251 protein-coding genes, 2 tRNA genes, 1 other RNA gene, 1 pseudogene and 2 riboswitches (1 of these 257 cut by a window edge) are annotated in these 217,362 nt (G+C 61.9%); of the genes and pseudogenes, 153 read left to right on the forward strand and 102 right to left on the reverse strand.

The features are described 5' to 3' along the window. Positions 1–32 precede the first annotated feature (32 nt). The 3 genes from J2X76_RS17705 to ssrA form a co-directional block, all read right to left on the reverse strand. Positions 33–227 carry a DUF4169 family protein gene (locus J2X76_RS17705; protein WP_113284786.1) on the reverse strand — a complete coding sequence of 65 codons (195 nt, stop codon included), beginning with the start codon at positions 225–227 and terminating at the stop codon, positions 33–35. Between the two features lie 20 nt (positions 228–247). Continuing rightward, positions 248–754 carry an SspB family protein gene (locus tag J2X76_RS17710; protein ID WP_113131109.1) on the reverse strand — a complete coding sequence of 169 codons (507 nt, stop codon included), beginning with the start codon at positions 752–754 and terminating at the stop codon, positions 248–250. Between the two features lie 120 nt (positions 755–874). Further along, positions 875–1,256: a transfer-messenger RNA gene (gene ssrA / locus J2X76_RS17715) on the reverse strand. A 236-nt stretch (positions 1,257–1,492) separates the two neighbouring features. On the opposite strand from ssrA, the gene J2X76_RS17720 reads away from it, so the two are divergent. The 6 genes from J2X76_RS17720 (at position 1,493) to J2X76_RS17745 (ending at position 8,200) form a co-directional block, all read left to right on the forward strand. Next, on the forward strand, positions 1,493–2,386 hold the full coding sequence (locus J2X76_RS17720; RefSeq protein ID WP_113131108.1) for an NAD(P)-dependent oxidoreductase: 894 nt from the start codon (positions 1,493–1,495) through the stop codon (positions 2,384–2,386). A 108-nt stretch (positions 2,387–2,494) separates the two neighbouring features. Beyond that, positions 2,495–3,289 carry a thymidylate synthase gene (locus tag J2X76_RS17725; RefSeq protein ID WP_310218552.1) on the forward strand — a complete coding sequence of 265 codons (795 nt, stop codon included), beginning with the start codon at positions 2,495–2,497 and terminating at the stop codon, positions 3,287–3,289. 106 nt (positions 3,290–3,395) lie between these two features. Continuing rightward, a complete protein-coding gene (locus J2X76_RS17730) occupies positions 3,396–4,073 on the forward strand; it encodes a dihydrofolate reductase (protein ID WP_310218553.1) in 678 nt (225 codons plus the stop codon). 213 nt (positions 4,074–4,286) lie between these two features. Continuing rightward, positions 4,287–5,390, forward strand: coding sequence for an FtsH protease activity modulator HflK (gene hflK, locus J2X76_RS17735; RefSeq protein WP_113131105.1), 1,104 nt, complete (start codon positions 4,287–4,289; stop codon positions 5,388–5,390). Then, a complete protein-coding gene (hflC, locus tag J2X76_RS17740) occupies positions 5,387–6,328 on the forward strand; it encodes a protease modulator HflC (RefSeq protein ID WP_113131104.1) in 942 nt (313 codons plus the stop codon). Before hflK ends, hflC begins: the two co-directional genes overlap by 4 nt. Before the next feature lie 222 nt (positions 6,329–6,550). Next, positions 6,551–8,200 (forward strand): Do family serine endopeptidase, encoded by a 1,650-nt coding sequence (locus J2X76_RS17745; RefSeq protein ID WP_310218554.1) that lies wholly within the window; start codon positions 6,551–6,553, stop codon positions 8,198–8,200. 15 nt (positions 8,201–8,215) lie between these two features. On the opposite strand, the gene J2X76_RS17750 is transcribed toward J2X76_RS17745, so the two are convergent. The 4 genes from J2X76_RS17750 to serB all read right to left on the reverse strand — a co-directional run bounded on the left by J2X76_RS17750 (position 8,216) and on the right by serB (position 10,426). Further along, positions 8,216–8,806 carry a GNAT family N-acetyltransferase gene (locus J2X76_RS17750; RefSeq protein WP_113284790.1) on the reverse strand — a complete coding sequence of 197 codons (591 nt, stop codon included), beginning with the start codon at positions 8,804–8,806 and terminating at the stop codon, positions 8,216–8,218. A gap of 15 nt (positions 8,807–8,821) precedes the next feature. Then, positions 8,822–9,133: a helix-turn-helix domain-containing protein gene (locus J2X76_RS17755; RefSeq protein ID WP_113284791.1), complete on the reverse strand. Its 312-nt coding sequence runs from the start codon at positions 9,131–9,133 to the stop codon at positions 8,822–8,824. Then, on the reverse strand, positions 9,130–9,453 hold the full coding sequence (locus tag J2X76_RS17760; protein ID WP_113284915.1) for a type II toxin-antitoxin system RelE/ParE family toxin: 324 nt from the start codon (positions 9,451–9,453) through the stop codon (positions 9,130–9,132). Before J2X76_RS17760 ends, J2X76_RS17755 begins: the two co-directional genes overlap by 4 nt. A 79-nt stretch (positions 9,454–9,532) precedes the next feature. After that, on the reverse strand, positions 9,533–10,426 hold the full coding sequence (gene serB / locus J2X76_RS17765; protein ID WP_310218556.1) for a phosphoserine phosphatase SerB: 894 nt from the start codon (positions 10,424–10,426) through the stop codon (positions 9,533–9,535). Between serB and miaA the strand changes: the two genes are divergently transcribed. Continuing rightward, positions 10,427–11,317, forward strand: a complete 891-nt coding sequence (miaA, locus tag J2X76_RS17770; protein ID WP_310218557.1) for a tRNA (adenosine(37)-N6)-dimethylallyltransferase MiaA — start codon at positions 10,427–10,429, stop codon at positions 11,315–11,317. 10 nt (positions 11,318–11,327) lie between these two features. On the opposite strand, the gene J2X76_RS17775 is transcribed toward miaA, so the two are convergent. Beyond that, complete coding sequence (locus J2X76_RS17775) at positions 11,328–13,445, reverse strand: helicase HerA domain-containing protein (RefSeq protein ID WP_310218559.1); 2,118 nt, start codon at positions 13,443–13,445, stop codon at positions 11,328–11,330. A gap of 397 nt (positions 13,446–13,842) precedes the next feature. Between J2X76_RS17775 and J2X76_RS17780 the strand changes: the two genes are divergently transcribed. From J2X76_RS17780 to J2X76_RS17790, 3 genes are read left to right on the forward strand one after another with little or no spacing between them, the layout of a single operon-like run. Beyond that, a complete protein-coding gene (locus tag J2X76_RS17780; protein WP_310218561.1) occupies positions 13,843–15,636 on the forward strand; it encodes an acetolactate synthase 3 large subunit in 1,794 nt (597 codons plus the stop codon). Positions 15,637–15,686: 50 nt separating this feature from the next. Next, entirely contained in the window at positions 15,687–16,259 is a 573-nt protein-coding gene (gene ilvN, locus J2X76_RS17785) for an acetolactate synthase small subunit (protein ID WP_113284794.1), read from the forward strand. Positions 16,260–16,303: 44 nt separating this feature from the next. Further along, positions 16,304–17,308, forward strand: a complete 1,005-nt coding sequence (locus J2X76_RS17790; protein WP_310218564.1) for a capsular biosynthesis protein — start codon at positions 16,304–16,306, stop codon at positions 17,306–17,308. Here J2X76_RS17790 and J2X76_RS17795 read toward each other — a convergent pair. Continuing rightward, on the reverse strand, positions 17,305–18,147 hold the full coding sequence (locus tag J2X76_RS17795; protein WP_310218566.1) for an aldo/keto reductase: 843 nt from the start codon (positions 18,145–18,147) through the stop codon (positions 17,305–17,307). The genes J2X76_RS17790 and J2X76_RS17795 overlap by 4 nt on opposite strands. A 173-nt stretch (positions 18,148–18,320) precedes the next feature. On the opposite strand from J2X76_RS17795, the gene J2X76_RS17800 reads away from it, so the two are divergent. Genes J2X76_RS17800 through J2X76_RS17815 form a run of 4 tightly spaced genes read left to right on the forward strand, consistent with a single transcriptional unit; the run spans position 18,321 to position 20,578 of the window. Continuing rightward, positions 18,321–18,914, forward strand: coding sequence for a LysE family translocator (locus J2X76_RS17800; protein ID WP_113131093.1), 594 nt, complete (start codon positions 18,321–18,323; stop codon positions 18,912–18,914). A gap of 11 nt (positions 18,915–18,925) precedes the next feature. Further along, positions 18,926–19,564, forward strand: a complete 639-nt coding sequence (nthA, locus tag J2X76_RS17805; protein WP_310218569.1) for a nitrile hydratase subunit alpha — start codon at positions 18,926–18,928, stop codon at positions 19,562–19,564. Beyond that, positions 19,561–20,220, forward strand: coding sequence for a nitrile hydratase subunit beta (nthB, locus tag J2X76_RS17810; RefSeq protein ID WP_310218571.1), 660 nt, complete (start codon positions 19,561–19,563; stop codon positions 20,218–20,220). The genes nthA and nthB overlap by 4 nt, the downstream gene beginning before the upstream one ends. Beyond that, complete coding sequence (locus J2X76_RS17815) at positions 20,207–20,578, forward strand: nitrile hydratase accessory protein (RefSeq protein WP_310218572.1); 372 nt, start codon at positions 20,207–20,209, stop codon at positions 20,576–20,578. The genes nthB and J2X76_RS17815 overlap by 14 nt, the downstream gene beginning before the upstream one ends. 282 nt (positions 20,579–20,860) lie before the next feature. Here J2X76_RS17815 and J2X76_RS17820 read toward each other — a convergent pair whose 3' ends face one another. From J2X76_RS17820 to J2X76_RS17840, 5 genes are all read right to left on the reverse strand, one after another. After that, complete coding sequence (locus tag J2X76_RS17820) at positions 20,861–21,646, reverse strand: anti-sigma factor (RefSeq protein ID WP_310218574.1); 786 nt, start codon at positions 21,644–21,646, stop codon at positions 20,861–20,863. After that, positions 21,643–22,203: an RNA polymerase sigma factor gene (locus tag J2X76_RS17825; RefSeq protein ID WP_310218575.1), complete on the reverse strand. Its 561-nt coding sequence runs from the start codon at positions 22,201–22,203 to the stop codon at positions 21,643–21,645. Before J2X76_RS17825 ends, J2X76_RS17820 begins: the two co-directional genes overlap by 4 nt. Further along, on the reverse strand, positions 22,187–22,564 hold the full coding sequence (locus tag J2X76_RS17830; RefSeq protein WP_310218576.1) for a hypothetical protein: 378 nt from the start codon (positions 22,562–22,564) through the stop codon (positions 22,187–22,189). The genes J2X76_RS17825 and J2X76_RS17830 overlap by 17 nt, the downstream gene beginning before the upstream one ends. Before the next feature lie 125 nt (positions 22,565–22,689). After that, a complete protein-coding gene (locus J2X76_RS17835; RefSeq protein ID WP_310218578.1) occupies positions 22,690–23,169 on the reverse strand; it encodes a DUF2269 domain-containing protein in 480 nt (159 codons plus the stop codon). Beyond that, positions 23,169–24,449: an SDR family oxidoreductase gene (locus J2X76_RS17840; protein ID WP_310218580.1), complete on the reverse strand. Its 1,281-nt coding sequence runs from the start codon at positions 24,447–24,449 to the stop codon at positions 23,169–23,171. Before J2X76_RS17840 ends, J2X76_RS17835 begins: the two co-directional genes overlap by 1 nt. Before the next feature lie 158 nt (positions 24,450–24,607). Here J2X76_RS17840 and J2X76_RS17845 point away from each other — a divergent pair, with 158 nt between their 5' ends. Then, positions 24,608–25,732, forward strand: coding sequence for an ATP-dependent RecD-like DNA helicase (locus J2X76_RS17845; RefSeq protein ID WP_113131085.1), 1,125 nt, complete (start codon positions 24,608–24,610; stop codon positions 25,730–25,732). A 29-nt stretch (positions 25,733–25,761) separates the two neighbouring features. On the opposite strand, the gene J2X76_RS17850 is transcribed toward J2X76_RS17845, so the two are convergent. Then, the gene (locus tag J2X76_RS17850; protein WP_310218583.1) at positions 25,762–26,436 is read right to left on the reverse strand and encodes a MerR family transcriptional regulator; all 675 of its coding nucleotides are present in this window, start codon (positions 26,434–26,436) and stop codon (positions 25,762–25,764) included. A 356-nt stretch (positions 26,437–26,792) separates the two neighbouring features. Between J2X76_RS17850 and J2X76_RS17855 the strand changes: the two genes are divergently transcribed. After that, positions 26,793–27,545, forward strand: a complete 753-nt coding sequence (locus tag J2X76_RS17855; protein WP_310218585.1) for a pyridoxine 5'-phosphate synthase — start codon at positions 26,793–26,795, stop codon at positions 27,543–27,545. On the opposite strand, the gene J2X76_RS17860 is transcribed toward J2X76_RS17855, so the two are convergent. From J2X76_RS17860 to J2X76_RS17870, 3 genes are all read right to left on the reverse strand, one after another. After that, positions 27,542–28,489: a helix-turn-helix domain-containing GNAT family N-acetyltransferase gene (locus J2X76_RS17860; RefSeq protein WP_310218587.1), complete on the reverse strand. Its 948-nt coding sequence runs from the start codon at positions 28,487–28,489 to the stop codon at positions 27,542–27,544. The two genes, J2X76_RS17855 and J2X76_RS17860, sit on opposite strands and share 4 nt — an antisense overlap. Before the next feature lie 59 nt (positions 28,490–28,548). Next, positions 28,549–29,265, reverse strand: coding sequence for an aspartate/glutamate racemase family protein (locus J2X76_RS17865; RefSeq protein WP_310218589.1), 717 nt, complete (start codon positions 29,263–29,265; stop codon positions 28,549–28,551). A 77-nt stretch (positions 29,266–29,342) separates the two neighbouring features. Further along, complete coding sequence (locus tag J2X76_RS17870; protein ID WP_310218591.1) at positions 29,343–30,227, reverse strand: SDR family oxidoreductase; 885 nt, start codon at positions 30,225–30,227, stop codon at positions 29,343–29,345. 147 nt (positions 30,228–30,374) lie between these two features. On the opposite strand from J2X76_RS17870, the gene J2X76_RS17875 reads away from it, so the two are divergent. Continuing rightward, the gene (locus J2X76_RS17875; RefSeq protein ID WP_113131079.1) at positions 30,375–30,785 is read left to right on the forward strand and encodes a helix-turn-helix domain-containing protein; all 411 of its coding nucleotides are present in this window, start codon (positions 30,375–30,377) and stop codon (positions 30,783–30,785) included. A gap of 22 nt (positions 30,786–30,807) precedes the next feature. Continuing rightward, positions 30,808–31,428, forward strand: coding sequence for an AAA family ATPase (locus J2X76_RS17880; protein WP_310218890.1), 621 nt, complete (start codon positions 30,808–30,810; stop codon positions 31,426–31,428). Between the two features lie 48 nt (positions 31,429–31,476). Here the strand turns inward: J2X76_RS17880 and J2X76_RS17885 are convergent, their stop codons facing one another. Then, positions 31,477–32,523 carry an NAD(P)-dependent alcohol dehydrogenase gene (locus J2X76_RS17885; RefSeq protein WP_310218593.1) on the reverse strand — a complete coding sequence of 349 codons (1,047 nt, stop codon included), beginning with the start codon at positions 32,521–32,523 and terminating at the stop codon, positions 31,477–31,479. Between the two features lie 189 nt (positions 32,524–32,712). Between J2X76_RS17885 and J2X76_RS17890 the strand changes: the two genes are divergently transcribed. Then, on the forward strand, positions 32,713–33,615 hold the full coding sequence (locus tag J2X76_RS17890) for an AraC family transcriptional regulator (RefSeq protein ID WP_113131076.1): 903 nt from the start codon (positions 32,713–32,715) through the stop codon (positions 33,613–33,615). 21 nt (positions 33,616–33,636) lie between these two features. Here J2X76_RS17890 and J2X76_RS17895 read toward each other — a convergent pair whose 3' ends face one another. Continuing rightward, the gene (locus J2X76_RS17895) at positions 33,637–33,999 is read right to left on the reverse strand and encodes a DUF4087 domain-containing protein (RefSeq protein ID WP_113131075.1); all 363 of its coding nucleotides are present in this window, start codon (positions 33,997–33,999) and stop codon (positions 33,637–33,639) included. A 186-nt stretch (positions 34,000–34,185) separates the two neighbouring features. Here J2X76_RS17895 and J2X76_RS17900 point away from each other — a divergent pair, with 186 nt between their 5' ends. The 5 genes from J2X76_RS17900 to J2X76_RS17920 all read left to right on the forward strand — a co-directional run bounded on the left by J2X76_RS17900 (position 34,186) and on the right by J2X76_RS17920 (position 38,000). Further along, positions 34,186–34,824: a TetR/AcrR family transcriptional regulator gene (locus J2X76_RS17900; protein ID WP_113131039.1), complete on the forward strand. Its 639-nt coding sequence runs from the start codon at positions 34,186–34,188 to the stop codon at positions 34,822–34,824. Positions 34,825–34,863: 39 nt separating this feature from the next. Next, positions 34,864–35,883 carry a ketol-acid reductoisomerase gene (gene ilvC, locus J2X76_RS17905; protein ID WP_310218594.1) on the forward strand — a complete coding sequence of 340 codons (1,020 nt, stop codon included), beginning with the start codon at positions 34,864–34,866 and terminating at the stop codon, positions 35,881–35,883. A 114-nt stretch (positions 35,884–35,997) separates the two neighbouring features. Further along, complete coding sequence (locus tag J2X76_RS17910) at positions 35,998–36,258, forward strand: type II toxin-antitoxin system Phd/YefM family antitoxin (RefSeq protein ID WP_113129215.1); 261 nt, start codon at positions 35,998–36,000, stop codon at positions 36,256–36,258. Between the two features lie 15 nt (positions 36,259–36,273). Further along, positions 36,274–36,675, forward strand: a complete 402-nt coding sequence (locus J2X76_RS17915) for a type II toxin-antitoxin system VapC family toxin (RefSeq protein WP_405030060.1) — start codon at positions 36,274–36,276, stop codon at positions 36,673–36,675. Positions 36,676–36,773: 98 nt separating this feature from the next. Further along, positions 36,774–38,000 carry a PLP-dependent aminotransferase family protein gene (locus J2X76_RS17920; protein ID WP_113129135.1) on the forward strand — a complete coding sequence of 409 codons (1,227 nt, stop codon included), beginning with the start codon at positions 36,774–36,776 and terminating at the stop codon, positions 37,998–38,000. Positions 38,001–38,230: 230 nt separating this feature from the next. Here J2X76_RS17920 and J2X76_RS17925 read toward each other — a convergent pair whose 3' ends face one another. Next, a complete protein-coding gene (locus J2X76_RS17925; protein ID WP_310218597.1) occupies positions 38,231–40,132 on the reverse strand; it encodes a CASTOR/POLLUX-related putative ion channel in 1,902 nt (633 codons plus the stop codon). A gap of 242 nt (positions 40,133–40,374) precedes the next feature. Between J2X76_RS17925 and J2X76_RS17930 the strand changes: the two genes are divergently transcribed. Genes J2X76_RS17930 through J2X76_RS17940 form a run of 3 tightly spaced genes read left to right on the forward strand, consistent with a single transcriptional unit; the run spans position 40,375 to position 44,081 of the window. Further along, the gene (locus tag J2X76_RS17930) at positions 40,375–41,358 is read left to right on the forward strand and encodes an ABC transporter substrate-binding protein (RefSeq protein WP_310218599.1); all 984 of its coding nucleotides are present in this window, start codon (positions 40,375–40,377) and stop codon (positions 41,356–41,358) included. 12 nt (positions 41,359–41,370) lie between these two features. Further along, on the forward strand, positions 41,371–43,065 hold the full coding sequence (locus J2X76_RS17935; RefSeq protein ID WP_310218601.1) for an iron ABC transporter permease: 1,695 nt from the start codon (positions 41,371–41,373) through the stop codon (positions 43,063–43,065). Next, complete coding sequence (locus J2X76_RS17940; protein ID WP_310218602.1) at positions 43,053–44,081, forward strand: ABC transporter ATP-binding protein; 1,029 nt, start codon at positions 43,053–43,055, stop codon at positions 44,079–44,081. Before J2X76_RS17935 ends, J2X76_RS17940 begins: the two co-directional genes overlap by 13 nt. Before the next feature lie 9 nt (positions 44,082–44,090). Here the strand turns inward: J2X76_RS17940 and J2X76_RS17945 are convergent, their stop codons facing one another. Beyond that, complete coding sequence (locus J2X76_RS17945) at positions 44,091–44,453, reverse strand: DUF4189 domain-containing protein (protein WP_310218604.1); 363 nt, start codon at positions 44,451–44,453, stop codon at positions 44,091–44,093. A 190-nt stretch (positions 44,454–44,643) separates the two neighbouring features. Between J2X76_RS17945 and J2X76_RS17950 the strand changes: the two genes are divergently transcribed. From J2X76_RS17950 to J2X76_RS17965, 4 genes are all read left to right on the forward strand, one after another. Further along, positions 44,644–45,753 (forward strand): endonuclease/exonuclease/phosphatase family protein, encoded by a 1,110-nt coding sequence (locus tag J2X76_RS17950; protein ID WP_310218606.1) that lies wholly within the window; start codon positions 44,644–44,646, stop codon positions 45,751–45,753. Then, positions 45,750–46,484, forward strand: a complete 735-nt coding sequence (locus J2X76_RS17955) for an NUDIX hydrolase (protein ID WP_310218607.1) — start codon at positions 45,750–45,752, stop codon at positions 46,482–46,484. Before J2X76_RS17950 ends, J2X76_RS17955 begins: the two co-directional genes overlap by 4 nt. 64 nt (positions 46,485–46,548) lie before the next feature. Beyond that, positions 46,549–47,478, forward strand: a complete 930-nt coding sequence (locus J2X76_RS17960) for a PhzF family phenazine biosynthesis protein (RefSeq protein WP_310218608.1) — start codon at positions 46,549–46,551, stop codon at positions 47,476–47,478. Positions 47,479–47,711: 233 nt separating this feature from the next. Beyond that, a tRNA-Lys gene (locus J2X76_RS17965) sits at positions 47,712–47,787 on the forward strand. A gap of 63 nt (positions 47,788–47,850) precedes the next feature. On the opposite strand, the gene J2X76_RS17970 is transcribed toward J2X76_RS17965, so the two are convergent. The 20 genes from J2X76_RS17970 to J2X76_RS18065 all read right to left on the reverse strand — a co-directional run bounded on the left by J2X76_RS17970 (position 47,851) and on the right by J2X76_RS18065 (position 57,998). Beyond that, positions 47,851–48,888, reverse strand: coding sequence for a tyrosine-type recombinase/integrase (locus tag J2X76_RS17970; RefSeq protein WP_310218609.1), 1,038 nt, complete (start codon positions 48,886–48,888; stop codon positions 47,851–47,853). A gap of 171 nt (positions 48,889–49,059) precedes the next feature. Next, complete coding sequence (locus J2X76_RS17975; RefSeq protein ID WP_310218610.1) at positions 49,060–49,245, reverse strand: hypothetical protein; 186 nt, start codon at positions 49,243–49,245, stop codon at positions 49,060–49,062. A gap of 191 nt (positions 49,246–49,436) precedes the next feature. After that, positions 49,437–50,966: a hypothetical protein gene (locus tag J2X76_RS17980; RefSeq protein WP_310218611.1), complete on the reverse strand. Its 1,530-nt coding sequence runs from the start codon at positions 50,964–50,966 to the stop codon at positions 49,437–49,439. Further along, positions 50,963–51,610 (reverse strand): hypothetical protein, encoded by a 648-nt coding sequence (locus J2X76_RS17985; RefSeq protein ID WP_310218613.1) that lies wholly within the window; start codon positions 51,608–51,610, stop codon positions 50,963–50,965. Before J2X76_RS17985 ends, J2X76_RS17980 begins: the two co-directional genes overlap by 4 nt. Next, positions 51,603–52,016, reverse strand: a complete 414-nt coding sequence (locus tag J2X76_RS17990; protein WP_310218615.1) for a hypothetical protein — start codon at positions 52,014–52,016, stop codon at positions 51,603–51,605. Before J2X76_RS17990 ends, J2X76_RS17985 begins: the two co-directional genes overlap by 8 nt. After that, complete coding sequence (locus J2X76_RS17995; RefSeq protein ID WP_310218617.1) at positions 52,009–52,578, reverse strand: hypothetical protein; 570 nt, start codon at positions 52,576–52,578, stop codon at positions 52,009–52,011. Before J2X76_RS17995 ends, J2X76_RS17990 begins: the two co-directional genes overlap by 8 nt. Then, positions 52,575–53,000: a DUF968 domain-containing protein gene (locus tag J2X76_RS18000; RefSeq protein WP_310218619.1), complete on the reverse strand. Its 426-nt coding sequence runs from the start codon at positions 52,998–53,000 to the stop codon at positions 52,575–52,577. The genes J2X76_RS17995 and J2X76_RS18000 overlap by 4 nt, the downstream gene beginning before the upstream one ends. A 3-nt stretch (positions 53,001–53,003) precedes the next feature. After that, entirely contained in the window at positions 53,004–53,210 is a 207-nt protein-coding gene (locus J2X76_RS18005; protein WP_310218620.1) for a hypothetical protein, read from the reverse strand. Further along, positions 53,207–53,416 (reverse strand): hypothetical protein, encoded by a 210-nt coding sequence (locus J2X76_RS18010; RefSeq protein ID WP_310218621.1) that lies wholly within the window; start codon positions 53,414–53,416, stop codon positions 53,207–53,209. Before J2X76_RS18010 ends, J2X76_RS18005 begins: the two co-directional genes overlap by 4 nt. After that, positions 53,413–54,072 carry a hypothetical protein gene (locus J2X76_RS18015; RefSeq protein WP_310218622.1) on the reverse strand — a complete coding sequence of 220 codons (660 nt, stop codon included), beginning with the start codon at positions 54,070–54,072 and terminating at the stop codon, positions 53,413–53,415. The genes J2X76_RS18010 and J2X76_RS18015 overlap by 4 nt, the downstream gene beginning before the upstream one ends. Beyond that, the gene (locus J2X76_RS18020) at positions 54,065–54,340 is read right to left on the reverse strand and encodes a hypothetical protein (RefSeq protein WP_310218623.1); all 276 of its coding nucleotides are present in this window, start codon (positions 54,338–54,340) and stop codon (positions 54,065–54,067) included. Before J2X76_RS18020 ends, J2X76_RS18015 begins: the two co-directional genes overlap by 8 nt. Position 54,341: 1 nt before the next feature. Further along, the gene (locus J2X76_RS18025) at positions 54,342–55,106 is read right to left on the reverse strand and encodes a recombination protein NinB (RefSeq protein WP_310218625.1); all 765 of its coding nucleotides are present in this window, start codon (positions 55,104–55,106) and stop codon (positions 54,342–54,344) included. Further along, on the reverse strand, positions 55,103–55,714 hold the full coding sequence (locus J2X76_RS18030) for a YqaJ viral recombinase family protein (RefSeq protein WP_310218627.1): 612 nt from the start codon (positions 55,712–55,714) through the stop codon (positions 55,103–55,105). The genes J2X76_RS18025 and J2X76_RS18030 overlap by 4 nt, the downstream gene beginning before the upstream one ends. After that, the gene (locus J2X76_RS18035) at positions 55,711–56,589 is read right to left on the reverse strand and encodes an ERF family protein (RefSeq protein ID WP_310218629.1); all 879 of its coding nucleotides are present in this window, start codon (positions 56,587–56,589) and stop codon (positions 55,711–55,713) included. The genes J2X76_RS18030 and J2X76_RS18035 overlap by 4 nt, the downstream gene beginning before the upstream one ends. Continuing rightward, entirely contained in the window at positions 56,589–56,765 is a 177-nt protein-coding gene (locus J2X76_RS18040) for a hypothetical protein (RefSeq protein ID WP_310218631.1), read from the reverse strand. Before J2X76_RS18040 ends, J2X76_RS18035 begins: the two co-directional genes overlap by 1 nt. Continuing rightward, positions 56,758–56,970: a hypothetical protein gene (locus tag J2X76_RS18045; RefSeq protein ID WP_310218633.1), complete on the reverse strand. Its 213-nt coding sequence runs from the start codon at positions 56,968–56,970 to the stop codon at positions 56,758–56,760. Before J2X76_RS18045 ends, J2X76_RS18040 begins: the two co-directional genes overlap by 8 nt. Then, positions 56,963–57,238: a hypothetical protein gene (locus tag J2X76_RS18050; RefSeq protein ID WP_310218635.1), complete on the reverse strand. Its 276-nt coding sequence runs from the start codon at positions 57,236–57,238 to the stop codon at positions 56,963–56,965. The genes J2X76_RS18045 and J2X76_RS18050 overlap by 8 nt, the downstream gene beginning before the upstream one ends. 3 nt (positions 57,239–57,241) lie before the next feature. Then, complete coding sequence (locus tag J2X76_RS18055) at positions 57,242–57,562, reverse strand: hypothetical protein (RefSeq protein ID WP_310218637.1); 321 nt, start codon at positions 57,560–57,562, stop codon at positions 57,242–57,244. Next, a complete protein-coding gene (locus J2X76_RS18060; protein WP_310218639.1) occupies positions 57,559–57,810 on the reverse strand; it encodes a hypothetical protein in 252 nt (83 codons plus the stop codon). Before J2X76_RS18060 ends, J2X76_RS18055 begins: the two co-directional genes overlap by 4 nt. Before the next feature lie 5 nt (positions 57,811–57,815). Continuing rightward, a complete protein-coding gene (locus J2X76_RS18065) occupies positions 57,816–57,998 on the reverse strand; it encodes a hypothetical protein (RefSeq protein WP_310218640.1) in 183 nt (60 codons plus the stop codon). 179 nt (positions 57,999–58,177) lie between these two features. Between J2X76_RS18065 and J2X76_RS18070 the strand changes: the two genes are divergently transcribed. Next, the gene (locus J2X76_RS18070) at positions 58,178–58,615 is read left to right on the forward strand and encodes a helix-turn-helix domain-containing protein (protein ID WP_310218642.1); all 438 of its coding nucleotides are present in this window, start codon (positions 58,178–58,180) and stop codon (positions 58,613–58,615) included. Between the two features lie 221 nt (positions 58,616–58,836). On the opposite strand, the gene J2X76_RS18075 is transcribed toward J2X76_RS18070, so the two are convergent. After that, the gene (locus J2X76_RS18075; protein WP_310218644.1) at positions 58,837–59,544 is read right to left on the reverse strand and encodes a S24 family peptidase; all 708 of its coding nucleotides are present in this window, start codon (positions 59,542–59,544) and stop codon (positions 58,837–58,839) included. Between the two features lie 39 nt (positions 59,545–59,583). Between J2X76_RS18075 and J2X76_RS18080 the strand changes: the two genes are divergently transcribed. From J2X76_RS18080 to J2X76_RS18310, 48 genes are all read left to right on the forward strand, one after another. After that, the gene (locus J2X76_RS18080) at positions 59,584–59,835 is read left to right on the forward strand and encodes a hypothetical protein (RefSeq protein WP_310218646.1); all 252 of its coding nucleotides are present in this window, start codon (positions 59,584–59,586) and stop codon (positions 59,833–59,835) included. Beyond that, entirely contained in the window at positions 59,832–60,140 is a 309-nt protein-coding gene (locus J2X76_RS18085) for a hypothetical protein (protein WP_310218647.1), read from the forward strand. The genes J2X76_RS18080 and J2X76_RS18085 overlap by 4 nt, the downstream gene beginning before the upstream one ends. Next, the gene (locus J2X76_RS18090) at positions 60,137–60,451 is read left to right on the forward strand and encodes a hypothetical protein (RefSeq protein ID WP_310218648.1); all 315 of its coding nucleotides are present in this window, start codon (positions 60,137–60,139) and stop codon (positions 60,449–60,451) included. The genes J2X76_RS18085 and J2X76_RS18090 overlap by 4 nt, the downstream gene beginning before the upstream one ends. Further along, a complete protein-coding gene (locus tag J2X76_RS18095; protein WP_310218650.1) occupies positions 60,448–60,948 on the forward strand; it encodes a hypothetical protein in 501 nt (166 codons plus the stop codon). Before J2X76_RS18090 ends, J2X76_RS18095 begins: the two co-directional genes overlap by 4 nt. Next, positions 60,945–61,157: a hypothetical protein gene (locus tag J2X76_RS18100; protein ID WP_310218651.1), complete on the forward strand. Its 213-nt coding sequence runs from the start codon at positions 60,945–60,947 to the stop codon at positions 61,155–61,157. Before J2X76_RS18095 ends, J2X76_RS18100 begins: the two co-directional genes overlap by 4 nt. Further along, complete coding sequence (locus J2X76_RS18105; protein ID WP_310218652.1) at positions 61,154–61,471, forward strand: hypothetical protein; 318 nt, start codon at positions 61,154–61,156, stop codon at positions 61,469–61,471. Before J2X76_RS18100 ends, J2X76_RS18105 begins: the two co-directional genes overlap by 4 nt. Continuing rightward, entirely contained in the window at positions 61,468–61,740 is a 273-nt protein-coding gene (locus tag J2X76_RS18110) for a hypothetical protein (RefSeq protein WP_310218654.1), read from the forward strand. Before J2X76_RS18105 ends, J2X76_RS18110 begins: the two co-directional genes overlap by 4 nt. Next, entirely contained in the window at positions 61,737–61,886 is a 150-nt protein-coding gene (locus J2X76_RS18115) for a hypothetical protein (RefSeq protein WP_310218656.1), read from the forward strand. The genes J2X76_RS18110 and J2X76_RS18115 overlap by 4 nt, the downstream gene beginning before the upstream one ends. Positions 61,887–62,105: 219 nt before the next feature. Next, positions 62,106–62,453, forward strand: a complete 348-nt coding sequence (locus J2X76_RS18120) for a hypothetical protein (RefSeq protein ID WP_310218657.1) — start codon at positions 62,106–62,108, stop codon at positions 62,451–62,453. Beyond that, on the forward strand, positions 62,453–63,022 hold the full coding sequence (locus J2X76_RS18125; RefSeq protein ID WP_310218658.1) for a hypothetical protein: 570 nt from the start codon (positions 62,453–62,455) through the stop codon (positions 63,020–63,022). Before J2X76_RS18120 ends, J2X76_RS18125 begins: the two co-directional genes overlap by 1 nt. Before the next feature lie 79 nt (positions 63,023–63,101). Beyond that, complete coding sequence (locus J2X76_RS18130; protein ID WP_310218659.1) at positions 63,102–63,467, forward strand: hypothetical protein; 366 nt, start codon at positions 63,102–63,104, stop codon at positions 63,465–63,467. Continuing rightward, positions 63,464–64,084, forward strand: a complete 621-nt coding sequence (locus tag J2X76_RS18135; RefSeq protein WP_310218660.1) for a hypothetical protein — start codon at positions 63,464–63,466, stop codon at positions 64,082–64,084. The genes J2X76_RS18130 and J2X76_RS18135 overlap by 4 nt, the downstream gene beginning before the upstream one ends. Beyond that, positions 64,084–64,932, forward strand: coding sequence for a methyltransferase (locus J2X76_RS18140; protein WP_310218661.1), 849 nt, complete (start codon positions 64,084–64,086; stop codon positions 64,930–64,932). Before J2X76_RS18135 ends, J2X76_RS18140 begins: the two co-directional genes overlap by 1 nt. Beyond that, positions 64,929–65,510 carry an MT-A70 family methyltransferase gene (locus J2X76_RS18145; protein ID WP_310218662.1) on the forward strand — a complete coding sequence of 194 codons (582 nt, stop codon included), beginning with the start codon at positions 64,929–64,931 and terminating at the stop codon, positions 65,508–65,510. Before J2X76_RS18140 ends, J2X76_RS18145 begins: the two co-directional genes overlap by 4 nt. Further along, positions 65,507–66,961, forward strand: coding sequence for a DnaB-like helicase C-terminal domain-containing protein (locus J2X76_RS18150; RefSeq protein WP_310218663.1), 1,455 nt, complete (start codon positions 65,507–65,509; stop codon positions 66,959–66,961). The genes J2X76_RS18145 and J2X76_RS18150 overlap by 4 nt, the downstream gene beginning before the upstream one ends. Next, positions 66,961–68,802: a DNA cytosine methyltransferase gene (locus J2X76_RS18155; RefSeq protein WP_310218664.1), complete on the forward strand. Its 1,842-nt coding sequence runs from the start codon at positions 66,961–66,963 to the stop codon at positions 68,800–68,802. The genes J2X76_RS18150 and J2X76_RS18155 overlap by 1 nt, the downstream gene beginning before the upstream one ends. Then, positions 68,799–69,122: a hypothetical protein gene (locus J2X76_RS18160; protein ID WP_310218665.1), complete on the forward strand. Its 324-nt coding sequence runs from the start codon at positions 68,799–68,801 to the stop codon at positions 69,120–69,122. Before J2X76_RS18155 ends, J2X76_RS18160 begins: the two co-directional genes overlap by 4 nt. Continuing rightward, positions 69,119–69,379, forward strand: a complete 261-nt coding sequence (locus J2X76_RS18165) for a hypothetical protein (protein ID WP_310218666.1) — start codon at positions 69,119–69,121, stop codon at positions 69,377–69,379. The genes J2X76_RS18160 and J2X76_RS18165 overlap by 4 nt, the downstream gene beginning before the upstream one ends. Next, positions 69,376–69,627 (forward strand): hypothetical protein, encoded by a 252-nt coding sequence (locus J2X76_RS18170; protein WP_310218667.1) that lies wholly within the window; start codon positions 69,376–69,378, stop codon positions 69,625–69,627. The genes J2X76_RS18165 and J2X76_RS18170 overlap by 4 nt, the downstream gene beginning before the upstream one ends. After that, positions 69,624–69,845 carry a hypothetical protein gene (locus J2X76_RS18175; RefSeq protein ID WP_310218669.1) on the forward strand — a complete coding sequence of 74 codons (222 nt, stop codon included), beginning with the start codon at positions 69,624–69,626 and terminating at the stop codon, positions 69,843–69,845. Before J2X76_RS18170 ends, J2X76_RS18175 begins: the two co-directional genes overlap by 4 nt. Further along, positions 69,842–70,555 (forward strand): terminase gpP N-terminus-related DNA-binding protein, encoded by a 714-nt coding sequence (locus J2X76_RS18180; protein WP_310218671.1) that lies wholly within the window; start codon positions 69,842–69,844, stop codon positions 70,553–70,555. Before J2X76_RS18175 ends, J2X76_RS18180 begins: the two co-directional genes overlap by 4 nt. Next, positions 70,552–70,755, forward strand: coding sequence for a response regulator transcription factor (locus J2X76_RS31640; protein ID WP_405030061.1), 204 nt, complete (start codon positions 70,552–70,554; stop codon positions 70,753–70,755). Before J2X76_RS18180 ends, J2X76_RS31640 begins: the two co-directional genes overlap by 4 nt. Further along, complete coding sequence (locus J2X76_RS18185; RefSeq protein ID WP_310218672.1) at positions 70,752–71,198, forward strand: hypothetical protein; 447 nt, start codon at positions 70,752–70,754, stop codon at positions 71,196–71,198. Before J2X76_RS31640 ends, J2X76_RS18185 begins: the two co-directional genes overlap by 4 nt. Then, positions 71,195–71,833: a hypothetical protein gene (locus tag J2X76_RS18190; protein WP_310218673.1), complete on the forward strand. Its 639-nt coding sequence runs from the start codon at positions 71,195–71,197 to the stop codon at positions 71,831–71,833. Before J2X76_RS18185 ends, J2X76_RS18190 begins: the two co-directional genes overlap by 4 nt. 131 nt (positions 71,834–71,964) lie before the next feature. Further along, positions 71,965–72,036: transfer RNA gene (locus tag J2X76_RS18195), tRNA-OTHER, on the forward strand. 111 nt (positions 72,037–72,147) lie between these two features. Beyond that, a complete protein-coding gene (locus tag J2X76_RS18200; protein WP_310218674.1) occupies positions 72,148–72,378 on the forward strand; it encodes a hypothetical protein in 231 nt (76 codons plus the stop codon). A 30-nt stretch (positions 72,379–72,408) separates the two neighbouring features. After that, positions 72,409–72,810, forward strand: a complete 402-nt coding sequence (locus J2X76_RS18205; RefSeq protein ID WP_310218675.1) for a hypothetical protein — start codon at positions 72,409–72,411, stop codon at positions 72,808–72,810. Between the two features lie 77 nt (positions 72,811–72,887). Next, positions 72,888–73,232, forward strand: coding sequence for a hypothetical protein (locus J2X76_RS18210; protein WP_310218677.1), 345 nt, complete (start codon positions 72,888–72,890; stop codon positions 73,230–73,232). Further along, positions 73,232–73,498 (forward strand): hypothetical protein, encoded by a 267-nt coding sequence (locus J2X76_RS18215; protein WP_310218679.1) that lies wholly within the window; start codon positions 73,232–73,234, stop codon positions 73,496–73,498. Before J2X76_RS18210 ends, J2X76_RS18215 begins: the two co-directional genes overlap by 1 nt. Before the next feature lie 47 nt (positions 73,499–73,545). Next, positions 73,546–73,965 (forward strand): hypothetical protein, encoded by a 420-nt coding sequence (locus tag J2X76_RS18220; protein ID WP_310218680.1) that lies wholly within the window; start codon positions 73,546–73,548, stop codon positions 73,963–73,965. After that, complete coding sequence (locus tag J2X76_RS18225; RefSeq protein ID WP_310218682.1) at positions 73,965–74,426, forward strand: terminase small subunit; 462 nt, start codon at positions 73,965–73,967, stop codon at positions 74,424–74,426. Before J2X76_RS18220 ends, J2X76_RS18225 begins: the two co-directional genes overlap by 1 nt. Next, positions 74,426–75,757, forward strand: coding sequence for a phage terminase large subunit (locus J2X76_RS18230; protein ID WP_310218683.1), 1,332 nt, complete (start codon positions 74,426–74,428; stop codon positions 75,755–75,757). The genes J2X76_RS18225 and J2X76_RS18230 overlap by 1 nt, the downstream gene beginning before the upstream one ends. Positions 75,758–75,816: 59 nt before the next feature. Then, positions 75,817–75,972 carry a hypothetical protein gene (locus tag J2X76_RS18235; protein WP_310218684.1) on the forward strand — a complete coding sequence of 52 codons (156 nt, stop codon included), beginning with the start codon at positions 75,817–75,819 and terminating at the stop codon, positions 75,970–75,972. Then, entirely contained in the window at positions 75,972–77,636 is a 1,665-nt protein-coding gene (locus J2X76_RS18240; protein WP_310218686.1) for a portal protein, read from the forward strand. Before J2X76_RS18235 ends, J2X76_RS18240 begins: the two co-directional genes overlap by 1 nt. 63 nt (positions 77,637–77,699) lie before the next feature. Further along, positions 77,700–78,188: a hypothetical protein gene (locus J2X76_RS18245; protein WP_310218688.1), complete on the forward strand. Its 489-nt coding sequence runs from the start codon at positions 77,700–77,702 to the stop codon at positions 78,186–78,188. Then, complete coding sequence (locus J2X76_RS18250; RefSeq protein ID WP_310218689.1) at positions 78,188–78,577, forward strand: hypothetical protein; 390 nt, start codon at positions 78,188–78,190, stop codon at positions 78,575–78,577. Before J2X76_RS18245 ends, J2X76_RS18250 begins: the two co-directional genes overlap by 1 nt. Then, positions 78,504–79,517, forward strand: a complete 1,014-nt coding sequence (locus J2X76_RS18255) for a hypothetical protein (protein ID WP_310218690.1) — start codon at positions 78,504–78,506, stop codon at positions 79,515–79,517. The genes J2X76_RS18250 and J2X76_RS18255 overlap by 74 nt, the downstream gene beginning before the upstream one ends. A 197-nt stretch (positions 79,518–79,714) precedes the next feature. Further along, positions 79,715–80,551 carry a phage capsid protein gene (locus tag J2X76_RS18260; RefSeq protein ID WP_310218691.1) on the forward strand — a complete coding sequence of 279 codons (837 nt, stop codon included), beginning with the start codon at positions 79,715–79,717 and terminating at the stop codon, positions 80,549–80,551. Between the two features lie 13 nt (positions 80,552–80,564). After that, on the forward strand, positions 80,565–80,870 hold the full coding sequence (locus J2X76_RS18265) for a hypothetical protein (RefSeq protein WP_310218692.1): 306 nt from the start codon (positions 80,565–80,567) through the stop codon (positions 80,868–80,870). 80 nt (positions 80,871–80,950) lie between these two features. After that, the gene (locus J2X76_RS18270) at positions 80,951–81,397 is read left to right on the forward strand and encodes a hypothetical protein (protein ID WP_310218693.1); all 447 of its coding nucleotides are present in this window, start codon (positions 80,951–80,953) and stop codon (positions 81,395–81,397) included. A gap of 6 nt (positions 81,398–81,403) precedes the next feature. Further along, positions 81,404–82,078 (forward strand): hypothetical protein, encoded by a 675-nt coding sequence (locus tag J2X76_RS18275; protein ID WP_310218694.1) that lies wholly within the window; start codon positions 81,404–81,406, stop codon positions 82,076–82,078. Beyond that, the gene (locus J2X76_RS18280) at positions 82,079–84,754 is read left to right on the forward strand and encodes a hypothetical protein (RefSeq protein WP_310218695.1); all 2,676 of its coding nucleotides are present in this window, start codon (positions 82,079–82,081) and stop codon (positions 84,752–84,754) included. Positions 84,755–84,756: 2 nt separating this feature from the next. Next, the gene (locus J2X76_RS18285) at positions 84,757–85,140 is read left to right on the forward strand and encodes a hypothetical protein (protein ID WP_310218696.1); all 384 of its coding nucleotides are present in this window, start codon (positions 84,757–84,759) and stop codon (positions 85,138–85,140) included. Between the two features lie 32 nt (positions 85,141–85,172). Continuing rightward, complete coding sequence (locus J2X76_RS18290) at positions 85,173–85,637, forward strand: hypothetical protein (RefSeq protein ID WP_310218697.1); 465 nt, start codon at positions 85,173–85,175, stop codon at positions 85,635–85,637. Positions 85,638–85,640: 3 nt separating this feature from the next. Beyond that, positions 85,641–88,739, forward strand: a complete 3,099-nt coding sequence (locus J2X76_RS18295; RefSeq protein WP_310218698.1) for a transglycosylase SLT domain-containing protein — start codon at positions 85,641–85,643, stop codon at positions 88,737–88,739. After that, positions 88,739–91,741 (forward strand): hypothetical protein, encoded by a 3,003-nt coding sequence (locus J2X76_RS18300; protein WP_310218699.1) that lies wholly within the window; start codon positions 88,739–88,741, stop codon positions 91,739–91,741. The genes J2X76_RS18295 and J2X76_RS18300 overlap by 1 nt, the downstream gene beginning before the upstream one ends. Continuing rightward, positions 91,741–91,944 (forward strand): hypothetical protein, encoded by a 204-nt coding sequence (locus J2X76_RS18305; RefSeq protein WP_310218700.1) that lies wholly within the window; start codon positions 91,741–91,743, stop codon positions 91,942–91,944. Before J2X76_RS18300 ends, J2X76_RS18305 begins: the two co-directional genes overlap by 1 nt. A 75-nt stretch (positions 91,945–92,019) precedes the next feature. After that, positions 92,020–94,275 carry a right-handed parallel beta-helix repeat-containing protein gene (locus J2X76_RS18310; RefSeq protein WP_310218701.1) on the forward strand — a complete coding sequence of 752 codons (2,256 nt, stop codon included), beginning with the start codon at positions 92,020–92,022 and terminating at the stop codon, positions 94,273–94,275. Between the two features lie 33 nt (positions 94,276–94,308). On the opposite strand, the gene J2X76_RS18315 is transcribed toward J2X76_RS18310, so the two are convergent. Then, entirely contained in the window at positions 94,309–95,139 is an 831-nt protein-coding gene (locus J2X76_RS18315) for a hypothetical protein (RefSeq protein ID WP_310218702.1), read from the reverse strand. 236 nt (positions 95,140–95,375) lie between these two features. Between J2X76_RS18315 and J2X76_RS18320 the strand changes: the two genes are divergently transcribed. The 3 genes from J2X76_RS18320 (at position 95,376) to J2X76_RS18330 (ending at position 97,462) form a co-directional block, all read left to right on the forward strand. Next, positions 95,376–96,128, forward strand: a complete 753-nt coding sequence (locus J2X76_RS18320; protein ID WP_310218703.1) for a lysozyme — start codon at positions 95,376–95,378, stop codon at positions 96,126–96,128. Next, a complete protein-coding gene (locus J2X76_RS18325) occupies positions 96,125–96,514 on the forward strand; it encodes a hypothetical protein (protein WP_310218705.1) in 390 nt (129 codons plus the stop codon). Before J2X76_RS18320 ends, J2X76_RS18325 begins: the two co-directional genes overlap by 4 nt. 264 nt (positions 96,515–96,778) lie before the next feature. Next, complete coding sequence (locus J2X76_RS18330; protein ID WP_310218706.1) at positions 96,779–97,462, forward strand: hypothetical protein; 684 nt, start codon at positions 96,779–96,781, stop codon at positions 97,460–97,462. Positions 97,463–97,562: 100 nt separating this feature from the next. Here the strand turns inward: J2X76_RS18330 and J2X76_RS18335 are convergent, their stop codons facing one another. From J2X76_RS18335 to J2X76_RS18370, 8 genes are all read right to left on the reverse strand, one after another. Continuing rightward, entirely contained in the window at positions 97,563–97,709 is a 147-nt protein-coding gene (locus tag J2X76_RS18335; RefSeq protein WP_310218708.1) for a hypothetical protein, read from the reverse strand. Beyond that, on the reverse strand, positions 97,706–97,894 hold the full coding sequence (locus tag J2X76_RS18340) for a hypothetical protein (RefSeq protein WP_310218709.1): 189 nt from the start codon (positions 97,892–97,894) through the stop codon (positions 97,706–97,708). Before J2X76_RS18340 ends, J2X76_RS18335 begins: the two co-directional genes overlap by 4 nt. Beyond that, the gene (locus tag J2X76_RS18345) at positions 97,891–98,565 is read right to left on the reverse strand and encodes an SOS response-associated peptidase (RefSeq protein ID WP_310218710.1); all 675 of its coding nucleotides are present in this window, start codon (positions 98,563–98,565) and stop codon (positions 97,891–97,893) included. The genes J2X76_RS18340 and J2X76_RS18345 overlap by 4 nt, the downstream gene beginning before the upstream one ends. A 10-nt stretch (positions 98,566–98,575) precedes the next feature. Next, positions 98,576–98,920 (reverse strand): hypothetical protein, encoded by a 345-nt coding sequence (locus J2X76_RS18350; protein ID WP_310218711.1) that lies wholly within the window; start codon positions 98,918–98,920, stop codon positions 98,576–98,578. Between the two features lie 3 nt (positions 98,921–98,923). Continuing rightward, complete coding sequence (locus J2X76_RS18355) at positions 98,924–99,124, reverse strand: hypothetical protein (RefSeq protein WP_310218712.1); 201 nt, start codon at positions 99,122–99,124, stop codon at positions 98,924–98,926. Beyond that, a complete protein-coding gene (locus J2X76_RS18360; protein ID WP_310218713.1) occupies positions 99,121–99,594 on the reverse strand; it encodes a hypothetical protein in 474 nt (157 codons plus the stop codon). The genes J2X76_RS18355 and J2X76_RS18360 overlap by 4 nt, the downstream gene beginning before the upstream one ends. 147 nt (positions 99,595–99,741) lie before the next feature. Beyond that, the gene (locus J2X76_RS18365) at positions 99,742–99,993 is read right to left on the reverse strand and encodes a DUF982 domain-containing protein (RefSeq protein WP_310218714.1); all 252 of its coding nucleotides are present in this window, start codon (positions 99,991–99,993) and stop codon (positions 99,742–99,744) included. A gap of 53 nt (positions 99,994–100,046) precedes the next feature. After that, positions 100,047–100,283 carry a hypothetical protein gene (locus J2X76_RS18370; protein ID WP_310218716.1) on the reverse strand — a complete coding sequence of 79 codons (237 nt, stop codon included), beginning with the start codon at positions 100,281–100,283 and terminating at the stop codon, positions 100,047–100,049. A 358-nt stretch (positions 100,284–100,641) separates the two neighbouring features. On the opposite strand from J2X76_RS18370, the gene J2X76_RS18375 reads away from it, so the two are divergent. Beyond that, positions 100,642–101,388, forward strand: coding sequence for a BA14K family protein (locus tag J2X76_RS18375; RefSeq protein ID WP_310218718.1), 747 nt, complete (start codon positions 100,642–100,644; stop codon positions 101,386–101,388). A gap of 9 nt (positions 101,389–101,397) precedes the next feature. Here the strand turns inward: J2X76_RS18375 and J2X76_RS18380 are convergent, their stop codons facing one another. From J2X76_RS18380 to J2X76_RS18390, 3 genes are all read right to left on the reverse strand, one after another. Then, positions 101,398–102,342 carry an acetamidase/formamidase family protein gene (locus J2X76_RS18380; RefSeq protein WP_310218892.1) on the reverse strand — a complete coding sequence of 315 codons (945 nt, stop codon included), beginning with the start codon at positions 102,340–102,342 and terminating at the stop codon, positions 101,398–101,400. A 93-nt stretch (positions 102,343–102,435) separates the two neighbouring features. Continuing rightward, complete coding sequence (locus J2X76_RS18385; RefSeq protein WP_310218720.1) at positions 102,436–103,641, reverse strand: MFS transporter; 1,206 nt, start codon at positions 103,639–103,641, stop codon at positions 102,436–102,438. Between the two features lie 224 nt (positions 103,642–103,865). Beyond that, positions 103,866–104,801, reverse strand: coding sequence for a LysR family transcriptional regulator (locus tag J2X76_RS18390; protein WP_310218721.1), 936 nt, complete (start codon positions 104,799–104,801; stop codon positions 103,866–103,868). A 157-nt stretch (positions 104,802–104,958) separates the two neighbouring features. On the opposite strand from J2X76_RS18390, the gene J2X76_RS18395 reads away from it, so the two are divergent. The 3 genes from J2X76_RS18395 (at position 104,959) to J2X76_RS18405 (ending at position 110,309) form a co-directional block, all read left to right on the forward strand. Next, positions 104,959–105,780 (forward strand): alpha/beta hydrolase, encoded by an 822-nt coding sequence (locus J2X76_RS18395; protein WP_310218723.1) that lies wholly within the window; start codon positions 104,959–104,961, stop codon positions 105,778–105,780. Positions 105,781–105,813: 33 nt separating this feature from the next. Beyond that, the gene (locus J2X76_RS18400) at positions 105,814–106,998 is read left to right on the forward strand and encodes an efflux RND transporter periplasmic adaptor subunit (protein ID WP_113129148.1); all 1,185 of its coding nucleotides are present in this window, start codon (positions 105,814–105,816) and stop codon (positions 106,996–106,998) included. A gap of 131 nt (positions 106,999–107,129) precedes the next feature. Further along, on the forward strand, positions 107,130–110,309 hold the full coding sequence (locus tag J2X76_RS18405) for an efflux RND transporter permease subunit (protein WP_113284828.1): 3,180 nt from the start codon (positions 107,130–107,132) through the stop codon (positions 110,307–110,309). A 96-nt stretch (positions 110,310–110,405) separates the two neighbouring features. Here the strand turns inward: J2X76_RS18405 and J2X76_RS18410 are convergent, their stop codons facing one another. Next, positions 110,406–111,176, reverse strand: coding sequence for an SDR family oxidoreductase (locus J2X76_RS18410; RefSeq protein ID WP_310218726.1), 771 nt, complete (start codon positions 111,174–111,176; stop codon positions 110,406–110,408). Between the two features lie 104 nt (positions 111,177–111,280). On the opposite strand from J2X76_RS18410, the gene J2X76_RS18415 reads away from it, so the two are divergent. Both J2X76_RS18415 and J2X76_RS18420 read left to right on the forward strand, forming a co-directional pair. Then, entirely contained in the window at positions 111,281–111,427 is a 147-nt protein-coding gene (locus J2X76_RS18415) for a hypothetical protein (RefSeq protein WP_162732321.1), read from the forward strand. 122 nt (positions 111,428–111,549) lie between these two features. Continuing rightward, positions 111,550–112,230, forward strand: coding sequence for an HAD-IA family hydrolase (locus J2X76_RS18420; protein ID WP_113129217.1), 681 nt, complete (start codon positions 111,550–111,552; stop codon positions 112,228–112,230). A 3-nt stretch (positions 112,231–112,233) separates the two neighbouring features. Here J2X76_RS18420 and J2X76_RS18425 read toward each other — a convergent pair whose 3' ends face one another. Next, the gene (locus tag J2X76_RS18425; protein WP_310218727.1) at positions 112,234–113,595 is read right to left on the reverse strand and encodes an APC family permease; all 1,362 of its coding nucleotides are present in this window, start codon (positions 113,593–113,595) and stop codon (positions 112,234–112,236) included. Between the two features lie 313 nt (positions 113,596–113,908). On the opposite strand from J2X76_RS18425, the gene J2X76_RS18430 reads away from it, so the two are divergent. Beyond that, positions 113,909–114,571 carry a methyltransferase domain-containing protein gene (locus tag J2X76_RS18430; RefSeq protein ID WP_113129152.1) on the forward strand — a complete coding sequence of 221 codons (663 nt, stop codon included), beginning with the start codon at positions 113,909–113,911 and terminating at the stop codon, positions 114,569–114,571. A gap of 17 nt (positions 114,572–114,588) precedes the next feature. Further along, positions 114,589–115,215: a TetR family transcriptional regulator gene (locus J2X76_RS18435; protein ID WP_113129153.1), complete on the forward strand. Its 627-nt coding sequence runs from the start codon at positions 114,589–114,591 to the stop codon at positions 115,213–115,215. On the opposite strand, the gene J2X76_RS18440 is transcribed toward J2X76_RS18435, so the two are convergent. The 5 genes from J2X76_RS18440 to J2X76_RS18460 all read right to left on the reverse strand — a co-directional run bounded on the left by J2X76_RS18440 (position 115,216) and on the right by J2X76_RS18460 (position 120,374). Beyond that, complete coding sequence (locus J2X76_RS18440; protein ID WP_310218728.1) at positions 115,216–115,653, reverse strand: YqaA family protein; 438 nt, start codon at positions 115,651–115,653, stop codon at positions 115,216–115,218. A gap of 71 nt (positions 115,654–115,724) precedes the next feature. Continuing rightward, positions 115,725–118,244: a protein translocase subunit SecD gene (gene secD, locus J2X76_RS18445; RefSeq protein WP_310218729.1), complete on the reverse strand. Its 2,520-nt coding sequence runs from the start codon at positions 118,242–118,244 to the stop codon at positions 115,725–115,727. Positions 118,245–118,339: 95 nt separating this feature from the next. After that, positions 118,340–118,747 carry a hypothetical protein gene (locus J2X76_RS18450; RefSeq protein WP_113129156.1) on the reverse strand — a complete coding sequence of 136 codons (408 nt, stop codon included), beginning with the start codon at positions 118,745–118,747 and terminating at the stop codon, positions 118,340–118,342. Between the two features lie 189 nt (positions 118,748–118,936). Further along, positions 118,937–119,446 (reverse strand): cupin domain-containing protein, encoded by a 510-nt coding sequence (locus J2X76_RS18455; protein ID WP_310218730.1) that lies wholly within the window; start codon positions 119,444–119,446, stop codon positions 118,937–118,939. Positions 119,447–119,753: 307 nt separating this feature from the next. Next, complete coding sequence (locus J2X76_RS18460) at positions 119,754–120,374, reverse strand: YjbE family putative metal transport protein (protein WP_113129218.1); 621 nt, start codon at positions 120,372–120,374, stop codon at positions 119,754–119,756. A gap of 344 nt (positions 120,375–120,718) precedes the next feature. Between J2X76_RS18460 and J2X76_RS18465 the strand changes: the two genes are divergently transcribed. The 6 genes from J2X76_RS18465 to J2X76_RS18490 all read left to right on the forward strand — a co-directional run bounded on the left by J2X76_RS18465 (position 120,719) and on the right by J2X76_RS18490 (position 124,788). Continuing rightward, the gene (locus J2X76_RS18465; protein WP_310218731.1) at positions 120,719–121,084 is read left to right on the forward strand and encodes a response regulator; all 366 of its coding nucleotides are present in this window, start codon (positions 120,719–120,721) and stop codon (positions 121,082–121,084) included. An 82-nt stretch (positions 121,085–121,166) separates the two neighbouring features. After that, complete coding sequence (locus J2X76_RS18470; protein WP_310218732.1) at positions 121,167–121,460, forward strand: hypothetical protein; 294 nt, start codon at positions 121,167–121,169, stop codon at positions 121,458–121,460. Positions 121,461–121,612: 152 nt separating this feature from the next. Further along, entirely contained in the window at positions 121,613–122,998 is a 1,386-nt protein-coding gene (locus J2X76_RS18475; RefSeq protein WP_310218733.1) for an FAD/NAD(P)-binding protein, read from the forward strand. Between the two features lie 117 nt (positions 122,999–123,115). Beyond that, positions 123,116–123,667 (forward strand): FMN reductase, encoded by a 552-nt coding sequence (msuE, locus tag J2X76_RS18480; RefSeq protein ID WP_310218735.1) that lies wholly within the window; start codon positions 123,116–123,118, stop codon positions 123,665–123,667. A gap of 60 nt (positions 123,668–123,727) precedes the next feature. Continuing rightward, on the forward strand, positions 123,728–124,219 hold the full coding sequence (locus tag J2X76_RS18485) for a heme-degrading domain-containing protein (protein WP_310218737.1): 492 nt from the start codon (positions 123,728–123,730) through the stop codon (positions 124,217–124,219). 11 nt (positions 124,220–124,230) lie between these two features. Beyond that, positions 124,231–124,788: a DUF924 family protein gene (locus tag J2X76_RS18490; RefSeq protein WP_113129162.1), complete on the forward strand. Its 558-nt coding sequence runs from the start codon at positions 124,231–124,233 to the stop codon at positions 124,786–124,788. A 9-nt stretch (positions 124,789–124,797) separates the two neighbouring features. On the opposite strand, the gene J2X76_RS18495 is transcribed toward J2X76_RS18490, so the two are convergent. After that, positions 124,798–125,049, reverse strand: coding sequence for a GlsB/YeaQ/YmgE family stress response membrane protein (locus J2X76_RS18495; protein ID WP_113129163.1), 252 nt, complete (start codon positions 125,047–125,049; stop codon positions 124,798–124,800). 196 nt (positions 125,050–125,245) lie between these two features. On the opposite strand from J2X76_RS18495, the pseudogene J2X76_RS18500 reads away from it, so the two are divergent. The 4 genes and pseudogenes from J2X76_RS18500 to J2X76_RS18515 all read left to right on the forward strand — a co-directional run. Continuing rightward, positions 125,246–127,672, forward strand: a pseudogene (locus J2X76_RS18500) (mechanosensitive ion channel domain-containing protein); the annotation flags it as partial. Positions 127,673–127,845: 173 nt separating this feature from the next. Continuing rightward, positions 127,846–130,359, forward strand: a complete 2,514-nt coding sequence (locus J2X76_RS18505) for an FAD-dependent oxidoreductase (protein WP_310218741.1) — start codon at positions 127,846–127,848, stop codon at positions 130,357–130,359. A gap of 155 nt (positions 130,360–130,514) precedes the next feature. Next, positions 130,515–131,363: a response regulator gene (locus J2X76_RS18510; protein ID WP_113129165.1), complete on the forward strand. Its 849-nt coding sequence runs from the start codon at positions 130,515–130,517 to the stop codon at positions 131,361–131,363. Between the two features lie 18 nt (positions 131,364–131,381). Next, the gene (locus J2X76_RS18515) at positions 131,382–131,990 is read left to right on the forward strand and encodes a GGDEF domain-containing protein (protein ID WP_310218743.1); all 609 of its coding nucleotides are present in this window, start codon (positions 131,382–131,384) and stop codon (positions 131,988–131,990) included. A 17-nt stretch (positions 131,991–132,007) separates the two neighbouring features. On the opposite strand, the gene J2X76_RS18520 is transcribed toward J2X76_RS18515, so the two are convergent. Continuing rightward, complete coding sequence (locus J2X76_RS18520) at positions 132,008–133,027, reverse strand: GlxA family transcriptional regulator (RefSeq protein ID WP_113129221.1); 1,020 nt, start codon at positions 133,025–133,027, stop codon at positions 132,008–132,010. A 244-nt stretch (positions 133,028–133,271) separates the two neighbouring features. Next, complete coding sequence (locus tag J2X76_RS18525; RefSeq protein ID WP_310218745.1) at positions 133,272–133,481, reverse strand: hypothetical protein; 210 nt, start codon at positions 133,479–133,481, stop codon at positions 133,272–133,274. A gap of 214 nt (positions 133,482–133,695) precedes the next feature. Between J2X76_RS18525 and J2X76_RS18530 the strand changes: the two genes are divergently transcribed. Next, positions 133,696–134,592, forward strand: coding sequence for a LysR family transcriptional regulator (locus J2X76_RS18530; RefSeq protein ID WP_113129168.1), 897 nt, complete (start codon positions 133,696–133,698; stop codon positions 134,590–134,592). 2 nt (positions 134,593–134,594) lie between these two features. Here the strand turns inward: J2X76_RS18530 and J2X76_RS18535 are convergent, their stop codons facing one another. Continuing rightward, a complete protein-coding gene (locus J2X76_RS18535; RefSeq protein WP_310218747.1) occupies positions 134,595–136,616 on the reverse strand; it encodes an ASKHA domain-containing protein in 2,022 nt (673 codons plus the stop codon). 129 nt (positions 136,617–136,745) lie between these two features. Between J2X76_RS18535 and J2X76_RS18540 the strand changes: the two genes are divergently transcribed. Continuing rightward, positions 136,746–137,159 (forward strand): hypothetical protein, encoded by a 414-nt coding sequence (locus J2X76_RS18540; protein ID WP_310218748.1) that lies wholly within the window; start codon positions 136,746–136,748, stop codon positions 137,157–137,159. 73 nt (positions 137,160–137,232) lie between these two features. On the opposite strand, the gene J2X76_RS18545 is transcribed toward J2X76_RS18540, so the two are convergent. From J2X76_RS18545 to J2X76_RS18560, 4 genes are all read right to left on the reverse strand, one after another. Then, on the reverse strand, positions 137,233–138,192 hold the full coding sequence (locus J2X76_RS18545; protein ID WP_113129170.1) for a methyltetrahydrofolate cobalamin methyltransferase: 960 nt from the start codon (positions 138,190–138,192) through the stop codon (positions 137,233–137,235). Between the two features lie 51 nt (positions 138,193–138,243). Continuing rightward, on the reverse strand, positions 138,244–138,546 hold the full coding sequence (locus J2X76_RS18550; RefSeq protein WP_113284843.1) for a virulence factor: 303 nt from the start codon (positions 138,544–138,546) through the stop codon (positions 138,244–138,246). 115 nt (positions 138,547–138,661) lie between these two features. Beyond that, the gene (locus tag J2X76_RS18555; protein ID WP_113129172.1) at positions 138,662–139,435 is read right to left on the reverse strand and encodes a formyl transferase; all 774 of its coding nucleotides are present in this window, start codon (positions 139,433–139,435) and stop codon (positions 138,662–138,664) included. A gap of 58 nt (positions 139,436–139,493) precedes the next feature. Then, a complete protein-coding gene (locus J2X76_RS18560) occupies positions 139,494–140,135 on the reverse strand; it encodes a DUF1638 domain-containing protein (RefSeq protein WP_310218750.1) in 642 nt (213 codons plus the stop codon). 14 nt (positions 140,136–140,149) lie between these two features. On the opposite strand from J2X76_RS18560, the gene J2X76_RS18565 reads away from it, so the two are divergent. Next, positions 140,150–140,308 carry an entericidin gene (locus J2X76_RS18565; protein ID WP_113129174.1) on the forward strand — a complete coding sequence of 53 codons (159 nt, stop codon included), beginning with the start codon at positions 140,150–140,152 and terminating at the stop codon, positions 140,306–140,308. Between the two features lie 30 nt (positions 140,309–140,338). Here J2X76_RS18565 and J2X76_RS18570 read toward each other — a convergent pair whose 3' ends face one another. Next, positions 140,339–141,040: a B12-binding domain-containing protein gene (locus J2X76_RS18570; protein WP_113129175.1), complete on the reverse strand. Its 702-nt coding sequence runs from the start codon at positions 141,038–141,040 to the stop codon at positions 140,339–140,341. Between the two features lie 264 nt (positions 141,041–141,304). Between J2X76_RS18570 and J2X76_RS18575 the strand changes: the two genes are divergently transcribed. The 4 genes from J2X76_RS18575 (at position 141,305) to J2X76_RS18590 (ending at position 146,356) form a co-directional block, all read left to right on the forward strand. Then, a complete protein-coding gene (locus tag J2X76_RS18575) occupies positions 141,305–142,879 on the forward strand; it encodes a trimethylamine methyltransferase family protein (RefSeq protein WP_113284845.1) in 1,575 nt (524 codons plus the stop codon). A gap of 101 nt (positions 142,880–142,980) precedes the next feature. Continuing rightward, positions 142,981–143,658, forward strand: coding sequence for a ferredoxin (locus tag J2X76_RS18580; RefSeq protein ID WP_310218752.1), 678 nt, complete (start codon positions 142,981–142,983; stop codon positions 143,656–143,658). A gap of 149 nt (positions 143,659–143,807) precedes the next feature. Continuing rightward, positions 143,808–144,269: an RNA polymerase sigma factor gene (locus tag J2X76_RS18585; RefSeq protein WP_405030065.1), complete on the forward strand. Its 462-nt coding sequence runs from the start codon at positions 143,808–143,810 to the stop codon at positions 144,267–144,269. Further along, positions 144,266–146,356, forward strand: coding sequence for a VWA domain-containing protein (locus J2X76_RS18590; RefSeq protein WP_310218895.1), 2,091 nt, complete (start codon positions 144,266–144,268; stop codon positions 146,354–146,356). Before J2X76_RS18585 ends, J2X76_RS18590 begins: the two co-directional genes overlap by 4 nt. A gap of 1 nt (position 146,357) precedes the next feature. Here the strand turns inward: J2X76_RS18590 and J2X76_RS18595 are convergent, their stop codons facing one another. From J2X76_RS18595 to J2X76_RS18605, 3 genes are all read right to left on the reverse strand, one after another. Then, positions 146,358–146,702: a hypothetical protein gene (locus tag J2X76_RS18595; protein ID WP_113129180.1), complete on the reverse strand. Its 345-nt coding sequence runs from the start codon at positions 146,700–146,702 to the stop codon at positions 146,358–146,360. A gap of 24 nt (positions 146,703–146,726) precedes the next feature. Next, the gene (gene bmt, locus J2X76_RS18600) at positions 146,727–147,740 is read right to left on the reverse strand and encodes a betaine--homocysteine S-methyltransferase (protein ID WP_113129181.1); all 1,014 of its coding nucleotides are present in this window, start codon (positions 147,738–147,740) and stop codon (positions 146,727–146,729) included. Between the two features lie 120 nt (positions 147,741–147,860). Next, entirely contained in the window at positions 147,861–148,856 is a 996-nt protein-coding gene (locus J2X76_RS18605; protein ID WP_310218754.1) for an ABC transporter substrate-binding protein, read from the reverse strand. 756 nt (positions 148,857–149,612) lie between these two features. Between J2X76_RS18605 and cobU the strand changes: the two genes are divergently transcribed. Continuing rightward, the gene (gene cobU / locus J2X76_RS18610; protein ID WP_113284850.1) at positions 149,613–150,134 is read left to right on the forward strand and encodes a bifunctional adenosylcobinamide kinase/adenosylcobinamide-phosphate guanylyltransferase; all 522 of its coding nucleotides are present in this window, start codon (positions 149,613–149,615) and stop codon (positions 150,132–150,134) included. On the opposite strand, the gene J2X76_RS18615 is transcribed toward cobU, so the two are convergent. Continuing rightward, positions 150,131–150,916: a TSUP family transporter gene (locus tag J2X76_RS18615; protein ID WP_310218756.1), complete on the reverse strand. Its 786-nt coding sequence runs from the start codon at positions 150,914–150,916 to the stop codon at positions 150,131–150,133. The two genes, cobU and J2X76_RS18615, sit on opposite strands and share 4 nt — an antisense overlap. Before the next feature lie 178 nt (positions 150,917–151,094). On the opposite strand from J2X76_RS18615, the gene J2X76_RS18620 reads away from it, so the two are divergent. From J2X76_RS18620 to J2X76_RS18655, 8 genes are all read left to right on the forward strand, one after another. Beyond that, complete coding sequence (locus tag J2X76_RS18620; protein ID WP_310218757.1) at positions 151,095–152,066, forward strand: nucleoside hydrolase; 972 nt, start codon at positions 151,095–151,097, stop codon at positions 152,064–152,066. Between the two features lie 130 nt (positions 152,067–152,196). Next, complete coding sequence (locus J2X76_RS18625) at positions 152,197–152,481, forward strand: acyl carrier protein (RefSeq protein WP_092662234.1); 285 nt, start codon at positions 152,197–152,199, stop codon at positions 152,479–152,481. 31 nt (positions 152,482–152,512) lie between these two features. Then, positions 152,513–152,986, forward strand: a complete 474-nt coding sequence (locus tag J2X76_RS18630) for a 3-hydroxyacyl-ACP dehydratase FabZ family protein (protein WP_113129185.1) — start codon at positions 152,513–152,515, stop codon at positions 152,984–152,986. Positions 152,987–153,026: 40 nt separating this feature from the next. Further along, the gene (locus tag J2X76_RS18635) at positions 153,027–154,226 is read left to right on the forward strand and encodes a beta-ketoacyl-ACP synthase (protein ID WP_310218760.1); all 1,200 of its coding nucleotides are present in this window, start codon (positions 153,027–153,029) and stop codon (positions 154,224–154,226) included. Between the two features lie 11 nt (positions 154,227–154,237). Continuing rightward, the gene (locus tag J2X76_RS18640; RefSeq protein ID WP_113129187.1) at positions 154,238–155,524 is read left to right on the forward strand and encodes a beta-ketoacyl-ACP synthase; all 1,287 of its coding nucleotides are present in this window, start codon (positions 154,238–154,240) and stop codon (positions 155,522–155,524) included. A gap of 58 nt (positions 155,525–155,582) precedes the next feature. Next, complete coding sequence (locus J2X76_RS18645; protein WP_113129188.1) at positions 155,583–156,611, forward strand: zinc-binding dehydrogenase; 1,029 nt, start codon at positions 155,583–155,585, stop codon at positions 156,609–156,611. Between the two features lie 10 nt (positions 156,612–156,621). Beyond that, positions 156,622–157,551: a lipid A biosynthesis lauroyl acyltransferase gene (locus J2X76_RS18650; RefSeq protein WP_113129189.1), complete on the forward strand. Its 930-nt coding sequence runs from the start codon at positions 156,622–156,624 to the stop codon at positions 157,549–157,551. A gap of 183 nt (positions 157,552–157,734) precedes the next feature. Continuing rightward, positions 157,735–158,448 carry a PAS domain-containing protein gene (locus J2X76_RS18655; protein ID WP_310218762.1) on the forward strand — a complete coding sequence of 238 codons (714 nt, stop codon included), beginning with the start codon at positions 157,735–157,737 and terminating at the stop codon, positions 158,446–158,448. Positions 158,449–158,451: 3 nt separating this feature from the next. Here J2X76_RS18655 and J2X76_RS18660 read toward each other — a convergent pair whose 3' ends face one another. The 3 genes from J2X76_RS18660 to J2X76_RS18670 form a co-directional block, all read right to left on the reverse strand. Next, positions 158,452–158,808, reverse strand: coding sequence for a VOC family protein (locus J2X76_RS18660; protein ID WP_113129191.1), 357 nt, complete (start codon positions 158,806–158,808; stop codon positions 158,452–158,454). A gap of 9 nt (positions 158,809–158,817) precedes the next feature. After that, positions 158,818–159,225, reverse strand: coding sequence for an SRPBCC family protein (locus J2X76_RS18665; RefSeq protein ID WP_310218763.1), 408 nt, complete (start codon positions 159,223–159,225; stop codon positions 158,818–158,820). Positions 159,226–159,292: 67 nt separating this feature from the next. Then, positions 159,293–160,069: a helix-turn-helix domain-containing protein gene (locus J2X76_RS18670; RefSeq protein ID WP_310218764.1), complete on the reverse strand. Its 777-nt coding sequence runs from the start codon at positions 160,067–160,069 to the stop codon at positions 159,293–159,295. 196 nt (positions 160,070–160,265) lie between these two features. On the opposite strand from J2X76_RS18670, the gene gndA reads away from it, so the two are divergent. Next, the gene (gndA, locus tag J2X76_RS18675; protein WP_310218765.1) at positions 160,266–161,699 is read left to right on the forward strand and encodes an NADP-dependent phosphogluconate dehydrogenase; all 1,434 of its coding nucleotides are present in this window, start codon (positions 160,266–160,268) and stop codon (positions 161,697–161,699) included. Then, entirely contained in the window at positions 161,692–162,543 is an 852-nt protein-coding gene (locus J2X76_RS18680) for an MBL fold metallo-hydrolase (protein ID WP_310218766.1), read from the forward strand. Before gndA ends, J2X76_RS18680 begins: the two co-directional genes overlap by 8 nt. Before the next feature lie 9 nt (positions 162,544–162,552). Here J2X76_RS18680 and J2X76_RS18685 read toward each other — a convergent pair whose 3' ends face one another. Beyond that, positions 162,553–163,605 (reverse strand): LacI family transcriptional regulator, encoded by a 1,053-nt coding sequence (locus tag J2X76_RS18685; RefSeq protein ID WP_113129194.1) that lies wholly within the window; start codon positions 163,603–163,605, stop codon positions 162,553–162,555. Positions 163,606–164,018: 413 nt separating this feature from the next. On the opposite strand from J2X76_RS18685, the gene J2X76_RS18690 reads away from it, so the two are divergent. The 12 genes from J2X76_RS18690 (at position 164,019) to J2X76_RS18745 (ending at position 177,036) form a co-directional block, all read left to right on the forward strand. After that, the gene (locus J2X76_RS18690) at positions 164,019–165,254 is read left to right on the forward strand and encodes an ABC transporter substrate-binding protein (protein WP_113129195.1); all 1,236 of its coding nucleotides are present in this window, start codon (positions 164,019–164,021) and stop codon (positions 165,252–165,254) included. Positions 165,255–165,353: 99 nt separating this feature from the next. Further along, on the forward strand, positions 165,354–166,256 hold the full coding sequence (locus J2X76_RS18695; RefSeq protein ID WP_113129196.1) for a carbohydrate ABC transporter permease: 903 nt from the start codon (positions 165,354–165,356) through the stop codon (positions 166,254–166,256). Between the two features lie 10 nt (positions 166,257–166,266). Continuing rightward, positions 166,267–167,184, forward strand: a complete 918-nt coding sequence (locus tag J2X76_RS18700) for a carbohydrate ABC transporter permease (RefSeq protein WP_310218896.1) — start codon at positions 166,267–166,269, stop codon at positions 167,182–167,184. A gap of 5 nt (positions 167,185–167,189) precedes the next feature. After that, complete coding sequence (locus tag J2X76_RS18705) at positions 167,190–168,302, forward strand: ABC transporter ATP-binding protein (RefSeq protein ID WP_113129197.1); 1,113 nt, start codon at positions 167,190–167,192, stop codon at positions 168,300–168,302. 259 nt (positions 168,303–168,561) lie between these two features. Next, on the forward strand, positions 168,562–170,994 hold the full coding sequence (locus tag J2X76_RS18710; protein ID WP_310218768.1) for a glycoside hydrolase family 2 protein: 2,433 nt from the start codon (positions 168,562–168,564) through the stop codon (positions 170,992–170,994). 24 nt (positions 170,995–171,018) lie between these two features. Beyond that, positions 171,019–171,780, forward strand: a complete 762-nt coding sequence (locus J2X76_RS18715) for a sugar phosphate isomerase/epimerase (protein WP_310218770.1) — start codon at positions 171,019–171,021, stop codon at positions 171,778–171,780. Between the two features lie 24 nt (positions 171,781–171,804). Continuing rightward, positions 171,805–172,941, forward strand: a complete 1,137-nt coding sequence (locus J2X76_RS18720) for a Gfo/Idh/MocA family oxidoreductase (RefSeq protein ID WP_310218771.1) — start codon at positions 171,805–171,807, stop codon at positions 172,939–172,941. A gap of 68 nt (positions 172,942–173,009) precedes the next feature. Continuing rightward, entirely contained in the window at positions 173,010–174,053 is a 1,044-nt protein-coding gene (gene mgrA / locus J2X76_RS18725) for an L-glyceraldehyde 3-phosphate reductase (RefSeq protein ID WP_310218772.1), read from the forward strand. A 176-nt stretch (positions 174,054–174,229) separates the two neighbouring features. After that, a complete protein-coding gene (locus J2X76_RS18730; RefSeq protein WP_310218773.1) occupies positions 174,230–175,837 on the forward strand; it encodes a glycoside hydrolase family 43 protein in 1,608 nt (535 codons plus the stop codon). A 35-nt stretch (positions 175,838–175,872) separates the two neighbouring features. After that, positions 175,873–176,118, forward strand: a complete 246-nt coding sequence (locus J2X76_RS18735) for a DUF6364 family protein (RefSeq protein WP_310218774.1) — start codon at positions 175,873–175,875, stop codon at positions 176,116–176,118. A gap of 5 nt (positions 176,119–176,123) precedes the next feature. Then, positions 176,124–176,555, forward strand: coding sequence for a PIN domain-containing protein (locus J2X76_RS18740; protein WP_310218775.1), 432 nt, complete (start codon positions 176,124–176,126; stop codon positions 176,553–176,555). A 148-nt stretch (positions 176,556–176,703) separates the two neighbouring features. Then, on the forward strand, positions 176,704–177,036 hold the full coding sequence (locus tag J2X76_RS18745; protein ID WP_113129203.1) for an RcnB family protein: 333 nt from the start codon (positions 176,704–176,706) through the stop codon (positions 177,034–177,036). 96 nt (positions 177,037–177,132) lie between these two features. Here J2X76_RS18745 and J2X76_RS18750 read toward each other — a convergent pair whose 3' ends face one another. Beyond that, a complete protein-coding gene (locus J2X76_RS18750; protein ID WP_310218777.1) occupies positions 177,133–178,116 on the reverse strand; it encodes a metal ABC transporter solute-binding protein, Zn/Mn family in 984 nt (327 codons plus the stop codon). A gap of 95 nt (positions 178,117–178,211) precedes the next feature. Between J2X76_RS18750 and J2X76_RS18755 the strand changes: the two genes are divergently transcribed. Genes J2X76_RS18755 through J2X76_RS18765 form a run of 3 tightly spaced genes read left to right on the forward strand, consistent with a single transcriptional unit; the run spans position 178,212 to position 180,377 of the window. Next, positions 178,212–179,120, forward strand: coding sequence for an ATP-binding cassette domain-containing protein (locus tag J2X76_RS18755; protein ID WP_405030062.1), 909 nt, complete (start codon positions 178,212–178,214; stop codon positions 179,118–179,120). After that, entirely contained in the window at positions 179,113–179,937 is an 825-nt protein-coding gene (gene znuB / locus J2X76_RS18760) for a zinc ABC transporter permease subunit ZnuB (protein ID WP_310218779.1), read from the forward strand. The genes J2X76_RS18755 and znuB overlap by 8 nt, the downstream gene beginning before the upstream one ends. Further along, positions 179,937–180,377, forward strand: a complete 441-nt coding sequence (locus J2X76_RS18765; protein ID WP_113129229.1) for a Fur family transcriptional regulator — start codon at positions 179,937–179,939, stop codon at positions 180,375–180,377. Before znuB ends, J2X76_RS18765 begins: the two co-directional genes overlap by 1 nt. On the opposite strand, the gene J2X76_RS18770 is transcribed toward J2X76_RS18765, so the two are convergent. Both J2X76_RS18770 and J2X76_RS18775 read right to left on the reverse strand, forming a co-directional pair. Further along, positions 180,374–180,901 (reverse strand): gamma carbonic anhydrase family protein, encoded by a 528-nt coding sequence (locus J2X76_RS18770; RefSeq protein WP_310218780.1) that lies wholly within the window; start codon positions 180,899–180,901, stop codon positions 180,374–180,376. The genes J2X76_RS18765 and J2X76_RS18770 overlap by 4 nt on opposite strands. A 53-nt stretch (positions 180,902–180,954) precedes the next feature. Further along, a complete protein-coding gene (locus J2X76_RS18775; RefSeq protein ID WP_310218781.1) occupies positions 180,955–181,641 on the reverse strand; it encodes a fumarylacetoacetate hydrolase family protein in 687 nt (228 codons plus the stop codon). Positions 181,642–182,145: 504 nt separating this feature from the next. Between J2X76_RS18775 and J2X76_RS18780 the strand changes: the two genes are divergently transcribed. After that, a complete protein-coding gene (locus J2X76_RS18780) occupies positions 182,146–185,973 on the forward strand; it encodes an ATP-binding protein (RefSeq protein ID WP_310218782.1) in 3,828 nt (1,275 codons plus the stop codon). A 62-nt stretch (positions 185,974–186,035) separates the two neighbouring features. Here the strand turns inward: J2X76_RS18780 and J2X76_RS18785 are convergent, their stop codons facing one another. Then, the gene (locus J2X76_RS18785) at positions 186,036–186,941 is read right to left on the reverse strand and encodes an AraC family transcriptional regulator (RefSeq protein ID WP_310218783.1); all 906 of its coding nucleotides are present in this window, start codon (positions 186,939–186,941) and stop codon (positions 186,036–186,038) included. Between the two features lie 98 nt (positions 186,942–187,039). On the opposite strand from J2X76_RS18785, the gene J2X76_RS18790 reads away from it, so the two are divergent. Continuing rightward, positions 187,040–187,786, forward strand: a complete 747-nt coding sequence (locus tag J2X76_RS18790) for an SDR family oxidoreductase (protein WP_310218784.1) — start codon at positions 187,040–187,042, stop codon at positions 187,784–187,786. A gap of 75 nt (positions 187,787–187,861) precedes the next feature. Here J2X76_RS18790 and J2X76_RS18795 read toward each other — a convergent pair whose 3' ends face one another. Together J2X76_RS18795 and J2X76_RS18800 are read right to left on the reverse strand one after the other, a co-directional pair. Beyond that, on the reverse strand, positions 187,862–188,866 hold the full coding sequence (locus J2X76_RS18795) for an anion permease (RefSeq protein ID WP_310218786.1): 1,005 nt from the start codon (positions 188,864–188,866) through the stop codon (positions 187,862–187,864). After that, complete coding sequence (locus J2X76_RS18800; RefSeq protein ID WP_310218788.1) at positions 188,866–189,510, reverse strand: DUF47 domain-containing protein; 645 nt, start codon at positions 189,508–189,510, stop codon at positions 188,866–188,868. Before J2X76_RS18800 ends, J2X76_RS18795 begins: the two co-directional genes overlap by 1 nt. A gap of 95 nt (positions 189,511–189,605) precedes the next feature. Between J2X76_RS18800 and J2X76_RS18805 the strand changes: the two genes are divergently transcribed. Then, positions 189,606–190,139, forward strand: coding sequence for an NUDIX hydrolase (locus tag J2X76_RS18805; protein ID WP_310218897.1), 534 nt, complete (start codon positions 189,606–189,608; stop codon positions 190,137–190,139). On the opposite strand, the gene J2X76_RS18810 is transcribed toward J2X76_RS18805, so the two are convergent. Further along, complete coding sequence (locus tag J2X76_RS18810) at positions 190,136–191,815, reverse strand: Na/Pi cotransporter family protein (protein ID WP_310218789.1); 1,680 nt, start codon at positions 191,813–191,815, stop codon at positions 190,136–190,138. The genes J2X76_RS18805 and J2X76_RS18810 overlap by 4 nt on opposite strands. A 406-nt stretch (positions 191,816–192,221) precedes the next feature. Here J2X76_RS18810 and J2X76_RS18815 point away from each other — a divergent pair, with 406 nt between their 5' ends. Both J2X76_RS18815 and J2X76_RS18820 read left to right on the forward strand, forming a co-directional pair. Continuing rightward, positions 192,222–192,665, forward strand: a complete 444-nt coding sequence (locus J2X76_RS18815; protein WP_113129232.1) for an SRPBCC family protein — start codon at positions 192,222–192,224, stop codon at positions 192,663–192,665. Between the two features lie 238 nt (positions 192,666–192,903). After that, on the forward strand, positions 192,904–193,224 hold the full coding sequence (locus J2X76_RS18820; RefSeq protein WP_162732323.1) for a hypothetical protein: 321 nt from the start codon (positions 192,904–192,906) through the stop codon (positions 193,222–193,224). 155 nt (positions 193,225–193,379) lie between these two features. Here the strand turns inward: J2X76_RS18820 and J2X76_RS18825 are convergent, their stop codons facing one another. Next, positions 193,380–193,895: a ferritin-like domain-containing protein gene (locus tag J2X76_RS18825; protein WP_310218790.1), complete on the reverse strand. Its 516-nt coding sequence runs from the start codon at positions 193,893–193,895 to the stop codon at positions 193,380–193,382. Between the two features lie 165 nt (positions 193,896–194,060). Here J2X76_RS18825 and dusA point away from each other — a divergent pair, with 165 nt between their 5' ends. The 4 genes from dusA to J2X76_RS18840 all read left to right on the forward strand — a co-directional run bounded on the left by dusA (position 194,061) and on the right by J2X76_RS18840 (position 197,521). Next, positions 194,061–195,104, forward strand: a complete 1,044-nt coding sequence (gene dusA, locus J2X76_RS18830) for a tRNA dihydrouridine(20/20a) synthase DusA (protein WP_310218791.1) — start codon at positions 194,061–194,063, stop codon at positions 195,102–195,104. A 663-nt stretch (positions 195,105–195,767) separates the two neighbouring features. Beyond that, positions 195,768–196,145 carry a nucleoid-associated protein gene (locus J2X76_RS18835; protein WP_310218793.1) on the forward strand — a complete coding sequence of 126 codons (378 nt, stop codon included), beginning with the start codon at positions 195,768–195,770 and terminating at the stop codon, positions 196,143–196,145. Next, positions 196,081–196,344 (forward strand): nucleoid-associated protein, encoded by a 264-nt coding sequence (locus tag J2X76_RS31645; RefSeq protein ID WP_405030063.1) that lies wholly within the window; start codon positions 196,081–196,083, stop codon positions 196,342–196,344. The genes J2X76_RS18835 and J2X76_RS31645 overlap by 65 nt, the downstream gene beginning before the upstream one ends. Further along, on the forward strand, positions 196,337–197,521 hold the full coding sequence (locus tag J2X76_RS18840; RefSeq protein WP_310218795.1) for a hypothetical protein: 1,185 nt from the start codon (positions 196,337–196,339) through the stop codon (positions 197,519–197,521). The genes J2X76_RS31645 and J2X76_RS18840 overlap by 8 nt, the downstream gene beginning before the upstream one ends. Before the next feature lie 14 nt (positions 197,522–197,535). On the opposite strand, the gene J2X76_RS18845 is transcribed toward J2X76_RS18840, so the two are convergent. The 4 genes from J2X76_RS18845 to gcvT form a co-directional block, all read right to left on the reverse strand. Beyond that, positions 197,536–197,865 carry a flagellar basal body protein gene (locus J2X76_RS18845; protein ID WP_310218796.1) on the reverse strand — a complete coding sequence of 110 codons (330 nt, stop codon included), beginning with the start codon at positions 197,863–197,865 and terminating at the stop codon, positions 197,536–197,538. Between the two features lie 338 nt (positions 197,866–198,203). Then, positions 198,204–201,071 (reverse strand): aminomethyl-transferring glycine dehydrogenase, encoded by a 2,868-nt coding sequence (gene gcvP, locus J2X76_RS18850; protein ID WP_310218797.1) that lies wholly within the window; start codon positions 201,069–201,071, stop codon positions 198,204–198,206. Then, a complete protein-coding gene (gene gcvH, locus J2X76_RS18855; RefSeq protein WP_310218798.1) occupies positions 201,068–201,430 on the reverse strand; it encodes a glycine cleavage system protein GcvH in 363 nt (120 codons plus the stop codon). Before gcvH ends, gcvP begins: the two co-directional genes overlap by 4 nt. Before the next feature lie 20 nt (positions 201,431–201,450). After that, positions 201,451–202,587, reverse strand: coding sequence for a glycine cleavage system aminomethyltransferase GcvT (gene gcvT / locus J2X76_RS18860; RefSeq protein WP_310218799.1), 1,137 nt, complete (start codon positions 202,585–202,587; stop codon positions 201,451–201,453). Between the two features lie 66 nt (positions 202,588–202,653). Then, positions 202,654–202,733: riboswitch (glycine riboswitch) on the reverse strand. Next, a riboswitch (glycine riboswitch) is annotated at positions 202,734–202,821 on the reverse strand. A gap of 192 nt (positions 202,822–203,013) precedes the next feature. On the opposite strand from gcvT, the gene J2X76_RS18865 reads away from it, so the two are divergent. Together J2X76_RS18865 and J2X76_RS18870 are read left to right on the forward strand one after the other, a co-directional pair. Further along, the gene (locus tag J2X76_RS18865) at positions 203,014–203,391 is read left to right on the forward strand and encodes a hypothetical protein (RefSeq protein WP_113130800.1); all 378 of its coding nucleotides are present in this window, start codon (positions 203,014–203,016) and stop codon (positions 203,389–203,391) included. 67 nt (positions 203,392–203,458) lie between these two features. After that, positions 203,459–203,947: a copper chaperone PCu(A)C gene (locus J2X76_RS18870; protein WP_113130926.1), complete on the forward strand. Its 489-nt coding sequence runs from the start codon at positions 203,459–203,461 to the stop codon at positions 203,945–203,947. A gap of 39 nt (positions 203,948–203,986) precedes the next feature. Here the strand turns inward: J2X76_RS18870 and J2X76_RS18875 are convergent, their stop codons facing one another. After that, positions 203,987–204,403, reverse strand: a complete 417-nt coding sequence (locus J2X76_RS18875; RefSeq protein WP_113130927.1) for a DUF2000 domain-containing protein — start codon at positions 204,401–204,403, stop codon at positions 203,987–203,989. Between the two features lie 131 nt (positions 204,404–204,534). Between J2X76_RS18875 and J2X76_RS18880 the strand changes: the two genes are divergently transcribed. Next, positions 204,535–205,020 (forward strand): Lrp/AsnC family transcriptional regulator, encoded by a 486-nt coding sequence (locus J2X76_RS18880; RefSeq protein ID WP_113130928.1) that lies wholly within the window; start codon positions 204,535–204,537, stop codon positions 205,018–205,020. A 143-nt stretch (positions 205,021–205,163) separates the two neighbouring features. After that, positions 205,164–206,759, forward strand: coding sequence for an EAL domain-containing protein (locus J2X76_RS18885; RefSeq protein ID WP_310218802.1), 1,596 nt, complete (start codon positions 205,164–205,166; stop codon positions 206,757–206,759). Positions 206,760–206,765: 6 nt separating this feature from the next. Here J2X76_RS18885 and J2X76_RS18890 read toward each other — a convergent pair whose 3' ends face one another. After that, positions 206,766–207,044, reverse strand: coding sequence for a hypothetical protein (locus J2X76_RS18890; protein WP_310218803.1), 279 nt, complete (start codon positions 207,042–207,044; stop codon positions 206,766–206,768). Positions 207,045–207,168: 124 nt separating this feature from the next. On the opposite strand from J2X76_RS18890, the gene crcB reads away from it, so the two are divergent. From crcB to J2X76_RS18920, 6 genes are read left to right on the forward strand one after another with little or no spacing between them, the layout of a single operon-like run. After that, the gene (gene crcB / locus J2X76_RS18895; RefSeq protein ID WP_113130803.1) at positions 207,169–207,546 is read left to right on the forward strand and encodes a fluoride efflux transporter CrcB; all 378 of its coding nucleotides are present in this window, start codon (positions 207,169–207,171) and stop codon (positions 207,544–207,546) included. A 37-nt stretch (positions 207,547–207,583) separates the two neighbouring features. Beyond that, a complete protein-coding gene (locus tag J2X76_RS18900) occupies positions 207,584–208,573 on the forward strand; it encodes an RluA family pseudouridine synthase (RefSeq protein ID WP_310218804.1) in 990 nt (329 codons plus the stop codon). Between the two features lie 14 nt (positions 208,574–208,587). Beyond that, on the forward strand, positions 208,588–208,779 hold the full coding sequence (locus J2X76_RS18905) for a hypothetical protein (protein WP_310218805.1): 192 nt from the start codon (positions 208,588–208,590) through the stop codon (positions 208,777–208,779). Beyond that, the gene (locus J2X76_RS18910) at positions 208,776–209,429 is read left to right on the forward strand and encodes an HAD-IA family hydrolase (RefSeq protein ID WP_310218806.1); all 654 of its coding nucleotides are present in this window, start codon (positions 208,776–208,778) and stop codon (positions 209,427–209,429) included. The genes J2X76_RS18905 and J2X76_RS18910 overlap by 4 nt, the downstream gene beginning before the upstream one ends. An 11-nt stretch (positions 209,430–209,440) precedes the next feature. Beyond that, a complete protein-coding gene (locus tag J2X76_RS18915) occupies positions 209,441–210,232 on the forward strand; it encodes an ATP12 family chaperone protein (protein WP_113130806.1) in 792 nt (263 codons plus the stop codon). A 57-nt stretch (positions 210,233–210,289) separates the two neighbouring features. Next, the gene (locus J2X76_RS18920; protein ID WP_310218807.1) at positions 210,290–210,778 is read left to right on the forward strand and encodes a hypothetical protein; all 489 of its coding nucleotides are present in this window, start codon (positions 210,290–210,292) and stop codon (positions 210,776–210,778) included. Positions 210,779–210,781: 3 nt separating this feature from the next. Here J2X76_RS18920 and fghA read toward each other — a convergent pair whose 3' ends face one another. From fghA to J2X76_RS18965, 9 genes are all read right to left on the reverse strand, one after another. Then, positions 210,782–211,615 (reverse strand): S-formylglutathione hydrolase, encoded by an 834-nt coding sequence (gene fghA, locus J2X76_RS18925; protein ID WP_310218809.1) that lies wholly within the window; start codon positions 211,613–211,615, stop codon positions 210,782–210,784. Positions 211,616–211,635: 20 nt separating this feature from the next. After that, the gene (locus J2X76_RS18930; RefSeq protein ID WP_310218811.1) at positions 211,636–212,298 is read right to left on the reverse strand and encodes a DUF1345 domain-containing protein; all 663 of its coding nucleotides are present in this window, start codon (positions 212,296–212,298) and stop codon (positions 211,636–211,638) included. A gap of 16 nt (positions 212,299–212,314) precedes the next feature. Further along, complete coding sequence (locus J2X76_RS18935) at positions 212,315–212,761, reverse strand: YaiI/YqxD family protein (protein WP_310218813.1); 447 nt, start codon at positions 212,759–212,761, stop codon at positions 212,315–212,317. 24 nt (positions 212,762–212,785) lie between these two features. Beyond that, positions 212,786–213,205, reverse strand: coding sequence for a hypothetical protein (locus J2X76_RS18940; RefSeq protein ID WP_310218814.1), 420 nt, complete (start codon positions 213,203–213,205; stop codon positions 212,786–212,788). Between the two features lie 106 nt (positions 213,206–213,311). Then, positions 213,312–213,500 carry a YegP family protein gene (locus tag J2X76_RS18945; protein WP_113130811.1) on the reverse strand — a complete coding sequence of 63 codons (189 nt, stop codon included), beginning with the start codon at positions 213,498–213,500 and terminating at the stop codon, positions 213,312–213,314. A gap of 83 nt (positions 213,501–213,583) precedes the next feature. Continuing rightward, positions 213,584–214,711, reverse strand: coding sequence for an S-(hydroxymethyl)glutathione dehydrogenase/class III alcohol dehydrogenase (locus tag J2X76_RS18950; protein WP_310218815.1), 1,128 nt, complete (start codon positions 214,709–214,711; stop codon positions 213,584–213,586). Between the two features lie 105 nt (positions 214,712–214,816). Continuing rightward, positions 214,817–215,431: a GNAT family N-acetyltransferase gene (locus J2X76_RS18955; RefSeq protein WP_310218816.1), complete on the reverse strand. Its 615-nt coding sequence runs from the start codon at positions 215,429–215,431 to the stop codon at positions 214,817–214,819. A gap of 72 nt (positions 215,432–215,503) precedes the next feature. Continuing rightward, positions 215,504–216,772, reverse strand: coding sequence for a hypothetical protein (locus J2X76_RS18960; RefSeq protein WP_310218817.1), 1,269 nt, complete (start codon positions 216,770–216,772; stop codon positions 215,504–215,506). A gap of 148 nt (positions 216,773–216,920) precedes the next feature. After that, positions 216,921–217,362, reverse strand: the 3' portion of a protein-coding gene (locus J2X76_RS18965) for a hypothetical protein (RefSeq protein WP_310218818.1). The gene runs 212 nt beyond the window's last position; the window shows 442 of its 654 coding nt (coding positions 213–654); its start codon lies off the right edge, out of view — the gene reads right to left on this strand; it ends in the stop codon at positions 216,921–216,923.

Raw genomic sequence — 217,362 nt, forward strand, 5'->3', positions numbered from 1 at the left:
TAACGCGCACTTGATATCCACCTGCCAAAAGCTCAGTCGTCCTTGGCGGGCTTTTCCAGCCGGCCCTGGTCGAGCAGCTTGTCCGCCTTCTCGTTGCGGGCCTCGGTCAGGGATTTTTCCGCCTTGGTACGGCCGAAGGTAAGGCGGTTCTGTTCCGCCACCTTTTCCTTTTCGAGCCGTTCCTTAGCTTTGCGGAACTGGCGAAGATTGACGATTTCGGCGCTCATGGCTGATGCGCCTCCCGGCGCTACTGCTTCTTGCGGAAGGAATCGAGCGAAATGACCGAGCCCGGTTTCTTCTCTTCGCCGGGCTTGGCTTCGGCGTCTGTGGACTTGGCGACCGCCTCGACCGGGATCGCGGTGATTTCAGCGGAGGTGTTGTCGTCCTCCTCCGCAAGCGGCACTTCGAATTCGAGCTCGAAATTCACCGACGGGTCATAGAAGCCGCGGATGGCATTGAAAGGAACGACCAGACGTTCCGGCGTGTCGGAGAAGGAAAGGCCTACCTCGAATTGGGTATCGGAAACCTTCAGATCCCAGAACTGGTGCTGCACGACGATGGTCATCTGCTCGGCATATTTTGCTTTCAGATGCTGCGAGATTCGCACGCCAGGAGCGCCGGTGAGAAATGTGATGAAGAAATGGTGCTCGCCCGGCAGACGGCCGGTGGCCGCAACCTCGGTCAAAACCTTACGGATGACGCCACGCAAAGCATCCTGCGCCAGAATATCGTAACGGATGTGATCCTGCCCCATACGGTCCTGTCTTTCCATTCTCTCGTCTTTTAGTCAGACGCGTTATGCCATGCCGGCCCGGCGCGGGGAAGCCCCGACGAGCATCCGAGTCAGTTCCATAGTATTCGACTGGGGGGCGAAGGTGAAGGCTTCTGTTGCCAGGTGCCTTCGGACCCCGCCTTAAAGTGCTACCTCTAAGGACTTAGTTCGGATTTCCCGCACCGCCATTAGGCAGCGAGAGCATAACCCTTAGCGTTGTTGTCGTTTGCAACTACACTTTTTGACCCGATAACGGTGGTATCATGCCGAGCAAAAGTTCGATCTTTACGCCCTTGTCGATCCTATTTCGCCCCCATCAAAAGCCGGTCTTCAAGGTTTCCCAATGCGACCGACCGGTTTTTGGTGGAGGCGCCGGGTACCGCCCCCGGGTCCAATAGGTTTATTACACCGACCGTTTATTGCCATAGCCGGACAGATGTCCGGCATCCCCCATATAGGCTTTCCGGGGGCGCATGAAAAGGGGTTGCGCAACATTCGAAATCGTTTCCTCCACATCCAGACCATCCGCCATTGGCGGCCGTCCGTCTCTCGGGCCCACGGTGGTGGTCATGTCGCTGCAACCGACCTAAGTAGGTCGGTCACGGCTGACCGATTCCGGCTGACAGACCGCCGGTTTGGGGATAGCTAGACGGCAGGTCTGCGAGGAGGACGGGCGGGATCGCCGCCCGGACGGCGGACGGCATTCGAGGAGGCGAGGTCATGGGCAAGCGCATCGTGTTCACCGGCGGCAGCGGCAAGGCGGGGCGGCATGTCGTGCCATACCTTCTTCGCGAAGGACACGAGGTGTTCAACCTCGACCTGGTGCCGCTCGATTGCCCCGGCGTCAACACGCTCATCACCGATCTCACCGATAGCGGCCAGACCTTCAACGCACTCTCCATGCATTTCGGCTTCACGGGTCTGGAGAGCGGCCGGGGGCCGGCGCCGGTCGATGCCGTGGTGCATTTCGCCGCCGTGCCGCGCATCCTGATGAGGCCGGACAACGCGACATTTTCCGCCAACACGATCTCCACCTACAATGTCATCGAAGCGGCGATGAAGCTCGGCATCCGAAAGGTGATCATCGCGTCCAGCGAAACCACCTATGGCGTCTGCTTCGCCGAGGGCGACAAGGACTATCATTCGTTTCCGCTGACCGAAGATTACGATGTCGATCCGATGGACAGCTACGGCCTGTCGAAAGTGGTCAACGAGAAGACGGCGCGCGCCTTTTCCATGCGGTTCGGCGCGGACATTTACGCGCTGCGGATCGGCAACGTGATTTCGCCCGAGGATTACAGCCGCTTCCCCGGCTTCCTCGCCGATCCGCCGTCGCGCAAGCGCAATGCCTGGAGCTATATCGACGCCCGCGATCTCGGCCAGATCGTCCATTTGTGCGTCGAAAAAGACGGGCTAGGATTCCAGGTCTTCAACGCCGTCAACGACACGATCACGGCGCGCGAGCCGACCCGCCCGTTCCTTGCGCGTTGGGCGCCGGGTACGCCTGTCACCGGCGAGATCGGCGAGTTCGACGCTCCGATCAGCAATCGCAAGATCAGGGACGTGCTGGGTTTTTCCGAAAACCACAACTGGCGGACATACGTCTCCGGATGATTCGCCGCATGCGGCTCCGCTAAAATTCGGGGAAAGGTCGTCCTTGCGATTGGTTCATCCCTTCCATGCTACTATATTCCTGTAACGATGGAATCGGCGGCCTGACCCATGAAACAATATCTCGATCTTCTCCGGCATGTGATGGACACCGGCACCGACCGGGGCGACCGGACCGGCAAGGGCACACGCTCGGTGTTCGGCTATCAGATGCGCTTCGACCTTGCAGAAGGCTTTCCGGTCCTGACGACCAAGAAGCTGCACCTGAAATCGATCATCCACGAGCTCTTGTGGTTCCTGAAGGGCGATACCAATACCGCCTATCTGAAGGAAAACGGCGTTTCGATCTGGGATGAATGGGCCGACGAGAACGGCGAGCTTGGTCCGGTCTACGGTTATCAATGGCGCTCGTGGCCCGCTCCCGACGGCAGCCATGTCGACCAGATCTCGCAGCTGATCGAGGGCCTGAAGGTCAATCCCAATTCGCGCCGGCATATCGTATCGGCCTGGAATGTCGGCCAGCTGGACGACATGGCGCTGCCCGCCTGCCACTGCCTGTTCCAGTTCTATGTGGCCGACGGCAAGCTCTCCTGCCAGCTCTACCAGCGCTCCGCCGACATCTTTCTCGGCGTTCCCTTCAACATCGCATCCTATGCGCTGCTGACGATGATGGTGGCCCAGGTGACGGGCCTGAAACCCGGCGACTTCGTGCACACGCTCGGCGACACGCATATCTATTCGGATCATTTCGAGCAGGCGAAGCTGCAGATGACCCGTACACCGAAGGCGCTGCCGACCATGCGCATCAATCCTGCCGTGAAAGACATCTTCTCCTTCCGCTTCGAGGATTTTGCTCTGGAGGGGTATGAGGCCGATCCGCATATCAAGGCAGCGGTGGCGATTTGAAAATTGACCTTGATACCGATCCACTTAGATAATAACCACACCCCCTGTTTAACTGGTGCGCGTGCGGGTTCGTGGCTCAATGAAAAAAAATCCCCCCAGAGTCAGAATGCCTTCAGTCGCATCAATCGTCGCTCGAAGCTATCCTGACCAAATTATCGGGATAGAGAATGAGCTTCCTTGGCATCTCGGGACAGATCTTCAGCTATTTAAGAAGCGTACCCAAGGTCACGCTGTCATAATGGGCCGGAAGACTTTTGAGTCCATTGGGCGCCCCCTACCGAACCGAAAGAATATAATCTTATCGAGGTCTGAGCCTGAGTATTTGAATGAATACAAAGATTTGGTTTGGGCTCCTAATCCGACAACAGCTTTTCTGCTGGCGGATATGGCTTCTATCATCTCGGGAAAGATGGAGTTTTTCGTTATCGGGGGTGAACAAATATATAAAACCTTCCATAGCTACTTAAATAGAATTTTTGTAACAGATGTTTTTTGCGGCCCTATAAATGGTGACGCGAAATTTGAGGTTGATTTTGACTCCAAGACCCGGGGCACAAAATCGGAATGGATTATCGACGATGAAGAAGAATTCCCCAAGTCGGAAAAAGATGAATTTCCATTCCGTATAACTGAATATCGACGGCGAGTGCCCTATCATCGTTATCGAGTGAAAGAGGAACTCATGGGGAGGGCTCCTGATATCGATTCTTATTGGGAGCAATACGAACTCAAACTTCATCAGTTGGAAGAGGACGCAGGGGAGCAGTTGGACTTTTTCCGATAATCCGATTTCCGGCGAGAAGGACAGTTATCCGACCCGTTTCGCCACCTATGTCCGCCGAGCCGCGACAAACTGAAACATTTCGTTACCGTTGACTTGGAAGTTATTGAACCTGCGTTGAAAGCGGGCCTCCCCATCCCTATAACGGGCAATAGCCAGATTGCTGTCACACGGCAGGGTCGCGGCTTGGGAGCGAATACGAACGAAGAGGTTTTGATGCCCTGGAGCAATCAGAATGGTGGCGGCGGTGGCCCTTGGGGCGGCGGTGGCGGTAATAATCAAGGGCCCTGGGGACAGGGACCGAACCGTCCACGCGGCGGCGGTGGCGGCGGCAACGGCGGTCCACCGGACCTCGAAGACATTATCAGGCGCAGTCAGGACCGGCTGCGCAGCGTGATGCCGGGCGGCTTCAACGGCGGAGCCTTCGTGATCGTGCTCCTCGTCATCCTTGCCTTCCTCGCCTTCCAGTCCGTCTATACCGTCCAGCCGGACGAACGCGGCGTCGAGCTGCGTTTCGGTCGCCCGAAGGAGGAAATCTCCATGCCGGGCCTGCATTTCCATTTCTGGCCGTTCGAATCCGTCGAGATCGTCAAGGTCACCGAACAGCAGCAGAATATCGGCGCGACGCGGGGCTCGAGCTCCAATGCGGGCTGGATGCTGACCGGCGACCAGAACATCGTCAACGTGCAGTTCTCGGTCCTGTTCACCGTCACCGATCCGAAGGCCTATCTCTTCAACCTCGAAGGTCCGGCCTCCACGCTGCAGCAGGTTTCCGAAAGCGCCATGCGCGAAGTCGTCGGCCGTCGTCCGGCGCAGGACATCTTCCGCGACAACCGCGAGGGCATCTCGACCGAGGTGCGCAACATCATCCAGGGCACGATGGACGCATACGGCTCCGGCCTTTCCATCAATGCCGTGCCGATCGAGGACGCCGCACCGCCGCGTGAAGTGGCCGACGCCTTCGAAGAAGTGCAGCGCGCCGAACAGGACGAGGATCGCTTCGTCGAAGAGGCGAACCAGTATTCCAACCAGAAGCTCGGCCAGGCCCGCGGTCAGGCAGCCCAGGTCCGCGAAGAGGCATCCGCCTACAAGGACAAGGTCGTCAACGAAGCGCAGGGCGAGGCGCAGCGCTTCGTCTCGATCTACAACGAATATGCCAACGCGCCCGAAGTGACGCGCCGGCGCATCTTCCTCGAAACCATGGAAACGGTGCTGAAGAACTCCCGCAAGGTCATACTGGACAACAAGGACGGCGTCGTCCCCTATCTGCCGCTCAACGAGATGATCAAGCCGCAGACGAACCAGGGAGGCACAAAATGAACTCCAATCGACTCCCTGCAATCCTGATCGGCCTCGCCGTTCTCCTCGTGCTGATCTATTCGTCGGTTTTCGTGGTCAACGAGCGCGAACAGGCGATCGTCGTCCGCTTCGGCGAGATCCAGGACGTCAAGCGCGAGCCGGGCATTTACTTCAAGCTGCCGTTCGCCTTCATGGACGCCGACCGCGTCCAGTATGTCGAAGACCGCGCCTTGCGCTTCGATCTCGACAATATCCGCGTCCAGGTGCGCGGCGGCGCCTTCTATGAAGTCGACGCCTTCGTCGTCTATTCGATCACCGATCCGCGCCTCTTCCGGGAAACCGTGTCGGGCGACCGGGACTCGGCCGAATCGCGGCTTCGCACCCGCCTCGATGCAGCGCTGCGCCGCGTCTATGGTCTGCGGAATTTCGATGCAGCTCTCTCCAACGAGCGCTCGTCGATGATGCAGGAGGTTCGCGCCGACCTTACCTCGGCCGCGGAAACCCTCGGGCTCGCCATCCGCGACGTTCGTATCCGCCGCACCGACCTGACGCAGGAAGTCTCGCAGCAGACCTTCCAGCGCATGAAGGCCGAGCGTCTTGCCGAGGCCGAGCTGATCCGCGCCCGTGGTAACGAGCAGGGCCAGCGCCGCCGCGCGATCGCCGACCGTCAGGTGGTCGAGCTGGTCTCGGAAGCGCAGCGGGATTCGGAAATCCTGCGCGGTCAGGGCGACGCCGAACGCAACAGGATCTTCGGCGAAGCCTTCCAGCGCGATCCGGGCTTCTTCGAGTTCTACCGCACGATGCGCGCCTATGTGGCGGCCCTTTCCGACAACGGCACGACATTGGTGCTGTCGCCGGATTCGGAGTTCTTCCGGTTCTTCAACTCGTCCGCGGGCCAGGCGCTTGCGCCGCTCCAGACGCCCGCTCGGCCGGCACCTCCTGCTGCGCCGGCGAACTGATCCGACACGTTTGGGGCGGCGCAAAGCCGCCCCTTTCATCACAGGACCATCCACAGGCGTGGCGGGTAGAGGGCACGATCCTCACGAAAAGGTAATTTCCACCGCCGTCATTCCGTCTTATGCTCTGCCGAAACTCCGCCCGATTCAAAGGCTCCAATGGCCGGCCCGGGTCGAGAGCCGCTCTTCCGGGTGATGCGGACAATCCAACAGCGAGGATGCCAGATGGCTCATTCGGTTCGATCGACCTTCAAGCGCACCGTCACGCTTGCGGCAACTTTTGCCCTGCTGGCGCAGTCCTTGCAGGCGATTGCCCAGACGGCGGTCCCAGCCGCTCCGGGGCAGAACGCCAATCCGCCGGCCGGCGCTTCTCCGGGGCCGATGCTGCCCGCTCCGCCGACGCCGTCGCCCACCCTCAACCCGCCTCCGGCTCCCGGGCCGATGGCAGGCGGCGGCCCCGGCTCGATCGCCGATCTGGCCGAGGGCCTGCTCGACGCGGTCGTCAACATCTCGACCTCGCAGAGCGTCAAGGACCAGGGTGCCGGCCCGCAGCCGCAGATCCAGGAAGGCTCGCCTTTCCAGGAATTCTTCGAGGACTTTTTCGACGGCCGGGGCAACCCGGGCAGCAACCAGAAGGTTTCCTCGCTGGGTTCGGGCTTCGTGATCGATCCCTCCGGCTACGTGGTCACCAACAACCACGTCATCGAGGGCGCCGACGACATCGAGGTGATTTTCCCGAACGGCACGAAACTCAAGGCCAAACTGGTCGGGACGGATACCAAGACCGACCTTTCCGTGTTGAAGGTCGAGCCGAAGGCGCCGCTGAAGGCGGTGCGTTTCGGCGATTCGCGCCGCATGCGGATCGGCGACTGGGTGATGGCGATCGGCAATCCGTTCGGGCTCGGCGGTTCGGTGACGCTCGGCATCATCTCGGCCCGCGGCCGCAACATCAATGCCGGCCCTTATGACAACTTCATCCAGACCGACGCGGCGATCAACAAGGGCAATTCCGGCGGCCCGCTGTTCAACATGCGCGGCGAGGTGATCGGTATCAATACCGCGATCATTTCGCCGTCCGGCGGCTCGATCGGCATCGGTTTCGCCGTGCCGACGGAGCTTGCCGAAAACGTTGTGCACCAGCTCACCGAATTCGGGGAGACGCGCCGCGGCTGGCTTGGCGTGCGCATCCAGCCGGTGACGGACGACGTGGCGGCAAGCCTCGGCCTCGACAAGGCGCGCGGCGCGCTGGTATCGGGCGTCGTGAATGGCGGACCGATCAAGAACGGCGAGATCAAGGCGGGCGACGTGATCCTCACCTTCGACGGCCAGCCGGTCAACGAGATGCGCGATCTGCCGCGCATCGTCGCCGAAAGCCCGGTCAACAAGGAAGTCGACGTGGTGATCCTGCGCGACGGCAAGCAGCAGACCGTCAAGGTGACGCTCGGCCGTCTGGAGGACAGCGCCGAGCCGCAGGAGGAGGACGACGACCAGCCGGCCATGCCGGAAGGCCAGGGGGAGAACAAGACGCCCAACAACAAGCCGCCCGGCGACCAGAAGGGCGAACTCAGCCAGGATCCGGCCTCGGCCTTCGGCATGACGCTCGCGGTGCTCGACGAGGCCCGCCGCAAGAGTTTCAGCATCGTCGAGAGCGTCGAAGGCGTGCTGATCACCGCCGTTGTGCCGAATTCGCCCGCCGCCCAGAAGGGGCTGAAGGTCGGCGAGGTGGTGGTCGAGGTGGCCCAGGATTTCGTCGAAAGCCCGGCTGACGTCGTCAAGCGGATCGCCGTCCTCAAATCCGAAGGCCGCCGAAACGCGCATGTGATGGTCTCGGATGCTTCCGGCAACCTGCGCTTCGTGGCGCTGCCGCTGGAGTAAATCGATGCGAAGCGGTCAGCGGGTGCGTCCCGCGGCCGCTTTCTGGCGCAGCCATTCGTCCCGCGTCACCGCATAAACGACGTGCGGTTTCAGATGCGGGTGCGTATCGGGCACCCGTGGATGGTCGAAATCCATGCCGGTGATGCGATGCAGGCCGAGGCGTTTCATCACGGCGGTCGAACGTCTGTTTTCGCCGACGGCGAAGGACACGACCGCGTCGAGCTGTTTCTCACCAAACGCGAAGTCGAGAAGCGCGCGGGCGGCTTCGGTGACATAACCGTTGCCCCAGAACCGGGTCGCGAGCCGCCAGCCGATCTCCACCGTCTCGATCGGAAAGATATCCGGCATGCTGGCGAGCGACAGGCCGCAGAAACCCATGGGCTCCTGCGTTTCTTTCAGTTCCAGCGCATAGAAGCCGAGCCCGGTCTCGGTGATCGCGTCGTTGAGCTTGGCGAGGAAGGCATCCGCCTCTTCGTGGGTGCGGCGGAACGGAAAGAACTCCATCACCTTCGGATCGGAATTGATCTCGCGAAAGAGATCGCGGTCGCCGTCGACCCAGCTTCGGAGGCGCAGGCGTTCGGTTTCGAGGATGATCCTTGGGGGCATGTCCTGGACTTTATCCTACGAGACCTTTGCAGAGGATTTCGGCTTTTCGAACCTGATGCGCAGTTTCGTGCCGGTGGCATCGGCGAAACGCTGGAGGGTGCGGGTCGAGGGCATGGAACGGCCGCTCTCAAGCCGCGCGATGGCCGCCTGCGTCGTCCCCATGGCCTTGGCAACGTCTTCCTGCGTCATGGAAGCCTGGGCGCGTGCCTTGATCAGAGCTTCCGCGATGGCGAATTCCTCCTCGAGTGCGTCGTAGGCGGCGACGAATTCCGGGTCCTTGAACCATTCCTTCGCGGCTTCGCTTACCAGAAGGCTCCTCTTGGTCATCTCACATCCTTTGCACGTTTCATCGCGATCTCGATGTCGCGTCTGGGCGTCTTCTGTGTTTTCTTCCGGAAGACATGTAAAACCACAATCCGATGACCTGACGCAGCGACATAAGCCGCCCGGGCGATCCCGTCGCGACCGCGCATTCGCATTTCCCAGATCGGCCCCTCGAGGTGTTTCACATAGGGTTCGTGTACCTTGGCGGGTCCTTCCAGCTCGATCAGCTTCACGATGCGGAGAAAGCTGGCAACAATATCGGTGGGAAACGCCTCAAGTTCGATCCTCACACGATCATTTATAAACTCCATCTTCCACTGCATGAAATATACCATTTTTGCAATGATCTTCAATGCAAATGGTGCGATATGTATTTCGGTTCGTCAATCGCGTAAGTTGTATTTAGGCTGGTGTTGTGAAATCCGTCCTGCGATAGCCCTGGATGTAAAGCAGGGCGGTGAGGTCGCCGTGGTCGATGCGCATCCTGGCCTGGGCGGCGACGGTGGGCTTGGCGTGCAGTGCCACGCCGGAGCCGGCGATGCCGAGCATGCCGAGATCGTTGGCGCCGTCGCCGACGGCGATCGTGTCTTCCGGCGCGATCCCGAGCCTTTCGGCGATAGCGAGGAGTGCGTCGACCTTGGCCTGCTTGCCGAGGATGGGTTCAGCCACTTCGCCGGTCAGGATACCGTCCTTTTCGAGGAGGATGTTGGCGCGGTTCTCGTCGAAGCCGAGTGTTGCGGCAATGCGGCTGGTGAAGACGGTAAAGCCGCCCGAGACGAGGGCGGCGTAATGGCCCCGGGCCTTCATCGTGGCGATCAGTTCCTTTCCGCCCGATGTCAGCGTGATGCGCTGGGTGATGACGTCGTCGACGACGGTGATCGGCAGGCCTTTCAGAAGTGCGACACGTTCGCGAAGGGCGGGTTCGAAGGCGATCTCGCCGTTCATCGCGCGGGCGGTGATAGTTGCGACCTTGTCCTTCAGCCCCACGACATCGGCAAGCTCGTCGATGCATTCCTGGCCGATCATGGTCGAATCCATGTCGGCGATCAGGAATTTCTTCCGGCGCGTAGCCGCGTCCTGGATGACGAGATCGATCGGGGCGCTCCCGATGATGGCCCGCAGAGCGGCCTCTGTCGCTTCGATATCGGAGCCGTCGCGCAGGGCGATGTCGCAGGCGATGCCATCCGCCAGCCAGTAGAGGCCGGAGGCTTTTACCGCCTCTGCCGCTTGTTCTCCAAGCGTCGAGTTGAGAACGGGGTTTGACGGATGGGCAATGAGCGTGGCAACGAAAGCCATATGAGCGACCTTATCGACAATCTTGATGCGATCCTGATAACCGGGCCGACGGCCAGCGGCAAGTCGGCGCTCGCATTGCGTCTGGCCTGTGAGACCAATGGCGTGGTGATCAATGCCGACAGTATGCAGGTCTACGACACCCTGCGGGTGCTGACGGCGCGGCCGGCCGAGGACGAGATGGAAGGCGTGCCGCACCTGCTCTACGGGCATGTGCCGGCGATACGCGCCTATTCGACCGGCGAGTGGCTGCGCGACGTCACGGCGCTTCTGCCGCAGCTGAAGCGCGACGGCCGGCTGCCTGTCTTCGTCGGCGGCACGGGGCTCTATTTCAAGGCCCTGACCGGCGGGCTGTCCGACATGCCGGAAATCTCACAAGGTATCCGCTGCGAGGTTCGGCTGCGTCTGAAGGAGGAAGGCCCGGAGGCGCTGCATGCGGAGCTTCTGGTGCGCGACGCACCTGTGGCGGCGGGCCTGGAGCCGAAGGACGGGCAGCGGATCGTCAGGGCACTGGAGGTTCTGGCGGAGACCGGCCGTTCGATCGCAGAATTCCAGGGCAGGCAGGGGCCGATGGTGATCGATCCTGCGCGGGCGAAGAAGCTTATCGTGCTGCCGGACCGAAAAATCCTGCAGGAGCGGATCGACCGGCGTTTCGGGACGATGCTGGAGACGGGGGCCGTGGACGAGGTGAAGGCGCTGCGGGCGCTCGATCCGGCGCCGGACCTGCCCGTGATGAAGGCGATCGGCGTCGCGCAGATCGCCGAGATGCTGGAAGGCCGCATGAGCCGTGAGGAGGTTGTCGAGCGCGGATCCGCGCTGACACGGCAATATGCCAAGCGTCAGATGACCTGGTTCCGCAACCAGATGGACGAGAGCTGGGAGCGGCTGACCTGAGGCCTGCCGCTCAATCCTTGTCGTAGAGGCTGCTCAGCGGTTTCTTGAGAAGGCTTTCGCGCAACGATCCTTCGCGGCGAAGCAGCGGACCGGGGCGCGGCGCTCCCTCCGGCGGAGGCGGCCGCTGGAACGTCGGGGGCGCAGGCTGGTAGGATGGTGGCGGCTCGGCGGGGCGCTCGCGGCGCAGTTCCGCAAACCGATCGGGGCGAGGGGCGGCTGGCTGTTCCGGTGCGCCGGCGCGCGGCAGCATGTCAGGCCGGTAGGGTTCCGGCTGCGGATTGCTTGCGATCGGCGGAACAGGATTGATCGTCACATGGCCCGTCGAGCGGATTTCCCGGTTCCAGCGATCGAGTTCGGCATCGCCCGCCGGCGGGAAATCGTCGTCCGTTTCGTCCTCGATACCGGAAGCACTCTCGGGAAAAGGCGTGGCCGCGCTGTAGCTCTGCTGGAATGCGGAAATGTCGGGCCCGCTGACGGCGCGCATGCGGGCGATCACGGTGCGCAGATCGACCGTATCCGGCGTATCCTCGCTGCCCTTTTCGGCGACGCCATTGGCCTTGGGCAGGTATTTTTTCTCGACGCGGGCGAACCGCATGCGCATCGGCACGGAGATCGCCTCGCCGAAAGCGATCGCCTCGCCATTGCCGATCGACGACAGGAAGCTCGTCGTCGAGATCGACGAATTGGGGATCGCCGACTTGATGATTTCCTGGTCGCGGTCGTTGGACAGCCGCATGGCGAACACGGTCGAGCACTGCGACAGGATCGTCTGGTCGAGTTCGCCGGGCCGCTGGGTGATGACGCCGAGCGACACGCCGTATTTTCGGCCTTCCTTGGCGATTCGCGAGATGGCCTGCCGTGTCGGAAAGAAGCCGAGTTCGCGGTCGGCCGGCACGTAGCGGTGCGCTTCCTCGCAGACCACGAGCATGTGGATGGCGCCGCCGCTCCAGAGCGCGAGTTCGAACGCCATGCGGCAGAGGATCGAGGCGACGGAATTGACGACTTCCGAGGGGATGCCGGCGAGCTGGAAGGTCGAGATCGGCCGGTCGCCGCCGGGAATGCGAAAGATATGGGCGATGGTCTCCATGATCGTGTCGTTGATCGTATTGTTGGAGAACATGAAATGGTAACGCGGGTCGTTGATCGCCGACATGATGCGCATCTTCAGCGACCGCAGGAACGGCTTTTCGCCACGTCCTTCCAGACGGCCGATGCGTTCGTCGATCAGCGCCAAAAGGTCCGCCATGCGATAGGGCACCGGCGTATCGGCGGTGACCGAGCTCTTTTCGGTCGAGCGGCGCATCAGCGACGTTTCGTTGCCGCGGAAGGCGCGCTTGGCTTCCGGAATGAGGTCGCGCAGGATGTCGAGTTCTTCCGCCACCGCGGGCCGGCCGCGAAACACCACCTCGGCAAACTCTTCGAGCCGCATCAGCCAGAAGGGCAGGTCGAGCGTGTCGGTGTCGATGACGACGGCGTGCTCGGGAAAAGCCGCGGCAAATTCGTTGTGCGGATCGAGAATGAGGACGCGCAGCTTGGGGTCGGCCTCGATCGCCTTGTGGAGAAGCAGCGAAACGGCGGTCGACTTGCCGACGCCGGTCGAACCGACGATGGCGAAATGTTTCGACAGCATCGACGGGATATGGATCGTCGCGTCGATCGTTTCGTCCTGGGTGAGCTTGCCGACAGCACAGGTATCGTTCTTGCCGGTGTCATAGATGCGCGCCAGGTCGGCCGCACGGATGCGGTGGGCGACGGCGCCGAGATAGGGATAACACGAGATGCCGCCGGTGAACTCGTCGCGGCCGTCGGGACCCTTGCGCACTTCGCCGAGCAGTTCGGCCTCGATGTGGAAACCGGTATTGCCGCCCTCGCTCCATTCCTTGCCGCCGGTCTGCATCGCATAGGCGAGCGCCACCACGCGGTTTGCGCCGACGCTGATCGAGATCAGCCGCCCGACCGACCACAGTTCGGTCAAATCGGTCTCGCCGTTTTCGGCAATGGCGGAAATGGTGGCATGGGAACCGTTGCAGGCGACGACGCGGCCGAGCATGCGGTTGCCGGGCTTCTGGATGTCGCGACGATCCTGCTCACCTGCAGTCGCGGAACGGTGCAGATCGTTGTTCAACAAACTCGGGCCCCTATCATTGGGGTGGCGGATCGGGTCATGGCTCATCCGTCGGGTCGCTACCCTCCAAACAACGGGACTATATTGTGCCGGCCTTAACAACTCGTGTAGGAGGCGGTATCGCCGAATGCAGGGAAACGGAGCAGTAAAATCAGGCTGATGGCGTTTTTTGGAGCATGTCCACGTTGACGAACGACATTTATCTGGCTAACACTTCGCGCCATGAAGATTTCGATCGCTCTTATTGTGGTGGGAACGCGCATGGGCAGGATGGTGTAACCATCCGGCGACAGCCACCCATGCGCGGAAAGACAGGCTCCTCCAAGGGGCCTTTTTTTATGCCTTCAATCCGGCTCGGAGGAGCCGCCGGTAAAAATCCAGCAGCGAATGGACCAAGACAATGACGGATACGAACAATCAGATGCCAGATAATCAGATGACTGGTGCGGAGATTGTCCTGAAGGCCCTGAAGGACAATGGCGTCGAGCATATCTTCGGATATCCGGGCGGCGCCGTCCTGCCGATCTATGACGAGATCTTCCAGCAGGACGACATCCAGCACATTCTGGTCCGCCACGAGCAGGGCGCCGGCCACGCCGCCGAAGGTTACGCCCGCTCCACCGGCAAGGTCGGCGTCTTGCTGGTGACGTCGGGTCCTGGCGCCACCAATGCCGTCACCCCGCTGCAGGATGCGCTGATGGACAGCATCCCGCTGGTCTGCCTGTCCGGCCAGGTTCCGACCACGCTGATCGGTTCCGATGCCTTCCAGGAATGCGATACCGTCGGCATTACCCGGCCCTGCACCAAGCACAACTGGCTGGTCAAGGACGTCAACGAGCTGGCCGGTATCATCCACGAAGCCTTCCGTATTGCCCAGACCGGCCGTCCGGGACCGGTCGTCGTCGATATTCCGAAGGACATCCAGTTCGCGACAGGCACCTATACGCCGAAGCCGGAAATCGCCCAGAACACCAGCTACCAGCCGCGGACCCAGGGCGACATCAACGCCATCCAGGCCGCTATCGAGCTGATGGCTTCGGCGCGCCGACCGATCCTCTATACCGGCGGCGGCGTCGTCAATTCCGGCCTGGAAGCCTCGCGGCTGCTGCGCGAGCTGGCCGAGCTCACCGATTTCCCGATCACCTCGACGCTGATGGGCCTCGGCGCCTATCCGGCGTCCGGCAAGAACTGGCTCGGCATGCTCGGCATGCACGGCTCCTACGAGGCGAACATGGCGATGCACGATTGCGACGTCATGGTCTGCATCGGCGCGCGGTTCGACGACCGCATCACCGGGCGCATCAACGCGTTTTCGCCGAATTCGCGCAAGGTCCACATCGATATCGACCCGTCCTCGATCAACAAGAACGTCCATGTCGATATCCCGATCCTCGGCGATGTCGGCAACGTTCTCGAAGACATGGTTCGCCTGTGGCGCGCCCTGCCGAAAAAGCCGGCCAAGGCGCAGACAGAGGAGTGGTGGGGCCAGGTCAACCGCTGGCGGGCCCGCAAGAGCTTTTCCTACAAGCACTCCAACGACGTTATCATGCCGCAATATGCGCTGCAGCGTCTGTTCGAGGCGACCAGGGGGCACGATACCTACATCACTACCGAAGTCGGCCAGCATCAGATGTGGGCGGCGCAGTTCCTCGAATTCGAGGAGCCGAACCGCTGGATGACCTCGGGCGGGCTCGGCACGATGGGTTACGGTTTCCCGGCGGCGATCGGCGTGCAGGTCGCGCATCCCGACGCTCTGGTCATCGACGTTGCGGGCGACGCCTCGATCCAGATGTGCATCCAGGAAATGTCGACTGCCATCCAGTATAACCTGCCGGTCAAGATCTTCATCCTCAACAACCAGTACATGGGCATGGTGCGCCAGTGGCAGCAGTTGCTGCACGGCAACCGCCTGTCGAATTCCTATACGGAAGCGATGCCGGACTTCGTCAAGCTCGCGGAAGCCTATGGCGCCGTCGGCATGTATTGCGACGATCCGAAGGAACTGGACGGCAAGATCGAGGAGATGATCGCGGTCAAGAAGCCCGTCATCTTCGATTGCCGCGTCGCCAATCTCGCCAACTGCTTCCCGATGATCCCGTCGGGCAAGGCGCATAACGAGATGCTGCTGCCGGACGAAGCTACCGACGAAGCGGTTGCCAACGCCATCGATGCCAAGGGTCGCCAGCTCGTCTGAGACGGGCTGCCATCCCTTCAACAAAATTCTGAGGAAATGGACCCAAGACCATGAATGCGCATCAGCAACCGACCGGATCCGCCTATTTCATCGCGCCCGAGACGGCGAAGGCCGAAAGCCACACGCTTTCGGTGCTCGTCGCCAACGAACCGGGCGTGCTCGCCCGGGTGATCGGCCTGTTTTCCGGCCGCGGCTACAATATCGAAAGCCTGACGGTTTCGGAAACGGAACATGAAGCGCACCTATCCCGCATCACCATCGTGACGCGGGGCACGCCGACGGTGCTCGAACAGATCAAGGCGCAGCTCGAGCGGATCGTGCCTGTGCACCGGGTCGTCGATCTGACGGTGCGGGCCCATGCGCTCGGCCAGGAGCGGCCGATCGAGCGCGAAGTGGCACTGGTGAAGGTGGTCGGCCAGGGTGACCACCGCGCCGAGACGCTCCGGCTTGCGGATGCCTTCCACGCGAAGGTGGTCGATGCGACGGTTGAACATTTCATCCTGGAGATCACCGGGAAATCCTCCAAGATCGACCAGTTCGTGGCGATCATGAAGCCGCTCGGCCTCGTCGAAGTCTGCCGCACCGGGATCGCGGCGATGAACCGCGGCCCGCAGGGCATGTGACGCCCGCCAGGGACCGCGGAGCAGCCGGACAGGAGGGGCGGCGATTGCAGAAGGACTGGCTGCCTCCATCCGGCACGCGCCTCGGCGCTACCTTCTATGTCCGGCAGTCCCAGCCGTGGCTCTGCCACTATTTCGGCATCAAAAGGCTTGAGCCGACGCTCAGCCCGGGTATCGGGGGGGTGGTGTTGTGGGGCGGGCGCATCCCGGCGAGGACGGCGCGTTTCATCGCCGGGCTGCGCGGGCTGCCCTCCTGGTATCTCGAGGACGGTTTTCTGCGTTCCGTCGGCCTCGGCAAGGAAATGACCTTGCCGATCTCGATTTCGATCGACGATCTCGGCATGCCGGTGGATGCGTCGAAGCCGTCGCGGCTGGAACGGTTGATTGCCGGTTCCACCGGGATGGACGGATCTCATGGGGCCGATATCCGCGAGGCGATCGTCCGGGATCGGCTCTCCAAATACAACAACCTGCCGCACCGTCGGCCGAAGCTCGACCCAACGACCCGGCGGCGGGTACTGCTGGTTGACCAGGTCTTTGGCGACGTCTCGGTACCGATGGCGGGCGGCTCGCCCGAAAGTTTCGCGCGGATGCTGGAGGATGCGGTGGCAAGCGGCGCGCAATGCGTGGTGCGCACCCATCCGGATGTGATGGCCGGATTCCGCAAGGGGTATCTGACCGAACAGGCGGCGCGAACGCCCGGCGTGATCCTGCTGGCGGATGCCGTTTCGGTCGCTTCGATGCTGGATGTGGTCGACGAGGTCTGGACGGTATCGAGCCAGTTCGGCCTCGACGCCCTGCTGCGCGGCATCCCGGTTCGCTGTTACGCGGCGCCGTTTTATGCCGGCTGGGGGCTGACGGACGACAGGCTGGGCGAAAGGTCCCGGGAGATGCTGCCGCGGCGCACCGCCCGCCCGAGTATCGACCAGCTTACGGCTGCTTCCTTCAGCCTCTATCCGTCCTACAGGGATACCACGGCCTGGCAGGAGACCGACGTGTTCCGGGCCATCGACACACTGGTTGCGGAACGTCGGGTGCTCGATCTGGACTAGATCATTTCAAGCGGCTGCTTGCGTGCCGGTGGCGGGAAAGCGGCGTCCAGGGCGGTCCAGTCCTCTTCGCTCAGTTCCAGCTCGACCGCCTCGGCGTTTTCCGCGACGCGTTCCGGGTTGGCGGATTTGGGGATGGCGATGACGCCGTCGCGCTCCAGCAGGAAAGCCAGCGCCACCTGCGCCGGGGTGGCCTGATAGGCCTTGGCGATACGGATCAGCTCCCCGCTTCTGGCAAGCCGGCCCTGTTCGATCGGTGAATAGGCCATGACCGGAATGCCGCGTTCCTGGCACCAGGGCAAAAGGTCGTATTCGATGCCGCGGCGGGAGAGGTTGTAGAGGACCTGGTTGGCCGCGCAGTTCTTGCCATCCGGCACGTCCATCAGTTCGAGCATGTCGTCGAGATCGAAATTCGAGACGCCCCAGGCGCCGATCTTGCCGGCCCGGCGCAATTCCTCGAAGCCGGCGACGGTCTCTTCAAGCGGATGTTCCCCGCGCCAGTGCAGGAGATAGAGGTCGAGCCGGTCGGTCTTCAGCCGGGTGAGGCTGCGTTCGCAGGCTTCGACGACGCTCTTGCGGCCGGCGTTCCAGGGATAGACCTTGCTGACCAGGAAGACCTCGTCGCGCCGGCCGGCGATCGCCTGCGCGGTGATCTTTTCGGCGCCGCCCTCGCCATACATTTCCGCCGTGTCGATCAGCGTTAGGCCGAGATCGAGGCCGCGCTTCAGGCTTTCGATCTCGATGCCGGCCTTGCGGGCATCCTCGCCCATCTGCCAGGTACCGAGGCCGAGCGCCGGGACCGAAATGCCGGAGGGCAGGGTGACTGTCGGGATATCGGACATCGGAAACCTCGATCTCTATCTCAGGGCGTCTATCCTACTGAGGATATGGCGTCGATTGAAGCCTCCAAGTTCCGCTTGAAGATTGTTCCCAACGATCTTATCACCGGACCCACAGGCCGTTCGCGATACGAGACGGTCGAGACAAGCGGGACGGATTGGCGCTAGGAGAACATATGCAGCTGGAAACCTTTCTGGCCCTGATCCTGTTTGCCTTCACCACCTCGATCACGCCGGGGCCGAACAATATGATGCTGTTCGCATCGGGCGTGAACTTCGGCTTTGCGCGGACCATCCCGCACATGCTCGGCATCGGCGCCGGCTTCCTGTCGCTGCTGATCGCCGTCGGGCTGGGGCTCGGGGCATTGCTGCATTCGGTGCCGGTCGTCTATACGGCGCTCAAATTCGCGGGCGGAGCCTATCTGCTCTGGGTCGCCTGGAAGATCGGCACGTCGCGCAGCCTGTCGGATGGCAAGGCGGGTGCGAAGCCGATGACGTTTCTCGGCGCGGCGGCGTTCCAATGGGTCAACCCGAAAGCCTGGGTGATGGCGGTCACCGCCATGGCGACCTATACCAACCCCGACTATTACCTGCCGACCGTGATGCTCGTCGGGCTCGCGTTCGCCGCCGTCAACGTGCCGAGCGTTTCGACCTGGGCGGGCTTCGGTTCGGCGCTGCGCGAATGGCTGTCGGTGCCGGCGCGGCTGAAATGGTTCAACATCACTATGGCGCTCTTGCTTGTCGCAAGCCTCTGGCCGATGCTGAAGTAAGGGAGATATCCATGTCCGCAGATCACCACGATCACGACCACGATCATCATCACGAGCATGGTCACGATAACCGCTACAGCGACATGCAGGCGCGGGTGAAGGCGCTCGAAACGGTGCTGGCCGAAAAGGGCCTGATCGACCCCAAGGCGATCGATGCGATCGTCGAGACCTATGAGACGAAGATCGGCCCGCGCAACGGCGCCCGCGTCGTGGCCAGGGCCTGGAGCGATCCGGGTTTTGCCGAATGGCTGCGGACCGATGCGACGGCGGCGATCGCCAGCCTTGGGTTTACAGGCCGCCAGGGCGAACATATGCGGGCGGTGTTCAATACGCCCGAGACCCACAATCTCGTCGTCTGCACGCTCTGCTCCTGTTATCCGTGGGCGGTGCTCGGCCTGCCGCCGGTCTGGTACAAGGCGCCGGCCTATCGCTCGCGCGCTGTCATCGATCCGCGCGGCGTGCTTGCCGAATTCGGCCTGACCCTGCCTGAGACGAAGAAGATCCGCGTCTGGGATTCGACGGCGGAACTGCGCTACCTGGTGGTCCCCGAACGGCCGGAAGGGACGGACGGTCTGGGCGAGGAGGCGCTCGCCGACCTCGTCAGCCGCGATGCGATGATCGGCACGGCAGTGGCCGGAGCCCAGCCATGAACGGACCTCACGATCTCGGCGGGCAGATGGGTTTCGGGCCGGTGGCGCCCGAAAAGGACGAGCCCTATTTCCATGCGGATTGGGAGAAGCGGGCGCTGGGGCTGACGCTGTCCGGCGGTGCCTTCGGCGCCTGGACGATCGACGAAAGCCGGCATGCGCGAGAAAACATCCCGCCGGCGGATTATCTCGCCGCAAGCTATTACGAGATCTGGACGCGGGCGCTGGAAGTGCTGCTCGAACGCCACGGCTTTGCCACGAGGGCGGAAATCGATGCGGGTCGCAAGCAGACGGAGCCGGTGACGCCGAAGCGTATCCTGAAGGCGGACATGGTGGCCGGCGTGCTGGCCAAAGGCGGCCCCTGCGACCGGCCGGTCGGGACCGAACCGCGGTTCCAGCCGGGCGACCGGGTGCGGACGCGCAATTTCAACCCGCAGACCCATACGCGGCTGCCGCGTTATGCCCGCGCCAAGACGGGCGTGGTCGAGGCCGTGCAGGGTTCCTATGTGTTTCCGGACGACAATGCGCATGGCAGGGGCGAGAACCCGCAATGGGTCTATACCGTCGTTTTCGAGGGGCCTGAAATCTGGGGCGAGGGCGCCGATCCGACGCTGACCGTGTCGATTGATGCCTGGGAGAGCTATCTTGAGCGCGTGTGAGATCCCCTCGGCATTGGTGCAGTCGCCGGGCATGCCGAAGTCACCGGAAGGTGATCCGGTATTTCCGGAGCCCTGGGCGGCGGAAGCCTTTGCGATGACCGTGCATCTGCACGAGCGTGGCCTGTTCACCTGGAGCGAATGGGCCGCAGCCCTTTCGGGCGAGGTCCACAAGCCGGGCCGGGCCGAGGACGGCAGCGACTATTTCGACTGCTGGGTGGCGGCGCTGTCCGGGCTGCTGGTGATGAAGGGCGTCGCGGATGGCGAGGTGATCCTGGCGCTGCAGCAGAGCTGGCAGAGGGCCGCCGAGGCAACGCCGCACGGCCGGCCGATCGAATTGGGCAACGATCCGCTGCGGTAGATGCTTTTGAGATAGATAGGCGGTTGGGATTGCCCCTCATCCGGCTGCCGCCACCTTCTCCCCGCTTGCGGGGAGAAGGGAACGAGCTGCGGGCGCTCGTGCTCTCTCTTCCGTTAGGGCGACAGAGGTCGAATGCGCCATTTTCCGACGCTTACGGGGACAAAGACGGTGCCTCTTGCGTCCTTCTCCCTGCAGGCGGGGAGAAGGTGGCGGCAGCCGGATGAGGGGCTGCCGCAGAGGCAGAACAGATCAAGACGGAAGCGCCGCTGACGGCGCCGCCCATCACGACGGAAACTGGCGGTAACATTCCTCGGCGATCCGGCGCAGCATGTCGCGGGAGATTTCGCCGGTGACCGCATAACCGAGCTCGCCATCGATCCAGTAGAAGGTTTCGACCGAGTTGGCGGAGGCGAAGCGGAAACTGGTGGTGCGGTTTTCCTTGTTGCGGCCGACGAGCACCGTCAGTCGCTGGCCGCCCTGGTCCTCGTACATGAACAGCGCACCCGGCTTGCCACCGACCGGCAGGAGGCGGCCGCCGACCAGCTTGAAGCCTTGTCCCTGCAGGTTGGGGACCTTGAGATTGGCGATCGACAGGCGTTTGCCGAGCCAGGTGGCGAGGTGCGTTTCCTCGTTGGCGAACACTTCCACCGGATGGCGCACTTCGCTCGCATAAACGAGGAAGGCAGTACGGGCTTCGCGCGGCAGGATTTCGGCATAGGTCAGCCGGATATCCGCAGGTTCGAACAGAAGCGGGCCATAATGGCCGCCGAGCGCGCCGGCTGCGAAGATCAGCACCGCGGCGGCAGCGAGCGCCAAGCGGCGCGACGGCCGGGTGCCGGCGCGCGCCAGACCGCCCGACAGGAGGCGGATATCGGAGAGTTTCGACCTCTCATGGCCGGCGAAGGCGGCGCGCAGTTCTTCGTTCTGATCCTGCCAGTCGGACACCATCTGCGCCGCTTCCGGGTTTTCGGCCAGAAAACTCTGCACGCGGGCACGGTCGGCCTCGTCGAGGAAGCCGTCGGCATAGGCGTGCAGTTCCGCCTCGGATACGGATCTGGCTTCGGTCATCGTGGTCTCCGCAATGGTATGACGTTTTCCTCCCGCATTTTTTCCCGCAATGCCTGGCGCGCCCGCGACAGGCGCGACATGACCGTGCCGACCGGAATGTCCAGCATGTCGGCCACTTCCTGATAGGCATAACCCTCGACGACCACCAGTATCAGCACTGCGCGCGCCTCCTTCGGTAGCGTTTCCAGCGCCTGCACGAGGCGATTCTTTTCGAGCGGGTCGTCGGCGCTCGTACCGGCGGCCACGGTCTCGGCCTCCTCGATGCCGACGGAGGGACGCCGCGCAATCGACCGGCGTGCGTTGAGGTGAAGATTGGTCATGATCCTGTAGGCCCAGGACTTGAAATTCGAGCCACGCCATTGGGCACGGCTCAGCAGCGCCTTCTCGACGCAATCCTGCAGCAGGTCCTCGCTCTCCGTGTCCGAACGCGTCAGGCTGCGCGAATAGCGCCTGAGGGTCGGCAGGAGCGCGAGGATCTGCGCCTCGAAGGAAATCGGCGCGGGAGCCTGTGCCTCACGCGCCGTTCCGGAAGGGGATTGATCAGGGTTTTGCGACATCCCACACGCCGTTCACGCCGTCACCGGTGGTGTCGCCTTCCTTGGTGTCCTTGACCCAGTAATAGAGCGGCATGCCATCCTTCGCCCACTGCTTGACCCCGTCCTTGCGGGTCACGATCGAGTATGCACCATCGGCCTTCGCATCGGAAGCGGCCATGACCGGCGGCCAGTTGGTGGCGCACTTGTCGTAGCAGTTGGAGGTGCCGGGCTTGTCGTTCTTGAAGGTGTAGAGCGTCATGCCCTTTTCACCGGCAAGGACGTCACCCTTGGTGGAGGTCTTGACGGTCTTGAACGGGCCGGCGGCAAACGCGACCGAAGTCAGCGCTGCGAGCGCGAAAGGCACGAGAATGAAGGTCTTCATGGATCGTCTCCCTGGTTGAATGGCAGCCTCACATCGGCCGCATAGGTCAAGACACCGGCAGGGGCGGATTTATTCCGTCCTTTGAAAGAAAAATTTGCGAGATCCGGCGCTTATCTCTTCAACTGTCAGAAAAGCGGGATATCCGGCTTGGTCAGCATTAGCCAGAAAATCGCAATGACGGCGAGAAAGGCCGGGAAACCGCAGGCGAACCAGATCCGGTAGAGCCGATACCATTCGGGCGGCAGCGGCGTCGAGTTCTTGCAGGCAATGCGGGCGATATCGCGCAGCCGGATCTGGATAAAGACCACCGGCAGCCAGAACAGTCCCGTCACCACGTAGAGAATGAGCGACAGGGCGATCCAGCCATCGGTCAGCGACCAGCCGATGCTTCGCGCCAAAAGATAGCCAGTGATCGGCTGCAGGACGACGGCGGTGGCGGTGAAGACGGTATCGGCAAGCACGACGGTGCCGGCGGTATGGGCGATCAGTTTCGGATCTTCCGTCCGCCGGGCAATGACCATGAAAAAGGCGATGCCGGCGCCGGTTCCGAGCAGCACCGTGGCGCCGATGACATGGATGAGCCGCAGCAGGCTTTCGGCATCCATCAGCGTTCGTCCAGAATGGCGAGGGCAACAAGAGTGAGGGCGATCGACGGCAGGACCTTGACGAGGACGCCGAGCGGATCGAGCCAGAGCTGCGGTTCGAGGATCGTGCCGCCGGCAAGGTAGGCGAGACTGGTGAGGATCATCCCGAGCATTGCCTTGCGGGCATGGGGGCGGACGAGGACGGCGGACCCGAGCAGGATATCGAAGATGCATGTCGCGACCGTTGTCGAGAGCGCGAGCGTGGCCGGCATGGCGGGTGGGAAATGGGCCGCTGCGGCGCTCACGTCAAGGAGCGGGATCAGGCCGGACAGCAGCCAGAACAGCGACAGGGTCAGAATGATTGCCGGCTTGAGGAGATAGAGCCGCGCGAACCATAGATCCTGGACGCCGCTTGAATGAGCGGCGAGCGTTTGCGTTGCATCTGCAAATGCGAGGCCGCCTGGTCTCGGACGGCTGCTCCTGACGCCTTCCGACATCACCGTCATCGCCGTCGAGCGAAGGGGCGAGCGCCAGCCGAGCCTTCCGGCAAGATCGGCAGCCCAGGCGACCGGTCTTGCGAGCGGCGCAGGCAATTCGACGACGCGGACCGCGGGCAGGCCGAGCCAGCTGCGATGCTGTTGCACGAGGTCTGACAGCGTCAGGGTCTGTTCCGCGGCAAGATCGAGATCGCTGCCGGCCGGGATGGTGCCGTCGATAGCGAGGGAAACGGCGGCGGCGACATCGTCGAGCGAGACGGTTTCGACCGGGCTTTCCGCGTGGATGAGCGGCAGCAGGCCGGGAAAGCTGGCGAGCGACCGCAGAAGTGCCGTGCCTCCATGGGCATTTCGGCCGATCACGAGCGCTGGTCGCAGGATCACGAAAGGCAGGCCGCTTGCGGCAAGCGCCTCGTCGGCGCGGCGTTTGGTGGCGAGGAAGGGCAGGTTGGCTGCCGCACCATCGGTGCGCGCGGAGATTTGCACGATGCGCCTGCCGCCCGCGGCCTCTGCTGCTTCGTAAAGCGACAGCATGGCCTTTTCCTGTGTGGCCGCAAGATCGTCTGAAAGACCGTCCTGGAGGGCGCCGGCGCAGTTGACGATGACATCCTGATTATCGATCAGCGGAAGCCACGCGGCGGCGGATAGTTGCGCGAGATCGGCTTCTAACCACATGGCCGAGGGCCATTTCGAACGAGCCTTGCCGGGATCTCGCCCGAGGCCGGTGATCTGATGGCCCTCGGCGGCGAGCCTTTGGAGGATCGCCGAGCCGATAAAGCCGGTTGCGCCGAGAATCAGGATTTTCATGCCTCGATCATAGGGGGCGATGATGAAGACTGAACAGCGGCAATTCTGGCCGAGCGGCTGTCCGCCGGCAAACCGCAGCGACGACCTGTCCCATCCTTTGATTCCTCTTTCGTTCTTTTTCGGTTGCGCTTGCCGGCAGAATCCTGCCAAGTCCCGCCATGCAATTTGCACCGCAACAGGACGAGGCCCTCAAGGCCGTTTCACAATGGCTGAAAGAGGGGCGCAGCCAGGTCTTTCGGCTGTTCGGTTATGCGGGCACCGGCAAGACCACGCTTGCCAAACATTTCGCCGAGAATGTCGATGGCGAGGTGCTGTTTGCGGCCTTCACCGGCAAGGCCGCGCAGGTTCTGCGCTCGCGCGGCGCGCGCAATGCCAAGACGATCCATTCGCTGATCTATCGGCCGCGCGGCGAGGAGGCGGTCGAGGACGATGCGGGCAAGACCTCGATCGCGCCGATGTTCTCGATCAATCGCCAGAGCCCGGTCGCCAAGGCGGCGCTTATTATCATCGACGAATGCTCGATGGTGGACGAGGCGCTCGGCAAGGACCTGATGAGTTTCGGCACGCCGATCCTGGTGCTCGGCGATCCCGGCCAGCTGCCGCCGGTTTCCGGCGGCGGGTTCTTCACCGAACAGGAGCCGGATTACCTGCTGACGGACATCCACCGCCAGGCCCGCGACAACCCGATCATCCAGCTCGCGATGAACGTGCGCGAAGGCAAGGAGATCATGTATGGCGACTACGGCACCGCCAAGGTGATTTCCCGCAACGAGGTGACGCAGCCGCTGGTGATGGAGGCGGACCAGGTCCTGGTCGGCACCAACAAGACCCGCAAGCGCTACAATCAGCGGCTCCGGGAACTCAAGGGGTTCACGGCCGACTATCCGCAATCCGGCGACAAGCTGGTCTGCCTCAGGAACGATCCGGCCAAGGGCCTGCTCAACGGTTCGCTCTGGCAGGTGATGAGTTCGTCGCGCGAGACGGTGAAGCCCGGCATCAACCTGATGATCCGGCCGGAAGACGACGACATGGATCGCGGTGCCGCCAAGATCAAGCTTCTGAAGCAGGCGTTCGAGGAGCAGGAAGGCGAAATCCCCTGGTCGACCCGCAAGCGTTACGACGAGTTCGACTACGGCTATGCGCTGACCGTGCACAAGGCTCAAGGGTCGCAGTGGAACAATGTGGTGCTGTTCGATGAAAGCTGGGCGTTTCGCGACAGCCGGGAGCGCTGGCTTTATACCGCGATCACCCGCGCTGCCGAGACGCTGACCATCGTTCGATAAAAGATCGGCGTTCGCTGAATCGGCTCCGGTCAGTTCGGCACGAAGCCGAGCAGCATTGCCTTGGCGACCGCCTGAAAGCGGTTGGTGGCCTGGAATTTCCGGATGATGTCATCCTCCATTCGGCGCAGGTCTTCGAATTCGAGATTGAGCGCGCGGGCAAGCCGTGGCGCCGAATAACCTTCGGCCATCAGCCCCAGACACTGCTTTTCGATATCGCTCAGCACCAGCGACATCGGTTTCGGGCTGACGAGCGCCTGGTCCTCTTCCTCGGCGACCAGCAGGCTTTCGATCTGCTGCATCTGCCGCCGGATGTGGGAAATGTCGGCGGTAAGCTCGCGCTTGCGCCGCGCCAGCATGTTGTGGAACATCTCGTTGGCTTCCGCCTCCGACGTCGCGTCGGCAAGCTCTTCCATGAGTTCCTGGATGACCGCGACCGGAATGCCGATTTCGCGGCAGGCATTGATGACCGCCATGCGGTGGATCTGAACCCTGTCATAGACCCGCATGCTGCCGGAACGGCGGGCGGTGATCAGGCCCTTTTCCTCGTAGAAATGCAGGGTGCGGTGGGTAACGCCGAAAAGATCCGCCATCTCGGCGATCGCCACGGGCTGGCTCGGGAGTTCAAAAGGGAGGGAAACCTGGGGGAGATAGACGAAATACCGGGCCGCCCCTGCCGGGGAGGCACTTTCGGTCATGACCTGCATGATATCACTCCGCATCGAGTCCCTTTGCGCCTGTGTTTGGCGTTATGGTCAAATATGCATCTAAGGGTTGCGACTTGCGCGTCGAACCTCCGGATGGAACCTCGGTACTGAAAATGCGGACCCGATTGAATTGGATGACAGAATTCGCCGTTCAAACCGTATTCCGCCGCCTTTTGGCCTGCCCAGCGAACTCTGTTGAATATAGATTAGCTAAAACTTTAGGAAATGGTAGCCCCGGTTGCCTCGTGAATTCTCGTCCATCAAAACTCTTTATAGGTGCATTTTCCTAAACCCGGTGGCATTGCGAAAGCGCATGGCCTAAAAGCGGGACACCTTCTCAAAGACCGGATATCGCCATGCCGACCAAGCTTTCCGTGAACATCAATGCCATCGCCATGCTGCGCAACCGCCGCGATCTTCCGTGGCCGAGCGTCGAGGGGCTGGGGCGCATCGCGCTTCAGGCGGGCGCGGCGGGTCTGACCGTGCATCCGCGCCCCGACCAGCGGCATATCCGCTTCTCCGACCTGCCGGTGATCCGGGCGTTGATCGACGACGAGTTTCCGGATGCCGAGTTCAACATCGAGGGCTATCCGAGCGAGGAATTTCTGGCGCTCTGCGAGGCGGCCCAGCCGGAGCAGGTGACGCTGGTGCCGGACGATCCGACCCAGGCGACCTCGGACCACGGTTTCGATTTCCGCGCCACGGGCGAGATGCTGAAACCGATCGTGGCACGGCTCAAGAAGGGCGGCATGCGGGTGTCGCTGTTTGCCGATGGCGACGGCGATGTCGAGGCGGTGAAGCTGGCGAGGGCTACGGGCGCGGATCGCATCGAGCTCTATACCGGTCCCTATGGCGGCTGTTTCGACGATCCGGAGCGCGGCGCCGAGATCCTGGACAGGCTGGGGCGGACGGCGGATGCGGCGCTTGCCGAAGGGCTTGACGTCAATGCCGGCCACGACCTGACGGTCGCCAACCTGCCGGCGCTGGTGAAGCGTATCCCGAGGCTTGCCGAAGTTTCGATCGGGCATGGCCTGACGGCAGATGCGCTCGAATACGGCATGGCGGAAACCGTGCGCCGCTTCCGCCGCGCCTGCGGCCAGACGGTTTAGCCCGAGGAAAGCTTTGCTTCGCAGAGCGCCAGTTCCCAGGTCTGGCCGACGCATTCCGGCCCGAACAGGTTGTGCTTTTCCTCCGAGACCAGCTTGAAACCGGCCGTCTCATAGATGCGGATCGCGGCGCTCAGGCAATCATTGGTCCAAAGCGACAGCTTCCTGTAGCCGGCTAATGTCGAGAACTTGATGCATTGTTCGACGAGCGTGCGACCGAGACCCAGGCCGCGGGCGGCCGGATCGAGGTAGAGCAGCCGCAGCTTGGCGGTGCCGCCGCCGCCATCCGCCACGGCCACCGAGCCGACCCGCTTTCCGTCGCGTTCGGCGATCCAGCAGCGTTCGCGTTCGGGGTTGAAGTTGGCGATGAACTTGCCGGCGACGTCGGCGACCATGCCTTCGAATTTGTCGTTCCAGCCGTATTCGCGCGTATAGGCGACCGCCTGGGCTTCGATCAGCCAGCCCATGTCGCCGATCCTGTGCGGACGGATGACGACCGGCGGAGAAGGCACGGCCGATTGCGGATCGAGAATGGTGCGGATCGCCTGCATGGACCCGATCAGCCTTTCGCGGCCAAGCATATCCACTTCCCTGAGGTCGCTGGCGATCTGCCGGCGGGAGCGTTCGCCGAGCGTTTCGTATTCCGCCTGTCCCCTGTCGGTGACGATCAGGATCTGGCTGCGTTTGTCCTCGGGATCCGGCTGGCTGTCGATGAAGCCCGCCTCGCGGAATTTTTTGAGGATCCGGCTGAGATAGGCGGGATCGAGACCGAGGTCGCGATTGAGTTCGGTCGCCGAAACCCGTTTGCGGGCGCCCATCTCATAAAGGATGCGCGCCTCGGTCAGCGTGTAGTCGGTATCGAGATAACCCCTGGCGAGAATGCCGAGCTTGTTGGTGTAGAAACGGTTGAAGGCGCGGACGGCGTCCAAAACGGCAATATCGGTCATCGGTAGAATCTCCTTTAAGGAGACTCTGTCAGATATTTATTGGACTGAGTCAAATAAATTTACGCGGCCGTCTGTTTTGCCTTCAATTGGCCGAGCGCGAAATCGACTGCCGCCATGGCGTGAATGGCAGTGGAATCGATGCCGGGCAGGGGCAGGCCGGCCGGATCGAGCAGAAGGCAGATTTCCGTGCAGCCGAGAATGATGCTGTCGGCGCCCGCAGCCTTGGCCTTTTCGATCATGGCAACGGCACGGATGCGGGAGGTGTCGTTTACCGCGCCGGCGCAGAGTTCGTTGAAGATGATGTCATGGATATCGGTGCGGTCGTCCGCATCCGGCACCATGACGTCGATGCCGAGCGTCTTCATGTAATCGGTGTAGAAGCCCTGCTCCATGGTGTAGCGCGTGGCCAGCAGGAGCGGGCGCTTCAGGCCTTGCGATTTCAAGGCCCCGGCCGTTTCGTCGATGATGTGGATAAGCGGAATGTCGGTCGCAGCCTGCACCGGCGGGGCGACGAGATGCATGGTGTTGGTGCAGATCAGCACGCATTCCGCGCCCGCTGCCTTCAGCCGGCGAGCGCTGTCTGCCAGATGCTCGGCCGCCAGATCCCAGCGGCCGGCTTTCTGCATGTCGACGATTTCGGCGAAATTGACCGAATGGAGCAGGAGATCGGCCGAGGCGAAACCGCCGAGGCGGTCGCGGACCATCTCGTTGATCAGCCGATAGTACACCGCGGTGCTTTCGAAACTCATTCCGCCGATCAGGCCGATTTTGCGCATTTTTTCTCTCGATGAGATGGAGTTGAGCAACTCCATCTCAATATCGCGAAATTTTACGGCCCGCAATCGGCAGGGGTTCAAGCTGTGAGCGCGGCCTTCTGCGTCTCGAAATAGGCAGCCAAGGTTTGCGGCTTGTGGCCGGTCAGCGTCTCGTAGTCGCTCGTCAACTGCTCGAAATTGCCGGCGCGGATATTCGCATCCGCGGAGACCAGCATATTGACGACGAAGGGGGGCAGGCCGGCGCCGGTCAGGCCGTGGGTCAGCTGTTCGTCAGTGACGTCAACGACTTCAAGCGGCTTGCCGGCAGCGGCGGATGCGCGGGCGGCGATTTCCGTAGCCGTCAGGGATTCCGGGCCGGTGAGGGTGAGGGTGATGCTGCCGGCCGGCGGATTGGCAAGGGCGGCGGCAGCGGCACGGGCGCAGTCGTCGCGGCTGAGCGTGGTGATCTTGCCGGTACCCGCGGACGTGTACCATTTGCCGACCTGCAGGTTGTGCGGCATGCCCATCAGATAGTTGTCGTGATACCAGGAATTGCGCAGGATCGTGTAGGGAACGCCGCTCGCCTTGATGGCCTCTTCGGTACCAAGATGGTCAGGCGCGAAGGTGACGAGCGACTTGTCCGGGTTCGGCATGGACGTATAGATGACGTGCTTGACGCCGGCCTTTGCAGCGGCGGAAACGGCGTTCCTGTGCTGGCTGAGGCGCTTGCCGGGCGTTGCCAGTTCGTCGGTGGAAATGATCAGCACGCGATCGACACCGGCGAATGCCTTCACGAGCCCGGCTTCGTCGTCGAAATCGGCCACGCGGGTTTCGAAACCGCCGGCCGCGAGGTCGGCGAGCTTGTTCGGATCACGGCTGGCAGCGATGATGTCGGCGGACGCGACCTTGGATGTCTCCACCAGGTGACGCAGGACTGCGCGGCCCAGATGGCCGGCGGCGCCGGTGACGAGAAGTTTGGTCATGAGGTCTTCTTTCCTAGCAATGGCCGGCGTGCCGGCAGGGCAATGATCTTTGGTCTCAAAAAGAGACTAGCACTAGAATAAGAATTGACTTCGATCTGTAAAGGAGGCAGTTTCGAGGGAGATCGTTACGTCGAGGGAACCACCATCATGATCCGCAATGCAAATCGCAAGCCGGTGATCGACGCCAAGGAATGCGATATTTCCGGGTGGGACATGGAGAATTGCCCGGTCCGGGATGTTCTTGACCGGATCGCGGGCAAATGGTCGACGCTGCTTCTCGAGGCCTTGTCGCGTCAGCCCTTCCGCTTCGGGGAGCTTCGCCGGCTGGTGCCGGATATTTCCCAGCGGATGCTGACCCAGACGCTGCGCGACCTGCAGCGCGACGGGTATATCGACCGGAAAGTGTTTCCGACCAAGCCGCCGAGCGTCGAATACCGGATGACCGAACTCGGTCACTCGCTGTTCGAGCCGCTTTCGAAAGTGCTCCAATGGGCGGAGGCCAATCATCCTTCGGTCAAGGCCGCGCGGGTGAAATACGACGAGAGCGAACTTGCCTGAACGTGAATCCCCGGGAGACGGTGTGGGGGAGATCCTGTCAGGCGTATTGATCGCCGGAAGCTCGCATGTCGGCAAGACTACGCTAGCGAAGCGTCTGTCGGAAGCGCTCGGTTGTACCATGATTTCGACCGACGGCCTTGCGCGGCATCCGGGCCGCCCGTGGCCGGAGGTTCGGCTACCGGTCGCCGAATATTATGAGTGCCTTTCGCCGGAAACGATCTACTGGTTTCTGAGAGTGCATCACGAAAACATGTGGCCGGGCCTCAAGCGGGCGATCGAAGACGGGATCGCAGCTGGAAGGCGGTTCGTGCTGGAGGGGTCGGCGCTGCGGCCGGAATTCGTCGCGCCTCTCATTTCAGGACGTGTTGTCGGGCTCTGCCTCCACGCCGATTCGGATGTTCTGCGAGAGAGAATGCGGGCCGAGGCGGGATATCAGGAAGCCGGGGAGGCCGGACGCAGCCTAATCGACAAGTTTATCGAGCGTTCGCTGCGCGACAATTCGGAGATGTACAAGGCGGCGCAGGAAAATGGCATGCGAATTATCGATGCCGCGGAGCCGCGTGCCCTTGCCGATATCGTTGATGAGCTGGTGCGGCGGGCTTCGTCTCAGACTTCGGCCAAGTCAGGCGCAGAAGACCGGTAATCCGCGTGGGGTTGGGGCGGCCCGAGAGCCGCCCTTCCGTTCTTTAGATCAGGCTGCCAGCGAAGCGATGTCGATGACGAAGCGGTAGCGGACGTCGCTCTTGATGACGCGTTCGTAGGCTTCGTTGATATCCTGGATGTTGATCTTCTCGATTTCGGACGTGATGCCATGCTCGCCGCAGAAATCCAGCATTTCCTGGGTTTCCTTGATCGAGCCGATCATCGAGCCGGACAGGCTCTTGCGGCCGCCGATGACCGAGAAGGCATGGACCGGCACCGCATGTTCCGGAACGCCGACCAGGACCATCGAGCCGTCGAACTTCAGGAGGCCGAGATAGGCGTTCCAGTCGATCGTCGTGCCGACCGTGCAGATGATCAGGTCGAACGTGCCGGCGAGCTTGGTGAAGGTCTCGGCGTCGCTCGTCGCATAATAGTCCTTGGCGCCGAGCTTCAGGCCGTCTTCCTTCTTCGACAGCGTCTGGCTGAGCACGGTGATATCGGCGCCCATGGCCGCGCCGAGCTTGACGCCCATATGGCCGAGGCCGCCCATGCCGACGATCGCGACCTTCATGCCCGGGCCGGCCTTCCAGTGGCGCAGCGGCGAATAGAGCGTGATGCCGGCGCAGAGCAGCGGCGCACCGGCGTCGAGCGGAATATTGTCCGGGAAGGAGAGGACATAACCTTCCTTGACGACGATCTGATCCGAATAACCGCCATAGGTCGGCGTCGTGCCGTCGGCTTCAACGTCGTTATAGGTCTGGACGAGGCCCGGCAGGAAATGTTCGTAGTCGAGATCGCGGGTGGCGCAGCCGACGCAGGAATTGACGTAGCAGCCGACGCCGACGCGGTCGCCGACTTTGAACTTGGTGACGCTGGAGCCGACGGCCGAGACGATGCCGGCCACTTCATGGCCCGGCACCATCGGAAAGCGCGAATTGCCCCATTCGTTGCGGGCCTGGTGGATGTCCGAGTGGCAGACGCCGCAATACTGCACGGCGATGACGACGTCGTCGTCGTTCGGTTCGCGTCGCTCGAAGGTGAAGGGCGTCAACGGTTTCGACGCGTCGGTTGCGGCATAGCCTTTTGCAATAGCCATGAAAGCTCCGTTCATCTGTTGGGTTGGGAGAGGGATTGGACGGGCGGACTATGCCTGCGGACCTCGCAACAGCGTTAGAGCGATCCTCCTAGCTTTTTGCACGATCCTGCAAAAGTGATGGCCAGCCTGTTGGCTCGGAGGCTAAATTCGGCTTAGGGAAAATACTCACTCGCCGATCCCGGAGGCAACATGACACTGCCCTTCAATCCCTACTACGAGGCTGCCTCGATTGCCGCACGGCATGTTCAGAAGGACGGGGAGGTGTTCACGCCCATCGGAAACCTGGTGCTCGGTCGGCGGTCGATCCCGACCGCCCCGCTCTATATGGATTACCGGCCCTGCATCTGCCTGGTTCTGCAAGGCACCAAGAGCGTCAAGCTTGGGGACGAGACGATCGCCTACGGCGTCGGCGATTGTCTTCTCACCTCGATCGAATTGCCGGTGACATCGCGCGTCACGGCCGCAAGCCCGGACATGCCGCATCTGTGTTTCGCGCTCGCCATCGATCCGGACAGGCTTTCGGCGCTCCTGGAGCGGGTCGAGGTTCCGCGGCCAGGTTCCGACACCGACGCGATGCGCGGCATCGTCTCGAATGTCGCAGCGCCCGAACTGCTCGACGCGGCGACGCGTCTACTTCGCCTCCTCGACCGGCCGTCGGATATTGCGGCGATGGCGCCGCTCATCGAGGAGGAAATCCTCTATCGGGTCCTGTGCGGCCCGGACGGCGCGCGGCTTCTGCATATCGCGACATCCGAAAGCCGCAGCAACCGCATCGCCCGCGCCGTCGCCTGGCTGCGCGCCAATTTCCACCGCACATTGCGGATCGAGGACCTGGCCGACCATGTCGGAATGAGTCCGTCCTCGCTGCACCATCATTTCAAGTCGGTGACGGCGATGACGCCCGTGCAGTTCCAGAAGAAGCTGCGGCTGCACGAGGCGCGGCGGCTGATGCTGCTGGAGGGACTGGATGTCGGCAGCGCCGGCCACCGGGTCGGCTACCAGAGCCCGTCGCAGTTCAGCCGCGAATACAGCCGGCTCTACGGCGTGTCACCGCTGCGTGACGTGGATGCGATCCTCGCTGCTGCGGAATGACGAGGGCTCGAGATCTGACGATCAGCCGGGGAATTTCAGCGCCTTGTCGTTGCGGCACTGGGCAAGCTTGAGCTGCTTGAACGAATAGATCCTGGTGATCTGCCCGTCGTCGTCCGTATCGACCTTCATGCAGGCGCAGGCGTAACCGTAGTTGCCGTTGGTGCGGACATAGTCGCGCTCGGAAATGTCCGGGATGAGGTCCATGCCCTCCGGTTCCTCGTCGCTTCCCTGGGTGCGGATCGTCCATGTATCCTCGGCGTCGTCCAGCCACCAGTTGCCGGGCGTCGGATTCTGGATCCAGCCGCAGCGGTTTTCGGCGGCTTGGGCCACCGCGGGAAGGGTGAGAAAAGCCAATGCTGCAAATGCGCGGCATATCCGGTTCATGAAGGGGTCCCCCTGATCGTTCGGGCGATTGCATCGCTTCCGAGAACATCTAGCCTGAAATCCTTCATGCCTGATGACCGACGTCGAAGAACGGGCTTGACGGCGGCGGCGGATCGTTTATACGAGCAGAACCGTACCGTACGGTACGCAAAAGGATTGAGAACCGTGAGAGCCGATACCACCGACATGCCCGAGTTTTCGCCGCGCCAGAACGCCGTTCTGGAACAGGCGCTTCGGCTGCTCGTGGAAGGCGGCGAGAAGGCGCTGACGACCTCCGGTCTCGCCCGTGCCGCCAATTGCTCCAAGGAAAGCCTGTACAAGTGGTTCGGCGACCGCGAGGGCCTGCTGGCGGCGATGATCGCCCACCAGGCGGCCAAGGTGCGCACCTTCGAGCGTTCGGGCGAGCGGCTGACGGCCGATCTCCTGCGCGACCATCTCGAACTTTTTGCGCGCGACCTGCTGGAGGTTCTGGCCGGCGACGTTTCGCTGGCGCTCAATCGTCTGGCGATCGGCCAGGCGAACCGCGAGGGCTCGAAACTCGGCAAGCTCTTGCTCGAACACGGCCGCCGGCAGATCGACCGCCGCGCCATGGCGCTGATCGACCAGGGAAAAAGGGCAGGGCTTTTGCGCTTCGACAATGCGGACGCCGCCTATCACACGCTTTACGGTCTGGTCGTGTCCGACCTGCATGTGCGCATGCTGCTCGGCGAGCCCGGCCTCAAGGACAATGCGCGCCAGGCGGAGAAGGCTGTTGCGGCCTTTCTCACCCTGCACGGCACGCAAAAACAATCGGCGGACGCGCTCGGCGTCTCCGCTGGACGATGACAGTCATCAACAAACCCACGCATAGGGAAGGGAAAAACGATGCGCGTTTATTATGATCGGGATGCCGATATCAACCTCATCAAGGCGAAGAACGTTGCCATCATCGGCTACGGTAGCCAGGGTCGCGCGCATGCGCTGAACCTCAAGGATTCGGGCGCCAAGAACGTCGTGATCGCACTCAAGGCCGGTTCCGGCACCATCAAGAAGGCCGAAGCCGACGGCTTCAAGGTGATGACCGTCGCCGAAGCCGCCAAGTGGGCCGATCTGATGATGATGGCGACCCCGGACGAACTGCAGGCCGACATCTACAAGGCCGAAATCGCTCCGAACATCCGCGACGGCGCGGCGATCGCCTTCGCCCACGGCCTCAACATCCATTTCGGCCTGATCGAGCCGAAGACCTCGGTCGACGTCGTGATGATCGCGCCGAAGGGCCCGGGCCACACGGTGCGCGGCGAATACCAGAAGGGCGGCGGCGTTCCCTGCCTCGTCGCCGTTCACCAGAACGCTTCCGGCAACGCGCTTGAACTCGCGCTCTCCTACGCCTGCGGCGTCGGCGGCGGCCGTTCGGGCATCATCGAAACCAACTTCCGCGAAGAATGCGAAACCGATCTCTTCGGCGAGCAGGTCGTTCTCTGCGGCGGCCTCGTCGAGCTGATCCGCGCCGGTTTCGAAACCCTGACCGAAGCCGGTTATGCACCGGAAATGGCCTATTTCGAATGCCTGCACGAAGTGAAGCTGATCGTCGACCTGATCTATGAAGGCGGCATCGCCAACATGAACTACTCGATCTCCAACACGGCCGAGTGGGGCGAATACGTCACCGGTCCGCGCATCATCACCGACGAAACCAAGGCCGAGATGAAGCGCGTCCTGAAGGACATCCAGACCGGCAAGTTCACCTCGGACTGGATGCAGGAATACCGCGCCGGCGGCTCGCGCTTCAAGGGCATCCGCCGCATGAACGACAGCCACCAGATCGAAGAAGTCGGCGCCAAGCTGCGCGGCATGATGCCCTGGATCGGCAAGAACAAGCTGGTCGACAAGAGCGTCAACTAAGCTTTTCGGCAAAAGCCGGACGAGTGGAAGGTCAGGGCGAAAGCTCTGGCCTTCTTTCATTTGCCTTCAACTCTCCATCTGACTAGACTGCAGACTAGTCAGATGGAGAGTTGCATGCGTCAATGGCCAGTTCAGGATGCCAAGGCTCGGTTCAGCGAGATGCTCGACGCTTCTTTGGAAGAGGGGCCGCAACTGGTTTCAAAGCGGGGTGAACCGAAAGCGATACTGGTCTCGCTCGATGAATGGGAAAACCTCCAAAAAAGAGCCAAACCGGATTTGAAGGAATTGCTTCTCGGCCCGGGACCACGGTTCGATCTGGAGGCTCCAGTGCGAGGCGGCTGGAAGCGCCGGCCCGTTCCAGACTTCGACGATTGATATCCGATGTACATATTGGATACCAACGTTCTGTCCGAGTTTCGACGGCGCAAGCCGCATGGGGCAGTATTGGCCTGGCTGGCATCCGTGCCGAGTTCTTCGCTGCATTTTGCCAGCATTTCCGCCGGAGAGATTCAAGCCGGTATTGAAATGGCGCGTAAGAACGATCCACGGAAGGCTGACGAGATAGAACATTGGCTGGAGATGATCATTGCTTCGGTCAGATGTCTTGATGCCGATGCCGATGTATTCAGGGAATGGGCCCGCCTCATGCATGGCCGTCCGGATCATATGATTGAGGATTGCCTGATTGCCGCCACAGCCATCGTTCATCGGATGACTGTCGTAACCCGCAACATCAGGGATTTTGATCCTTTGGCCGTTCCGGTTCTCAATCCTTTCGAACACAAAATGTGATCGAAAAAAATCCATCGACCCGATAGGTCAGCCTTGCTGACCTATCGATCTTTGTGTAAAGGTCGGGCAAAGAAAATTGAAATAAGAGGAAACATTCCGTGCTTGATTGGGAACAAATCTTTGCGACGCGCTCGAGCCGCATGCGCGCCTCTGAAATCCGCGAACTGCTGAAGCTGCTCGACCAGCCCGACATCATCTCGTTTGCTGGCGGCATTCCGGATCCGGCGCTGTTTCCGGATGCGGCCTTCAAGGAAGCCTATTCGGATATTTTTTCAAGCGCGCAGGTCGGTTCGGCTCTGCAATATTCGGTCAGCGAAGGCTACAAGCCGCTGCGCGAATGGATCGCCCGCGACGTCGCCAAGATCGGCATCGACTGCACCCCGGACAATGTGTTCATCACCTCCGGTTCCCAGCAGGCGCTCGATTATCTCGGCAAGCTGTTCCTGTCGCCGAAGGATACGGCGCTCGTCACCTGGCCGACCTACCTCGGCGCGCTTTCGGCCTTCAATGCGTATGAGCCGAATTACGACCAGCTGTCGCTGAACGGCAACCGCACGCCGGAAGCCTATCGCGACACCGCGGCCAAGACCGGCGGCGCCGTCAAGTTCGCCTATCTGTCTGCCGACTTCTCCAATCCGACCGGCGAGACGATCGATCTGGCCGGCCGCGAAAAGCTGCTGGCGCTGGCCGACGAACTCGATATCGCGATCCTCGAGGACGCCGCCTATCAGCATCTGCGTTATGACGGTGAGGCCATTCCGCCGATCATGGCGCTCGACATCGCCCGCAAGGGCGGCATCGAAAACACGCGGACGATCTACAGCGGCAGCTTCTCGAAGACGCTGGCGCCGGGCTTGCGCGTCGGTTTCGTGGTCGCCGCCATGCCGGTGATCCGCAAGCTGGTGCTGATGAAGCAGGCGGCCGACCTGCATTCCTCGACGATCAACCAGATCGCCATCGAGCATGTCGCCTCGCGCGGTTTCGACGCCCAGGTTGCCAAGATCAAGGCTGTCTACAGCAAGCGCCGCGATGCGATGCTGGCGGCACTCGACAAGTATATGCCGAAGAACACCACCTGGACGCGCCCGGAAGGCGGCATGTTCGTGTGGGTGACCCTGCCGGAGGGCATGGACGGCGCCGAACTGCTGGCGAAATCGATCGCCACGGAAAAGGTCGCCTTCGTTCCCGGCAAGGCGTTTTATGCGGACGGCAGCAATGCCAATACGCTGCGCATGAGCTTCTCCTGCGCCGACGAGGCGATGATCGACGAAGGCATCAAGCGGCTCGGCCGCCTGATCTCCAACGCGATCCGGGCCGCGGCCTGAGCAGATCCCATGAACCGGAAAGCCTGCCGCAAAATCGCAGGCTCATCCGGTTGACAGGCCTTGCATCCTCTCGGCGTTATCCTCGGGCTTGACCCGAGGATCTGCCGCCTAAAAGGGGGGGCGGCAGGAGATGCTCGGGTCAAGCCCGAGCATAGCGGATAGGTCGTCGGCGCGGACAGGTGGTCGGCCCGCGTTCCCTTGACGCCGACCTTCGGTGTGGAGCGGGCCGCTCAGTCGGCGGCGAGCACGATGAGCATGTCCCCATCGGCATAGGCGGTCATTTCGGTACGGGGCGGATTGACGACCACGCCGCCAAGGTTCCTGACATCTGTTTCGCCCGGCCGCTGGCGGCGATGTCCGATGGCGATCTCGCCCCGGCGAAGGGCTGCGAGCGCGACCGTGAAGAAGTTCACCGGTTTCGAGATATCCACATAGTCGCTCATCGGCCGCATGTAGATCTCGGATCCGGCTTCATCGAGCAGCTCACCGAAGATCGCCGCCATCGATTCGTTTTCGGAGGCCTGGGCGAGCATCAGGCTCACCAGCTTGTTGCTGACGACGAAATCCTCGGCGCGGGTGACTTCCGCGAGCTCGCGGTTGCGCACGTCGATCATCTCGCTGACGACGCTGACATGTTTGCCGGCCGTCTCCCCGATCTTGCGCAGCTGCAGCAGCGTGATCAGCGTGCGGGTGTCCGCCGATTGCGCCATCATGCTGTCGCTGTAGCCGAGGACCAGAACGTGGTCGTAGGAGGGTATGTCGAGCGCGTCGAGCGCGGCGCGGCTGCTGGTATCGATCACCCGGTGTTCGACCGCGAGCAGAGCCTTGTCGAGGTCGAGCCCGGCGACGTCCTCTTCGAATTCCGGCGTGTCGGCGGCGATCGTCAGCCGTGAGCCTGGCGCCACGTAGCGGACAAGCTCGTTTGCGATGATCGGGCCGCGGCGGTTCCAGCCGAGGATCAGCGTGCGCTCCGCGGTCTTGCCGCGCCTGACGATCGCCTTGATGGCCGTCTTGTCGATGCCCATGTCGCCGGTCCAGGTTTTGATCGAGTCGTCGTCTTCGGCGATGATGACGGCGCGATCGCCCGCGACGATCACCTGGTTCGGGTTGGGATTGAGGTGGATGGCGCCGTCCTTGTCGCGGAGGCCGATCAGCGTGCTGTTCTCATAGGCGAGGACGGCATTGCCGAATGATTTTCCGACAATGTCCGGCTGTTCGAGCGTATAGATCTCGCAGCCGTCGAAATCGAGCAGTTCGGAATAGACGGCGCTCAGCCCCGCCTGCCGGCTGGTATGGACGACGATCCGGGCGATCAGGTCGTCGGCGAGCACCAGCTGCATCTCGTCGCCGCCGACGATCCTTGCCACGTCGGCATTGTCGGCGTTGCGGATTTCCGCGGCGATCCTGTATTTCTCGGGCCGCCGGTTGGGATCGTTGACCAGCGCGAGGACGGTCTTGATCACCTGTGCGTCCGCATCGTCACCCTCCGGTGACAGGACGATGAGCGACCGCGACGTCTGCGGGTTGACGATGCCGAGGTCATAGAGATCGGTCGGGTCGCCGCTGCGGCAGATGATCCTGGTATTCCTGCGGTCGGCAACCTTGGCGGCGATCTCGTCCTCCATCTCCACCTTGTCCTTGTTGGCCATGATGACGATGCGGGGATTGCGGCGGCTCTGATTGGCAATGACGAGTTCGGAGATCACGTCGAAGATGGACGGCGACCAGTTGAGGATGATCGTGTGCTCCGTTTCGAGCACCCGCGAACGACCCTTGCGCAGCTCGTCGAGCTTCTCCTCCAGCCCGGACGAGATGACGCCGATCAGGGCGGAGAAGACGAAGATGCCGGCGATGGTCACCACCAGCGAAACGGCGCGGAAACTCCAGCCGAGGTCGCTGCCCATCGTTCCGGCATCCATGGTGCGCATCAGCGATTCCCATGCGCCTTCGAGGAATCCGACCGGTTGCCCGCCTTCCGGTGCGATGCCGGTGATCGCAAGCAGGGCGCCTGCAAGGAGGATGACAATGAGCGATATCACCGCCAGCCAGCCGATCAGCGCGATCGCGCCGCCTGCCATGCTCTTGTCGAACCCATAGCGCAGCCGCGCGCGCCAGTTTTCCCGGTCTTTCATCCCACGCCCCCGAAATATACCCTTGTGCAGGAGATGGCAGGATTTGGTTGCAAAACAATTGAAGTGGCGGGGTTCTGGCGGGCGCTGTGCCGGAATGACCGGCGGACAGTAAATTTAGCCTTCGAATCCCGGCAGCCGCTGGTAAAACACATGGCAAGATCGGCGTTGCTCACAGTCTGTCACATGGCTGTCAAGCAGGAATGCTTATCGTCCGCAGCTTATGTTCGAACAGGGACGCTCCGATGAAGAACCTTCTTTCCGCTTTCACCGCCCTCGTGGCTTTTGGCACGATTGCCGGCGCCGCTGAGGCCGCCGATCTCGTGCTCTATACCAGCCAGCCCAACGAGGATGCGCAGGCGACGGTCGACGGCTTCAAGGCCGCCAATCCGGGCCTCGACGTGCAGTGGGTGCGTGACGGGACGCCGCAGATCATGGCGAAGCTGAATGCCGAGATCCAGGCCGGCAATCCGGCCGCCGACGTTCTCCTGATCGCCGACACGGTGACGCTGGAGCGCATGAAGCAGGCCGGCCAGCTCTTGGCCTACAAGTCGCCCGAGGCGGCAAACTACGACAAGGCGCTCTATGACGCCGACGGTTTCTATTATTCGACCAAGCTGATCACCACCGGCATCATCTACAACACCCAGGCCGCGATGAAGCCGACCAGCTGGGCGGACCTTGCCAAGCCGGAAGCCAAGGGCCTCGTCACCATGCCGAGCCCGCTTGCTTCGGGTGCGGCCCTCATCCACGCCCAGACGCTTGCCGGCGTGCCCGGCCTCGGCTGGGACTATTACAAGAACCTCAAGGCGAATGGCGCGATTGCCGCCGGCGGCAACGGCGCGATCCTGAAGTCGGTCGCTTCGGGCGAAAAGGCCTATGGCTTCGTCGTCGACTACCTGCCGATCCGCGAAAAGGCGAAGGGTGCTCCCGTCGAGTTCGTGTTCCCGAAAGAAGGCGTATCCGCCGTCACCGAGCCGGCTGCGATCCTCGCTTCGACCAAACATGCGGACAATGCCAAGAAGTTCATCGACTACGTGCTCTCCCAGAAGGGCCAGGAAGGTTTCCTGAAGCTCGGCTACATCCCGGCACGCAACGGCATGGCCGTACCGCCCGGCTTCCCGGCGCGCGAGACGATCAAGGTCCTGCCGATCAACGCTCCCGATGCGCTCAAGAACTCCGAGAAGGACGTCAAGGGCTTCGCGGATATCTTCGGCATCAAAGGCTGATATAAGCGCCTGATGAGACAATCTCGAAATCGGGGAAACAGCCAGCCACGCTGGCTGTTTCCTTTTGTCGTAACGGTGATCTTCTGCCTGAGCGTGCTGCCGCTCGGACGGCTTGCCGCGACCGGAATCATGTCGGCCTTTCGGGGCGGCGCAGGCGAACTTCTGTCCGATCCCGGTCTCTGGCGGTCAGTCTACGATACGCTGTCGACCTCCTTTTTCGGAATGATCGCGGCCGTCGTGCTCGGCGGCGGCTTTGCGCTTCTGCTGACGCTGTTCGATATCCGCGGCAAGGCTCTCCTCGGTTTCCTGTTCATGCTGCCGACGATGATCCCGCCGCAGGTGACGGCGCTTTCGTGGATCGGTATGACCGGGCCTTCGAGCGCGCTCCTGAAGGCGATCGGGCTGGCGCCGCCGCTCGGCTCGCCTCAGCCGCTCTATTCGATCGGCGGGATCGCGCTGCTCTATGGCGTGCAGAACGCGGCGCTCGTCTACCTGTCGCTCCGGGCCGGGCTTCTGGCGCTGCCGCGCGATGCGGTCGAGGCAGCGCGGCTCTCCGGGGCATCCTCCTGGCAGGTGCTCAAGGATGTCATCCTGCCCTTATCGCTGCCGGGTCTCGCAGCGGGCGCGGCGATCGCCTTCGTTTCCTGCGTCGGCAATTTCGGCATTCCGGCGATCCTCGGCATTCCGGCCGGGATCTATACGCTGCCGACGCTGATCTATTCGAAATTTGCGGCTTTCGGCCCCGGCACCTTTGCCGATGTCTCGATCCTGTCGGCGTTGATCGCCATTCTCTCGATCATCGGGCTGACGGTCGAAGGACGGGTGCTGCGCGGCCGCGACTATCGCGTCATCGGCCTTTCAGGCCAGGTCGCGGTGTTCCGTCTCGGCGCCTGGCGCTGGCTCGCCGAACTCGTGCTGTGGCTGACGATCTTCCTGATCCTCATCATGCCGCTCATCGCGCTTGTCGCAAGCTCGCTGGCGCCGGCCTATGGCGTGCCGCTCAGCCCGGCGACCGTCACCGTCAAGGCCTATGAGGAAATCCTGGTGCGTCAGGTGGCGACGCGTACCGCATTCGCCAACTCGCTCTCGCTCTCGCTTGCCACCGCCTTCGGTCTCCTGGTGGTGACGGTGCTGACCGGCTATTTCCTAGTGCGCAGCAGGAGCCGTTTTACCGGTCTGATTTCGGCACTGGCGGAAATCCCCTATGCGCTGCCGGGCATCGTGCTGGCGGTCGCCTTCATCCTTTTGTTCGCCGCGCCCATTCCGGTGATCGGCATCTCGATCTACGGGACGATCTGGATCATCCTGATCGCCTATTTCTCGAGTTTCTTCGCCGTCAGCCTGAAGCCGGTCGTCAGCGCCTTCCGCCAGCTCGATCCGTCGCTCGAAGAGGCGGCGCGGCTTTCGGGCGCCGGTTTTGTGCGCCGGCTTGCCGATATCCTGGTGCCGCTGGTGGCGCCGGCCGCGGGCGCTTCGGTCATCCTCGTCTTCCTGATCGCCTGCAACGAACTGACCGTCTCGGCGCTTCTCTGGTCGGCCGGCACCCAGACACTCGGCGTGCTGATCTACAATCTCGATGACAGCGGCAGTTTCAACATCGCCGCGGCATTGTCGGTCCTCGTCGTCGTCATGGTGATCGCGATGATGATCCTTCTGGAACTGATGGCGAAACGTCTGCCCAAAGGTGTGGTCCCGTGGCGAAGCTGATCCTCAACCGCCTCTCAAAGACATTCGACATGGCCGGCCGGGCGGCCGTCAACGACATATCGCTGACGGTCCGCGAAGGCGGTTTCCTGGCGCTGCTCGGTCCGTCCGGCTGCGGCAAGACGACGGTGCTGCGGATGATCGCCGGTTTCGAGCAGCCAAGCGACGGCTCGATCCTACTCGGCGAACGGGTGCTGGCCGATGCGGGCGAGATGGTGCCCCCGGAACACCGCAACATGGCGATGGTCTTTCAGTCCTATGCGCTCTGGCCGCATATGAGCGTGGCGGAGAATGTCGGTTATCCCTTGAAGGTGCGCGGCATTTCCGGCGACAAGCGTGACCGCAAGGTGAGGGACGCGCTCGCTGCCGTGCATCTCGAAACCTATGCGGACCGGCGGCCGGCCGATCTTTCCGGCGGCCAGCGGCAGCGCGTGGCGCTCGCGCGTTGCCTGGTCACCGAGCCGGATGTCGTGCTGCTCGACGAGCCGCTCGCCAATCTCGACCGGCATCTGCGCCAGGAGATGGAGGAGACGTTTCGCGAATTCCATGCCCGCTCCGGCGCGACGATGATCTATGTCACTCACGACCAGGCGGAAGCGATGGCGCTCGCGACCGATGTCGCCGTGATGTCCGAGGGCAGGCTGCTGCAGGTGGCGACGCCCGAGGAGATCTATGCGCGGCCGGAAGGCCGGCTGGTCGGCGGTCTCGTGGGGCAGGGGGCAATCCTGTCGCTGCCGTCACCGGCCGGTGACAGGCGGCTTCTCGACTGGCCTGCCATGCAGTTGGTGCTGGCCGATCGTGCCGTGGGGCCGGGCGCCGATATCCTTGTCCGTCCGCAGGACGTCGAGATCGCCGCCGAGGGCGCCGCGGTGACCGTCCTTTCGGTTCTGTTCGAAGGCGAACGTTATGCGCTGCGCCTTGCCCTGCCGGACGGGCAGACCCTGCGCGCGTTCAGCCGCCATCCGGTCAAGGTCGCGGACAGGCTCGCCATCGTCATACGCTCGGCCTGGCGTCTTTAAGCCGGAACCCTATTCGGCGCCGGAACATTGCCACCGGATGACGTGGCAGCCGCCGGTATTCTGGCGGCAGGAGCGGATGGCTTGAAATTCGGCCTCCCTGCGGCCGCCGCCCCAGCCGGCTCCCCAGCCGTCAGAACCCCTGGCGACAGCGCCGCAGCCGTTCTTGAACCAGATTGCGATCCGGCAGTCGCTGGCGTCGCAATTGGACTGCGCGGTTCGCTCGGCGCTTCGCTGGGTCTGATGGTCATAGGACCAGCCGAGCGCGGCCGTGCGCGGCGAATAGGCGATGGCCCCAAAACTGTCGGCGAATGCCGCACCCGTACCCGCAAGCATGGCGCAGATGGAAAGAGATATCAGGATTTCGCGTTTCATATACTGTTCCCCTCGGCGATCGCTTCCTATCGGTGACCGGGCCGCCCCGCCGGCGAAGATGGCACCGGCTTGATTTCTCCGCAATCGAGGTTGGCGCTCGGGCAGGCGGCTTGCGCCTTAAATTTCCTGATTTGGTTACTTTTATTGTGGGCCGCGCCGGCTAAGGTGACACCGCAACAGGATGGATTTGATGTCTCTACGTCTCGGCACCTTCAACATCGAAAACCTGATGACTCGCTTCGATTTTTCCGGCTGGCGCAACCAGCTCCGGCAGGACAGGGTGCTCAGGCTCTATGACGTGCAGGACAAGGCGGTCTACCAGCAGCTCGAACAGGCCCGGATGATCGCCGAGACGGACGATACGCGGCAGCTCTCGGCGCTGGCGATCGCCGATGCGGACGCCGACATCCTCTGCCTGCAGGAGGTCGACAACATGCCGGCCCTGCAGGCTTTCGAATACGGCTATCTCTACCGCATGGTCGGCAATGGCTACCGCCAGAAATACCTGGTCGAGGGCAATGATTCGCGCGGCATCGACGTCGCGGTGCTGATGCGCGAGGAGACCCGCGGCGGCGAGAAAATCGAGGTGCTGGACGTGCGCAGCCACGCCATGCTGACCTATCAGGACCTCGATCTCTTCAACGACGAACTGGCGCTCAGCAACCAGGCGCATGACAAGATCTTCAAGCGCGACTGCCTGGAGCTGGAGCTGACGATCGGGGGAAAACCGTTCTCGCTGTTCGTCGTCCATTTCAAATCCATGGGCAATGCCCGCGATGGGCAGGACGGCCGCACCGGCACGATGGCAATCCGCATGGCGGAGGCGAGGGCTGTGCGCCAGATCGTCGAGCGTCGCTTCGGCAAGGGCCGGACGGCGGACAAGAATTTCGCGATCTGCGGCGACATGAACGATTACCAGGAAAAGGTTCAGGTGATCGGCTCCCGCCGCGAAGGTTACCGGTTCGAGCCGCGGCGCGAGGCGGTGAGCGCGCTCAACGTGTTTACCGAGGATGGTTTCGTGGTGAACCCGATGACGCGCCGCGACGTGATGGACCGCTGGACGCTCTATCACGCCCGCGGGCCGGAGGAGCAGCATCTCTGCCAGCTCGACTATATCTGGCTGTCGCCGGCGCTGGCGGAGCGTAATTCCGGCGGGGTGCCGGAGATCATCCGCGGCGGGCAGCCCTATCGTACCGTCTTTCCGCCGGGGCAGGAGGTGGATCGGTTTCCGCGCATCGGCTGGGACCGGCCGAAGGCATCGGACCATTGCCCCGTCGTCATGTCGCTGGAGCTCGCATGACCATCCAGGCGACCGGCGGCTGGCCCGCCGAAAACACTGTCTTCGAGGTCGAGGCCTTCGATCTTTCGGTCCTGCCCGGCCCGCATCCGCTCTATGCGGCCCACCAGAGCGAGATCGAGGCGAACTGGGAGCTTGAGGCGGCGGCTAATCCGCATCTCTTCAACGGCCAGATGGTGCTGCAGAACCGTCTTTCGTTCCGGGACGGCGTGATCGTCGGCGAGGCGCATGTCATCCCCTATTCGACGCTGCTGTGGTGGCGCAAGCAGCGGGATCCGGCGGGCGCCTTCCACCTCTTTGGCTTCGCCGTGCTCGTCTCGTCCGATGGAGCGATCATCGCCGTCCGGATGAGCGAGAGGACCGCCAATCCGGGCCAGGTCTATTGCGCCGCGGGATCGCTCGATCTTCTCGACATCGTCGATGGCAAGCTCGATCTCCAGGCCAATATGCGCCGCGAGGTGCTCGAAGAAACCGGCCTGGATCTCGATGAGGCCAGGGTCGAGCCGCAGTTCTTCGCCAGCCATAGCGGGCACCGGGTCGTCGGATTCCGCTTCTATCGTTTCGACCTCGCGGCGGAGCAGATGCTGGCGCGCATCGCCGCCCATATGGTGCACGACGAGGAAAAGGAGATCGCCGGTGCGGTGGCGATCCGGTCGGCCGATCGCGGCGCGCATCCCTACAGCACGTTGATGTTCCCGATTCTCGATCTGTTTTTCGGTCATTCGATGCGCTGAACAGGGGTTGCTTTGAGCCGACCGGTCGGGCAGTTTGGCGCCATTGAAACACGGGGAGGTGTGGTTGGCCCGTCGCTACAGCATCTATGACGTCTTCACCGACCGAAGACTTGCCGGCAATCCGCTGGCGGTGATTCTCGATGGAGACGACCTCGACGACGACACCATGCAGGCGATCGCCCGGGAGATGAACCTCTCCGAGACGGTGTTCATTCAGGCCTCCGCGAATGCCGCCTATGCCGCGCGCCTGCGCATCTTCACGCCGGGCCGGGAACTGCCCTTCGCAGGCCATCCGACCGTTGGAACAGCGGTGGCGCTCGCCGAACTCAATCATGGGACTGAGCACGGGGCCGGGCAGGCCGATATGGATCTCGTCTGCGTGCTTGAGGAAAATGTCGGGCCGGTGCGCTGCGCCGTGCGGCTTCGCGCCGGCGAGGCGGGTTTTGCCGAATTCGACCTGCCGAGAAAGCCGGTGCAGATCGAGCTTCCGCTCGACCGGCAGGGGCTTGCCGATGCGCTGAGCGTCAAGTCGACGGACATCGGCTTCGAGAACCACGTCGCCTCCATCTGGAGCGCCGGGGTGCCCTTCCTGATGATCCCGCTGCACAATCTCGCGACGGTCCGCAATCTCGAATTCGATATCGCTCTGTGGGAAAAAGCGGCGCCGTTCGTCGAGGGGGCGCTCGCATCGGCTTACGTCTATTGCCGCAGCGGCGTGAACCACCAGGCGAAGTTCCATGCGCGGATGTTCTCGCCGGATATGGGGATTTCCGAGGACCCGGCCACGGGCGCTGCAGTCGCCGCACTCTCCGGAGCGATCCGGCATTTCGACGCGCTGCCGGACGGCCATCACCCCGTGCTGGTCGAGCAGGGCGTGGAAATGGGACGACCGTCCTTCATTCACCTGCATATCGACGTGAAGGAGGGTGAGATAGCCAGGGCCCGCATCGGCGGTCAGGCGATCAAGATCGCGGAAGGCACGCTCTATCTCTGAATTTCGCCGCCTTGGCGAAGATTGCGATATTGTGACGCACTAAGACTTTGAAACGTTTCGTCTTTGCCCCGCCTCCAAGGGCGCGGCACCTTTTCCCCTGAGCCGAAATCCGCATGGCGGAATTTTTTATCGGGTCAGGCGAAGAATTTTGACGGAGCCGCTAGACAAGCCGAACGATCCCCTTTATACGCCCCTCACACCGCTGGCGAGCACGCCTCGCACAGATGGTTCTTGGGTGATTAGCTCAGTTGGTAGAGCAGCTGACTCTTAATCAGCGGGTCGTAGGTTCGAGCCCTACATCACCCACCATTTTCAATTACTTAGCGTCCTGTTTTGCCGGCCCGTTTTACGGCCGGCGACGCGTTTTACAATTTATTCCTTCTTCGTTCCTCGGCCAATCGCATCAACGACCTCTTGGCCGGCCAGATAATGTTTGCGGATGATCGACTCGGCATCATCCTGCGTGTGGCCTGAAATCTCCGAAATAAGTTTGATCTTCTCGTCATGCGACCGATCAAGGTTAGCATAAGCGAAGGTGATGGCGGTTCCTCTCAAATCGTGGAATGTGACGCCCTTCACTCCGAGCCGCGCCATCTCTTTGCGCCATGAGGACCGGAATCCACTCGATGTCCAGTTCTGCCCGAACGAGTTCACCAGAACCCTCTGCTGCTGGATCTCTTTGGCCTTTCGCAGCACCGGAAGGATGTCTGGTGCGGCCACGACGCGCACTCGCGCTCCCGTCTTCCCCTGCTTGATCATGACCCTCTGCCCGTCGAATGCCAGCGTCGGCATCGTGAGGATGTCCGCCTGGCGCTGCATTGTCCAAAGGGCGATCATTGCGACCGAGCGAATGTGTGGAGCAGCTTCCGTGAGCACCTTGTTGATCTGTGCATCGGTCCAGATGATATCCCGCCGCGTGCCATCGTGAAGGCGCTCCACGCGCTCCAGCGGGTTGCGGAGGATTATCTCCTTGTCTTTTGCCCAAGCGAATAGGCGGGAGAGCAGGGCGATGTGCATGTCCGCCGACCGCGGGGCTTCGCTCATCGTATCGCGCCAATCAAGGAACACCTTGCGACTGCCTCGTGCCTCGATGTGCTTGACGCTGAACGTCTCGAACTCCAGCCGGATGGCGCCGAACTGGCGCTCGTAGTCGCGGCGAGTTGACGGCGATAGAGACTGATACCCGGGCGTCTTGCGGAAATCGTCTATCAGAGAGCCGATCGTCCCGGTCACCGCGGCGGCTTGTCGGTCCCGGGTCAGCCGAACGTATTCCTGTGTGAATGCCTTCGTGCCTGGCTTCGATTTCATCCGAGGCGCGCCTTTGCCTCTCCAAGCGTAGTAGTAGGTTTCCAGCCTACCATCAGCTAGCTTCACGGTGACCTTATGCACTCCGACGAGCTTTCCTTCCATCAAGCCACCTCTGTAGCCCTTCCTCGGGCGTTTCTTCTGTCTTCTCGGCGGCAAATCTCTTGGGCGAGAACTCAATCTCACCAGTTGGGTGCATGATGACGTTCACGCCGTGCATCGCGGCCGCAGCAGCAGCATCCGTGATTTCAGATTTCGTGTAAGTGCGGGCTCGGCTCATGTTGCGTCATCCACATTGTTTCCACAGGTGTCGCGACGCTCGGCGAGGATCACCGCCAGCGCCCGCGGATCGGCCACGACATCCTCCGGCATGCCGATCTTGCGCCGCCAGAACTCCCTTGTTGATGGGATGACGCTGTCCACGTGGCTGGCGACGTGGAGGAGATATGCGAATTCGAGCATCTACTCCTCCTGCTCGTGGGTAGATGTGCCCATCGCCCTCGGTTGGGGTGATGGGGATTCGACATGGTGCAAAAGCTCGTCCAGTTGCTTGCCGCAACTATGCTCCCGCATCTCCTGTTTCAGATCGTTGGGCGTCATCTCCCATCGATCGAGCAAGTTTCCGATAAGGCGATCTCGCGTGTTGCTGGCGGTCATTGCTGCTGCCCTTTCTTCTCGCGAAGAACGGACGGCGACAGGATCGAGCCGTTTATGGCGCGATAGGTCAGCGACCCGTTTTCATGGTTGAAGGTGCCGTCCAAAAACAGCTCCGAGCCTTCGGACATGAAACGCTCGATGTGCTCGGGATTGGCGGCTAGAATGGAAACGATCTGCCCTGCCATCTCCATCGCTGGTTCATTGGCTTGGAAGCCGACAGCTGTGGAAACCTGAGCGATCTTGGCAACAAGATCGGCGGCAGAGTGACCTAACTTCCGCGTGAAAGGTGAAGGTGACGGAAGCTCGCCAAAAAGAGGGCGATTGTCTGATGGAGCGGGTCCACCATCAGCCAGTCGCATAAGCGGGATGTCTGCCTTCTCTGGCTTCCCTTCCGCGCCGTAAATGTAGCCGATGCCACAATTCAGCGCCTCGTCCAGCTGGTATTGGCTGGTCCAGACCACAACCGTTTTCGGTTGGGGCGATGTGAGCGAGAGTATCAGGTCGGCGACCTTGTAGGATGCGGGCCCGGTTCCGATGATGTCATAATCTTCGTCGATGGAGAGATTGCTCGAGAAGATGCCTTGGATCTTGCAAGCCAGATCATCCCTGTCGACCGGAACATTAGGTTCAGCTGGCGGCGCCTCGTCGGGCCTCGTGACCAGCATCCAGTGCGTGAATGGCGCGGCGGGACGGTCTCCGACAAAAAGCTGCACAATCCACTCACCCACGTCACCGTCAAAGTAGGTGCCCAAGACAGTCGTTGCATAAGGAGCCGTCTCGATGCCTTTGACCCATCCCGCCGAAAGATCATTGGCCTGCGGGTGCTCATAGAGCGGCTTCGCCTCTGCCGGCACGTCGGGCTTGCGACCGTCGCCAGTAATCCACAGCGCGCCGGTCGCGTCGTGCCAGTACCAGGCAAAGGGCTGCCCCACCGAAATAGATGCCGGCGACGCGTCGATCGCTGCCGCAAAACCAGCACAAAAGCCATCTTTCGCAGGCATGATCATCGACGGCTTCACCGGCAATGAAAGCCACCAGGCTTTGAATGCATCCTCTGCGCCACCCACCGAAAGAGGATTGGCTGGGTCGGTTCGCATAGCCTGCAGTAAACGCAAAGCCTCGCGCAAAGTGTCGATGACTTCTTGGCTGTGCGCAGCGGTGATAAACTCCTGTCCGCTACGCCAGTCGCGACCGGTTGTTGTAAGCATCCAGGTGAGCTTCGCGATGCAGGCGTTGACTGGAACTTCACCCACCAAAATCGGCAGGGATGCTGCGTCCAGCAAAGCCATGACGCGGCGCTCATAGTCCGCCTGCGCGGCTGCTTTTGCTGCGTCTACGGTCCCAAACTCCACAGCAGACGCATAGGGATAATCAAGCCATAAGCCGCCGCCGAATTGCCGGACCTGATACAGCCCGCCAAACGACGCTTGCTCGATTATGACTGCTTCGTCGCAGTACCCCTTTCGCCATTCAAGCGGCTTCACCCGCACATTCGTTTGGGGCGGTATGTTTTCTGTCTTGGTCATGCCCATTTCCTCGCTTCCACAAGGCACTTAGCCCACAGCGCCGGCGAAACGGCTGTCTCGTCGCCACGCATAGCCAGAACCTGAAAAACTTCGGCTTCGTTGAGGTCGTGATCGGTCAACAGTTCGACCAGCTCTTCCTCGATCTCGTCCTCGTAGTCGCCGAGCTGGATCTTATCGCGGAAGGTCAAGCACTCTTCACAGACGGCCTCGCCGTTGAGTGCGCGGGCACCCATGTCGGCGCAGGTCTCGCTGTCGCAGCGATCGCAGCATGAGCCAAGGCCAGCTCTGATCCAGTGATGGCCCCTGATTTCGTCTGGCTGAAGGCCATCCATTTTCGAAACGCGCTGCAGGGACATCTCCATGGCCTTCAACTCGACGTCCAGTTCCTCGTCGGTCATGGTCATGGTGGCGTCGATCTCTTCATCGTTGCCATGGCTGTGATGTTCCAAAAGCTGCCTGATGACATCGCGCTTGGTTTCCCCGTGGAAGGGTTGCCAGTCGTACTCTCCGCGATGACCGCCGACCCAAATCGTTGTAGCCGGCCGGATTAGGGTGGCCTCGGCTGCGACGGATTGCACGGCAGGCAAGAGGGGTGCGATCGCGACTGCTGCGGTGCTCGTGAGGAACGCGCGGCGGCTAAGCATCGGCTCGGCCCTCCGCGATCACGCGCATCACAGCGTCCGTCTGCCACGTCGTCAGGTCGCGATCGCCCTTGAAGCCTTCCGTCGCGCCGGGGTCGAAAATGGCGCGCATGACGCGCTTTCGTAGCTCGTCAGACGGCTCCATATTCGTTGCGGGGGATGGGGGATCGACCTTGCGGCAGTCGGACGGCTTGAACTCGTCCGTAATGCAGCCATCGTGCAAGATCGTGATGCTCGGCTTGAGGTAGCTAGAGCCATACATCCTGCGAAGCTCCATCCCGATGATCACGCCTTCAAAGCGGTCGAAATCGCCTGTGGCATCGACAACAACATGATCGCCAATCTGGAACCGGTTGAGGTCCGGAATATCCACAATGGTGTTTTCGGGCTGCAACTTGAGTTCACGCATCTTTCTGGCCCTCCGCTTCGAGGGCGGCGCGGAGCATGGTGGCGCATTCCTCAAATGCAACACGGCGTCCGCGATAGAAGTCGTTGTGAGCGCGCTGGACTTCGGAAGGGCCAACGATGCCGCCGCCGTCGCTCAGTTTGGATTTGAGAATTGCGAGAACGCGCTCAAAGCCCCGCTTTTCGTTTTCGCTTCTTGGCGTCAGGGGTGCCCAGCAGGCACGCCACTGGTCGCGGAAGTGATCGCGCTGCTTGGTGAGTTCGTCCAGTCGGTCCCCGTCCACATGTGACGAGGGCGCTGGTGTATCTGCCGCTGACTGGAGGGCAAATAGGAGGACGGCGACGTTCTGAGGGTTGCAGGCGGCGATGAAGCGAGCGTTCTCGCCATTGCCGCAAGAATCGATGTAGCCGCGGATCTCAGCGATGATCGTTCCGCCCGCCGATACGATCAGCGCGCATGGGCGCCCATCGTGCTGGAACTCTTCAATGGTCCACGGCCCTTCATATGGGCCAGCTTCCAAAGCCTGGCGGATATTCTCGATAGCCTGTTCTGGGGTGACGGTCATAGCGAATCCCTTTCCCGAAGACGGTTGGAAGCTGCGAGGTGCTGATTGACGATCGCCGCGGCGAAGGGCTGTGCATCGTCACCCATGTCGGACCAGAGGCCGAAGATGGTCAGCGCCAGGACGTGCGGGTTGATGCCGGCGGCGCGCCAAAACGCTTCCTCGCCGATATTGTGCTGGCGGGCGTGCTCTGCCGGAGACAGGGGAAGCGCCCAGCGGTCAGGAGCCTTGCTTCCCTTCCCGCGTCCCCAATGTCCATATTTCGGAGCGGCCATGGAAAGGTGCGCGGCCTCGACGCCGTAGACGCCTGACACAGCGCACGGTAGCTCGTGCAGAAACGCGAGGTATCCCTTGCTCTTCACCGCCTTGGCCTTGGGCGTCGGAGCTGGGCTGGCGGCGTGGTGTGCGATACGGAAAGCGGTCATAACCTACTCCATCATCTGGCGCTTGCATGGGCCGTCGCACCAGAAGCGGATATGGTTGTTGCGGCCGGCGAGGCGGGCGTGAAGCATGCCATCGCACTTCGGGCATTTGACCCGGGCGGCGGTGACGCCCTTCTCGATCATCCGGGCCTTCATCTTCATGCCGTCGGTGATGGTCGACAGGATCGATGCTTTGTCGAAGGATTCGCTCATCTGGCCCACCGCTCTTCCTGCCGCTGCCAGGCAAGCTCACGGTCCGCGTAGTCAGTACCGGCCTTGGTGAGCACCATAAGCGGCTTCTGGCTATATGCGGCGTATCCGTGGTTGATGAGGTAGAACTCGGCGTCCCGGTCCGTCGTGGCGATCGGATTGCCGGAGGCGTGGGAGCGCATGATCAGGGTGTGGGCGAGGGCCTTCATGCCGCAGCCCTCCCGATCTGGTCGATGTTGCCGCGCTCGACGGTGAAGGTGTAGGCGACAACCCACGGATTGGCGTCCCATGAGCCTTCGCCGTTGATCTCGTCCCAAAGGCGGTGATACCAAGCGATTGGCGATAGGTAGGTGCCTGGCGCTACCTTGACCATCGGGCCGGTCATGGTCATCTCGCGCGTGATATCAGCGCCTTCTGCGATAGCATCCGAACCGCTGATATCCTGCAGCCACTCCACCCGCACGTCGGTGACGGTGAGCGTCAGGCGGGAGGCCCAACGGGGCATGTGGATGGATGGGCGCCAGCGGCCCGGCTTCGACCGATCCCAGCCGGCGGCGTAGACCGCTGCGTCGTGATCATCGTCGGGCCGCAATATCTGCTGGACGCCCTCGCTCATCCGGTATGCCGTGCGTGGCACGATGGCGTGGTTTTCCTTCACCCAGAGGCGATCGCCCTTCGCGATCCGCTGCATGAAGGCGACATCCCTTGGAAGTCCCTGAACGAAGTCTCTCCGACTTTCCCACACCAGAAGACCGGCCGAGTTGATGGTTGGCTGCGGCTTGAGGATCCGCCGCGTCTGCGTCTTAGTGCCAGCGAGCAGGGCTATCACCATTGGGGCGCTGAATAAGATCGGGCGGTCAGCCATGGGCCACCTCCGCCTTCTGCGCCTCAGCGCGGTACTGCAACAGCGCGAGATTGCTCAACAGCCCCTTGTCGACGAACATTCGGCAACGAGCATTGCCGGCACCATCGCGCGGGATAAGCATGTGCAGGATGCTGCCTTCGTCGTTGCAGTCGCGATAGCTGTAGAGGAGATGAGCATCCCAGACCGGGCAGCCTTCCTGGTGAAGGCAGCGGTCGCAGAATTTCTCCTCGTACATCATGCCTTCGGTGCCATTGGAGAAGTAGGCCATTTTATGCCTCCAGGTCGCGCGGGTTGATACCGGCGATGTTCGCGACGATTCCGCGCTTGCCGGCCTTGTCGTGTCCGAGCGCCGGAACCTTCTCCAACTGCTCGTAAATCTTGCGGGCCTTCTCCCGAGCATCCTCGGAAAAAGGCTTGCCGCTCGGCACGCACATCTTCTGCGTCTCAAGGATATGAAGGTTCTCCTTGCCGGCGTGGGTGGCCGACCAAAGCATCTTCGTCACAGTCTTGAGCCAATCGAGATCAGCATCGGAAATGGTGGAGGAGGTGAGCGGCGGATCGCCCACCTCCTCGGCCGACGACGGGATGGGGGAGGCGTCGTCGGCTTCATCCGGCGGGGGGACATCGCCGGAATCGGGTTGATCGGGCTCCTTCGGATCTTTGAACACGACGCCATGTTCTGCGCCGAAGGCATAGATGAGTTCGATCAGATTACTCATCTCCTCGACCGTCAGCGTGGACGTGTGCATGCCGAGCGGGACATAGGTCCCCTTGTCGATGCCGGGCACGACGCGGGCGTGGCGGAGTGACGCGGTGAACATGTCCTTCCAGTCCTCGGCGTCGAGCTTCTGGCCGTACCATTCAACCTGCTCGGCAACCTCACTGAGCATCGCCCACATTTTTGCAGACTGCTCCGTCGATCGGCTTTTCTTGCGGAAGGTGACGACCGTGCCGGCTTCGACATTGCGCGCCCATCGTGCGATCTGATCGCGTTCTACTGGTCCCTGTATGGTGACGGTCTGGCGCGTGGTCATGCCGCCTCCTTCTGACCATAGCGGCGGATACGATCCACAAGCTCCGCCAGCTCGTCGTTGAACCTGTCAATCTCGTCAGCCATGGTCTTGATGTAATCCTCGTCGCGGTAGACGCGGACGGTCAGGATTGGCAGGCGAGGCCAATAGGAGACGAAATCCCACCATTCGCGCTCCGAGAGCCATAGGTTGCCCTGTACCTGGGCCCTATGCTCCGGGGGGAGACGATCCCGCTCGAGGCGATCGATTTGGATATGCGGCAGCGCGGTCTTGATCTCCAAGCCGCCGTTGGCGCCGACGAGGCTATCGGGGCTGGCGCCCTTGTTGCCGTTGCGGATGAAGCCGACGCGACGGATCTCTGCCATCTCTACGAAGGCGTAGGTCTGCCTCGCCTCGTCCTCCATGACGTTTCCACGCTCGGTGTGGACATTGGAGAACGATTCCGCCGGTTCGCCCGTGATGATTTCGCCGGCAAGCTTCCGCATGTATTCGCTGCGGGTTTTTCCTTCGCCCTTTGCCATGACCGTGGCGAACTTGCTGGCGGTCGGGATACCCATGCGGGCATGGAACCATTCTTCCTCGCCCTGTTCGAAATCGAAGACCTCCATCATGACGCGGCCCTCTGCTGCATCTTGGCCTTCTTCTGGTTCAGCAGCCGGACGGCATCATCGAAATCTACCGCCAGCATGTCGGGTAGCGCATCGATCTTGCCCATGCGGCAGAATTGTTCGATATCGGAATCCGTCTCATCCAAGAGGCCTCGGATGATTTGCACTTGGTCTTCCGAAACGGTTTCCGGTTGGCGCGGCGGGTTGTTCCCATCACGATCGTCACCGGTGCTGATATTGAACAGCATGCAGAGCAGGTAACGCCGACCATATGTGGCGGTGCTGCCGAACGCTTGCGTTCCGGTCTTGTTCACCCTTCCCTGAGCGCCAGCCACATCGACGGGGATTTCCCCGACGCCGTTGCGATGATGCCCACCTTCATGGGAAATCTCCCAGAGTATCCGAAGCTCCCCGTTCGCGTTGTATCCGTCCGGCTGGAATGAGACAGCGAACCCGTGCCGATGGATGATGGGCATCGCCTGCTCTTCGATTGCGGCGAGGTCAGCATAGGTAGATTTGGTGTGATCATTCTTCTTGGTCTTGATGACGACGGGCAACTCAGCCTGGCATCGGGACATAGCCGCGAAATACATCTTCTTCGCCTGACGATCCTCGTCATCGCGGGCGCGGTCTTCCATACGTTCCTTCATCGCCAGCATTTTCTCGAGGCGATCAATCGGGATGTTCGGGTCCATGGCAATCCGCTCGATCATGGCGACCATGGGAGCGTCTTCCGCGCGGACGATCTTCGCTTCTTCGTGCTTTACCACTTCGTTCATTTTCTTTGCCTCCATGGCTGCTTTTGCTTTGGCGAGGACGCCGGTCGCGGCGGTCCCGATAGAGATTTCCGGTCCGGCCGGATCGATGACGGTTCCCATCAGACCCGCTCTGCGGTTTCGAATTGCCGCGCCTGGTCGCGCAGCTCGGAGATGGTGATGCCGATCGCAAGAACGACGATGAAGACTGCGAAAACGGCGAGGAAGTCTTTGGTCTTCGGCGTGAAGACGAGGACATGATCCGCTGAGGCTTTGGGGAAGTGGCCGAGGTCACGCATTGAGCTTCTCCCGGTCTTTCGGGTGCATGTAGCTCTGGACGTAAAAGCGATTGGCCGTGAGGTCTCTTGCAACGCCGAGGAAAGGACGCTTTTCGCCGGCTCGTGCGATCTCCTGGGCGAACCGTTCGATGCGCCTCGCCAGATTGAACATCTGGAGATCGATTTCATTGGCCTCGCGCTGTGCCCTGGTGCGGTGCTCAGCCATCGGTGCTCTCCTGCTTGGAGAGGGCGGCGCGGGCGTCCATCTGCTCACGAGTTTCGAACATTGGATGCCCAGCGTTCGGAAAATCCTTCGCCCAATGACGCTGACCGACCGCATCGTAGATCTGCCGTTTGCAGTCGTCGCAGTACCAAGCGTAGGAGCCGTGGTTGTACCAGCGAGCCGGAGCGCACTGGCAGCGTCCGCGGTTGCAGGAGCCGTTTTCCTTGCCCTTATCGGCCTTGTCTGGACCGCTGTAAGCACCGTAGGCCATGTCTCACGCTCCTTCGCTATCGGTGGAAGGGGTGGGTTCGATCTCCCGGCGGATGATGTCACGGGCGATCTCGATGTCGTTCCGGCAGCAACTGATCGACTGCTCGACAATGGCGGGCAGGTTGATCAGCGAGTACGACTGGAGAAGCTGCACCGCGTTGCGCGCGCCATTGCATTCGTCCCCGATGTAAGGGCGGATCGAGATAGCGGCTTCCACCGCATCAACCTTGCCCGTGATCTGCTTCCCGTAGAGCGTGAGCCATTCGAGGGCGCTGGTCCGGAGTTCGATCGTTTCGAGAGCTTTTTTGATCTTGTTCGTGTTCACAGCGAAGCTCCCTTCACCATCTCGACCCGTCCGCCGGCCAGGACATTGGCCTCGATCAGGTCGGGCTTGTGGTTCGGATACATCCGCGCCAGCAGGGTTTCGAACCGGTTGTGGGCGACGATCTCCTGCCGGGCGCGCTTCACCACGAATTCCTCATGGGTGAACTGGCCGGCGATGTAGGCGTGACGGGTCCGCATCGCGAGCTTGTGCGCGGCGTCGGACGAGAGCATTGCGAATGATCTGTGCATGGCGGTCACTCCGCTGCCATCAGGTATTGTTGGGACGGGCGGGGGAGGTCGAAGCCGGGCCGGCGGTACTCAACAACATCGGCGTCAAGCTCGTTCGCCAGTTCGACGGCCTCGGCTTCATCCGTGAAGTCGTCGGCGAGCGTGCGGCCCTGAAGGTCTTCGATGCGGTAGCGTGTAACGAATGCCATGCTCGGATCCCCATCCTTGAAACTTCGCGGGACGCTGAACTTGCCCGCTGGCGCCTTCGGTTTCGCTGCTTCCTTGCGGGGCTCATTCCGTCGGCTGATGAGGTGAATGTACTCGGGAAAAATCCCCAATGCAAGGGAATAATCCCGAATGTTTATTGCGAAGCCGGGAAATGTCCCGTATGTCATTGGGGATGAAGCCGGAAAATTTTCAGACAGGTTTGTCGGGGAAGCGTCGCGAAGTCGCTGAAATCAAGGCGATTCGGTACCCAGATCGCTGGTTCGGGACGTCCGAAGGGCGGCACCAACAATTCAAGGATTGGCGCTACGTCGCGATGCAGGTCCTGCAGAAGAACGACGTCCGCGCCTTCAGGGTGCTCGCCATCCTTGAAGACGTTTTCGAGTGGGAAACCTTCGACATTCGGTTGACAGATGGCCAGCTCTCACAGGCGGCCGGTCACTGCTCCAGCAAAACGGTCTCGCGCGAACTCGCTGATCTGCGGCGCGTGGGCTTGATCCTGGTGGATTACGGGTGGACGCAGAAGGGTGGGAAGAACGTAAAGGGTCGCCGGGTGCGCCTGGCGTTTCCTGCCGACATCGGCGGCATCCACATCCGATGATTTTCGGATAGCCCCCTCAAAAGCAAAAAAAACGATTTGCTGCAGACCTAACCGCACGCGAAGGCGATCGCGAAGCGGTCGCTTTGGGTCAAGGGGCGAAGCTCCTTGCGGGGTAAGGGGTGGAACCCCTGAATACTACGCTGCGCGCGCACGCGTAAGGACGGACCACGTATGTCCATATGAACGGGAAAATCATACGGACCACGTATGTCCATATGAATTCAGATGATCGTGCGCTTGTAACTGCCGGTCACAATGCCCTTCACGACGATCTCGGTTCCCCCGTCGCCCTCGATCTTGATGGGCTTGTGCTTTTGGTTGGAGCTGCGGGGAACAAGCATCTGCTCGCCATCGATCGTCTCGACAGCCTTCAGCGTGACTTCGACGAGGGAGCCATTGTGCCGCTCCACATGGAGGATCAGCCCATCCTTCATCGAGATGCCGCTGTCCCAGAAGTCCACGCATGTCACGTAGCAGCCTTCGGGATATTCGAGATCCATCGAATCGCCGATCACCTCGAGCGCGTATTGTTTCGCATGCGGGAACCGCGGATCGCGAGCAACCGGGATGATTTCACGCTCGTACGTATCTTCGATGATGCTCCGGTCTACCCAATTGCCGGCCTGAATCTTACCCATAACGTCTAGACCACCGACGGACTGCACGCGCTTCAACGGAAGTTCGTCATCCGATGTTCCATAGAACCAGTCCGGAGTCGTTTCCAAGGCGGCCGCGAGCTTGGCCAGGTTGCCGGCGTTCGGGCTTCTCGTCTTCCCGCGAAGGATGTCCCGAACAAAGCTGTCGCCAAGGCCAGACTTTTTCGCGGTCTGGTAGGCGTTCAAGCCGAGCATATCCATGCGGATCTTCAGGCGTTTTTGCAGGGAAGTTTCCATGCCCAAATATCGCATTTCGGGAAATATCACGTCCATCGGGAAGTATCCCTTGACAATTCGGGAAATGTCCCGAATATGACGGACATGACCCAGCGAGCCGAAATCACCGAATTCGATATCCGCCAGAGCCTGATCGCTCGTGCGACAGCATATGCGAACAAGGCCAAGACCAGCTTCTCCGCGATGGGCATCGCTGCCGTCGGGGACAGCAAGTTCCTGAGCCGGGTGCAGAACCCGGGGATCGGCTTCAACATCAAGACATACCAGAAGATGGTCGAATGGCTTGATGATGCTGAGCGCAAACTCCAACAGGAGAACGCGGTATGAGCATTTTCAAGACCCATCCCGAACTCACGCTCGATGACGGCAACGTCGAAGGGCTTTACCGCATCCAGACGGTGAGCGGTCGCGTCATCTTCGCCGGCCACTTCGATGACCGGCAGGACGCCGAGCGTTTCGTTTCGTGCTGGAACGCCTGCCGGAAGATCGCCTTCCCGGCGGCCCACATCGAAGCATCTGAGGAATACGGCAAGCGCACCGAACAGCTGCGCAAAGACGCATGGGCGACCGCTGTGTCGCTGCAGACGGAGGTCGATCAACTGCGGGCCTCCATGCCGGAGAACGCAGAATGACCGCCGCCACTGTACTCTCCGACGCGCTGGCCCTGATCAGCGCTCCAAGCAAGTGGGCCAAGGAAGCCGTAGCGCTCGACGACCGCGGCAACGAGGTCAAGCCCGTCAGCGATCGAGCCAAGCGCTTCGACATGATCGGCGCGATCCAGCGTGTTCCGTCGTCTCCGGACGACTACGGCGCGGCGATCCGCATCCTGCGGGCGCAGTGCGGCAAGCAATCCATTTTCGAATTCAACGACGGCCACGGTCACAAGGCGGTGCTCACGCTGATGCGCCGCGCGATCCGGGCGGCCGAGGGAGCTTCGGCATGACCCCCTCCATCCCCAAAGCCGAGATGCCGGCGGATATCGACCAGATCGCAAGCGACATCGTGCTCGCAGATTATTCCAAAGCGCCGGAGCCCGACTACGCACTCTATCTCGCCATCGCCCAGGCCATCCTTGCCGAGCGCCAGCGCGACCGGCCCGAACGGCTGGGCGTGATCGGCTGGAACCACGACATAGCCTGCGCCCCGCGCGGCAAGGAAGTCACCGTGACCCGCACCGTGAAGGGCGAGCCGGTCGAATACAAGGAACATCACATCGCGCCTGTCTGGCTGGCGACCGCCGACGGCAACGTCCACCGGTCCTACTGGATACCGGCGACGAAGAGCAGCGCGGGCCGCTGGTCGGGGTTCAACCCCACCAGCCCGGAGCCGATTGCCTGGCAGCATTTCGTCGTCCCGGAGCATCCCGGCAACTCGGTCATCGTTCATCGGCATACCGAGATCAACCTTCCGATTATCGAAGACGTGGGGAGCGGCGCATGACCACCGACCGCGAACCCGTAGGCCGCGACTGGCTGGCCGATCTCCGCAACAAGTTCGCGGACGAGTTTCCGGCGCCTGCATTCTCATCCTCCATCATCACCGAAGACGGTACCGCCATCATCGTCGATCCCGACGTCGGCGCGGTATCCGCTCCCAACCGCGTAGCCGCCGAAGCGGAAATCCGCCGGCGGAAGGGAAGGGCATCATGATCTGCAATTTCCATGTTGGTCAGAAGGTCGTTTTGGTTGAGAGCTTCGGTCCGCGCGCGCTAAGGCGAGGTGCGGATGAAGGTGTCGTCCTTCCCGTCAAAGGACAGATCTATACCGTCCGTGAATTCGATCCTGACGTCAGCAACGGAGTCGTCTGCATCAGGCTGAACGAGATCGTAAACGGGCCTGATCCTGAAGACGGGATGGAGGCTTCCTTCGTGGCCTCAATGTTCCGTCCGGTCGTCGAGCGCAAGACCGACATTTCGGTCTTTACCGCGCTGCTGACCAGCCAGCCCGAACAGGTGCCGGCATGATCACCTGCCCATGCTGCAATCACTCGTTCGAGCCGCAGGTGCCGACGTCAGCCATGACCGCGAAGCAACGCGATCTGCTGGCCTTCATCCAATCCTACACGGCCGAGAACCAGGGCGTTGCGCCCACGATCCGCGAAATGCGCGATTGGTCGGGGCTGTCCTCCATGAGCGGGATCTACCGCCTCGTCTCGGCTCTTGAAGAGCGCGGTTTCATCCGCCGCCTTGAAAACCGGGCTCGTTCCATCGTCGTCGTAGGAGCCTCAGCATGATCGCGGCTTTCGTCACGCTCTTCGTCATCTTCTGCCTTCTCTGCATCTTCACGGCGGTCGTTTTCATCATCGCCGGGGCTCACGTCGAGGACGCGGCCGAGCACTTCGATTTCAACTTTTCGGAATGGGGGAACCCCTTCCTGTGAATTTCGGGAGCGTGGCGCGCCTTCCGGGAAGTTGGTCCGCGCCGCTCTCTCCATTGTCAGTCTCCGTCTTCGGGCGGGGTCCTTTCTACCCTCCAAGCCTGCAGCGCTTCCCTGACACCCGGAAGCTAACCCAAGGCGGCAAGGAGCGCATACTCGGTGTCAAAGAATTTGGTTCAAGCGGCAACCACTAAAAAACAGGAAGAACAGGGACATAGAGCCATGAGTACGGCAATCGCGGCAGAGTACGTGAGGAAGATGGTGGAGCGGGAGACGGCCGGCAACGGCGACGTCGAGAACGCGATCCGCCGCCTCGCACGCCGGCACAATCTTTCCTTCTGGCAAATCATGCACCTGCGGGCGGGCAGGGCGAAGTCCATCACGATCGACGCATTCACGGCGATCCGGCGGGCATATGTCGACTACTGCGAAGCCGAGGTCCGGGCTTTGCAGCAGGAAATCGAACAGGACCGGAAACGCTACGAGGAAAACCATGATCTTCGGGATCTGGAAAACGAGGTTCAAGCGCTGGCTGAAAAGGTTCGGCTGGCAAGAGAAAGGATCGGGTGATGGCAGCGACGGCCGGCAGTAACACCAAGCTCACAGACGCGGAACGGCAGAAGCTGTTCGCCTACCACTTCCGCAAGGAACTGGCGGCGGAGACAAAGCGACGAGAAGCAGCTGCCGAGAAGACGGCGAACCGTAAGGTCGCCAAGGCTGCCGATCCGTCTTTCTCCGGCCAGAAGTTCGATCATTACCTCAAGGCCCACTTCGGAGAGGACGACCAGAAGCCGGTCGATCGTCTCAAGTCTGACCGCGAAAACCTCGAGTGGCTCGGTCTGATCCCGTCGACCAGCGGCGGTGATCTCCTCGCCCAGATCGACCGCGTCGACCGCGAGCAGCTTATCCAGGCCAAGGGCTACAAGGCCGGCTTGCTCAACCTTGATCGGGTGTCCGGATACGACGCCGGAAGCGCCGACGACAAGCTCTGGCTGGAGTCCTACGACGCCGGCAAGTCCGAATACGAGACCGAGATCCCCGACATCATGGCTCGCATCGAAGCCGCATCCTCAAAGGAGGAGCCGCCGGCCGCTGATGGCGAGGACCCCTTCGTCGGCGCTGGCGATACCGAACATTGATCTCCCTGCAGGCGGCCATCCTCCTCATGGCCGCCCACCTCCGCCGCGCGAATGCGGCATCTTCTCTCCCGGTGAAGCCATGAACGTCCAAACGAAAATCCAGACCTTTACGTGTCCCTGCTGCGGCGGCTTCATCGGAGAGGCCGCGCCGGTCGATATGGTGCTGAGCGCGGTGTCATCGACCACCGGACGGAAGATCATCGAAAAGCTGTCCAGCAAGATCGGCAAGCAGTTCCACCGGGACGAAATTATCAACTTCGTCTACGCCAGTGACCCCAGCGGTGGCCCAGACGACGCGGCCGGCACGTTCTCGGTCACTTTGTTCCGCCTGCGGAATACCATCGCCGACTTCGGTTGGACTATCGAAAAGAAGGGTGGTGGTGGCCGTGGGGAGTTCTCCACGCCCGGCCTGTATCGCCTCATCCCGACGGAGGCGCGGCAATGAAAATTCTCTCCTTCGACACGTCAAAGAGCGCCGGTTGGGCCTTCTTCGACACCAGCAAGCACATTTCGTCCATCAAGTGCGACGTGCTCGAATTCCCGGCCAAAGCCTCGATCGAGTATTGCGCCGACCAGATGGGCCTCAAGGTCACGAAGCTGATCAAGGAGTTCCGTCCCGACTTCGTCGTCATGGAAACCGCGCTCAAGATGAGCCCCGGCGGTACGATGGCAACGGTGGTCTCCTGCATGCTGCATGGCGCGGTGCTTTCGACCGTGGCGAACTTCGGCATCCCGTGGGGCACTATCTCCGCTGGCACCTGGCGCGCGATGTTCTATGGCAAAGGCTTCAAGCCGCCGCAGAAGATCACGAAGCTCTCCAAGCCCGACAGCAAGGGCAGGTGGGAAAAGGTCGAAAACCTCTGGAAAGAGGCGATCGTCGCACAGTGCGAGCGTGAGGGCATTATTCTCCCGACCAAGAAGACCGTGGCCCACAACGCCGGCGAGGCTGCTGCAATCGCCGTCTGCTGGCGCGGTGCGGAGATCCATGCCGGGAGATACCGGCCGGCGTTCCAAGGCTTTCTCCAGCAGCGCAATGAGCGTCCGCAGGTGGCGGCGGCATAATGGCGAAGCTCACCAAAGCCCAGGCCAAGGCCCACCAGCAGGCATGCGACTTGCTGGCCAAGGATGTTCTAACGGAGGACGAAAGATTCTTCGTCATCGACAATTGGCAGGAATCGGCCGCACACATCAACACCGTGGCGGGGGCTTTCTTCACCCCCTACGGTCTCGCGCGCGATCTCGCAATCGAGACTTTTGCCGGGCGCATGATCGACCTTTGCGCCGGCATCGGGGTCCTTTCGTTTGCCGCGAGCATGATGCATCGGTGGAGCCAGACGCCCATTGACCTGACCTGTGTCGAGATTAATCCAGACTATGTTGCTGTCGGCAAAAAGCTCCTGCCGGAAGCGACGTGGATCGAGGCGAGCGTTTTCGATGTTCTCGACATGGATCTCGGCCACTTTGACATCGCTGTCAGCAACCCACCCTTCGGCAACATCAAACGCCCAGATGGCAAGAGCGCGCCTCGGTATACCGGCGCTGAGTTCGAATTCCACGTGATCGACATAGCGGCGCAGTTGGCGAACTATGGTGTCTTCATTCTTCCGCAGATGTCGAGCGGCTTCAAATACAGCGGCTCCCAGCATTATCGGCGCGACACAAGCGGCAAAGCCTTCGAATTCCAGCAGAAGACCGGCATCTACCTTGGGCCGTCCTGCGGCATCGATACTGCGTCCTATCTGAACGAATGGCGCGGCGTCTCTCCTCTTTGCGAAGTCGTCTGCTGCGACTTCGAGGAAAAACCGGTTGCGGAGGTTGTCAGCACCCCAGCAGCCCCAGCACCCCCACCGTGTGCCCCTAAGGCCGCGAATTCCAAAATTCAGCTCGATTTATTTGGAGAGGCGGCATGAGGCTCTTTCCCGATCTATGGCCTTTCGGCGACCTGCCGCCGCACAGCTTCGACTTCATCATGGCCGATCCGCCATGGAAAATGCAGGAGTGGTCCGACAACGGCGACAAGTCCAAGTCGACACAGTCGAAATACCGGCTGATGCCGCTTGAGGAGATCAAGGCGCTGCCGGTGTTGGATCTCGCGGCCCCGAACTGCCTCCTGTGGCTATGGGCGACTAACCCGATGCTTCCACAGGCGCTGGACGTGCTGCACGCGTGGGGCTTTGCCTTCGCTACCGCCGGATCTTGGATGAAGACCACCCGCAACGGGAAGCAGGCTTTCGGGACCGGTTATATCTTCCGCACATCGAACGAGCCAATCCTGATCGGCAAGCGCGGCGAGCCGAAGACGACGCGGTCGGTGCGCTCATCCTTCCCAGGCCTGGCACGCGAACACTCCCGCAAGCCGGAGGAGGGATATCGCGAGGCCGAACGACTGATGCCGCGCGCCCGCCGGCTGGAGCTGTTCTCCCGCACCAACCGCGCCGGCTGGACGACATGGGGCGATGAAGCAGGAAAATTCGGGGAGGCAGCATGAACGCCCTATCCAACCGTGACGCCTTCGACCGGATCACAGAGGACGATGCCTTCCAGGCGACCGAACTGCTGCTGGCTTGCATATTCAACGACAATTCGTTGCTGATCGAATGCGGGCTGGAGCCCGACGACTTCGCCGAGGGTGTCCACCAGATCGCGTTCCGCGAGGCGCTGGCGCTCCATGAGGGCGGGCAGCACGTCAACGCGGTCTCGCTCAAGCCATTCATGCCGAAACTGGTCAGCTCGAAGCGGTTCGGCGACGTGACCCCGGCACAATATCTTTCGAACCTCATGATACTGGGCGCTGATCCGATGGTCCGCCGGAACATTGCTGGCGCGATCGAGGTCATCAAGAGCGTCTCGCTCGGCCGGCAGTTGGCGCGTGAGGCCCAGATCGCCGGGGAGATTGCCGCGGAAGGTCACACACTCCTGACGCTCGCCGACGAGATCGAGCACATGGAGCAGCGCCTGAAGGAGCTGAAGGCCCGGTTCCGCGAGACGACATCGATCGCATCGCCCGGATCGTCCTACCTCTCCATGTTCGAGGCGTCGGCCAAGCGCGACGGCGTGCTCGGTGTGCCGATCGCTCTACCGGAGATAGCCAAGGTGCTGTCGGAGCCGGTGTTCGAGGCCGGGAACCTTTACGGCCTGCTGTCGTCATCAGGCGAGGGCAAGTCCAGCCTCACGATGCAGCTCATCTACCACGCCGTCAGTCATGGTCACCCGGTGCTGTTCCTCTCCTACGACCAGTCTGCGGCCCAATGCGTGCGCCAGATGATCGCCCAGGTGCACGAAATCAGCGTCAGGCAGCAGCGCGAGCCGTCGCGGCTCATGACCGACTACGAGCGCGACAAGTGCGTCCTGTTCGCCACTGAAATTAACAGCAAGCCGTTCGATATCATCCGCTGCCAGCGGGAAGGGGTGGACAAGCTCGTCGCCTACGCCCGCCGGTTCATCAAGAAGCGCGCCAACGGCAAGACGCCGTTCATCGTCATCGATCACATCGGGAAGGTGAAGCCGCGCGATCCGAAGCTTTCGGCCGACCGGATCTCCGGCGAGGTGACTGTCGAGCTCAAGGCGCTCGCCGACGAGACGCAGGCCTCGGTGCTGATCCTGAACCAGCGCAACAGCTTTGGCACCCGCCGTGACAATCCCCGGCCGATCGCCGCCGACCTATACGGCGGGGAGGGCGCCAAGGCGGACTATGACGCCATCCTCTATCTCTACCGAGCCGAGAAATACAAAGCCGAGCGCGTGGCGACGGCTGCCACCGGATCGGACTGGAAGAAGATCAATTCCGTCTTCGTCGGTGATCTAGAGGGCGTGGCTGAGGTCGGCAGCGTGAAATGTCGGTTCGGCGACCCGACGCTGCACGAGCACCTGAAATTCGAAGCCGAATACACGCGCTACGTCTCGCAGAAGCCGAAGCGCACTCAAGAGGAAATGTTTTAATGGCGCGCAAAATGCTTGTTGCTGATCTTCTCTGTGGTGCCGGCGGCTCATCCACCGGTGCGCAGCGCGCGCTTTCCGAGCTTGGCCTCGATATGGAGCTGGTCTGCGTCAACCACTGGCCGGTCGCGATCGACACCCACCAGCGGAATCACCCGGAGGCCCGGCACTTCGTCCAGGACATCTCGACGGTCCGCCCGCACATCCTGGTCCCAGAAGGCTACCTTGACCTCCTGATGGCTTCTCCCACCTGCACGCATCATTCCGTGGCTCGAGGCGGAAAGCCCACCAGTGACCAGCAGCGGAGCGACCCTTGGCACATCATCACCTGGCTTACAGAGCTTCGGGTGAAGCGGATCATCATCGAGAACGTCTGGGAATTCATTGGCTGGGGTCCGGTCAATATGAAGACCGGGCGCCCCATCCCATCCAGGAAGGGCGAATACTTCCACGCCTGGACGGAAACGCTGCGGCGCCTCGGTTTCGAACTGGAGTGGCGCAAGCTCAACGCAGCCGACTACGGTGACGCGACCACCCGCCAGCGCTTCATCCTCATGGGCCGGTCCGACGGGCGCAAGATCCACTGGCCTATGCCGACGCACAGGAAGCGGGATGAGGTGACGGTCGACATGTTCGACACCGCGAAGCCGTGGCGCCCCGCGCGCGAAATCATCGACTGGCAGATCAAAGGCCGGTCCATCTTCAATCGCAAGAAGCCGCTGGCGCCGAAGACCTTGGCGCGCATCTATGCCGGCGCCCAGAAGTTCGGATGGCCGGAACCGTATCTCGTCATCCTGCGCAACCACATGTCCGCCCAGGGCATGGATCAGCCGATCCCTACAATCGCGGCCAGCGGCAATCATATCGGCATTGCCTATCCGGTCATCGTCAACATGAAGGGCAAATCCACCGCCTCCAGCTCAGCGGAGCCGCTTCCGACGCAAACAGCCCATGCTCCACACCTTTTCGCAGCCGAGCCGATCATCATGAACGGGCGGAAGGGCAACAAGGCCGAAGGCGTTTCCGAAGGCCTCATCCCCACGCTCGACACGAAGGGCGGTGTCTGGCTGGCGGAGCCGATGGTTCTTTCCCAGCACAGCAGCGGGGCGGCCCGGTCCACTGGCGACCCTCTTCCCACCATCATGACCGGCGGCGCGGCGAGTGAGCGGCCAGGATGCGCCCGGCCTATGCTGGTCACGGTCGCCCACGGCAACGACGCAAGCGAGCGTGATCCGAACTGGCGCCGATCGCATGACATAGAACAGCCACTTGGGGCCATCCACGGCGACGGCAGTGCGTATGCGGTGATAGAGCCATTCGTGCTATCGCAGGCGTCTGGCGGCTCGCCTCGTGGCGTCAGTGAGCCGATACCAACGGCGCCGACCCACGGGGCTCATTCGTTGATTGCGGCCTACTACTCGACCGGCGGCGCGGCGAACGTGAAGACGACAGAAGACCCCTTGTCGCCGATCACCACGAAGGATCGCTTATCCGTCATCATCCCCGTGACAAACAGCAACGGCGGCCCTCAGGCGCGTTCTGGGGAGGAGCCAATCCCGACCATGACGACGGCCAAGGGTGGCGAGTTCGCCATCGCGGAAGCCACGGAGGAATACGACATCCTCTTTCGCATGCTCGAACCGCACGAGCTCGCCGCCGCCATGGGCTTCAACACCGACGAGGCGACATATGAGTTCGCCGGCACCAAGACGCAGAAGATCAAGCAGATCGGTAATGCGGTGTCCGTCGCGAAGATGAAGGCTTGCGTCGGCGCGATCATGGCCGACGCGGCGCCGAAGAAGAAACCCGTTCCAGACCTGGATTACTTGGAGGCAGCTGAATGAACGAGTTCGCCGGATTTGCGACACCCCGAGGAACCGGCTGGTGGGCCATGCTCCGCTTCGCCCGCGATGCAAAGCCGAAACCTGTGCTGGGCGAGGGCGGGGCGCCGATCGTGTTCGACACCGAGCTCGAGGCGCTGCGCACGGTCAACCGCCACCTCGTCGGCTACATGAACGGTCCCGAATATCGGCGGGACGGCGCGGTCATCGAGGCACAGTCGGCCGCCGACGCGGTCTTCAACGGTCTCAAGCCCTTCATCCGACAGAGGGGAAGCAACAGGCGCACGGAAGTCGAGCGGGTGAGCAGGGAGGCGCGCGGATGATGCGAGTAACCGACCTCGAAAAGTTCAGCCTTGAGCAGATCTGGCGTCCGTACCAGACCCACAAAGGGTTTGAGACGCGCTTGGAGGCCGCGCCATACAATCTCGGGGAGACAGCGCGGATGCTTCAGGAAGACAATGAATGGAGCAGGGCGGTCATCTATCGGCTCTGTGGCGTCAAGCCCACGTTCCCGGCCTACATCGTTCATCCGCTCGTCGACGTGGTGAAGGCGGCGATTGCCAAGGGGAGGGACGCATGACCGACCGCATCACCTGCTGCACCCCCTTCTGCAAACGGACCACGGCCCGGAGCAAGTTGCCCTTCGGGTTCAACGAATGGCTTTGCCCCGACCATTACCGGGCCGTCGACATCAAGCTCAAGCGCCAGCGGGCCACACTGCGCCGTCGGAACATCAAGCGGATCGACGCCGAACGGTATGTCGCCACCGACGACCGCATGTGGCGCCGGATCAAGAAGCAGGCAATCGAAAGGGCCGCAGGGATATGACCGGCCGCATCAACATCGAATACCAAGTCCGCGAGTTGTTCCGCCTCAAGATGGAGGAATTCGCCCACTGGTGCGCAGAGAACTGGACTGTCACCGCAGAACAGGCGATCCGCGACAACGTGTTCGACGCGAAGCCGCCAGGGTACCGCGAAGGATACAACGCTGCAGTTGAAGGCCTATCCGGCGCCATCGATTGTTTCCTGGAGGATTCGCCATGACCGCCCACGTCCAGCCATCCACATACGAATCCCGCGTTATCTCCCGCGCCAAGGCCGCGAGAGCCGCATGCTACGGCAAGCCGAAGGTGGTAAACCTGATCGGGCAGATGCGGCACGCGATCGAGGCCATGGAAGAAAAGCCGGATGATCCCGAAGGCTTCCTCCTGCCGAAGGACTTCATGAAGTTCCGCTGTGCCTTCCACGGCGTCAGCTATGCCGAGATCACCGTCGAGGGGCGCATGTCGAAGCGCATCCTGAAAATCCGCAAGATGATCGTCGAGGAGACGCGGGACAGGTTCCCCGGCCTGTCCCTGATGAAGCTCGCGAGGCTGATCAACCGGAACCATTCGACATGCCTCTATATCCTCGACCGGCTGCCGCATAAGAAGGGCGTCATGCTGGCGGTTGCTGATCGGGACAGGAAGGCGAAGGCTCTCTACCTAGCTGGCGTCACAATCCAGAACATCGCGATCGAGCTCGGCATTTCCGAAAGCACGGTCAAAGCGATCAAGCGCCGGAACAAATGGAATGCCCGGCCGAAGCCGAAAGCGCCACGGCTGGAGAAGGTGCACGAGAAGGAAGCCCGCCGGCTCTACGATTTGGGCATGACCCAAAAGCAGATCGGAGAACGGCTCGGCATGCACCAGAGCTGCATCTACGCGATGAAGAAGCGATGGAAGTGGCCGGAGCGGAAAGGGGCAGGGGAATGACCGATTGCCCGCTCACCCCAAGGCAAGTCGAGTGCATCACGCTCGCCGCGGACGGGTATAGCCAGAAGCGGATCGCCTATGCCCTCGGTCTGTCGTTTCACACCGTCAGCACGTATCTGCGGCACGCGAGGGATGTCGTAGGCGCTGGCACGGAAACGGCGCTGGTGGCGATGGCGCTTAGACGGGGGTGGATCACTTGAGCCACGATGAAGCCGAAGCCATCTTCGCGGAATTCTCGATCGAGATCGTCCCCAAGAACGTTATGCCCCAGATCGGGCAGACGAGGGCCGTGGGCACGCTCCAGCGGATCATCCGCAGGTATGGCGCCGCACATGCCCGGCTCGTCGTCATGGCCCTTGCTGACGCCAGCAATAACCAGGCGGCGGTCAATGAGACGGGCCTTTGGGCAACGAGCGATATCATTCTCGCGTTCAACCGGAACTATCCCTCGATCATGGAGAACGATATGTCGAGGTTCCTTGAGTTCTATGACGGTGTTCCGATCGGTATCCTGCAGTTTTGGCTTCACGGCCTCGACGGGATAACGAACAAGCGGGCCGCGCTGGTTGGCCTGCTTTGGGAAAGGGCGTACCGTGTGTTCGGTGCACCGCAGATGGAAATGTTCGACGGGAGAGCAGCATGATCACAGGGCGAGAAATAGGCGAGCGTTTCATTCGTGCGGTGCAGATCATGGAAGGGTTATATCGCGTCGGCCCAAGCGGTGGAAGCGGTTCGTGGATCGCGGTCCCGTACACCCAAGCCGACAAGAACGGGTGGGGGTCTGAACGGCTCGCGGCAGAGCGGCAAGCCTTCTGGAATTCCATCAACAATGCCCCGAGACCATGGGAGATAACAGAAGCGGAAGAAACACTGACGTGGCTCAGGTTTGTCGAGGACGAAAATGAACGCCTGTGCCTCACAGCATGGGCGCGGTGCATGGCGATGGAGCACATTTTCAAGGATTGGTGCAAGACGCAAAGCATCCACCCGGAGACCGGCCGGCGTAGAAAAGAACGTGCGATCTTGCGTATTTTGTTAGCGTTTGACCGCAAGCCATTGCAGAATAACGAAATCGACGTGAACGACCTGTTGCCTGATCACCCGATTTCAGGGCATAAAAGTGTCAACATCGCAGAAGACGCGCCGGGGAAGCGGTACTGGCGCCCAAGCGAAAGCAAGCCGATCTGCGGCTTCGACGAAAGCCTCCGGGATTTCAGTTGGGCAGAGGCACAGGCGGAGCGCCGCAGGCAGCGCGAGAAGCGCAAGCAGGCAGCATAGAGATTGGGAAGGCGGGCATTCGTTCGTGAAGGTTGTGGTATCCCGGCCGTTCCTTCCCGTCACCAATCGTTCGGGAGCGCGTTGCGCGTGAGGCTTCGGCCTCCCCGGCGTCCACCTCAGAGGACCAACAGGCTCCCGTAGCGGCAGCAGGATAGAGCGCCGCCAATCGGCGGAGGTTGCCGGTTCAAATCCGGCCGGGAGCCTGCCTCTGGGGCATTTGATCGTGTTTTGATTGTCCGACAAGTTTGGAATCCATAGCCCCGCAGAGGCGCCCGTCCTGTTAACGCAGGGCGGGTTTTCTTTTGGAGAGAGCGATGTGCCGTTCGACGCAAGCGCCGCTGACTGATCTCCTGGCAGAACGCGCTCGCTACTTCCGAGACATGGGCGCGGTGGCAACGCCTGAGTTGCTGGAGCGCGCTTTGGACAAGATCGAAGGCCTCGAAGCTGATCTCGACAATGCTATTGAGGTGGCCTTCCAGCGCGGGGCAGCCGAGTGGGTTCGGCTGAACTATCCGGCCCACTACCGGCGCCTGTCGGTCGCCTAACCACTCCCCAACCCAGCGAAAGGAAAGAGCATGCGCTACCTGCATCGAAGTTTTATCATCTGTGGCCTGGCGTTGTTCGCCTGTGCCGTCCTCGCCATTGCAGTGCCCCTGACGCCTCTCGTCGCCGCGCCGATCCCCATCGCCGTCTCTGTCGGCTGCCTGTGCCTGGCTCTGTTCGTTGCGTCGGCGCCGTCGCTGCGGTTCAAAAAGGTGCTGCGCTCCGACGGGATCCAGAAGCATTTCCGGCTATTCCGGCTTCTCTGGGAACGTGGCGCGCCCGGCGTCCCCGGCGGCGGTTATTCGGCAAAGCTTGCGATCGGCCTTCGGCCTCGCCTGTTCGAGCGTGAGCGCGAATATGGCAAAGCCTTCCTGTTCACGATCCTCGGCCTGCGCATCCACTACAGTCGAAGTTACGGCGGCATCTACGGATAACGCTCCCGCACACCCGATAAGGCGAGCCGGGCGAAAGCCCGGTTTGCCGCAACAGGCTGAACAAGGATAACCCGCCCATGCCGTGCTATATCGAACTGGGCCACGCTGGCGCCGGCGGCTTTCCAGCAATCGGCCCGCGCCCGATGGAACTCAAGACCGGAGCCTTTCCGGTAAAACTCGAGGGGTCGCACGACGCAATGGTTGTCTCCTCCGATGAACCTGGCTGGCTCCATGTTGGCCGCGAGCACGACGACAAGGCCGCGATCGGCAAGAGCCGGCGTATTCTGCCCACGGCTATCCGGTCTCTCTCTGGCATTGGCGGCGGCATGTATGTCTCCTTCATCGCCGATGAGGCGAAGAACGCATTCAAGAAGCGCAAGGCCAAGTCTCAGGACGAGCAGGTTGTCAGCGGAGAAGCATGATGCAGACCTCTCAGGCAATATTCAGCGCTCTACTGCTGTCTATCATCTCGGCGGCAGGCCTGGTAAAAGGCATCGATACCGCATGGATCTTCGCCGGTATCACGGCGGCGCTGGTATTCTTCTCGTTCGAGGCCGCTGGAGCCGCCGCGCGCTGTACCCGCTACATCGACGGCGACAGACGGGTATTGCTCACCCGCATAACCAACGTGCTCGTCGTTCTTTCTTGGCTCACCGGCGCGGTGGCCGGGTTATCCCTGCTAGTCTAAGCCCTGCCGCGGGCAAAGCGGTTTTCAATTTCACATGGTGACTACGAATGACAACGATCGCGATCCGCGACGGGGTGATGGCGGCTGATACCCGCGCAATGGTCAACGGCTGGAAGCAGCTTCACTCCGTCCAGAAGATATTCCGCGCCCGTGACGGCAGCATCTGCGCTGTTACTGGCGATCTCGCCCGGGGCACCAAGGCTATCGAAAACCTGATCGAGGGTCTGCCTGTCCCGGATCTTGGGGATGAAACGCGCCTCATCCACCTGACCAAGGGTGGCCTGTTCATCTACGAGGGCTCCGGTCGCTTCGAGATCGATTGCGAATTCACCGCCTTCGGGTCAGGCGCGATAGCCGCGCAAGCCGCGATGGTGATGGGTGCCGACGCTCGTAAGGCAGTGGAAACCGCCGCCATGTTCGACGAATCCACCGGCGGCGACATCATGGTCATGGAGCTTGAGCGCTAATGGCCGCGCCCAAGGGAAATCAGTTCTGGAAGGCCCGCAGCTCCCACGGGCGCAAGCCGATCTTCGTGGACGCTGATCACCTGTGGACCGCATGCGCCGAATACTTCGAGTGGGTGGACGCTCACCCGATGCAGGACGCACAGGCATTCGCGTATCAGGGCAAGGTGAAGGTCCAGGCCCTGCCGAAGATGCGCGCTATGACCCTAAACGCGCTCTGCCTGTTCCTCGATATTAGCCAGATGGCTTGGGCCGACTACAGGACGCGTGAAGGCTTTTCTGAGGTCACAACGCGCGTAGAGGATATTATCCGCTCCCAGAAGTTCGAGGGGGCAGCTGCCGGCCTTCTGAATGCGAACATCATCGCGCGGGATCTCGGCTTGGCTGAAAGGAGCGAATTGACTGGCAAGGGTGGTGAGCCGGTCCAGGTGGTGTTCACGCAGCAGGACGCCGGACTGCTCTGATGTTTCAGCCCACCTTGGACCAGATGAAGGCGATTGATCTCCAGTCGTCGGCCGCAACGCATTGCATGCTGTATGGTGGGTCTCGCTCTGGCAAGACCTTCATCAACCTTCGATCGATCCTCGTAAGGGCGTTGGCGCACCGAAGCAGACACGCGATCCTTCGCTACCGCTTCAATCACATAAAGGCATCGGTGATCTATGACACCCTGCCGAAGGTGATGGACCTTTGCTTCCCTGGTGTGGCCGCGAAGAGCCACCTTGATAAGACGGACTGGTTCCTTGCTCTTCCAAACGGGTCAGAAGTCTGGTTTGGCGGCCTCGACGATAAGGAGCGGACGGAAAAGATCCTTGGGCAAGAATACGCCTCTATCTTCTTCAACGAGTGCTCGCAGATCAGTTGGGCCTCGCGCAACATGGGCATCACCCGCCTTGCGCAGAAGACGCAGCTCCGCCTCAAGGCCTATTATGACTGTAACCCGCCTCCGAAGGGGCATTGGACCTACAAACTTTTCATTGAAGGGGTGTCCCCCGATACGCGCAAGCCGGTGCCTTATGCGGACCAGCATGTCGCGATGCTGATGAACCCGGATGGGAACAAGGCAAATCTAGCCCCCGGCTACCTTGACCAGTTGCAAGCCATGCCGGAGCGCATGCGCCTTCGCTTCCTGCTTGGGCAGTTCGCGGACGATTCCGATAGTGCGCTCTGGTCGGTCGAGTTGCTGGAGCAGAGCCGCCTCGGCGGTGAAATGCCGGACATGCAGCGCATCATCATCGCCGTTGACCCATCCGGGTGCTCTGGCGATGAGGACACGCGCTCGGATGAAGTGGGGATTGTCGTCTGCGGTCTCGGGGTGGATGGCAAGGGGTACGTCATCGAAGACCTCTCAGGCCGATATGGGCCGTCCCGATGGGGGCAGGTGGTGGCGGATGCCTTCGATCGTCACGAAGCTGACCGGGTGGTAGCTGAAACGAACTTTGGCGGCGCGATGGTTGGCGAGATCATCCGCGCCGCACGACCTGGCACTCCGTTCACTGAGGTCCATGCGTCCCGTGGCAAAGTTGTGCGGGCCGAGCCGATCGCCTCGCTCTTCGACCAGGGCAAGGTCGTCATGGCTGGCTATTTCCCTGAGATGGAAGACCAACTGCTCGCGATGACCACCGCCGGCTACACCGGCTCAAGATCGCCTGACCGCGCTGATGCGATGGTTTGGGGCATCACCAGCCTGTTCCCGGCCTTGACGAAGCGTGAGCGCGATCCCGCGCATATCCGCACAACGCAGGCCCTGACGTCCAACAGCGCGCTGAAAGCCAAACTGAGAGGAAAGAAGTGATGGGAGCTTTGTTTGGGGGTGGAACGCAAAAATACCCTGACCCGGAGCCGCCGGCACCCATGCCTGACCCTGGCGATGTGCTTGCCAAGCGCAAGCGGCGCCAGCAGACCGGAGGTGCGACCGCGACGGCGAGCTCGTCGGCTACTGACCGGCTTGCTCCGGTGCCCGGCACGATCGGCCGTGAGTATCAGCGCCAGACCCTGGGTGCGAACTGATGAGCGATCAGCAGGGCAGGGATCTGTTGGAGATGGACAGCCGCATGTTTGCGGCGAAAGAATCCATCGACAGTCTCCATCAGGAAATTGCCGAGTTCTTCTATTGCGAGCGCGCGGATTTCACGACGACCATAACCTATGGTTCTGACTTCGCCTCGCACCTGACGGACTTCTACCCGACCTTGGTTCGGCGTGAACTCGGCGACCAGATCGGCGCGATGGTCCGGCCTGCCGATCGCCAGTGGTTCAAGTCGACGACATCGAACAAGGATGTCGCCCGCCGCCGCGATGCATCTGAATTCCTCGAATTCATGACGCGAGTGAATTGGAGCATCCTCTATAGCCCGGACAGCGGGTTTCGACGTGCTGCAAAGGAAGCGGACCACGATTGGGCCACCTTCGGCATGTCGTGGAAGCAGGTGAGCTACAACAAGAAGCGCGATAACCTTCTGTTCCGTTGCCACCACCCGAAGAAGATGGCCGGGTGCGAAGGACCAGACGGCCGGGTTAATCATGTGCACCGCAAGGACGATATGAAGGCCCACACCATGGCCTACTGGTTTGGTGAGGAAAAGCTTCCGCAGGCGGCCAAGGATGCTCTGAAGGACAGGAATTATCAGCGCGAGTTCAAGGTCCGCCACATCGTGGTGCCGCTCGACAAGTACGACCCGTACCGCAAGTTTCCCAAGGGTGCGGAGTGGGCAGACATCTACGTGACGGAAGAAGGGAAGATCCTGCAGGAGCTGCCGGCATTCACCTTCGACTACATCGTTCCGCGATGGGCTACCGTCTCCGGGCATTTCTACGCCTTCAGCCCGGCAACCATCATCGCATTGCCTCAGGCCCGCATGATCCAGCGCATGATGATGACGCTGATCGAGGCCGGAGAGAAGCGGGTTGACCCGCCAATGATCGCCACCGAAGACGTGGTTGTGTCACCGATCGATCTGCAGTCCGGGGGGGTGACCTACATCGACAGTGAGTATGATGAGCGCTTTGGCGTTGCTCTTCGGGCGCTGGACCTCGGCAAGGATGTCGGCCTCGGCGAAAATCTGCTTGCAGACGCCCGTCGGTCGCTTGCGGATGCGTTCTACATCAACAAGCTGAACCTACCGCAGGACCGTTCCAAGACGGCCTATGAGACATCACAGCTCGTTCAGGAATACATTCGCAACGCTTTGCCGCTGTTCGAGCCGATCGAGGACGAGGATGCACTACGCACGCTTGATCTCGTCACCGAGAAGGTCATGCGAGCCGGCGGATACGGTCAGGTGGACCGCAATGGCATCCCGGTGGATATGCCTGAGACATTACTTGGGCAGAACATCACCCAGGAGTTCAACTCCACCTTGAAGGAAGCCCGCGACCGCCAGGTCATCAACGCCTACCACGAAGGCCGGGCGATAATTGCCGAGACGTTCCAGGCTGATCCGTCAATCATTGCCGAGGTGGATATGCGGAAATCCTTCCGCGATGCCTTCGGGGCCATCCCGGGCGGTTATGCCGACTGGTTGACAGACGAGGAACAGGCTGCTGCCGCTCGCAATATGGCACAGCAGCAGATGGCGCAGCAGCAGCAGCTTGGACAGGTTGGCGCAATCGCCGACGTGGCCGGGCGCGCGGGGCAAGCGGCCCAAGAAGTCAACGCGGCTATGGCCGGGTAACGAAATCCGGACGGTTCGGATAGGCGGCCGAGGCCGTCGCTTTCAACATAAGGAAATCATCAGATGACCATTGAATTCCGCGTCAAGCGCGTGGAGCGCTTCATTGTGACCAAATACGAGCAGCAGAACTCAGGTTTGATCGGGTCATCGCGCCAAATCGGTAAGGAATTCGACAACTTCGACATCGCCTATGAGGTCGCCCACGCCCTCGCCAAAGCCGAGCAGGAACGCCTTGGCTTGGCTCCCGGTGATACGGGTGTCATCTTCCCGAGCCAATCGCTTGAGGATGCGCGCGGCGCCGACAGTTATCGCGTTGATTGGTACGACCGGCCCGCCGTGAGCCCGGTCGAGGAGTGGTCGGCCGACGATCTCGTCTCCGGGCGGGTCTATGAGAGCCGCAACTTCGGTCCCGTTACGTATATGGGCCTTGACCATTACTGCGGCGATACCACGCATAAGTTCGACACTGGTCTGAGGGACGTCAGGCGAGACCAGTATGTCAAGATGGACCGCTTAGGCGAGTTCCTAGCGCCGAAGGCTGGTAAGGCCTGATGCCTGAGCGCAAATACCGCCCATGGCTGCCAATCACGGTGCGGCCAGACAACAGCCCGCCGGTCAACCACCTCGAAATCCGCAAGGCTGACTGTGTAGCGATACAGGCTATTGCCACCGGTACCGCATCAGAAGACCAGCAGAAGCGCGCCTATGCCGCGATCCTGCACATCTGCGCCATCAATGACCTAGAATTCCTGCCGGTCGAGCACGGCGGGGAGCGTGACAGTACGTTCAAAAGCGGAATGCGCCATGTCGGTATGCAGATCCGCAAGCTCGTTTCTTTCCCTTTAGATTTGCTCACAGGTGAAAAGCATGACCGACCAAAACATGACCGACGGACAGGAAAGCCAGCAGACGAACGGAACAGCGACCGATCAAGGCAGTGATGCGGCCGCCGGTAAGCAGGGTGGTGCCGCAGATAATGGTTCGGCTGCTGCCAGCACCATCACCAAGGACGCTGGCAAGGAAAATTCTGCTGGTGCAGATGCCGGAAATGGCTCATCCGATGCCAATGATGCGGCGACTGATGCCGAGAAGGGGGATCTGCAGCGGTTCCGCGAGCAGTTGGCCGGCGGCGATGCTGGCCTCCTGAAGCAGCTTGAGCGGCACAAGTCGATCGAGTCCATCAGCAAGTCGTTCAAGGAGTCGCGCAATGCGGCCAAGAACGCCGGAAAGCCGCTTGTTCTAGGGGAGAAAGCGACCCCTGACGAGGTAAAGGCCTATCGCGAGGCGATGGGGATTCCGGATGAAGCCAAGGACTATCCCGTCGCCTTCCGCGAAGAGTTCAAGCCGACCGAGGAAGACAAGGAAATCCTCGACAGCTTCAAGGAATACCTGCACGGCGCTAATGCTGACCCGCGCGCTGCCAAGGCTGCGCTCGAATGGTATCAGGATTTTGCGACAGAGCGCGTCCAGCAGCTCAACAGCAACCTCGCCAAGGTCGCCAAGGAGACACAGTCCGCGCTTCGTGACGAATGGGGCGGAGAATATGAAGGCAATCTGAACGCCGCCCAACAGCTGATGACAACGCAGCTCGGCGACGAAGGGTTCGAGCAGATGATGGGCCTGCGGCTCATGGACGGCTCCCGCCTTCAAGACAACATCGCCTTCGTCAAGATGATGGCTCAGCTCGGCGCCGACTATTATGGCGGCAACGCGATCATGACGGGTGACGTCGAAACGACTGCCAAGACGGTCGAGGAGCAGATCCAGACGCTCCTCAAGCTTCGCGTCGATGACCCCGAAAAATACAAGAGCGATGAGGTACAGAGCAAGATCACCAAGCTCTACCAGCAGCGCGACAAGATCAACGCCCGCAAGAAGTAGGCGTTCGCATAACTGCGGCACCCCGGGAACGGCCCCCGCAAGACTGAACCACCTCTGAAAAGCTGATGTGAAGCACCCGTTGGATCGCCATCCAAGCGGCCCCCTTGGCATTTCCAAGGCACCCCGCCACCGCGACCGACGGACACCCCGAACACGGCTGGAACTGACCTCAACTCCATCTCAAGGATCGTCCTATCATGGCTTACATGATCACTAAGGACCAGTTCGTTGAGGAGTGGATTGTCGCGTTTCAGCGCGGCGAAACCTTCCTCAAGAGCCGGGTCTCCCGAGAAGTCATGGTCTCTGGCCTCACTGCAAAGTTCGCTCTGCAGGGTGCCGCAGGCCGCATGTCCGAACGAGGCGTCAACGGCCTCATTCCTTCCCGTAACCGCACGGATTCGCAGCCGTCGATCACGCTGAAGGAAAAGCACTCGAAGGAAACGCAGACCGGCTTCAACGTCTTCACCGCTCCGGCGAACCTTCGCGAAGCGATGCAGAACGCTGGTGCGCTGGCTGCCGCACGCGAGATCGATTACACGATCATCGATGCTCTCGCCACTGCAACCAACTCCTACGCCTCCGGCGCGGCGCAGACGCAGACCTTCGGCAAGACGGTCGACGAAATCTCCTCGCTCTGGAACAACGACGTCATGGCCGGCCAGGAAATCACCTGCCTGTGGACGCCGAAGGCATGGGCGCGGCTGCTGACCTTCAACCAGTTCGTCTCCGCGGATTATGTCGACACCAAGCTGCTTGCCGGCGCGGCGCTCGATCGTCCGAAGATGTGGCTGGGTGCGATGCACATCATGCACACCGGTCTGCCCGGCAAGGGCACGGCCACGGCGTCGAACTTCATCTTCGCGAAGCCGGCCGTCGGCCACGCCATCGCGCAGGGCGAGATCCAGGTCGCAGCTGGTTACAACGACGAGGACGATTACTCGTACTCCCGTCACACCATCTTCGACGGCGCCACCATCCTGCAGCAGTCCGGTGTTCTGAAGGTCGTCACCGACGACACCGTGGCATTTACCTAAGGAGGCCTGAACCATGGCTTATGATCCCTCTGGCCTCATCCTCGTCCGCGATGCCCTCTCGGGCGGCGGTCGCAAGGAGTGGCACCTCAAGACCACCGACGCAATCGCGACGGTCAACACCTCCAACTACATCTCCGACGGCATGAAGCGCGGCATGGGGCAGGGTGATCAGGTCACTGTGTTCACCATGGCTTCCCTGCCGAACGGAGCCGTCTCCGCAGTCAACCTGTGCTTTGTCCTCGACATCAACACGGGCTCTGACACCTACGGGGTGGACCTGACCGACGGTCTTGCCGTCACTGCGACCGACACCGACTGAGGTCGGCTGATCGGTATCCGAACAACGGGGCTGCCTTCATTGGCGGCCCTTTTTCTTTTCCATTTCACAGGAACGAGACCATGACCAACCTCGTCAAGATCACCGACACGCGGTTCACGCCGTCGGATTACAAGATCGGCCGCTATACCGCTGATGTGCCGACTGGGACCACGCTCCAGGATGTTCTTCACCCCGAGTATTTCGGCAACTGCCTCGACAAGATGCGGCCCGGCATGGAGATCACCGTGCTTTCCGAAGATATGGCGCTGGATGCTCGCCTTCGGGTGCTGACCACCAGCAAGACCACCGCGAAACTGCGGGTTCTTGATGTCTATGCCGGCGACGGTGTCAACGCCAACGAGACCGAAATTCCGAAGCTCACCCTCGAAAATATCGAGGTCGGCTGGGGCGGCCCGAACCATAAATGGCGCTTTGTCCACGCAGGCAATGTCGTCGAGCATGGCTTTGCCACCGAAGGCGAGGCCAAGGAAGCCGCCGAAGCCTACATCAACAAGGCCAACGGATAACCAACCATGGCGAACAAGCTCGCAGTCTGGAACCAGGCGCTGGTTCATCTTGAGAAAGAGGGGCTGGCGTCCCTCACATCCGAGATGGAAGCCCGCTATGTGTTCGAACGGGCATGGCCCGGCGTTGTCGAGGAGGCCTTCAATGAGGGCGACTGGAACTTCGCCAAGGTATCCGCTGCGCTTGTGTTGAATGTCGTTGAGACGGCTGCGGTAGGCTGGACATATGTCTTTGATTATCCTGAAGACTACATCCGCACCGTTGCCGTCTCCAATGTCCCCGATTTCCAGCAGGAGTTCTTCAACTACATCGACCAGGGCGGGTTCATTCACGCCAACCAAAACGTCATGTACCTCCGCTACATCAGCAGCGCCATGATGACCGTGGATGACGATGACGACGATCTGCCATGGCCGACCCTGTTCTGGCGCTATGTGGCGCTGAAACTCGCCTATGAGACGTGCGGGAAGCTCACCGGCGGCGCTTCGCTGCGCGACGATCTGGAAAAGCGCAAGGAAAAGGCGTTGCGCCAGGCCAAGAGCGTCGATGCCCGCAACGAGAACAACAAGATCGACCGGCCCGGTTCGTGGCTTCGAGCTCGCCGCGGCTTCTACGGCTATGGCAACCGCCTCGGCAATACGATCGTCGGCGGCGAGATCGTCCCTGACGAGGGCGACGTCTAAATGGCAAAGGTCAATGCGCCGGTATATTCGCTGAACGGCGGCGAGGTAGGCGAAGAGGCGCTTGCTCGTCTGGACCTCGAGCGACTTCAGTTCGCCGGCGCCCTCTATTCGAACATGATGCCGCGGGTGATCGGGTCGATGACCCTATGCCCAGGCATGGAGCACATCGCGGATATCAACATCGATGAGGTGCTTCCGCTCGAATATTCCTATTCCGGTGGTTCGAACCTAGTTCCTGTGCTTTCCAATCTTGAGATGCGGATCATCAGGGACAATGGATTCGTCAGCCGTGTTGCGGTGGCGACAGCCATCACCAACGGCGATTTTGCATCCTTCACCGGATGGACCAATGCCAGCACAGGCACGGCAACTGCCGGAGTGAGCGGCGGCAATCTCGTCCTGACCGGTGCTTTCCTCGGGCGCGCCGTCGCTCGGCAGACGCTGACGGTTGCCGGAGGAGATCAGGCGAAAGAGCACGGATTGCGCATCACGGTGGTGCGCGGGCCGGTTAACGTCCGTATTGGAGCCGCAGCCGGGGGCTCCAGCATCTTGACCGCGCTGGCACTGGACGATGGAGAGCATTCTCTCGCCTTTACGCCTAATGCCGGCACGATCTACCTGGAGATTTCGAACGACAAGCCTCGCCCGGCGTTGGTCGATCGCTGCGTTATCGAAGGATCCGGCGTCGTCGTCATCCCAACGCCATGGACCGCTGCGGACCTCGCGGCCAACATCATCCGCTATGAGCAGCACAAGGATGTGATCTATGTTGCCTCCGGCGTCTACCAGCAGCGCATGATCCAGCGCCGCAGCGACACGGGTTGGGGCGTCCAGCGGTATAAGGTCGAAGATGGGCCTTTCGTGGCATCGGACGTCATTACCGCGCTCCAGCCCGACGGCTATGTCGGCGTGATCAACCTCCTCGCCGACCGGGATTACTTCGACAGCCGCATGATCGGGCGCCTTTATCGGCTTTTCCAGAGTGGGCAGGCCATCTTCGACACATTCGCCGCCGCTCCGGCGGAAGGGGCATATATTCGCGTCAGTGGCGTTGGTGGGTCACGAACGTTTAATTTTGCACTGACCGGCACATGGGTCGGCAAGGTGCGCCTCCAGGTGGCAACTGATGATGGTTCCGGGAGCCCTGGTGCATGGAGCGACGTCAACAGCTTCACATCCAACGTCTCGTCGACTTACACAGATGGGGACAATAACGTCATCAAATACTTCCGGTGGGTCATCGTCCCAGGGGAGCTCACAAGCGGTTCGGTTGACACCAGTCTTATCTATGGCGGCGGCAGCCAGACTGGTGTTGCACGGATAGTCTCCATCACAAATGCGCAATCCGCCGTGGTCGAAGTCCTGAGCCGCTTTTATTCGCTGGGATCGACCTTTGAGTGGGATCAGTCCAGTTGGTCGGACTATGACGGGTGGCCGTCGGCGATCGAGAATTTCGGCGGCCGGCTCTATTGGGCGCGTGAGGACATGATCAACGGATCGGTCCCGGACCAGTATAAAAGCTTTGACGATGCGGTGGAGGGGGATTCGGCGCCGATCGCTCGAAGCACCGGCGCGTCCACCGATCGCGGTGTGTTGTGGCTGCTTGGGCTGCAGCGCCTTCTTGCCGGGACAGACGTTTCCGAAATTTCGATCAAGTCATCGAGCTTCGATGAGCCTTTGACAGCATCGAACTGGTTCCCGGTCGAGGCTTCTACGCGGGGCTGCAAGAACCTCCGGGCCGTGAAGTGCGATTCCGACGGTATCTTCGTCCAATCGTCGGGGATTGGGGCTTTTGCTCTGGCGCCCATTCAGGGCTCGCTTGACTACGGTTCGACCGATCTCATGGCGATGCACGAGGAGATCTGTGACGGCTTCGAGATTGTCGATCTCGCTGTCCAGCGGCGGCCGGATACCATCATCTGGTTCATCCTCAGCAATGGCGAAGCCCGTGCGCTGACCTACGAGCCGGCGGAAAAGGTCGTGTCCTGGTGGCGGCGGACGACGCAAGGCCAGATCAAGCGGGTGATCGCCAACCGAGGCGGCGGCGAGGACAATGTCTGCTTTGCGGTCAACCGGAATGGAGCGATGCGCTTCGAGAAGCTCGCTTCGCTGAGAGATTGCCGCGGCGGGCTCGTCAATTGCCTCGCCGACGGGTTCACCCGGTTTACCGCGACTGCAGCGCAGACGACGTTTTCGGTCCCGCACCTTGACGGTATGGACGTGACAGTCTGGGCCAATGGCGTGGCGCTTTATGATCAGGACGACCTTTATACGGTGGCCGGCGGGAACGTCGTGCTCCCGGCCCAGAGCGCCGGCGTGAGCGTTGTCATCGGCCTGCCTTATAACGGCGACTACCAATCGACGAAGCTCGCCTACGGAGCCCAGGGAGGCACTGCGCTATTCCAGCCCAAGAAGCTGTCGCAGCTTGGCATTTATCTGCTCGACACGGCGATCGGCAAGGTGAGAGCTGGCAAGGATTTTGACAGCCTTCGGCAGATCACCGAAACCAACAAGGGGAAACCCTTGCAGGACGGGGAAGTGATCGCGGCCTACGATGCAGACATGATGCCGGTATCCAGCGACTGGAACACGGACAGCCGTCTTTGCCTCAGGGCCCAGGCGCCGTATCCCTTCACTGCCGGCGCGCTGGTGCTCGATGTCAAAACGAATGGCTGACCATGCTCAGTCCAAAGGCTGATATCCGTCCCGCGACGGACGAGGACATTGTCAGGTATTACGGCGGGATCGAGTTCAAGACGCAATGGGTCGGCGAGGTGGTTTGTAAAGGCTCGCTGATTGCAGGCTTTGGCGGGTTGCTGGAACTTGAGGAGGGCGTCTGGTTCGCCGTGCTGGAAGTACCGGCGGCCGAGCGCCGCCCATCGATTTACCGGCATGTTCTGGCGGCGTTCAAAGCGGCTCGTGAGAAGGGCGCCGTTGTCATCAAGGCGCACTGCACCGGGGATATCTCGCGGGCAAGGGAACTTATGGAAAGGCTGGGCTTCGTCGAGACAGACGAGCTCATGGCCGGCAAGGTGGTCTGGGAATGTCGGGCTTCGAAGTAATAGCAGGTATCGCCGCAGCGGCCGGCACTGCGATGCAGATCGGCGGCACGCTTCAGCAGGGGCGAGAAGCCAAGGCGCGCTATGCCTATGAGCAGAAGGTCCAGCAGGCCCAGGCGGACGAGGCGGAGGCCGCCAGCCAGAGGGACGCGGCGCAGAGGTATCGCGAGGGGCGCCTTATCGAAAGCCAACAGCGCGCCGCCATAGCCGGAAGCGGGGGTGATCTGACCGATCCTTCCGTTATCGACCTGATGGACGATACGAAAGACCAGGTCATCTATGCCGCCGACAGCGATATCTTCAAAGGAAAGCAGCAGGCGGCGGGCTACAACGACGCGGCGAAGATATCAAAAATCAACGGCGACAACGCGATGAAGGCGGCACAGATAAGCGCTGGGGCGCAGCTGTTCGGCGGCATCTCGAACATGTTCAGCCGCTTCGGCGCTCCAGCCAAGAAGCAGCAGGCGCCTTCCGTCCAGCTTCCTTACGGATACCGGTAATCCATGGTCGAAATCCCCACCTCGCGTAATGTCGGGTATTCTGGCACGCGTTCCGGCCGCATTGCGCCCAATGGGCCGACGGTTAGTGTCGGCGCGGCGGTTGCGAATGCCGGGAAGATCGTCGCCGAATCCGCATTCGACCTTCAGGCGTTGGCCGAGCGCGAGCAGGCCGACGTCATGGGCGACAAGGCGAATGCCGTTTCGACCAACCTGACTCGCTTCCTGGGCGAGGAGGAGGAGCGGTTCCGCAAATCGCAAGACGAAAGCAGCGAAAGCGGGATCGGCTTTACCCGCAACTACCTCGAAGGGTGGCAGCAGCGGGCAGACGACTTCGCCAAGCAGAATTTCGCGGGCCTGTCGGAGGATGAGCAGACGCGTTATCTGAACACGCTGATCACGCGCGGCAACGATCTATATTCCAAGGCCGATTCCTTCGAGAACAAGCAGAAGGGGCTCTACTACGATCGGACGACGAATAGCAATCTCGACACGGTCCGCACGCAGATCCGCTATAACTCGGCGGATTTTAACCAGCTGAAGCAGCAGGGGCTTGAGGCTATAGACACGGCAAACATGCCGGAGTCGTGGAAAGCGGCCCGTCGGCAGCAGTGGGAGGCCGACGCTGCCGAAAGCAAATGGCGGTGGAAGTTTCAGAACGCTCCCGATCAGGCACTGCACGAGATCCGTGGCACGGGCGGCACTGATTCTGTTCTCGCTGCCATGGAGGATGTCGAAAGCTCCGGCAATCCGGGCGCTGAATCCTCCAAAGGGGCATCCGGCCTTATGCAGGTCATGCCGGAGACGGGCGCTGAAATCGCTCGCGACCTTGGCGATGCGAAGTTCCCCGCCAATGGTACGGTCGAGGAGCAAAAGGCATATCTGAAGGACCCGGCCGTTAGCCGTCGGTATGGCGACCATTATTACAACCAGATGCTGACACGCTACAGCGGGGACAGGGAAGCGGCGCTGATCGCCTATAATGGCGGCCCGACCCGAGCCGATGCATGGCTTGCCGCTGGTCGCGACGATAGCGTGATCCCGAAGGAAAGCGCCGACTATTACAAGAAGGTTCTGGATAAGGCCAAGACGACCACTTTCACCACGCAGGACGTTTCCCAGGCCAAGGTCTTCTTGCAGTCCAGGACTGACAAGGACGCCAGTCACATTGATGGCCTCGACGATGGCTTTTCCGTAAAGCTGGCCCGCATGTTTCAGGCTGCGCCGCCTGAAATCCAAGCTGGCCTCGGGGTCTACTCCGGTGCGCGCTCCAACGAACGGCAGGCTGAGCTTTGGAAGGAGGCACTGGCGAAGTATGGCTCGGTTGACGAAGCTCGCCGCAACGTCGCCCCTCCAGGCCACAGCAACCACAATGAAAAGGACGGCTTCAAAGCGCGAGCTGCGGATGTCTCATTCAACGGGCAGTCTTTGAAGAATGCGCCGCCGAACGTGGTGAAGTGGGTGCATGAGAATGCCAGCAACTTCGGCCTCAAGTTCCCGCTGGCGAACGAAAACTGGCACATTGAGGACGCAAGCACGCGCGGCGGCAAGGCCCGCCCTGTTGATCCCGACCTTGATGCCATCCCTTACGCTCGCCGCGAGCAGTTGGCATCTTGGGGTGAGACGCAATACAGCCAGCAGCGCAATCAGGAGCGCGCGGCCGCGAAAGACAGCTACAGCCTGATGATCGCGACACAACCTGAACAGATGCAGGAAAGCGTGATCCTCGCTGACCGTACGATCGACAACGGGGACAAGGCGCAGCTTATCACGTCGCTTCGTTCTGCGCTAAAGGAGACATCTGGCGTCAATGCCTTCATCAACGCAATGGGCGACGGCGGGATATCGGTCAATCCGTTTGACGATGACCAGAGGAAGATCGCCGACAAGGCCTATGAAAAGATGATGGGGTCGGCTCAGCCCGAGCAGCGCGCCGCGGTGACATCGAATTTCGTGGCGAGCACTGGCTATATCCCACAGAAGGTGCAGGCGGAGCTTCGCCGTGGGGCGTCATCGACGGACGTAGCACAAGTATCACAGGCCATGGAGGCGGCAAGCGTCCTGCAGAAGAACGCTCCGATATCATTTGGCTCTTTCGACGGCAGTTCATCGATCGCCAAGAACCTCGATCTCTACAAGACCTATACGCAGGGCATGGGCTATACCGCCGACGAGGCGGCCAAGAAAATCATCGCGGCAAACGACCCGGAGCAGATCCGTCGGCGCGATGCGATCCTGAAGTCCGAGCCGGTCAAGAAGCTCCTCAAGGACCAGAGCGCCAGCAATGTGGCTGCTATCTTCGACAAGGGCATATTCAGCCGCGCTCCGACCGTCGGCGCGTCTGCATCGCAGGATCAGATCAAGGTCGGCGTCAATCCTGAAGCGGAAGCGGCGATCGTGGCCGATTACCGCAGCGTGCTCGAAGAGGCGCTTGTTGACGCCAACGGCGACCAGGATGCAGCCGCAGATATTGCCAAGCGGCGTTTCCAGACGGTCTACGGCACGACATCGCTCAGCCCGCTGTCGAGCAACATCGTTGTGAAGTATCCGCCAGAGAAGGCATATCCCGTAGGTCCGGACGGAACGCACGCCTATATCGGCAACCAGCTCAAGGATACGATGAAGGCCGAAGGCATTGAGGCCGACGCCTTCTACCTGCAGGGCGATCAGTCTACCGAGCAGGACATCAAAGCTGGTCGGCCGGCACGGTATCAGGTCTTCTATGAGAAGGACGGCAAACTGCAGCGCTTCAATATTCCGTTCTATGCCGATGTGGATGCCGAGAAAGCGGCATTGAAAGCCAAGCAGGACGAGACGGTGCGCGAAGCTGAGCAAAGGATGCTGCAAAACAGGGCCGGCATACTTGCGGCTCCTGAAGCACCTCGCGGACGTAGCGGACAATCTCTTGAAGGTCCACCGATCGGGATCACCACCGACCGCGAGCGCTTCGACAAGCAGTTCGAAGGCATGGGGCTTTCGAAGGAGCCGCGGGGCGTGCAGCCGCTCAAGGACGCAGTCAATGGGGCGGGAGAGTTCTTCCAAGGCGTGTTCGGCCCATCAAAGAGCAATGTGCCTAGCCGGGCTGCCCCGCAGAGGAAGAAGTGATGCCGCTCGACCGCTCGCGTCCACTGCCAGATGTTGGGACAGTCGGGGTTTCGGCGTATGACGCTCCCGACCCTTCTTTTCTCGACACGCTCGGCGCCGCTTTCAGACAAGAAAACCTGATCGGCTCGGCCTTGACAAACACCTCGATCGGCATCGATCCGCGAGAGCTTCGCAAGGTCGACCCGGAATTCAACGTTTATCAGGACCCGGAGTTCTCTTCCTACGTACGGGAAGCGCCTGACGATTGGGACGATGTCTATAACCGCACCGCTGCGGAGGCTAAGCGCGCGCAGATCGATAAGGAGAGGAAGGATCGGTCCACGCTAGCGGCGTCCGGCTGGACTGGCGTCGGGGCCTCGATACTTGCTGGCGTAGCAGACCCGACCATCCTCATCCCTGGCGGGGCATTGGTACGTGGCGGTCGCATTGGGTATAGCGCCTTGCGCTCTGCTGTCGCCGTGGGCGGCGCTGCGGCTCTTGGTGCGGCCGTGCAGGAAGGCGGGCTCCAAGTCACGCAGGAGCTTCGCACTCCCCAAGAAAGCGCTATCGCCATTGGCGGTTCGGCAATTCTCGGCGGTTTGATCGGGGCAGGGGCTTCCAAGTTCCTGTCTGCGGGGGAATGGGGCCGCGTCAGCAAGCAGATCGAAACGGATCTTCTGGATGAGGGCGTAGAGGACGCGGTTGGGATGACCGACACTATCGTCAAGCGCATGCAGTCGGCCGGTGCAGCGGCCGTCGACGAGATTAAGCTTGATGACCTTGGTGTCGGAGGCCCGAAGGCTGCACAGATCGTGGCAAGGGCGACGGCTGCTGCTCGCATTAACCCCGGCGTAGAGACGATGTTCTCGCCGTCGGTAAAGGTCCGCGAAGTCTATAGCCGCATGGTGGACAATCCTGTCTATACGACGATGCAGATGGAAGGCCGGTCGCTCGGAGCAGACGTTGAAAACCTCGTAAAGCAATATCAGCGGGGGGCGCTGGCGCAATGGCTGGAGTCGTCCCGGAACATCTATCGCGAGGCGCGTCAGAGCGGGTATGCCGGCACCAAGACCGAATTCTATCAGGCGGTTGCCAAGGCTGGCCGACGGGGGGATGTCGACCCTGGTGGGAACGAGTTCATTACCCGGGCAGCCAAGGAAGCGCGTTCGACCGTATTCGATCCATTGCTTGAGCGTGCGCAGCGTATCGGCCTCCTGCCGGAAGACGTGAAGGTGACGACGGCGGCCAGCTATGTGACCCGCCTATGGAACCGGCAGAAGCTGATCGGCGAGGAAGAACGGTTTCGGACGATCGCCCGGAAGTACTTCGCCGAGCAGATCGCGAAACTGCCCGAAGGCAAGGGGCCTGACCTGATCAACGATGCCGACCTGAAGGACTATATCGAGGCCGTCGTCGCCAGCGTCTTCAACAATCTGACCGGCAAAGGCATGGCCGATGTGCCGGAATGGCTTGTCCCGGTGAAGCGCGGGCCGCTCAAGGAGCGCACATTCAACATCCCTGACCACCTGATCGAGGATTTCCTCGAAAATGACATGGAGGCGGTGCTCCGGCGCTATACCCGCACCATGGGCGCAGAGGTGGAGCTTGCCGACAAGTTCGGCCGGGCCGACATGAAGACGCAGTTTGAGGAGATCGCAAACGAATATGCCGATCTCCGCGCCAAGGCGAAGACGAATGAGGAGCGTCAGAAGCTCACCAAGGCCGAAGCCCGCGACGTCAAGAACCTCTCCGCCTTCCGCGATATGATCCGCGGCACCTACCGGGCGGCCGACGAAGCCAGCGACTGGTCGAAGATCACCCGGGCGGCGCTGACCTGGAACTATATCCGGCTGCTCGGTGGCGTGACACTGGCGAGCCTTACAGACGCCTCTCGCTTCGTTGCGGTTCATGGCGTGCGCGCCACCATGCGGGAGGCCCTGCCGGCGCTTGTGAAGGGCGTAAGGGCCGCGAAGATATCCAGAGCCGACGCCAAGGCCCTTGGCGCGGTCACAGAGCGCGTTCTTCAATCCCGGCTGGCATCGCTGGCAGACCTGAACGACCCATATGCCTACGGCTCACGGTTCGAACGGTTCCTGTCCAACGCCTCGAATGCCTTCAGCCGGGCGACAGGCCTTGGCTGGTGGAACGACACGCTGAAGACCGTTGCCTCGGTCATGACGCAGAACCGCATGATGCGGAATGCTCTGGACTGGAACGGCGCCGACAAGGCGGAGCGCGCCTATATGGCCTATCTCGGAATTGACGAGGACATGGCCCAGCGCATTGCCGCACAGTTCAAGAAGCACGGGGTGCAGGAGGATGGCATCTACGGCGCCAATGTTGGGCAGTGGGACGACGAAGCAGCCGTCAGGGCATGGGGCGCCGCCCTGAACAAGGACGTAGACCGCACGATCATCACTAAGGGCGTGGCCGATACCCCGCTGTGGATGAAGACGAATTGGGGAAAGCTGATCTTCCAGTTCAAGAGCTTCGGCCTTGCCAGTAACCAGCGCGTCTTGATCGCCGGCCTGCAGGAGAGGCCGCACCGCCTGGCAGAGATGACGGTCATGTCCTCTGCCCTTGGCATGCTGGTCGGCTATCTGAAGTATGTCGAGCGCGGCGATATGGACGAGGCGAACAAGCTGCTCGAAAACCCGGGCCTGTGGGTCGCGGAAGGCCTCGATCGCTCCGGCATCCTGTCTATCCCCTTTGAGATCAGCAACACGGCGGAGAAGATGGGGCTGCCCGGCATTGTTACCGGTGCACAGGCGATAGCGGGAGACAAGGATCAAGGGGGCGGTGCCTCGCGATATGCAAGCCGTGGTAAGCTCGGCGCCGTCCTGGGCCCGTCTGCCGGCCTTTTCGAGGATCTGGCGCTGATTGCCCAGCAGTTGGGCGACGCCGACTTGAAGAAGAGCGGGGCGAATGCCATCATCCGGCAATTGCCAGGCGCTACGCTGCCCGGTATCAGGACCGCGATCCACGTCGGCGTGAAGCCGGCCCTTCAAGAGGCAGTCAAATAGTGCACGATACGGTGATCTTCGTCGGAATGGCGATCACGCTCGGCCTCATGTGGGGCGGGATAAAGATCAAGGGCTTTGCCGGAGGCATCACTGGCTTTCTTGCTGGGGTGGTGTTGACCGGTTTTCTTGCCACACAGGCGGGCGTTGACCTCGGGGCAGGGGTGGGGTGCCGCCGATACAGCTCGTTCGCGGACGACTGCTGACCGGATTTAACTGAAAATCGAAACCTGATCGAAGGCTCCCTTAACCGGGGGCCTTTTTCGTTATGGGAACCCCCGATGCCGACAGAATTCAACGACGACACCCACTATGCCCTGTTCAAGGGGCCTGGTGCGATTCGAACTGGCAACTCCTTCGAAGTCCGGTGGTCCGAAATAACGCTTGCCGCTCTGCGCTCCGCGGGCTTCCTCGACAACATGATCGACGGGCTCGTGCCGCCCACGACCGATAAGCTTTGGCTGGACAAGAACTTCGACCCGGCGGTTCTCAAGGAATACAACCCTGTCGGCGCCGCCTGGGAACAGGTGACAAGCCAGACGCTGTTTGGCCGGCTTCCTTTCCGTGGTGACTGGGATGATGAACCAATCTATAGGGTTGGTGATCTTGTCCGTTATGGGGTCAACATCTGGATTGCGACCCTCCCCAGCCAGAACCATGCCCCGGTTGATGATGCCTATTGGGACGTTTTCATCGACGGCTCCGGCTTCCTCAACCCATCGACAGGTCAATACCGCATTCCCTCATTCGTGGCCGCCGCCGCTGCAGTCATCCCGCTTCTCGTCAATCAAGTGACGGTAGAGGCATACGACCCGAATCCGCTGGTCCCGGCCACTATGGTGGGAACGGCGCAATACACTCGCGTCGCTGCTGATCCTGGGCACGCCCTGTCGTTTGAAAACAACGGGTGGTGGGAGATTTCCGAGACGGTAATCACCATCGAGCATTGCGGCGCGTATGCCGCGGCCGCCGATAATGCCGCCGCCTTGACGCGAGCCGCCCTGTTTTCCTCCCTTTCCAAGGAAACCGTTCACATCCCGAAGGGTACGTTCAACGTAAACGGGGCGTTCTCGATCTACTCCGATACGGTGTTTAAGGGCCTCGGCGCTGTTCGTAGTTGCGTCATTAAGAATGTCGCTACAGCGAGCGGCAGCACAGTACCCGGCAATAATCTCGATCGCGTCAGCCTTAGCGGATTTACGATCGATGGAGGGCGGAGCGTTACGCACACTACGGGGTGGCCGATAACTCTGACCAACTGCCGCGATTGCGAAATCGAGAACATGTATTTCGTAAACGCGCCATCGGAAACCATCGTCATTCGCGATGGAAGCCTTCGGTGCAAGGTACGCCGATGCGTATTCGAGATACAGGGGAACGGGTCTGGCCATATATATCTCCTGAATGGCGGCGACGGACACGAAGTCTACAAAAACTATTTTAAGAACAGCGTCGGCGGCTGTATCTGGCTTTCTGGTGACATCCTCAACACAACGATCGTTGAAAATTGGTGCGACACCAGCGCATACGAGCTGATCGGGGTCCGATATGGCTGCAACGGCGGCCTTATCTTGGGCAATCGTGCGCGGCAGACCGGCGATAATGGGATCAGCGTCACCGGTGACGGATGGGTCGTTTGCGGGAACACCTGCCACGAGAACGCGCACAACGGGATCGGCCTTTACGGAAGCGCGAACACCGTCTTCGGAAATCAGCTTCGCGACAACGGCAAAACCGGAGGAACGCAATATTCTGGCCTGCTTCTACAAGCCGCGTTCGGCGGTCTGTGCCAGAGCAACAACGTTCAAGACAACATAATGGAGAGGAAGGCCGGGCTCGTTACAGAACAGCAGTACGGCATTCGCGCGATCGGGCTCTCTTATTCCGCTTGGGCCACGGCAACGGCCGTCTCTGCTGGAGATTTCCGCTATAACGCTGGTAAACTATATGAGGCGCAAAATTCCGGCACAACCGGAGCGACCGCGCCTACTCACACGAGTGGCACCGCCAGCGACGGAACCGTCAATTGGAAATATTGCGGCGCGACGACCGGCACGAGCAGTATTCCGCGCGTCAACAAGAATACCGTGCGGGGGAACAATTTCATAAATCAGCCAGTGGATTTCAATGACGGTAGCGGAGACCTTAACAACTTCGACCAGCGCGGACAATTCACTCCGGTTCTGGCCGGCGTTACGTCCGCAGGCGCCGGAACGTACAACCAGCAGCAAGGCGAGTACCATCGCGTCGACAACGAAGTTAGTATCTATATCGGGCTCTCTTGGACGGCGCATACTGGAACTGGCGCTATGAAAGTCACCGGACTTCCTTTTACCTGCAAAAGCGGTCAATCGCCCGCGGTCGAGATGTGGATCAATGGTATTCTATGGGGCGGAACGTCTCGGCTGGAAGCGAGCATGACGGGAGGCACTACCGAAGTTCTTATTCAAATGGCTGCCGATAACGGTAGCGTTGTCGGCGTCACTATGGATACGTCTGGCGTCATCCAGCTCAATTTCAAATATCTGATCGCGTAGTTTTGAGGCCGCATATGGAGGCAAAGCTTATCGTTACTCGGCTGCCACTGGGGGTAATATCTTGGCTCTTTCCTCTGCGAATTTGTTCAACCAGAATGGAGGGAGAATGTCTCGATGCTTTTCAATGATAGCTTCCGCTTTCTCCGGGCGGCTTCGTAGCAAAGCGAGCGCTAGGCCGATGGTGCGCCTCCTGGACGATCGTCGGCTTGTAGAGAGCAAAGTAGACAGGCCCTCGTCGTCTTGATCGAAAGTCACCTTTATCAAATTCCCTAGAATGGATGAAGACGCGACTGCGTCCGGGGTGTCATGACCGAGATGATAGGCTTTGAACCCACTCACGCCAGGCATAGCGCGCAGGACGTCAAAGCAAAGACGGTCCAACGGCTCTCTCGGGTCATAAACTACGCAGCTCTTTTTAGGGAGATCCTCCGGCCTTATCTCCATTCCATCGTGCAGGTGCGGCTGGAAGAATCGCGAGAACCGTCGATCCTTCCCTCCGTTATGGCAGGGGTCAATAGACACTTGCGGCGACAAGGCAATGGCTGAATCAGCCATAAGAGCGGCGCCGAATTTCAGGCATCCGTATCCGCCCATGGAAAAGCCATAGGTAAGCCTCTTATCGAAGCCCCTCCAGATGTTCCTGGTGGCTTCAATGGCCTTTATCATGTCAGCCTGAGGAAACCAGGTGTTCTCTTTGCAGACAAACCCGATAGAGGAAAATGGCAGTCTGCTCAGAGCGTTCGCGCCCCAATGGTCCGGGTTGCCCTTGTAAAAATCCATGTGGCCGAATGTGCAGACGAGATACCTAGTGTTTCTAATATCTGCTCGCACGAACATTCGGTCGGTCTCATAGACGACTTCCACTTTGCCTCACCGCACCTAAAATTGCGCCAGTGGTGGCAAGATTAACAAAACATCGAGCCATAGCAACCGTTGATCGCAATAGCCAACATTGGGGGGATTCGGCTGCCATGCGCACCAGCGCTGGGGTCGGTTTCTTTGCCCTAACCTCAAAGGACATCACCCACGGAACTGGCTGCCGACCGGCTCCGGGTGCTTATCCCTGTCCTCACCTTTCGATCACCCCATAGGAGAACCTCATGCTCGTTACCAACTGGCGACGCGTAGTCGCGCTATCCCTGAGCTTCTGGATGCAGGTCGCTGGGCTTGTGGTCCTGATTTTCCCCGAACTCCGCTTTGCCATTACAGGGGTCGATACCGATCCGGTGTTGGTCTGGTGGCTCGGTGTCTTGCTGCTTGTCGCCGGTATCGGCGGACGCCTCTACGAACAGGGGCATTCCAAGTGGGTCGAATGGGTTCGCATTGCCGGCGTGCTCCTGGTGCTCGGGCTCTTATCGCTGTTGCTTGCGACAACGGTCCGGGCTGCCCAGCCAAGCGAGGAAGAAACGCTCGCTATCGCCGTCCCCTTCATTGCGCAGGAGGAGGGTGAGCGGCTGGAAGCATATCTGGACATTGTCGGCGTACCGACCATCTGCTCCGGCTCAACACGTGGCGTTAAGCTCGGCATGCAAATGACGCGAGCGCAGTGCCGCGCTCTTCTGCGTTCGGAGGTGGCCGAGTACCGTGCCGGGTTGCATCGCTACTTCACGTCCATGACCATCAACTTTCGCCTCACGCCTAAGCGGGACACGGCATATACGTCGATCGCATTCAATTGCGGCATCGCGGCGATCGGCAACAGCACGGCGGTAAAACGGCTCAACAACGGCGATATCAAAGGCGGCTGCCAAGCACTCACTTGGTGGGGGAAGGCAGGCGGTCGTCTGATTAGAGCGCTTGTGAACCGCCGCGAGCGCGAACAGAAGCTTTGCCTTGAGGGGCTTGCTGCATGAGCTTCGCGGTGCCCGTCCCCGAGTTTATCAAGATCCCGATCGCCGTCCTGGCCGGCATCGGTGTGTCTGTCCTGTTCTACGAGGGCATCCGCCTTCCATTGGTGGGCCAGATCATCCCAGGGGTAGTATGGTATCGCGTTGATGCCGCCACGTCGAACATGGTCACCAAGTTCGAGCGGGACACACTCGCTGCCCAACTCGACGAAGAACGTCGCCGGCGGGCGATATCTGATGCCGCGACCGCAAGAGCGCAGGAGCGGGCAGACGCAACCGAACTCGCCCGCCAGGCAGCGGCAGCCAAGATTGACGAGCTTGAGGCGGAGGCTCGCAAGAATGGCCTCGACACATGGACCGAGGAGGAGCTGCAATGGTACGGGCGGCATTGATCCTGGTGGCGCTGCTTACCAGCTGCCAGAGTGTTCAGGAGCGCGCTGAGAGGGCGGCAGAGGCGAAGGGGCGGGCGCAAGCCTCAGCACCATTCCCTGACCTTCCCGCCGCCTGCACGGCGAAAGTGGAGCGGGTTCGGCCGAAGCCTGACGAGCCGCGCGTCGTCACGCTGAAACGCTGGGACGTTGTCGCTGGCAATCGCGATCGGCAGGCGGTGGACTGTGCGGCGTGGGGCGCTGACATGAAAGCGCGATCAGCACCGAATGGATGAAGCATCAAATATTGCATTCGCATTGAAAAGGGCACGGGGACCGATGGCAGGGAACGATGATATGGCGAATGGAACCGATCACCGCGTATATACTGATGCCGTAACAGCCCAACTCGGGGAGCGCGTCACCAATCTTGGGCGCCGGCAGACGGACCTTGAGGCGGAAATGCGCGCCGGCTTCAAGGCCATGGAAAACGGCATGACTACGCTGGCGAGCGAGATGCGGACCTCGGTCGCCGCGCTTTCCACCAACCTTGCCGAGCGGAATAAACCTCAATGGCAGGCGCTCGGCGTTGCGCTCACTTTCTGCATAGCCCTTGGAGGGCTTGCCTATTGGCCGATCCAGACGGCCACGACAGATTTGAAGGGAGCCGTTATGGTGATCACCGAAAAAATGGTCACCCAGAAGGAAATGGAATGGCGCACGGCCCGAGGCGCCGAAGACCGCCAGAGGACCGAGCTGGCGATCAAGGAGATCCGCGAAGACCAGGTGCCGCGCAAGGAGTTGGATCGGGTCTTCAATAGCTACGATCAGCAAAAGACGGATATGCAGCGCCAGATAGACGAGGTGAAACAGGCCCAAGGGAACGTCTACGGCGCCAGAGACATTCTCCTTGATCTCAGGGAGCGCATAGACCGGATTGAGCGCCAGCGGCTCTCCCAGCCGGCAAGCTAGGCCTTCCGACCTTCATGTGATACATTCCATCCGCACATTCGATGGCGGACCTCCAGCCCCGTAGCCTTAACCGGCTGCGGGGCTTTTTCTGCGTTCAGGCCTACACGATCCCCAGCATTCGCATGCTCGACCACAGAGCGCCGCCCGTGGCCAGCACGACGATGCCTCCGGCGATGATGAACCAGAACGGGTTCTTCCGCTCGGGCTCGTCGAAGTCTTCGTGGTCAAGCGGCCGGTCGTCCTTCATGCGGCGTCTCGCCGGACCTGCATTCCGCGGTATGTCTCCGGCCGATGCTCCATGCAGAACCAATCTGTCTTCGTCTTGTCCCGCTCGAAGCCGAACCCGCCCCACTGGCTGCAGCCGGGGTACTCGCACCAGTGCTCGAAATGCACCGGCGCGGCGGGATGGATGCCAGTTCTTTCGTCGCTCATAGCAGCGGGGGCTCCTCTTCAATCGGTTTTGCCGGCGGCTCCACGATCACCAGCATGTTGCCCGGTAGCGGCCGTTGCAGGTGCTTGGCTTCTTCCCACGGTGCTGTGAGCCACAGGTCAACTTCTTCCGGCGTCGTCAGGATCGCCGGCATTGCCTTCTGATGGATCGGCGAGACAATTTCGTTCGGCGAGGTGGTCAGGAAGCCGAACAGCTCATATTCGCGCTCGCCGTCGCGAACCTTGCGAATACCGCGCCATGGCGTCCAGAAGCCGGCGAAGAACATAAGTGGGCGTTCCTCACTACCGGCAAACCAAGCGTTCGGCACTCGGCCGCCGGCTGCCTTTTTGGCAGGATCCGGCTCGGCAAAGGATGTGAACGGAACCACGCATCGGCTGGTCGGGCCAAGCCATCGCCGCCAGTGCGGAGAACCGACATTCCGAATGTTCGTAACGCCCGGGTCATAGTTTTTCACGAAGGCCGGCGGCGACGGCATTCCCCAGGTGAGACTCGCAATCTCCCGCTGCCCATCATCGCCGACACGGACGACCGGCGCCTGATAGCCGGGATAGACGTCAAGCGAAGGCTGGTTCCAGCCGGCCTTGTCTCGAAACGCCTTTGTGAACTGCAACACCGCGTCGCGGCTCGTAGTCACGTTGTAGAGATTACACATAGTTGCTCCACTATAGCTTTTTGTCTCGCCATATTGGCCGCTTCACCATTCGGATTTCAACCAGTTCTCGGATCACGAGACCTTTGATTTCCTCTCCCATGACCGTCTTGAAGGCGACTTCCATATAGTCTTTCCTACCGCACTTCTCGCAGCGAAACCGTCGCTGAAGCTTCAAGACGTGCTGCTGCCCCACGATCTTGTAGATATCCATGGGGCGGTAGTAGCGGGTAATCTTCGGACTGCACCAGGTGCAAGTGACCTTGACGAACTGCCCTAAAGTCTCCGCATCCGTCAGCTTTGGGATCTGATTTTCCCGATAAGGGTGCGCCGATCCCTTCCACTCCACGTCCGGCACGGTTCAGCGCTCATAAGTCGGCCGCCATCCACGGGCGAAGCCACGGCTGCCGGCGAACTCCGCAATCTCCAACTGCATGCGCAGAAACTGGCGATCCTTGATCAGATCGGCGATTGCAGCCTTCATGTCCCCATCATGCCAGGCAATTTCCGCCTCGACCGCCCAACGGATTTCATCCGGCTCCGGCTTAGGCAGCGCAGTCATGGGAGGTCTCCGAACTCGAAGCCGAACACCTTCGGCCGCTCTCTCCATCGTCCGTCTGCTTCCTGGATGCGTTCGACGGAGCACACCCCAATCATCGGGCGGCCGCTCTTTTCCATATCCTCATAGAGCCGATCGAGCGCCGTCTGAGCATCCTTCGCATTCCCCCACTCGGTCAGCGCCGCCGCGGGGATTTCCAATGTGTCCTTTATGCCGCTCTTCCAAAGGATGCGGTAATCTCCCGTTTCCATGTCGTGCGCGACTTCGATCCAGGATGCGGTCGGCCAGTCGGTATAGCCTTGAAAGCCCATGATGCCGCCACGGTAGAAAACGAACCTATCTGCCGCCGGATGTTCGGCGATGGCCGCGGTGATCTCTTTGCTGGGCTCTTCGGTCGCTTCCAACATTCCGACGGAGTAGGATGTATTCCACATGGGATCATCTGGTGGTGCCGGCACAAACTCTTTGGACATGGCTTCTCCTTCGCGCCGAAGCGCGTTGCATACGTCTGATTTTCAGGTGGAGCGCCGCCGCCTCGCGGCTCCGATGTTCTAATTATGTTCTCGTTCGAGGATGAGTCAATTAGCGAAAGAAAAGATTCATCCGAGCCTCGATCAGCTTTACTGGTCCCGCACGAACACGTCAGCTTCCCGGGCCGCATCCAGAAACGCACGCCGCGCCTCCGATGGCGGCTTCTTGCCTTCGAGCACATCAAGGCACACCTGGCGCGCCCGTCGATATTGCCTGCCCTTGGCGATCGGCCATTTGGTGAGGAGAACGCGAGCCGCTTCGCCCGTGCTGGTGATAGTACGGTATCCGCCCCTGGTGTCTTCCTCAAAGGTGACGGGTTTGCTCCAACGCTTCGGATCCATGACGCTATACCTCCGATGGAGGATTCAATCGCCCGCCGGCCGAATCGTTCCAGTCAGTCGAGGTTTCGGCGCAGCGCCTTTATCAGAGCATCCACCTCGGCGTTTGCGCCGTGCGCCAAAACCAGATTGTCGGCAACTTCGATGATCGCCGTCAGCACCTCGACCTCGTTCCACCCAGCATTCACGGCCGATTGGATAACGTCCTGCAACGGGATCTCGATCGCCATCTGGCAGAGCAGGTGCCGGTTCTCGTCGCCGGCCGCGACCGTTGGGGGAGGGATGTCGACCATAAGGGGATGATAGTGCGCCAGAGCCGATTATCCACAGGCTCCGATTTCGGTGGATTTCATTTTACAGTTCACTCTTGACGATGCTGGAAATGTTGGGCTGTATGCGGCTTCATTTTACATAGCCGCTCCCGCTATCGTGCTGATTACCCATTCGATACGATGGGCCTCTTAATCAGCGGGTCGTAGGTTCGAGCCCTACATCACCCACCATCTCCTCTTTCGAAGAGTTGGCTGAAGACGGGCGCATGTCGCCCTGTCATCATCCGTGATCTCCAGTCCTGTTTCTTTTGGTTCTTTGACGGGAACTCCCGTGCCTGATTCGGCATTTGGACTGCAAAACGGAAATGGGAGCGCGGTCGTGAAGCCAATCCTTTTGCTCTTGGGAAGCCTTGTCCTGCTCGTGCTGGTATTTTTGAGCGGTGTGATCATCACCGCCAACGTGATTGCGGAACCCGAGCCCCACAAATTCGCCCATATGGACACGCCCGATCTTTGGACGTCGCAGCCGAAGGCCGTCGATACCGTGAAACAGGACTATCAACGCCTGCCCCCGGCGAGCCCTGCCGTGACGGTGGCGGCCGAGGGACAGACGGGGGCGGCCGTCCCGCAACCGGCCGCGGCTGTCGATCATACCGTGACAGCATCCATTAATCCGCAGCACTCGGACGGCGTGTCGCAGCCGCAGGAGCAGCGGAAAGCCCTGGCCGATCCTGCGCAGGCTGACTGGTGTGCCGCGCGCTACAAGTCCTACCGCGTGGAGGACAACAGTTACCAGCCGCTCAGCGGCGGCCCCCGCCGGCAATGCCAGGCACCGGGTGTTTCAACGGTCTCGGCTTCCGCCGCGCCGATGCCCAGCCAGCCGCAATCGCTGCCAATGCAGGATGAATTGCAGCCGCTGCCGGAGACACCCGCCGCCCGCGCCGATCAACGAGCCCGTGACGGAGCGTCGGGTTATGCCCAGTCGCAGGTGATCGACACCGGCGCGCCGGCCGGATCCCATGAGGAATGGTGTTTCGCCCGTTATCGGTCTTATCAGCCAGAAGACAACAGCTATCAGCCCTTTGCCGGCGGCCCGCGCCGCCAATGCCAGTCGCCTTTCGGCTGACCTGAAGCTTCAGGCGGCGCGGTCGACCAAGGTTTTGGCGATCATCATATGGACGCCCTTGCAGCCGTTGACGGTCTGGGTGATGCGCAGGTCGCCGGCGAGGCTGCAGAGCGTATAGGCGTCCTCGCGCGACAGGCCGCCCTTTTCGCCGAGAAGCACGATCATGTCGCGCAGCGCCACCACGGCGCATTGGTCGAGGTCGGGATCCATGCCCATGGTGATGTAATGGGTCGGCGTTTCGGCGCGGGGGTAGGTGAAATCGAGGTCTCCGCGCACAGTGAGCTGGAAGGTGCCGCGCAGCGCCGTTTCGATGGCGGTGATGCAGACCTCGCCGTCACCCTGGGCGCCGTGGCCATCGCCGCAGGAAAACAGGGCACCCTCGTTGAAGATCGGCAGGTAGAGGATTGTGCCGGCGACCAGTTCCTTGTTGTCGATATTGCCGGCATGCGCGCGCGGCATGATCGAGGTGATGCGGCCCCAGTTCGGCGGCGGAGCGACGCCCATGACGCCGAAGAACGGGGCGAGGGGCAGCTCGAGCCCCCATGGCAGGCGGCCGATATTCTTCTGCTTGTCGAGCGGGATGGTGATCATCCGCGATGTCTCGAAATCGTAGGGAAGGGTGCCGGCCAGCGGACGGATGACGTTGTAGCCCCAGTCCTGGCGCAGCTCGACATCGAGGATCTTCACCTCGAGCACCTGGCCCGGCTTGGCGCCGCGCACGGCCACCGGTCCGGTGAGGATATGACCCTGCATGATCGGCCGGCAGTTCGCATGAATTTCGAGATGTTCGGGAAGGATGGTGAAGCCTTCCTTGGGCAGGACTTCCGCGGGGCCGGAAACGGAATCGATCACCACCGTGTCACCGCTATCGATGGTCAGCACCGGTTCGAGGGCGGCGTCGAAATAACCCCAGGCGCAGGTTTTGGAAGACGCGGCGACGTGATGCCTCATGATCTGGCTCCCCGGTTCGATCAAGGGCAGACTATCCGAATTCGCGATGCATGCCAGTCCCGCAAATCCGGACCTCTCGATCTTCCAGACGGCGTTTCAGGCAGGCCGGGCGGTCTCGTGCGGGGCGGCGGCGATGCGCCGTTCGATCTGGCGCAGATAGAGCGCCAGAACGAGGCCGAGCCCGGTGGCCGCGGCAATGTAGAAAGGGGCCCCGTGCCAGCCCGAAGCTGCGACGATCGAGGCGAGCAGCATCGGCCCGAAGACCTGGCCGATATTGGAGCCCTGCATGACGAAGCCCGAGAAGGTGCCGACGAGATCGCGGCGCGGGGCGTAGACGGGCAGCGACCCCATGATGGTTGCCGGCAGGACGCCGCCCGACACCGCATAGAGCACGGACGCACCGTAGCGCATCCACAGCGGAAAGCTGTGCCCGAAGACGATGAAGGCCGTGAGGCTCAGCATCACGCAGGGGCCGCCGATCAGCACCCAGCGCGGGGCGCCCCAGCGGGCGAAGACGCCGCCGATCAGGTTACCGACCCCGTTGGCCAGCACCGCGAGCGCGGTCAGGATCGACGCGGCCGTCAGGCCGATGCCCATTTCCTCGATCAGCAGCGTCGGAAGGAACCCGAAGACGGACATGAAGCTTGCGCTATAGACTGCAAAAATGCCCGAGAGTATCCACGATACCGGCCGGGACGCGGTGAGCTTGACGGCCGTCAGCAGCGACGTCGCCGGATGTCCGGTGCCCTGCTGTTCCGGAACGCGCATCACCAGCAGCGCGATCATCGGGACGATGCTGAGCAGCGCGGCAAAGATCCACGAGCCCTGCCAGCCGAAGCTCGGCAGCAGGAACGGCGAGATCATCATCATCATCGACACGCCGACCGGCACCCAGATTCCCCAGAACGCGAAGGCGAGGCCCATGTCGCGCGGCTCGACCGAGGCGGCGATCAGGCCGGGGGCCGCGACCGACACCATGATGAGGCCGACGCTTTCAAGCGCGCGGCTGGCGAAGATCACCGTCTGCGAATGGGTGAGGGCGCCGATCAGGCTGCCGGCGATCAGCAGCGCGAGGCCGAGGATCATTGCGCGCCGGTGCGTCAGGTAATCGGTGAAGCGGCCGATCAGGATGCCACCGGCCGCGCCCAGCGCGCTGACCAGGCCCATCAGCCAGCCGGCGGCCACCAGATCGATGCCGAGTTCGGAACGCAGCATGGGAATGGCGGGCGGCACCTTGCCGATATGCAGAGCTGCGGCGATGCCGCCCAGAACGGCGATCGTGACATGTCCCCAACGCGTCATGCGGTCTTTATTCCAATCATCGAACAAACATCCGACCGCTTTATCACCCCGACGCGAACCGAGGCATAAATTCCTTCGCGGGCGGCATGATTTCTTGACCGATTGGGGATGCGGGGCCTGTTCCCGTTCGGACGACGCTTCGTCGGGGCATCAACGCCCCGCACCGTGGGAGGCCCGACATCGATGCGCTCGGCGCCTTGCTGATGGCCGAGGGAGAAGCTGGCCTAGCTCGCCTTGCGCATCTGCTCGCGGCTTTCCTCGACCTTGAGGTTCTGGACGAGCTTTGCGAGCCAATCGACGAAGACCCGCACCTTGTTGGAGAGGTGGCGGGTCTGCGGATAGACGATGTAGAGGGGCAGCGATTCGCAATGCCAGTCGGAGAGAACTTCGACCAGTTCGCCTTTTTCCACTTTGTCCTTCACGATGAAACGCGGCGACTGGATGACGCCCATGCCGGAAATCGCGGCGTTGACATAGGTCCGGCTGTCGTTGACCGACACCACATATCGCGGCTGGATCTCGATCTCCTCGTCCTCACGGCGGAAGGTCATCGGCATGACGCGGCCCGATTGGGCGTTCAGGTAGCCGACGCAGAAATGCTCTTCCTCGAGGTCCTTCGGGCGCTCGGGGGAGCCGAAATTGCGGACATAGAGCGGTGCGGCATAGGCATTCATGCCGATTTCACCGACCTTACGGGCGATCAGCGACTGGTCCGTCGGAGTGCCGCCGCGCAAGGCGCAATCGACGTTTTCAGCAATGTAATCGACCAGCCGGTCGCCGACGCCGATGTCGAGCCTGATCTGCGGATAGCGCTTGTGGAAATCGCATAAGTTCGGAATGACCAGCAGGTCGGCAAAGGCGCCTGCCATTTCCACGCGCAACCGCCCGGACGGCTGGGCCTGCGAATTCGACATACTGCCGTCGAGTTCGTCGATTTCGGAGAGGAGCTGCATGGCCCGCTCGTAATAGAGCGCCCCGTCGGTCGTCACCATGACCTTGCGGGTGGTGCGGTTGAGCAGCGTCGTGCGCAGATGGGCTTCGAGGCTCTGGACGAGATTGGTAACCGTCGTTTTGGGCATGTTGAGGGTGGCCGCGGCCCGGGTGAAATTGCCGGTTTCCACGACGCGAACGAATACGCGCATTGCCGAAAGCTGATCCATTGTCTTGATTCCTGCTGCGCCGCAACATTGTTCCGAAAAATGGAATAGTGTTGTCGAATGCCGTTAGCTTGTGTGATTTCACCCGAATAATAATATCAGGTTCAAGATTGACGGCAAGCACCCCGTTTTTACTAGGGGTTTGGCCGAGGGTTTTTCAATGATGGCGCAGTGGGAAAATATCGCGTTTGACAAGTCGGCCGGGCCGGCTGTCCCGATGCGCGTCTATGAAGGACCTGCCAGAGCCAAGGTTCCGCCGCTGGTGCTTTACCTGCGGGGCGGGGCCTTTCTCGACGAACGGCGCGACGAAAACGAACGGCCGGTCGCCAAAGCGCTGGCGGAAGCCGGCGCCGTGGTGCTCGAAGCCGATTATAGCAGCGTTTCGCAGAACATGTTTCCCCAGGCGATGGAATGCGCTTTTTCGGCGCTGCAATGCCTGGCGGGACGGCGCAAGCAGTTTGGCAGCGCCAAATCGCAGCTTTTCGTTGCGGGCGACGAGGCGGGCGGCAATGTCGCGGCCGGCGTGGCGCTGAAGGCGCGCGACCTGATGCCGGGCGAATTGAGCGGGCAAATCCTGCTGTCGCCGATGATCGACCCGATGATGACGACGCAATCCTTCCGCAAGGCGGATGCGATCGGCATGGGCGAGCGCTGGGCGGAGGGCTGGAGTCATTATCTCGGCTCCCATTGCGGGTTCCAGCATCCTTACGCTGCTCCCTGTCTCTGTTCGCGGCTTTCGGGCGTCGCACCGGCACTCGTCGTGACATCGGAGGACGATCCGCTGCGCGACGAAACGCTCGCTTATGCGACTCGTCTGAGCGAAGCCGGCGTTTCGGTCAGGCAGAAGATTTTCCCGGCCAGCTGCGGCTGGACGGGCATTTACAGAGAAGGCGACGGCCAGTGGATGAAGGCGCTCAGCACCGAATTCGCCGGTTTTGTCCAGGAATTAAGTACGAAGCATAGCATATTTGAAGGTAAATAACGGCCAACTCCCGAGGCCGTAAGGAGACTACAGATGACATCGAAGATCAAAAGCTGGGCCCTGTGGGGCACTGGACTGAGCACGGCTGCGCTGATCGCGGGCGCCTCGGTCTATCTCGATCTGCCGCAGGGCGCCCAGGCCGCGCCTGCGACGGCAGCGGCTGCCGCTCCGGCCGTCCCCGTGACGGTCGCCACCGTCGAGCCGCGCAATGTTTCCACCTGGCAGGAATTCTCCGGGCGGCTGGAGGCGGTCGATCGCGTCCAGATCCGTCCGCGGGTTGCCGGCACCATCCAGTCGGTGCATTTCCGCGAAGGCGGGCTGGTGAAGCGGGGCGACCTGCTCGTCAGCATCGATCCGGAGCCTTACCAGGCGGCGGTCGCCCAGGCTGAAGGCCAGGTGGCGTCGGCGCAGGCAAGGGTCGAGCTTGCCTCGACGGAACTCGAGCGGGGCAAGAACCTCGTTTCGAAGAATACCATCTCGCAGAGCGATCTTGCCCAGCGCCAGAGCGCCCAGAGCGAAGCACTCGCCAACCTCCAGTCGGCGAAGGCGGCTCTGAAGACGGCGCAGCTCAATCTCGACTATACCGAGATCCGGGCTCCGATCGCCGGCCGCGCCGGCAAGCTGGAAATCACCGTCGGCAACCTGGTGGCGGCAGGTTCCGCGTCCGCCCCGCTGACGACGCTGGTTTCGGCCGATCCGATCTATGCGAGCTTCGACGCCGGCGAGGAGCTGGTGACCCGGACGCTCGCCGATCTCCCGGTCGTCGACGGCGCGCCTGCAATCGAACAGGTGCCGGTCGAGGTGAACACGATTGCGGCTGGAGGCACGCCGATCCGCGGCAAGCTGCAGCTGATCGACAACGAGGTGAACGCCTCGAGCGGCACGATCCGTGTGCGCGCCGTCTTCGACAATCCGGGCGGCAAGCTGATCCCCGGCCAGTTCGTGCGGGTTCGCATGGGCCAGCCGAAGGCGCAGGATCACCTGATGGTCAGTGAAAAGGCCGTCGGCACCGACCAGGACAAGAAGTTCGTCTTCGTGGTCGATGCGGCCAACACCGTTGCGTACCGGCAGGTGGAGCTGGGCACGGCGGTGGACGGCATGCGGATCGTCGAGAAGGGCCTCAATCCGGGCGACCGGATCGTCGTCAACGGCTTGCAGCGGATTCGTCCGGGCGCCGTCGTCCAGCCCGAGGAAGAGGCGAAAGTCGCCAACAAGTAATGCCTTGAGCGGCGGCTAGTCCGCCGTCTCCCCCCACGCTCATCCAGTTCCGGTTCGTGGAGCTTGCGGCCTTTTGGCCGCGAGCCAGGACCGTTTCGCCTCTTGTTCAACCCCGGAGAGAGGGCTTTGACATGAATATTTCCAGGTTTTTCGTCGACAGGCCGGTGTTTGCGGCCGTGCTGTCGATCCTCATCGTGGTCGCGGGCCTGATCGGCATGCGGTCGCTGCCGATTTCCGAATATCCCAATGTGGTCCCGCCTTCGATTGTCGTGCGTGCCACCTATCCTGGCGCCAACCCGACGGTCATCGCCGAAACGGTCGCGACGCCGCTCGAAGAGCAGATCAACGGGGTCGAGGACATGCTCTACATGTCCAGCCAGGCGACCTCCGACGGCGTAATGACGCTGACCGTCACCTTCAAGCTCGGGACCGACCCGGACAAGGCGCAGCAGCTCGTTCAGAACCGCGTGAGCCAGGCCGAACCGCGCCTGCCGGCAGAAGTGCGTTCGATCGGTCTGACGACCGTCAAGAGCTCGCCGGACTTCATCATGGTGGTCAACCTCGTCTCCGACCGATACGACATTACCTACCTGCGCAACTATGCAACGCTCAACGTCAAGGACCGGCTGAACCGCATCCAGGGCGTCGGCCAGGTTCAGGTGTTCGGCGCCGGCGACTATTCGATGCGCGTGTGGATCGATCCGCAGAAGGCTGCCGAGCATTCGTTGGCCGCAAGCGATATCTCGAATGCCATCCGCAGCCAGAACGTCCAGGCGGCGGCGGGCATTATCGGTGCCTCGCCGAACCCTCAGGGCGTCGACCTGCAGCTCAACGTCAATGCCCAGGGGCGCCTGCGCACCCCGGAAGAGTTCGGCAACATCATCGTGAAGAGCGGTCAGAACGGTGAAATCACCCGGTTGCGGGATGTCGCCCGCATTGAGCTTGGTGCTGCTGATTATACGCTGCGCTCGCTGCTCGACGGTCGTCCGGCCGTTGCCGTCGCGGTTCTCCAGGCGCCGGGTTCGAACGCGATCGAGATCGCCGACAACGTCAAGGCGACCATGGACCAGCTGCAGCTGGCGATGCCGCAGGGCGTGAAATACGAGATCGTCTACGATACGACCAAATTCGTGCGCGCATCGATCGAGAAGGTCATCGATACGCTGCTCGAAGCCATCGCGCTCGTCGTGCTCGTGGTCATCATCTTCCTGCAGACCTGGCGTGCCTCGATCATTCCGCTGATCGCCGTTCCCGTCTCGATCATCGGCACGTTCGGGATCATGTATGCTTTCGGCTTCTCGATCAACGCGCTGACATTGTTCGGCCTCGTGCTGGCGATCGGTATCGTCGTCGACGATGCGATCGTCGTGGTGGAAAATGTCGAGCGCAATATCGAGGGCGGCTTAAGTCCGCGTGATGCGACCTACAAGGCGATGAAGGAAGTCTCCGGTCCGATTATCGCGATCGCGCTGGTTCTGGTCGCGGTCTTCGTGCCGCTCGCCTTCATCAGCGGGCTTTCCGGGCAGTTCTACCGGCAGTTCGCGCTGACGATCGCGATTTCGACCGTCATCTCGGCGATCAACTCGCTGACGCTGTCGCCGGCACTTGCTGCCTTGCTGCTCAAGGACCATCACGCCAAGAAGGATTGGCTGACCCGGTTCATGGATGCGATCTTCGGCTGGTTCTTCCGCGGCTTCAACCGCGTCTTCGGTGCGGCTTCCAACGGCTACGGCCGCACGGTCGGCGGGTTGCTCTCGCGCAAGAGCCTGGTGATGATCATCTATCTGGCTCTCGTCGGTGCGACCTACAGCATGTTCAATGCGGTACCGGGCGGCTTCGTGCCGGCACAGGACAAGCAGTATCTGATCGGCTTTGCCCAGCTTCCGGACGGCGCCACGTTGGACCGCACCGAAGACGTGATCAAGCGGATGAGCGATATCACCCTGGCACAGCCTGGCGTCGAACACGCCATCGCTTTCCCGGGCCTGTCGATCAACGGTTTCACGATCGGCTCGAATGCCGGCATCGTCTTCGCGGTTCTCGACGACTTCGAAAACCGCAAGACGCCGGAGCTTTCTGGCGGTGCGATTGCCATGCAGCTGAACCAGAAGTTCGGCGCCATCCAGGACGCCTATATCGCCATGTTCCCGCCGCCGCCGGTCAACGGCCTCGGTACGACGGGCGGGTTCAAGCTGCAGATCGAGGACCGTGCAGGCCTCGGTAATCAGGCGCTTGACGAGGCCACCAAGGCGGTCATCGCCAAGGCCTATCAGACGCCTGAACTTGCCGGCATCTTCTCGAGCTTCCAGATCAACGTGCCGCAGCTCTATGCCGATCTCGACCGCGCCAAGGCCGAACAGCTTGGCGTGTCGGTGACCGACGTCTTCGAAACGCTGCAGATCTATCTCGGCTCGCTCTATGTGAACGACTTCAACGCCTTCGGCCGCACCTACAGCGTCCGGGTGCAGGCGGACGCCAAGTTCCGCGCCAAGCCTGAAGACATCGGTCAGTTGAAGGTCCGTTCGCAGTCCGGTCAGATGATCCCGCTCTCGGCTCTGCTGAAAGTGGATGCTCAGACCGGTCCGGAACGGGCGACCCGCTACAACGGTTTCCTGTCCTCCGATATCAACGGCGCTCCGGCTCCGGGCTTCTCGTCCGGCCAGGCTGAGGCTGCGATTACGAAGATCCTCGACGAGACGCTGCCCGCGGGTATCGACTTCGAATGGACGGACCTGACCTACCAGCAGATCCTCGCCGGCAATTCCAGCATCGTGGTCTTCCCGCTGGCGCTGCTGCTCGTCTACCTCGTGCTCGCCGCCCAGTATGAAAGCCTGACCCTGCCGATCGCGATCATCATGATCGTGCCGATGGGCGTGCTTGCCGCCTTGACCGGCGTCTGGCTGACCGGTGGAGACAACAACATCTTCACCCAGATCGGGCTTGTGGTGCTTGTGGGTCTCTCGGCGAAGAACGCGATCCTGATCGTGGAGTTCGCCCGGGAACTGGAGTTCGAAGGCCGAACGCCGTTCCAGGCGGCGGTCGAGGCGAGCCGTCTGCGCCTGCGTCCGATCCTGATGACCTCCATGGCCTTCATCATGGGTGTCGTGCCGCTGGTCGTGTCGACCGGCGCGGGTGCGGAAATGCGCTCCGCCATGGGTATCGCGGTGTTCTCCGGCATGATCGGGGTGACGTTCTTCGGCATCTTCATGACACCGGTCTTCTACATGCTGGCACGTTTGCTTACCGGCAGCCGTCCTCTGCGGCAGCACGGTACGGAGGAGGCGGCTCCCGCTCTCTCTCCAGCGGAGTAAGGTCATCCTCCGGCGCCGCGCGGGTTCTTTCCACCGGGAACCCGCGCGGTATTTTTATGTCTGCTCGCTGATGTGAGTCCGGATCGAAAACCGCTCCTAGAGCGCACCGCCGTCGATGACGACCGTCTGGGCCGTCATGGCGGCGGACGCGTTTGAAGCAAGGAACAGGCAGGGCCCCACAAGGTCTTCCGCCACCAGCACCCGCTTCAGGGACTGGCGCTCGACCATCGCCGTGATGCTGTCGTCGTTCAGCCAGAGTTTCTTCTGCCGTTCGGTGACGATCATGCCGGGAAGGATGGCGTTGACGCGGATGTTTTCAGGGCCGAGCTTTCCGGCGAGGCTCTTGGTCAGGCCGATGATCCCGGCCTTGGCGGTCGCATAGGCGGGCAATCCGCCCATGTTGAGCAGGTAGGCGATCGACGAGAAATTGACGATCGCGCCACCGCCTTCCTTTCGCAGGTGAGGGACGGCGGCCTGGGAGACGAAGAACATCTGCTTGATGTTGATGGCCTGGGCGTTGTCCCAGTATTCCTCGGTCACCGTCTCGAATTCGTGACGGTCGTCCCAGCCGGCGTTGTTGACCAGCACCGACAGCGCGCCGAGCTCCCGCGCAGCCGTGTCGACGGCGGCTTTCGTATCGGCCACATTGCGCAGGTCGGCCTTCAGATAGAGCACGGGATGACGGGCGGTCCCGGCGAGTCGCTCCACCAGCTCGCGGCTCGGTTGATCGGCAATGTCGATGAATGCGACCTTGGCGCCCTGGACAGCGAAGCCTTCCACCAGGGCGGCGCCGATGCCGGACCCGCCACCGGTGATCAGCACGCCGCGGTCGGCGAGATCGGCATGCCTTACGGAAATTTCGGCCAAAACATCCTCCCTGTCCGGCTTGGTCGCCAAGTTCTATCGCTTCGAGGCAGGAAGACAAGGATGACCGACAAACTCTCGCCATCTGAGGACGCAAAGGTCGGGCCATGACCATTGCAACTGGAATAGCCATCGGCGTTGGCCTGGGTACGGTGTTCGGGACGGCCGTTTTCGATAATATCGGCATCGGTATCGCCGTGGGCATCGCGATGGGCGTCGCCCTTTCGCAGTTCATGCATTCGCGAACGAAATAGCACGGGCGGCGGCCGGATGTGCATTCGCAGAATTGCCTTCCGACATCATAGCCATTACTCGGAGGTCGGCGTTTCCGGCCGCTTCCCCTTTGAGTCGGAGCCTGACGACAAAGGAATTTTCCGTGGCCCTTCCCGATGCCGAAATCTCGATTCCCGAAAAGACCTATGCCGCCTTCCTGTTCGATATGGACGGAACAATCCTGAACTCGCTCGCTTCGGCAGAACGCGTCTGGGGCCGCTGGGCGGCGAAGATGGGACTGGATGTCGAGAAATTTCTGCCGACCATGCATGGCAAACGCGGCATCGACACGATCAGCGCGCTGAACCTGCCGGGCATCGATCCGCTTATCGAGGCGGAGGGCATCCTGCGCGGCGAGATCGAGGATGTCGAAGGCGTGGTGCCGATCCCGGGCGCGGTGGAATTCCTGTCGGCTTTGCCTCCCGAGCGGTGGGCGATCGTCACGTCGTCGCCGATCGAGCTCGCCAAGGTGCGGCTTGCGGCGGCCGGCATTCCGTTGCCGCGCTACATGGTGACCGCCGAAGACGTCACCGTCGGCAAGCCCAACCCGCAAGGCTATATTCTCGGCTCGGAACGCCTCGGCGTCAGCCCGGCCGATGTTCTGGTGTTCGAGGATGTGATGGCCGGCATAAAGGCGGGCGAGGCAGCGGGTGCCGACGTTATGGTCATTACCGCCACCCATTCCCATGCGATCGAAACCGGGCATTCGAAAATACCCGGTTATCTCGACGTAGTGCCGCATATCGGCGAGGACGGGCGGCTTTCGGTCCGTCGCAAGGCCTGAACCTCAGGCGGGCTGGTTCGACGTCCGCATGATGCTGACCGTCGCGACCCAGAGCACGACGCCCAGGCCGAGCAGGCAGGCGGCAATCAGATACTGGACCGGATCGCGGCCGGTCCAGGGGCCAGCGAGGAACGCGCAGGAGATGGCGCCCAGCACCGGCAGGATGGTCGGCGTGCGGAAATGCTTGTGCCCGACCGTGTCCTTGCGCAGGACGAGCACCGTGACGTTGACGATCGCGAAGACGCAGAGCAGCAAGAGCGCCGTGGTGCCGCCGAGCGCCGGGACGCCACCGGCGAACAGGATCAGGCCGACCGCGAGCAGCGAGGTGAAGCCGATCGCGATATAGGGCGTGCGGCGGCCGGAATGGACCTTGCCAAGCACCGAGGGCAGTACGCCTTCACGCGCCATGCCGTAGATCAGGCGGCTCGCCATCATCATGTTGATCAGCGCCGAGTTGGCGACCGCGAACATGGTGATGACGGCGAATATGCCGATCGGGAAGCCCGGCGCGCCGGCCTGCACGACCTTCAAGAGCGGGGTCTCGCCCTGGCCGAGTTCGCTGGCGGGCACAAGCGTGATCGCCGAAATTGCCACCAGGACATAGATGAGGCCTGTAAGGCCAAGGCCAGTCAGCAGCACTTTCGGAAACATCCGGCTTGGCTCCTTGCATTCCTCGGCCATGTTGACCGAGTCCTCGAAACCGACCATGGCGAAGAAGGCGAGCGTGGTCGCGGCGATCACCGGCCAGAAGACCCCTCCACTGTCCGGCGCCGCAAACGTCCAGGCGCGGGAAACGTCGCCCTGGCCGCCGGCAATCGCCCAGAAGCCGATCCCGATGATGATCAGCAGGCCGGTCAGTTCGACGACGGTCAGCAGCACGTTCATCCTGACGCTTTCTCCGACCCCGCGGAAATTGATGGCGGCGACCAGCACGATGAACCCGACGGCGATCAGCGGCACACCCCAGGCGCCAAGATCGATGCTGAGCGAGGTGGCGAAGTTGGAGGCGAACGCACGCGACGCGGTTGCGGCGGAGGTGATGCCGGAGGACATCACCGCGAAGGCCACCAGGAAGGTGACGAAATGGATGCCGAAGGCCTTGTGGGTATAAAGGGCGGCGCCGGCGGCGCGAGGATATTTGGTGACCAGCTCGAGATAACTGAAAGCGGTGAGGAGGGCGACGACGAAGGCGATGAGGAAGGGCAGCCAGACAACACCGCCGACCTGGGCGGCGACCTGGCCGGTGAGGGCGTAGATGCCCGTGCCGAGAATATCCCCGACGATAAACAGCAGAAGCAGCCCAGGCCCCATCATCCGATGCAGTTCGGTCTTCTGCTCGCCCGGTTCCGTACCCAACCCTTCCATAAGTTCCTCCTTGAATGATCAAACTCCCGCATCAGTTTGCTCAATGGGAACAAGCGGCGGTTGTTCCCGAGAAAATGCGAGGGTTTCGGCTGTTTCCCGCTAGACTGAAAGGACTAGGCAAATTTCCACGATAATCTTGCACTCGGTGCAAATATTTCCTAAATGAAGGGTATGCGAACGCTGCGCCGCACAAAATTGCCGCCGAAAGGCCTGTTTTTTCATAACGGAGGTTTTTATGCCTTGGAATTGCCATTCAGGCTGTGAAGGTCGGCGCAATACTCGATCGCATCTTCAAACCGGTGAGTCTCTGACCATGAGAGCAGATGCCGCATTCTCCGATTTCCTGCATTTCTTCCGTTCCTGGATCAGCAATCCGTTGCGGGTGGCGGCGGTGGCGCCGTCCGGCGACTCGCTTGCCAGGCTGATGACCCAGGAAATCGCGCCGATCGACGGGCCGGTCATCGAGCTCGGGCCGGGCACCGGCGTTTTCACCCGCGCGCTGCTTGCCCGCGGCGTCGCGCAATCGGATCTGACGCTGATCGAATACGGACCGGAATTCGTGCCGGGTCTGCAGCGGCGGTTTCCGGAAGCGCGGGTTCTGCAGATGGATGCAGCCAAGCTGGCGCACGAGGATATTTTCGAGGGCGATCCCGTCGGCGCGGTGGTCAGCGGCCTGCCGCTGCTTTCCATGTCCCCGCGCAAGATTACCGCGATCCTCGGCGGCGCCTTTACCTATATCCGCCCCGGCGGTTCATTCTACCAGTTCACCTACGGCCCGCGCTGCCCGGTGCCGCGCCCGATCCTCGACCGGCTCGGCCTGAAGGCCGTCCATGTCGGCCATACCGTACGCAACCTGCCGCCCGCTTCCGTCTACCGGATCTCCCGCCGCAAGCCGCTGGACCTGACGCGGGAGCGTTCCAGGTATCGTGTCGAGGAGACCGGCCCGATCGAGAATGCCGACGAAACGGGCGGCTGAGCAAGACCGCGGATGAAATGACCAAGACGACGGGTGGCGCGACGGAAGGCCGGCGGGAGACCAAGCGCCGGCAAACCCGCGAACGCATCGAGGAAGCGGCGATGAGCCTGTTCCTCGAACGCGGTTTCGACAATACGACGATCGAGGAGATCGCCGAACGCGCCGAGGTGTCGAAACGAAGTTTCTTCGACTATTTTCCCTCCAAGGAAGAGGTCGTGTTCGCCTGGCAGGACGGTTTTGCTGACCACATGATGGCGGCGATCGCGTCAAGGCCGGCGGATGAGCCTGCCGTCAAGGCGGTGCAACATGGCCTTGTGAGCGCCATCGTCTCGGCAGCCGACGAAAGAACGATGGCGCTCGGAGAACTGATCCGGCGCACACCGACGCTGAAGGCCCGCGACCAGCTCAAATATGCAAAGCTCGAAGCGAAGCTTACCGAGGCGCTGAAGGCGAGGGGCCGCAGCGACGAGGAGCGGCTGCGCATGCGCCTGCTGGCCGCCGTGGTGATCGGCGCCCTGCGGGCCGGCGGAGAAATCTGGAACGAGCAGCCGCCGGGCACGTCGCTGGAAACCTTCGCGCATCGGTTCTTCGGCGATTTCTGGAAGGTGCTTGCCGAATTCGGAAACGAGGGGCAGGGCGGCTGATCAGGCAACGCTCAGCGTCGCGGCGGCGAGCACCACGTAGCGCAGCGCCTTGCCGATGAAAACGAGGATCAGAAAGGTCGGCATCGGCTCCTTCAGCACGCCGGCCGCGACCGTGATCGCGTCGCCGCCGATCGGCATCCAGCTCAAGAGCAGCGACCATTTTCCGTATTTACGGTACCAGGCCTGCGCCCTGTCCAGCTTCTCCCCGCTCACCGGAAACCACCGGCTGTCCCGAAAACGCTCGACGCCGCGCCCCAACAGCCAATTCACGGCCGCGCCCAGCGTGTTGCCGATCGACGCCACCAGCAGCAGACCCGCGAGCGAATACCGGTCGCTCAGGATCAGGCCGACGAGAATTGCCTCCGACTGCATCGGAAAGATCGTCGCGGCGATGAAGGCGGCGGAGAAGAGCCCCGCATAGGCGGCAAGATCGAGCATGGGTCTCGGTGTCGGTGGACATGAAAAAGGGCGGATCAAAATCCGCCCTTCCTTGCATTTCGGGTGGTCGATCAGGCCTTGGTGGCGTTTTCGACCTCTTCGGCAGCCGCCTCCGGCTTCTTGGCATGGCGTTTGCGCCAGTCGCCGAGGAAGAGCAGGATCGGGGCCGCGATGAACACCGACGATGCGCCGGCGACGAGGATGCCGAACGCCATCGGCACCGCGAAGCTTTCCACCGCGCTGCCGCCCCAGATCGCCATCGGCAGAAGCGACAGGAAGGCGGTGGCATTGGTGTAGAGGCTTCGGGCCAGCGTTTCGTTGATCGACTTGTCGATCAGTTCCCGCAGAGGCATGGACTTGTAGAGCCGCATGTTTTCACGCATGCGGTCATAGACGACGACCTTGTCGTTGACCGAATAACCGACCATCGTCAGCACCGCCGCGATCGCCGTGAGGTTGAAGTCGAGGCCGGTGATGGCGAAGAAGCCCACCAGCTTGGTGACGTCGAGCACCAGGGTGACGATGGCGCCGACCGCGAACGGCCATTCGAACCGCACCCAGATGTAGATCAACATCGCGACGCTGGCGATGAAGACCGACAGGAAGCCGGCAATGGCAAGCTCGCCCGAGACCTTCGGGCCGATGACGTCGGTGCCCTGGACGGTGGCGGTGGAGTCGATCTTGACGACCTCGTCCTTCAGCTTGGTGACGGCCGCCGTCTGCGCCTCTTCGCCGCCTTCCTGACGCTGGGCGCGCACCAGGATGGTGTTCGGATCGCCAAACGACTGCAGCGTGATTTCGCCGAGGTCGAGCGTGTTCAGACCTTCGCGGAACTTGGCGAGATCGGCGGGGCCTTGCGTCTTGACGGACATCTGGATGCCGCCGCGGAAATCGACGCCGTAGTTCAGGCCCGGATAGAAGAACAGCCCGACCGAGGCGATCGACAGGATGGCGGAGACCGCCACGCCGAAGAAGCGCGCCTTCATGAACTGGATGTGCTTGTCATAGGGGCTGAACGGGATCAGCGGCCGGATGTTCAAGACCTTCAGCTTGAAGCGGCGGGTCAGCGCGATCATCGTGACGCGGACGAAGGCGACCGACGTGAACATCGAGATGATCAGGCCGAGACCCATGGTGACGGCAAAACCGCGCACCGGACCGGAGCCGAAGTAGAACAGGATGGCGGCGGCGATGAGCGCGGTCATGTTGCCGTCGACGATGGTCGAATAGGCGCGGTTGAAACCGACGTCGATGGCGGCGAAGGCGCCGCGGCCTTTACGCGTTTCTTCTCGGATACGCTCGTTGATCAGCACGTTGGCGTCGACGGCAAGGCCGATACCGAGAACGATACCGGCGATACCGGGCAGCGTCAGCGTTGCACCGACCAGCGTCAGGGCCGAGAAGGTCAGGATCGTGTGGATCAGCAGCGCGACGTTCGCGAGGATACCCCAGGTGCCGTAGAGGACCAGGATAAAGACAGCGACGAGGACGAAGCCGACGAGGCCGGAATAGAGGCCCATCTGGATCGCGTCGGCGCCCAGGTCGGCGCCAACGGTGCGTTCCTCGATGACGGTAAGCTTGGCCGGCAGTGCGCCGGCGCGCAGCAGCGCGGAGAGCGTATTGGCTTCCGACACCGAGAAGCCGCCGGAGATCTGACCCGAACCGCCGGTGATCGGCGTGCGGATGACCGGCGCGCTCAGCACCTTGTTGTCGAGCACGATCGCGAAAGGACGGCCGACATTCTGCTGGGTGATCTGGGCAAAGCGGTTGGCGCCGGCCGAATCGAAGCGGAAGTTGACGACCGGCTCGTTGGTCTGCTGGTCGAAGGCGGCGCGGGCATCCGTCAGCCGGTCGCCCGAAAGCTCGACGCGGTCGAGGACCGGATACTGGTTGCCACGCTCGTCGGCGAGCATGGTGACGCCGGCCTCGCCCTGCTGGCCGAGGAGATGGAAGCTCATCTTGGCGGTCGAGCCGAGAAGCTGGCGCAGGCGCGTCGGATCCTGTTCGCCCGGAAGCTGGACGAGAACGCGGTCGGAGCCGATGCGCTGGATGGTCGGTTCGGCGACGCCCACCTGGTCAACGCGCTGGCGGATGATCTCGAGCGACTGATCGACTGCGGCGGTGATGTGCGAATTGATGCCGGATTCGGTCTGGGCGACCGAGATCGTATTGTCGGAAGGCGTGGTGATCGCGAGATCGCTGGCACCGACGGTGGTGCCGAAGCTGACCGGGTTGGAAAGAGTCTGGAGTTCGGTGACTGCTGCACCACGCTGGGCAGCGTCGCGCAGCGCGACCGTCACGGTATCGCCGGTGCGACGGATCGCGGTGGTCGTGATGTTCTTTTCGCGCAATACGCGGCGGGATTCCTGAAGCAGGCTCTGGACGCGTTCGTTGATCAGGTCGGCCCGGTCGACTTCCAGCACGAGATGCGAGCCGCCGCGCAGGTCGAGGCCGAGCGAGACGCGGCTGTGCGGCAGCCAGGCGGGAAGGCGGTCAAGCGTCGACTGCGGAATGACGTTCGGCAGCGCCACCAGAATGCCGAGGAAGATGATGGCGAGATAGGTCGTCACCAGCCACGGGGAATTTCTCATGTTTCTAATCCTGCTGAGCCCATGGTACGCGCGGGGGCGATCGGCATGGGCGGCCTTAATTGGTGATCATGGGAGCGCCACGGGGCGCAGTCGTCTCAGGCGCGCGCCGGCGGCGCACGCGGGAGCGACCCGTGCCAGAACGGCGAGGTTGCCGGATCGGAAGACTGTTTGGACGCAAAGGCCGATGCGAAAACCGGAAAGCTGATTTCGATGGCGCGGGCTTCCAGCGCGCCGCCGGCCGTCTGCCAATGAGCGCCCGTGCCATCCTTGCGGTCCATGGCGGCAAGTGCGCGCAAGGGTTCGCGCTTAGTCAGGTGCGGCGTGTCGTTGCTTTTGTCGGCCGAGACGGCGCCGCGAGGGAACTGCACGTCCTTGACGACGCCGGAGAGCAGGCCGAACAGGGCGGCGATCAGCAGGGCAGCGGCAAAAACCGGCCAGCGCGACAGGAGGCTTTCCTGTCGACGTCCGTTTCTCGTCCGCTTGTCCCGCGGAAACAGCGCCATCCGCATCAGCTCCGGAGCGTTAGAAAATCCCGAAGTCCTTGCTTCGGAACGGAATGCCGCCTTCTAAAGGAGAGGCTTACCGGGGTCAATCTCCAGCGTGGGGAGCGTAAGCGCAGATTGCGGCGGTATTTGCGCCGATCACAACATTCAGCGCCTCAAGACCTCGTTGGCCGGTCTGCCGGGACGCTCCTACTTGTGGATCGGGTCCTTCCACAACACCTCTTCCGGCTTCTCGATAGGTTCTATGTCGAGATTGACCACGACCGGGTCCTGGCCGGAGCGGCAGAGGACGCATTCCAGCGTCTCGTCGGGGCTGGCGTTGATCTCCTGATGCGGCACATAGGGCGGCACGTAGATGAAATCGCCGGGGCCAGCTTCGGCGACGAATTCGAGATTGTCGCCCCAGCGCATCCGCGCTTTTCCCTTCAGCACGTAGATGATGCTTTCGAGATCGCCGTGGTGATGGGCGCCGGTCTTGGCGTTGGCGTGGATGGTGACCGTTCCGGCCCAGATCTTTTCGGCGCCCGCGCGGGCGTTGTTGATCGCGGTCGCGCGGTTCATGCCGGGGGTCTGGGCGGTGTTGGGATCGAGCGAATTGCCTGGAATGACCTTCACGCCGTGCTCGCGCCAATCGACGTGGGAATGACCGTCATGGTCATTGTCATGAGGGTGATGATGATCGTCGTGGCTATGGCTCAAGATCGTTCTCATTGACTGGGACGGGGCTCACCAGCTCTCGCGAGCAGGGGGTCCGCGAGCCCCTAACCGGCGTCATGCCGGCTGGAGGCCACGTAGCTTTGCTTGGAGAACATGATCAATGGGAACGGCCCAAATGTCAAAGGCTTGGTGAGCGAAGGGTAACTTTCCTGTGTCAAATCAAGACACTATCGCATTTGCGCGATCTCCGTTACCCTCTCCGGCGTGAGGTGCGGACCAAGCTGCTGCCTGCCGTTGAAACACGAATGGGGATGGCGATCACCACCCGGATCGGGGTCCTGACGGAAGCTTATACGCCCTGGATGAGCGGCAGGACTTCGATCGAGCCCTGATAGATCATGTCAAGCGCGACATAGACGATGACGGCCAGGCCCAGATAGGCGATCCAGCGGAACCGGGACAGGAGCTTGGCGACGAAGTTGGCAGCAACCCCCATCAGCGCGATCGAGACGACCAGGCCGATGATCAGCACCGTCGAATGCTCCTTGGCGGCGCCGGCGACGGCCAGCACGTTGTCGAGCGACATGGAGACGTCGGCGACGACGATCTGGGTGGCGGCCTGGAAAAAGGTCTTCTCGGCGGCCCTTTCCTTCGCTTCGGCGGCGGCGTGGGCATCGTCACCCTGGCCTTCGCGCAGTTCGCTCCACATTTTCCAGCAGACCCAGGCCAGCAGCAATCCACCGGCAAGCTGAAGCCCCTTGATCGCCAGGAGGTAGGTGGCGATGACCGCGAACACGAGGCGCAGCACGGTTGCCGCCGTGATCCCGAACAGGATCGCCTTCTTGCGAAGCGCGGCAGGAAGACCGGCGGCGGCAAGGCCGATGACGATGGCATTGTCGCCGGAAAGAACGAGGTTGATGGCAATGACCTCGAGAAGAGCCGCAAAGCCGGCCGCGGTGAAGAGTTCCATCATGAAGCGTGAACCTGAATAGGGGAGTGGATGAGGGTGGAAGGCTGAATTGATCTTCTAGTCACTTTTTCGTGGGGATTGGTACAGGATATTTCAGGGCGCTTGGCAAGCGGATTTTCATTCTGTCAAACGGCATTATCCATTATCGAAGGACAGGGCGCCAACGGGACGACAAATGCCCCCGGTAATAGCTTGTTTACTCCCGGTTAAGTTCCACTTGTCGCGACTCGCCTGTCTCCTATATGGCCTCTCGGCGGAGCGTGTCCCCACCTTGCCGCGTCGTGGAGCGGATTTCTTGCTTTTGAGGCCAGGGGGCAAGTGTCCGAAGGATGAAGGAGACGTTCATGGCGCAGAAAGCTGTTGTCCTCGTCGTCGAGGATGAACCGCTGATCCGATTCACCACGCTCGATGCGCTGGAGGAGGTCGGACACCAGGTGCTGGAGGCAGGCAATGCCGACGAGGCCATGGTGCTGTTCCGCAATCGCGCCGATATCGATATCGTCTTCACCGACGTCAACATGGCGGGTTCCATGGATGGCATCCAGCTTGCCCAGCGCATCCGCGCGATCCGGCCGAGCATCGGCATCATCATCACGTCGGGCGTCGTCAGCCTCGACCCGATGCTGCTGCCCACCAATACGGTTTTTCTGCCGAAACCCTATCAGCACGACATGCTTCTTTCCTCGATCCACGAAATGATGCCCGGCTGAACGTCGGCAGGCCGAAGGCGGCCCGCGGAACCAAGTGAGCCCGCTCGCGGTTATTTCCTCCGATCAACCGGAGGAGTTACAGATGCTGACGAGGCTTATCGCATTTTCCGCCATCGCGCTTTCGGCCGCACCCGTCCTGGCCCAGACGTCCGGCACGAGCGCCACGACCTTGCCCGGGACAACCACCACGCTTGATGCCAATTCCGGCGTCTCGACGGGCACGACGCTTCCCGGCGTCACCGATCCCACGACGACCAACAGCACGACGGGCACCGTCGACCAGGAAGATCATTGCCAGCCGCCGGGGACGCCGAGCAATACCAATCCGAGCGCCGAGCTTCCAACGCTGCCGCGCCCTGAACAGGCTTGCAACTGACAGGGACCGCGAAAACGCCTTTACTCTTCGTCAATCTCTATTAAGTTGGTAGAGATTGAAGCGACCAGCGGAAGCAGATCCAAGTCCTGCTCCCGCAGCTTCCAAGACAGCCTTTCGCCCCAGATCAACCAAGGACGAGGAGTGTGTGCTTGATGACCTATGATGTCGCCGTCGTCGGTTCCGGTTTTTCCGCAATCGCGCTTACCATCAACCTCCTGCGTTTCCTGCCGTCCTCCGCTTCGATCGCCGTCGTCGGCGACGATCCGGGCTTTGGGCGGGGCACGGCCTACCGCACCGAATTCTACCTGCACCGGCTCAATGTCCCGGCGGCCCGGATGAGCGTGTTTCCGGATCGTCCGGACGATTTCGTCGAATGGCTGCGGCGTCAGGGCAGGGCAGCCTTTCCGGAGGATTTTGCCTCGCGGGGCAACTACGGCCTCTATCTGCGCGACACGCTGGCCTCGCTGCTGAGGCCCCGCGAGCGGCGCGCGCATGTGGATTTCATCCGGGCGAAGGCGACCGCCTGCGTTCAGTGCGAGCGGGACGGGATCGTCTTTCATCTCGACAATGCCGGTGAACTGCGCGCCCGCACCGTCATTCTGGCGCTCGGCGTCGGCAATGCCGACCTGCCTTTGCCGAAGGATCGCATCGATCCCGGCCTCGGCTCCCGAATCGTCGACAATCCCTGGCGGCTCGGGTGGCTGTCGCGTCTTGGCCGCACCGACGAGGTCTGTATCTTCGGATCCGGCCTGACGATGATCGACCAGGTGCTGTCGCTGCGCGCCCAAGGACATCGGGGCCGCATCCATGTCCTGTCCCGGCGCGGACTGGTGCCGCATCCGCACCCGACCCGACGCGCCACTCCCGTCGCTCCGGACCTGCCCGAGAGCAGAGATATCAGCACGCTCCTGCATGCGCTGCGGCGGCAGGTGGAGAACGGGGCCGACTGGCGCGGCGTGGTCGACGGACTGAGGCCGCAGACCCAGGCCCTGTGGCAGGGGCTCGGCGTCGATCAGCGCTCCCGTTTCCTTCGGCACGCGCTTGCCTGGTGGAACATTCACCGCCACCGTATCGCCCCGGAAGTGTTCGCCCGCTTCAACGCGCTCCTGAAGGACGGCACGGTGACCGTGCATGCCGGTTTCCTTCGCTCGATCGGCAGGGATGGCGCCGGTGCGAGCGTCCGTTTCAGGCGCCGCGGCACGCAGGACCACGTTTCCTTCCACGCGGATTGGATCGTCAATTGCACCGGCATGGAGCGCGCCGGCATCGGCCATTCGCCGCTGCTGACCGAGATGCGGAACCGCGAGATGATCGCGATGGACGAACTCGGGCTTGGTATTTCCGTCGATAGGCAATCCCGCGTTCTCGATCCGGATGGCCGGCCACAGCCCGGCCTGTTTGCGGCCGGCGCGCTGACCGCGGGCCAGTTCTGGGAGATCACGGCTGTGCCGGATATCCGCGTGCAGGCCAAGGCGCTTGCCGAGACGATCGCGGCCGAAATCGCCCGGACGGCGCCGCGGCCTGCCCGCATCGCGTGATGGGGCGCTCCGTGAGCATGATTTTCTCCTGACGGAGTATCTGCGGCAGGTTCCTTGCTTTCATGCTGCGGCATCGACGCTAATCTTGAGCAAGTCATTGCGCCGAAAGGAATTTACATGGCCCTGAAACTCGTCGGCCTCGCGGGCAGCTATAATCGTCCTTCCAGGACTTTTGCGCTGGTCAATCACATCGCTTCGATCGCGGGCGAGCGATATGGGTTCGACACCACGGTCCATGACCTCGCCGATGTCGGGCCGTCGCTCGGCCAGGCGCAGCGTCAGGGCGATCTCGACGAGGCAGCCGCCAGGGTGCTGGCCGATGTCGTCGAGGCCGATTTTCTGATTGTCGGCTCGCCGACCTACAAGGGCAGCTATCCGGGGCTCTTCAAACACTTCATCGATCTGATCGATCCGGAACAGCTGCGCGCCAAACCGATCCTGATCACCGCCACCGGCGGCGGCGACCGGCATGCGCTGATGGTCGAACATCAGCTTCGGCCGCTCTTCGGGTTCTTCATGGCCCATACCCTGCCGACCGCCGTCTACGCGTCCGATCGCGATTTCGCCGACTACCGCATCGTCTCCGAGGCGCTGCAGCAGCGGATCGGCTTCGCAGTCGAGGAGCTCGCCGCCTTCTTTCCGGTCCGCCAACTCGCTGCCGCGGAGTAACTTTACTTTCGGCCGCTTTGCCGTCATCAATCCCCGCAATCGCGATGCGGAGGAAAAGGCATGACCATCGAAGAAGACATGGCGAAGATCGCGGAGCAGGAGAAGGCGCTGGTCTTCGACCGGTTCGACCTGACGACCGCCTGGGATCTCGGTTCGCTGCTTCGGCACATGGCCGTCGAGCGCGGGCTGAGCGTGGTCATCGACGTGCAGCTGCATTCTATGTCGGCCTTCTACACGGCTCTGCCGGGCACCACCGCGGACAACGAGAACTGGGTGCGCCGCAAGCGCAATCTCGTGCTCCGTTTCTTCCAGTCCAGCTACGCGATCGGACGGAAGCTGGAGCTGCAGGGCGACACGGTGGATAACCGGTACGGCATTTCCTCGGTCGACCACGCCCCGCATGGCGGCAGCTTCCCGATCAAGGTTGCCGGCAGCGGGTGCATCGGGGCGGTGACGGTTTCCGGCCTGCCGCAGCGTGACGATCATAATATGGTGGTCGAGGCCCTTGCCCGGATGCTCGGCAAGGATATCTCCGCACTCCGTCTCGACTGAGGAGATAGATCATGGCGCAGGACGGCATAAAGACCCCCGAGGAAGTTTTCACCTTCTGGTTCAGGGAACTGAGCCGCAAGGACTGGTTCGAGAAGAACGAGGCGCTCGACGAAGCGATGCGCAAGCATTTCGCGGCCACCCATCTTTCGCTTGCCCGCGGCGAACTCGATGCGTGGCGGACGTCGCCGGAAGACCGGCTGGCGGCGGTGATCGTACTCGACCAGCTTTCGCGAAATCTCTATCGCGGTTCGCCGCTGGCTTTCGCTGCCGACTGGCTGGCCTTGCGGGAAGCGCGGCTTGCCATCGAGGCCGGTGCCGATATGGCGGTGCTGCCCGAACAGCGCGGCTTCTTTTATCTCCCCTTCGAACATTCGGAAGTCCTCGCGGATCAGGATCGTTCGGTGGAGCTCTTCACGTTGCTGGGGGATGCCGATTATCTGGATTACGCGGAACGTCACCGCGTGGTGATCCGGCAGTTCGGCCGCTTCCCGCATCGAAATGCGCTGCTCGGCCGGGAATCGACCGCCGCCGAGCTGGAATATCTGGCCCGGCCCGGCGCCGGTTTCTGATCTCAAAGGCTAACGACGGAACATGCGCGCCACGGCGATGAGGATGCACGCGCCGATGAAACCGGCAATCAGGTAGCCGATCCAGCCGCCCAGCACGATGCCGAAGACGCCGAGAATGGCATTGGCGATGATGGCGCCGACAATGCCCAGAATGATGTTCATGATCACGCCCATGTCGCTTTTCATGAACTTTTCGGCGAGCCATCCGGCAATGCCGCCGATGATGATGGCTGCGATCCAGCCGATACCTGCTTGTTCCATGACTTACCCTCAGTAGATTGTTGGGACGGGGAAACGCGAGGAAATCTTCCAGGTTCCACGAATTGTTCCAATTCGCGACCAGGCGCTACACCATTCCTTTTCTTCGCCCAGAAGTCACTCTATTTTCGCGGGCGAATCCGATCGAAAGACAAAGAGCAGACATTTGGCAGACCTTATTACGACCGGCCCTTCGACCATGCGGCGGATGGCCCGCGCGGTCCTCGCAGCGCTCCTGATCGCAGCCGCCCCGCTGAGCTTGCCGTCGCAGGCTTTCGCCCAGGCGCAGCAGCAGGCCCAGGGACAGCGTCAGGAGCAGGTGCCGCCAAACGTCACCGCCGATTCCATCAATTCGGACATGAAGGGCAAGATCGACGCGATCCGGCAGCAGCTCGATTCCTTCCGCAACCGGATCCAGAGCGACGCGGATGACGATGCGCGCCTGGCGGAACTTCGGGTTCAGGCCGAAGCGATCGTCGGCGAAATGCGCTCCACGTCGGATGCGATGCGCACGCGCGTCGAACAGATCCAGGCCCGCCTCAAGAGCCTTGGCGAACCGCCGGCGGCGGGGCAGCCTCCGGAAGCGCCGGCGGTTGTCGAAGAGCGCAACCGGCTGCTGAACGAGCGTTCGGAGCTCAACATCATCGTCGACGACGCCGGCCAGCTTTCCAACAGCGCCACGCAGCTCGCCAACACGATCACCAACCTGCGCCGCGCGCTGTTTACCCAGACGCTCTTCCGCCACACCGAGCTGTCGGGCGAACTGTTCACCGAGGCCGGCAACGCCTTGGTCGCGGAGATCCGCAACTTCGGCTCGACCTTCGGCAACTGGATCGGTTTCGTGTGGAAGTTCAAGAAGCTGCAGCTGCTGGGAGCCCTGGCGCTGTCGCTCGGTGCGGCCATGCTCTTCCTGTCCGGCGGCTACCGGCTGTTCGGGCGCTTCATCCGGCGCAGCGACCAGGAACATCCCCCCTACATAAAGCGATTGTCGGTGGCCTTCTGGTCGACCGTGGTCCAGACCGTGTCGCTCGCCGCCTTCCTGGTCGCCTCCTTCCTGTTCCTCGACGGCTTCAATGTGCTGAGAGCGGATATCACGCCGATCGTGGTGACCTTTTTCGGTTTTGTCTGGTTCGTCAATTTCGTCTGGAAGCTCACCTACGGCGTATTGGCGCCCGGGGAGCCGGAATGGCGGCTGGTGCGGATCACCAATCGCGGCGCGCGCCTGCTGACGCTGGCCGTGCTTGCGATGGCGATCGTCAACGGGCTCGACTATCTGCTCGGGGCGATCAGCGAGGCGCTCAATTCGCCGCTGGTTCTGACGATCGTCAAGAGCCTGCTCGCCTCGGTCATCATCGGGCTGATCCTGATCGCCATCTCCTTCATCAAGCCGCGGCTTGTCGAAGGCGAGGATCTCGATGCCCCGGGGCATCGCTGGCCGCGCTTCTTCCCGCTGTTCCTGCGCGTCATGGGCCTGCTGCTCATTCTGTCGGTGCTGACGGGTTATGTGGGGCTCGCGCGGTTCGTCTCGACGCAGATCGTGCTCACCGGCGCGGTGATCGTGCTGATCTATATCGGCCTCCTGTCCGGCAGGGCGATTTCGAAACAGGGGGCGTTCACGGATACGGCCGCCGGCCGGCGGTTGGCGGAACGCTTTCATTTCGGCGAGGTATCGCTCGATCAGGCGGGGCTTGTCGCGGGACTGGGCATCTATGCCTTCGCGCTGATGCTCGGCATCCCCCTCATTCTTCTGACCTGGGGTTTCCAGATCGCGGATATCGAAGCCTGGATCTACAGCTTCTTCACGCAGATCCGGATCGGCAATATCTCGATCTCGATCGTCGGCATTTTCGGCGGCATCCTGCTTTTCGGCCTCGGCTTCGTCGTCACGCGCTGGGTGCAGAAGTGGATCGACGGCAACGTGCTGGCGCGCAGCCAGGTGGATCTCGGCGTCCGCAATTCGGTCAAGACCGGTATCGGTTATCTCGGCATCGGGCTTGCGGTGATCGTCGGTGTCTCGGCCGCCGGTATCGACCTGTCGAGTTTCGCGCTGGTCGCGTCCGCCCTGTCGGTCGGTATCGGTTTCGGCCTCCAGAATATCGTGTCGAATTTCGTGTCCGGGCTGATCCTGCTCGTCGAGCGGCCGTTCAAGGTCGGCGACCATGTGGTGACCGGGGCGACGGAGGGCATCGTCAAGCGCATCTCGGTGCGCGCCACCGAGATAGAGACGTTCCGCAAGCAGTCGATCATCGTGCCGAATTCCGACCTCATCAATTCGCCGGTCGGCAACTGGACGCATCGCAACAAGATCGGGCGTTCGGAAGTGCCGGTCGCGGTCAGCTCCCACAGCGATCCGCAGAAGGTGATGGACATTCTTCTGGAACTGGTGGACCAGGTGCCGGAAGTATTGCGCAATCCGGAACCGCATGTGGAGTTCCTGACCTTCGGCGCCTCTTCGCTGAATTTCGAACTGCGGTTCCATCTGGCCGACATGGGTGAAGGCCTGAGGATCCGCAACAATCTGAGGATCGCCATCCTCAAGCGGTTCAGGGAGGAGGGGATCGAGATCCCGTTCCCGCAGCAGGAAATCGTCTTCCATCGCGGCAAGCCGATCCTGTCGGAGGAGGGCGACGCGAGAGGCGGTGCGTGACGATCCGATCCCGCAGCCCGCGCGGCCATTCTGATAACAGTCGCGGGCTGGCTCTCGGCATGTCGTAATCAGGCGTTTGGCTCGCCTGCCGGAATTGCATAGTCCCTTCAGTTTGCGAAGAGGCCACACGAGGCCGAAAAGGGGTTCATTCCATGAAGACACATGCACGGGCGGTGGTGGTCGGCGGCGGCGTGGTCGGTGTTTCGACGCTTTATCACCTGGCGAAAAAGGGCTGGAACGACGCGGTCCTGATCGAACGCAAGGAATTGACCTCCGGTTCGACCTGGCATGCCGCAGGTCTGCTACCGCTCTTCAACCTTTCCTATTCGGTCGGCCAGCTGCATAAATATTCTGTGCGGTTCTATCAGGAACTGCAGGAGGAGACCGGCATGAATGTCGGTTTCTCGAAAGTCTCGAACATCCGTCTCGCCCGCACAAAGGACCGCTGGGAAGAGTATATGTATTATGCCGGGATCGCCGAGACGATCGGCGTCACCGTCAACGTCCTGACGCCGGAACAGGTCAAGGAGATCTGGCCGCTCTGCGAGACGGACGGCATTCTCGGCGCCATCCAGCATCCTGACGACGGCTATATCCAGCCGGCCGACCTCACCCAGGCACTTGCCAAGGGAGCGCGCGACCTCGGCGCCACGATCTACCGCAACACGACCGTGACCGCGATCGAACAGCAGCCGGACGGGCTCTGGAAGGTGACCACCGACAAGGGCGAGATCACCGCCGAACACGTCATTTCCTGCACGGGCAATTTCGCCCGCAAGACCGGCGAGATGGTCGGCATCAACATTCCGGTCATCCCGGTCGAGCACCAGTATATCGTCACCGAGCCGCATCCGGCGATCCAGGAGCGCAAGGCCAAGGGCCTGCCGGAAATGGGGGTCCTGCGCGAATCGGATTCGTCCTGGTACATGCGCGAAGAGAATGGAGGCCTGCTGCTCGGGCCCTACGAAGTCGGCGCGCCCGTCTGTTACGTCGACGGCCCGTCGGACGAGAGCGAATACGAGCTCTTCAATGAAGAACTCGACCGGCTGATGCCCTATATCGAGACTGCCATCGTTCGCGTGCCGGCATTCGGAGACGTCGGCATCAAGAAGGTCTATAACGGTGCGATCGCCTATACGCCGGACGGTTCGCCGATCGTCGGCCCCGCACCCGGCCTCAAGAACTTCTGGCTGAACGAGGGTCATTCCTTCGGCATCACCGCCGCCGGCGGCGCCGGCTGGCAGCTTGCCGAGTGGATCGTCGATGGCGAACCGACCGTCGACATGATGGGCGTCGATCCGCGTCGTTTCGGACCTTACGCAACGGAAGGCTACCTCATCGCCAAGAACGAAGAGGCCTATGCCAATGTTTTCACGATGCATTATCCGGACGAGGAGCGCTCCGCCGCGCGCCCGCTCAAGACCACGCCGGTCTATGATCGGCTGAAGAAGATGGGCGCTGTTTTTGGCTCCGTCTATGGCTGGGAGCGCGCCAACTGGTTCGCGCCGCAAGGCTACGAGGTGCCCAAGGAAGAACTCGGTGTCGGCGTTGACGTGCTGACCGCCCACAACCATGCGCCGGCGCTGGAAGACGGCCGGATCGTCGAAAAATGGTCGTTCCGCCGCTCGAACTATTTCGAGCATGTCGGCAACGAGATCAAGAACGTCCACGAGAATGTCGGCGTGCTCGACATGTCGGCCTTCGCCAAGATGGAGGTGTCCGGCCCCGGAGCACGCGCCTTCCTCGACGGGATCTTCGCCAACGCGATCCCGAAGAAGCGCGGGCGAATCGCGCTCTGCCACCTTCTCACCAGGGGAGGAGGAGTGCGCTCCGAATTCACCGTCTACGAATGGGCGCCGGATCGTTTCTACCTCGTCTCGGCTGGAGCCTACGAGGCGCATGACCAGGATTATCTGCGTAAGCTTGCGCCGACGGATGGCTCGGTCAAGCTCACCCAGATCACCCAGAAGTTCGGCGTTCTGGTTCTTGCCGGCCCGAAGTCCCGGCAGGTTCTGAAGAAGCTCACCCGCACCAGCCTTGAAAACAAGGATTTCCCCTGGCTTTCCGGCAAGGAGATTTCTGTCGGCATGGCGTCCGCCCATGCGCTGCGCGTCAACTTCGTCGGCGAGCTCGGCTGGGAACTGCACCATCCGATCGAGATGCAGAACTACATCTTCGACAAACTGATGGAAGCCGGCGCCGAATTCGGCATCAAGCCCTTCGGCATCCGCGCCATGCTCTCCATGTCGGTCGAGAAATCCTACCGGCTGATCCCGCGCGAAATGTCGATCGAATACAATGCCTATGAGTCCGGCCTCGACCGGTTCATCAAGACCGACAAGGAGTTCCTCGGCAAGGAAGGGCTGCTCTCCTACAAGGAGAAGGGCCTGAAGTGGAATTTCTGCACGCTGGTGGTCGAGGGGGCCAACGACGTCGACGCCCGGGGTTCGGAGGCAATCTACAATCAGGCAGGCGAACTGATCGGCCGCGCCACCAATGGCGCCTACGGCTGGCGAATCGGCAAGTCGCTGGCGCTGGCGATGGTGAAGCCGGGTTATGCGGAGGCGGGGACCCAGCTGAAGATCAAGATTCTCGGCAATCTCTACAATGCGAGCGTCGTCCCAGAAAGTCCGTTCGACGCCGACAACGTCGCATTGCGCGCCTGACGCCCGGCTAGAAGTAAGAAATCATTGACGTTAACAGGCGGTCTTCGGGCCGCCTGTTCCGTTTTTGGACGAGGGGGCGCCCGGATTAACGGTTCTGCAAAGCGTTTGTAATACGGCTGTTAGCAGAGGGGATATTATTTATTGACAGGGGCACCATGACATTCCTCGGCATTTCCGGGATGCAGTATTCCGGCCAATCACTGGCAAACTCCCGCATCCTGCTTGCGGAGGATTCCAACGTCTTTACTTCGATGATCGGTACCCGGCTCAAGGAGCTGTTCGGCATCGAAGTCGAGATCTGCCGCAACTTCGAGGAATTGCAGTTCGCCTATGACCGCTCGAGCGAGCCGGTGACGCTGGCGATTTCCAATATCAACCTGCCGGGCGCGGAAAACGGCGAGGCGCTGGAATACCTCGTCGATCTGTCGATCCCGACCATCGTCTTTACCGGCACGTTCCACGAGGAGACCCGCGACAAGCTGCTGACCAAGGACATCGTCGACTACATCCTCAAGGACAATGTCTTTGCCGTGGAGATGCTTGCCGAATCGGTCTGCCGGTTCCTCACCAATCATCGTCACCATGTGCTGATCGTGGACGACAGCCCGACGGCCCGGGCGCTGCTTTCGAGCCGTCTGAAGCGCTACAATTTCCGGGTGAGCGTCGCCGAAAACGGTGCCAAGGCGCTGGAGATCCTCAAGAAGAACCCGGATATCGGCCTTGTCGTTACCGACTACAACATGCCCGATATCGACGGTTTCGAACTGACCCGCCGCATCCGCTCGGTGCGCGGCTCGCATGAGCTCAGGATCATCGGCGTGTCGTCCTCGTCGAACCGGCTGCTCTCGGCCCGTTTCCTGAAGGCGGGCGGCAACGATTTCATGCTGCGGCCGTTCATCGACGAGGAGTTTTACTGCCGCGTCAACCAGAACCTGGATACGCTCATTCAAATCTGGTCGATGCAGGCGAAACGTCAGGAGCCGACGGTCAAGAACGTCGCCTGATCCTCCAAGGATTTGCGCATGCCCTATCTTCAGAGCCAGCACTTCCGCGAGACGGAGCGTCTGACCTACGGTTGGGCCGCGCCGTCGCCGGTGCAGATGGAGGGGGCGAACCTGACCGCCGATCCGTTGACCGGCTTCGCCAACCTGAAGGAATTCTACCGGGTTGGTCCGTCGCTGGTGGGAACGTGCCTTTCCGAGGGCACAACCTGCGCCACCGCGATCGTCGATATCGATTATTTCCGGCGGCTGAACGACACCCATTGCGAGGAAACGGTCGCCGAAGTCCTGAAGGCGACCGCAGCCAGGCTGGAGGCTGCGTGCAACGGTGGCCGGCATCTTCTCGCCCGGCTCGACGACGAGGAGTTCGGGCTGCTTCTGGTCGGCCTCGACGGTGAGACCGCGACGGATTTCTGCGAGACGCTGAGGCTGGAGATCGCGGGCATGCGGTTCGGTTCCGGCGACGGCGAGTTTTCGATTACCGTCTCGATCGGCCTTGCCGAAGTCTGCGGTCCGGAGACTTTCGACAATTATCTGAATGCCGCAGAACAATTCCTGTTCATGGCAAAAAGCTACGGCCGCAACCAGGTCTTTTCGGACTATACGATCGTGCTGCAGGCGGCGGGCTGACCCGCCGCGGTTGAAGTTCACACCACGACGCCGGCGCGCGACGTGCTCATGTTGAGCTTGCGCTCGGCGCGTTCCTGCTGCGGCGAACGGTTGTAGACCTCGCGGTAACATTTCGAGAAATGCGACGCGGACACGAAACCGCAGGCCACCGCCACCTCGACCACCGGCATCGACGACTGTACGAGCAGGTGCCGTGCCCGGTCGAGCCGGATCTCCAGATAATAGCGCGCCGGAGAGCGGCCCATTTCCTGGCGGAACAGGCGTTCGATCTGACGCCGCGAGAGGCCTGCATCGTCGGCGATCTCCACCAGCGACAGCGGTTCGGAAAGATTGTTCTCCATCACCTCGATGATCGACAGGACCTTGGCGTTCTGGACGCCGAGGCGAGCGCGCAGCGGCAGGCGCTGGCGATCGTGCGGGTTGCGGACACGGTCGGTCAGCTGCTGCTCGCAGACCCGGTTGACGAGGTTTTCGCCGAAATCCTGGCCTATCAGGTTCAGCATCATGTCCAGCGAGGCGGTCCCGCCGGCGCAGGTATAGAGGTTCGAATCGACCTCGTAGAGATCCGCATAGACCTCCGCCTGCGGGAAGGCTTCGGCAAAACCCGGCAGGTTTTCCCAGTGGATGGCGCAGCGCTTGCCGTTCAGCAGTCCTGCCTGGGCAAGGACATGGGCACCGGTGCAGAGGCTGCCGACGGCGATGCCGCGATTGTAGGTCTCGCGCAGCCAGGCATTGACCGACTTGTTCTGGAACTCCTCGACGTAGACGCCCGAGCAGACCAGAACCATGTTCGGGCGGTTTTCGCCCGACAGGCTGCGGCGTTCGTCGGCAAGCGACGAGTTGACTTCAATCCCGATGCCACTGGACGAATAGACTTTTTCACCGTCGACGGAACAGAGACGCCAGGTGTAGGCGGAGTATCCGAGCATGCGATTGGCAATTCGCAAGGTCTCCACTGCCGCCGCAAACGGAAGCATGGTAAAGTGGGGAACCAGGAAAAAGACGAGAGAACGTTTCGCTGTCGGGGCCTTGCTCATCACATTCATGCCGTTGTTCCCCTTGTCCTGGCCGTACGTTGCGGCCTGCGCTTTTCTTCAAAAGCGACATTGGCACGGGAAAAGGCGGCGGAGAAGGACTTTCGACGACAAGTGAATAACAATTTTGCGACATGGAACGGTCGCAGCGAACGCTGGCTATCGGGGAACGGGCGTCACCGATCGGCGGCCTGAGGGCGACATGGCCCGCTTTACGTCATCGTATGCGGGCCATGAGGTTGGGAGGTTATTGGCGATGCGGTGCGGCATTGGTCGTCGGCCATCCGATGTCCTTGCGGATTTCTGCCGGCAAACCTTCCAGCATGCGTTCGGTTTGGCGGCGGTGCCATTGATCGCGAAGTCTTACCGCCACGGTCAGGGCAGGGCGGATGAACGAGGCGAACGACGACGTCAGAGGCCGGGAGCGATCGCTCTCCTGATAGGTGATCATGGTCATGTCGGTTCTCCTTGGGTGTTTGACGGAACATGCGCCCAGCCGGGACGATGAACGCTGTCAATCCATCAATCAATCGGATAGAATTTATGCGTCCCATGAAATTCTGTTTGGTATGGGCGCTTGCTTCCGATGCTTTTGACTATGCGCCCCCTTTGACATTCAATCAAACGAAATGATATGGTGTTTAAGTTCAGAATTATTGATAGAGGCTGACATGACCGCTCCATTCCGCCCGCCGCTTCCGCTGCTCGATAATGATGTATTGCGCACGTTCGTGGCGATTGCCGAGACCGGCAACTTCTCGACCGCCGCCGACGCGGTTCTGCGTACTCCTTCGGCCGTCTCGATGCAGATCAAGAAACTGGAAGAGCAGTTGAAGACGACGCTTTTCCTGCGCGATGCCCGCTCGGTATCGCTGACGCAGCATGGCGAAATGCTGCTTTCCTATGCGCGGCGCATGCTGGCGCTCTCCAACGAGGCGGTGTCACGTTTCGTCATGCCGGAACTCTCCGGCGTGGTCCGGCTCGGCGCGCCGGACGATATCGCCGAACGTCTTCTGCCGAAGGTGCTGAAAGATTTCGGTGAGAGCTTTCCGGGCATCATGGTCGATGTCACCGTCGATATGAGCCTGGCGCTCAGGAAGCGCATGGACGAGCAGCGGCTGGATCTCGCGTTGATCAACTGCGCCACCCGGCCTTTCGCGACGGCGGGCGAGATGATCCATACGGAGCGACTGGTCTGGGCCGGTGCGAAATGCGGAACCGCCTATCTGCGCGATCCGCTGCCGATTTCGGTCTGGGAGGATGGCTGCGTCTGGCGCCAGGATGCCATCGCCCAACTCGAGAAACACAAGCGGACCTATCGCATCGCCTATGCGAGCGCCCACACGATGGCGCAGCGCGCCGCGGTCTTGTCCGACCTCGCGATCGCTCCTTTCCCGCGCTCTTACGTCACCGATGACATGCAGATACTCGGCGCGAAGGAAGGCCTGCCGGAATTGATCAACTTCGATATCCGGCTGTTGACCGCCCCGCAGCTTTCCGTACCCGGCAAGGCCGTGGCAGAGAGCATCCGCGAGGCGTTCGGCTCCATGGTCGCCGCTGCGGCCTGAGGTTACTCGCGGCCGCGGCGACGTCTGCGGCCGCCATCCCCCGAAGCTTCGGCCAGCGCCTTGCGTTCCGGCAGCGCCACGACCGATGCCAGGTGCGGGAAGGGATCGACCTTGTTCGGCAGCGCCATGGCATGGACGAAATGCTCCTGGAATTTTGGCTCCAAGGCCGTCTCGATCTTCTCGATCCTGCTGACGGTTTCCTCGATTTCGCGGCGATAGCTGCGATTGAGGAGGCACATGCGTGCGCCTGTGCCGGCGGCGTTTCCGACCGATTTGACGCGGGCAAGGTCGCAATCCGGGATAAGGCCCAGCACCATCGCATATTTGGGATCGATGAACGTGCCGAAGGCGCCGGCGAGCCCGATCCGATCGACATGGTCGATACCCTGCTTGTCCATCAACAGTTTCACGCCGGCATAGAGCGCCGCCTTGGCGAGCTGGATGGCGCGCACGTCGTTCTGGGTCACGGTGATGCGCTGCTCGCCGTCATGGACGAGATAAGAGAAGGTCCGGCCGTTCTGCAGGACGCGCGGTGAACGCTCTGCCATGGCGCCATCCACGACGCCGTCCTCGGAGATCAATCCGGCGAGATACATTTCGGCGATCACTTCGATGATGGCGGAGCCGCAGATGCCGGTAATGCCCGTTGTTGCCGCCGCCTCCGCGAAGCCCGGCTCGTCGGACCAGGGCTCGACGCCGATCACCCGGAACCGCGGTTCGAGCGTTGTCGCATCAATGCGGATACGCTCGATGGCGCCGGGCGCGGCGCGCTGGCCGGAGGAGATTTCAGCACCCTCGAAGGCGGGACCGGTTGGCGAAGAGGCGGCAACGACGCGTGTCGAATTGCCGAGCACGATTTCCGCATTGGTGCCGATATCGACCAGCAGCATCATCTCGTCCTGCCGGTGCGGTCCTTCCGACAGCGTCGCCGCGGCCGCATCCGCGCCGACATGGCCGGCAATGCAGGGCAGGAGATAGGTGCGGGTGCCTTCATTCATCGACAGGCCGATCTCGGTGGATTTGACCTGCACGGCGCCGGAAACGGCAAGCGCAAACGGGGCTCCGCCGAGTTCCGTCGGGTCGATGCCGAGGAAGAGGTGGTGCATGATCGGATTGCCGACGAAGACGCTGTCGAGAATATCGGTCCGCGACACGCCGCCTTCGCTGCAGACCTTGTCGATCAGGCCGTTCAGGGCCTCGCGCACGGCCAATGTCATCGCCTCGCGGCCATCCGGGTTCATCATCACATAGGAGACCCGGCTCATCAGATCCTCGCCGAAGCGGATCTGCGGGTTCGACGTGCCGGCAGACGCCACGGTACGGCCCGACAGCAGCGAGGAGAGATGCATGGCGATCGTGGTCGAGCCGATATCGCAGGCGATGCCATAGGCCTCGTTCTTGAGGCCCGGATAGAGCGCGACAAGCCGGGCACGGTCGTTCTCGCGGTCCTTGTGGATCGCCGCGGTGACCTTCCATTCGCCCTTGCGCAGGATCTGCTGGATTTTGGAGACCAGATGGAAATCGACGTCGAGATCGTCGAAATGCCAGTCGGCCGCAAGTGCCGCCTTCAGCCGGTCGAGATCGCCGAGCGGCTTTTCCATGTCGGGCTCTTCGACCTCGACATAACACATGCGGATCGCCGGATTGCGGTCGAAGACCCGTTCGTCGGCCGCCTTGCGGACCACCTGCGCATTGATCACCGTATCCTGCGGCACGTCGATGACGAGATCGCCGAGGATCTGCGCGGAGCAGGAGAGACGGCGGCCTTCTGGAAGCCCGCGCACGCGATCGTACCGCTCTTCCTTCGGGCCGAGCGGCGAGAGGTGATCATCGGACGAGGTGATGCCGTGCTTGGCGAAATTGCCTTCCTGCACCGAAACCTGGCAGCGCCCGCAGGTCGCCCGTCCGCCACAGACGCTCTCGACATAGACGCCCAACTGGCGCGCGGCATCGAGCACCGGCGTGCCGGCCGGAAACCGGCCGCGCTTGCCCGACGGCATGAAGAGGACGAGGGGATCTTTCATGGGGCCTTCATGTGTACTAACGTTTTGCGCAAATGATCGGCGTTTCAGCAATTTTGGAGTGAATCTTTGCTCGGCTCTCTGTTTCTCATGGCAGTACTTTCAAGCGAGCTAAACACGGACCGGTTTTCCGTGTCGAAGGACCTTCTGCCGTTCGGTGTACCGAGTGAATTTTCTGACGGCTTGGCGCCTGTTCTTACGCCCGATGAACTGGTCGGGTGTATTCGGTCGCATCTGTCAGTCGAGAAGGCTCGCCTCGAGCTGAATCTCAAGTACGCCAAGTTGCGTGTGGAGGAATCCCACGGCATCATAAACAAGCAAAAACGCCTCAAAAGCGCTCCGAAAGACGAGCTGGACCGGCAACTCGACGAAATCGAAAAATCAGTCGCCGAAGAAAGCAGCCTCACGGAGAATACACGCCAATTTCTGTCGCAAAGAACCAAATTCTTCAAAGAATCCAGATTATTCAGCGAAAGCTGCGGATCCAGGACATATAAGGCATCCGATGTGCGGGCGCTTTTCCCGAATGGTATTCCAGACCAATAAAAGTCGGCCGGCGCGCTGCCGCTCACGATGTCCATCGTCAAAGCTCCTCTCGGCTGTTCGTGAGACAGGGCATCTACTCCATCCGCGCTCCGGCGCCAGCCCGTGCCGCCCGGCCACCCCGACGGCCGCCCGCCGCCGAAGGTGCCGCCGCCGCGACCACACCGCCTTCGGCCGGCTTGTGGTCGCGATAGGTCATGATCCAGTTGCCGCAGTTCTGGTCGGTGCCGTTCAGGACGTTGGCGGCGCGTACCGCTTCCATTTCCTGCGGGCGGCAGGGGTTCATGATCGCCGATGTCATGCCGGCACCGATCACCATCGGGATGAAGCCGGCATTGATGCCGTGGCGGTGCGGCAGGCCGAAGGAGATGTTGGAAAGCCCGCAGGTCGTATTGACCTTCAGTTCCTCGCGCAGCCGCCGCAGCAACGCAAAGACCTGCAGGCCGGCACTGCCGAGCGCGCCGATCGGCATGACCAGCGGATCGACGACGATGTCATGCGGCTTGATGCCGTAATCGGCGGCGCGCTCGACGATCTTCCTGGCGACTGCGAAACGCACGTCGGGATCCATCGAAATGCCGGTCTCGTCGTTGGAGATCGCCACGACGGGCACGTCGTATTTCTTGCACAGCGGAAGGATCGCCTCGAGCTTTTCCTCTTCCCCGGTGACCGAGTTGACGAGCGGCCGGCCCTTGGCGACCTTCAGCGCCGCCTCGATCGCCGCGGTCACGGAACTGTCGATCGACAGCGGCACGTCGACGAGGCCCTGGACGATTTCGAGCGTCTGCACGAGCAGGCCCGGCTCGGTCTCGTTGGGATTGACCGAGGTGACGCCGGCATTGACGTCGAGCATGGTGGCGCCTGCGGCCACCTGTTCCAGCGCATCCTTGATGACCGTATCGAAATTACCCTCGATCATCTCCGCGGCGAGCTTCTTGCGGCCCGTCGGGTTGATGCGTTCGCCGATCACGCAGAAGGGCTGGTCGAAGCCGATCACGATCTCCCGGGTTGCGGATGCGACGATGGTGCGGGTCATGTCTTCCTCCAGGCGCGCGACGCGGCGCCAAACGATGTGGTTGTCTGAACGTCAGGCGGTCTCGCGGCCGCCGGCCTTGACCAGCGCGACGAGTTTTTCCCGGTCATAGGCTGCTTCGAGCTCGGCAGCCGCCCTGTCGGCCTCGGCTTCGAGATCGTCGGAAACGGGCATCGGGTCGGCCTTGCGCCATTCGGCGAGATAGTCGTCAGTCTCAGCGGCGCCGGTGCGCATCGCGCACATGTCGATCGCCTCGGTGAAGCGCAGCGACAGTTCCCGCTTGGCGGTCTGGCGGCCCTTCTTGATGATCACCTGCGCTGGAATATCCCGCCAGAAGACGACGATGCGATCGGCCATGAACTCCTCCGTGTTGAACGCAGCATGCACGGGCGCGGCGGGCAAGACTGCGCTTGCCACGACGTCGCACACAGCCAATTACGACGTGGATGCCGGAGGGCCTTACCAGATGCGCCTACCAGATGTTTCGGGTCAGCCCGTGGTAGACCCAGGTCCAGACCGGCGGCGGGAAGCGGAGAGCGGAGAGACCTTGCGGCTGGTACGGTCTGAGGGTGCCGTCGATGGCGTCACGCAGCGCGCGAACGCTGATGTCGACGGAAGACGCGGTCATCAGCAGCGGATAGGTGGCGAGCGTATCGGCGCGCGCCGGCGTCACGCGGTTCTCGTAAAGCGTCCCGCCGGTATCGATGCCCTTGTCGACCAGATGCACGGTCGCGCCAAAATTCTTCTCGTCGCCTTCGACGCGCGACCAGTAGCCGCCCATCTGGCCGCGATACATGGGGTTGATGCCGGCATGGAAATTGATAACGGGGCAGGGGATCGCGGCAAGCGTCGCAGGCGAGAGGATGCGGCAGGATATGGTGAAGATCGCTGCCGGTTTCAGGCTTGTCACCGCTGCGTGACAGGCCGGATCGTTGAGCGATGGCACATGCGTGACGGGGATCGCCGGGTTCGGCTCGGCGGAATGGCCGTAGTCGCGGATGATGTCGGCGGAGCGCCTTGCCGCAACGCTCTTGGTCAGCCTCGAGGCGATCATCGTCGCGAGCTGGCCAAGCGCGGTGAGCCAGCCGAACCGCCGGGCGCGGCGTTTCAGCAGCGTGCCCTTCGATTCCGGCTGCTCCTCGATGACATGCAGATCGGGAAAATGTTTTGCCAGCGCATTGATCATCACCTGCGGGTTCACCCCGCCTGACGTCATCACCACGATCCGAGAATTCCGGTCCTGCATCGTCCCCTCCGCACCAGCGTAAGGGCCGCACTCTTTAGCCGAAGGACCGAAGAAACGGTTAAACCGAGCGTAACGCCTGCGTGAGGTCGCCATATCCGGTGAAGCGATATTCGTATTCCAGGCCGAGATAGCCGGCCGCCGCGCGCGCCTTGTCCTGAAGCGCCTCGTCCTCCTCCTGGCTGAGATAGACGAGCTTTCGATAATTGCCGAAATACATGTCCTTCAGCTGCGGATGGCGGTCGAGGCCGAGCGGTTCGATAACGAAGGCCTCGAACTGGCGGGCGAGGAAGTCGGTCAGGAAAAAGGAGAACAGGTCTTCGTCCGCTTTTGCTGCAAAAGCATCATTGCCGGCGAAGAAGGAATAACAGTGCGGGCCTTCGATGCGGGCGATGCCCTCGCGTGCGCAGAGCCTGTCGATATCGCCGCCGGTTCCGCAATCGGCATAGGCGAAAAAGATCTTTTCGAAGCCGGCTTTCCGCGCCTCGGCGACGGCCTTTTCGAGCCCCGGGACGATCTTCTGCGGATAGGCGTGCCAGATCGCCGGAAGACAGTTGAGGTCGATATGACCGAGGCCCTGCTGCCTAGAAACGGCGAGAATTTCGCGCGCGATCGCTCCGCACGCGATCACGTGAACTTTTTCGCGAGTTGAACGTTCCTTTGCCGGAAATTCCATTTCCGCCACGATCTCATCTCTTTTCATCGGAGTATTCTATCATGACGGCCAAGACAGTCACGGTGATCGCAGCACTTCTCGCGACGATGGTTTCACTCGCCTCCTGCGGCAATACCATCCGCGGCATGGGCAAGGATGCGGCCAACACCGTCAACGCCACGCAGGATGCTGGCCGCCGGGTCGATCGCGCCGCGCGCTAAGAGGTCGCCGTCAGCAAGCCGTCCGGTGCCTCAGGCGCCGGCGGCGAGGCTGTTGTGCTTGCGGCGGATATATTCCTTTGCCGTTTCGACCGCGACCGCCGCATCGCGGCAATAGGCATCGGCGCCGACCGCCTTGCCGAATTCCTCATTGAGGGGAGCGCCGCCGACCAGCACGATATAGTCGTCGCGCATGCCCTTTTCCTTCAGCGTATCGATGACCACCTTCATGTAGGGCATGGTCGTGGTCAGAAGCGCCGACATTCCCAGAATATCCGGCTGCTCCCGCTCGATCGCGTCGAGGTAGTTCTCGACCGGGTTGTTGATGCCGAGATCGACGACGTCGAAGCCCGCACCTTCCATCATCATGCCGACCAGGTTCTTGCCGATGTCGTGGATGTCGCCCTTGACCGTGCCGATCACCATCTTGCCGAGCTTCGGGGCACCGGTCTCGGCCAGCAGGGGCCGCAGGATGGTCATCCCGGCCTTCATCGCATTGGCCGACAGCAGCACTTCCGGAACGAACAGGATGCCGTCGCGGAAATCGATGCCGACGATGCGCATGCCTTCGACCAGCGCCTGGGTGAGCACGTCGTAAGGCGTCCAGCCGCGTGAAAGCAGGATATTGGTCGCCTCCTCGATCTCCTCCTTCAAGCCGTCGTAAAGATCGTCGTGCATCTGCTGCACGAGTTCTTCGTCGGAAAGTTCCGCCAGGATGATTTCGTCGTCGGACATGCAATGCTTCCCTTCGTTCGAGGGGCCGGCTGTTCGAGCCGGCAAATCAGACGCTGACCGTCTTGACTATCTGTACCTTTATTTCGCTTGGCAATTTCTTTCGTATGCGACAGCGGCGCGTCGGAAAAACGACGCAGGTTCGCGGCGAGAATGTCTGTCCTGTACAAACCCGTGACGCAGAAAGGCGGGGCTCGGCTTGCGCTTGGGCCTAGCATGGCTCATCAAAAGCTTGAGGCGCTTGTCAAAGCGGAGGCGAGGAAGCACATGGACGATTTGACCCCAGAGACGGAACCGGCAGGCGGTGGCGCGAGACGCGGCCGCGGCGAGCGGGGAGCGGCAGGCCGCCGTGCGGCGCGGGCCGGCAGCGGCCCCGGCCCGTCCCTGCCTTACATCACCCGTAAAATCGGGGTTTACGAAGTGCTGGACGAAGAGGGCCTGGCTCTCATCGAACGCAACGCCGATCTCATCCTGGAAGAGATCGGCATCGAATTCCGCGACGACGACGAAGCGCTCGATCTCTGGGCCAAGGCCGGCGCGGATGTCCAGGGCCATCGGGTGCATTTCCCGAAGGGCCTCTGCCGCGAGCTTCTCAAGACCGCGCCGAGCGAATTCACCTGGCATGCGCGCAATCCGGAACGCAACGTCCAGATCGGCGGCAAGGCGACGGTGTTTGCGCCGGTCTACGGCCCTCCCTTCGTGCGCGATCTCGACGGCAAGCGCCGTTATGCGACGATCGAGGATTTCCGCAATTTCGTGAAGCTCGCCTATATGGCGCCGTCGATGCATTCGTCGGGCGGCACGGTCTGCGAACCGGTCGACGTGCCGGTCAACAAGCGGCATCTCGACATGGTCTACAGCCATATCAAATATTCCGACAAGCCGTTCATGGGTTCCGTCACGGCGCCGGAGCGCGCCGAGGACACGATCGCGATGGCGAAACTGGTGTTCGGCGACGAGTTTGTCGAGAACAATTGCGTCACGCTGAACCTCATCAACGCCAATTCGCCGATGGTGTTCGACGGAACCATGCTGGGCGCGCTGAAAGTCTATGCGCGGCATAATCAGGCTTCCGTCGTTTCACCCTTCATCCTGTCCGGCGCCATGAGCCCGGTGACGGTGACGGGCACGCTGACGCAGATCCTGGCCGAAGTGCTGGCCGGCGCGGCGCTGACCCAGCTGATCCGCAAGGGTTCGCCGGTCCTGTTCGGCACGTTCGCGGCATCGATCTCGATGCAGTCGGGCGCGCCCACTTTCGGCACGCCGGAACCGTCACTGGTCTCTTACGGAGCGGCCCAGCTCGCCCGGCGTCTCGGCCTGCCGTTCCGCACCGGCGGTTCGCTTTGCGGCTCGAAAGTGCCGGATGCGCAGGCGGCGCACGAATCGGCCAACACGCTGAACACGACATTGCTCGCCGGCACCAATTTCGTGCTGCATGCGGCGGGCTGGCTGGAAGGCGGCCTGGTGTCGTCCTATGAGAAGTTCATGATCGACCAGGACCAGCTCGGCATGATGCAGAAGATGGCGCAGGGCGTCGATCTTTCCGAAGAAGGCCAGGCGCTCGACGCCATCCGCGAGGTCGGCCCGGGCAGCCATTATCTCGGCTGCGCGCACACCCAGGCACATTTCCAGACGGCGTTCTATCGTTCGGCGCTGATGGACAACAACTCGTTCGAGCAGTGGGAGATCGAGGGCGAGAAGCGGATCGAGCAGCGCGCCAATGCGCTCTGCCGCTCCTGGCTCGACAGTTACGAAGCGCCGCCGCTCGACCCGGCGATCGACGAGGCGCTGCTCGCCTTCATCAAGGACCGCAAGGATTCGATGCCCGACGCCTTCACCTGAAGAGAGCCCGATGCCGCCAGGGAGCAAGGCGGCGCCAGGCTGGTCGCCGATTTCATCCAGGAAGGGGTCTGGCGGCCGCACTACCGATACCAGGGGCCGCGGTGAAGGGCGCATCAGCCGTTCTGGCAGAGATTGCCGCAGCGCTCGAACCACAGGGTATCCTGATCCGCGGCGTGGTGAATTTCGGAGCGGGCGAGGGGCCGTTGCTGGGCGACGGCTCCACTGCCAAATCCGTCGTGCTGCTCGGCAATGCCGGCGGCTCGATCTGGCCGGCTTTCACGCAATGGCGGAAAGATCATGACGGCCCCGATCCCCTCGATAGATGGTCGAAGGCCTTTGTCGGGCCGCTCGCCGAGCGTCTCGCTGCGATGGCCTATTTCCCCTCCGATCCTCCCTGGCAGCCGTTCCAGCAATGGGCGATGAGGGCCGAAGGCCTGAAGCCCTCGCCGCTCGGCATCCTCATCCATCCGCAATTCGGGCTCTGGCATGGGTATCGCGGCGCTCTCGGTTTTCAATTTGCGATCGAAAAGGCGTTTAAGGAAGCCGAGCATCCTTGCGACGGCTGCGTCGGGAAACCTTGCCTGTCGGCCTGTCCCGTCGACGCTGTCGGCCTGTCGGGTTTCGATATTCCCCGATGTCGCACCTATCTTGCGAGCGATGCGGGCATGGCGACATGCATGGTTTCGGGCTGTGCGGCCCGAAATGCCTGTCCGGTCGGCGCCAGATATCGCTACCCGGCGGAGCAGCTACGGTTTCACATGGAAGCGCTGATGCGGTGAGCTCAAAATTTTTTTCCGGGATACCCCAAGGAATTTCCGCGCGAAACGTCTAAGCTCTGAACGGCGGAAAAGCGGGCGATCAAGTGAGCGCGGAAATCCTCGATAAGGCATGCCAGGGCGATCGGAACGCGTTCTCAGCGCTCGTCGAGATGCATTACGATTTCATCCATGCGGTCGCCTGGCGCTGGTGCGGCACGCAGAGCGATGCGGAAGACATCGCCCAGGAGGTCTGCATTCGCCTCGCCAAGGCGATCCGCAGCTTCAAGGGGCAGTCGGCATTCCGCACCTGGCTTTATACGATGACGCTGAATGCGGTGCGCGACCATCAGCGCCAATCCTCGCGACGGCGGCGCGATCAGGACCGGATCGCCAACGATCCGATCTTTTTCGCCCATGTTTCGCCGGAGGAAGACGAGCGCGGCGACTGGCTGTGGGCGGCGGTGCGACGTCTGCCGGAAAAACAGCGTGATGCGGTTCTGCTGGTTCACAGCGAGGGCCTGTCCCATGCGGCTGCAGCGGGAATTCTCGACTGCAGTGAAAACACGGTCTCCTGGCATCTGCACGAGGCGCGCAAACGATTGAAGGACCTTCTGAAGAAGGAGGCGGTCTGACCATGACGGACGAATTCGACCAACTCGGCAACTTGGCCCCGGCGCCCCGCGCTTCCAGTACGGCGCGCGCCCGTGCGCTTGCCGCCGCCATGCAGGCCTTCGACGAAACGGAAAAAAATGCGGCGCGCAGCAAAGGAAATTCCTGGCGGCCGCGTCAAAGCTCTGTTCTCAACCGGATCTGGAGCACCCGCATGGTCACCCAACACCGCTATCTCGCCGGCTCGGCGCTCGCCACTCTTCTGATCATCCCGACGGCTGCCCTGCTCACCTTCGAAATCACCCGCGGCAGCCTGCCGAGTTCGGGGCAGGTCGCCCTGCCGCAAGTCATCGACGCGCCGAAACCCGGAACGGAAAAGGTGCAAATGCCGTCGGTCGCCCGGCCGGCCGAATCGCGCCAGCAGGACGCGGATCGAAAGAGCGATGCCGCCGCGCAGCCGGCTCCATCCTTGAAGCAAGGCGATTTCAGCGAGGCGGATATCGCCCGTCTGCTGAAGAAGCAGGAGGCCAGCGGCGCAGCCCAGCGGAGCACGGGGCCTGCTGCGTTGAGAGCCACGGCGCCGATGCCTGCGCCGGCACCGCCGGCCATGGCCGAACGCGCCATGCCATTGGCCGCAGCCCCGCGTTACGCGCCCGCCGAGCGCGAAATCCTGCCGCCGCTCGAACAAAGCCGCGACCGTTTCGCCAATGCGGACACCAATCCGGTCAAAAGCGTTGCTGCCGATCCGGTCTCGACCTTCTCCGTCGATGTCGACACGGCATCCTATGCCATCGTCCGCCGTTCGCTGATGGAAGGGCGGCTGCCCGATCCCGACAGCGTGCGCGTCGAGGAGATGATCAACTATTTCCCCTACGACTGGCCGCGGCCGCAGACGGCCGCCGAACCGTTCCGCACCACAGTCACCGTCACGCCGACACCGTGGAATACCGGCACGCGGCTGATGCATGTGGCGATCAAGGGTTTCGAGACCGCGCCGGCAGCGCAGCCCGCCGCCAATCTCGTCTTCCTGATCGACGTCTCGGGCTCGATGAACGCACCGGACAAGCTGCCGCTCCTGAAAAGCGCCTTCCGCCTGCTGGTCGGCAAGCTGAAGCCGGAAGACAAGGTTTCGATCGTCACCTATGCCGGCAATGCCGGGACGGTGCTGGAGCCGACGTCTGCCCGCGAACGCGACAAGATCCTCGCGGCGATCGACAATCTGAGGCCGGGCGGTTCGACGGCCGGCGCCGAAGGCATCGATGCGGCCTATCGGCTGGCGCGCCAGGCCTTCATCCAAGGCGGCGTCAACCGGGTGATGCTGGCGACCGACGGCGACTTCAACGTCGGCGCGTCCAGCGACGAGGAGTTGAAGCGCATCATCGAGCAGCGACGCAAGGACGGCATCTTCCTGTCGGTGCTGGGCTTCGGCGAGGGCAATCTCAACGACGGCCTGATGCAGACGCTGGCCCAGAACGGCAATGGCACCGCCGCCTATATCGACACGCTTGCCGAGGCGCAGAAGGCGCTGGTCGAGGAGGCCGGTTCGACACTCTTCCCGATCGCCAAGGACGTCAAAATCCAGGTCGAGTTCAATCCGCAGCAGATCTCCGAATACCGCCTCGTCGGCTACGAGACCCGGGCGTTGAAACGCGAGGATTTCAACAATGACAAGGTGGATGCGGGCGATATCGGCTCTGGCCATGCGGTGACGGCAATCTACGAGGTGACGCCGAAGGGCAGCCCATCGGCGCTCAACGACCCGCTGCGTTACGGCCCGGCAGCGCCTGCCGCGCCGGTTGCGGTCTCCGATGAAATGGCCTTCGTCAAAATCCGCTACAAGCAGCCGGATGGCGATGCCAGCAAGCTGATCACCACGCCGGTCACCGAGATGAATGCTGTGCGGGATTTTTCCTCGGCCCCCCAGGATGTCCGCTTCGCCACGGCTGTGGCCGCCTTCGGGCAGAAACTGCGCGGCACCGATGCGCTCGACGCCTATCCCTACCGCCTGATCCTCGACATGGCGCGCAATGCCCGCGGCGAGGACGCATTCGGATATCGCGGCGGGTTCCTCGATCTGGTGCGGCTCGCCGAAACGCTCGACCGCCGGTAAATCAGGCCTTCGGGTAGGCCCGCTCCAGTCCGCCGGAGCGGGTCAATCCGTTGCGGAAGGCGGCGTAGGCCGGATGCTGGCTCGATTTCGCCGCTTCCATCAGCCGGATCTGCAGCCGGGCAGGGGCCGTATTGCCGATCCATTCGCCGCATTTCTGCAGTTTCAGCGAATTGAGGAATTTCGCCTCGGAGGCTTGGTCGAGATAAAGGTGCAGACCGTCGAGCAGCAGATCGTCGGAGGTCGGATTTTCCATCAGCAGCGTCAGCCAGGACTGGTTCTCGGCCGAAAAACTCGAAAGACTTTCAGCCACCGTTTCCCGGCTGCCGATCGGGGATATGTTTGCCATGTCTTTGTCCTTCAGCCTCGTGCGTCAGCCGCGGCGGCGACGTCTTTCCCGGCCGGAATCTCCGCCCGATTCGCTGGCGGTCTTATTGCGCAGCGGGCCGATCTTGTCGACGATTTCCTCGATCGTCGGTCTCGGACGAGGTGTATAACCGTCGAGCGCGGCGCGCATGGCGGCGAGGTGCTCGCAGGAGGTGCCGCAGCATCCGCCGATGATTCTCGCTCCGGCGTCGCGGGCAAGCCTCGCATATTCGGCCATCAGCGGCGGCGTACCGGAATAGAAGATCTCTGAGCCGCGAAATTCGGGAATGCCGCAATTGCCCTTGACGATGGTGACCGCATCGGGATCGGCCGCCGTCATGTCGAGCAGGCTGGAGAGGATATCGGATGCGCCGACGCCGCAATTGGCGCCGACCGCGACCGGACCTTCGCCGACGTCGCTCGCGACGCCGTGAATCTGTTTGGGATCGAGGCCCATCATCGTCCTGCCGGCGGTGTCGAAGGAACCCGTGTAAGTGTAGGGCAAGCCGACCCTGACGGCGGCTTCGGCCGCTGCGCGGATTTCCTCCGGCGCGGACATGGTCTCGATCCAGGCGACGTCGGCGCCGCCGGCTTTCAGGCCCTCGATCTGTTCCGCGAAGGCCGCGACCGCGTCCTCGTAGGTCATGGCGCCGAGCGGCACCAGCAATTCGCCGGTCGGGCCGACAGAACCCGCGACGATGACCTTCCTGCCAGCCCGGTCGGCAACCTTGCGGGCGATTGCCGCGGCAAGCCTGTTGAGCTCGTGCACCCGGCCTTCCGCCTTGTGCAGCTTCAGCCGCTGGCGCGTGCCGCCGAAAGAATTGGTGAGGATGATGTCGGCGCCCGCATCGACGAAATCCTGATGCAGCTTTTCGATCTTCTCAGGTGCTGCCTCGTTCCACAATTCCGGCGCTTCGCCGGCTTCCAGACCCATGGCGAAAAGATTGGTGCCGGTGGCGCCGTCGGCCAGAAGCACGCCTCTTTCGGCCAGAAGTTCGGTCAGTGCGTTGGCGGTCGGCATGGCGGCGCTCCCTGCAATTGAGAAAGATCATATAAAGAAGTCTTTATGTGATTTCAACTTGCGGCCGCGCGCCTTTTCGCGACGCCGGCGGCTCCAGCAACGCCGGTCCGGACGGCTCGCTCAGAGCGACGCCTTGACCTTGTCGGCGACATCAGGCGCAACCCACTTGGTCCAGATGTCCGGACTGGTTTTCAGGAAATGTCTGGCGGCCGCCTCATTGGTGCTCTTGTTCGCCTCCTGCCAGGCGAGCACGCTGTTGGCCGTCGCGTTGGTCCATTTGCGTCGCTTGATATAATCCATCGCCACCTCGGCCTTCTGCGCAAACTGCTTGGTCGCCAGCGTAAAGGCCTGCGAGGTCGGATAGGAATTCACCTTCGGGTTAGGACAATTGGGCACGGCGGTACAGGCGTCCCAATCGGCCCTGTCATGCGGCACTCCGAAGGAGAGTTTCACCATCTCGTATTTGCCGAGAAAGGCGGTGGGCGCCCAGTAATAACCGAGCCAGCCGGTCTTCTTCTCGAAGGCGGCGGCGATCGAACCATCGAGGCCCGCGGCCGTGCCGGTGTCGATCAGGTCGAAATTCTTCTCTTCTGCACCGAGAGCCCTGAAGAGATTCGCGGTCGAAACCTGACAGCTCCAGCCGGACGGGCAGTTGTAGACCGCGCCCCTGGCCGATTTCTGCAGACCCGGGAAAAGGTCCGGATGGGTAAGCGCCTGCGGAACCGTCTTGATGTCAGGATGCGCGTCGGCGAGGAATTTCGGGATCCACCAGCCTTCGACGGCCCCGTCGGACAGGATTTCGGCACCGAGCACCAGGCGACCTTCGGCAACGGCCTTGTCGAGCGAGGTGCGGACGGAATTGATCCAGAATTCCGGCGCAAGGTCCGGCTGCCCCCTTTCGTTCATCGAGGTGAAGGTCGGAAGCGTGTCGCCTGCAACGAGTTCGACCGTGCAGCCTAAACCCTGTTCAAGGATGATCTTGTCGAGATTGGCTGCGATGCCGGCCGAAGCCCAATTCATCTCGGCGATCGAGATGGAACCGCAATCGGCATAGGCAGAACCCGCGAAGGCATAAAGACCGCCGGCGAAGACCATGGAGGCGAGGTTTTTTTTCATCTTGAGACCCGGTCTTTTCCTTTCTGGACTGACTTCGACTGAGAGCGACGGCGTCGACCGATGGTGACAGCTTTTCACAGATACTGCGCATTTATATGTCAGCTCGGATCACCGTATGGTTTCCCTACGGGAAATCAACACGCACCACCCGGCGCATTTGAGGCAGGGCTGTGCCATTCCAGCAGGCCCCTGATTTTCTGCCGGAACTTCGCGATCCGAACGTCGAGCGTTTTCTCCTCGCTCGCCGGCTGGCTTTCGGTGATTGGGCCGCTTTTCCAATGCGTATTTATCGGGAGCCGTGGGGAAAGGCAGAAAAATGCGTAACTTACGGAGTTCACTAACCATCCGGTAAGAATGTCGCGTTATTGCTTTTCAGGCGGGCGGTTAGCTCGCGCCTGGCGCCGGATCAGGTAGTGCGTACCGGTTGCCCTCGCTGTCCAATGGCGGGCCTTGTTTTGTTGGCCCGCGGACGCTTCGTTTTCCGATTGTCGTCGAATTCATGATTGTCATCTCCGGGGCCGCAGGTCCTTTGGCAATCACGTGGATTTGTGGCCGAAATCGGCTGACCCGGGCCGGGTCAGCCGAGGCTGCCCTTGTCGACGAGGTCTGGTACTGCAGGCCGGGGCCGGTTGACAGCGGCACTTTCTAGCTGCACCATTTCCCGGTAATGCTTGACCAGAGACATCATCACCAACAGGGCCGGACGCCTCCTTATCTACGAATCGTCCGGTCCCCTCTGGTTCAGGCCATTTCTCCATGACACGCACCGGTCACGTTACCCTCGTCCTCGGCGGCGCCCGCTCGGGCAAGTCCGGCTTTTCGGAAAGGCTTGCGACAGAGAGCGGCCTGGAACGGCATTATCTCGCCACCGGCCGTGCCTATGACGACGAGATGCGGGAGCGTATCGCCCGCCACCGCGCCGATCGGGGAGACGGCTGGACCACACACGAAGTGCCGCTCGAGCTTGCGGAACGGCTGACCGAAATCGATGCGCCGGGCAAGGTCGTCCTCGTCGATTGCCTGACGCTGTGGGTCACCAACCTGATGATGGACGAGCGCGATATCGACGCAGCGGGCGCCACGCTGCTGAGGCAGTTCGAAAATCTCTCCGGGAACCTCATTCTCGTTTCCAACGAGGTCGGCCTCGGCATCGTGCCCGACAACAGGATGGCGCGGGAATTCCGGGACCATGCCGGCAGGCTGCATCAGCGGATCGCGGCGGCGGCCGACGCGGTGTTTTTCATCGCCGCCGGCCTGCCTCTCAAGATGAAGGGCTAGAAGCCGAGCCAGACGCGGACCGGATGCGACGGATCGGCGATCAGCTTCACGGCAAGCGCCAGGCACGAGATGACCAGCAGCGGCTTGATCAGTTTCGCGCCGTTCTTCATGGCGAGCCGCGAGCCGACCTGGGCCCCGAGGAACTGGCCGACGCCCATGATCAGACCGATCTTCCAGAGCACCGAACCGGTTGCCGCAAAGACCAGGAACGAACCGAAGTTCGAGCCGAGATTGATCAGCTTGGTATGGGCGGTCGCCTTCAGCATGCCGAAGCCCGCCAGAAGCACGAAACCCAGCATATAGAACGAACCGGCGCCCGGGCCGAATATGCCGTCGTAAAGCCCGACGAACGGCACGACCGTGACACCGAAAACGAAGGGCGTCACCCGTTGGTGACTGTCGGTGTCGTTGAGATTGGGCTTGATGGCGAAGAACAGCGCGATGGCGATCAGAAGGAAGGGGATCGCTGATGCAAGCCAGCCGGCCGGCACGAGGGAGGCGAGGGTGGCGCCCACGGCACCGCCGATCAGCGACATCCCGGCCATCGGCAGCTGGCTTTTGAGCTTCACATGACCACGCCGCGCATAGGCGATGGTCGCGGATGCCGAGCCGAACTGCGATTGCAGCTTGTTGGTGGCGAGCGATTCGAGCGGCGGAATGCCGGCAATCAGCATGACGGGAATGGTGATGAGCCCGCCGCCGCCGGCAATCGAATCGACGAAACCGGCGAATATGGCGGCAAGAAACAGCAGGAACAGGAACTGGAAGGCGAGGTCGGTCAAGGGAAGGAGACTCTGTAAGCGGAAGCGCACCCGGACGGGCGCGGCCTGCTTCTCGCATCGAACGTCAAGGACTGCAACCGCCTGAGGCAGGACCCCAGCCATGTCGCTTCCGGGATTGCGCATCATCGGTTTGGCGCTATTGTGCCCGGCTTTGAAGCCGCCGAATGAGGAAAAGCATATGCACAAGGTGATTTTCGACACGGATCCGGGCGTCGACGACGCAATGGCGTTGCTCTTCCTGCACCGGCATCCCGAGATCGAGCTGATCGGGGTCACCACCGTTTTCGGCAATGTGTCGCTCGACCTGACCACCCGCAATGCGCAATTCCTGCACAAGGAATGGGGAATTTCGGCGCCGCTCGCCAAAGGCGCCGACCGGACCATCGATCCGCTGCGCACCGACGATCGCGCCGCTTCCGTCGTGCACGGCCTGGATGGCCTCGGCAATATCGGCGTGCCCGAGACGGTCGACTGGCCGCTCGAGCCGCGTCCCGCCTACCAGTTCATCATCGACACCGTGCGCGACAATCCGGGCGAGGTGACGCTGATCGCCGTCGGCCGGATGACCAATCTGGCGCTGGCGCTGCAGGCCGATCCCGACTTCGCCGGTCTGGTCAAGGAAGTCATCGTCATGGGCGGCGCCTTTGACATGAACGGCAACGTCACGCCGGCCGCCGAAGCCAATATCCATGGCGATCCGGAGGCCGCCGACATCATCTTCACCACGCCCTGGAAGGTCACCATCGTCGGCCTCGACGTGACGATGAAGACCATCATGACGGCGGAATACCTGGCCGACATGGCCAAGTCCGGCGAAAAGTCGGTACAGCTGCTCTCCGACCTGTCGCAATATTACATCGAATTCTACAAGAGCCGGGTCGGCATCGCCGGCATGGCGGTGCATGACAGCACGGCCTGCGTCTATCTGGTGCGGCCGGATCTCTTCGCGCTGCGCGGCGGTCCGGTGCGGGTCGTTTGCGGCGGCATTGCCGACGGACAGACGATCCAGGCACCCGACAGCGGCCGCAAATTCGTCGGTTCGGCCTGGGACGGCCAGCCGAGCCAGTGGGTCTGCACCGATGTCCGTTCAGGCGAGGTGATCGAGGTCATTCGCGCCGCGCTGGTCGAGAGCCGGGCTTCGGGTGCGTAGGGCCGGGACCTGGCCGATTGCTGTTTAGGCAACAGTTCCGGTGCAAATTTTCCTGGCGGAACACGAGGCCATTGGCATTTGTGATCGATTTCCCTATGTGGAACCTTGATTTTGATATTCTGCAGAGGACATGGGCGTGACAGCTACATTCGACAAAGTTGCCGACATCATCGCTGAGACCAGCGAAATCGATCGCGAGACCATCACGCCGGAAAGCCACACGATCGATGACCTGGGCATCGACAGCCTGGACTTCCTGGACATCGTGTTTGCCATCGACAAGGAATTCGGCATCAAGATTCCGCTGGAACAGTGGACCCAGGAAGTGAACGAGGGCAAGGTTTCGACCGAGGAATATTTCGTCCTCAAGAACCTCTGCGCCAAGATCGACGAGCTGAAGGCGGCCAAGGGCTGATCATTGCTGATCTTCCCGGGCCGGCAATCCGATGCTGCTCGAATATTTCCAGATGATCGACCGCGTCGAAGCGGTCGACCTTACGGCAAAGGTGCTGAAGGCGCGATCGGTCGTGCCTTCCAAAAGCCCTGTCTTCGAAGGCCATTTTCCCGGAATGCCGCTGGTGCCGGGTGTGCTCCTGATCGAGACCATGGCGCAGGCCTCCGGTTTCATGGTGCTCGCCGCCACCGATTTCGCCGCCATGCCGTTCCTGATGTCGGTCGACGGCGCCAAGATGCGCACCTTCGTCGAGCCGGACGCGGTGCTCGACATCGAGGCGTTTCTGGAGCATGAGGGATCCGGTTATGCGGTGACCAAGGCGAAGATCACCAGCGCCGGCAAGAAGGTCTGCGACGCGCAGCTCAAGCTGCGCACGATGCCCTTCAGCGAAATTCCGCTTGCCCCGATCGTCCGCAAGCGTGCCGAGGAAGTCGGCCTGATGGACGCGATCGCCGCAGGCGCTTAAGAACTCACCCATGCAAGCCGGTTGAGTTAAAGAGGACATTATGAAGTCTGACAATGATGTCGTGATCACCGGTATCGGGATCGTCACCAGCCAGGGCGTTGGCAAGGAGCCGCATATCGCGCTTCTGTCGTCCACCGAGGCCGGAACCCCGAAAGTCGAAACCGACCGCTTTGCACCCTATCCGGTGCATCCGATGCCCGAAATCGACTGGTCGGCGCAGATCGCCAAGCGCGGCGACCAGCGCCAGATGGAGAACTGGCAGCGGCTCGGCGTGTTTTCCGCAGGCCTGGCACTCGACGATGCCGGCCTGAAGACCGACGCGGAAGCCTGCGCCTCCATGGACATGATCGTGGCTGCGGGCGGCGGCGAGCGCGACATCAAGGTCGATTCGCTGATCGTCGACGAGGCGCTGAAGCGCAACGACCGCGAAATGCTGCTCAACGAGAAGCTGACCACCGAGCTTCGTCCGACCCTGTTCCTGGCCCAGCTTTCCAATCTTGTCGCCGGCAATATCTCGATCGTTCACAAGGTCACCGGTTCGTCGCGCACCTTCATGGGCGAAGAGGCGGCCGGCATTTCCGCCGTCGAGACGGCCTTTCACCGCATCAAGGCGGGCCAGTCCACCCATAGCCTGGTCGGTGGTGCCTTCGTCGCCGAGCGCGCCGACATCATCCTTCTCGTCGAGGGTATCCGGGCGCATGCGACCGGCGACTGGCATCCGCTCTGGTCCCGTTCGGCCGACAATGGCGGCGGCATGATCATGGGCACGGTCGGCGCATTCCTGGTGCTCGAATCGCGTGCCCATGCCGAAGCGCGAGGCGCGCATATCTACGCGGTCATCGATGCGATCGAGGGCGATCGCGGCAATCGCGACGACGGCAGGCTCGAAAAGCGCCTGACCCGGCTTGCCGGCCATGCCTCGGATATCTCCAAGGCGGATACGGTCGTGTTTTCCGGCGCAAGCGGGATGGTCGATCTCGCCGCGCGCGAAAAATCGGTCCTGGAGAAGGAGTTTTCCGGCGCCGCGATCCGCGGGTTCGGCGGCGTGACCGGCCATGGCATGGAGGCGCAGTTCCCGCTCGGCCTGGCGCTGGCGGCGCTGACCTTGGATGGTGCGGCAAAAGTTCCCACATTCGATGCCCGGAACGAACAGCCGATGGCGACGCCTGCGAAACACGCGGTGGTGACGACGGTCGGTTATACGCGCGGCGAGGGCCTTGCGGTCCTCTCGGCCGCGTAAAGGAGATTTTGATGAGCGACAACCGCTTCAAGGATCATCTCGGCCGCCCGATCATTGCGATCACCGGCATGGGTGTCATCACCTCGCTCGGCCAGGGCTTGGCCGACAACTGGGCGGCGCTGACGTCCGGCACGTCGGGCATCCACAAGATCACCCGTTTCCCGACCGAAGGCCTGTCCACCCGGATCGCCGGCACGGTCGATTTCATCGCCGTGCCTGCCGAAAATTCCGTTGAGCGTTCCTTCGCATTTGCCCGCGAGACGACCACCGAGGCACTCGCCCAGTCGGGCCTTTCCGGCGATTTCGACGGACCGCTTTTCCTCGCCGCCCCGCCCGTCGAGCCGGAATGGAGCGACCGTTTCGCACTTGCCGACCGCGCCCCGCCGTCGAAGGCCGAGGGCGACGCCTATGACCGCTTCCTCGCCGCGATGCGCGAACGTCCCGATCCCGTCTTTCTCGAAGCCGTGCAGTTCGGCTCGATCTCGGAACGCCTGGCCGACAAGTTCGGCACGCGCGGTCTGCCCGTCACCCTCTCGACGGCCTGTGCTTCGGGCGTGACCGCGATCCAGCTCGGCGTCGAGGCGATCCGCCAGGGCCGTACCGACCGTTCGCTGGTGGTTGCGACCGATGGCTCGGTCAGCGCCGAAGCGCTGATCCGCTTTTCGCTGCTCTCGGCGCTCTCCACCCAGAACGACCCGCCGGAAAAGGCCTCCAAGCCGTTCAGCAAGGATCGCGACGGTTTCGTCATCGCCGAAGGTGCCGCGACGCTGGTGCTCGAATCGCTCGAATCGGCGATTGCCCGCGGCGCCAAGGTGCTCGGCATCATGAAGGGCTGCGGCGAAAAGGCCGACCATTTCCATCGCACCCGCTCGTCGCCGGATGGCGGCCCCGCCATCGCCACGATCCATGCGGCGCTTGCGGATGCCGGCATGGACGAAAGCGGCATCGGCTACATCAACGCGCATGGCACGTCGACGCCCGAAAACGACAAGATGGAATATGGCGCGATGCTGGCCGTCTTCGGCGACCGGCTGAAGGAAATCCCGGTTTCCTCCAACAAGTCGATGATCGGCCATACGCTGACGGCGGCAGGCGCGGTGGAGGCCGTGTTCTCGATCCAGACCATGCTGACCGGCACGCTGCCGCCGACCATCAACTACACCAATCCCGATCCGACGATCATGCTCGACGTGGTGCCGCACAAGAAGCGGGACGGGCAGCCGAAGGCCGTGCTTTCCAACTCATTCGGTTTCGGCGGACAGAACGCCAGCCTTGTCATGACGCTGGAACCGGCTTAGAGACCGTCGCCAATCACGTTTGACGAATTGGACGCCTCCGGGCGAAGGAAGACCTGTTATGCGCGCTCTGCAACTGATCGACGACCGGAAGCTCGAAGCGGTGGACATTCCCGAGCCGGAAGCCCCGGGCCCGGGCGAGGTCACCCTGCGGGTCAAGGCCGTCGCGCTCAATCATATCGACGTCTGGGGCTGGCGCGGCATGGCATTCGCCAAGCGCAAGATGCCGCTGACGATCGGGGCGGAAGCCTCCGGTGTGGTCGAGGCGATTGGGCCGGGCGTATCGAACGTGTTGCCGGGCCAGCTCGTGTCGATCTACGGCGCGCGCACCTGCGGCCTCTGCAAGCCCTGCCGCGAAAAGCGTGACAATCTCTGCGAACATGTTTCCGGCGTGCACGGCTTCCATCTGGACGGCTTTGCCCAGGAAAAGGCCAACCTGCCGGCCCGCCTGCTGGTGCCGGCACCTCCGGGCGTCGATGCGGTTGCCGCAGCGCTCGCACCGGTCACCTTCGGCACCGTCGAGCACATGCTGTTCGACAATGCAAAACTGCAGCCGGGCGAAACCATCCTTGTACACGCCGGCGGCTCCGGCATCGGCACGGCGGCGATCCAGCTTGCCAAGAAGATCGGCTGCACCGTCATCACCACGGTCGGCTCGGACGACAAGATCGAACGCGCCAGGGCGCTTGGTGCCGATCACGTCATCAACTACCGCACCGATCGCTTCGAGGGCGTGGTGCGCAAGCTCACCAAGAAGAAGGGCGTCGACGTCGTTTTCGAACATGTCGGCAAGGACACCTGGGCGGGCTCGATGCTGTGCATGAAGCGCGGCGGCCGGCTCGTCACCTGCGGCTCGACCTCCGGCGTTTCGACCGACATGAACCTGATGATGCTCTTCCAGCAGCAGTTGAAGCTGCTCGGTTCGTTCGGCTGTCGCATGGAGAACATGGCGGATGCCATGCAGAAGATGGCGCAGGGCATCGTTCATCCTGTGATCGACACGGAAGTCACCTTCGACGAGATCGACAAGGCGCTGGAGCGGATGGAAACCCGCCAGGTGTTCGGCAAGATCGTGCTCCGGATGGACTGAGGCGTTCCTCGTGAAGATGTTCGTTACCCGGATCGCTCTTGCGCTCCTGCACTTCCAGCAATGGCTGGTGGCGCAGAGTGCATTCGGGCTCCTCAATTTCCTGAAGATCTTTCCGGCGGATCCGGGCATCCGGTTCGCCGACCGGATGGCGCGCCGCATCGGGCCGAAGCTCGGCCGCCACAAGCTGATGCTGGTCAATCTGCGCAACGCCTATCCGGAAAAGACCGATGAGGAGCTGCAGGAGATCGCCGTCGCGAGCTGGGGCCACATGGGCAGGCTCGCCGCCGAATACGTCTTCCTCGACAGATTGTTCGATTTCGATCCGGAGCAGGACAAGCCGGGCAGGGTGGAAGTTTCCGGCATTCCGATTTTCGCCGACCTGCGCGACAATCCGCGGCCGTTCATCGTCTTTACTGCCCATACGGGCAATTTCGAACTGCTGCCGGTCGCCGGCAATGCGTTCGGCCTCGAAGTGACGGTTCTGTTCCGGCCGCCGAACAACCCCTATATCGCCGACAAGGTCTTCGCCTTCCGCAGCGCGCGCATGGGCCAGCTCGTGCCTTCGCATGCCGGCTCGTCCTTCGCGTTGGCGCGCAAGCTCGAAACCGGCGGCGGTGTCGGCGTTCTGGTGGACCAGAAATTCCGGAAAGGCCTCAAGACCACCTTCTTCGGCAGGCCGGTGCAGACCAGCCCGCTGCTCGCGAAGCTGGTACGGCAGTTCGATGCGGAAGTTTATCCGGCCCGCTGCATCCGCCTGCCCGGCAATCGTTTCCGGCTCGAGATCGAGCCGAAGATCGAATTGCCGCGCGACGCGACCGGCAAGCTCGACCTCCAGGCCACCGGACAGATCCTCAACGACAAGGTAGAAAGCTGGGTGCGGGAATATCCCGAACAATGGCTCTGGTACCACGACCGGTGGCATATCAAACGGTATCTTTAATCGGATAACCTGTCACATTGTGCCGCAGCCGAGGATTGTATAACTGGACTTTCTCCGTTAAGTCACCGGCGACAAATTGGGTCCGTTTCTGAGAGATAAATTAATCTGATTCGCATTGAATACTGGGAGCGTCGGTCCTCGGGAACGGATCGGCGACAATCTCCGGACGAGGGGGAGGCAGTTTTGGAAGCGTTGATCGATCTGTTCTGGTCAAAATATGCCGATCTTCGGCAGGCGGTGGAGCGTAACGACACGTCCGCCACCACCGCGCTCGATCGCGAACTCGATCCGCTTCTGCTTGCCATCTTTTCGAGCCAGAGCAAGGATTCCGCCAGCATCCAGGCGCAGTTCCGCTTCGCGCTCGATCTCCTGAACGAAGAGGCCGACGACCGCGGCTGCGTTCGTCGCAACGGACATTTGCTGCAGATGCTTGTCGAACGCTACGTCGTTCCAGAAACCGGTCTGTCGGCCAATCGCCGGCCGGAGCCGGAATCGCCCGAACATACGGTGATCGCCGATGCGACGGCCGACGGTTTTCTCGACGATGCGCTGCTCAACCGCATTTCCGACCGTATCGTTGTGATCGCCCCCGGCTATCGGATCTTCTATTCCAACGAAACCAACGCGCGTCGTCTCGACCTGAGCCGCGAGGAATTGATCGGCCGGTATTTCGCGGAATTCGTCGGTCTCCACCGTTTCAAGAACGAATTCAAGCCGAGCCTCGACCGTTGTTTCGCGGGCGAGAGCATTTCGCTGACCTATGCGGATCAGATCGACGGGCAGACGGTGGTGATCCGCTGCCGCATGTCGCCCTGCGTTTCCGGCTCGTCGCAGTTGATCGGCGCGCTCCTGGTGATGCAGGAAACCGCCGACCGCCGCCGTCGCCCGGCCGCCTGATTCTCAGCTGTCCGACCAGACGGCGAGTTCGTAACCCTGCCGATCGGCAAAGTGGAAGCGCCGCCCGCCGGGGAACGAGAAGATCGGCTTGACGATCCTGCCGCCGGCGTTCTCGACCCGCGCAAGCGCATCATCCAGATCGTCCGCGAAGAGAATGACGAGCGGACCGCCCTTGGCTGTTACATCCGTCGACCTCGCAAAGCCGCCCGTCAGCCTTCCGTCCTGGAATTCGCAGTAATCCGGTCCATAGTCCGTGAAGGTCCAACCGAAGGCCGAGCCGTAAAACGCCTTGGCGTCTTCGATCTTCTCCACGTTGAATTCGATATAGTCGATCTTGCGATCGGCTCCCCTGGTGCCCATCGGCCCCTCCTATTTCTTTTCTTCCAGCAGGTTTTTCAGTGCCTTGAGATCCTTGCGCACATGAGCGGCATCCGCTTCAAAGGCTGCGTCGTCAAGGTCGGGGCGCTGGAAAAGCGTGAACATGACTTCGGCCCCGTTGCCGTTCGGCACGACACGCAGCGGATTGTCGACGACAAGCCCGTTTTCCATCGTCACCGTGTGGTCGAGGATGCCGAACGGATTGTCAGGCGTGAAACGCACGCGCACCAGGCCGACCGGCCCGCCGTCGCCGATCCAGTCGTCGCCATCGCGGGTCAGCCCGGCGGCAAGGCCGGATGCCCAGAGCGGCATGTTTTCCGGACGGCTCGCGAAGGCGTAAACGTGCCGCCAGGGCCTTTCGATGCCGATATGGATGATGCGGGCGGGCAGGGTGGTCATCATGGCCTCCTCGATTTTCCGTTGGTCTATCCGAAGAGAAGCGGCGGTTCTTGAACAAAACGGACAATCAGCCGCAAAGCTGCCTGCGGATCTCGCCTGGCGTCAAAGTCGTCAATTCCTTCACGTCGCGCGTCATATGCGCCTGATCGGCATAACCGGCCTGAAGCGCGACAATCGCAAGGTCTCCCGATGCGGGCTGGCGCATCAGCTGAAGAAGGCCCTGCAGGCGAAGGATACGCTCGAGCGTCTTGGGGCCATAGCCAAAATGATCACGGCTGTGCCGGCGCAGCGTTCGTTCGCCGAAGGTTTTTCGCGCGGACCGTTCCGGAGAAGCGCCGGCGAGAGGGTCGAAAAGCAGCGAGTCGAAAAGCATGCCCATGTCGCTCTGCGGGTCAGCGGCCGCCGAGGCCTCGTTTTCGGCCCATATCCGCAAGACCGCCTGCCTGGCGATCGGGCACGTCTCTTGGGCAAGCCGTTCCTCGATCGTGCGGACGTCCTGTCGCAAATCCCCGAGCGGCACGGCCTGCCCGACCAGATCGCTCAAGGGGACATCGAGCCAGCGCAAGGCTGCCCCCGGCCTGAAACGCAGGCCAAGAACGGTTTCTCCGGCGGGGAGGGCCGGAAAGGCGGCTGTGCGGTCGGGGCCGATCACCATCAGTCGGCCGCCAGCCCAGATCAGGTCGGAGCAGCCGTCCGGCACGACCGCGACCGGCCCTTCGAACTCCTGTGGCAGCCGATGCGACCAGACCCTGCAAAACAGCTTTGCCAGCGGCCCGGTCGCCGGCCGCTCCCGGTAGGCGCCGGCACGCATGGCCAGAAGGGGCCTGGCCGTCCTCGTATCCATGGTCTCTTTCATGCCTCGTTTTGGCATCGGAACAGGGCGTTCACAAGGCGCGCGCACCAACGTCAGGCGGGGCTTTCCGCTCGCGGCGAACACGGTCTCGTGTCATGGAAATTTAATCGTTTAGCGTCGCCACCGCCTTGCCGTTGGCCTATATGAATGCGACAACACCCTCGAATCTCAATATGGAGGCACATCCGTGGAACAGGCAGAAATCGGCCTTATCGGGCTCGGCGTCATGGGCTCTAACCTCTCCCTCAACATCGCCGAAAAAGGCAACAAGATCGCCGTTTTCAACCGGTCTCCGGAAGCGACCCGCAAGTTCTACGCTGAAGCCGGCGAACTGCAGGGCCAGCTTATCCCCTGCGAGACGCTGGAAGAATTCGTCGCCTCCATCCGCCCGCCGCGGCCGATCATCATCATGATCAAGGCCGGCGATCCGGTCGACCAGCAGATGGAACTGCTGAAGCCCTATCTTTCTGCCGGCGACATCATGATCGACGCCGGTAACGCGAATTTCCGCGACACGATGCGCCGTTTCGACAATCTGAAGGACAGCGGCCTGACCTTCATCGGCATGGGCGTGTCCGGCGGTGAGGAAGGTGCCCGCCACGGCCCGTCGATCATGGTCGGCGGCACCGAGGACAGCTGGAAGCGCGTCGAAAAGGTACTGACCTCGATCTCCGCCAAGTTCAACAACGAGCCCTGCGTTGCCTGGCTCGGCGAAAACGGCGCAGGTCATTTCGTCAAGACCATCCACAACGGCATCGAATATGCCGACATGCAGATGATCGCCGAAATCTACGGCATCCTGCGCGACGGCCTCGGCATGAGCGCGTCGGAAATCGGTGACGTATTCGGCAAGTGGAACGAGGGTCGCCTCAATTCCTACCTGATCGAGATCAGCCAGACGGTTCTGAAAGCCGCCGATCCGATCACCGGCAAGCCGATGGTCGATCTGATCGTTGATTCCGCCGGCCAGAAGGGCACCGGCAAATGGTCGGTCATTGAAGCCCAGAACATGGGCGTTGCCGCGACCGCCATCGAAGCCGCCGTCGCCGGCCGCATCCTGTCGTCCCAGAGAACCGAACGGCTGGACGCCGAAAAGATCTTCGGCCTGCCCAAGGTCGCCGAAGCGCCGAAGGACAAGGCCGCCTTCATCGCCGATCTCGAAAGCGCGCTGCTGGCCGCCAAGATCGGCGCCTATGCGCAGGGCTTTGCGATCATGTCGGCCGCGTCTGCGGAATATGGCTGGAACCTGCCGATGCCGACCATCGCCAAGATCTGGCGCGCCGGCTGCATCATCCGCTCGGCCTTCCTCGACGAGATCACCTCGGCCTTCACCAAGGATCCGCATGTGGCCAACCTGATCGTGACGCCGGCCTTCGCGCAGATGGTCAAGGATACCGACGCTCCGCTGCGCCGCGTCGTTTCCTATGCCGCACTTTCAGGCCTGCCGGTTCCGGCGCTCGCCTCGGCGCTTTCCTATTTCGACGCCTATCGCCGCGGTCGCGGCACGGCGAACCTCATCCAGGCACAGCGCGACTTCTTCGGCGCCCATGGCTTCGACCGCCTCGACGGCGTCGACAAGCACCACGGCCCGTGGGGCAGCGGGCTTAGCGAATTTGCCTGATCGGCTCGTCCTTCTCGGAACCAAGGGCGGCCCGGCCATTCGGCCGGGCGGTCCGTCCCCGACGTCAACGCTACTCGATCTCGGCGGTCGTCGCATCGTCGTTGATTGCGGTCTCGGCGTTGCGCGCGGGCTTGTGGAAGCCGGCATGCCGCTCCGCGAACTCGACCTCATCTTCATCACCCATCTGCATTCCGACCATGTGCTGGAACTCGGGCCGCTCATCCATACGGCCTGGACGACCGGTCTGGACCATCCTGTGACGGTCTACGGTCCCGGCGGCACCGGAGCCGTCTGGCAGGGATTTCTCGCCTCGCTGGCCTATGACATTGCGACCCGCATCGCCGACGAGGGGCGGCCGGATCTCGAAAGCCTGGTGACCATCCACGAATACGGTCCTGGCCTCGTTCTGGAAACGGAGAGGCTGAGCGCGACGGCGCTGCGCGTCGATCACCCGCCGGTGACCGACTGTTTCGCGCTGAAATTTGAAAGCGGGAACCGGGCGGTCGTGTTTTCCTCCGACACGGCCTATTTTCCGCCCCTGGCGGATTTCGCCTCGGGCTCCGACATTCTCGTCCATGAAGCGATGTTGCCTCAGGGTGTCGAAAGCATCGTGTCGCGGACAGGAAATGGTGCAAGGCTGAGGGAACACCTGATCGCGTCGCACACGTTCGCGGCCGATGCGGGGCGGATCGCGACGGCCGCAGGCGTCCGGCGGCTTGCCCTCAACCATCTCATTCCCGCCGACGATCCGGCCTTCGGCGAGAGCGATTGGCGCGCGGCGCTTGGCGAGACGTTTTCCGGCGAGCTGATCGTCGGACGCGACGGGCTCGTCATCCCTCTCTGAGGGGAAGCCTCAGTCCTTCGGCGCCATTTTCGACCACGTGGGCTTTGCGACGCTCTGCAGCAGTTCCGGGCCGACGCCATCGATGCGCGCCATCAGGGCCTTGGCGAGTTCGCGCCCGGCCTGACGGATATCCTCGCTGACCGTATAGATCTCCGGACGGATCCAGTTGAGGAAATCGGCCGACTGTTTCGATACCACGTCGACGTCGTGCCCGAGTTTCCTGCCCGCCGCCTCCAGGCCGGCCACCAGCGCGATCGTCGCCGAACCGCTGATCGAGATGATGCCGTCAGGTGGCTCGACGGCGCGCATCATCCGTTCGGCATAGGTGCGGATTTCATCGAGCGGAGTTTCGCTGGTCACACGGCCCATCGGCACTTCGGTGGCGCCGAAATCGGCGAGCCCGCGTTCGAAGCCGATACGGCTGTGGACATAGAAGGAGAAACGGCTTCCCGGGGAGAGGAAGGCCAGTCGCCGCCGGCCTTTTTCCACCAGCTTCTGGACGGCCTGATAGGCGTAGGCCTCGTTGTCGTAGTCGTGATAGGGGTGGACGATCCCCATGTCGGAGCGGCCGTGGGTGACGAAGGGGAGGTTTCGCTCCGTCATCAGCCTGACCCGCGCATCGTCCGGCTCTATGCGCGAAATGATCACCCCGTCGGCCGAGCCGGTGTCGAGGATATAGCGCACCGGCACCATCGGGTCCTTCTGGAAGGAATGCGGCGTCACCACGAGGTGATATTGCGTACCGCCCAGAACTTCCGAAATACCGTGCACCATCTGGCTGGTGAAACCCATCAGCTCCTCGTCGATGCCGAGCACGAGGGCAATGACATTGGTCTTGCCGGTGCGCAGGCGCACGCCCGCACGGTTCGGCTGGTAGCCGAGCTGGTTGGCGACGAGGCGGACGCGTTCCTTGGTATCGGCGCCGATATCCGGCGCATCCTTCAATGCGCGCGAAACCGTGGTGATGCCGAGGCCCGTCATATAGGCGATCGTTTTCAAGGTTGGACGCTCGCGGACCGCTGTCTGCGTTCCGCCCGTCTTTGATCTTCCGCTGTCGTCCATTGTTTGCCGTCGCTGCCCGAGTCAGATCGCCACTATAAAGGGCCGAAGCTTGCCCGGAAACGTCGCGACGCCTCCCTTATCCTCACTCCAAATCAATAACTGAAACGATACAGGTAAAAAGTCGAGTGGAATTTTGATCAATTCCGAATTTCCATACTCCTGGGTTGTACAACGCATATGCGAAAAGGATTTGTGCGCACGCCAATGATTGGCGTCGTTATATCGGCCATTATCCCCGGAATTCTGCGTCTTGTTCCGCGGATTTGGCCTGGCTGTACCGTCGCCCAACTTCTGGAAATTCTTCTTTTGATTGTATTTTCTCGACTCCGGAATATTTTCTCGCAAAACGGGTTGCACGACAGAAGCGATTGGCCTACGTTTTTACGGCAACGTTTCAGTGAGGGAGGAGACTCATGAATATTCGTGCTATCGCGGCCGTATTGGCTGCAACCGTGGCGCTGCCGCTTGGTGCGGCTCACGCCACCGATCTCGAAGTGACGCATTGGTGGACGTCGGGAGGCGAGGCCGCGGCTGTCGCAGAGCTCGCCAAGGCTTTCAACGCGACCGGAAACAAATGGGTCGACGGCGCAATCGCCGGCTCCGGCGGCACCGCCCGCCCGATCATGATCAGCCGTATCACCGGCGGCGATCCGATGGCCGCCACCCAGTTCAACCATGGCCGCCAGGCCGAGGAACTGGTTCAGGCCGGCCTGATGCGTGATTTCACCGACCTCGCCAAGAAGGAAGGTTGGGACAAGATCGTACGCCCCGCCGGCCTGCTGAAATCCTGCACTTTCGAAGGCAAGATCTATTGCGTGCCGCTCAACATCCACTCTTGGCAATGGCTGTGGCTTTCCAACGACGCCTTCAAGAAGGCGGGCGTTGCGGTTCCGAAGAACTGGGACGAATATGTCGCAGCGGCTCCGGCGCTTGAAAAGGCCGGCATCGTACCGCTCGCGGTCGGCGGCCAGGCCTGGCAGTCGACCGGCCTGTTCAGCGTGCTGACGGTCGCGATCGGCGGCAAGGAGATCTACCAGAAGGTCTACGGCGACAAGGACGCGAAGGTCGCGGCCGGTCCGGAAATGGCCAAGGTGTTCAAGGCTGCCGACGACGCCCGCAAGATGTCGAAGGGCACCAATGTCCAGGACTGGAACCAGGCCACCAACATGGTGATCACCGGCAAGGCCGGCGGCCAGATCATGGGTGACTGGGCGCAGGGCGAATTCCAGCTGGCCGGCAAGAAGGCCGGTGTCGACTATACCTGCCTGCCGGGCCTCGGCGTCAACGAGGTCATCTCGACGGCTGGCGACGCCTTCTACTTCCCGGTCCTCAAGGATGCGGCAAAGACCAAGGCACAGGAAGCGCTCGCCTCGACGCTGCTTGACGCCAAGACCCAGGTCGCCTTCAACCTCAAGAAGGGCTCGCTGCCGGTGCGCGGCGACGTCGATCTTGCGGCCGCCAACGACTGCATGAAGAAGGGTCTCGAAATCCTTGCCAAGGGCAATGTCGTCACCAGCACCGACCAGCTGATCACGCAGGATACCCAGAAGCAGCTGGAAGACCTGATGTCGCAGTTCTTCGCCAATACGTCGATCACGGCCGAGGAGGCCCAGAAGCGCTTCGTCGCGATTTTCTCCAAAGCCGGTTGATCCGACCGACAGCGATCCAACAGCCGGCTCCGCGTCCGAAAGGGGCGGGGCCGGTGGTGGCTTGCTTCCGGCAGCCTTTGCCATCCAGAGGAGTTGACCATGGCGGCGCACACTCAGCCCGGCCGACCCAACCAGTTGTTCCGCAATCTCAATTCGAAGATTGCCTCGATCCCGATGATGCTGACGGCCGTGGTGATCTTCCTCGGCGGCACGATCTGGACCGTCGTTTATTCCTTCACCAATTCCAAGCTCCTGCCGCGCCTGTCCTTCGTCGGCCTGGACCAGTATGAGCGGCTCTGGGATACGCCGCGCTGGATCGTCTCGATCCAGAATCTGGCGACCTACGGATGCTTCTCGCTGATTTTCAGCCTGACCATCGGTTTCCTCCTGGCGGCCTTGATGGACCAGAAGATCCGGTTCGAAAACACGTTCCGGACGATCTTCCTCTATCCGTTCGCGCTGTCCTTCATCGTCACCGGCCTTGTCTGGCAGTGGATCCTCAACCCGGAATTCGGGGTACAGTCGGTCATCCGCTCGCTCGGCTGGACGAGCTTCACCTTCGATCCGCTCTACAATTCCGATATCGTCATCTACGGCATCCTGATCGCCGCGCTCTGGCAGGGGACGGGCCTCGTGATGTGCCTGATGCTCGCCGGGCTTCGCGGCATCGACGAGGACATCTGGAAGGCCGCGCGCGTCGATGGCATCCCGATGTGGAAGACCTATCTCTTCATCATCATCCCGATGATGCGGCCGGTCTTCGTCACCACGCTTGTCATCATCGCCAGCGGCATCGTCAGGATCTACGACCTCGTCGTGGCGCAGACGAGCGGCGGCCCCGGCATCGCCTCCGACGTGCCCGCCAAATACGTCTACGACTACATGTTCTTCGCCCAGAACCTCGGCCAGGGCTTTGCAGCATCCACGATGATGCTGCTCGCCGTTGCCATCATCATCGTGCCCTGGGCCTATCTCGAATTCGGAGGACGCAAGCGTGGATAAGTCGCTCACGATGCCGACCATATCCGGCCAGGCCGGCTCCCGGCTGGAAGCCGGTCCGCAGGGGAAACGCCCCCGCAAAACGCTCTCGTCGCGCAATATCATCGTCTACGGTGCGCTCGGACTGGCGGCGCTCTATTATCTCGTGCCGCTCTACGTGATGGTCGTCACGTCGCTGAAGGGCATGCCGGAAATCCGCCTCGGCAACATCTTTTCGCCGCCGATGGAGATTACCTTCGAGCCCTGGGTGAAGGCCTGGGCACAGGCCTGCACGGGCCTCAACTGCGACGGGCTTTCGCGCGGCTTCTGGAATTCGGTCCGCATCACGGTGCCGTCGGTGATCGTGTCGATCGCGATCGCCTCGGTGAACGGTTATGCGCTCGCCAATTGGCGGTTCAAGGGTTCGGAAATCTTCTTCACGATCCTGATCGTCGGCGCCTTCATCCCCTATCAGGTAATGATCTATCCGATCGTCATCGTGCTGCGCGAAATGGGCCTTTACGGCACGCTCTACGGCCTGATCCTTGTACATTCGATCTTCGGCATGCCGATCCAGACGCTGCTGTTCCGCAACTATTTCGTCTCGCTGCCGGAAGAACTGTTCAAGGCGGCGCGCATCGACGGGGCAGGGTTCTGGCAGATCTATTTCCGCATCATGCTGCCCATGTCGCTGCCGATCTTCGTCGTCTCGATGATCCTGCAGACCACCGGCATCTGGAACGACTTCCTGTTCGGCGTGGTGTTCACCCGGCCGGATACCTATCCGATGACCGTGCAGCTCAACAATATCGTCAATTCGGTTCAGGGCGTGAAGGAATACAACGTCAACATGGCGGCGACGCTGCTGACGGGTGCGGTTCCGCTGATCGTCTATTTCGTTTCCGGCCGGCTTTTCGTCCGCGGCATCGCGGCCGGCGCAGTCAAAGGGTAAGCCTGATGCTCAACAATGTTTCCGCGCGCACGCAGAGCAGCGTTTCCATCCGCGAACTGTCGCTGTCCTTCGGCTCGGTCAAGGTGTTGGAAAACCTCAATCTCGATATCCATGACGGCGAGTTCCTGGTCCTGCTCGGCTCGTCTGGCTGCGGCAAGTCCACGCTGCTCAACTGCATCGCCGGGCTTCTGGAGCCAACCGAAGGGCAGATCTTCATCAAGGACAGGAACGTTACCTGGGAAGAGCCCAAGGACCGCGGCATCGGCATGGTGTTCCAGTCCTACGCGCTCTATCCGCAGATGACGGTCGAAAAGAACCTCTCCTTCGGCCTGCGGGTCGCCAAGGTTCCGAAGGACGAGATCGACCGCCGCGTGGCGCGCGCCTCCGGCATCCTGCAGATCGAGCCGCTCCTCAAGCGCAAACCCTCCGAACTCTCCGGCGGCCAGCGCCAGCGCGTCGCGATCGGCCGTGCGCTGGTGCGCGATGTGGACGTCTTCCTGTTCGACGAGCCGCTGTCGAACCTCGATGCCAAACTGCGCTCCGAACTGCGCGTCGAGATCAAGCGGCTGCACCAGGCGCTCAAGAACACGATGATCTACGTCACCCACGACCAGATCGAGGCGCTGACGCTTGCCGACCGCATCGCCATCATGAAGAGCGGCGTCATTCAGCAGCTCGACGATCCGGTGACCATCTACAACCGGCCGAAGAACCGTTTCGTCGCCGGCTTCATCGGCTCGCCGTCGATGAACTTTTTGACCGGCGAACTGGCGGAGGAGGGTGGCCATACCGTCTTCAAGACCAATGGCGTCAGCTTCTCGCTCGACGGTTACGACGCTTACGGGCCGCTGAAGGGCGGACGCAAGGTCATCCTCGGCGTCCGTCCGGAGCACATCAAGGTGGATGGTGACATTGCCGGCGGCGAAGTGCACGAGGCGATCGTCGATATCGAGGAGCCCATGGGCGCCGACAACCTGCTCTGGCTGAAGCACGCTGGCCACGTGATGTCGGTTCGCATCGGCGGCGCAAGGCGTTATGCCGTCGGCGCCAAGGTGCGCCTCGCCTTCGACATGAGCATGGCTTCGCTGTTCGACGCGGGAACGGAAGAGCGCATCTGATGTCAGACGGCAGGTGGATTCGCGAGGGCCGATTACGGTTGGGCTATTTAGCGTCGCGGCAGGCGATACCCCCCTCTGTCCTGCCGGACATCTCCCCCTCAAGGGGGGAGATCGGCTGGGCGCATGCTCACGATTCCCGTCGCCAACATCGAGTATGGCGATACGCCGCTCCGGGTCTATCTCCCCCCTTGAGGGGGAGATGTCCGGCAGGACAGAGGGGGGCTGACACGGCACGCCGTGAATTTTGCGGGCTGGTGCAATGACCACGATCGACCTGTCCGGCTCCTGGCAGCTCGCCTCCGCCGATGGAACGCATCGCACCGAGATGCCGATCCCGGGAGACGTGCATGCCGCGCTGAAGGTAGCGAAGATCATCCCGGACCCGTATTTCGGCCGCAACGAGAACGATGTCCAATGGGTCGCGAATACGGACTGGGTGGTCGAACGCCAGTTTACGCTCGATGATCCTGCCGGCTCCTGGTATCTCGACATCACCTATCTCGATACCGTCGCGACCGTCTTCGTCAACGATATCCCGGTGCTGCAGGCGGACAACTGCTTTCGCCGCTACCGCCCGGACGTATCGAAGGCGCTCAAATCCGGCGAGAACACGATCCGCATCCTCTTCCGCTCCAGCATCGCCGAAGCTGCGGAGCGGCAGGCGCGCCAGCCGTTCTACATTCCCTATTCAACGACCAATTCCCCCATCCCGAACGGCAACATGCTGCGCAAGCCGCAGTGCCATTTCGGCTGGGACTGGAATATCGCGCTGGCGCCGCTCGGTCTCTATGGCGAGATCGCGCTGAAGAAGCTCGAAACCGCCCGCATCGAACATGTCGTCACCAGCCAGAGACATCAGGCGGGCGAGGTCGATCTCATCGTCACGGTGACGCTTTTTGCCGAGGGGCAGGGCGTGCTGCCGGTGTTCTTTTCGTTCGGCGACGAACGGGTCCGGCTCGATTGTGGCGTGCGCGCCGGCGAGACGGTTATCAGCCACGTCTTCCATGTCGAAAACCCGAGGCTCTGGTGGCCTTCGGGCAGTGGCGAGCAGGTTCTTTACGAACTGAAGGTCGGCACCCCGACAGAATCCGTCACCCGCGGGATCGGTCTCAGGACCGTCGAACTGCTGACCGACCCGGACGAGGCCGGCAGCCGTTTTGCTTTTCGCATCAACGGCCGGGAGATCTTCTGCCGCGGCGCCAACTGGATCCCGGCGGATGCATTGTTCTCGCTGTCGAGCCCAGAAAAGACCGAGGACCTGCTGCGCTCCGCCGTCGACGCCAACATGAACATGATCCGTGTCTGGGGCGGCGGCTTCTACGAGCAGGACTGGTTCTACGATCTCTGCGACCAGCTCGGCCTGATGGTCTGGCAGGATTTTCAGTTCGCCTGCAACCTCTACCCCTCGACGCCCGACTTTCTCGAAAACGTCGCAGCGGAAGTCGATTATCAGGCCCGCAGGCTGATCTCGCATCCCTCCATCGTGCTCTGGTGCGGCGACAATGAACTGGTCGGCGCACTGACATGGTTTCCGGAATCCCGTGAGAACCGCGACCGTTACCTCGTCTCCTACGACCGGTTGAACCGTGTCATCGAACAGGCGCTCGACAAGGCCGCGCCCGACGCCATCTGGTGGCCGTCCAGCCCCGCGTCGGGCTATCTCGACTATGGCGATGCCTGGCATGCGGACGGTTCCGGAGACATGCATTACTGGTCCGTCTGGCACGAGAACAAGCCGTTCGACAATTACCGGTCGGTCAAGCCCCGTTTCTGCTCGGAATTCGGTTTCCAGTCCTATACTTCGCTGCCGGTCATCGAGACCTATGCGGCGCCGAAGGACATGAACATCGCCTCGCCGGTCATGGAGCATCACCAGAAAAATGCCGGCGGCAACGAGCGCATTGCCGCCACCATGTTCCGCAATTTCCGCTTCCCGACCGATTTCGCCAATTTCGTCTATCTGAGCCAGGTGCAGCAGGGACTGGCGATCAAGACGGCCGTCGATTTCTGGCGCTCGCTGAAACCGCACACCATGGGGGCGCTCTACTGGCAGCTCAACGACACCTGGCCGGTCGCCTCCTGGTCGAGCCTCGATTACGGCGGCAGCTGGAAAGTGCTGCATTACATGGCGCGGCGCTTTTTCCAGCCGGTCGCGATTGCCGCGATCCCATCCGGGGACGGTCGGGAAATCCGCTTCTCGCTCGTCAACGACACGACCGGGGACGTGACGATAACGCTCGACCTGTCGCTCCTGACGCTCAAAGGCGAGCGCCGCCCGCTTCGCAGCGTCGCCGCCGTCTGCACGCCGGATGCCGCTGTCACCGCATTGAGCTTGCCGACCACAGATATTCCCGACGGCATGATCCTCGCCTGGAATTTCACCGCTTCGAACGGCATGCACGGCGACGGCCATCATGTCCCGGGCAATTACAAGGCTTTGGAGCTTGAACCTGCCGGCCTCGAGCTTATCGTGTCTCCGGGCGGTGACGGCGGTTTCGATCTCGATATCGCCGCGCGGGGGCTTGCCCTTTTCGTGCTGGTCGAGAGTATCACGCCCGGCCGTTATTCCGACAACGGCTTCGATCTCGCCTCCGGCGAAAGCCGCAGCATCCGCTTCACGCCCGCCGCACCGACGGACGCGACCCCGCAATTCCGCATCTACGACCTCTATTCCTGCCAGGCAGCAGGCTAAGGTCTTTATCAAGGGAGGAACACCATGACGAAACTCGGTTTTCAGCTTTATTGCGCACGCAATTTTCCGCCGCTTTCCGATGTCCTGAAGAAGGTTGCCCAGGCGGGTTATACCGAGGTGGAGGGTTTTGGCGGCATCTATGCGACGCTCGACGAGGCGGGCCTGAAGGCGCTCAAAGGTGATCTCGATGCCAACGGCCTGACGATGCCGACCGGCCATTTCGGCATCGATCTGCTCGAAAAAGAGCCGGAACAGGCACTGCTGATCGCAAAAACGCTCGGTGTCCAGGCGATCTATTGCCCGCATCTGGTCGCTGACCAGCGACCGACTGACGCCGCCGGATGGTTCGCCTTCGGGCAGCGGCTGCAGAGTGTCGGCAAACCATATTGGGATGCCGGCTACACATTCGGCTGGCACAACCATGACTTCGAGTTCAAGACGCTGCCGGACGGCTCGACGCCGCAGGAACAGATTCTTGCCGGCGGCCCGGATCTCGCCTGGGAAGCGGATATCGCCTGGGTGATCCGCGGCGGAGCCGATCCGTTCGCCTGGATCGAAAGTTATGCCAAGCGGATCACCGCCGTCCACGTCAAGGACATCGCGCCGGCCGGCGAGAACACGGACGAGGACGGCTGGGCCGACGTCGGCCACGGCACCGTCCCGTGGAAGGACCTGATGGCGGCGCTGAAGAAGACTTCCGCCAGGCATTACGTCCTCGAACACGACAATCCGAAGGATCTCGACCGGTTGTTGACCCGCTCGATCGCCTCCTTCAAGACCTATTGATCACAGCATTTTCCGGAGTTTTCCATGCCCAAGGAACTTGGCGTCGGCATCATGGGATGCGGCAATATTTCCACCACCTACTTCAAGCTGTCGCCGCTCTTCAAAGGCCTCAAGGTGCTCGCCTGCGCTGACATCAACGAGCAGGCCGCCGAAATGCGGGCCGAGGAATACGGCGTCAAGGCGCAGTCGATCGAGCATCTGCTCGCCAATGACGAGCTCGACGTGATCGTCAACCTGACGATCCCGGCGGCACATTTTGCCGTCTCCAAGGCGATCCTCGAAGCCGGCAAGCACGTCTATTCGGAAAAGCCGCTGGTCATCACGCTCGAAGAAGGCAAGGCGCTGCAGGCGCTCGCCAAAGAGAAAGGCCTGTCGGTCGGCTGCGCGCCGGACACCTTCCTCGGCGGCGCGCATCAGCTCGCCCGCAAATACATCGACGAGGGCGGCGTCGGGCGCATCACCTCGGGCACCTGCCACGTGATGAGCCCCGGCATGGAAATGTGGCATCCCAATCCGGGATTCTTCTTCCTCGAAGGCGGCGGGCCGATCCTCGATCTCGGGCCTTACTACATCGCCAACCTGATCAACCTGATCGGTCCGGTAAAGCGGGTCGGCGCGCTCACCTCCATGGCGAGCCCGACACGCGATGTCACCAGTGAGGGACCGTTCAAAGGACAATCGATCCCGGTCGAGACGCCGACCAACATCCATGCGCTGCTGGAATTCGTCAGCGGCGCGACGATCACGCTCTCGGCGAGCTGGGATGTCTGGTCGCACCGCCACGCCAATATGGAGCTCTACGGTACCGAGGGTTCGATCTTCGTGCCCGACCCGAACTTCTTCGGTGGCACCGTCGAGGCGAGCGGCCGCAACAAGGATATCCGGCCGCTGGAGCCCTGGAACCATCCGTTCGGCATCGACAACCAGGAACATCCGCAGGGGCCGCGCGCCAACTATCGGACGGCAGGGCTTGCCGACATCGCGATGGCGCTGATCGAAGGCCGCGACGCCCGCTGCTCGCTGGAACGCACCCTTCACGGCGTCGACGTGATGACCTCGATCCTGAAATCCGGCGAGGAAGGGCGGTTCATCGAGCTTTCGACCACCTGCACCCAGCCGGCGGCGCTCGGCATCGACGAGGCGCTGGCGCTTCTGCGCTGATCGGCTATGAATGCGGCGCGCCGGTCGAGAAACCGGTCGCGCCGCATTTCATTCGGAGGATTTCGATCATGACCTGGCAACCAGCGTCCAACCGCTACGAAACCATGAAATACAACCGCTGCGGCCGTTCGGGACTGAAGCTCCCGGCGATCTCGCTCGGCCTCTGGCACAATTTCGGCGACGACACGCCGCATGACCGCAAGGTCGCGATCGCCCGCAGGGCTTTCGATCTCGGCATCACCCATTTCGACCTCGCCAACAACTACGGCCCGCTGCCCGGCAGCGCCGAGACGGCGTTTGGCCAGATTCTCCGCGAGGATTTCAGGGGCTATCGCGACGAACTGATCATCTCGTCGAAGGCCGGCTACAACATGTGGCCGGGTCCCTATGGCGAATGGGGCAGCCGCAAATACCTGATCTCCTCCTGCGACCAGAGCCTGAAGCGCATGGGTCTCGACTATGTCGACATCTTCTATTCGCATCGCTTCGATCCGGACACGCCGCTCGAAGAGACCTGCGGTGCTCTCGATCATATCGTCCGCTCGGGCAGGGCGCTCTATGTTGGCATCTCGTCCTATAATTCGAAGCGTACCCAGGAAGCCACGGCGATATTGAAGCAACTCGGCACGCCGGTCCTCATCCATCAGCCGAGCTATTCGATGATCAACCGCTGGGTCGAGGAAGATGGCCTGCTCGACACGCTCGAAAACCTCGGCATCGGGTCGATCGTCTTTTCGCCGCTCGCGCAAGGCATGCTGACCTCAAAGTATCTCGGCGGCATTCCCGACGGCAGCCGCGCCGCGCAGGGCAAGTCGCTGCGCCCGGCCTTCCTCAACGACCGGAACATCGCCAACCTCAAGGCGCTCAACGCGATCGCCGAAAAGCGTGGCCAGACGCTGGCGCAGATGGCGATCGCCTGGGTCTTGCGCGGCGGCCGCGTGACCACCGCGCTGATCGGCGCCAGCCGCCCGGAACAGGTCGAGGACTGCGTCAGGTCGCTGGACAACCTGGATTTCACGGCGGCCGAACTTGCCGAGATCGATACCTATGCCAAGGACGCCGACATCAACCTCTGGGCCAAGTCGGCCGAGCGGGCAGGGCCGGCACGGTAAGAATAAACGCCCGGCAGCCCCTCACCCGGCTGCCGCCACCCTCTCCCCGCACGCGGGGCGAGGGGATTCGTGGCGCCGTCGGCGCTCCAACCTCCTTCTCCCCGCAAGCGGGGAGAAGGTCCCGGCAGGGGGATGAGGGGCATCCTGCCGATCGAGTTTGTTTCTGGGAGAAGCTAATGATCCACAACCCGATCCTGCCGGGCTTCAATCCGGATCCGTCCATCTGCCGTGTCGGCGAGGATTATTACATCGCCACCTCGACCTTCGAATGGTATCCCGGCGTGCAGATCCATCACTCGCGGGATCTCGTGAACTGGACACTGGTGCGCCGGCCGCTGGAGCGGGCAAGCCAGCTCGACATGCGCGGCAATCCCGACAGCTGCGGCATCTGGGCGCCTTGCCTCTCCCATTCCGAAGGACTGTTTTTCCTCGTCTATACGGACGTCAAGCGTTTCGACGGCAATTTCAAGGACGCGCACAATTACATCGTCACCTCGCCGAGCATCGAGGGCGAATGGTCGGATCCGATCTACGTGAATTCCTCCGGGTTCGATCCGACGCTCTTCCATGACGACGACGGCCACAAGTGGTTCCTCAACATGCAATGGAACCATCGGACCGAAAGCTATGGCGGCGCGCCAAAACATCCGGCCTTCGACGGCATCCTGCTGCAGGAATGGGATTTCGAGGCGCGGACGCTGAAGGGCCCGATCAAAAACATCTTTGCCGGCAGCCCGCTCGGCCTGGTCGAGGGACCGCATGTCTTCAAGCGTAACGGCTGGTATTACCTGACCACCGCCGAGGGCGGCACGGGATATGATCATGCCGTCACCATGGCCCGCTCTCGGTCGATCGACGGGCCGTACGAGATGCATCCGCAGACGCATCTGATCACGTCGAAGGATCATCCCAAGGCCGTGCTGCAGCGTGCCGGCCACGGCCAGTATGTCGAGACGCCCGATGGCGAAGCCTATCATACGCATCTTTGCGGCCGGCCGCTTTCCCCGCAACGCCGCTGCACGCTCGGCCGCGAGACGGCGATCCAGAAGTGCATCTGGGAAGACGACTGGCTCTATCTCGCCCAGGGCGGCGTGGTGCCGGATATCGACGTGCCGGCTCCGGGCGACGCCAGGCGCATCGAACGGCCCGCCCGCATCGAGCAGAGCTTCGACGGGTCGACCCTGCCGCCAGAATTCCAGTGGCTGCGCACGCCGCATCCGGAACGCCTGTTCAGCCTGAGCGAGCGTCCCGGCCACCTGCGCCTTTTCGGCCGTGAAAGCATCGGATCCTGGTACGAGCAGTCCCTGGTCGCCCGCCGCCAGGAGCATCATTCGTTCCGGGCCGAGACGGTTGTCGATTTCTCACCCGACACCTATCAGCAGGTCGCCGGCCTGACGCATTATTACAATCGGCATAAGTTCCATTCGCTGGTGGTCACCCTGCACGAAAAGCTCGGCCGCGTCGTGACGATCTTCTCCTGCCCTGGTGATTTCCCGCACGGGCGAATGAGCTTTCCGGCGGGAAGCGGCGTTTCGGTGCCTGGTGGCCCGGTGCATCTCGCGATGGAAATCCGCGACAACGACTTGCAATTCTTCTGGCGCGCCGGCGGCTCAAACGACTGGCAGGTATTTGGCCCGAAACTCGACGCCGGCGTCATCTCGGATGAAGGCGGCCGCGGCGAACACGGCTCGTTCACAGGCGCATTCGCGGGCATGTTTGCCTTCGACACGTCGGGGCGGGCAAAGAGCGCGGATTTCGATCGCTTCGTTTATGAGGCGCTATAGTTTGAGCCCAACGCAATTCGTGCTATTTTGACGCCATGAAGAATGTGACGATCGCTCTCGATGACGAGGTTTATGAACTCGCTGCAGCCCGTGCAGCCGAGAAGAATACATCCGTATCTTCGTTGATCGCTTCCCTGATCCGCCAGATGGAGGGGAAACGCCCCCTTAGTCCGGAGGAATTCCAGAAAAGCCTGGAGCGCGAGGAAGAGCTGCGCAAGCGAATCGTCGGTATCAGTGCCAAGGACAACCTTCCCCGCGACGAATTGCATAGAAGGCGCTGAAGGACGTGTCGGTATTTCTTGACACGAACATCCTCATCTATTCCATTTCATCCGATTCAACAGAATCCGCCAAACGAGAAAGGGCAGACGAGATTCTTCGACGTGACGATTGTGTTATATCGGTTCAGGTGCTGCAAGAATTCTACGCTCAGATGACAAGGGCCAGCCGTCCCGGCGCGCTTAGTCACCAAACGGTTCTGAAGTTGATTCAAGGCTGGCAGAGATTTCCGATCCAGGAGAATACCTTTGCAGTCCTTACGAGAGCCCTGGATATCGTCGAACGCTACCGCTTCTCCATTTGGGATAGCCTCATCATTGCGGCGGCGCTGCTTGGAGAGTGTGAGACTTTGTTTTCCGAGGATTTGTCTCATGGTCAGCGGATCGAGAATTTGACGATCGTCAACCCATTCCTGTCATCCCGCATCGTCCAACTCTGATTTCTGATCTGCTAATATTGTAAATTCTGAATCTCAGGAAGTTAATCCAACCGCATAATTTCATTACAGAAATGTAATTCAGCAATTCAGGTAGGGTTCATCATTCGGGCCGTAGTTTCCGGGCGTGTTCAACACGAGGAGACACCCGATGAAAAAGTTCTTTGCAATCCTTCTTTCCGCAACCGTGCTTGCCGCTCCGCTTGCCGCCCAGGCGCAGGATCGTCACTCCGGTCCGGAGCGTACCCGGACGGTGACCCGCACCGTGACGGTTCAGAAGAAGGTCGTGGTCGTAAAACCGCGCTGGTCGAAGGGCCATCGCATGACCGCTGCCGAGCGGCGGCGCATGGCGGAGATCCGCGACTATCGCCGTTACCGCCTGTCGGCTCCGCCGCGCGGTTACCACTGGGTGAAGGTCGACAAGGATTTCCTGCTGGTCGGCATCGCCAGCGGCGTGATTTCGAGCTTCGTCGCTGGCCGCTAGAAACGGATCGGCCTGCGGGGGTATTGCCTTCCCTCCCGCAGGCCTCACACATTCGCCGCTATGCGTGCCGGCGACCGTGCTTCCTGGCGCCTGATGTCATGTCCCTTGCGACAGGCAGGTCTTCATCGAGTTCGCGAGCCCGCGCATCAGCTCGAAGTAGAGGCCTGGACCTGATTTAAGCGTCGCTGCCTCCGGATCAAGCGTGGCCGAGCGGGCAGGGGTGCCTTCGGTCACCACCGCCACCAGTTTCGGCTCGAACTGCGGTTCGGCGAAGACGCAGGTCGCCCCAAGCTCCTTTACCTTTTTGTGGATCTGGCCGATGCGCTCGGCGCCCGGCATGGTCTCGGGGCTGACGGTGATCGAACCGGCGACGCTCACCCCGTACCGATGCTCGAAATACTGATAGGCGTCGTGGAAAACGATGAAGGGCCTGTTCCTGACGGACGCGACCGTGGCCTGGAGTTCGGCGTCGAGCGCATCGAGGTCCTTCATCAGCGCCGCGCCATTCGCCTGGTAGGCGGCGGCATTGGCGGGATCGGCGCTGACCAGCGTCTTTTCGATTTCCTCGGCCATCGCCTTGGCGTTCATCGGGTCGAGCCACAGATGCGTATCGAAACCCCCATGATTGTGATGGTCGTCGTCATGATCGGCATGGGCCTCGGCGGCATGATCATGACCGTGCCCCTCTTCCGCCTCGTGCCCGTGATCATGGGCTTCGAAGGCGCCACTTTCGCGGAACGGCAGTTTTTCCAGTCCGGGCGCGTCCCCGAGTTCTATCACCGTTGCCGAAGCGGCCAGCGCGTCCAGCGGCTTTTCGAGGAAAGCCTCGATGCCGGGGCCGACCCAGAAGATCACGTCGGCGCCTTCGATGGCGGCTGCGTTGGAGGGTTTCAGCGAGAACGTATGCGGCGAGGCGGCGCCGTCGACGATCAGTTTCGGCTCGCCGACGCCCTTCATGATCGAGGCGACGAGCGAATGGATGGGCTTGATCGAAACAACCACGTCCGGCGCCGCGGAACCCGTGCCTGCACTGGCGGACAATACCGCCGCGGAGAGGAGAGAGATCGAAGCCAGCTTCATGCCGCGTCCTTGCATTGTATCGTAATGTTATTACATCAATTGCGTTATGCTATAACGTGTGTCATAGCCACTGACAACAGGGAATCCGGAAAAACATGCTGATGTCCAATCGGGCTCGCAGGCCCAAAGCCGAAAACCAGCTCGTATCGCTCGCCAATGCCGGCATTCGCCGCGATGGCCGCTGGCTGGTGCGGGGCGTCGATTTCTCGATCCGCCGTGGCGAGGTGGTGACGCTGATCGGCCCCAACGGCGCCGGCAAGTCGACGACCGCAAAGCTGGCGATCGGGGTGCTGCGCCCCGATGAAGGGTCGGTTGCCAGATTGGCCGGCCTGCGCGTCGGTTATGTCCCCCAGAAACTGGCAATCGACTGGACCATGCCGCTCTCCGTGCGCCGCCTGATGCGCCTGACCGGCCCGCTCGCCGACGCCGATCTTCTGGCGGCGCTGGAATCGACCGGCATTCCCCACCTCATCGATGCCGAGGTCCGGCATCTGTCCGGCGGCGAGTTCCAGCGGGCGCTGCTGGCCCGGGCGATCGCCCGCAAGCCGGACCTGATGGTGCTCGACGAGCCGGTGCAGGGCGTCGATTTTGCCGGCGAGAGCGCGCTTTACGACCTGATCCGTTCGATCCGCACCACGACCGGCTGCGGCATCCTGATGATCTCGCACGACCTGCACATGGTCATGGCCGGCACGGACACGGTCATCTGCCTCAACGGCCATGTCTGCTGCCGCGGCACGCCGGAAGTGGTGAGCCAGAGCGCCGACTACCTGAAACTCTTCGGCAATTCGCGGTCGCTGGCGGTCTACAACCATCACCACGATCACACGCATCTGCCGGACGGCCGGGTGATGCATGGCGACGGTACCGTAACCGATCACTGCCATCCCGATGACGGGCACCATCATCGGGATGCACACGGCCATGCGCATGATCACGACCATCCGCCTCACCACCACCATCACGGCGATCATGCCGAGGCGAAGGGAGAGGGCCGTGCTTGACGACTTCTTCACCCGCGCCCTCATCGCCGGTATCGGCGTGGCGCTGACCGCCGGCCCGCTCGGCTGTTTCGTCGTCTGGCGGCGGATGGCCTATTTCGGCGATACGATGGCGCATTCGGCGCTGCTCGGCGTGGCGCTGTCGCTGTTCTTCCAGATCAACCTGCTGATCGCCGTCTTCGGTGTCGCGGTCGTGGTGTCCTTGCTGCTTCTGGCGCTGCAGCGGCGGCAATCGCTGTCGGCGGATGCGCTGCTCGGCATTCTCTCCCACTCGGCTTTGGCGATCGGCCTCGTGCTCGTCGCCTTCATGACCTGGGTCAGGATCGACCTGATCGCCTTCCTGTTCGGCGACATCCTGGCGGTGACCCGGACCGATATCGCGCTGATCTGGGTCGGCGGCGTGCTGGTGCTGGCGGCGCTCGTCTGGCTGTGGCGGCCGCTGATCGCATCCACCGTCAGCGAGGACGTGGCGGAGGCGGAGGGCATGAAGCCGGCGCAGACGAGGCTTCTCTTCATGCTGCTGATGGCGCTGGTGATCGCGATCGCCATGAAGATCGTCGGGATCATGCTGATCACCGCGCTTCTGATCATTCCGGCGGCGACAGCGCGGCGGTTTTCGGCAAGCCCGGAACTGATGGCGGTGCTCGCCTCGGTGATCGGCGCGCTGGCGGTGATCGGCGGCCTGTTCGGCTCGCTCAGCTACGACACGCCGTCCGGCCCTTCCATTGTGGTCGCGGCGCTCCTACTTTTCATTCTAAGCCTGCTTCCGGCGGCGGGGAAAAACACGGCCGACAGGGCCGGCAACCAAGGAGTGCGATGATGAACGCACCAGTCTCGACACCGACATCCGCTCCGGCGCTGACCAAGAACCAGTCGCTCGTCTTCGACGTGCTGACCCGGTCGGATGCGCCGATGAGTGCCTACACGATCCTCGACCGGCTGCGCGACCACGGTTTTCGCGCACCTCTGCAGGTCTACCGGGCGCTCGACAAGCTGTTGGAATTCGGCATGGTTCACCGGCTCGAAAGCCTCAACGCCTTCGTTGCCTGCGCCCATCCGGAAAGCGAATGCTGCGGCAAGGGACATGGCCACGGGCACGGCACCGTCGCGTTCGCGATCTGCGAGAGCTGCGGCCATGTATCGGAATTCCACGACCACGAAGTGGATCATCGGCTTGGCGACTGGGCGAAGGCCAGGAACTTCAAGCCCGCCAAGACGACGATCGAGATCCGCGGGCTGTGCGGCGCCTGCGCCGCCTAAAGCAGCCGCAGGTCGCGGGCGAACCGCTTCCAGTTGGCGACGTAGCGCACCGCCGACTGTTTGAGCTTCTCGACGGCTTCATCGTCGAGAACCCGCGTCACCTTCGCGGGCGAGCCGACGATCAGGGAATTGTCGGGAAATTCCTTGCCTTCGGTGACCAGCGCATTGGCGCCGACGAGGCAGTTTTTGCCGATCTTCGCGCCGTTCAGGATCGTCGCGCCCATGCCGACCAGCGAGTTGTCGCCGATCGTGCAGCCGTGGATGATCGCGTGATGGCCGATCGTGCAGTTCTCGCCCAATGTCACCGGATAGCGCGGATCGGTGTGGATCATCACGCCTTCCTGGATGTTCGTTCCCGCGCCGACCACGATCGGCTCGTTGTCGCCGCGCAATACCGAGCCGAACCAGATCCCGACATCCTCGCCGAGTTCCACCTTGCCGATCACGGTCGCATCCGGCGCCAGCCAGTAACGGTCGGGGCCGGGGGTTTTCGGTTCAAATTCTCCGAGAGCGTAAAGCGGCATGGTTCTCCTCCCAGGCTGGTTCGTCGGCGGATGTGGTGTGGGTGAATTTTACGTCAGACGACCGTCAGCGACAGTTTTCCGACGCCATCGATGCCGCAGGTGACCCGATCGCCGCGCTGGACCGGGCCGACGCCGGCCGGCGTGCCGGTCATGATCACGTCGCCGGGGGCGAGCACGAAGAGTTTCGACAGCTCGACGATGATTTCGGGCAGTTTCCAGATCATCTGGTTCAGGTCGCCGGACTGTTTGCGGGCGCCGTTGACATCGAGCCAGATGGCGCCTGCCTGCGGATGGCCGATCCTTGAAGCCGGTACGAGGGGGGAGACCGGAGCCGATTTTTCGAAGGCCTTGGCTGCCTCCCAGGGGCGGCTCATCTTCTTGGCCTTGTCCTGCAGGTCGCGGCGGGTGAAATCGATGCCAGCGGCATAACCGTAGACCTTGGAAAGCGCGTCCTCGAGGGTGATATCGGCGCCGCCGCCGGAAAGCGCCATCACCAGTTCCGCTTCGAAATGCACGTCGCTCGACTGCGCCGGATAGGGGAAGCTGTCGCCGACATAGAGATTGTCGGCATTCTTCTGGAAGAAGAAGGGTGGTTCGCGGGACGGATCGCCGCCCATCTCGATTGCGTGGTCGGCATAGTTGCGGCCAACGCAATAGACCCTGCGGACCGGAAAGCCCTCCGCCAGCCCCTCGACCGGCAGAAGAACGGTTTCGGGCATGGGGATCACGGTCGCAAGCATGGCAGACTTCCTGGAAAACTGTGGGCGCGAGGTGGACAAGGTGGCGCCCTTTGTCCCTCAATTTGCCGGTTTATCCTAGCACTTTTTCAAGCGCGGAGGAAAAGCGGGGGAGAGGCTCAACTTCGGATTCGAGATGCCCCTTGCAGCCACTGCCGAGCTCAGATCAATTCGGCAACGGGTTGTAGCCTTGACACCGAGGACACCCTCAGAGGCTGCGATTTCTCCGGTGATATCGGTGCTCCGGGTCGGGGAAGCCTGATCAAGATCAATTTCAACCCCTGATCGTCCATGCTAGGCTATTTTAGTGATTCGTCGAATGCCCTTGGATGGGCCGTCCTGTTCCTGCGGTGACCTCTCTCATCGAGAACAGTGCCATGGAATCGCAGCATCGAAGCGGCCCAAGAGGACCGAAGAGGACCAACCGGATATTACAACAGCTGAGCTGCGGAGCTCATTGTATCGAGTGTTAGGTTCCCAAGCCGGTGCCAGAAGGGGGCTACCTGGTTGTCGACACAGCAGATACTCACCGGCGACTTCCTGGCCGGCGGCGGCGAAATGGCCGAGTTCGTTCGAACCAAAGACTGGAGCAACACGCCGCTCGGGCCGATTGATCAGTGGCCCCAAAGTCTCAAGACAACCGTCAGCCTGTGCCTCGCCTCGAATTTCCCGATCAACGTGATCTGGGGCGACGAGAACACCCAGATCTACAACGACGGGTATCGCACGGTGTGCGGCGACGCTCACCCCCGTGCTCTCGGGGAGGACTATAGCGTCACCTGGGCAAGCGCCTGGCCTGCGATCGGCGAGCCGTTTCGCCAGGCGCGGCAAGGCAATACGTCGTTCCTCGAAAACCAGCGGATGTTCCTGACCCGCAACGGCTATTGGGAAGAAACGTTTTTCACCTTCTCGCTTTCGCCGATCCGAGACGAAACGGGCGAGATCGGCGGCCTGTTCCATCCGGTGACGGAGACGACGGCGACCATGCTGGCGGAACGCCGGACCCGGGCGCTGCGGGATCTGAACGCCAGCGTGGCTTTGGCAGAGGACATGGACGACCTGTTGCGGCGCATAATCGAAGTGCTCGCCCAGTTCGAATTCGATCTGCCGGTTCTCCTTCTCTACCATCTGTCCCCGGATGCAAGCACCTATATGCTGGCGGGGCATCACGGCCTGCCGGTCTTGCCCCCGGCCCCCATCACCACCATCGACGCCCATTCCGATACGCCCTGGCTGATGGCGAAGGCGTTGACGGCAGACAGTACTCTGGGGATCGCCGGGTTTTCCGATCTCTTCAAGGGGGCGGGGCCTTATGAGGAGCCGCCGGAGCGCGTGCTGCTTCTTCCGATCACCGTCCCTGGACTGGACCTGCCTCCGGTCTTCGTGGTGGCCGGGGCCTCGCCGCGCCTGCCGTTCGACGATGCCTATATGGGGTTCTACGAATTGCTTTCGACCGCGATCTCGGCCGCCGTCAGCGCCGTGCGCGCGCGCGCCGACGAGCGGCGGCGGGCCGAGGCGCTGGCGGAAATCGATCGCAGCAAGACCATGTTCTTTTCGAACGTCAGCCACGAGTTCCGCACTCCGCTGACATTGATGCTCGGGCCGCTCGCCGACGTGCTGCAACAGCCCGAGGGGCTTTCCCGCGAGGACAGGGAGCGAATTCTTGTCGCCCAGCGCAACGGCCTTCGCCTGTTAAAACTGGTCAACACGCTCCTGGACTTTTCGAGGATCGAAGCGCAGCGCGTGCAGGCCTCGTTCGAACCGACCGATATCGGCAGCCTGACCGCCGAGCTGGCATCGAATTTCAGATCGGCGTGCGAGCAGGCAGGGCTGAACCTCGTCGTCGATATCGCAGACTTGCCCCAGCCCGTGTATCTCGACCGCGATCTCTGGGAAAAGATCGTCCTCAACCTGCTTTCCAACGCCTTCAAATTCACGTTCCAGGGCGAGATACGCATCGGCGTGCGGGCGTCGGACGACAAGGAACAGGCCGAAATCACCATCCGCGATACCGGGACGGGAATAGCGGCGGAGGAATTGCCGCGCCTGTTCGAGCGCTTTCACCGCATAGAGGGCGCCAAAGGAAGGTCCTTCGAGGGTTCCGGCATCGGGCTCGCCCTGGTGCAGGAACTGGTGCATCTTCAGGGCGGGGAAATCCGTGCCGAGAGCCGGCTCGGCGAAGGCACATCTTTCACAATCTCGATACCCTTCGGAAAGGCGCATATTCCTCCGGAACATATCCGGACTTCCCAGCCCTTTGAGGGCAATGAAGACAGAACCCGGGCTTTCGTCGACGAGGCCATGTCATGGCTTTCGACGGGTGACGCCGCCGGTTCCGCTTCCAGATCGCAGACCGCTGGTACCGATGCGGCCGAAACACTCGCTCCGACAGGGCATATCCTGCTCGCGGATGACAATGCCGACATGCGGGCCTATGTGGAAAGGCTGCTGTCGATATCCGGCTTCACGGTCGAGACGGCGGCTCACGGCGAGGCGGCGCTTGAGGCGGTGCGCCGCAGGAGGCCGGATCTCATCGTATCCGACGTGATGATGCCGGGGCTCGACGGTTTTGGCCTGCTGTCGAGGATAAGGGCCGACGAGAAACTCAAGGACGTGCCCTTCATCCTCCTGTCCGCCCGGGCGGGGGAAGAGGCAAGGCTGGAGGGTATTCGCGCCGGTGCCGATGATTATCTCGTCAAGCCGTTTTCGGCGCGGGAACTGGTAGGACGCATTTCGGCGTCGATCAGGCTGTCGCGGGATCGGCATGAGGCGTTCCTGAGAGAAAACGCCGCCCGTCTGGAAGAGCAGAACGCGGATCTGGAGCGCCGCGTTCTGGAGCATTCGCGCGAGCGTGGCCGGACGTGGAGATACAGTCCGGACCTGCTCTCGGTGATCGACGTGGAGAGCGGGGTGTTCGAAAAGGTCAATCCCGCCTGGCAGAAAACACTCGGCCTCAGCGAGGCGGAGCTCCTGGACACGCCGTTCCTCGCCCTCCTTCACCCGGACGATGTCGTGGCCAGCGAAACCGCCTTCCAGGCGGCTGGACGCGGCCTGCCGGTGCTTCGCTTCGAAAACCGCTGCCGCACCAGGGAGGGCGATTATCGCTGGCTCTCCTGGGTCGCGGTCGTCGTCGATGACAAGCTTTATTCGAGCGCCCGCGACGTCACCGACGAGAAAATTCGCGACGAGGAGCTGAAGAAAGCCCAGGAGACGCTGCGTCAGGCCCAGAAGATGGAGGTGATCGGCCAGCTCACCGGCGGGGTCGCCCATGATTTCAACAATCTCCTCATGGTGATCTCAGGCGGATTGGACATCCTCGACAAACGGGACGATCCGGTGCGGCGGGAGCGGATCAAGAGCGGCATGCTGCAGGCGGTCAATCGCGGCGCGTCGCTCACCCGGCAATTGCTGACCTTTGCCCGACGGCAGCCTTTGAAGCCGCAGCCGATCGATCTTCGCCGCCAGATTTCCGAGATGCGCGACCTTCTCGATCGCACGCTCGGCGGCGATATCACCATCGATGTCGACGTCGATGCGGGCGTGTGGCCGGTACAGGCCGACCCGGCGGAACTGGAACTCGTCCTGTTGAACCTGTGCGTCAACGCGCGCGATGCAATGCCCGCGGGCGGCACGATCGTCATCAGCGCGTCCAATTCCGTCGTCGATGCGTCTGGCCAGAAAGCCGACGTCGTGAAGATCACCGTCGCCGACAGCGGCGTCGGAATGCAGCCCGAGGTTCTGAAGCGCGTGTTCGAGCCGTTCTTCACCACCAAGGAAATCGGCAAGGGATCGGGACTGGGGCTTGCCCAGGTCTATGGTTTCGTCGAGGCATCCGGCGGATCGGTCGAGATCAACAGCGAGCCCGGCATCGGAACAGCCGTGGATCTCTGGCTTCCCCGGTCGATCGAGGCGGGGTTGGCCGGAGGTCATTCGCCGCATGCTTACGGAGAGGCGGACAGGAGCGTTGCGGGAAAAATTCTGGTCGTCGAGGATGACGACAGCGTCGCCATGCTGGTCAACGACATGCTCGACCAGCTCGGCTATTCCGTCACCCGGGTCGACGGCGCAGCCGCGGCCCTGAACGTGCTCGCGTCCGATAGCGAGCCCGATCTGATGTTTTCCGACATCATGATGCCGGGCGGCATCAACGGCGTGGATCTGGCCAAGCAGGTCAAGCAAACCCATCCCAAACTGCCCATCCTGCTGACATCCGGTTATGCGGACATGCTCAAGAGTGCTGCGACCGCGGAAGGCGTGGAGATCCTGCCGAAGCCGTACAGCCTGCGCCAACTTTCGGAGGCGCTCCGGGCAACGATCCCGGACGCGCGGGAATAATAACCGACGATCCCGAGCTCCACCGTAGATGCCGCGATCGTCCGGGTCCCGCCGATGCGGGCTCATGACGGCATTTCCTCGCGCGCATACTGGGTCGGCGGCAGTCCGACGAACCGGGTGAACGCGACGCTGAAGGCACTTGCGGAACGGTATCCGACACGCTCCGCAATTTCCTTCATGCCGCCTTCCTTGCGCCGCAGAAGGTTCTTCGCCAGAGCCATGCGCCATGAAAGCAGGTATTCCATCGGAGTGATGCCCATGGCGCGACGGAACCGGTCGAAGAACGCCGAGCGGGAGAGGGCTGCCTCCCGAGCCAATTGCTCGACCGTCCAGTCCTGGGTCGGATCTTCGTGCATCCGACGGATCGCCGCGGCGAGCCTGCCATCCGCCAGTCCGCGCAGGAGCCCGGGCGGGGCAGCCGCGCCGGCCGTGGAGCGGAGCGCCTCGATGAGCAGAACTTCCAGCAGGCGCGCCAGGATCATGTCCCGCGCCGGCCGCTGTTCGCGCGCTTCTTCCCGGAGCAGCTTCACGAGGGTGGCGAGCCGTCTTTCACCGCGAACATGCACACGCTCGGGGAGGAGCGAAACCAGAAGTGCCGCGTCCGGCGAACCGAAGACGAAATGGCCTACCATCAAACGGATGTCGGGCGGTCCGTCCGGGTTGCCGTGCCTTGTTTCGTCCGCGAATTTGGTGACGGTCAGCGGATCGACGCCCTCCGAAGGCATCGGCTCAAGGTTCGTCATGGTGAAGCCATGAGGCGAGGGGATCAGAACGAAATCACCCTCCCGCAGCTCGATCGGCTCCTGCCCGTCGATCGTAAGGCGAGACGAACCCTCCAGGATCGCGCAATAGAAAGGTTGTCCCGATTCCCGGCGCTCCACGCGCCACGCGCCCGCACCGCTCGCGAGCTTCGTCAAAGTCACGCTGGGCTGGAGAAGCGTGATGACTTCCGCAAATGGATCGATCATTTCAGGACTCTTGCGAATGACAAACGGACTTCTGATTGTAGTCAGTCCGGCAATGCCGGTCTAGATGTCTGGCGCTGCAAACACATGAAGGAGCCGCCATGAAAACCGTTCTTATTACCGGTTGCTCGTCCGGGTTCGGGCTGGAGACCGCCAGATATTTCCGCGACCGGAACTGGAAGGTCATCGCCACGATGCGCACGCCGCGCGAGGATATCCTGCCGGCTTCCGAGCATCTCCGGATACTTCCTCTCGATGTCACCGACCCGGAAAGCATACGCCGCGCCATCGATGCCGCGGGACCGATCGACGTGCTGGTCAACAACGCGGGGATCGGCTGGCTGAACGCCCTCGAAGGCACGCCGATGGCTGTCGCGCGCGAGATCTTCGAGACCAACACCCTTGGAACGATGGCGGTGACGCAGGCCGTGCTGCCTCAGTTCCGGCAGCGGCGAAGCGGCGTCATCGTCAACGTGGCATCGAGCGTGACCTTGAAGCCGCTTCCTCTTTTGTCGGTCTATACCGCAAGCAAGGCGGCGGTGGATGCGTTCACGGACGGGCTGGCGCTCGAACTTCACGAGTTCGATGTGCGCGTGCGCCTCGTACAACCGGGAAGGTCACCCGAGACGCGGTTCGGGGAGAACGCGCGGTCTCTCGCCCAGGGCGAATTCAGCTTCCCGGAGGCCTATTCCGGGCTGGCGCAGAGCGTCTTTGCCGGGTGGCAGCAGGAGCAGTCGGCGATCACCCGGTCGCTCGACGTGGCCGAGGCGGTCTGGTTCGCGGCGACCGATCCGTCATCGCCGGCCCATATTCCAGCCGGCGCCGATGCGGTGGCGCTGGCCGGCTAACCCCCCCGCCGGACATCGATGTCCGCGAGGTCGCCGCGGGATTTGCGCGGCGACTAAGACCGGATGGAAGTCCGTCTATTGCAGGAGATCGGCAAGGGCGTAGAAGGTCGCCGATATCGCCGCACTCGCCGGCATGGTCACGATCCAGGCGATCACGATATTGCCGGCGAGCCCCCAGCGGACCGCCGAGACCCGCCGCGCCGCGCCCACGCCGACGATCGCTCCGGTGATGGTATGGGTCGTCGAGACGGGAATGCCGAGCCAGGTCGCTCCGAACAGCGTCAGCGCGCCGCCCGTTTCGGCGCAGAAACCCTGCATCGGGTTGAGCCTGGTGATCTTCGAGCCCATGGTATGGACGATCCGCCATCCGCCAAACAGCGTACCGAGCGCCATTGCCGATTGGCACGAGATCACCACCCAGAACGGCACGTAGAAGGTCGAGCCGAGATATCCCTGGCTGAACAACAGCACCGCGATGATGCCCATCGTTTTCTGCGCGTCATTGCCGCCGTGGCCGAGGGAATAAAGCGAAGCGGAGACGAACTGCATCACCCGAAATGTTCGGTCCACCGCAAAGGGCGTTTGCCGGACGAAAAGCCAGGAAACCAGGAGCACCAGCAAAAGGGCAAGCAGGAAGCCGATGGCCGGCGACAGGAAAATCGCCCCGACCGTCTTGCCGAGACCGCTCCAGACGATCGAGCTGAAACCGACCTTCGCCAGTCCGGCCCCGACCAGCCCGCCGACCAGCGCATGCGACGAACTGGAGGGAATCCCGAAAAGCCAGGTGAGAATATTCCAGATGATCGCGCCCATGACGGCGGCGAAGATCACCTGGGGAGAGACGATCGCAGGATCGATGATGCCTGTGCCCAGCGTTTCCGCCACATGCAGGCCGAAGAAAAGGAACGCGATGAAATTGAAGAACGCCGCCCAGGCAACCGCGTATTGCGGCCGCAGGACGCGGGTGGAGACGATCGTCGCGATGGAGTTGGCCGCGTCATGAAGGCCGTTGAGGAAATCGAAGAACAGCGCGACGGCGATCAGGCCGAGGAGAAGCGGCAAGGCGAGGGAGGCGTCCATCAGACGTTCTCGATGACAATGCCGCTGATCTCGTTGGCGACATCCTCGAAACGGTCGACGACCTTTTCCAGCTCGCCGTAGATCTCGCTACCGATCAGATAGGCCATCGCATTGCCGCTCGCCCCGTGACGCCGGTAGAGGTCTTTCAAACCCTGATCATGCAGGTCGTCGGAGCGGCCTTCCACGCGGGTAACCTCCTCGGCGATTGCCGCCAGGCGTTGGGCGTTGGTGCCGACCTTGTCGAGCAGCGGGATCGCTTCCGAAACGAGGTTTGCCGCCTTGACGATTTCACTGCCCATCTGCTGCATGAGCGGATCGAAACCGGACTGCTCGAAGAGCCGGATTGTCTTGACCGTCTTGTGCATCATGTCGATCGCATCATCCATCGACTGGATGAGATCCTTGATGTCACCGCGATCGAAGGGCGTGATGAAGCTCCGCCGGACGGCGAGAAGAACGTCGCGGGTAATGTCGTCGGCCTCGTTCTCCAAGGCTACGATCAGCTCGCAATTCTTCTCGACGTCATTGCCCTTGAGGAGCTGGTCGAGCGCATGGGCTGCCGCGACGACGGTCTTCGAGTGCCTGGAAAACATTTCAAAGAACTTGTCCTCACGCGGCATCAGCCTGCGAAAAATACTCATCATGCCATGCGACCTTCCCATGCGGCTGACTGTCATAAATCTGTCATAAACATGCCCGGGCGATTGAAGCAACAAGCAAGATCGATAGTTTGGTCGGCATGAAATCGACGAAAAAAACCGGGAAGCCCCGGCCGGACAAATCCCAGACGCTGCTCAGGCAGCTTGCGACAGTTCCCGACAGGCTGTTTGGCGGTGCGTTCCGCCAACAATACGGCGCCTTGTGCTTTCGCTATCGGAAGGACGGACCCGGTATCGAGATCCTGGTGATCACGTCGCGAGAGAGCGGGCGCTGGGTGATCCCGAAAGGATGGCCGATGAAGGGGAAAAAGCCCTTCGAAGCGGCGGCGACCGAAGCCTGGGAAGAAGCGGGCGTGAGCGGGGCGGCGAAAAAGAAACCGGTCGGCCGCTACACCTATCTTAAAGAACTCGACGACGGCCACGTGGCTCCCTGTATCGTCGACGTGTTCCAGATCGAGGTCACGCAGGTCCGGACCGATTTCAAGGAACAGGGCCAGCGCCTCCTCGACTGGGTCAGCCCCGATGAGGCGGCGCGACGCGTTCGCGAGATCGAGCTCAAATCGCTGCTCGTCGATTTCAAGCCGGCGGGTCGGAAGAAGCGTGACCGCGGCTAGTTCTGAACCTGGTCGGCGGTGTTCTGATGGGTGATCCTGCTTTGAAGCAGTTCGCCTTGCCGTTCCAGGACCGGATAGGCCGTGGCTGCGACGAGGTGGGAATTGATCTGCTTGAAATCCCGCAACAGGTCCAAGTGCAGGGAGGTGCTTTCCGCCGTCTCGATGTCCCCGTCGCGCAGCCGTTTGAAATGCGCGTTGGTGCCGTCGCGTTCCGCCCGCCGGAAGACGATCTTTTCGTCGGCGAGCATGCGCGCGACACGCTCGTCCTGCGACATGAAGAGGGCCGCGGCGGTGCGCAGGTTGGTCGAAAGGCGGTCCAGAAGGCCGTTCAACTCGTGCTGTCCTTCCTTCGAGAAGGTCATGCCCCGGCGCAGTCTCTTGGCGAGATGGGGAAGCACGTTCTGGTCGAGGACGTCGCCGGCGTGTTCCAGCCCGGTGGAGAACAGCAGAATTTCGTCGAGCCGCCGCCTGTCGCTGTCGCTGAACTCCTCGGGATCTATGGATGTCAGATACCGTTTGACCGCCGTGTTCAGGCGATCGAGGACGTTATCCTTCTGCCGCAATTCCGAGAGGCTGCGGCGATCGGTGCTCGTCAACGCGGACTTCGTTCCCGAAAGCATTTCCTCCAGCACGTCGACCAGCCGCAGGACTTCGCGCGCCGCCGCCTGCAGCGCGACGACCGGCGTTTCCTTGGCGGACGGGTCGAGATATCGCGGCTGGCCCGGATCGCTCTCGTCGATCCGCTGCGGCATCAGCCTAACGAGAGCGTTGGCGAAGGGCGTCAGAAGCGGCATGAAGACGATCGCGACCACGAGATTGAACGCCGTATGGAAATTCGCGACCAGCCGGGCGCCGTCGTTCTCGATGTGGATCATCAGGCCAGCAATCGGCGAGAGGAGCGCGAGCGCCGCCAGAACACCTACGACCCTGGTGATCAGGTTGCCGACCGGAAGCCGTTTCGCCGACAGATCGCGGCCGGCCTGTCCCTCGACAACCGGATTGATCGCTGTTCCGAGATTGGCGCCGAGGGTCAGCGCGAATGCCTGATAGGGGTCGATCAGGCCCTGGGCTGAGAGCGACATGACCAGCAGGACCACCGCGACGCTGGAATGGGCGGCCCAGGTGAGGGCGGCCGCGAGCAGGAGGCTGAGGAGCGGCATGGTCGATACGGCCGAAAGAACCGCGGTAAAAGCCGGCGTGCCGGCATATTCCGTCAGCACGTCGAGCAGTTGATGCAGGGCGAGCAGCATGAAGCCGAGGCCGATGAACACACGACCGAGGTCGTGGACCTGCGGGTTCTGCGTGCGGCGGAACATCAGGACGCCGAGAAGTATGAGGGCCGGGGATGCGGCCGCCATGTCGAAGGACAGAACCTGGACGATGAGCGTGCTGCCGACATTGGCGCCCAGCATGACGGCAAGCGCGGGGACGAGAGCGACCAGCCCCTCGGCCGCGAACCCGGATGCCATCAGCCCGGTCGCCGTGCTGCTCTGAAGAATTGCCGTCACGCCCATTCCGGCCAGGAAGGCCTTGATCCGGTTGTTCAGCGCGCGACCGAGAAAAGACCGGAGGCTCGCCCCGAACGCACGCTGGATACCGGTCTGGACCATGCGCGTCCCCCACAGAAGAAGCGCTATATGTCCGGCAAGAGTGATGATGGCGATGACGAAGGGCATGGCATTCTCATAAACAATAAGCCGGGCAGAAACCGGGCCGGCGCCGCAGGATATTAGCCAGCTAACACAATTGCCGGAAACTCCCGGCTTTTCAAGGCTCGGATCGGGTTGTCCGGTTGATGATGCGACGCCGTCCGCTGCGGGAGCGAAGCGGCCTGACAGTCCGTGTTCGTGGCACATTCTTGAAGCCGGCGATCTTCCGCCAGCGACCCTTTCCGGTCGCTTGCCGGTCGGGTTGCGGCAGCAAGCATCGAGATGACAGCGGGCCTCGTCGGGCACCACGGCCGAAACCGTGCAGCCGGGAAGGCCGAAAATTCTTGCGTCGAAAAAATCGATCCGATGTCGGATTGGCAAAATGCCGTTCGTCCTTAGAGTCGTCCAAGCCAATCCAGAAAGGATCACGACCATGCCGAATACCATAAGCCTGCATCGCGTCCTGGCGACCAGCCCGGAAAAGGTCTATCGCGCCTTCATCGAGGCCGACGCCCTCGCCAAGTGGCTTCCGCCCAACGGTTTCCTGTGCACGGTGCATCACCTGGAACCGAAAGTCGGCGGAACATTCAGAATGTCCTTCAGGAACTTCACGACCGGCAACAGCCACGCCTTCGGCGGCGAATATGTCGAACTCGTTGCGGGCGAGCGGCTGCGCTACACGGACAGGTTCGACGACCCCAACCTGCCCGGCGAAATGCAGGTGACCGTCACGCTGAAGAAGGTTTCCGTCGGGACCGAGGTGAACATAACACAGGCAGGCGTGCCGGACGTCATTCCGCCGGAGGCCTGCTATCTCGGCTGGCAGGAGTCGCTGCGAAATCTGGCGCGGGTCGTCGAGCCGGAGATCAACGAATAGGGCATCGGCAATCGCTCGGGTACCGGATCGCGACGAGGTGTTCGCGATCCGGTTCGAGCTGCGGTTCTCTGCGCTCGCTCCTCCGGGGGAGGGTGGCGCATGCCGACGATCGAGATGGCGTCGGTCACGCCGGCGCATGATTTGAAACGATAGTTGAAAAGACGGCGAGCTTCGCGGCCGCATCGGCCCGGAACCATCTCGGCGCTGTGTTGTTGACATTTCGAAAGAGAAAAAAGTCATGCACCAGCCACCAAGACAACCCATCCCCGATCCTTCGCCTCCCGTGCAGCCTTCAGCAAGGCCGACCCCGTCGCCCGCCCTGGCGCAGTCAGATCCCCAGTCCCTCGAGACAGCCGGTCCGACTGGCGGGAAACCGACATATGCGGCAGAGGATCTCGTCCGCAACTATGGCCTGAGCGCCCAGGAAGCCCAGCGGCTCATCGACCGGTTCGGACCGTTCGCCGCGGAGCTCGATTTCATCCTGGCCGGCAAAGGACGCCCCAGGCGGCATCGGCGCCAGGATATCGAGCGGTCCGCCGAAGAAATCGCGTTTGGCTGAGTTGCCCGAGGGGCGAGGCCGTGGCCGGAGGACATGCGTCCGCATGTCAGGGGGCCTGCCGCAACCGGCTGAATTCATCGAAATCTTCGAGCGAGTGGTTTTGTCCGCAACGAGGGATGAAGACAGTCGCCGGATCGGCCGGTGACGCATGGCGATCATACCTTGGCGCTCAGGCCCGCTTCCTTCAGCGAGGCGAACTTCATCGTGACGCTTTCGAGATTGTCGTCCAGCCACCGGGCCATGGCGATCTCTTCGTCGAGGTTGTGCCTCAATACCGGCACCAAGCCCGGAAAACCGCCATGTTCGGCGATGGTGATGAGGGACTTGTAGGCAGCGATCTCGAAATTTTCGAAAGCGAAATTGGCAAGAGAATTCTTGATGATTTCATCGCCGGTAACGGCGTGTCCGATGGCCGCCATGCTGCCCGTCAGGGACAGCGCCATGTCCTTCAGCGACGAATGACCTTCCGCAAGGCTTTCGAGGACGTCTTCCAGTCTTGCAACCTGTCCCTCCGTCTCGCGGATATGCCATTCAAGACGCGCGGCGACCTCCGGATAGTTTTCGATCCGCGACACCTGGGGTTTCATGATCGACAGCGCCTGCTTTTCCATGGCATGCGCATTCTTGAGGCCGGTCACGAAGATGGCGCGGGTTTCGGATGTTTCTGCCATTGCGTTTTCCTCTTTGCTGGTCGTGACCGCTAACCGGCGAAGGCGGCGATCGTTCCAGGCGTAGCGGGCGAGAGGGAATGGTTTCAAATGGTCGGAAGTGCTACAGAGTGGTCCAAACAAGGCGGCGCGGTTTGAACACACGCCTTGACGCAATTTTGGAACGCCATGAAAAATCAATATTTTAGTCGCGAAAAAGTCTTCGCGGTCGCCCCCATGATCGACTGGACCGACAGGCACTGCCGTTTCCTGCACCGGCAGCTGTCGAAAAGGGCGCTGCTCTATACCGAGATGGTGGTGGCGGATGCGATCATTTTCGGGCCGCGCGAGAGGCTGCTCTCCTATTCGCCTCAGGAACATCCGGTCGCGCTGCAGCTCGGCGGTTCGGATCCGGCCAAGCTTGCCGAAGCGGTGCAGATCGCCACCGATTACGGTTATGACGAGATCAACCTCAATGTCGGCTGCCCGTCGGACCGGGTGCAGTCGGGCACGTTCGGCGCCTGCCTGATGCGCGATCCGGCGCATGTGGCCGGCCTCGTCGAGGCGATGAAGCGGGTGGCGACCGTGCCGGTCACCGTGAAATGCCGGATCGGCGTCGACGACCAGGAGCCGGCGCAGGTCCTGCCGGATTTTCTCGCCCGGGTGATCGGCGCCGGCGCCGATGCCGTCTGGATCCATGCCCGCAAGGCCTGGCTGCAGGGACTGTCGCCGAAGGAAAACCGCGAAATCCCGCCGCTCGACTACAGCCTCGTCCATGCCATGAAACGGGAAAATCCCGGCGTGTTCATCGGCATCAACGGCGGCATCGCCGATCTGGAACAGGCAGCGCATCATCTCGGCCCTATGGACGGCGTCATGCTCGGCCGCGCCGCCTACCACAATACCGGATTGCTGGCCGGGGTGGATGCGTTGCTGGCAGGTGCCGACCCTGCGGAGGTTGCCAGTCCCGAGGCCGACTGGCCGGCGCTGCGCGACACGATGATGGATTACGCGGCCGAGCTGATCGGGCGCGGCGGGCGCCTGCATCACGTCACCCGGCACATGGTCGGGCTGTTTCAGGGTTTTGCCGGCGCGCGGCGGTTTCGCCAGATCCTTTCCACCGACGCCACCCGCCCGGGCGCCGGGCCGGAGGTCATCGCGGCCGCGTTCGCGGTGGTGGATATCGAGGGCGGTCCCCGGGTTCAAGCCGAGGACAAGAAGCTGGCGGGGTGAGGGGACCTCGACGGCTCTCATGGACATACTCCCCCCTTGGCGATCTTCGGTTTCTTTTCGTCATCCTCGGGCGACCGTCGGGTTTAACCCGAGGGCGAGGATCGGCCAGGGCGCTGAGAGCTGCCTCTTAAGTTAGTTTATAGGTGACACCTCTCAGCGCCCCGTTCGGCGGTTTATGCCCGCGACTGCGGTCCCTCTGCCGTGGCTTTCCCGGACGGAATGTCGCCGCCGGTTGCTCCGATGGTATCGGTCGGACTTCAGGAATCCGGCGAAACCATCCGGGTCGACCACCCTGTGTGCCGCACAGGCACGCCCGGCGCGCTCTTTCGGGCATCAAGAGACGAAGGCTCGGTCCGTTTGCCTCCATCTCTCCCCGTGTCGCCGGAGGGAGACCATTTTCCGCGAACCCGGATCATGAGGACTTACGTCGTTTCCCCATGACCCGCGCCGGCTCCGCCTCGCCGCAACGCCTTGCGGTGTATCCGCGACGGAACGGGGGGATTGTAGGCATGGGTTGGGAGGGCGGGGATGAAAAAAATTGCGACTTAATAATCTCAAAAATTACCACCGCATCAAAACCATTTCCTCCAGTGCCAATTATAGAAATTTCTGGCGAATCGACACAATTTAAGAGAGTATTTCAGCTTGGGCATGGAGGAATAAATGGCTAATATAATATCCAATGTTGCGATCCATGATTTACAACGAGTAGATGATGTTTATCGCGTTATTCCAGGTAATAACGCTATTGTCGTCACGAACACGGTTCAACGTTTAGTTGATGAATTACATAAGCTTTATGCAAGGCGGCCCTCTAAAGCTTATGGAAAATTCGCCCAAGACGTTATTAATTATCCAACTTCGCTTGTTCTGAAGAGATATTTGGAGGACCAGCTAGATTTTAGCGCCCTAACAATAACCTTGATGAACACGCTGCAGAAAAATGCTCAAGCAAAGGCTGCATCCACGGGCGGACATGTATTCTTCGCGTTTTTTTTCAACGAAGAGAACCGTAAGCGACCCCAATCGTCGCCTAAATGACGGCTTTGTCGCCGACCGGCGCGCCCTAAAGGGGCTAGTCTCCTTTAAAAAGAAAACTGCAAACTGGTCTGTAGAGTTCGAGCGCAAAGCGCTTCATACGGGGAAAGTTCGCTACGACCCCAAAGAGAACACGATTACGCTTTTGGACGTTCCTGACGACATGAGGAGTGAACTGACGGAAGAGATTTCCGATGGCTGACGCTATCGTTTGGGACGATCTGCTGAGAATCTATCAACACACACGCTGGATTGATAGTGAAATCGCCATTGTTGAGATAGCTGACGATAGGATCCTCCAAGTCTTCAATTTAGTTGAGACGTCGGATCGAGCGGCAATTGATGCAAATTTAGCGGCGTTGGTAGACATCCGTACTATCCAAGTTGGTAATGAAATTAAAGCACGTGTCGGACCGCCGCGATTAGCACTGGGTGTTTTAGCGGACAATTGGGATGCTCTTCTTTTGTCTCCCGACGCCCGGACTAAGGAACCTCAGAACTACTTTATAAAGGAAGACAGGAGTCATTCAAAAACTGCGGCAGCTACAACTATTGCGTTAGCTTATCGTTCAGCGCTCCAATTGGTTCAGTTGTTTGCTAAGGCGGCTTTGTTCCTGGATGTTCCTCATTCAACGCTCGTATATTTCAAGGAAAAAAAGATTGAGATTCCGATTAATTTTAAATCGAAAGATCTACGTTGGCTTGATCAGCAAGGCATCGATGATTTGAAAACCGCGCTAGAGGGAGAATTTCATGAGGAGCAGCGGCTATCGATCTTTTCCGACGCCGTGGTATCTTTTGCTTCCTCGCAGAGCCGAGATAACCGGTTTTTATACTTAGCGCAAAACGTGTCAGAACTAGCGCGTCGAGTTAAGGATGGCTACCAACTATTCGCTTCTAGTTTTTCCTATACAAAAATACGCGGCGAAGTGGAAAATGCTCAGAGCGAATATTTAAATAAAATTCACAAAACATTTGTAGATATACAAGGGCAATTACTGGGGCTTCCAGTCGCAACGGTCGTCGTTGCTACACAGTTAAAGGCTGTCAGCGCTTGTGGCGTCGAGGCGTGGGCAAACTTGGCTATCGTCTGCGGTGCTTGGCTTTTCGCAACTTTGCTTATCGCTTCCTGCGCCAACCAATGGATTACACTTCGGGCCATTAAGTCCGACATCCGTAGACAGAAACAAAAATTACTGCGTGATTTCGTCGATATTTCTCACCAATTTACCGACATTTTCGGGAGCTTAGACTCACGCATCGTTTGGCATCAAGGCGCGCTGTTAGCTATAGGAGTTATCGCGATAGCTGGCGCAATTTTTGCGACAATAGTATTTAACTCAGTGACCAAAGTGAATATCTTCAGCTTATGCTTATGAGCGACGGAAGAAATTCAATCCCGCTTGATGCTCATCAGCACGTCCCACATGTCCGCGCCCGTCTCGAACGCCGCAGCATTGGCGGCAAATCCCTGTGCCGAGGTGATGGCGTCGAGCATTTCGCTGGCCATGTCGACATTCGAGCTGTCGGGGAAGGTGACGGATGTGGAGGGGGTGACGGTGGTGGTGACGCCGCCGGGGTCGGTCTGGGTCGAGACATGGGTGTCGAGGCGGTTATAGCCCGACGTCTGGGCATTGGCGATGTTGTGGGCGGCGGTCGCAAGCCGTTTGGCCTGGGCCTGCATGCCCGAAACCGCAATGTTCATCACCGCCGACAGACCCATCGCCATCATCCCCGAAACCCGATGGATGCGTTTTACGGCAAGAGCTTCAAGGAAGGCTGAACGGGAAGGGTAAGGGAAGCGTAGCGCGGCGCGGCACAGATGTGCCGGAACGGAGCGGGGCGATGCGGGGGGCCGTCTCTTTTGCAGGGAGCGGTGGGGCGGGGCCTTTATCCGGGATCAAAAACCCCTCCCGCCTGCCGGCCACCAACCGGGGACGGGTCTTGCCCCGTCCCGTCCTCCGGACCCCCACAAGGGGAGGGTTATGGGTGTGGGTGCCGTTGAATTTCCATCGGGGACAGCCCCAGGGATAAGCCTGGGGCCGTGCCTTCGGACAGCTCTTACTCGGCCGCCTCCGCATAGGCTTCCAGCGGCGGGCAGGTGCAGACGAGGTTGCGGTCGCCATAGACATTATCGACGCGGTTGACCGGGGACCAGTATTTGTCGACGCGGAAGGCGCCCGGCGGGTAGCAGGCCTGTTCGCGGCTATAGGGGCGGTCCCATTCGCCGACCAGGTCTTCCACCGTATGCGGGGCGTTTTTCAGCGGATTGTTGGTGCGGTCCATGCGGCCGTCCTCGATGGCGCGGGCTTCCTCGCGGATCGCCAGCATCGCGTCGCAGAAGCGGTCGAGCTCGGCCTTGGTTTCCGACTCGGTCGGCTCGATCATCAGCGTGCCGGCAACCGGCCAGCTCATGGTCGGCGCATGGAAACCGCAGTCGATCAGGCGCTTTGCGACATCGTCGACGGAGACGCCGGCGGATGCGTTCAGGGGCCGCGTGTCGATGATGCATTCATGCGCGACGCGGCCGGCCTCCGACTTGTAGAGCACGTCGTAGGCGCCCTTCAGGCGGGCCGCGATATAGTTGGCGTTGAGGATCGCCACCTTGGTCGCCTGGGTGAGGCCTTCGCCGCCCATCATCAGGCAGTAGGACCAGGAGATCGGCAGGATCGACGGCGAGCCGAACGGGGCGGCCGAGACCGCGCCTTCCCGGCCGTCACTTTCCGGGTGGCCGGGGAGGTGCGGGGCGAGATGCGACTTGACGCCGATCGGACCCATGCCGGGGCCGCCGCCGCCATGCGGGATGCAGAAGGTCTTGTGGAGGTTGAGGTGGCTGACGTCGGAGCCGATGTCACCGGGGCGGGCAAGCCCGACCATGGCGTTCATGTTGGCGCCGTCGAGATAGACCTGGCCGCCATGCCTGTGGGTGATCTCGCAGATCTCGCGCACCGTTTCCTCGAAAACGCCGTGTGTCGAGGGGTAGGTGATCATGCAGCACGAGAGGTTGGCAGCATATTGTTCGGCCTTGGCGCGGAAATCGTCGAGGTCGATATCGCCGTTGTCGCGGACCTTGACCACGACCACCTTCATGCCGACCATCTGGGCCGAGGCCGGGTTGGTGCCGTGGGCGGAGGTCGGGATGAGGCAGACGTCGCGATGGGTGTCGCCGTTGGCGATGTGGTAGTTGCGGATGGTGAGCAGGCCGGCATATTCACCTTGCGCGCCGGAATTCGGCTGCATGGAGAAGGCGTCGTAGCCGGTGATCTGGCACAGCTTCTGCGACAGGTCGTCGATCATTTCCCGGTAGCCCAGGGCCTGGTCCGCGGGTACGAAGGGGTGGATATCGGCGAATTCCGGCCAGGTGATCGGCAGCATTTCCGCCGTCGCATTCAGCTTCATCGTGCAGGAGCCGAGCGGGATCATCGCCCGGTCGAGCGCCAGGTCCCGGTCCGAGAGCCGGCGGATGTAGCGGGTCATCTCGCTTTCGGCGCGGTTCATGTGGAAGATCGGGTGGGTCATGTAGTCCGACTTGCGCAGGAGCGCGGTCGGCAGGCGCCAGGTCGGCTCGAAATCCGAAACCTTGAAATTGCCGCCAAAAGCCCGCCAGACGGCTTCGAGCGTCGCCGGCCGGGTGCGTTCGTCAAGCGACATGCCGATGCGGGTTTCGCCGACCTTCCTGAGGTTGACGCCCTCGGCGACCGCGGCGCGCATGATCAGGCCCTGCATGTGGCCGACCTCGACGGTGATGGTGTCGAAGAACGTGTCGGGCTCAATGACATAACCGAGCTTTTCGAGGCCCTTGGCCATCAGCACGGCCTTGCGGTGGACCTGCTGGGCGATCGCCTTCAGGCCGTCCGGGCCGTGGAAGACGCCGTACATGGAGGCCATGACGGCGAGCAGGACCTGGGCGGTGCAGATGTTCGAGGTCGCCTTTTCGCGGCGGATATGCTGTTCGCGGGTCTGCAGCGACAGGCGGTAGGCGCGGTTGCCGCGGCTGTCGACCGAGACGCCGACCAGGCGGCCGGGCATGGCGCGCTTGTGGGCATCCTTGACCGCCATATAGGCCGCGTGCGGGCCGCCGTAACCGACCGGCACGCCGAAACGCTGCGACGAGCCGATGGCGATGTCGGCGCCCATTTCGCCGGGGGATTTGAGCAGCGTCAGCGCCAGCGGATCGGCGGCGACGGCAGCGACCGCGCCCGTCTGGTGCAGGCGGGCGATCAGGCCCGAAAAATCGCGGACATGGCCGTTGGTGCCGGGATACTGGAAGATTGCGCCGAACACGTCGACCGGGTCGAGATCGGTCATCGGGTCGCCGATGATCACGGTCCAGCCGAGCGGCGCGGCGCGGGTTTCGATCAGCGCGATCGTCTGCGGATGGCAGGCGGCATCGACGAAAAAGGCGGTCGCCTTCGACTTCGCCTGACGCTGGCAGAGCGCCATCGCCTCGGCGGCGGCTGTCGCCTCGTCGAGCAGCGAGGCGTTGGCGACGTCGAGGCCGGTCAGGTCGCAGATCATCGTCTGGAAATTGAGGAGCGCTTCGAGGCGGCCTTGGGAGATTTCCGGCTGGTAGGGCGTGTAGGCCGTGTACCAGGCGGGGTTTTCGAGGATGTTGCGCTGGACGACCGGCGGGGTGATGGTGCCGTAATAGCCCTGGCCGATCAGCGAGACGAGCGCCTTGTTGCGGTTGGCCGTATCGCGCAGCTTGTCGAGCGCCTCGCGTTCGGTCAGCGCCGGCCCCCAGGCGAGCGGCACCGTCTGGCGGATCGAGGAGGGGACGGTCGCGTCGATCAGCGCGTCGAGGCTTTTGTAGCCGACGACCTTCAGCATCTCGGTCATCTCAGTCGGCGAGGGGCCGATATGGCGGCGATTGGCGAAATCGTAGGGCTGGTAATCGGTGAAATGGAAATCGGTCGAGTCGGTGGTCATGCGATCAGGTCCTGGTAGGCGGCCTCGTCGAGCAGCGCATCGGCGTCGGCGGTGTTCCTGAGCTTGAGCTTGAAGAACCAGCCCTTGCCCTGCGGGTCCGAATTGACGATCGACGGGTCGTCGACGATCGCCTGGTTGACCTCGGTGACTTCGCCGTCGAGCGGACAATAGACGTCGGAGGCGGCCTTGACGCTTTCGACGGTCGCAGCATTGCCGTCCTTGGAAAGCTGGCTGCCTACCTCCGGCAGTTCGACGAAAACGAGGTCGCCGAGCTGTTCGGCGGCGTGGGCGGTGATGCCGACGGTCGCGACACCGTCCTCGAGCTTCAGCCATTCGTGTTCGGCGGTGAATTTCAGCATGGTTCTCTCCGGAAGATCTTTTAGCGTTTATAGGTAGGGGTGATGAAAGGCAGGGCAGAGACGGTGAGGGCTAAGTATTTGCCGCGCACTTCCGCAAAAACCTGGCAGCCGGGTTCGGCAAAGCGGGCCGGGACGTAGCCCATGGCGACCGGGCCTTCGGCGGAGGGGCCGAAAGTGCCGGAGGTGACTTCGCCGAGTTCGGTCCGTCCTTCCGCATCGGCATAAAGTTTCGCATGGGAGCGGACGGGCGCCTTGCCCTCCGGTTTCAGGCCGACGCGGCGGCGGGAGGTGCCGTTTTCCAGTTCGTCGAGAATGCGGGCAGCGCCCGGAAAACCGCCGGCGCGCTCGCCGCCGGCCCGGCGGGCCTTCTGGATCGCCCATTCGAGCGCCGCCTCGACCGGAGAGGTGGTGGTATCGATGTCGTTGCCGTAGAGGCAGAGGCCGGCTTCCAGCCGCAGCGAATCGCGGGCGCCAAGGCCGATCGGCTGGCAGTGCAGGTCCTCGAGCAGCGCCTTGGCGATCTGCTCGGCCTGGTCGGCCGGAACCGAGATCTCGAACCCATCCTCGCCGGAATAACCGGAACGGGAGACGATGCAGGGCGCGTCGTGGAGAAGCGCGTCACGCACATCCATGAACTTCATGTCGACGACATCAGGCCAGAGCGCGGCCAGGACCTCTTGGGCACGCGGCCCCTGGAGGGCGAGAAGCGCCCGGTCTTCGAGGAGTTCGATGTCGCAGCCGGTCAGATGCGCCTTCATATGCGCGACGTCCTGATCCTTGCAGGAGGCGTTGACGACGACGAAAAGATGATCGCCGCGGTTGGTGATCATCAGGTCGTCGAGGATGCCGCCATTGTCGTCGGTAAAGAAGCCGTAGCGCTGGCGGCCGGGTTTCAGGCCGAGGATATCGACCGGCACCAGGGCTTCGAGCGCAAGCGCCGCATCCTCGTAAGCGCCGGATTTCGCCCGGATGACGACCTGGCCCATATGGGAGACGTCGAACAGGCCGGCGGCGGTGCGGGTGTGCAGATGCTCCTTCAGCACGCCGGCCGGATATTGCACCGGCATGTCGTAGCCGGCAAACGGCACCATCCTGGCGCCAAGCGACAGATGGAGGGCGTGAAGCGGGGTTGTCTTGAGAACGGTCTGATCGTCCAAGGACGCCTCCAGGGTTGGCGCGGATGACGCGCCGGCTCAGATTCAGGCGCAGTGATGCACCGGTTATGAGCCCCCTCTGTCCTTTTTGCCTGAGATTGTTATCCCTTCGGCGAGCCTTTTTCAGGCTTCTCTCCAGAGTTCCTGTCGGTCGACTGCTGGTCCTTTTGCCTGAGAGTTTCCGGGGCGGTTGCTCCTTCGGCACCGCATTCAAGCGGCTTCTCCCAGCGAGTCTGGGCGGTATTATCGACCTCGATCGCGGTTTGGCAAGCCCCCATGTCGCGGGCACCAAGATTTTTGTCGCAACGCAGCAAACGCGATTTGATCTAATGCAATGCAGGACGATATGGGTCAGCTATCACGCGACAAAAGGGCTTTTGCGCTTTATCTCGATTTGGGTTATCCCGGCGTGGATCGGACAGGCGAACAATGACGGCAGGACTGAACAGGGCGGCGGGCTGGACGCGCATTTTCTGCGCCATGCTGCTGCTTTCGCTGGGGTTTGCCCATCAGCCGGTTGAGGCGGCAGCGCCGCTCGATTCCTACAGCGAAGCCTATCGGCTGCCGGACGGCACATTTGCCGATATCTGTTCCGAAGGGAACCACGGCCACCGGATGCCGGCGGCAAAACCGCTCTGCGAAGTCTGCCTGCTTGCAGCATCGGTCATCCTGCCGCCGCCGAACGATGAGGCGTGGCTTGCCGGCGAGCGCGCCTCGCTTGCCAATCCGCCGCGCCGGTTTTCCGGACCGCTCGGCACAACCGCCGTCGCCCGGCCGAAATCCCGCGCGCCTCCGATTTCGACCTGATGCCTTCACCTGATCAGATCAATCGCGGCCGACGCGCATGGATGCCGTCACCGCATGGGGATATTCCATGAAGACCTTCACCAAACTCGCTTTCCTCGGCATTTTCGCCGCGACCGGCATCATTCTTGCCGGTGCGACGGCCGCCCATGATGCGCCCGCCAAGGTTGGCGACCTGGAAATTACCAGCGCCTTCACCAAGGCCATGCTGCCCGGCCAGCCGGTCGGCGGCGGCTACCTGACCATCAAGAACGGCGGCAAATCCGACGACATGCTGGTCTCGGTCTCGTCGCCGGCGGCAGGCACCGTGGAGATGCACGAGATGGCCATGCAGGGCCAAGTGATGAAAATGCGCAAGCTCGATACCGGCATAGCCATCCCGGCGGGCAAGACCGTCGAACTGACGCCGGGCGGGCTGCACCTGATGTTCATGAAGGTCAAGGAACCCTTCAAGCAGGGCAGCCAGGTGCCGGTGACGCTGACCTTCGAGAAGGCCGGCAAGGTGGACCTCACGCTTCCGGTCGAGGCGGCGGGACCGGGCGGCCACGAACACAAGTGACTGTGACAGCGCCCGCTTGTTCGAGCGGGCTCTTCGTCCCTACCTCAGCAGTTTGAGGCTGCCGGTCAGCGACCTTATCCATTTCGAAGGGCCGGCGATGCCGAGGCCGTCGATCTCCTCCTCGGCCAGATCGCGGCCGGGGAAGGCGGCCTCGTAATCCCGATAGTCGTGCAGCGATCTGGCAAAAGCCGGAAAGGGGACGATCGCGCCGTCCTGCGGCGGTATCAGCGCCTTCAGCATCAAGGCGCGGATCGTATCAGGCTCAGCCTGCAGGATCGGGACCGGCAGGGTGGAACTGATGTCGATCGTTCGGCTTTCGCGATCGGTGAGCCTTCGGGCGGCAAGTGCGGGCATGCGTGCACCGAGGCCAATCGAGATGGCGCCGACCGTATTGGCGACGAGGCCGAGCGGCAAGGCAGGGTTGACGATGATGGTAAGGCGGATGTCGTCGGTCATGAGTAACATTCGTTGTGGAGGAAGGGGCCGATCCTATTGCGGATCGGCTGGTCATTCCTGCCTTTCTCTTTCGGTTTGGCGTCGTTTTCGGTAGGATCTACCGAAAATTTGCAGAAACCAGGAAAAATGCGATGGCAGACGATCTCGAAGCGGCGGATATACGGATCCTGGAATCGCTTCAGGATGACGGCCGGCTGACCAATCAGGCGCTGGCCGACAAGATCGGGCTTTCGACCTCCCCGAGCTGGCGGCGTGTGCGGCATCTCGAGGAGACGGGCGTCATCCAGGGATACAAGGCGGTGCTGGACCGAAAGGCGATCGGCCTCGGCGTGCTCGCCTTCATCCGCGTCAAGATCGACAGCCATAGCGAGGAAGAAGCGGAAGCGTTTGCCGCCGAAGTGATCGGCCTCGACGAGGTGGTCGCATGCTACAGCATTGCGGGCGACGCGGATTTCCTGTTGCAGGTCGTCTCACCCGATCTTGATGCCTATGCGGATTTTGCCATGTCGACGCTGCGGCGGTTGCCACGCATCAAGGAGATGCAGACGACCTTCGTTCTCAAGGAAATCAAGGCCTTCGACGGGCTTCCACTCCGGTTTGCAAGCAAACGGACTTAGGAAACCGGCCGGTTTGCCGCCCGTTGCGACAACCGGGAGGGTTTTAGAAATCACTTCGATACAACCTGATCGAGTTGTATCAATGAATCTTAACAGAAGTCCGCGATGAATGGCGCCAAGACCTCTCATCAAAGGTTTCGGCAATGGAACTGCGACGTTCTCGGGTGATTGCGGCGGCCGTTTTCCTCGGCCTGCTTGGGGCGATCATACCGATTGCCGCGATGGTCTATATTTCGTGGGTCATCACGGTCGAGAAACAGCAGAACAATCTCGAACGGATCGCGCAGCAGACGATCATGCGCGCGAGCCGGACGTTCGAGGACGCGCGCGCCGCGCTCGATTCGCTTGCCTATCCGCGTCTGGTGCCGTGCTCGGACCAGCATATCGCCCGCATGCGGGTGATCGCCTTCAATACGCCCTCGGTCAAGGAGGTCGGTTATTTCGAGAACGGCTTGCTGAAATGCACGTCCTGGGGGATCGAGGAACGCAAGGTCGAGCGACCGTGGATCGATTACATGACGCCCGACGGCGTGGAAGTCGCCACCCGCGTGCAGCCGGCGGTCAGCATGGGAAATCCGATGATGGGGCTGCATTATGGCCCGTACAACGTGCTGGTCGATCCGGCCCGTTTCGTCGACATTCTGGTGGATGCCGACATTTCGCTGGCGCTTGCCAACCGGCAGGGCATGCTGCTCAACGAACTCAATTCGCCGGAGAAGGACCTCGTCAACTCACTGATCGACGAGCCGAGGAACGGCATGACGTCTTCGGCGCTCTACGCGGTGGCACGCGACAAGGGGTTGATCGCGATCGCCATGGAGCCCCGTTCCAACCTTGCCGGCAGGCTTCGGGACGAACAGTTCCTGCTGATGCCGGTTGGTGCCTTCATCGCCATCTTCATCGTCGGCGTTGTGATCTGGCTTTCCAAAAAACGGCTGTCACCGCTCGGTGAACTGGCGATCGCGGTGCGCAAACGCGAATTCATCGTCCATTACCAGCCGATCGTCGAGCTCAAGACCGGCATCTGCGTCGGCGCGGAAGCCCTGGTGCGCTGGCGGCGGCCGGACGGATCGCTGGTGCGCCCGGACCTGTTCATTCCGCTTGCCGAGGAGAGCGGGCTCATCCTGCCGATCACCGACCAGGTCGTCGAAGCGATCGTCGCCGATCTCGGCGGGCTTTTGCGGGCGGAACGGTCCCTGCACATCGCCGTCAACCTTTCGGCGGTCGATGTGACCTCCGGGCGCATTCTCGACGTCGTCGACGAAAAGCTTGCCAGGACCGAGATCGCGCCGGGGCAGATCTGGCTGGAGGCGACCGAACGCGGCTTCATCGATATCGACGCGGCGCGGGCGACGCTGACCCGCGCCCGGGAACGCGGCCATCTGGTGGCGATCGACGATTTCGGAACGGGATATTCGAGCCTGCAATATCTGCAGGGCTTGCCGATGGATGCGCTGAAGATCGACAAGTCGTTCATCGATACGATCGGCCGCAACAGCGCCACCAGCTCGGTCACCGCCCATATCATCGAGATGGCGAAGACGCTCGACCTGCAGATCGTCGCGGAAGGCGTGGAGACCGAGGAGCAGGCCGACTACCTGAAGGCTCACGACGTCAATTTCGGCCAGGGCTGGCTGTTCTCGAAACCGCTCCCGGCCGCGGATTTCATCGACTACCACCGCAACGCAAAAGCCCGCTCGGGGAGCGGGCGGGGGAATATAAGGTCCGTGGCGGCGTGAATAAGATCAGTCGTCCAGAGCGCGATAGGCCGATTGCGCCTGCGAAAAGGTTGCCTGCGGATGATGCTGCTGCTCGGTCGTCAGCACATCGATCGAGACGGTGGTGGCGGGGATCATGAATTCGGTATCGCCCGGGTCGCCGGCATTCTCGGCGCGACGGACGTTGCGGTCGGAATCGGCCTTGATGTCCCTGACCTGATCCTTGATGGACAGGCGCCGGCCCGGCTTCAGAGCTTCTATGGCGATGGCGGCGGTGTTCGCCGATATGCTGACCAGTTGTGTCATTGCGCCGTTCACAATCTTTTCTCAGATTATGATAATTACGTCGGCCCTGATTTGTTCCCGTTTAAACAAAACGTCGGCATTTTATCGATTTGACGATTTCCGGTTTTGTCCTAGAAAAAGCGCCATGAACAACTTGCTTCTCGTCGCCGTCGGCGGAGCGATCGGCTCCGTCTGCCGCTATCTGGTCGGGCTCTGGGCGCTGCGCCTTTGGGGGCCGGCCTTTCCCTGGGGAACGCTTGCCGTCAATGTCGTCGGCTCGTTCGCGATCGGCTTTCTCGCCGAGCTGATCGTCCGGCGGTTCGATGCGTCGCCCGAGATGCGGCTTCTGATCGTCACCGGTTTTCTCGGCGGCTTCACGACATTTTCCGCCTTTTCGCTTGATGTCGTGTCGCTCCTCGAAAAGGGCGCTACCCTGGTCGGGGTGACCTATATCGTGGCGAGCGTGGCGATCTCGCTCGGCGCCGTGTTCGGCGGGCTGGCGCTCGGGCGGGCAATGCTCTAAAGGGCAGGGCTGATCACAGATAGATGAAAGAGCTTTGATGGCAGGCATCGAGCATATCCGCGTCGAGGCGGACGAGGCGGGCATGCGGCTCGACCGATGGTTCAAGATCCATTATCCGGGCCTCGGCTTCGGGCCGCTGCAGAAACTGCTGCGCTCCGGCCAGGTGCGGGTCGACGGCGGGCGGGTGAAATCCGACGCCCGCGTGCAGCCGGGACAGACGGTGCGCATTCCGCCGATGGAGGTCGACGCCAAGAAGACGGGGCCGATCGCCGGCAGGGATCTCAAGCATTCCAGCGATTTCGAACTCCTGTCGCGCATGGTGCTGCACGAGGACGAGAAGGTGATCGTGCTCAACAAGCCGGCCGGCCTTGCGGTGCAGGGCGGATCGGGCGTGGCGCGTCATATAGACCAGATGCTCGACAGCTGGATCAGCCCGAAGGGCGAAAAGCCGCGGCTGGTCCACCGGCTCGACCGCGATACGTCCGGCGTGCTGGTGATCGCTCGCACCCGGGGTGCTGCCCAGAAGCTGACGGCCGCCTTTCGCGAACGGGACACCAAGAAGACCTATTGGTCGCTGGTGAGAGGCGTGCCGCGCAAGCACGAGGACAAGATTTCCACCTGGCTGGTCAAGGAGCAGACGCCGGATGGCGACCGGATGCGGATCGCCAAGCATGGCGAGGAGGGGGCCGACCACGCGGTCTCCTACTACCGCGTTCTGGAGACGGCGGCGCAGTCGCTCGCCTGGCTGGAAATGGAGCCCTATACCGGCCGCACCCACCAGCTGCGCGTCCACGCATTGCATATCGGCCACCCGATCATCGGCGATCCGAAATATTTCATCGACGATCCGAACTGGGATTTCCCCGGCGGCATCCAGAAGCGGCTGCACCTGCACGCGCGGCATATCGACATTCCGCATCCGAATGGCGGGCGCCTGAAGATCACGGCGCCTTTGCCGCCGCACATGGTGCAGAGCTGGAACCTGCTCGGGTTCGACATGGAAAACGGCGCGAGAGACGACGATTGAGGTAATCAGAACCTATGGATCCTATTTACGCTATAATATTTATCGCGCTTTTCGCTTTCCTGTTTCTTTCTTTTCGCGCGCGGCGCGAGATCAAAAAGGTGGGTGATGACAATAGCGCTGCCGTCAAAGAGAATACGGCCGCTGTTCGCGAACATACCGAAATTCTTCGCCAATACCTTGCCCTGAAAGCATCTGAAACCAAATGAAACTGGTCCTTTTCGATTGCGACGGCACGCTGGTCGACAGCGCCGGCCTGATCCACGAAACCATGCGCCGCACCTTTGCCCATTTCGGCAAGCCGGAGCCCAGGGTGGAAGACACCAAGGCGATCATCGGGCTGACGCTCGACATCGCGATTGCCCGCATGCAGGGCAAGCCGCATGCGGACGAGGAAGCCGTCGAGATGATGGCCTATTACAAGACGCTGTTTGTCGTGGTGCGCCAGGATCTCGATTTCAAGGAGCCGTTGTTCGACGGGATCCGGCAGGTAATTGATACGATCGGGCCGCGCGACGACCTGCTGATCGGCGCCGTCACCGGAAAATCCCGGCGTGGGCTGAAGCTGGTCATGGAGACGCACGGTTTCGACAGGTATTTCGTCGTGTCGCGCACCGCCGACGACTGTCCGTCGAAGCCGCATCCGGCCATGGTGACCGAATGCTGCGACCAGACGGGCATCGAACCTTCCGCGACCCTTGTCATCGGCGACGCCATTTACGATATGCAGATGGCGAAGGCGGCCGGCGCCACGGCGATCGGCGTTTCCTGGGGTTATGCCTCGGTGGACGATCTCAACAAGGCCGGAGCCGACGTGATCGTCCATCATCCGAGCGAATTGCTGAGCCATATCGGCTGAGGTTTATTTCCATGCGTGACATGTTTCCCGATCCATCCGAAGCGCTGAGCCATGCCGATCCGACGCGGCGGGCGCAGATCCAGATGCAGAAGCCGCTGCCGAAACGCTTCTACAGCCAGGTCTCGGTTGCCGAAGGCGAGGGCGGCCATGCGATCCACCTCGACGGCCGCCCGGTCAGGACGCCTGCCAAGAACGGCCTCGTGGCGCCGACGGCGCGGCTCGCCGAACTGATCCGCGACGAATGGGCGAGCCAGGTGGATGTGATCGATCCCGGCACCATGCCGGTGACCCGGCTCGTCAACACGGCGATCGACGGCATCGCGGCAGATCCCCAGGCGGTGTTCGAGGACATCCTGCGGTTCTCCTCGAGCGACATGTTGTGCTACCGCGCCGAAGGGCCGGAAAACCTGGTGGCGCGCCAGAACGACCTCTGGGATCCGATCGTCGACTGGGCGGCGAACGAACTCGGCGCACGCTTCATCCTGATCGAGGGCGTGATGCCGCAGGAACAGCCGAAGGAGGCGACCGCCGCCTTTGCGGTGACGCTGAAGAAATACGACACGCCGATCGAACTCGCGGTGCTGCACACGGTAACGACGCTGACCGGTTCGGCACTGCTGGCGCTTGCCTTCGCAGAGGGCCGGCTTACCGCCGACGAGGCCTGGGCGCTTGCCCATCTCGACGAGGACTGGACCAACGAGCACTGGGGCACGGATGCCGAGGCCGAACATCGCCGGGCCAAGCGGCTCGAGGAAATGCGGGCGGCGACCGAAACTTTTCTTGCGTTGAAGCCTCAGGCTTAATCGTTCTCTAACCCTGTTCGTTGGAACATCGGAAGGTGCCGTTTTGCGGGTTCCTTCATGTTCCGTCGTCTGTTTCGTTTCTGTCTTATTGTGCTGACGGCCCTGCCGCTGATGTCGTTCCGTTTGGAACAGGCAAGCACGGCGCAGGAAAAACTTCTCTATGACGTGCGCGGCGCCTTCGTGACCGCTCGGCCGGACGTGCCGAAGGGGCTGGTGATCGCGACCGACATGCTGGTCGACGAGGCGATCCGCGCGACTACCCGATCGATCGCCCTGCCGCGGACGATCATCTCGGTGCGCATCGACGAGATGTCGCATCTGCCGATGCTGATCGGCAGCCGGCGCGAGGCGAAGGTGACGGTGCAGGCGATCTCGGTCAATACCGGCGAGCCGATCGCCAAGGGAACGTTCAAGACGTCGATCTTCCTGCTGGACGGGGACACGGCCGACCGCGATCTCGCCGAAAAGATCGCCGACCGCATCTCCAGCGAATTCCGTCTCGACGGGACACGGCGCCCGACCATGGCAACCGCGCTGTTTCAGTGAGGGTCAGGCAAGCCTCTGCGCATGCCAGCGCAGGTGATCGTCCATGAAGGTCGAGATGAAATAATACGAGTGGTCGTAGCGCTCGTGCAGGCGCAGCGTCACGTCGATGCCGGTTCCCTTCGCCGCCTCCTCGAACAGCCAGGGGCGCAGGCCGTTTTCCAGAAAGCCGTCCGCCTTGCCCTGGTCGATCAGGAATTCCGGGAAGCGGGCGCCATCCTTGACCAATGCGCAGGCATCGTATTGGCGCCAGGCCGTGCGGTCGGGACCGAGGTATTTTTCAAAGGCGGGGGCCGACCAGTCGGCGGTCGAGGGTTCGACGATCGGGGCGAAGGCGGAGCAGCTCCTGAACCGCTCCGGGTTCTTCAGCGCGATCGTCATGGCGCCGTGGCCGCCCATGGAATGGCCGAAAATGCCCTGGCGGTCCATGTCCATGCGAAAATGCTGGCTGACGAAGTTCGGCAGTTCCTCGGTGATGTAGGTGTACATCTGGTAGTTTTCGGCCCAGGGCTTTTCCGTGGCGTCGAGATAGAAGCCGGCGCCCTTGCCCATCTGCCAGTTGGTGAGTTCGTCGGGCACGTCGTTGCCGCGCGGGCTGGTATCCGGGCAGACGATGATGAGGCCGAGTTCGGCGGCCATGCGCCGGTATTCACCTTTTTCCATGACGTTCGCATGGGTGCAGGTCAGGCCGGAGAGATACCAGACGACCGGGCAGGGCGCCTTGATCGCCTGCGGGGGCACGAAGACGGCAAAGGTCATCTCGCATCTGCAGGCTTCGGACGGGTGCATGAACACGCCCTGCATGCCGCCGAAAGCGGTGTTCTGGGAAAGGACCTTCATCGCTGCTCCTTGGATAGATGTCAGTTGCCCATCGACACGACGGCGTTGACGGCCGCGGCGACAAGGACGGTGTTGAAAAAGAAGGACACGACCGCATGCAGCAGGTTGATGCGGCGCATGGCGGTCGTGGTGATCTGGACGTCCGAGGTCTGGGCGGTCATGCCGATGACGAAGGAAAAATACAGGAAATCGAAGGCGCCGGGTTCGTCCGTCTCGGGGAAGTCGAGGCCGCCGCGCCGCGCCTCGTTCTCCTGCGCCTGTTCGTCGGGCCGCCAGAACAGATGGGCGTAATGCATGGCGAACATGGTGTGGATCGTCAGCCAGCCGAGCACGACCGAAGCGAAGGCGAGGGAGACGGCGGCAAGGCCCGCCGGTTGCGAGCGGTTCAATGCCTCGAACAGCGAAACGACGGCGGCGGCGACCGCAAGCAAGGTCACCGCGAGGATCACCGGCGCCGGTTCGTCGTCGTTCTGTCCCTTGCTGCGCAGCGTGGCGCCATCGAGTTTCGGAATGCGCACGGCCATCATGACCAGATAGATCAGGAAGAAGACGACGACCGCGATGCCGGCGGAAAGTTCCGGCACATAGACGATCAGGAACGGCAGGCAGGCCAGCGAGGCGATCGTGCCGGCGAAGAACGGTCCATGCCTGCGATAGTTCAGTCTGTGCCAGGGGCTCGCCATCCGCGTTTCCGATCGCTCACTGGGTTGACTTGGCGCGGCGGCACAGCCTGTCCAGCGTTTCCAGGAATTTCGACCGGTCGCGCGGCGAAAAGGCGGCATTGTAGCCCTTGCTCTCGCCGGTTTCCCGCAGATGCTGGCCGAGGTCGCGCATGGCGCTCGCCATGCCGATATTGGTTTCGTCGAAGACGCGGCCGGTCGGGCCGGTAACCTGCGCGCCGGCGGCAACACAACGCACGGCCAGCGGCACGTCGGCCGTGACGACGATGTCGGAGGCTCCGGCGCGTTCGGCGATCCAGTTGTCGGCGGCATCGAAGCCCGCCGAGACGATGACGTTGTGCACCATCGGGTCGCGCGACGGGCGAAGCCCGGAATTGGCGACGAAGGTCACTTCCAGGCCGTGGCGTTCCGCGACTTTCAGGATCTCCGGCTTGACCGGACAGGCATCGGCATCGACATAAATCATCCGGAATTCCCGATCAGCCCGCGCTCATCTGCGGGTCCAGACCTCAGTGATGGCCTTCTTCGAGCCGTTGTAAGTCCAAACGCCCTTCCAGGTTCCGTCGGGCTGCTCGAAATACATGGCGATCCCGAAAGAGCTGTTGTCGGACGTATATCCGACCGAAAGGGCGATATCGTCGCGGCTTGCGGGACCGACTCGGAACCTGTTGTCGCCGACGAATTTCGCGCCAAGACCGGTGCCGACGGACCGGCTTCCGGCGATATCCCAGACGACCTCATAGGTTTCGCCGGAACGCGTGACCTTGACGGTGCCGGCATATTGCTTGCCGGTATCCGGGTTGTCGCCGACGACGCTGAAATTGCCTGTCGGGTCCGCTGAAGCAACGGCGGGAAAAACCAGCGACAGGCCGGCAACCATCGGGGCAATCATCACCATCCGTTTCCGCATTGCCGTCTCCTGACGAATGGAAGCCTCTGGCACCCGGTAGATCGGTGACGTGCCGGAGAGGTGGGCAGCGCAGCCCGACCCAGCGGGCTGCGCGCGGAAAACGGTATCAGGCCACAGAGGTCGTCTGGTCGTCGACCGTTGCGCCGGGTACGTTCTTCTTGATGGATTCAATGGCCGACACGGCGGAAGCCTTGGCCGAATAACCTTCGGACGAGAACATGGCCTGACCGTTCGGAGCCTTGAAGCGGAAACGGTATTCGCCGGCCTTGTCCTTGTAGATTTCGAATTTGTACATCTTCTGCATCCCCATTGATCGGAGTTGAACCTGGACTTATTCGCAGCAATGAAGCGCGTTTCCGGAAAGCACCGGAACCGCCCTCAATAGATCACTACGCTGCGAATCGATTCGCCGCCATGCATCAGCTCGAAACCCTTGTTGATGTCTTCGAGCGGCATGGTGTGGGTGATCATCGGATCGATCTCGATCTTGCCCTCCATGTACCAGTCGACGATCTTCGGCACGTCGGTGCGGCCGCGGGCGCCGCCGAAGGCCGTGCCCATCCAGGTGCGGCCGGTGACGAGCTGGAAGGGGCGGGTGGCGATTTCCTGGCCGGCGCCGGCAACGCCGATGACGACCGACTTGCCCCAGCCGCGATGCGAGCTCTCCAGCGCCTGGCGCATGACCTTGGTATTGCCGGTGCAATCGAACGTATAGTCGGCGCCACCGATCTGGTCGGCGCCGCGCTTCGTCAGGTTGACGAGGTAAGGCACGATGTCGCCGTCGACTTCCTTCGGGTTGACGAAATGGGTCATGCCGAAGCGTTCGCCCCAGGCCTTCTTGTCGTTGTTGAGGTCCACGCCGATGATCATGTCGGCGCCGGCAAGCCGCAGCCCCTGGATGACGTTCAGACCGATGCCGCCGAGACCGAAGACGATCGCGGTTGCGCCGATCTCCACCTTGGCGGTGTTGATGACCGCGCCGATGCCGGTCGTCACCCCGCAGCCGATATAGCAGACCTTGTCGAAGGGGGCGTCGGGGTTGATCTTGGCGACCGCGATCTCCGGCAGGACCGTGTAGTTCGCGAAGGTCGAGCAGCCCATGTAGTGGTGGATCTTGTCCTTGCCGATCGAGAAGCGCGAGGTGCCGTCCGGCATCAGGCCTTGCCCCTGGGTGGAGCGGATCGCGGTGCACAGGTTGGTCTTGCGCGACAGGCAGGACGGGCATTCGCGGCATTCCGGCGTGTAGAGCGGAATGACGTGGTCGCCCTTCCTGACCGAGGTGACGCCGGGACCGACATCGACGACGATGCCTGCACCTTCATGGCCGAGGATCGCCGGGAAAAGGCCTTCGGGGTCGGCGCCCGAGAGCGTGAAGTCATCGGTGTGGCAGATACCGGTCGCCTTCACCTCGATCAGCACTTCGCCGGCACGGGGACCTTCGAGCTGCACGGTCATGACTTCGAGCGGTTTGCCGGCCTGAACGGCGACGGCGGCGCGGACATCCATGATGTTCTCCCTTGAGGCTTTACAGATTCGCCGCGACCTTTGCACAGGCGAGGGGGCCGGCTCAAGCCGGAACGAGCCGTTCCCGGTCGCATTTCGGTCGGCGGATCAGGGACCGATCAGGGGCACGTGCGGGGACGCCGTGCGCGGCATCTGGCCGGTCAGGCGCGGATCGTCCAGAACCTCGACCATCAGGGCATAGGGCGTGAACCCGGACCGCTGGTAGAACTGCATGGCGGCGGGGTGGTCGAAATGACAGGTATGCACCCAGAAACGGCGGATCGGATGGGCCCAGGCCTTCTCGATCGCCCAGTTCATCAGGAAGCGGCCGGCGCCTTTGCCGATCGCGCCGGAGACCAATCCGAAATAGACGAGCTCGCATTCGCCCTCTTCCCGGAAATCGAGCTCCAGGAGGCCGATGCGACGGCCGCCGTCGAGCAGCACGTAAATTTCGACCTGCGGATCGTTGAGCACCGCGGCAAGCTCGTCGTCGCCCATCACCAGGCGCGAGACCCACATCCAGTTCTCACCGACGGCGCGGAACAGGGCGCGGTATTCGTCGGGTGCGGGAGACTGCCAGTGTTCCAGCACCAGCGTGTCCGGCGCCGGCGAGGTTTTCCTGCGCGGGCGGCCGTGCATTTCGAGGCAGGTCACGACGGTCGCGATCTTGCCGGGCGGGACGGCGGAATAGCCGGATGGAAGTGGCGGGTTTTCTGTCTTCATGTCACCTTTGGAGCCGCTTGAAGCATCGATGTCAATGGGTGGAGACGCCAATCTCCGGGATAGCCCGGCCGGTCATCCGAACAGGCGGTCGCAGGCATAGACGAGACCGTAGGAATGGATGGCGACCGCGGCATAGAGACCGAGGCCGGCCATCAGCCGCTCGCCGGGATGCATGGGGTCCAGGCTTTCGCGCGGTTTGACCGACGAGAAGCCGATCAGGCTCATCAGCGTGAAGACGGCGAGCGCCGCGATCAGGGCCGTGGACGACAGCCCGATGCGGTAACCGACCCAGAGCATCAGCAGCGTGATGCCGAAACTGCCGGCGACGAGCAGGCTGCGGGTCGGGAAGATCTGTCTCAGCACCCTTCCGCCGTCGAAACGGTACATGGGCAGGAGATTGAGAAGGTTGAAGGCGCCCAATACCAGCAGGAAGACCAGGGCCGGTTCCCGCAGCGCCACCGGCAGCACGCGGCTGTTCGCCAGTTCATAACCGGAAACCACAACCGGAACCAGGAATGCCGACATGCCCGCGCCCATCAACGCGCAGGTTGCCACTTCGAAGCGGCTCTTATAGGGGCGTCCGCCGATTGCCAGACCGCCGAGCAGCGGCACGAAGATCATCCTGACCCTTTCGTGCCCGAAGGCGCGGTAGGCCGCCATGTGGCCGAGCTCGTGCAGCACGATGACCAGGGTGAGGATGACCGAGATCGTCAGGCCGGCGGCGGTAAGCCCGAAAAACGGCCAGAGCAGAATCGTGGAAAGGACGGCCAGACATATCTGGGTGACGGGGTGCTCGATCATGCCGCCCGCCTTCGGCCGGCCGCTCTCGAGCCAGGCCGTCAGCGACGAAAGCTCGCGGCGGATCATGAAGTAGCGAAACAGGTAGACGCCCAGGCCGCGATAGGTGTCCGTCTGCGCCAGGATCAGGGTCGAGCCGCCTCTCTCCGCCGAGACCGCACGGTATTCCTCGAAATCGCGCCAGAAGGAAATGTCGAGCACCGTATCGTCGATCACGCGCGACCGGCTCTCGTAGCTGTGGCTGAAGCGATCGACGCTCTCCTCCACCTTGAAGACACGCCTGATCGGCGCGCCGTGGCGGTCTGGATGGCTGTAGGCGATCTCGACGCCACCGTGGTCCTGCTCCGGCCCGGAGGAGAGAACCGAGGGATTCCAGCTCGCCTCCTCGCCACCCGGATGAAAGGCTCTCCAGAGGCGATCCGGGGAGATTTCGAATCTCCGATGCAGCATGATGGTGCGGCGGCCGACGGGTGCGGCCATCAGCAGCCAGAGAAGGCCGAGATTGATCGTCAGCAGCAGTATGGCTGAAACAATGGGCGTCATGTCGGCCTCCGGAGCCTGTCGGCCTGGCATTGGCCGATCATCACAGACACCTTTAGGCCGATTGATTTTCCACGCGGTTTAGCCAGTCGCTAAAATGCGAATGAACAGCCGAGCGATGTGGTGGGGCGCGGGGGGACCCGGTGGATCGTCAGGCCGCCACCTCTTCCGTCAGGCGATGTCCGGCATCGGTCACCAGCCAGGGACCGGAACGCAGCACCTCTCTCGGCCTTTCATAGGTGACCACCGCCGCGATCATCTCCCGCCAGGCGGGGTGATGGGCGTCACGGTCGGCCAGTTCGTCGATCTCGCGCAGGACCAGCGCTTCGAGCGGCGAGAGCATCAGCCGGCCACGCTCCATCGCTCCGCGCAATACGCGCCAGATATAGGCGAGGTCAAAGGCGGTGATGCCGGCCGAGGCCGGGCGGGCGGCATGATAGGCGCCCCGCGGGTCGGGCTCGAGGGCCAGGCGGACCTGGTCGAGCGCAAAGGCCGAGAGGCTCTCCGGCACTTCGGACGCGACTTCCATGGCATGCAGCAGCAGTTCGAGCTCGAGCGCCGAATGAACGGCTCCGTCGGCGGCGATCGTGCGC

Origin of the sequence: Neorhizobium sp. 2083 (genome assembly GCF_031455615.1) — a bacterium.
Lineage (GTDB): Bacteria > Pseudomonadota > Alphaproteobacteria > Rhizobiales > Rhizobiaceae > Neorhizobium.

Excerpts from the sequence above, each read along its gene's own strand:
- gcvH (WP_310218798.1), bottom strand. The coding sequence starts at position 201,430 with ATGCTGAAATTCACCGCCGAACACGAATGGCTGAAGCTCGAGGACGGT.
- J2X76_RS18335 (WP_310218708.1), bottom strand. The coding sequence starts at position 97,709 with ATGAAGGACGACCGGCCGCTTGACCACGAAGACTTCGACGAGCCCGAG.
- secD (WP_310218729.1), bottom strand. The coding sequence starts at position 118,244 with ATGAGAAATTCCCCGTGGCTGGTGACGACCTATCTCGCCATCATCTTC.
- J2X76_RS17760 (WP_113284915.1), bottom strand. The coding sequence starts at position 9,453 with ATGCAGTGGAAGATGGAGTTTATAAATGATCGTGTGAGGATCGAACTT.
- J2X76_RS18535 (WP_310218747.1), bottom strand. The coding sequence starts at position 136,616 with ATGAAAGATCCCCTCGTCCTCTTCATGCCGTCGGGCAAGCGCGGCCGG.
- J2X76_RS17930 (WP_310218599.1), top strand. The coding sequence starts at position 40,375 with ATGAAGAACCTTCTTTCCGCTTTCACCGCCCTCGTGGCTTTTGGCACG.
- J2X76_RS18960 (WP_310218817.1), bottom strand. The coding sequence starts at position 216,772 with ATGACGCCCATTGTTTCAGCCATACTGCTGCTGACGATCAATCTCGGC.
- J2X76_RS17835 (WP_310218578.1), bottom strand. The coding sequence starts at position 23,169 with ATGGATGCCGAAAGCCTGCTGCGGCTCATCCATGTCATCGGCGCCACG.
- J2X76_RS18160 (WP_310218665.1), top strand. The coding sequence starts at position 68,799 with ATGAACGAGTTCGCCGGATTTGCGACACCCCGAGGAACCGGCTGGTGG.
- J2X76_RS18870 (WP_113130926.1), top strand. The coding sequence starts at position 203,459 with ATGAAGACCTTCACCAAACTCGCTTTCCTCGGCATTTTCGCCGCGACC.
- J2X76_RS17945 (WP_310218604.1), bottom strand. The coding sequence starts at position 44,453 with ATGAAACGCGAAATCCTGATATCTCTTTCCATCTGCGCCATGCTTGCG.
- J2X76_RS18715 (WP_310218770.1), top strand. The coding sequence starts at position 171,019 with ATGACGAAACTCGGTTTTCAGCTTTATTGCGCACGCAATTTTCCGCCG.
- J2X76_RS18565 (WP_113129174.1), top strand. The coding sequence starts at position 140,150 with ATGACGGCCAAGACAGTCACGGTGATCGCAGCACTTCTCGCGACGATG.
- J2X76_RS18430 (WP_113129152.1), top strand. The coding sequence starts at position 113,909 with ATGAGAGCAGATGCCGCATTCTCCGATTTCCTGCATTTCTTCCGTTCC.
- dusA (WP_310218791.1), top strand. The coding sequence starts at position 194,061 with ATGAAAAATCAATATTTTAGTCGCGAAAAAGTCTTCGCGGTCGCCCCC.
- J2X76_RS18490 (WP_113129162.1), top strand. The coding sequence starts at position 124,231 with ATGGCGCAGGACGGCATAAAGACCCCCGAGGAAGTTTTCACCTTCTGG.
- J2X76_RS18265 (WP_310218692.1), top strand. The coding sequence starts at position 80,565 with ATGGCTTATGATCCCTCTGGCCTCATCCTCGTCCGCGATGCCCTCTCG.
- J2X76_RS17755 (WP_113284791.1), bottom strand. The coding sequence starts at position 9,133 with ATGACCAAGAGGAGCCTTCTGGTAAGCGAAGCCGCGAAGGAATGGTTC.
- J2X76_RS17990 (WP_310218615.1), bottom strand. The coding sequence starts at position 52,016 with ATGCGTGAACTCAAGTTGCAGCCCGAAAACACCATTGTGGATATTCCG.
- J2X76_RS18065 (WP_310218640.1), bottom strand. The coding sequence starts at position 57,998 with ATGGCATTCGTTACACGCTACCGCATCGAAGACCTTCAGGGCCGCACG.
- J2X76_RS18415 (WP_162732321.1), top strand. The coding sequence starts at position 111,281 with ATGACCATTGCAACTGGAATAGCCATCGGCGTTGGCCTGGGTACGGTG.
- J2X76_RS18220 (WP_310218680.1), top strand. The coding sequence starts at position 73,546 with ATGACAACGATCGCGATCCGCGACGGGGTGATGGCGGCTGATACCCGC.
- J2X76_RS18890 (WP_310218803.1), bottom strand. The coding sequence starts at position 207,044 with ATGACACAACTGGTCAGCATATCGGCGAACACCGCCGCCATCGCCATA.
- J2X76_RS18085 (WP_310218647.1), top strand. The coding sequence starts at position 59,832 with ATGAGCATTTTCAAGACCCATCCCGAACTCACGCTCGATGACGGCAAC.
- J2X76_RS17800 (WP_113131093.1), top strand. The coding sequence starts at position 18,321 with ATGCAGCTGGAAACCTTTCTGGCCCTGATCCTGTTTGCCTTCACCACC.
- J2X76_RS17875 (WP_113131079.1), top strand. The coding sequence starts at position 30,375 with ATGATCCGCAATGCAAATCGCAAGCCGGTGATCGACGCCAAGGAATGC.
- J2X76_RS18040 (WP_310218631.1), bottom strand. The coding sequence starts at position 56,765 with ATGCGTGACCTCGGCCACTTCCCCAAAGCCTCAGCGGATCATGTCCTC.
- crcB (WP_113130803.1), top strand. The coding sequence starts at position 207,169 with ATGAACAACTTGCTTCTCGTCGCCGTCGGCGGAGCGATCGGCTCCGTC.
- J2X76_RS18345 (WP_310218710.1), bottom strand. The coding sequence starts at position 98,565 with ATGTGTAATCTCTACAACGTGACTACGAGCCGCGACGCGGTGTTGCAG.
- J2X76_RS17830 (WP_310218576.1), bottom strand. The coding sequence starts at position 22,564 with ATGAAGACCTTCATTCTCGTGCCTTTCGCGCTCGCAGCGCTGACTTCG.
- J2X76_RS17705 (WP_113284786.1), bottom strand. The coding sequence starts at position 227 with ATGAGCGCCGAAATCGTCAATCTTCGCCAGTTCCGCAAAGCTAAGGAA.
- J2X76_RS18105 (WP_310218652.1), top strand. The coding sequence starts at position 61,154 with ATGATCTGCAATTTCCATGTTGGTCAGAAGGTCGTTTTGGTTGAGAGC.
- J2X76_RS18570 (WP_113129175.1), bottom strand. The coding sequence starts at position 141,040 with ATGTCCGACGACGAAATCATCCTGGCGGAACTTTCCGACGAAGAACTC.
- J2X76_RS18280 (WP_310218695.1), top strand. The coding sequence starts at position 82,079 with ATGGCAAAGGTCAATGCGCCGGTATATTCGCTGAACGGCGGCGAGGTA.
- nthA (WP_310218569.1), top strand. The coding sequence starts at position 18,926 with ATGTCCGCAGATCACCACGATCACGACCACGATCATCATCACGAGCAT.
- J2X76_RS18270 (WP_310218693.1), top strand. The coding sequence starts at position 80,951 with ATGACCAACCTCGTCAAGATCACCGACACGCGGTTCACGCCGTCGGAT.
- J2X76_RS17935 (WP_310218601.1), top strand. The coding sequence starts at position 41,371 with ATGAGACAATCTCGAAATCGGGGAAACAGCCAGCCACGCTGGCTGTTT.
- J2X76_RS18545 (WP_113129170.1), bottom strand. The coding sequence starts at position 138,192 with ATGACCCGCACCATCGTCGCATCCGCAACCCGGGAGATCGTGATCGGC.
- J2X76_RS17970 (WP_310218609.1), bottom strand. The coding sequence starts at position 48,888 with ATGGAAGGAAAGCTCGTCGGAGTGCATAAGGTCACCGTGAAGCTAGCT.
- J2X76_RS31640 (WP_405030061.1), top strand. The coding sequence starts at position 70,552 with ATGACCGATTGCCCGCTCACCCCAAGGCAAGTCGAGTGCATCACGCTC.
- J2X76_RS17910 (WP_113129215.1), top strand. The coding sequence starts at position 35,998 with ATGCGTCAATGGCCAGTTCAGGATGCCAAGGCTCGGTTCAGCGAGATG.
- J2X76_RS18325 (WP_310218705.1), top strand. The coding sequence starts at position 96,125 with ATGAGCTTCGCGGTGCCCGTCCCCGAGTTTATCAAGATCCCGATCGCC.
- J2X76_RS18310 (WP_310218701.1), top strand. The coding sequence starts at position 92,020 with ATGCCGACAGAATTCAACGACGACACCCACTATGCCCTGTTCAAGGGG.
- J2X76_RS18775 (WP_310218781.1), bottom strand. The coding sequence starts at position 181,641 with ATGCTTGCGACCGTGATCCCCATGCCCGAAACCGTTCTTCTGCCGGTC.
- J2X76_RS18095 (WP_310218650.1), top strand. The coding sequence starts at position 60,448 with ATGACCCCCTCCATCCCCAAAGCCGAGATGCCGGCGGATATCGACCAG.
- J2X76_RS18015 (WP_310218622.1), bottom strand. The coding sequence starts at position 54,072 with ATGGCTGACCGCCCGATCTTATTCAGCGCCCCAATGGTGATAGCCCTG.
- J2X76_RS18825 (WP_310218790.1), bottom strand. The coding sequence starts at position 193,895 with ATGGCAGAAACATCCGAAACCCGCGCCATCTTCGTGACCGGCCTCAAG.
- J2X76_RS18320 (WP_310218703.1), top strand. The coding sequence starts at position 95,376 with ATGCTCGTTACCAACTGGCGACGCGTAGTCGCGCTATCCCTGAGCTTC.
- J2X76_RS18205 (WP_310218675.1), top strand. The coding sequence starts at position 72,409 with ATGCGCTACCTGCATCGAAGTTTTATCATCTGTGGCCTGGCGTTGTTC.
- J2X76_RS18060 (WP_310218639.1), bottom strand. The coding sequence starts at position 57,810 with ATGCACAGATCATTCGCAATGCTCTCGTCCGACGCCGCGCACAAGCTC.
- J2X76_RS17720 (WP_113131108.1), top strand. The coding sequence starts at position 1,493 with ATGGGCAAGCGCATCGTGTTCACCGGCGGCAGCGGCAAGGCGGGGCGG.
- J2X76_RS18340 (WP_310218709.1), bottom strand. The coding sequence starts at position 97,894 with ATGAGCGACGAAAGAACTGGCATCCATCCCGCCGCGCCGGTGCATTTC.
- J2X76_RS18080 (WP_310218646.1), top strand. The coding sequence starts at position 59,584 with ATGACGGACATGACCCAGCGAGCCGAAATCACCGAATTCGATATCCGC.
- J2X76_RS18950 (WP_310218815.1), bottom strand. The coding sequence starts at position 214,711 with ATGGATGTCCGCGCCGCCGTCGCCGTTCAGGCCGGCAAACCGCTCGAA.
- J2X76_RS18110 (WP_310218654.1), top strand. The coding sequence starts at position 61,468 with ATGATCACCTGCCCATGCTGCAATCACTCGTTCGAGCCGCAGGTGCCG.
- J2X76_RS18530 (WP_113129168.1), top strand. The coding sequence starts at position 133,696 with ATGACCGCTCCATTCCGCCCGCCGCTTCCGCTGCTCGATAATGATGTA.
- J2X76_RS18620 (WP_310218757.1), top strand. The coding sequence starts at position 151,095 with ATGCACAAGGTGATTTTCGACACGGATCCGGGCGTCGACGACGCAATG.
- J2X76_RS18640 (WP_113129187.1), top strand. The coding sequence starts at position 154,238 with ATGAGCGACAACCGCTTCAAGGATCATCTCGGCCGCCCGATCATTGCG.
- J2X76_RS18730 (WP_310218773.1), top strand. The coding sequence starts at position 174,230 with ATGATCCACAACCCGATCCTGCCGGGCTTCAATCCGGATCCGTCCATC.
- hflK (WP_113131105.1), top strand. The coding sequence starts at position 4,287 with ATGCCCTGGAGCAATCAGAATGGTGGCGGCGGTGGCCCTTGGGGCGGC.
- J2X76_RS18245 (WP_310218688.1), top strand. The coding sequence starts at position 77,700 with ATGACCATTGAATTCCGCGTCAAGCGCGTGGAGCGCTTCATTGTGACC.
- J2X76_RS18705 (WP_113129197.1), top strand. The coding sequence starts at position 167,190 with ATGCTCAACAATGTTTCCGCGCGCACGCAGAGCAGCGTTTCCATCCGC.
- J2X76_RS18000 (WP_310218619.1), bottom strand. The coding sequence starts at position 53,000 with ATGACCGCTTTCCGTATCGCACACCACGCCGCCAGCCCAGCTCCGACG.
- J2X76_RS17845 (WP_113131085.1), top strand. The coding sequence starts at position 24,608 with ATGCAATTTGCACCGCAACAGGACGAGGCCCTCAAGGCCGTTTCACAA.
- J2X76_RS17860 (WP_310218587.1), bottom strand. The coding sequence starts at position 28,489 with ATGACCGATATTGCCGTTTTGGACGCCGTCCGCGCCTTCAACCGTTTC.
- J2X76_RS18660 (WP_113129191.1), bottom strand. The coding sequence starts at position 158,808 with ATGGGCACCAGGGGAGCCGATCGCAAGATCGACTATATCGAATTCAAC.
- J2X76_RS18170 (WP_310218667.1), top strand. The coding sequence starts at position 69,376 with ATGACCGACCGCATCACCTGCTGCACCCCCTTCTGCAAACGGACCACG.
- J2X76_RS18050 (WP_310218635.1), bottom strand. The coding sequence starts at position 57,238 with ATGGCCTACGGTGCTTACAGCGGTCCAGACAAGGCCGATAAGGGCAAG.
- J2X76_RS18940 (WP_310218814.1), bottom strand. The coding sequence starts at position 213,205 with ATGCGGAAACGGATGGTGATGATTGCCCCGATGGTTGCCGGCCTGTCG.
- J2X76_RS18585 (WP_405030065.1), top strand. The coding sequence starts at position 143,808 with ATGCATTACGATTTCATCCATGCGGTCGCCTGGCGCTGGTGCGGCACG.
- J2X76_RS18255 (WP_310218690.1), top strand. The coding sequence starts at position 78,504 with ATGACCGACCAAAACATGACCGACGGACAGGAAAGCCAGCAGACGAAC.
- J2X76_RS18955 (WP_310218816.1), bottom strand. The coding sequence starts at position 215,431 with ATGAAGACAGAAAACCCGCCACTTCCATCCGGCTATTCCGCCGTCCCG.
- miaA (WP_310218557.1), top strand. The coding sequence starts at position 10,427 with ATGAGCGACCTTATCGACAATCTTGATGCGATCCTGATAACCGGGCCG.
- J2X76_RS18155 (WP_310218664.1), top strand. The coding sequence starts at position 66,961 with ATGGCGCGCAAAATGCTTGTTGCTGATCTTCTCTGTGGTGCCGGCGGC.
- J2X76_RS18485 (WP_310218737.1), top strand. The coding sequence starts at position 123,728 with ATGACCATCGAAGAAGACATGGCGAAGATCGCGGAGCAGGAGAAGGCG.
- J2X76_RS18475 (WP_310218733.1), top strand. The coding sequence starts at position 121,613 with ATGACCTATGATGTCGCCGTCGTCGGTTCCGGTTTTTCCGCAATCGCG.
- J2X76_RS18555 (WP_113129172.1), bottom strand. The coding sequence starts at position 139,435 with ATGCAGGACCGGAATTCTCGGATCGTGGTGATGACGTCAGGCGGGGTG.
- cobU (WP_113284850.1), top strand. The coding sequence starts at position 149,613 with ATGACACGCACCGGTCACGTTACCCTCGTCCTCGGCGGCGCCCGCTCG.
- J2X76_RS18210 (WP_310218677.1), top strand. The coding sequence starts at position 72,888 with ATGCCGTGCTATATCGAACTGGGCCACGCTGGCGCCGGCGGCTTTCCA.
- J2X76_RS18175 (WP_310218669.1), top strand. The coding sequence starts at position 69,624 with ATGACCGGCCGCATCAACATCGAATACCAAGTCCGCGAGTTGTTCCGC.
- J2X76_RS18200 (WP_310218674.1), top strand. The coding sequence starts at position 72,148 with ATGTGCCGTTCGACGCAAGCGCCGCTGACTGATCTCCTGGCAGAACGC.
- J2X76_RS18300 (WP_310218699.1), top strand. The coding sequence starts at position 88,739 with ATGCCGCTCGACCGCTCGCGTCCACTGCCAGATGTTGGGACAGTCGGG.
- J2X76_RS18900 (WP_310218804.1), top strand. The coding sequence starts at position 207,584 with ATGGCAGGCATCGAGCATATCCGCGTCGAGGCGGACGAGGCGGGCATG.
- J2X76_RS18810 (WP_310218789.1), bottom strand. The coding sequence starts at position 191,815 with ATGCCCTTCGTCATCGCCATCATCACTCTTGCCGGACATATAGCGCTT.
- J2X76_RS18835 (WP_310218793.1), top strand. The coding sequence starts at position 195,768 with ATGGCTAATATAATATCCAATGTTGCGATCCATGATTTACAACGAGTA.
- J2X76_RS18450 (WP_113129156.1), bottom strand. The coding sequence starts at position 118,747 with ATGGCGCTGTTTCCGCGGGACAAGCGGACGAGAAACGGACGTCGACAG.
- J2X76_RS18360 (WP_310218713.1), bottom strand. The coding sequence starts at position 99,594 with ATGTCCAAAGAGTTTGTGCCGGCACCACCAGATGATCCCATGTGGAAT.
- J2X76_RS18745 (WP_113129203.1), top strand. The coding sequence starts at position 176,704 with ATGAAAAAGTTCTTTGCAATCCTTCTTTCCGCAACCGTGCTTGCCGCT.
- J2X76_RS18140 (WP_310218661.1), top strand. The coding sequence starts at position 64,084 with ATGGCGAAGCTCACCAAAGCCCAGGCCAAGGCCCACCAGCAGGCATGC.
- J2X76_RS18465 (WP_310218731.1), top strand. The coding sequence starts at position 120,719 with ATGGCGCAGAAAGCTGTTGTCCTCGTCGTCGAGGATGAACCGCTGATC.
- J2X76_RS18045 (WP_310218633.1), bottom strand. The coding sequence starts at position 56,970 with ATGGCTGAGCACCGCACCAGGGCACAGCGCGAGGCCAATGAAATCGAT.
- nthB (WP_310218571.1), top strand. The coding sequence starts at position 19,561 with ATGAACGGACCTCACGATCTCGGCGGGCAGATGGGTTTCGGGCCGGTG.
- J2X76_RS18635 (WP_310218760.1), top strand. The coding sequence starts at position 153,027 with ATGAAGTCTGACAATGATGTCGTGATCACCGGTATCGGGATCGTCACC.
- J2X76_RS18735 (WP_310218774.1), top strand. The coding sequence starts at position 175,873 with ATGAAGAATGTGACGATCGCTCTCGATGACGAGGTTTATGAACTCGCT.
- J2X76_RS18135 (WP_310218660.1), top strand. The coding sequence starts at position 63,464 with ATGAAAATTCTCTCCTTCGACACGTCAAAGAGCGCCGGTTGGGCCTTC.
- J2X76_RS18665 (WP_310218763.1), bottom strand. The coding sequence starts at position 159,225 with ATGACCACCCTGCCCGCCCGCATCATCCATATCGGCATCGAAAGGCCC.
- J2X76_RS18470 (WP_310218732.1), top strand. The coding sequence starts at position 121,167 with ATGCTGACGAGGCTTATCGCATTTTCCGCCATCGCGCTTTCGGCCGCA.
- J2X76_RS17890 (WP_113131076.1), top strand. The coding sequence starts at position 32,713 with ATGACACTGCCCTTCAATCCCTACTACGAGGCTGCCTCGATTGCCGCA.
- bmt (WP_113129181.1), bottom strand. The coding sequence starts at position 147,740 with ATGCCGACCGCCAACGCACTGACCGAACTTCTGGCCGAAAGAGGCGTG.
- J2X76_RS18020 (WP_310218623.1), bottom strand. The coding sequence starts at position 54,340 with ATGGCCTACTTCTCCAATGGCACCGAAGGCATGATGTACGAGGAGAAA.
- J2X76_RS18595 (WP_113129180.1), bottom strand. The coding sequence starts at position 146,702 with ATGGCAAACATATCCCCGATCGGCAGCCGGGAAACGGTGGCTGAAAGT.
- J2X76_RS18750 (WP_310218777.1), bottom strand. The coding sequence starts at position 178,116 with ATGAAGCTGGCTTCGATCTCTCTCCTCTCCGCGGCGGTATTGTCCGCC.
- J2X76_RS17825 (WP_310218575.1), bottom strand. The coding sequence starts at position 22,203 with ATGTCGCAAAACCCTGATCAATCCCCTTCCGGAACGGCGCGTGAGGCA.
- J2X76_RS18670 (WP_310218764.1), bottom strand. The coding sequence starts at position 160,069 with ATGGATACGAGGACGGCCAGGCCCCTTCTGGCCATGCGTGCCGGCGCC.
- J2X76_RS18795 (WP_310218786.1), bottom strand. The coding sequence starts at position 188,866 with ATGGACGCCTCCCTCGCCTTGCCGCTTCTCCTCGGCCTGATCGCCGTC.
- J2X76_RS18770 (WP_310218780.1), bottom strand. The coding sequence starts at position 180,901 with ATGCCGCTTTACGCTCTCGGAGAATTTGAACCGAAAACCCCCGGCCCC.
- fghA (WP_310218809.1), bottom strand. The coding sequence starts at position 211,615 with ATGAAGGTCCTTTCCCAGAACACCGCTTTCGGCGGCATGCAGGGCGTG.
- msuE (WP_310218735.1), top strand. The coding sequence starts at position 123,116 with ATGGCCCTGAAACTCGTCGGCCTCGCGGGCAGCTATAATCGTCCTTCC.
- J2X76_RS18840 (WP_310218795.1), top strand. The coding sequence starts at position 196,337 with ATGGCTGACGCTATCGTTTGGGACGATCTGCTGAGAATCTATCAACAC.
- J2X76_RS18605 (WP_310218754.1), bottom strand. The coding sequence starts at position 148,856 with ATGAAAAAAAACCTCGCCTCCATGGTCTTCGCCGGCGGTCTTTATGCC.
- J2X76_RS18365 (WP_310218714.1), bottom strand. The coding sequence starts at position 99,993 with ATGGATCCGAAGCGTTGGAGCAAACCCGTCACCTTTGAGGAAGACACC.
- J2X76_RS18100 (WP_310218651.1), top strand. The coding sequence starts at position 60,945 with ATGACCACCGACCGCGAACCCGTAGGCCGCGACTGGCTGGCCGATCTC.
- J2X76_RS17870 (WP_310218591.1), bottom strand. The coding sequence starts at position 30,227 with ATGACCAAACTTCTCGTCACCGGCGCCGCCGGCCATCTGGGCCGCGCA.
- J2X76_RS17745 (WP_310218554.1), top strand. The coding sequence starts at position 6,551 with ATGGCTCATTCGGTTCGATCGACCTTCAAGCGCACCGTCACGCTTGCG.
- J2X76_RS18700 (WP_310218896.1), top strand. The coding sequence starts at position 166,267 with ATGCCGACCATATCCGGCCAGGCCGGCTCCCGGCTGGAAGCCGGTCCG.
- J2X76_RS17780 (WP_310218561.1), top strand. The coding sequence starts at position 13,843 with ATGACGGATACGAACAATCAGATGCCAGATAATCAGATGACTGGTGCG.
- J2X76_RS17925 (WP_310218597.1), bottom strand. The coding sequence starts at position 40,132 with ATGAAAGACCGGGAAAACTGGCGCGCGCGGCTGCGCTATGGGTTCGAC.
- J2X76_RS17710 (WP_113131109.1), bottom strand. The coding sequence starts at position 754 with ATGGGGCAGGATCACATCCGTTACGATATTCTGGCGCAGGATGCTTTG.
- J2X76_RS18800 (WP_310218788.1), bottom strand. The coding sequence starts at position 189,510 with ATGATGAGTATTTTTCGCAGGCTGATGCCGCGTGAGGACAAGTTCTTT.
- J2X76_RS17955 (WP_310218607.1), top strand. The coding sequence starts at position 45,750 with ATGACCATCCAGGCGACCGGCGGCTGGCCCGCCGAAAACACTGTCTTC.
- J2X76_RS17995 (WP_310218617.1), bottom strand. The coding sequence starts at position 52,578 with ATGACCGTCACCCCAGAACAGGCTATCGAGAATATCCGCCAGGCTTTG.
- J2X76_RS18440 (WP_310218728.1), bottom strand. The coding sequence starts at position 115,653 with ATGCTCGATCTTGCCGCCTATGCGGGGCTCTTCTCCGCCGCCTTCATC.
- J2X76_RS17795 (WP_310218566.1), bottom strand. The coding sequence starts at position 18,147 with ATGTCCGATATCCCGACAGTCACCCTGCCCTCCGGCATTTCGGTCCCG.
- J2X76_RS17820 (WP_310218574.1), bottom strand. The coding sequence starts at position 21,646 with ATGACCGAAGCCAGATCCGTATCCGAGGCGGAACTGCACGCCTATGCC.
- J2X76_RS18685 (WP_113129194.1), bottom strand. The coding sequence starts at position 163,605 with ATGGACGACAGCGGAAGATCAAAGACGGGCGGAACGCAGACAGCGGTC.
- J2X76_RS17750 (WP_113284790.1), bottom strand. The coding sequence starts at position 8,806 with ATGCCCCCAAGGATCATCCTCGAAACCGAACGCCTGCGCCTCCGAAGC.
- J2X76_RS18405 (WP_113284828.1), top strand. The coding sequence starts at position 107,130 with ATGAATATTTCCAGGTTTTTCGTCGACAGGCCGGTGTTTGCGGCCGTG.
- J2X76_RS18090 (WP_310218648.1), top strand. The coding sequence starts at position 60,137 with ATGACCGCCGCCACTGTACTCTCCGACGCGCTGGCCCTGATCAGCGCT.
- J2X76_RS17730 (WP_310218553.1), top strand. The coding sequence starts at position 3,396 with ATGCCTTCAGTCGCATCAATCGTCGCTCGAAGCTATCCTGACCAAATT.
- J2X76_RS18910 (WP_310218806.1), top strand. The coding sequence starts at position 208,776 with ATGAAACTGGTCCTTTTCGATTGCGACGGCACGCTGGTCGACAGCGCC.
- J2X76_RS17980 (WP_310218611.1), bottom strand. The coding sequence starts at position 50,966 with ATGACCAAGACAGAAAACATACCGCCCCAAACGAATGTGCGGGTGAAG.
- J2X76_RS17885 (WP_310218593.1), bottom strand. The coding sequence starts at position 32,523 with ATGGCTATTGCAAAAGGCTATGCCGCAACCGACGCGTCGAAACCGTTG.
- J2X76_RS18710 (WP_310218768.1), top strand. The coding sequence starts at position 168,562 with ATGACCACGATCGACCTGTCCGGCTCCTGGCAGCTCGCCTCCGCCGAT.
- J2X76_RS17855 (WP_310218585.1), top strand. The coding sequence starts at position 26,793 with ATGCCGACCAAGCTTTCCGTGAACATCAATGCCATCGCCATGCTGCGC.
- J2X76_RS18505 (WP_310218741.1), top strand. The coding sequence starts at position 127,846 with ATGAAGACACATGCACGGGCGGTGGTGGTCGGCGGCGGCGTGGTCGGT.
- J2X76_RS18435 (WP_113129153.1), top strand. The coding sequence starts at position 114,589 with ATGACCAAGACGACGGGTGGCGCGACGGAAGGCCGGCGGGAGACCAAG.
- J2X76_RS18525 (WP_310218745.1), bottom strand. The coding sequence starts at position 133,481 with ATGACCATGATCACCTATCAGGAGAGCGATCGCTCCCGGCCTCTGACG.
- J2X76_RS18125 (WP_310218658.1), top strand. The coding sequence starts at position 62,453 with ATGGCAGCGACGGCCGGCAGTAACACCAAGCTCACAGACGCGGAACGG.
- J2X76_RS18690 (WP_113129195.1), top strand. The coding sequence starts at position 164,019 with ATGAATATTCGTGCTATCGCGGCCGTATTGGCTGCAACCGTGGCGCTG.
- mgrA (WP_310218772.1), top strand. The coding sequence starts at position 173,010 with ATGACCTGGCAACCAGCGTCCAACCGCTACGAAACCATGAAATACAAC.
- J2X76_RS18400 (WP_113129148.1), top strand. The coding sequence starts at position 105,814 with ATGACATCGAAGATCAAAAGCTGGGCCCTGTGGGGCACTGGACTGAGC.
- J2X76_RS18845 (WP_310218796.1), bottom strand. The coding sequence starts at position 197,865 with ATGGGTCTGTCGGCGGTGATGAACATTGCGGTTTCGGGCATGCAGGCC.
- J2X76_RS18370 (WP_310218716.1), bottom strand. The coding sequence starts at position 100,283 with ATGGTCGACATCCCTCCCCCAACGGTCGCGGCCGGCGACGAGAACCGG.
- J2X76_RS18815 (WP_113129232.1), top strand. The coding sequence starts at position 192,222 with ATGCCGAATACCATAAGCCTGCATCGCGTCCTGGCGACCAGCCCGGAA.
- J2X76_RS18520 (WP_113129221.1), bottom strand. The coding sequence starts at position 133,027 with ATGAGCAAGGCCCCGACAGCGAAACGTTCTCTCGTCTTTTTCCTGGTT.
- J2X76_RS18260 (WP_310218691.1), top strand. The coding sequence starts at position 79,715 with ATGGCTTACATGATCACTAAGGACCAGTTCGTTGAGGAGTGGATTGTC.
- J2X76_RS18240 (WP_310218686.1), top strand. The coding sequence starts at position 75,972 with ATGAGCGATCAGCAGGGCAGGGATCTGTTGGAGATGGACAGCCGCATG.
- J2X76_RS18915 (WP_113130806.1), top strand. The coding sequence starts at position 209,441 with ATGCGTGACATGTTTCCCGATCCATCCGAAGCGCTGAGCCATGCCGAT.
- J2X76_RS17895 (WP_113131075.1), bottom strand. The coding sequence starts at position 33,999 with ATGAACCGGATATGCCGCGCATTTGCAGCATTGGCTTTTCTCACCCTT.
- serB (WP_310218556.1), bottom strand. The coding sequence starts at position 10,426 with ATGGCTTTCGTTGCCACGCTCATTGCCCATCCGTCAAACCCCGTTCTC.
- J2X76_RS18225 (WP_310218682.1), top strand. The coding sequence starts at position 73,965 with ATGGCCGCGCCCAAGGGAAATCAGTTCTGGAAGGCCCGCAGCTCCCAC.
- J2X76_RS18285 (WP_310218696.1), top strand. The coding sequence starts at position 84,757 with ATGCTCAGTCCAAAGGCTGATATCCGTCCCGCGACGGACGAGGACATT.
- J2X76_RS18070 (WP_310218642.1), top strand. The coding sequence starts at position 58,178 with ATGTCATTGGGGATGAAGCCGGAAAATTTTCAGACAGGTTTGTCGGGG.
- J2X76_RS18145 (WP_310218662.1), top strand. The coding sequence starts at position 64,929 with ATGAGGCTCTTTCCCGATCTATGGCCTTTCGGCGACCTGCCGCCGCAC.
- J2X76_RS17840 (WP_310218580.1), bottom strand. The coding sequence starts at position 24,449 with ATGAAAATCCTGATTCTCGGCGCAACCGGCTTTATCGGCTCGGCGATC.
- J2X76_RS31645 (WP_405030063.1), top strand. The coding sequence starts at position 196,081 with ATGTATTCTTCGCGTTTTTTTTCAACGAAGAGAACCGTAAGCGACCCC.
- J2X76_RS18180 (WP_310218671.1), top strand. The coding sequence starts at position 69,842 with ATGACCGCCCACGTCCAGCCATCCACATACGAATCCCGCGTTATCTCC.
- J2X76_RS17865 (WP_310218589.1), bottom strand. The coding sequence starts at position 29,265 with ATGCGCAAAATCGGCCTGATCGGCGGAATGAGTTTCGAAAGCACCGCG.
- J2X76_RS18560 (WP_310218750.1), bottom strand. The coding sequence starts at position 140,135 with ATGAAAAGAGATGAGATCGTGGCGGAAATGGAATTTCCGGCAAAGGAA.
- J2X76_RS18035 (WP_310218629.1), bottom strand. The coding sequence starts at position 56,589 with ATGGGAACCGTCATCGATCCGGCCGGACCGGAAATCTCTATCGGGACC.
- J2X76_RS18355 (WP_310218712.1), bottom strand. The coding sequence starts at position 99,124 with ATGACTGCGCTGCCTAAGCCGGAGCCGGATGAAATCCGTTGGGCGGTC.
- J2X76_RS18130 (WP_310218659.1), top strand. The coding sequence starts at position 63,102 with ATGAACGTCCAAACGAAAATCCAGACCTTTACGTGTCCCTGCTGCGGC.
- J2X76_RS18820 (WP_162732323.1), top strand. The coding sequence starts at position 192,904 with ATGCACCAGCCACCAAGACAACCCATCCCCGATCCTTCGCCTCCCGTG.
- J2X76_RS18920 (WP_310218807.1), top strand. The coding sequence starts at position 210,290 with ATGTTCCGTCGTCTGTTTCGTTTCTGTCTTATTGTGCTGACGGCCCTG.
- J2X76_RS18765 (WP_113129229.1), top strand. The coding sequence starts at position 179,937 with ATGAACGCACCAGTCTCGACACCGACATCCGCTCCGGCGCTGACCAAG.
- J2X76_RS17975 (WP_310218610.1), bottom strand. The coding sequence starts at position 49,245 with ATGCTCGAATTCGCATATCTCCTCCACGTCGCCAGCCACGTGGACAGC.
- J2X76_RS18425 (WP_310218727.1), bottom strand. The coding sequence starts at position 113,595 with ATGGAAGGGTTGGGTACGGAACCGGGCGAGCAGAAGACCGAACTGCAT.
- J2X76_RS18120 (WP_310218657.1), top strand. The coding sequence starts at position 62,106 with ATGAGTACGGCAATCGCGGCAGAGTACGTGAGGAAGATGGTGGAGCGG.
- gcvP (WP_310218797.1), bottom strand. The coding sequence starts at position 201,071 with ATGACCACCGACTCGACCGATTTCCATTTCACCGATTACCAGCCCTAC.
- J2X76_RS18495 (WP_113129163.1), bottom strand. The coding sequence starts at position 125,049 with ATGGAACAAGCAGGTATCGGCTGGATCGCAGCCATCATCATCGGCGGC.
- J2X76_RS18515 (WP_310218743.1), top strand. The coding sequence starts at position 131,382 with ATGCCCTATCTTCAGAGCCAGCACTTCCGCGAGACGGAGCGTCTGACC.
- J2X76_RS18695 (WP_113129196.1), top strand. The coding sequence starts at position 165,354 with ATGGCGGCGCACACTCAGCCCGGCCGACCCAACCAGTTGTTCCGCAAT.
- J2X76_RS18460 (WP_113129218.1), bottom strand. The coding sequence starts at position 120,374 with ATGGAACTCTTCACCGCGGCCGGCTTTGCGGCTCTTCTCGAGGTCATT.
- J2X76_RS18885 (WP_310218802.1), top strand. The coding sequence starts at position 205,164 with ATGGAACTGCGACGTTCTCGGGTGATTGCGGCGGCCGTTTTCCTCGGC.
- J2X76_RS18190 (WP_310218673.1), top strand. The coding sequence starts at position 71,195 with ATGATCACAGGGCGAGAAATAGGCGAGCGTTTCATTCGTGCGGTGCAG.
- J2X76_RS18150 (WP_310218663.1), top strand. The coding sequence starts at position 65,507 with ATGAACGCCCTATCCAACCGTGACGCCTTCGACCGGATCACAGAGGAC.
- J2X76_RS18790 (WP_310218784.1), top strand. The coding sequence starts at position 187,040 with ATGAAAACCGTTCTTATTACCGGTTGCTCGTCCGGGTTCGGGCTGGAG.
- J2X76_RS18625 (WP_092662234.1), top strand. The coding sequence starts at position 152,197 with ATGGGCGTGACAGCTACATTCGACAAAGTTGCCGACATCATCGCTGAG.
- J2X76_RS18390 (WP_310218721.1), bottom strand. The coding sequence starts at position 104,801 with ATGGATCAGCTTTCGGCAATGCGCGTATTCGTTCGCGTCGTGGAAACC.
- J2X76_RS18510 (WP_113129165.1), top strand. The coding sequence starts at position 130,515 with ATGACATTCCTCGGCATTTCCGGGATGCAGTATTCCGGCCAATCACTG.
- J2X76_RS18230 (WP_310218683.1), top strand. The coding sequence starts at position 74,426 with ATGTTTCAGCCCACCTTGGACCAGATGAAGGCGATTGATCTCCAGTCG.
- J2X76_RS18935 (WP_310218813.1), bottom strand. The coding sequence starts at position 212,761 with ATGATTTATGTCGATGCCGATGCCTGTCCGGTCAAGCCGGAGATCCTG.
- J2X76_RS17900 (WP_113131039.1), top strand. The coding sequence starts at position 34,186 with ATGCCCGAGTTTTCGCCGCGCCAGAACGCCGTTCTGGAACAGGCGCTT.
- J2X76_RS18630 (WP_113129185.1), top strand. The coding sequence starts at position 152,513 with ATGCTGCTCGAATATTTCCAGATGATCGACCGCGTCGAAGCGGTCGAC.
- J2X76_RS18785 (WP_310218783.1), bottom strand. The coding sequence starts at position 186,941 with ATGATCGATCCATTTGCGGAAGTCATCACGCTTCTCCAGCCCAGCGTG.
- J2X76_RS18880 (WP_113130928.1), top strand. The coding sequence starts at position 204,535 with ATGGCAGACGATCTCGAAGCGGCGGATATACGGATCCTGGAATCGCTT.
- J2X76_RS17850 (WP_310218583.1), bottom strand. The coding sequence starts at position 26,436 with ATGCAGGTCATGACCGAAAGTGCCTCCCCGGCAGGGGCGGCCCGGTAT.
- J2X76_RS18275 (WP_310218694.1), top strand. The coding sequence starts at position 81,404 with ATGGCGAACAAGCTCGCAGTCTGGAACCAGGCGCTGGTTCATCTTGAG.
- J2X76_RS18395 (WP_310218723.1), top strand. The coding sequence starts at position 104,959 with ATGATGGCGCAGTGGGAAAATATCGCGTTTGACAAGTCGGCCGGGCCG.
- J2X76_RS18290 (WP_310218697.1), top strand. The coding sequence starts at position 85,173 with ATGCAGATCGGCGGCACGCTTCAGCAGGGGCGAGAAGCCAAGGCGCGC.
- J2X76_RS18875 (WP_113130927.1), bottom strand. The coding sequence starts at position 204,403 with ATGACCGACGACATCCGCCTTACCATCATCGTCAACCCTGCCTTGCCG.
- ilvC (WP_310218594.1), top strand. The coding sequence starts at position 34,864 with ATGCGCGTTTATTATGATCGGGATGCCGATATCAACCTCATCAAGGCG.
- J2X76_RS18215 (WP_310218679.1), top strand. The coding sequence starts at position 73,232 with ATGCAGACCTCTCAGGCAATATTCAGCGCTCTACTGCTGTCTATCATC.
- J2X76_RS17985 (WP_310218613.1), bottom strand. The coding sequence starts at position 51,610 with ATGCTTAGCCGCCGCGCGTTCCTCACGAGCACCGCAGCAGTCGCGATC.
- J2X76_RS18330 (WP_310218706.1), top strand. The coding sequence starts at position 96,779 with ATGGATGAAGCATCAAATATTGCATTCGCATTGAAAAGGGCACGGGGA.
- J2X76_RS18805 (WP_310218897.1), top strand. The coding sequence starts at position 189,606 with ATGAAATCGACGAAAAAAACCGGGAAGCCCCGGCCGGACAAATCCCAG.
- J2X76_RS18755 (WP_405030062.1), top strand. The coding sequence starts at position 178,212 with ATGCTGATGTCCAATCGGGCTCGCAGGCCCAAAGCCGAAAACCAGCTC.
- J2X76_RS17725 (WP_310218552.1), top strand. The coding sequence starts at position 2,495 with ATGAAACAATATCTCGATCTTCTCCGGCATGTGATGGACACCGGCACC.
- J2X76_RS18030 (WP_310218627.1), bottom strand. The coding sequence starts at position 55,714 with ATGATGGAGGTCTTCGATTTCGAACAGGGCGAGGAAGAATGGTTCCAT.
- J2X76_RS18550 (WP_113284843.1), bottom strand. The coding sequence starts at position 138,546 with ATGGCCGATCGCATCGTCGTCTTCTGGCGGGATATTCCAGCGCAGGTG.
- J2X76_RS18250 (WP_310218689.1), top strand. The coding sequence starts at position 78,188 with ATGCCTGAGCGCAAATACCGCCCATGGCTGCCAATCACGGTGCGGCCA.
- J2X76_RS18005 (WP_310218620.1), bottom strand. The coding sequence starts at position 53,210 with ATGAGCGAATCCTTCGACAAAGCATCGATCCTGTCGACCATCACCGAC.
- J2X76_RS18720 (WP_310218771.1), top strand. The coding sequence starts at position 171,805 with ATGCCCAAGGAACTTGGCGTCGGCATCATGGGATGCGGCAATATTTCC.
- J2X76_RS18235 (WP_310218684.1), top strand. The coding sequence starts at position 75,817 with ATGCCTGACCCTGGCGATGTGCTTGCCAAGCGCAAGCGGCGCCAGCAG.
- J2X76_RS18930 (WP_310218811.1), bottom strand. The coding sequence starts at position 212,298 with ATGGCGAGCCCCTGGCACAGACTGAACTATCGCAGGCATGGACCGTTC.
- J2X76_RS18575 (WP_113284845.1), top strand. The coding sequence starts at position 141,305 with ATGGACGATTTGACCCCAGAGACGGAACCGGCAGGCGGTGGCGCGAGA.
- J2X76_RS18645 (WP_113129188.1), top strand. The coding sequence starts at position 155,583 with ATGCGCGCTCTGCAACTGATCGACGACCGGAAGCTCGAAGCGGTGGAC.
- J2X76_RS18010 (WP_310218621.1), bottom strand. The coding sequence starts at position 53,416 with ATGAAGGCCCTCGCCCACACCCTGATCATGCGCTCCCACGCCTCCGGC.
- J2X76_RS17950 (WP_310218606.1), top strand. The coding sequence starts at position 44,644 with ATGTCTCTACGTCTCGGCACCTTCAACATCGAAAACCTGATGACTCGC.
- J2X76_RS18385 (WP_310218720.1), bottom strand. The coding sequence starts at position 103,641 with ATGACGCGTTGGGGACATGTCACGATCGCCGTTCTGGGCGGCATCGCC.
- hflC (WP_113131104.1), top strand. The coding sequence starts at position 5,387 with ATGAACTCCAATCGACTCCCTGCAATCCTGATCGGCCTCGCCGTTCTC.
- J2X76_RS18025 (WP_310218625.1), bottom strand. The coding sequence starts at position 55,106 with ATGACCACGCGCCAGACCGTCACCATACAGGGACCAGTAGAACGCGAT.
- J2X76_RS18075 (WP_310218644.1), bottom strand. The coding sequence starts at position 59,544 with ATGGACGTGATATTTCCCGAAATGCGATATTTGGGCATGGAAACTTCC.
- ilvN (WP_113284794.1), top strand. The coding sequence starts at position 15,687 with ATGAATGCGCATCAGCAACCGACCGGATCCGCCTATTTCATCGCGCCC.
- J2X76_RS18295 (WP_310218698.1), top strand. The coding sequence starts at position 85,641 with ATGGTCGAAATCCCCACCTCGCGTAATGTCGGGTATTCTGGCACGCGT.
- J2X76_RS18165 (WP_310218666.1), top strand. The coding sequence starts at position 69,119 with ATGATGCGAGTAACCGACCTCGAAAAGTTCAGCCTTGAGCAGATCTGG.
- J2X76_RS18905 (WP_310218805.1), top strand. The coding sequence starts at position 208,588 with ATGGATCCTATTTACGCTATAATATTTATCGCGCTTTTCGCTTTCCTG.
- J2X76_RS18945 (WP_113130811.1), bottom strand. The coding sequence starts at position 213,500 with ATGTACAAATTCGAAATCTACAAGGACAAGGCCGGCGAATACCGTTTC.
- J2X76_RS18865 (WP_113130800.1), top strand. The coding sequence starts at position 203,014 with ATGACGGCAGGACTGAACAGGGCGGCGGGCTGGACGCGCATTTTCTGC.
- J2X76_RS18115 (WP_310218656.1), top strand. The coding sequence starts at position 61,737 with ATGATCGCGGCTTTCGTCACGCTCTTCGTCATCTTCTGCCTTCTCTGC.